Here is a 230,686-nt window from a genome sequence, read left to right as displayed (position 1 = left end):
AGGGCGAGGGCGGCTTTTACGAAGTGCCGAAGGCGTTCATGCAGAAGCTGCGCGAGATCGCCGACAAACACGGCATCCTGCTGATCGCCGATGAGGTGCAGACCGGCTTCTCGCGCACCGGCAAGCTGTTTGCCATGGAACATCATGGCGTGGTGGCAGACATCACCACCATGGCCAAGGGCCTTGGCGGCGGCTTCCCCATCGCAGCCGTGACGGGCCGCGCCGATCTGATGGACGCTCCGGGGCCGGGCGGGCTCGGTGGCACCTATGGTGGCAATCCCATCGGCGTCGCCGCCGGCAATGCCGTTCTCGACGTGATCGAGGAAGAGGGCCTCAACGACCGGGCGACGTTGCTTGGCAACCGGCTGAAACAGCGCCTGCAGTCGCTTGCCGACGCCGTGCCGCAGATCGCCGACATTCGCGGGCCGGGTTTCATGAACGCCGTCGAATTCAACGTGCCAGGAAGCAAAACGCCAAATGCCGAGTTCACCAACAAGGTGCGCGAAAAGGCGCTGGCCAAGGGTCTGATCCTGCTGACCTGCGGCGTTTACGGCAACGTCATCCGTTTCCTCGCGCCGCTGACCATCCAGGACGAGGTGTTTTCCGAAGCGCTCGACATCCTGGAGGAAACCCTGCGCGAATGCGCCAAGGAGGCATGACAGTGAGCATTTCCAACGCTTTGCTTGCACGTTTGAAGGATCCGTGGCTTGTTACTGACAAGGCCTTGATCGCCGGTGAATGGCTGTCGGCGGCCGATGGCGGCAAGACTTTCGACATTACCAACCCGTCGACCGGTGAAGTTATCGCGACCCTGCCGGACATGGGTCGCGCCGAGGCGGCCCGCGCTGTCGATGCCGCCTACAAGGCGCAGAAGGACTGGGCAAAAAAGACGGCCAAGGATAGAGCCGCGATCCTTCGCAGCCTCTACGATCTGATGCTCGCCAATACCGACGATCTTGCCGCCATCCTGACCATGGAAATGGGCAAGCCGCTGGCCGAAGCCCGGGGAGAAATCCTCTATGGCGCCTCTTATGTCGAATGGTTCGGCGAAGAGGCCAAGCGCGTTTATGGCGATACTATCCCGGGCCACCAGCAGGACAAGCGGATCATCGTCCTCAAGCAGCCGGTTGGCGTCGTTGCGGCGATCACGCCGTGGAATTTCCCGAACGCGATGCTGGCGCGCAAGTTCGCGCCCGCTGTCGCTGCCGGCTGCGCCATGGTGTCGAAGCCTGCGGCCGAGACGCCGCTTTCGGCGCTGTCGCTGGCGCTACTGGCGGAACGCGCCGGACTGCCGTCCGGCGTCTTCAGCGTCGTCACCTCGACCGATTCCTCCTCCATCGGCAAGGAATTCACCGAGAACGCCAAGGTGCGCAAACTGACCTTCACCGGCTCGACCGGCGTCGGCAAGATCCTGATGCGTCAGGGTGCAGAGCAGATCATGAAACTTGGTCTCGAGCTCGGCGGCAATGCGCCGTTCATCGTGTTCGACGATGCCGATCTCGATGCGGCGGTCGAAGGTGCGATGGTGTCGAAATACCGCAACAACGGCCAGACCTGCGTCTGCGCCAACCGGCTCTACGTGCAGGCTGGCGTCTACGACGTCTTTGCCGAAAAGCTGGCGGCGAAGGTTGCGGCACTCAAAGTCGGAGACGGTTTCGAGGACGGCGTCAATGCCGGCCCGCTCATCACCCAGAAGGCCGTGGAGAAGGTGGAAGAGCATATCGCCGATGCCCTTTCCAAAGGCGCCAGCATCACGCTGGGCGGCAAGCCCGCCGACAGAGCGGGGTTGTTCTTCCAGCCGACCATCCTGACCGGTGTGACGTCAGACATGAAGGTTGCCCGCGAGGAAACCTTCGGACCGGTTGCGCCGCTGTTCAAGTTCGAGACCGAGGAAGAGGTGATCGAAATGGCGAACAACACCCAATTCGGGCTTGCCTCCTATTTTTATGCCAAGGACCTGTCGAAGGTGTTCCGCGTCGCCGAGGCGCTCGAATACGGAATGGTCGGCATCAATACCGGCCTGATCTCCAACGAGACGGCGCCTTTCGGCGGCATCAAGCAATCCGGCCAGGGCCGCGAAGGCTCGAAATATGGTCTGGAGGACTATCTGGAGATCAAATATCTTTGCCTCTCGATCGAAGGATGAGGGCTGACGCGCTCATTGCTCACCTCCTGAACACGGCAACGGCCGACACCGAAATGGATCTTAAATGGCATGGAAACCTCGTCATTCGGCCAATCGCAGCCAGCGATGAACAGGAATGGCGGCGGCTGTGGACCGCACTTCTACGAAACCAGACCACCTTCAGCCGCTTTGTTTCGGAGGGCGAGTTCAAGCCCAACGGCTTCATCGCCATGGTGAATGAAAAGCCGGTCGGCCTTGTGCAGTATATCCAGCATCGCACGGCCTGATCGACCAAGAACAAATTGTTATCTGCACGACCTCTATGCCGATCCCGAGAGCTGAAGCACGGGCGTCGGGCGGGCCCTCATCGAAACGGTCTATGCAAAGCCGACGAACTTGGCATAGCCAACCTCTATTGGCTGATCCAGAGGCACAATGCCACGGCGCAGGCTCTATGACCGGATCGCCCGCAATACGCTGGCGGATGCTCGTGGGCGGGGCGCGCAAGCTGACTAACATTCCGCAGCCAACGGCCTAGGAGCACTCGTGCTACGCGCCATGCCCATAACGTATCGCGATCCACGCGTTTGGAGTTCGTTCGAACTCGCGATCAGCACAAAGTTCGCCATGCAGGTGACGCTCGAGTGGCGGAAATTCGAAGAATCGTCGCCGATTTCTTCGTCCGTTGCGTCGCCATCGCTGGCCTAGGTGCCGGGCTTGCGATCCACGAGCGTGTTGTGTGTTAGATTTTCAACTATCTTGTTGACATAAGTTAGCAATATCACATAAACCTCTGCCTCATGCCGAAAGGCACAAGAGAAAATGTTCGGGAGGAGAACAAGATGAATTCCTTGAGCGGGTCCCGCAAGCGGGTTGCGGGCGCGGTGTTGCACGGGGCTGTCCTCGTCGCGATGGGTTTGTGTTGGGCCGTTCCGGCCTTCGCCAACGATGTCATCCGCGTCGTTTCGCCTTACCAGACTACGACGCTCGATCCGATGCGCTCCGCGGCAGCTGGCAACATCGAAACCTACGGCCAGCTTTATTCGCGCCTGCTGCGCCGCAACTCCGAAACCGGCGCGCTGGAGCCTGGGCTCGCCGAGAAATGGGAGATCTCGCCGGACGGCAAGACTTACACCTTCCATCTGCGCGATGCACAGTTCTCGGACGGTTCGCCGATCACGGCTGCCGACGTGGCCTTCAGCCTCGACCGTATCCGAAGCGACAAGAAATCGGCTTATCCTGCGCCGCTGGGCCCCGTGGAATCGGTGACCGCGGCTGATGCGAAAACCGTGGTGATCACGCTCAAGTCGGCCTTCGCGCCGTTCCTCGGCAATGCGGAGATCTGGAACATGGGCATCGTCTCGAAGGCCGATGTGGGGAAGCGCGGCGAGGAGGCGGCTTTCGCCACGGTCCCGGTTACGTCCGGCCCGTATGAAGTCAAACAGTGGAAGCCGAACGAGAAGCTCGTTCTCGAACCCAATCCGCACTACTGGCGCAACGGCTATCCGAAGTCGGACGCCACGGTCGAACTGATCGAGATCGCATCGCCCGAAACCCGCATCGCCATGCTGAAGGCCGGCGAGATCGACGTGGCGCGCGCGGTGCCGTGGGCGCAGATCGACGAGCTGAAGGCGACCGGGACGGTGGATATGCGGCTCGAGCCTTCGACCACCATCTACATGATCCTGCTCAATCACAAGCGCGAGCCCTTCTCCAATCTGAAGGCGCGTCAGGCGGCCGGCACGGCGATCGACAACAAGGCCATGGCCGCGGCCATCACGCGTGGCTATGCCGAACCGGCGAACACCACGCTGCCGGGCAGCATCGATTTCCATGACAAGCATTATCCGGGCATTCCGCACGACCCCGCCAAGGCAAAGGAATTACTGGCCGAATCCGGCATGGCAGGGCGCGAGGTAAAGATCCTAGCGACCGCCGATGCGCCGTCGCAGCAGACGGCACTGCTGATCCAGGCCCAATGGCAGGCGATCGGGTTGAAGCCGGTGATCGTCAATGTCGATACCGGCGCCTGGTGGGATGCCACCGGCAAGGGCGATTACGACGCCGCTGCCAACTGGTGGTACAACGAGACCACCGATCCTGACCTTGCCGTGCGCTGGGCCGTGTGCGGATCCTGCGGCTCGAACTCCTACAGCACCTTCTATGCGAACCCGAAGGTGGACACGCTCGTGGAGCAGGGCACCAAGGAGGCCGATCAGGCCAAGCGCGCGGAAATATACAAGGAGATTCAGAAGATCACCACCGAAGAGGTCGCGCAGATCCCCCTCTATTATGCGCCGAATGCGGTTGCCTATTCCAAGCGTCTCCAGGGTCTCAAGCTGACGCCCGCGCTTCAATGGACGCTGGAAGAAACGTCCCTCGGCCATTGAGCCGCCTCAAGCGCGCCCCGCGACAGGGGCGCGCCCTTGACGCTCGAACCGGAGAACCGGATTGCCCCTTCTGCAACTCATTGCGCGGCGCCTGCTGCAATTGATTGGTGTGCTTGCCGGTATCAGCCTCGTGACGTTCCTGCTCGTGCACATGGCCCCCGGCGATCCCGCGCGGCTTCTTGCCGGAGAGAGGGCGAGCGCCGAGACCATCGCGGCGATCCGCTCGCAATATGGGCTGGACCTGCCGCTCTGGCGGCAGTTCCTGACCTATCTCGCAAACTTGCTTTCGGGTGATATCGGCTTGTCGCTGCGCTTTCAGCGGCCGGTCAGCCAGCTTATCGAACAGTTCATGTGGCCGACGTTGTTCCTGACCGTCTATGTCATTTGCCTCGCCGTCCCGCCGACGGTCGCGCTCGCCATCCTCGGTGCGCGCCGGCCCGGCGGCGTCGCCGACCAGATCATTCGTCTGGTGGGCATTGCGGGCCTCACCATTCCGGTGTTCTGGCTGGGCATCATGATGTCGCGCTTCTTCGGCGTTAGCCTCGGCTGGTTCCCTGTGTCGGGCTACGGCACGGGTTTCACCGGGCATCTCTACCACCTCTTCCTGCCCGCGGTGTCGACGGCCATCTGGCTGGTGCCGGTTCTGACGCAGAGCCTGCGCGCCGCCCTCATCGAGAAGACGACGGCCGATTTCGTCACGGCCGCGCGGGCGCAGGGCGCCACGGAACGGCAGATCTTCTGGCAGACCATGCTGCCGAACGCCGTGCTGCCGACACTTAACCTGCTCGGCGTCATGGTGGCCTTCATGATCGGTGGCGCGATCATCGTCGAAACCGTCTATGCGGTGCCGGGCCTCGGCACGCTGATGGTCAACGCGCTGCTTGGCCGCGACTACTACGTCGTGCAGGGGCTGACTCTGGTCTTCGCGATCTCGACCGTCCTGATCACGCTGCTCGTGGATTTGCTCAGCGCCTTCATCGATCCGCGCGTCCGGCTCTGAGGAGATCGCACATGGCTGAAAGCCCCGTTCTGGCGCGGACCGCACCCTCCGTCCGCCGCATCACGCCCACCATGCTGGTTGCGCTCGTCGTCCTGTTCGCATGGCTGGTGCTGGCGCTGGCGGCCCCGATGATCGCGCCCTATGACCCAGATGCCATCGACATCATGAACATGCTCTCGCCGCCGAGTGCCGCCCATTTGTTCGGCACGGACCAGGTCGGCCGCGACGTCTTCTCGCGGGTTCTCTTCGCAAGCCGCGTCGATCTGCTGCTGTGCGTGGCCGGTGTGCTTCCACCGCTGCTGATCGGCACGACCATCGGGCTGCTGAGCGGCTATTTCGGAGGTGTGGTCGATAATGTGTTCATGCGCATCTACGACCTCACTGTTGCGTTCCCCTTCTTCGTACTGGTGCTGGCCATCGTCGGCGTGCTCGGGCCGGGGCTCCTCAACTTCATCCTGGCGCTGACGCTTGTCGGCTGGGTCAGCTACGCGCGCCTGGTGCGGGCGCAGGTGCTGACGATCCGGGAAAGCGAGTATATCCAGGCGGCCAAGTGCCTCGGCTATTCGCCGGCCGCCATCCTGGGCCATCATGTGCTGCCGAACGCCATAGGGCCCGTCATCGCCTACGCGGTCAGTGATGCGGTGCTCGTCATGCTGGCCGGCGCGAGCTTCGGCTTCCTCGGCCTGGGTGCGCAGCCGCCAGTTGCCGAGTGGGGCGTCATGATCGCCGACGGACAGGCATTCGTGCAGCAAGCCTGGTGGATATGCCTGTTCCCCGGTCTGGCCGCGATTTCGCTCGGCCTCGGCTTTGCTTTGCTCGGTGATGGGCTGGGACAGATACATCGTAGGGGAGTTACGGCATGAGCCGGCTGGAGACCGGCAAGCCGCCGCTGCTTGACGTCAAGGACCTCTCCGTCAGCTTCGGCGGCTTTGCGGCGGTCAAGAACGTTTCGTTCACGCTCCAGGCGGGAGAGGTCCTCGGCATCGTCGGCGAAAGCGGCTCGGGCAAGTCCGTGACCTGCCGTGCCGTGATGCGGCTGCTGACCGGCGCGGCGCGCGCCGAGGGTACGGTGGCGCTCGACGGGCAGGATCTTCTGGCGCTCGGGGAGGAAGAACTGTGCGCCATTCGCGGCCGCGACATCGGCATGATTTTCCAGAACCCGGCATCGCATCTCAACCCGCTGCGCCGCATTGGCCAGCAGGTCGCGGCGCCGATGATCCGGCATCTCGGCATCGGCAAACGCGAAGGTCTGCTGCGGGCGGTCAAGCTGCTGGAAGACGTCGGTATCCACGAACCGGAAAAGCGTGCGCGCTCCTATCCGCACGAATTTTCCGGCGGTATGAAACAGCGAGCGATGATCGCCGCCGCCATCGGCTGCCAACCGAAGCTGCTGATCGCCGACGAGCCGACGACCGCCCTCGACGTCACCGTGCAGGCCCGCATTCTTGAGTTACTCAAGGAGCTAAACCGCAAGACCGGGCTGGCGATGATCCTCATATCGCACGATCTCGGCGTCGTCACGGATATCTGCTCGCGCGTCGTGGTCATGCGCAATGGCGAGGTGGTGGAGCAGGGGCCGATCGACGACGTCATCAACCGGCCGCGCCATGCCTATACAAGACTGCTGATCGAATCCCAGCCCGGCCGCAAGAGCTATGGCACGGTCGGCAGCCCGGATCGGGGAACATCGCTGCTTCGCGTCGAAAATCTTTCGGTGACATTCCCCACCGGGCAGGGCTTGCTCGGCGGCTTCGGAAGCAGCAATTCCTTCCGCGCCCTCGATGGCGTCGATCTGGAGATCAATACGGGCGAAACGGTCGGCATCGTCGGCGAAAGCGGTTCGGGCAAGAGCACGCTCGCCCGGTCGATCATTCGCCTGAACACGCCGAGCGGCGGCGCGATCCGCCTGGACGGACAGGATGTCGGGGCGCTCGGCGGCGAGGCGCTGACTGCCTTCCGCCGCCGCGTGCAGATGGTGTTCCAGAACCCGTACGATTCACTCAATCCGCGCCTGACGATTGCCGAGGCCGTCGCGGAGCCGATCTGGCGGCACGGCATCGCGGACCGAAAAACGGCGCGGAAAGAAGCCGATGCATTGCTGGAGATGGTGGAATTGCCGAGCAGCCTGCGCGATCGCAAGCCGCAGCAGCTTTCCGGCGGCCAATGCCAGCGCGTTGGCCTAGCACGGGCGCTGGCGCTGAAGCCGCAGCTTCTCATCGCGGACGAAATCACCTCGGCCCTCGATGTCACGACGCAGGCGCAGATCCTGGAACTGCTCGTGCGGCTCCAGCGCCAGCGCTCGCTGACGCTGCTCTACATTTCGCACGATCTTGCCGTGGTCAGCAGCCTTTGCCAGCGCGTCTATGTCTTCAAGGCCGGGCGCGTCGTCGAGCAAGGCGTGGCACAGCAGGTTCTGTCCACACCGCAGGATCCCTATACGCAGGCGCTGGTCGGTTCGCTGGCCCGGCTGCCGACGACCCAGACAATCCCTCATTCACAACCGGTAGCGGGCCATGCGACTTGATGAATATGCAGCCCGTGATGGAACCGGCCTCGCACGCCTGCTGGCGAAAGGCGAGGTCACTCCGAGGGAGATCGGCCGGTGCGTGGAACAGGCCGTCGCGGCCGTGAACCCTGCGCTGAACGCCGTCATTGAACTTTACCCGGACGCGCTCGAGTCCCTGCCGGAGGCGGCGTCCGCCACCCCCTTCGGCGGCATTGCCACCCTCACCAAAGACTTCCCGATCGAGGCGGGCCGCCCGGCCGAGTTCGGCAGCCGTCTCGCGCAAGGTTTCCGCGCCGGCCATGATGCCGTCTACTGGACACGGCTGCGCGCCGGCGGCCTGAACAATGTCGGCCGCACGACAAGTTCCGAATTTGGCGTCCCAGCGGCGACGGAATCGCCCTTGTATGGCGCAACCCGCAATCCGTGGAACCCGGAACGTGGCGTTGCCGGCTCCAGCGGCGGGGCAGCGGCCGCCGTTGCTGCGGGTATCGTGCCTTTCGCGCAGGGCAGCGACGGTGGTGGATCAATCCGCAATCCGGCGGCGTTCTGCGGCTTAATCGGTCTTAAACCCTCACGCGGGCGTGTAACCGGCGCGCCGAATGCAAATGCCCGGCTTCTGGGCCTGGCAACGGCCTTTATGCTCACACGCTCCGTCCGCGATACTGCAGCCCTGCTCGACCTGTGCCATGGCCCGGATGCCGGCGACGGCTATGAGATCGCACCGCCAGTGGGCACCTATCTCGACGCCATCGAGCACAGGCCCCACGGGCTGCGCATCGCCCTGTGCACGCGCTCGTGGTCCGGCGTACAGATCGACCCGGAGGTTGCTGCCGCGGCAAGATCGGCGGCGGAGCGGTTTTCATCCCTTGGCCACCATGTGGAGGAGGCGTCGCCGGACTTCGATTATCCGGTCTTCCTCCAGGCGCAGAAGGTTATCTGGGCCGCGGACGCCGCCGCGCATATGCCGGCAATGGCGCGGCATATGAACCGCTCGCTGGAGGAAGCGCTTGGCACAAGCGTATATGCTCTTTATCGCTGGGGGCTCTGCATCAGCGGCGCACAGCTTATCGACGCGCTTGCCGTCTATGATCGCGTGACCCGGCAGGTCGGGCGCTTTCTTGCCGGATATGATCTCTTGCTGACGCCGACCAGCGGCATTTTGCCGGAACCGATCGGCACCTTCGATCCCAATCGCGCCGGCATCGACGCGGAGGGCGTGTTCGACGATCTGGCGCCGAAGGAGACGTTCACGGCGCTGTTCAATGCGACAGGACAGCCCGCGATATCCCTGCCGCTCGGGCGCAGCTGGGACGGCCTGCCCATCGGCATCCAGCTCGTGGCCCGCTTTGGACGGGAAGACCTGCTGCTTGCGGCTGCGCGGCAAATCGAGGAAGAGGTAGAAAGCGCTCCCGGCATCTGGGGACAGGGGCGTCCGGCCATTTACGCCGGCAATTTCTAGGAGTCTGTCATTGTGGCGAAAGCACGAAGCGGCAAGGATGCCAAGGGATCGAACGGCGTTGAGGAGAAGATGGACATCGAAGCGATCCTGCGCGACCGCATGTCTGGGTTTTCGCCCTCGGAGCAAAGCCTTGCGGCCTATATCTTGGACAATATCCAGATTTTGCCCTTCGAGACCGGCAGCAGCATAGCGCAGGCGGTCGGCGTCAGCGAGATGACGGTCACGCGGTTCGTTCGCGGCCTCGGCTTCGAGAATCTGCGCGACCTCAAGAAACGATTGCGCGTGGCGGTCACGGAGAAGGACAGCGAAATCGATGACTACATGGCCCGCTTTCAGATGCGCGAAGGCCGGCAGCAGATGCTGCAGGAAAGCCTGCGGCTGGAGCTGGATGCCATCGTGAAGGCCTATGCCTTGACCACGTCCGAAGTGTGGGACGAGGCGGCGAGCTTGCTGGCAAAGGCGCGCACCATCTATGTCGTCGGTTTCCAGGCCTCGAAGGGCCTGGCGCTGGATTTCGCCAGCCGCCTGCTCTGGGCGCGTTCCAACGTCATTTTCATCGACAACGCGTCGGGCACGTTCGGCGAGATCATCAATGCAGATCCCAAGCAGAGCGCCGTCGTCCTCGTTGACACGGCCTCTTACGCGACGCGCGGCATCAAGCTGGTAGAGAAGCTGAAGTCGATGGACGTGCCGCTGGTCATCGTCACCGACAAGTTCAGTCACTGGGCCTTTGCCTATACGCGCTTCGTCTTCGAGGCGCATACGCATGTGAAAACCTTCTGGGATTCTACGGCAAGCCTCAGTGTCGTGCTCAATCTGCTCATCGACGCCGTTGCCACCAAACTCGGGCCAAAGGCTAAGCGCAACTTCGCCATGATGAGCGACATGGGCACCCTCTTCGGAGAATTCGTCGGCGGCAGCTATCTGCGCCGTAACGATTGATCCATTCCAAACCGCAAACGAGAGCATGCATGAGCAGTATTCCGCCATTCCGTGATCCGACTGCACCCGGCCATTCTCTCATTCCAAGGCAAGACTGGGACCGCGCGCCCTGGAACCGCTGGACCTTCCAGCATGTCCGGGACCTGCTGCCGACCACGCAGGTCTGGCGCGGAGCAGGGCCGGCAAGCCTGCTGCCGGCCGATCTGCGGGATATCGACGCCATTCCCTTCGCGGCGGAGGGGCAGGCCTATACCATTGGCAGCTTCCTCGAGACGAGCTATGCCGATGGCCTCCTGGTGCTCCATGGCGGCAAGATCGTCACCGAGCGCTACCTGAACGGCATGACACCGCATACCCAGCACCTGTCGCAATCGGTCGCCAAGTCGGTCGTCGGCACCGTGGCGGGCATCCTGATCGCACGCGGAGTGGTCGACCCGGCCGCGTCCCTGACGCACTATCTGCCAGAGCTGGAGGCGACGGCCTATCGCGGCGCGACCGTCCAGCACGTGCTCGACATGACCAGCGGCGTGGCCTTCGACGAGACCTATACCGCGCTCGATTCCCACATGGCACAGTTGGACGCCGCCAGCGGCTGGAAAGATCGTCGGAACCCGAACTGGCCGACAGATGTCTGGAACTTGATCCTGTCTTTGAAGGATCTGGAGTGCCCGCACGGTACCTCGTTCCGATACCGCTCGATCGAGACGGATGTCCTGTCGTTCGTTCTACAGCGCGCCGCCGCTACCCCGCTTGCAGAACTCGTCAGCCGTGAACTGTGGGCGCCGATGGGTGCGGAGGAAGACGCCTATTTCACCGTGGACGCTGCCGGCTATGCTCTGGGTGACGGCGGGTTCAATGCGACTCTTCGCGACTATGGACGTCTCGCCCTGCTGCATCTTCGCGGCGGCGAGATCGACGGCCGGCGTATCGTGCCGACCGAGTGGATTGCCGGGACACGGTTCGGTGCTGATCCGAGACTCTTCGGCGGCATCTATCAAGAGGTTCTGCCCGCCGGCGCATATCACAACCAGTTCTGGATCGAGGATACCGCACGCGGCGTCTATATGGCCCGCGGGGTCTTCGGCCAACTGATCTACATCGATCCGGTGGCGGATTTCGCGGCGGTTGTCCTGTCGAGCTGGCCGGAATTCGTCAGCACGGCGCGGCTGCGGACAGCGCTGGCGGCGGTCAGGGCTATCCGAGGGGCGCTGTCGTCGTAGCGAGCGGGCTATTCCCTGTTCGGGTCCGCAGCCGGCTGGCCGGGATCGTCCAGACGCGGAGCGTGAGAGATCGGAGACGCCGATGCGGTCGGCTATGGCCAGTTCGTGCTGGCGCGGCTGACGGACTATGCGGGCGTCTGTAAACCACCTCCAAAAGATCGCGCCAGGTTACGTCGGAATTTGCCTTGCGTTGCTGATGGAGTTTGCGTTGAACGCCCCGACCCAAGCTTCGTCCATGTCCTATATGGAACGGGTGAAACGCAACGATACAAGCCGAATGCTACCGCGGATCGCCTCCCGAGGGGCCGGTTTCGCCCGTTCAGTTCTTTTCGCGGCGCCAGACCGGCCGCAGTATGATGAGCGGAGGCCCGGTGCACCAATGCAGAAAGCGTGTGACGATGATTCCTGAATCGGCCGGAGCCACTCCGTACGGCATTTTCCTCTTGGCGGATGACTACCTGTCTGCCGCCAAGCTCGCCTTTGAGTCAGGGGGTTCGTGCGCGGCCGGTCATAGAGGCCTCGGTCGATCCGGCGCAGCTCCCCGGCGGCTGCCAGGCGCTGCAGGGGTCTTGTCCACGGCGACGCGCGCCGAGATCGGCGAAGTCGCCGGATTTTCGGACACTCCATGCGCCAGGATGGGAGCGAGCCAACCTGCCGCAGTGACGATCACTAAGATCAGCCGTCATGGCGCTCCTCATCGTTGTCAAGGACGTCGAGAATGCGCTTGAGCTTAGCTTTAAGAGCGGGATCAGCCGCCTGATATTTTCGAAAGAACGCAATGTCGAGTTCGCTGACAGTTGGGTCGCGCTCTTCCTCATTGAGGAGAAACTCCGGTGTAACACCCAAAACTGCAGCGACGCGCGTCAATTTCTCGGCCGAGGGACGTGCTACGGGCTTGTTCTCAATCTCCCACATATAGCTTTTGCTGCTGCCGGTCGCGTGCGCCAACTGCTCAAGCGTAAGGCCCTTTTGACGGCGGAGCGAATGCACTTTGCGGCCTAGCGTTGAAGGCATAGGGACACCGTCCGATCGAGCATGTTTGGCCGCCGAAACAAGAAGTTTTGTTCTTGAACTACGAACATCGGCTACCCACCTGTCAGTACCGGAACTCCGAACCGAGAGTCTGGTTCCCGTCAATGAGGTATACATGTCTAACGAAAATAAGCCGGACCATCCGGCACATCCCAGTCACCCGCAACACCCTGACGTCCCGAAGGGACCTCCGAGTCATACACCGGGTGGCCCTGACGGTCCGCCGATCCCGTCGAACCCCCCTTCGCATCGCCCGGTCGGCCAACGACCGTAATGGTGTCAAATGCGCTCGGGGAAACCGATTGGTGGAAGTGTTGGCCATCTCTGCATGAAGCAGAGATGGCTGCGTTCAAGGCCAAAGGAGCAACCGTCAAAACGCTGAACGAGCGGCATGGATTGCTGATCCTTGAGGTCGTTTGGCCTCTGAACGACAAGCACATCACTCTTCAGGTCGGCTATTCTTCGCTTCATCCCTTTTGTAGGCCTGTAGTCTCCTCCAGCGATCTTCGGCTACCTCGTCATCAACATCCCTTCGATGGGGGATTGTGCCTGCTAATTGCCGATGGCTGTCAATGGCACCCACATCAGCGGGTCGCGGATCTCATCGACGAGCAACTGAACAAGATTCTGCGCGTCATTAAGCTACGCGAGGATGAGAACTGGAGTGACGCAGCACAACTCGAAGAGCAGGCGCCCGATCCTCTCGCGGCCTATTACGGGCACGATGCCGAACCTATTTCGGCGGTGTTTTTCTCAGAGCTAACCAAGGTTCCGAACCAGAGCTGTGGCATTGCGGAGTTTTCAGTCAATCCGCGTGGCAAAAATGGCGCGATCAACAATTTCGAAGCGATTATGCATTGCGCTAAACCTGTCAGCGGGTCTTGGTTTGCGCCTCCATTTGAACCCGGATGGGTCGGTGCGTGGCAGAGTGTGGTCGGCCGGTGGGTTCGCTTAAAGAGACCCTTACCACGAAGCCCTGAGGAGCTTTGGGCAGCCGCTGAGACCGAAATTGCTAAGCAGCCGGTGCTCAATCAGTCGGTGTGGAAGCTTAAGCAATTGGGCGAAGTAGATTTGGCTCTGACCGCTATCCTATTTGACGAAGAGGTCGACTATGGACCACATAGGCGAGGGGATGGATGGCTATTTCTTGCCAACCGTTCGATGGGGAAGGGTAAGCGGTCGGTTACATTGGTTCGCGGTTTCGGCATTTCGGAGAACATGTTCTCGCGCGTGCCGGCTGCAGCGGCGCTTCGCGGTAAGAAAATCCTTCTCATTGGATGTGGAGCAATCGGAAGTTTCGCGGCAATGGAGTTTGCTCGCGCCGGCGTCGGCAAATTGACCATCGTCGATCATGACATTGTCGAGCCTGGCAACAGCGTGCGGTGGCCGTTGGGAAGGGCCTATTGGGGTGTTCCGAAAGTCGCTGCTCTTCGTGAGGTTCTGCTGCAGAACTACCCTTCGACCAATGTCCAGCCAATATTCAATCGCCTAGGCGCAGCGACGACCAGGATTGAAGATGCCCGAAAAGCAGACCGCAGTCCGCGTTGCCAGTTCAGGCAACTAGTCGAGGAAGCCGATCTCATAATCGATGCGACCGCTTCGACCGAGTGCCAAGCCTCAATTGCGCATGAATGCCGCGCCCTCGGTAAACCCCTGGTCGTAGGGTATGCAACCGAAGGCGTTGCGGGCGGAATCGTCGTTCGTTTGCGGCCGGATCTCGAGGCCTGCTGGGTCTGCCTGAATGAACATTGGAATGACAAGAGCATCGATCTTCCCCCACAGAATCCAACGGCCACAGTGCTCCCTGTTGGATGCAACGCGCCTACATTTACCGGTGGTTCATTCGATCTGCAGGAAGTTTCGCTCGAGGTGGTTCGAAGCGGGATCGGACTGCTGGCGCCCTCGGCATATGATCCGGGTGACTGGGACTGGGCTTCGTTGAAGTTGGTCGAAGGCGAACGTCGCTGCCTTCCTACATGGGTATCGGGACATTTGGAGCCGCACGCCCGCTGCACCGGTTGCTGCCCTCGATGACGATCTGGTTGTCGCGTCCTGTCTTGGGTAAGATTCAAAAGCTCGGCATCCGCTACTATCCCGTCGAGACCGGGGGCGTTCTGCTCGGCTGGCGCGACGGCGCCGACAGAATCGTTACGGGCTTGTTAGGTTCGGGCCCCAAAGCGCTGCATGGACGCCATGCATTTCTTCCGGATCACGCTTGGCAGATGATCCATATTCGAGAGGCGTTCGAAGGCTCTTCTGGCGACCTGGACTACTTAGGAGATTGGCACACTCACCCTGACGGCGTTGCCTCTATGAGTGACCTGGATTGCAGAACGCTCTCGAAGATCGCACGACGAGTGAAGTCCCCGCTCATGATGATCGCGGCTGGAGGCGGAAGCACCTGGACGATCAACGGGTGGTTGGGCTCGCGGTCAAGTTTCTGGAGACGGTTATCGCCCAATCTGGAAACGATACGATTGTTAGACCCGCCAGAAGCTTGGCCGTCGTATTTCGAAGATTCGGAGCAGTGATCTGATCTGCACGGGTGTTAGCATTCTACGCTGACTATCAGGGCCGGATGGGAGGATTGACCACCTCAACAAAGGCGGCAAAGTCTTATCGCGGCACAGCAGGGATGGCCACTCCAAGAACTTTTCCCGGAGATCGACGTCAAAACGTGCCAGCGCGCGTTTCTATGTTCACCATTGGTGCTTCGAAAGTTGTCTAATTGTGATGGAGATGTGATGTCCGGAAATATTGGCATTTTACAGGGTTTAGGAGTCCGTAATTATGGGTCGCTGCTGGGTGGCCTATGAAATTGAAAGCAGACTATTTTTCTGGGCTGAGGGTAGGGGTTTCCGCCCCTGCGAACGAGTTTACCAACGGCTTGAATAACGGCTTATTCTGGATTGGCATCAAGTATTTGAGTTCACGCAAGATATTGTACCCTAGTTGGTAAACTCGCTCATCGCCGAGAACGGTATGATGTCCATATTATTCGGCATTTCACGGGGTTTACCAGGGTCACTGGTGGGTGGCCTATGCGATTGAAACAGGAGAGTTTTCTGACTGAGGGTAGGATTACCGATTCTGACCTGCCACTGAACATTCGTCCAGCGGCGATTAGAGCCTCGACCGTTTTGATCCGATACCGTTCTTTGGACCGCCGGAAGGTGGAGTTTCCCGGCTGCTTCACGATGGCGGGCTGGTGGCGCCATCGGGATTGATCAACGAGATCGGGACCAGTGTGCGACGCCGCCTAGCGTGAGACACGTCGGCCACGCCGCAGCTCGACAGGTTTGGCCAGGCGCGCACTATACCGCACACGATCTACTAAGCTCGGCTTAATTCCGGACAGAGACAGATAATTCTGGACGGCACAGTGGGGAACCGTTTTCAGCATAGATGGCGGAATCAGCCATACGACCCGGGACAGCTTTCTTCACGTGGACACGAGGCTGAGTTCAACGCCGGCTAGTCATAGACGCCTCCCTTTTTGAGAGAATCGGGCGACTGAGAAAGGCGCCGCATCAAGGCATGGCTGTCGTCCAAGCAGGAGGTCTCCGACGATTTTGCCGGTTGTTGGACCTAGAGTCAGTCCAAGATGACCGTGACCGAACGCATAAAGGATATGCCGGCTCGGACCAGACAGGCCTATGACTGGCAGGCTATCTGGCGTGGCAGGCCGGTGACCACTCCACTCCACGCCTCCCTCTTCCTTGATGCCCGGAAGATAGAGCTTGGCGAGCGTCGTGAGGGCTTTCGAGCGCTTGAAGTTCGGTGCAGCCTTCAAACCACCGAACTCGGCCGCCCCGCCGATCCGCAAACCGATCGAAAGCGGCGTTGCCACCAATTTCCGGTCTGCGAATATCACTTCGCGTTCAAGGGAGATGCCGGGAGAGGGGATCGTCGTGTTGTACCCACGCTCGCTCTCAAGAAGTACGTGGTCCCCCAAACGATTGGCAAGTTGTGCCGACCATGCACCTGCCGCGATGACGATCTTTGCGGCACTCAGCGTCCTTCCGCCGTTTAGCGTGATTTCCGCACCGTCGGTTGTTGGATCTACGCGGTCAACCTGGCCTCTCATGATTTGCACGCCGTTTGCGGCAAGCCAATTTCGCAAAACATCCACAACCTTTTTCGGATCCGAGACATGCGACCATTGGGGCATGAACACCCCATTTTTCACTATAGGACCGAGCGCTGGTTCCATGCCTCTGACTTGCGATCCCGACAGCTCTTGAGCCTCAATGCCCAGCGAACGCTTTGCGTCCCACTCGGGCTGGTCGCGTCTCAGCCCGCTCTCGCTTTCGTATACCGTCAGCGCCCCGTTACGATACAGGTCGTTCGCAAGGCCGACCTTGTTGAAGAGCGGCACGAGATCGTCATAGACGTGGCTGTTGATCGACGCGAGCGCCCCAGAAATCCGTCGCACTTCGGATGGGGTGCCAACTTTTGCGAAACCCCAAAGCCACGGCAATAGATGAGGCGCATGTCTAACCCGGATCGCTAGTGGGCCGAGCGGATCCAGAACCCAGAAGGGCACTTTCTTCCACAATCCTGGGACGGATAAGGGTATCACTTCGGTTACGGCGATGCCGCCGGCGTTGCCGAATGACGCTTTGTCACCCTCAGGGTCGCGATCGATTATTGTTACAGCCGCTCCGCTTTGTAGCGCCTCGTAGGCGACACTCAATCCGACAATGCCGGCGCCGATGACAATGACGCTCATCCTAGCCATCTAATTTGCTCTCTTTCCCGAAATGTGAAACGTTGGCAACTGTATCCAATCTACAATGCCTTGACAATTCTGGATCCAAGTGGTTTGATTCAGATGCCCTGATGGCCGGCTTGCGCACTTTTGGGAGGAATGGCTTGGACGCCGAAAGAATTCACCGCGATGCGGTCATAATCGATGCCGTAGCCCCGCTTCTCGATAAGAAGCAATACGTGGACTCATATAAAGTGGGCGGTGCTACCTGCGTGGCTCCGACCGTTGCGGGGAATACCGACACGCCCGCAACTGCCCTTAAGACGATCGGCAGCTGGTTGCACTTCATACGGTCTAGAAAAGATCTCAAGCTGGTGCAGAAAGCATCTGACATCGAAGCTGCCAAGCGCGATGGTCAGATCGGAATCCTGTTCCATTTTCAGGGCACGGGACCCTTCGAGACAGATCTTAACCTCGTAGAGGCTTTCCAAGCGCTTGGCGTCCGGATCGTTCAGTTGACTTACAACAGGAAAGATTACGTCGGAGACGGATGCGAAGAAGAGATCGACGGGGGGCTTAGTAGGTTTGGCAGGGCTCTCGTGCAGAGGCTGAATGAGAACAGAGTTATCGTCGACTGCACCCATACTGGCTACAAGACGACGATGGATGCGTTGTCGCTGACGACAAGACCTGCGGTATTCTCGCACTCCAATTCTGCCGCCGTCTTTCCTAGCAAACGAAATATCAAAGACGATCAAGCCAAGGCTGCGGCGGCCACGGGAGGGCTTGTCGGCGTCACCGCTGTCCCGCAGTTCGTTGTGCCTGCCAACGGTGCCGCGGCGCGTCCGTCGCTTGACGATCTGATAGCGCATATCGATCATTTCGTCTCGCTTATCGGCATCGACCACGTCGGCCTGGGACTCGATTACTGGTGGGGGACTCTTCCGTTCTCCGACCTCGATACAGTGATCAGCCAGTGGGAGCACGCTATCAGCGGGGGGGCTTGGAGCCCGGACGCCTACCCACGCCCACCCCATTACAACCCGCCCGAAATTGAAACGCCCGAGATGTTCCTCGGAATGACGGAGGGGCTTATCCGACGCGGGTACAATGAGGACGACATCCGCAAGATATTGGGACTGAACTGGCTGCGTGTCTTCCGGGAAGTCTGGGGAGGGTGACCTTGTGGCTTTCAACCTGGAAGATTTTCGGAGGCCGGGACCTAAACTTCTTGCGGTGCCCGAACAGCAGATGACTCCTTCCATCCTTTCAGTATCTCATTTGGTCACCTCTTTCCGGGCGGGAGGCCGCTGGAATCCCGTTGTGAATGACGTGTCGTTCGAGATCGGCGCGAGGGAGACTGTCGCTGTCGTTGGCGAATCCGGATCCGGCAAGAGCGTGACTGCGCTCTCGATAATGCGGCTAAACTCCGAGCGCGCGAGCGAGGTCAAAGGATCAATCAAGCTCGAGGGGAAGGAACTGCTCACGCTGCCGGATGCCGAAATGCGCCGTATCCGCGGCAATGAAATTGCCATGATCTTCCAGGAACCGATGACTTCACTGAACCCGGTGCTGACCATTGGCTTTCAGATCGCCGAGGCGCTGATCCTGCATCGTGGCCTGTCACGATCCGAGGCTGAGGCGGAGACGATACGACTCCTGGAGAAGGTGCGCATCCCCGCCGCGAAGGCGCGCTTACATGAATATCCAGACCGCTTCTCGGGCGGCATGCGTCAACGCGTGATGATTGCGATGGCGCTAGCCTGTCAGCCGAAGCTGTTGATCGCTGACGAGCCGACGACGGCGCTTGACGTGACGATACAGGCGCAGATCCTGGAGCTGATCAAGGAGTTGCAGGACGAGGAGGGCATGTCAGTCCTCTTCATCACGCACGACATGGGCGTCGTCGCCGAGATCGCCGACCGCACTGTGGTCATGTATAACGGCCAAGTGGTCGAGGCCGCGGCCACTGAGGCGATCTTCACCAGCCCCGAACACCCCTATACGCGATCGCTGCTTTCGGCCGTTCCGAAACTCGGCTCGATGGAAGGTCATAAGCGGCCGATGCGCTTCCCGGTTGTCGACCGTGGGACTGGCCAATCCGACGTGCCGGCGGAGGTGCCGGACACCATCAAGGAGACCGAGCGCCCAGTGCTGGAGGTCGCCGGCTTGACCAAACGCTTCGAGATTCGTTCGGGTCTGTTTTCTTCGGTCAAGGGGCGCGTCTACGCGGTTGAGAATGTATCTTTCAGCGTCAAGAGCGGCGAAACCTTGGCGCTGGTCGGCGAGTCAGGCTGTGGTAAGTCGACGACCGGCCGCACGGTGATGCGATTGACCGAGCCGCTCTCGGGTTCGATTTTGCTCGACGGCGTCGATCTTCTCAATCTTAACCAACATGAATTGCGCAAGAAGCGTAATCGCATGCAGATGATCTTCCAGGATCCGTTCGCATCACTCAATCCGCGCATGAATGTCGGCACGGCGGTAATCGAACCGCTGCTGATCAATAATCTCGCCAGCCGCTCGGAAGCACGCGACAAGGTCGTCGACCTCCTGCAGCAGGTTGGTCTTTCGCCCGACATGGTCAACCGCTTTCCGCATGAATTCTCGGGAGGGCAACGCCAGCGCATCTGCATTGCGCGTGCGCTTGCGCTTGAGCCCCGGCTCATAGTGGCAGACGAGGCAGTCTCGGCGCTCGATGTTTCCATCAAGGCCCAGGTCGTCAATCTGATGTTGGATCTGCAGGCCCGTATGGGGCTCGCCTATCTTTTCATCTCGCATGACATGGCGGTTGTCGAGCGCGTCAGCCACCGCGTCGCTGTGATGTATCTCGGAGAGATCGTTGAGATCGGCCCGCGCGAAGCGATTTTCCAGAATCCGCAGCATCCGTACACGAAACGGCTGCTCGCAGCAGTGCCGATCGCCGATCCGGCACGGCGCCTACATAAGCGTCCGCTCATCAATGACGAAATCAAAAGCCCGGTACGATCCACAAACTATGTCCCGCCCGTGCGGCAGTATCGCGAGGTCTCGCCCGGCCACACCGTCATGATCTGGGACCCGGAATGGGACAAGAAGGAAGCGCCAGCCGTCGCTGCCTGACGTCGTTGTGAACGGCCAGATAAAAGGGGAACTAAAATGAAGAGAAGCACCAACAGTAGCAAGAGCATGGCTAAGAAGGCAATGCTTTCGTCGATATTTGCAGGGATCTTTTTCGCCAGCACAGCCATGGCAGACACGCTCCGCGTCATCGCCGACGGAGATCTAAAAACCATCGATCCCATTGTAACAACGTCGGGCACAACTTTGGTTCATGCCTATCTGATCTATGACAAATTGTTTGAGTTTGACAAGGACGGCGTCGCCCGTCCCCAGCTTGCGGATAAAGTCGACATCAGTGCCGACAAAAAAAGCTATACGATCGCGCTTCGGAAAGGTCTGAAATTCTCCGACGGAGGCTCAATTACGACTGAGGACGTTATCCAGTCGCTGAAGCGTTGGGCCTCCCGCGACCAGACTGGGCAATTACTGGCTGCCAGGCTCAAGGAGATTACGAAAGTCGATGATCTGACATTTCGCATTGAGCTGAACCAGCCGTTCGACGTCCCCGCTGCGCTTGCCGGTATCACGGGAAACCCTGCTTTCATCATGCCGAAGCGAATTGCTTCCCTGCCGCCAACAGACCAACTCACCGATACCACCGGATCTGGGCCTTATCAGTTCGATATTTCATCATGGAAACCAGGGCAAACGCGCACCTATACCAAAAATCCCAATTACATCCCCAGGACCGATCCGCCGAGCTTCTTTGCCGGCAGGAAGGAGGCAACGTTTGACAAAATTGAAATGGCTTACGTGCCGGATGCCAACACCGCAATGGCGGAGATGCTGACTGGACAGCAAGATATCTGGGCAGCTCCTCCGCTGGATAACGCTCTGGCTTTGCGGGGTAATCCCGATCTCGTTGTAGCGAAAGGGTTTTTGAACCAGGGTCTGGTCGTGATTAATCACGTAGTGCCTCCGTTCGATAACAATAAAGCACGTGAGGCGCTTACCTATCTGATTGACCAGACAGAGATCAGCCGCGCGGCGGTCGGTGACCAGGAATTCTGGCAGACCTGCTATGCTTATTTGACTTGCAAGGGGACGTATGGAGACGAGTCAGCTTATAAGGGCCATCGAGGGGCAGCCGATTTAGACAAGGCGAAAGAACTCCTCAAAGAAGCCGGTTACGATGGAGAGCCGATCGTCATTCTCGACCCGACTGATTGGTCTGAAGCCCATGCAAGGGCGCTGTATTTGGGGCAGCAACTGAGAAAGGCCGGCGCGCAGGTCGACCTTCAGGCAATGGACTGGTCAACGCTCACGTCGCGCCGTACCTCCAAGGCGCCGGCTTCGGAAGGCGGCTGGAACCTCTTCCCCAACATCATGGAAGGCCAGCCAGCCTCCTCTCCGCTGACACATCTGATGCTCGCCTCTAACTGCGACAAGGCTTGGTTCGGTTGGCCTTGCGACAAGCAGATCGAGGACTTGCGGGCGGCATTCATTAGCGCAGCGGACCAGAACGAAAAAAAGAAGATCGCCGGCGAACTGCAGGCGCGTGCGTCGGTCTACCTGCCGTTCATCATGACAGGAGAGAATACCGGGGCGGTCGTCTACAGAGCCGAGCTCGAAGGGTTTAACCCTGAGACGGCCGAAATGTATTTCTGGAACATCCGGCGTAAGAGCAAGTAGAGCGTCGATCTGTGGCCGTGAGTTTGTTATGATCAGATATCTCATCACCAGAATGCTTTCCATCATCCCGGTGATGGGGGTGGTAACCGCTGTTGTATTCGGGCTGACTTATTTGAGTCCTGGAGATGCCGCGGTTGTGCTGGCGGGCGACTACGCGTCGCCCGCTCAGATCGACGCTATTCGAGAGCGGCTTCACTTGGACGCTCCAATTTTGTCCCAGTACTTTCATTGGCTGGGCAACGTCTTGCGGGGCGATCTCGGAAATTCGATTTTTTCTGAACAGCCAGTATTGAGCCTCATTCTCTCGCGAGTGGAACCGACAATCATTCTGGCAATCGCAGCAACTCTGGTCTCAGTTATGATCGCGGTGCCATTGGGACTGCTGGCTGCCCGGAAGAGGGGAGGCCTCGCTGATCAACTGGTTTCGTTCTTCGGTATCGCTGGAACGGCAATACCTGCCTTCCTGATTGGGTATTTGCTGATATTTGCGTTCGGGGTGCACTTCGGATCGATGCCCATCTCAGGGTTTCCCGGGCTCGAAAGCGGAGCATGGGAAGTCTTGAGGCATGTGCTTCTGCCGGCGACTATGTTGGGATTCGCGCAGACCGCACTTATCACTCGGATCACGAGAGCGAGTGCGATCGAGGTCCTTGGCCAGGACTTCATTCGGGTCGCGCGAGCGAAAGGCCTGGATGAACTTACGATTATCATGCGGCATTGCCTTAGGCTTATCGCCGTGCCTCTTGTCACCATAGTTGGAATGTCGTTTGCCTACATGCTTGGTGGCGTGGTGATCACCGAGACAGTGTTTGCCATCCCAGGGGTTGGACGTCTCCTTGTTGACGCCATTCAACACAAGGATGTCCCCCTAATCCAGGGCGTCTTGCTACTTAGTTCTGTTGTGTATGTTCTGATAAATTTGCTGGTAGACCTGTCATACCTGTTTATCGACCCACGCATTAAATATAGCTAGGAGGTTAGGCCATGGCGATGTCTCTTTCGTTGCGACAGAAGAAGCGCCTGCCAACACCTTTGGTGGCGGCTTTAATTTTCATGCTTGTGATTTTGCTGGTCTCTTTTTTAGCGCCGATCCTGACGAGCGTTAACCCCTTGTCCATGAGCCCAGATGCAAGGCTAAAACCGCCTAGCTATAGTCATTTACTGGGCACCGACATGTTCGGGCGCGACATTCTCGCGCGTGTGCTTTACGGCGGGCAGATTTCGCTTGTCATCGGGGTGGCCACAGCGGCTCTAGCGACAACGATTGGAACGATACTGGGCCTTGTCGCCGGAGCCGGGCAACTTTCGGACAAGATCCTGATGCGGATCATGGACGGCATGATGGCCATACCGGGAATCCTGCTTGCGATTGCCTTGGCGACGATCTTTGGTGGCGGGATCTTGACTGTGATCGTAGCTTTGGCGATCCCCGAAGTGCCGGGTGTCGCGCGCCTGGCTCGAAGCTTGACGCTGACCCTACGTGAGCAAGTTTTTGTTGAGGCTGCTCGATCCTACGGCGCTGGGCCGCTGCGTATTCTGTTCAGGTACATCCTGCCGAACGCGTTGGCGCCGATCGCAGTGCAGGCCACCTATATCTGCGGCGTGGCGATCCTTTATGAGGCTTACCTCAGCTTTGTGGGCGTTGGCGTTCCACCCGAGCATCCGAGTTGGGGCAACATCGTTGCCGAGGGCCGGTCCTTTGCCTTGATCGCCCCACATATGATTCTCTATCCAAGCGTACTTATTGCTGTTGTCGTGCTCGCGATCAATTTGATAGGCGATGGTGCACGAGACATGCTCGACCCGCGATTCGCCTTGCCTGATTGAGCTTCGCGGCTGAATCAACGTCTGTGGAGCAAGTTTGTCACTTGGCGCTTATTCTTCTTCCGGGCAGGTCGGCTAGGCAGCAGTTTCACTGACCCGGCGTTTATTGAGCGCCTCCAGAAGGTTATGACCAGCGCGGATGATGTGCTCTCGCATAAACTCCACGACTTGACGGTCGCGTCCTTTGCACATGCTCAGAATTTGGCGATGTTCGCGCTCTGCTTCTTCGAAGCCCGAAGTCAAAAGTAGTTGAATCCTGATATATCGATCAATCTGGACATTGATGCCTTGGAGGATGGCGAGTGTCTGAACGCGTCCCGCGGGCCGATAGAGACTGCGGTGATACTCCCAGTTCAATGCGCCTACCTTGGCAATGTCCCGCTTGTGATAGGCCTCTTCAAGTCGCTTAAGAATTTGCGCGGAGTGAGCCAAGTCTTGGTCCGAGAGATGCTCCAGAGATCGGCTCAGGATATCGCACTCCAGCGTTGCCCGGAGTTCGAACAATTCCATGATCTGTTCGGATGGCAATGTCGAAACTATTGCACCCTTGTGAATCTGGGAAACAATCAATCCGGCAGCTTCCAACTGGCGAAACGCCTCGCGCACTGGCATTCGGCTGCATTCGTATTCAGCTGCGATCGCTTCTTGTATCAGTGGGTCGCCTTCTTTGAACTCGCCGCTGAGGATGCGTTCCCGCAAAGACTCTGAGAGCGCCTCCGGTAGGCTTTGCCTCTGAAGGCGATATTTCGAGCGCTGCTTCTTCTGTTCCAGCATATTGTCCATCGTTTGTTGGATCCTAAAAGCCAATTTGGAAACTCCCGCATTCGCTTTTTGCGGAATGATTGACGTTCGAGAAGATACCCCAAAAAAGAGTGACATCAAAGGGTAGACATGGCAATTGTAGCCGTGTAGATTGGATCCAGTTGGACCGAGTGGATGGAGAACCATGACAAAGTGGGCGGGTGTATTCCCTGCAGTGACGACCAAGCTCACGCGGGATGGCGACATTGACGTTCGCGCGACCAAGGATAGCCTTGACCGCCTCGTCAAGGCAGGCGTTTCCGGTGTCATTGTGCTTCCGATGCTTGGTGAGAACGCTTCGATGTCACTGAAGGATCGCGAAGAGATCATCCGCGGCGCGATCGACGTGGTCGACGGTCGTGTTCCGGTTCTCTCTGGGCTCGCTGAAATCACACTCGAAAGTGCAAAGTCCAACGCCAAGCTCTATGAATCATTCGGTGCCCAGGGCCTGATGGTGTTCCCAAGCCTCGGCTACAAAACCGACGATCGCGAGACGGTCGAGTGGTACAAGGCTATCGCCAGCGCTTCGTCGCTGCCGATCATGATTTACAATAATCCAATCGCCTACGGCGTAGACTGCACGGTCAACGTTCTCAAGCAACTCGGCGACACTCCGGAAATCGTCTGCGTCAAGGAGGAAACCGGTGACATTCGTCGCGTCACCGACATGTTCGTCGAACTTGGCGACCGCTTCAGCGTCTTCTGCGGCGTGGACGATCTGATCGTCGAAAGTTCCGCACTTGGCGTCACCGGCTGGGTGTCGGGCATGACCAACGTTTGGCCGTCAGAATGCGTCGAACTCTTCAACCTGTGCGCCCAAAACAAGTACGAAGAGGCGCGCGCGCTTTACCGTATCCTGACGCCGTCCTTTCATCTCGACACTCACGTTAAGCTGGTTCAGTACATCAAGCTCGCCGAGAACCTGGTCTACGGCGCGCCGGAATGGACCCGTGCACCGCGCTTGCCGCTCGTCGGCGAAGAGCGCGAATTCGTCATATCGACGATTCAGCTAGCAATCGAGACTTTGGCCAAGCGGGTGAAGAAAGCTGCCTGATTTTAGCATCGTCAGAAAACCGGTGCCTCGCAATGATCGCGCAAGGCTAGTCGCCACGGGCTGGGGTTATCCGTGCGCCAGACCAGCGCATTGATTCTCGGGAGCTTGGGTCCGCAGCAAACAGTGTTCGCGGGCGTTGCCGAGCAAGCCGCCATCTGTGGTTAAACAAGTGCAAGTCTCGTCCGGCCTGCCGCTACCCAAAAGACAACAGTTGGGGATGACGTCCGCTCAAGTGCCGCTCGTTCGGAAGACAGCAACTGAAGGTGCAGAGATCAAGATATGGTTCATTCAACGCCGACAGCCTTCGCCAGCTCGAAATCGAGCCGCCACGTGTAGCCATCGCTGGTCCAACATGAAACCAATACGCGAGGACAAGGTTTGCACCCCGGAGACGCTGGTGCGACAATACGTTGTCCAATTGGTCGGCATTGACCATGTTGGCCTTGGTCTAGACTCGGTCCTAGACCCCGAAGAACAACCTAAGCTCTGCAAAATGTGTCCGCATATCTGGCCAGCCGAGTAAGCCCAAAAATCGGCTAGACATGTGGTACTATTCTCTCGGGGCAGTTCCTGACATTCGCGAGAGCCTGCTCGTTCTCGGCTACAGTGAAGCGGATGTCAGACGAGAACACAATCAGCTCGGATTTGCCGTTCAGCTATCCAGGCAGGGTGTTGGCGACCCGACGGCCTTCAGGAGACCGAAGAACGCCGGAACGAAATCTCGGAAGTTGCCGTATGGCGCAACAGTCCGTTTGATCGCCTCCTGGCGTATCACAGCATGCCTACGGGAAAGCGGAGCGGCCTCAAGGGGCATTCGCCCAACACCACTTTTCAACAGCGCGTTGCTGCCGGCTGGTCAGCGATGACCATGAGCCGGGATGAGGTCCGCGCGGCTGTAGCGCGCCGTGTCGAGCGCACTGTGATCCAAGGCGCGTTCCAGATCCGTGGGCGTCGGTGGTCCTGCGAAGAGTTGTGGCAGTACACGCACGATAAGGTGCTGGTCTGCGAGCCTGTCTGTCATGCGCCGGCCGAGCTGCTTGTGCTGGATATGAAGGGCAACAGGCTCCGGATCGCAACCCCCGATGTCGCACTTCATCCACTTGATCACTTGATCATCGTGGCGCTCAAGGGCTCAAGGCACGGCAGCACGAGCAAAGGCGCATCGCGATGCAATTATGGAGATGGTTCGCTCACTCCCGAAACTCGACGTTGCAGCTCGGCTGATAGCGCTTAGTCTGGCTCAACCTGAAACGTCATCCCCAACGAGCCGACGGGCAAAGTGTCGTTCGACCCGTCTGAGCGGCCGGCGTGGATGGGCTTTGAGATTACCGAAACCATCTCGATCACCGACACCGGTTGGAATGATGCGGCCAAGCACCTCGACGAGACTGCCCAAGGTCAACGTTCCCTCCGGCAATACACTGACGTCCACGGTGATGCTGTCCATCGAGACGCGGCCGACGATCGGCAGTCGTGTTCAGTTGTAATAGACTGCACCGCGCCCACTCAGGTTCCTTGGCAGTCCATAGGCATTGCCTGCTGCGATCGTCGCCAGGCGGGTTTGTTTTTCTGCAACGTGAGCGCCGCCGTAACCGATTTTGGGCGCACGGCGGGGACCTTGCGGGCTAGGACCAAGGCGACCTCGAGGCATTTCCATCGAGCATGACAACGTTAGGAAGTCAGGCAACGCACGGCGCACCTGTCTTCGGTCGGCAAAACTCAACTGTGACCTTCCGACCGAACTTCGGTGGTAGTCGCACCATTAAAACTTAAGATACTTGGGACACGATCATTGACGTCAGACTGTAGTCTGAGTTGAAATGATTTCACCAAACAGCGCTCGAATTTGAAACGTCGAAGTGGCCTCAGAAAAAGTCGCTACGCCCAGCATTGTCGCTCCTACTTTTAAATTCTCCCTATTCGCTTTCGAATAAACCGGCGGCTTGAAACGTCTATTTCATCTGTGGGTGCAGAATGAAACGTATCTGGCGTCCGATTGTTGAAAGCATTAGCATTCGACATCGTCGTTCGCGTAAAAAATTTTATGGGTACCCGGGTCCACACAGGAGATACAGAGATAGATGCTGGACGATCTCGATCGGCGCCTCGTCGCCGCACTTCAGGTAAACAATCGACTCTCGTTTGCTGAACTGGCGGATGTTGTTGGCTCGTCCGCCGCGTCCTGTATGCGTCGAATCAACAAGCTGCGTGCAGATGGCGTGATAATTGCCGACGTCGCCCTGGTAAATCCGAAAACTCTGGGAAAGTCGCTCACGGTTGTTGTGAACGTAGAGCTCGACCGGGAGCGGCTAGATCTCGTCGATGACTTCAAGCGCGCCATGCGGGCCGCAAAGGAAGTCACCCAGTGTTATATGGTGACCGGAGATGCGGATTTTGTACTGATTGTTGCGGTGGAAGATGTGGAAGCGTTCGACGTATTTGTGAAGACCAAGCTATATACCAATGCGAACGTACGCAAATTTAAAAGCATGATCACACTTGATCGTGTGAAGTTCGAAACCCGCGTTTTGGTATGACCTTTTTCTTCGCCTGACTGTGTTTGCCATCCGAGCGCTTTTTATGAAGCTTTTGTTGCGTTTATCGCACGAGTTTGACCGCTCCTGCCCAAAATTTCCTGCGATGAATCATACGTAGACGGCGTTGTGTCGAACTGCCGCTGACAACCCAAAGAGCTGCCCAGCTCGTCATCTGCATAAGCAGCGTCTGGTAGGCGGCATTTGGGGAGCAGGCCGCTAAGCCAGGCAGCACGTGCACACGAGTGGGCATCGATCGACAATGCGCGGGGTAGGCCAATACCCTGGCGCAGCAGGAGAAAGAAAACATGACAATTGCAACGTTTGGATCGCACGAAGACTTTCCAGCAGTCAAATCGCGTCACCAGGATTCTCGCAATTATCCTCACGGCATTGCCTTCATGGACGGACAATATCTGCCCATGTCAGAAGCAAAGGTTTCAGTCCTTGATTGGGGCTTCCTTCACTCTGACGCGACCTATGATACGGTGCACGTGTGGGACGGTCGTTTCTTCAGGCTCAACCTCCATCTCGATCGCTTCTTCAGGGGCATGGAGCGTCTGCGGATGAGGCTTGCGTATAGCCGCGAAGAAATCGAAGGGATTTTGGCTAATTGCGTCGCTTTGTCGGGGCACAAGTCAGCATATGTCGAAATGATATGCACCCGCGGCGGATCCTCCACTTTCAGTCGCGACCCGAGGGAGGCTGAGAACCGCTTTATTGCATTTGCAGTACCGTACGGTTCCGTCGCCAACAGTGAGCAGTTGAAACGTGGTCTTCATATAGCTGTGAGCGACACTGTCCGCATCCCGCCTAGCTCGGTAGATCCTGCCGTCAAGAATTACCATTGGCTCGATCTGGTGAAGGGACTTTTTGACGCCTACGACTTCGGCGCGGAAACAGCCTTGATTATGGACACCAACGGTAACATCGCCGAGGGCCCTGGTTTCAATGTGTTCACCGTGAAGGAAAGTCAGCTGAAAACCCCCGCGTTCGGAGTACTGCCGGGCATCACGCGTCAGACGGTCTTCGACCTGTGCCAAGAATCCGGCCTAGCTGTTGAAGCAGCAGACTTGGCTCGTGAGGAACTGCTTCAAGCGGATGAGGTGTTCATCACCTCGACGGCCGGAGGTATCATGCCGGTAACGCGCATCGACCATACCGTCATCGGTAACGGTAAGGTGGGCAGTTTAACAAGTCAGCTGATGAATCTGTACTGGCAGAAGCACTCGGATCCGGCATGGTCTACCGCCGTAAACTATCGGTGAACTGATCAAGCGTGTTCCATGCGACAATGGTTCGTTCGGCCGATAACGATGTGCTGCTCGTCTCACTTTTCCATCGCTCCGCCAATTGGATGACCATGACCGACTCTTTTGTTGCACACCTAAATGAAGATCTGATGAGACTTAAGTCGTCAGGGCTCTACAGGTCCGAACGCATTATCATCTCTCGCCAATCTACCAAGGTGCGACTGGCAGATGGAAGCGATGTGCTAAACTTCTGCGCCAATAACTATCTTGGCCTTGCCGATGACGATGACATTTGCGCTGCCGCAAAGGCAGCAATCGACCGTTATGGCTACGGTATGGCATCGGTGCGCTTCATCTGCGGGACGCAGGAGGAGCACAAGCAGCTCGAGGCGTGTATCTCCGCCTTCCTCGGCATGGAGGACACGATCCTCTACTCCTCCTGCTTCGACGCCAATAGCGGCCTGTTCGAAACGCTGCTCTCCGAGGAGGACGCGATCATTTCCGACGCCTTGAGCCATGCCTCGATCATCGACGGCGTGCGTCTCTCCAAGGCCAAGCGCTTCCGCTATGCAAACAACGACATGGCGGCGCTTGAGGAGGAACTGAAGAAGGCGGAGGGCAGCCGCTTCAAGCTGATCGCCACCGACGGCGTCTTCTCGATGGACGGCATCATTGCCAATCTCGGGGGCGTTTGCGATCTCGCCGACAAATACCGCGCGATGGTCATGGTTGATGATAGCCATGCCGTCGGCTTCGTCGGCAAACACGGACGCGGCTCGGCCGAGCATTGCGGGGTCGAGGGCCGGGTCGACATCATTACGGGCACGCTCGGCAAGGCGCTGGGTGGCGCTTCGGGCGGCTACACGTCGGCGAAGGCCGAGGTCGTCAAGTGGCTGCGGCAGCGCTCGCGACCGTATCTCTTCTCCAATACGCTGGCGCCGGTGATCGCGGCGGCGTCGCTGAAGGTCTTCGAGATAGTCCAGGACAGCAACAAACTGCGCGAGAAACTTTACGTCAATGCTGATCGATTTCGGTCAAAAATGACGAGTGCAGGGTTCAAGTTGCTCGGCAACCATCACCCCATTATCCCCGTGTTATTGGGCGATGCAGGTGTGGCCCAGGAGATCGCTAGTCAAATGCTGCTACAGGGCATTTATGTTACGGCGTTTTCCTTTCCAGTCGTGCCGAGAGATCAAGCACGCATTCGCACCCAGATGTCGGCTGCGCATTCCACGGAGGACATCGATCTCGCGGTCGAAGCGTTTGTTAAGATCGGCCGAAATCTAGGCATCGTTGCTTGAGATCGTTGGATTCGAAACGGACAAAAAGGGTCTATGGAATATGAGAGACATTGACATTTTTAGGGAACTGCAAGGCGAGGCCACCGATTGGCGCCGTTATCTTCACGAGAATCCGGAGTTGGACTTCCAGGAGTACAACACTGCAAGGTTCGTTGCTGAAAAGCTTGCTTCCTTTGGCATAAACCACATCGAAACGGGAATTGCGGGAACTGGCGTCGTTGCAGTGATTCAGGGGGAAGGTGGCGATGGGCCGACGATCGGGTTGAGAGCAGACATGGACGCCCTTCCAATCGTCGAGACCTCAAATAAACCTTGGGCATCGAAAACCTCTGGCGTAATGCACGCGTGCGGCCACGACGGTCATACGGCAATGCTGCTGGGTGCTGCAAAACATCTTGCGAGGTCACGCAACTTTAATGGCTCCGTCGCCTTGATCTTCCAGCCGGCTGAGGAGCCATCATTCCCAACGGGCGCTTTTAAAATGGTCCAGGAAGGGATCATGGAGCGCTTCGGAATCTCGCACGTTTTTGGCATGCATATCGCCCCGGGCATTGAGGTCGGTAAATTCGGCATCCGTCACGGTTCGATTATGGGCTCCCAGGACGACTTCGATATCATCGTCAAGGGTCGGGGTGGTCATGCGGCCGACCCATCAAGTACGATTGATCCCGTTGTTATTGCGGCCCAGATCATTCTTGGCCTGCAGACCCTGGTATCGCGCAAGACCGACCCCTTGGCGTCGCTGGTCATCTCTGTCACAAAGCTAAATGCCGCACAGGCCTACAATATCATTCCCGATCAAGTCGAGATCGGCGGGACCGTCAGGACCTCTGCATCCAGCCTGCGGGATTTCGCCGAGCAAGAGATTTTGGCTTCTGCCCAGGCTATTGCGCGGGGGTTCGGCGCAGAAATTGAGTTCAGATATCTCCGATCGGTCCCGGCGACCTTCAACTCGATTGAGGAAACAGATCTGGCAATCCGCGCGGCGCGCAGTCTCGTCGGGGCTGAATCCGTTGATGAGAAGGTGAAACCCAGCATGGGGGCGGAGGATTTCGCATATATGCTCGAGGCGCGACCCGGCGCTTACATTTTCCTTGGCAATGGGCTAACCGCTGCGTGTCATAGTCCGGCATTCGATTTCGATGACGAGGCTTTACCCTATGGCATCGGCTACTGGGTACAACTGGTCGAGACCGTCTTGGGGTCTGGAATGGAGGCCGGGTGAAATCACCACTGATGCCTTAGTATTGGGGTAGGTCCACGAGCTATCCTGAAAAGCGCTCTGGCGCCCCTGTAGTGGCCGGCCTGGAGCTCTTAACACCGTCTTTGACAACCCCACGACAGTTCGAGGAAGGAGTAACCAATTCTCGACTTCCCTATGGGGCGGCGAATGAAAAACGATTATGTAACGGCACTTCAGTTCAAGAAGTGGAGATGACTAAGGCCTATCGAGATGCTGTTCCGAGAGCTGGAACGGGTTCGTCGAATTCGCGCAGCGCCGAATGCGATGTCGCAAAAGCCGGCACCATGCTGTGGAAAAGGAAGGACTGTCGGTCTGAACAATTAGGGGTATGTCGGCGGACTGCACCTGAGGCGCGACGGCGCTGTCGGTTTCTCGTCGCCGCCCTGCCCGGCAACTAACGCGCCACAATTTCCGCTGATGGCGACCGGGCAAACTCTGCGTCCTCGGGATAGCCAGCGATCTCGATAGTGCGCGCGTATAGGGAAGGACGCTCACTGCCATCAGCACATCCTGCGGTCCGGCACGGCCAATCGGATTGGCCCCGGTTCCGCCGATCCCGCCCAGTAGCGTCGAACGTTTTCCGATAAGCGAGAGGATGTAGTCCGGGTGCCAAGCCGCGGCAAGGCTGGAGGGCAGGCCGAGGCAATAGACCTCGCGCCGCTGAAATGCGCGCTAGCGTTGGCAAGCGTAAGCGAATCCGGCTCTGCAAGTGAGGCCGCCTGTTTGCTGAAGGTCATCAGCATTTCGCCTGCGAGAAACTGGTCGCCCTTCAGCTTCTGGTGCCGCGCCTGCTCGCCAATACGTCCCCGCGGTGCGTCGCCTCGAACCGCAGCGCGATAGACCGACCGAATGTCTTCGTAACCATCAAAGCCGAGTTTGGCCAACCCGTGTCATCGCTGCCGCTCGCAGCCCCCCCTGTCGCGCCTGCTGGCGCATCGCAGCGCCATGTCGCGAGGGTGGTCAGATGGATCGAAGGAGGCGTGTGCAGGAGACAACAATCGCCGTGGCCCCAAATGGAGGCGGCCGTACGAAACAAGATCATCCGGAACTGGCGCGCGCCGCCTGCGAATGCCTGGAAGCAGGCGCGTCGATGATTCATGTCCACATCCGCAATTTGGATGGTACGCATCTGCTGGATGCCAATGCCTATCGATCCGCGATTGCCGCGATCCCGCGCCGAGGTGGCGGATAGAATAATGATCAAGATCACCAGCGAGGCAGTAGGTATCTACTCGCCCGCCGAACAGCTTGCCGTCGTGAAGGCTGTGCGCCCGCACACCCCGTCGCTTGTGCTGCGTGAACCCCATCCAACTGCCTTCGCGGACCTGCTTGCCTGGATGCGGCGGGAAGAAGCGCTGCCGCAGATCATCTCTATGAGCCTGCGGAGGCGATCCGCCTAGCCGAATATCGCCGACGTGGTCTGTTGAAATTCGATGATGTGCCTGTCCTCTAGGTGCGAGGACACTACACCGTCGGACAGATCTCGACGCCTGCAAATCTTTTGCCCTTTCTCGCCGCACATGTCTTTCCATTGGAGCGTCTGCGCATTCGGCCGTGACGCTCACCGCCATTCAGATCGACCGATAGACTTTTGGTAAGACTGCCTCAGTCAGAGGTGAATTATGCCGCGCGCGTTTCAAAATTGGTACGATCGAGATGCGAAATCACTTCGCGACCAATCTAATGTGGCTCCCGATGCACGCCGGCAGAAGTCGGAAAATCTGGGAGGATAGAATGAACGAGTGGTCACTTAATCGCCGTTCCGTGGTCAAGGCGATGCTTTTGGGATCCGCAGCGCCCTGGCTTTTGAATTCAACGGCCTTTGCAGGATCGTGCGCGGATCACGTCGTGCGCTTGGGCGCAACGGCCAGCCCCGACACTATGAATCCCTTTGCAACGTGGGGCTCGTGGTGGCCGACGGCCTTTACCTACGACTGTTTGGTCGGAGTCGACGCGCAGCGCCATTCCGACCGGAAAGGTTTTGCCAAAGAATGGTCTGTTGGCGATGATAACGTGACGTGGACCTTCAAGATATGGCCTGGGATGAAGTGGTCAGATGGTAGTCCCGCTACGGCCAGGGATGTCGCCTTCACGTACAACTATTTGCGCGACTCCCTTGGCAAACCCGACGAGTTGAACGTCGGCTGGAATAACACGAGCGGCTTGGAGCATATCCAGTCTATCACGCCAGTCGACGACGAGACTTTGCGAATAGTGACCAAGATCCCAACCCTATGGCCAATCGACAACACGACATTGATTGTCCCCGAGCACATCTGGAAGGACGTCAGCTATGGCGATGCGCGCGGCACCTTCCCTAACAACCCGCCTCTGGTGGGCACGGGACCGATGATAGTTTCAGAATTTCGGCGGAGCCAGTATGTCCGCCTAACCCCCAACCAACACTTCCGAACCGGGCGACCGGCCACGGCCGGCATGATCTTCAACATTTTCCCTACGGTCGATTCCATCGCTCAGGGTCTGAAGAGTGGTGATCTCGATTATGGCCTCGGGCTCGTGGCTGCACAGTGGACGGACCTCTCGAAGGATCCTGCCATTTCCGTCGGGCAATCACGAACCGAAAACCGCGTTTTCCTCGCCTTCAATACACTCTCCGGAAAGGGAGAGGGCACCACCAAGGCACTGCAGGATTCGGCGTTCCGCGATGCGATCGGGTATGCCATCGATGAAAAGAGTATCGTCGACCGAGCAATGCGTGGACACGCCGAGCCCGGCGTGGGACTGGTCCCGCCCGTGGCGACGGATTACTACTCGGACCTGGGCGATATTAAGCGCCATTTCGATCTCGCAGAGGCGGGGCGCCGGCTCGATGCTGCGGGATATCGAGATAAAGACGGCGACGGTGTTCGGGAGGACAAGGAGGGAAAGAGCTTTCAGCTTGAGCTGATTACCTCATCCGGTGGGACTAACGGCGTAATACCAATCACGGCCCTGCAGCTTATCGCCGACTGGATGGGGCAAATCGGAGTTACGGTCACGGTGACACAACTTGACGACAGTGCGTTCGGCGCGCGCTGGCAAGCTCCAGAGAATGGCGGTGGTGGCTGGGACCTTCTTGTTGACAGCAACTGGCTGTCACCCGCACCTTCCGATCTTCTCACTTTGGGCAGCGGCAAAGCTGTTGGCACCAACAACCGGTCGTACTGGAGGAACGAAAAGTTCGACAGTCTCGTGTCGCAGGTTGAGGTTACCGTCGACGCTAAGAAGAGCCGGGAGTTGCTCGATCAGGCGGTGCGCCTCATCTACACCGAAGCGCCCTACATTGTCCTGTGCTACCCTTTCATGCTGGAAGCCCATCGGAAGGATTGCTTCGAAGGTTGGGGGACGAAGGACATGATGTCGATGTGGGGCTACTTTCCGTTCGATCGCCTGAGGTCCGTGTGAGATGGCTTCCAATGGCAAAGGAAGTGGGACGGGTCAGCGGATAGGACAAATCATTATTAGAGCTGCCGTAACGCTTCTGATGGTGGCGGTTCTGAATTTCACATTGTTCCGGATCCTTCCAGGCGACCCGACAACCCTTCTGCTCGCAGGAGCTCGAACCGCAGTATCCACCGAGCAGATAGAGGCCCAGCGACGGGATTGGGGTCTCGATCAGCCGCTGTTCCCTGACCAGCTTCTGCACTACATGGAGTCAACGCTCCGTGGCGACTTTGGGTTCAGTTTCAAATACAGGGGGCAGCGTGTTGGCGACCTCCTGCTTGAGCGGCTGCCAGCCACAATCGCGCTGGTCGGTGTCGCCCAAATCATCGCAATCCTGTGCGGGGTCATGCTCGGTATCTACGCCGGTTGGCGCAGGGGAGGGGCCTTCGACAATGTCGCGACGGGCGTCTCTTTGGCGCTCTACTCAACGCCGTCATTCTGGCTCGGCATGCTCTTGGTGGTAATCTTCAGCACGGGATTGGGTTGGTTCCCCGCTTATGGTGCATATTCCCCTGGTGGCAGAACAGAATTCCTCAACTGGTTTGCCGATTATCTACGGCATTTAATACTTCCTGCCTCGACAGTGGCCCTGGGCCTGATGGGACAATACGTGCTGGTAGCACGTGCTGCCATGAGCGAGGTTGTGGCGGAGGACTACATGGTAACAGCAAGGGCAAAGGGGCTGACCAGCGGGCAGATGCTAATGCGCCATGGCTTCCGTAATGCAATGCTGCCCGTTGTGACCTTAGTGACGCTCAATCTCGGATACGTCGTGGCGGGTGCCATCACCGTCGAATCCGTATTCGCTTGGCCGGGAATCGGCGGTCTGACTGTCGAGGCGCTCAATGCGCGAGACTATCCGGTGCTCCAAGGTGTATTTTTGCTGCTCGGTGCCTCGATCATTCTTGCTAATCTCGTTGCTGACTTGGCCTATGGCATACTTGATCCGAGGGTGAGATAATGAATGAACTTATTGCGATACCTCGTCGGCGAGCCCGGCGGAGGGTTATAAAGGACTTCCTTGGGAGACTGTTCGAGCGGGGAGGCGCCTGGGTGGGCGTGGCGGCTCTGACTTTCTTTCTGGTTTTGGCAGCAGTGCCTGGTTCGCTCGTTGGTCCCCTCGAATCTGTCGCTACAGCAAGCGGTGATTTCCTGGCGGCGCCGGATGGCCAACACCTGCTAGGCACCGACGAAGCGGGGCGGGATGTTCTCAATCTCGTTGTCCATGGCGCGCGCATTTCCCTGACGATCGCCTTGATTTCGACTGTGATCAGTTTGATCATGGGTACCACGGTTGGCATAATGTCAGGCTACTTTGGCGGCAAGGTCGATACTTGGCTGATGCGGATGACAGATTTCTTCTTCATCGTCCCGCCCTTCGTGCTGGCACTGGTGATCGCGCCCGTGTTCGTTGAGGTCGTGGGGCGCGGCCGCGAGATCCTAGGCTTCCGGACATCCCTTTTCGTCATCCTTGTTGTAATAGGTTTGACGAGTTGGTCCTTTGTCGCTCGCATCATTCGGAGCCAGACACTGTCGCTTCGGGAGCGGCCTTTCGTGGATCGCGCCAGGGTCGGGGGCAGCAGTGATGCAAGCATTATGATACGGCATATCCTGCCCAACCTCGTACCCCAAATCGCCGCTAATGGCGCATTGGTGGTAGCTGGCGCGATCTATACCGAGACCGCGCTCTCGTTTATCGGCCTGGGGGATCCGTTGCAGCCCTCATGGGGCACTTTGCTCTCCTTGGCGCAGCGAGCTGGCGCCGCTAGTGCCGGAGCCTGGTGGTACCTGGGTTCACCAGGTGTATGCGTGCTCACCGTTGCACTCGGTTTCGTCCTGCTTGGCAATGCGCTAGACGACACATTCAACCCCCGCAGGCGTGTGATCCCATGATGAACATGTGCCAAAAGAGCACTGATCCTCTACTGTCGGTTGAAGGGCTTTCCGTTGACTATAGTGTGAACGGTGTCTCATTGCCCGCGATCCGGAAGGCGAGCTTTGAGCTTCGCGCCGGAGAGGCCGTCGCGCTTGTCGGGGAATCGGGAAGCGGCAAGACCACGACCGCGATGGCAATCGCGGGTCTGTTATCACCCAATGCGCGAGTAAGCGGCGGCCAAGTGTGCTACCGCGGTGCCCGATTGCCAATCGACGATGATGCTGCAATGCGGCCACATCGCTGGAGAGAGACCTCGGTCATTTTCCAGGGTGCGATGAACGCGCTTAACCCCGTTCACCGCATCGTTAAGCAGATTGCCGAGCCGTGTATACTAAACTTAGGCATGTCGCGTGAGGAGGCAACGACCAGGGCCAGAGAATTGCTGGAGTTGGTTGGTATACCAGCGGATCGGGGCTCGACATATCCCCACGAACTGTCGGGCGGTATGCGCCAAAGGGTGATGATCGCCATGGCGCTTGCATGCCGCCCATCGATTATCATAGGCGACGAGCCGACCACGGCCCTCGATGTCATCAATCAGGCTCAGATACTCAAATTGTTGGTCGAGTTGCGATCAAAGTTCAAACTTGCTCTGATCTTGATAACACACGATCTGTCAGTGGTCGCAGAGACGTGTGATCGCGTTATGATCATGTATGCTGGGGGCATCGTGGAGGATGGTCCGGTCGCGGATATCTTCACTGCGCCGAAGCATCCCTATACCCGGCTGCTGATCGAATCGATTCCAGACCCGGCGAAGGGAAAACGGATGTTGTGCCCGATCCCCGGCGATCCCCCGACACTGATGAGGCGCCCATTGGGCTGCGCCTTCCATACACGCTGCCCATCCGCCATGCCCATTTGTACAACTCAGGTTCCCGAACTTGAGGAATGCGGACAGGGACGCGTGGCGTGTCACCTCCACAGCTCTTTGACGCATGCAGACAAGGTACTAGCTAGTGACTAATAACGCCGAGATCTTGCAACTAGAAAACCTCCAGGTCAGCTTTCCGGTCCAGGGGGGACTATTCGACAGTGTCCTGGGACGAACCCGGGGCGCAGTGCGTGCAATTGACGGCGTCGACCTTACTGTTGGGCGCGGCGAGATTGTCGCCCTGGTTGGAGAATCCGGAAGCGGCAAGACCACGGTTGGCCGAGCGATCACAAAACTGGTTCAGCCAACCGGTGGTAGGATCCTTTTCGACGGCAAGGATATGACAACGCGGCAGGGCTGGTCGGCCTTGCGCCCTTACCGCCATCATGTCCAGATGATATTCCAGGATGCTTATCAAGCGCTGAATCCGAGGCATACAGTGTTCGATGCCGTGGCAGAGCCATTGCGAGCGCTTCGGATAGCGACGAATGACGATCAGCTAACCGAGCGGGTGAGCGAAGCTCTATCAAGCGCGGGCCTCAACCCTCCTGGGGATTTCTTCGCGCGCTTTCCGCACGAATTATCAGGCGGCCAACGCCAGCGAGTGGTCATCGCGGGAGCACTTGTCGTCAAGCCTGACCTCATTGTTGCCGATGAGCCAGTGTCGATGCTCGATGTATCAATCCGCGCACAGATACTGCAAACGCTTCTCGATCTTCGCGATCAGCAGAATTTGGCGATACTCTTCATCACTCACGACCTGCCGCTTGCTTGGTTGATTGCCGACAGAATCGCGGTGATGTATCTCGGCCGGATAGTTGAGATCGGCAGCGCTGACGACATTACGCTGAACCCCCAGCACCCGTATACCATTGCCCTGCGAAATGCCACGCCTCGGGTTCGAGATATCGGAGATGGGGGTGGAATTGAAGTGCTGCACGGCGAGGTGCCAAGTGCGGCCCGCCTACCGAAGGGTTGCCGCTTCCATCCCAGATGTCCGCAGTCGTTTGATCGCTGCAGTCAAGAAGAGCCGCCGGTTATTGAAGTGGGGCCGCGGCATCATTCCGCATGCTGGCTGGCAAAATGATGTTAGTGTCTGCTCAACAGTAGTTGTCCGGTCTTTGACCTTGCCACTGAAGGTTACCGCGTGTGGCCGGGATCATTGCCAAGCCGGGGAACAGGAACTTTCCACGGCCAGATGCTTGTTTAGCGCACGCACTCACTGTCGAGCCTAGGGCTTCTGTCGAAAGTGAAAGGCGAAGTTTCGGTGCGGCGGACGATCGTGGAAGGGGCAAAGACTACTTCTCTCATCAGGCCAATTGGACAAATGCAGCAAGGTAGTTGAGGCACAGATGAGCAATAAATCGGGTTATGGCCCGCCGATATGATCGAGTTATAATTTCGCGCGCGATTTCAATCTTCGGTGACATTTCAAGTCTCCGTTTCAAAAGCCGATGCATTTTGATGAACAGCGACCTTCCAGGGGCCGTATTCGCAACGCCCCTAGGTCAGACACGGCCTCGACTGCGACGGTTGCTTCACGTTCGTGTAATGGACTTAGCAGACTCACAGTGGGATTGGAGAATGAACAAAGAGGTCAACATGCACAATTTGATGAAGCCCGAAAGCGACGATCTTGCTGATTCTGACCTAGCGCGGGACATCGGCTACGTGCCAATGAAGGACGGAACACGAATTGCTTATATATCGTATCACCCGAAAACTGGCCATTATCCGACCGTCTTCCTGTACGACCCCTACACGGCAAGTGCTTCACCTTTCAGCCTCGCTAAGCCGTATCTCGAAGCTGGTTATGGTTTTGTTGGTGCAAACTTTCCAGCGACCGGCTGCTCGGAAGGCGTTATCGAGTCTTGGGTGGACGGCTTTGACCACAAAGTCGGACTGTATGGCGCGGAGGTGGTCGAATGGATCGCTAAGCAGTCTTGGAGCAACGGAAATGTGGGGATGATCGGTAATTCATCTTCTGGAACGCTCCAATTTTGGGTCGCAGCGGAGCAACCTCCGCATTTGAAAGCGATCGTAGCGAGCGGCGTCGAGGATGGCTACGAGGATTGCTTTTGTTTGGGCGGGATGCTGCAGCTCCAAACTGCAGCAGGATGGTCACTTGGCGCTGAATTCGTCAGTCAGGCTAGCGGAGCGGAGGACCGGATCAGAGCGGGCGACACCGAGTGCGCTGTAATCCGTGGGAGCAATCGGCAAGTCATCAAGCGCTCATTTTTCGACGAGGTTCGGAAGCATCCGCTGAAGGATGAATGGTGGGATTCAGCCTATCTGGCTCGCCATGAAGTAGCTGGCAAAGTCACTGTACCAACCATGCTGATCGCAGCGTGGCAGGACACTTACGGTGGGGCGGCCAGAGAAAGTGCGCGCGTATTTACTCAGTTGTTGCCGAATGTTGAGCATAAAAAACTCGTGTTGATGAACGGCGATCACTTGATCGGGCAACCTGGGACAGAAGCTTATCGCCAAGTCGATGACGAGAGGATGAAATTCCTCGACCGATGGGTCAAGGGAGTTCCAACTGGAGTAGAACAGGACCCGTCTGTGACCGTCTATTGGGAGGTTTCGGAGCCAGATGGCGACCCAAAGAATTCGGTTGCTGGTTGGGTCACAAGGCACAAGACATGGCCAGAAACTTCAGTCGAGCGCGCTACCTACTATCTCACAGCAGACGCCCGGATTTCGCCTCTCAAACCCAGTGCTGAGCCGAATGAAGGCTCACGCGCATACCTTTATCCGACTGGGACCGAGCTTCACGGAAACAATCTGCAGTTCGCGATTCAGCCCTACAAGGACGGTGTATTGAATTACCGGACGGCCGCAGCCACCTCGGACATGGTGCTGCTTGGGAACCCGGAAGTGACTTTGTTCTTGAGCATCGACAATGGAGATGACGCCGACCTACAACTAACTCTGAAGGATGTCGATCCTGACGGCAACGTTCTTTTCTTGCAATCGGGTCTGTTGCGTGCGTCGCTCCGTGCAGTCGACGAAACTCGCACATACGCCGACGAAGTGGTCCACCAGTGCCGGAGGTTTGAGAAGCTCATCCCGGGTAACATCTATGAGATAAGGATGTCGTTGCTTGCACCGATCGCTCACGTTGTTCGACAAGGGCACAGCCTCGAGTTAACGATTGGAGCCCCAAATCCTATTCCGCTTCGCAATATCGGCAGCATTCCTGCCGGCGCTCCGTCCATCAATAGGGTTTATCACTCGGAGAAATATCCCTCGAAGATCCTCCTTCCTATTGTCCCGGGGGCGGTGGCCCAGGCGCCCGCTCCTCCATGCGGCACTCTGCGGGCGCAGCCTTGTAGGAAGGGTACAGACTTTGTACCCGGAGGGTTGCCGATTCGATGAACTTTCGATCAGACGCTATCCCAGTGAAGTCGGACTAGATTCGATCGCGAGGCCGGTCATGAGGATGCGTCTACTGCACGTCCGGATCTGTGAGGTGCGGGGCTTGGTAACGCCCCCCACCTACTCAGCACTCCGCGAATTGGACCGGTTCATTGCGCCGCCCTTGGCACGCGCCTTGGCCAGATCGGTATAGGCCGAATAGCCGTCAACTTGCAGGATGCAGTGCGTAGCGGCAATCAAGGTGAAATTCAGCGGCAATCAGGGGTTCTTCCGCATATTTGGTGCAACGGTAGGGTTTCGCCAACCTGCCTCGCCTGCATGCGGCTTTCACGCCGCGAGCATCACCCTGCTCCTCAGGAGCTGGTGCCCCGAGCACCGATACATCTGGCACTTGATTGTCTTGAGCTGGTTGACCCGACCTTCACGGGACTTGCAGTCCATGGATAATTGATCGCGCCGCAGACGGCCTTGATGTCTCGACTAATCCAGCAGCCAAAGATGCCAACTCTGTTCATGCGGCGAGGAGCGAACCATTCGCAGAAGTGTATCGTCGCTCACAGGCATGGCCAGCTTTTGCGATAGGCGACCGCCGGACTCGCCTCCTGCCGTAAAACGGATCGCTGTTTGCACCGTAGTAAGGCGTGCGGTCCGACGGGCCTGTGTCGAAACAGATCCTGGCGCGAAGTCGGAGCTCCGCAACTTGATCCTGACAAGGCAGAACGGCGAGCCGGCGCATGTAGACTGTGAATGCGACCGCTGGATTGGCGGCAGGTGGGGCAATGGGAAGAAGCCGAAATCAACCGCGCCGAAATGACGACAGCGCCGCATTTGCGCACTATCTCCACAATCCCGAAATTCTGCGGAACGAGCTGAGAATCTGAAGCACGAGAAAACCACTGCATAGACTAAGATTCAAATCTATGAGCTTGTTCGGGGATACGTGAGTCCTCCTGCACTAAATAAGTGGAAGAACCCTTGATTGTTGTGGCGCTGCATCAGAGGTCCGCAATGGTTTGTCTTTAAGTTTTACTCACATAAAATCCCTCGGAATACGCTCGCTACGTTTGCGAGAAAAAACATTCTCACCGTTGTGAAACGCCTCAATTTCCTCTGAGACGATCCATTCAGTCTTCGTGCAGGACAGGGTAGATACGCTGTTTGTCACGGTCTCCCATGCTTCGCGCGAAAGAATCGATGTTCGCCGACATTCGCCGGTGATCGACAATGGGTTGTTCGCCGCGATTGTCCATCTTTCCTCGAAGTCGCCACCAGTGACAAGGTTGTCGACGAGACTGCGATTGCGGGCGCCTTTCGAGAACTTGCGATAGTGGGTAACGCCCTGTTCTAGGTCACGTTCAATGCGCCGTCCGGATTCACCGGGCGCTATCGTTTCAGAAACTGGAACTGGATCGAAATTTGCCGGCTCCGGGACGTCAATTCGTTCGTGATCGCCGAGCAGCGGGAGCGAGAGTGTGAGGCTGGACAAGTCGAGGTTGAGCGTAGCGTCATAAGGCGGAGGGAGCATCATTGGCCAATAGGCAGTTGAAAGGGCTATCCGAACTTTGTGCCCTGGGGCAATACGGTAGCCGCAGGCGTCCAGACAGATGGTCAGCCTTTCGTCCCGGCCCGGGATAAGCAGGGAGGGAGCCTCATTGCTGTGGCGATGGGCCAGATTTAGCAGACCAAATGATACTCGAGCCTCTGTACCGTCCGGGTAGACGTCGATGATGCGAACTGCGATGTTTGCCATCGGTGCGTCGCTTGAGAGGACTAGCTGCAAGCTCGGCACTCCGAGCAGGACCAATTCCTCATTCAAAGCGTTGCTCTCATAAACCAGTGAACCACCGTCGTCGATGCGCTGGTCACCCGGGAACTCTAAACCGGCGCTAGTCACATACCAATGCCCGGCGGCCGTCCCTGTATCGAGCGGCGACCGCAACAGCGCGCGTCCGCTGACACCTTGACTAGGCGTTGTCGTTAGCTTGCATGAAGTATCGAGCGAAAGGACACGTGTTTCCGGAGCGTGCCACTTCTTTTTAGCAATCCAGTACCCGGGAGCATGGTCGAAGTTGACCGTTGGCCGCGCTCCATCGAGAATAAAGGCTCGCACTTGGGATATGTCCGCGGCGCCATTTGGTTCATCGCGAAGCCAATGGCTCCACCAGTCGACCGCCTCGGTAACAAAGTCCATGCGCGGCCTTGGGTGAGCCAAATGCGGCCACTCGTGAACCCAAGGGCCGATCAGCGCTTTGACCTTTCCGGGAATTCCCTCGACCGCCTTTAAGGGCGTGTTGCGATAACCGTCGTACCATCCGGCAATCACGAGAGCTGGAACGGTGAAGTCATCGAAGTTCTCGCAAATCGAACCATGTTTCCAGAATTCGTCTCGGCGCTGGTGGCAGAGCCAATCCCGTATGAAAAAGGGCTCATTTTCGAGGCGCTCCAGCCACATGGATTGCCAACGTTCTCCGACGATCTCAGGGTCAGGAGCCTGAGACATAATAGACAGCATGATAGTCGCCCACGAAAATCGATCGAGTAGGTGAACGCCATTTTTATAGTGGATGTCGTCGTTGTACCGATCGACTGACGAAGCAACGGAAATAACAGCTTTCAGCGCGGGAGGCTTCATCACAGCGACCTGCAAGGCGTTGAAACCGCTCCACGAGAGTCCCATCATACCTACCTTGCCGTTGCACCACGACTGTGCGGCGATCCATGCAATCACTTCAGTCGCGTTAGCAAGTTCGAGAGGCGTATATTCTCCATCGATAGCGCCCTCTGACTCCCCTGACCCACGGATATCCACGTGGAGACCCGCAATTCCTGCGGCCGCAAAGGCAGGGTACATGGACTCGTCGCGTCTACTTGCTGGGCGTTTCCGGTAGGGGTGGAATTCGAAAACCGCCGGCACCGGCACTTTATAGGCTTCGTCGGGAAGCCAGATACGCGCGGCAAGGTGAGCACCATCCTTTAGAGGAATCCACTCATTCTCGATGACAGTGAACCGAGTCGGCGCGAGAGCCATTTTAAGATCCTTTCTGCGAATCACAGAACAAAAGCTGCACGGTATTGTTCGCAGGGTCTTCCGGTCGAAACAGCTCAATCCGATAATGAATGCGCAATTGTCGTTTCAAAAAGTGCGCCGGTCTGAATGTTTTTGAAACAGCTAGTCGATGGGTCGTAAACTTCCATAAGGCAAGGCGCACAGAAGCACTTGGAAGCGCCATTAACTGGCCATAGCTGTCCGAGTATTGATCCGACTGCTGTTGGCGTTGCCGGACATGGCAACCCTGCGGGGTCGTCGGCCCGCCATCAGAGGGGAGCGACCGAGAATTCCCCTGCCGAAAACTTGCTTGGAGACCGCAGAACGGGCCAAAGAACTCGGGAAACAGCTGGCGGGTATCGCCGTCCCGCATCAGGCCAGCCCCACCGTCGCCTGATTCTGTCGGATTCTGCTGAGCACATCGGCACTGTCGGTAATCGATATCGAATAGGTCACCTCGGGATAGGTTCTGTTGAACTACGCCATCGCCTCATTCCTTTCCTCATTCCTTTGTGTAGGGCATCGTGAATCTTGCGCCCTTCGTGCAATGCCTGAAAGCGAGTGACCGCTGCTCATGGCGACAAGCAGCCGGCGGCGACAAAAGCTCCTCAAGCACCGTGGAGCCCGCCTTTGTCCTCGCCGCCCTTTCTCGACCAGACCCACCAGGCAATCCGGGAAAAGGGCCTGACGCAGGCCGCCCGCGCCATCACCTACACCTGCGCCTACGCAATCGATATGGCACGAACGTCGTCGGGCAATGAGGCGCGCTTCTGGCATGACAGGGCGGCGTTGCTGACCCCATCGCCAAGGCATTTTCGACCGACATCGGCGTCGAGGTCGCCTCGCTCGGTATACAGGTCCACGGCGGCATGGGCTATATCGAGGAGACCGGCGCGGCGCAGTTTCTGCGCGACGCGCGCATCGCCCCGATCTACGAGGGGACGAACGGCATCCAGGCGATCGACCTTGTCACCCGCAAGCTCCCGCTGGGGGATGGCAAGCCCGTCAAGGTCTATATCGCTGAGCTACGCGACGTCGCCGACCGCGTGGCCGCCTCCAAGCGGCCGGCCTTCGGCCTGACGGCTGAGCGCCTCTTCGATCCACTCGGCAGTCTTGAGGAGGCAACGCTTTGGCTTCACGATACGCTGGCGACTGGCCGCACGGCCGAGGCGCTCTCCGGCGCTACGCCCTATCTCCGCCTCTTTGGGCTCGCCGCAGGCGGTGCCTATCTCGCCGAGGGAGCGCTCGCCGTCGAAGAGATTGAACGTGCCAACCTCTGCCGCTGCTTCGCCGAGAATCTGCTTGCAGAGGCCTCGGCGCTTTGCGCGCAGGTCGTGAACGGTGCGGAGAGTATCGTGGCGGCTGGGGCGAAACTTAGAGAGCAGCGGGCTGGTTGGCAGGTTCCCGTTCCGGAGCACTCTGTATGACGCGTTAGGCGCTCGGCCCGTCGTCCGCGCTCCCACAGACCTGGCGGAACCAACCGGTGAACTCGTCCACGGCAGGGTCCGCATCATGGCCACGCAAGAGATAGTATCCCTGGTCTTCCAGCGTCGCGATCTCGGATAGAACTACGAGATCGCCTTGCGCTATCTCCCGCCGGAACACCTGAATAGGGCAAAGTGCGACCCCATGGCCGGCCATGATGGCGCCGGTCAGCAAATTGAAATCCTGATAGATCGGCCCGCGCAGCGGCTTGACGCGCTTCATGCCCGCCTTCTCGAACCACTGCGTCCAACCATCCAAGCTTTCATCGTGGAGCAGATCCGCACCTACCAATCCATTGCTCTGGAGAACCTGCGGCTTCTGTTTCACGTAATGGGCACTGGCCACGGGCTTGTTCATGCGTGAGAAGAGCCTGATGGACCTGTAGCCCTCGCTGTCAGCGCGGCTAAGCGTGATCAGGACATCGTGCTTGTCGGGATCGAAGGCTTCCTGCGCGTGTGCATATTCAACGCGCATGTCTATTTCCGGATGCTTCCTCAGAAAGTCCTGGACAGAAGGCACCAGCCAGCGGGTGGCGATCGAGGGGATGCAGCCGACCGAAAGCGTACTTCTGCCGGCATTGCGTTTCAGACGGCGCGACGAGGCCGAGACCATGCGTAGCGCAGTCGATACGGCCTCGTAGAATTCCGCGCCGGCAGGTGTCAGGACAATGCCGCGGCCGGCGCGTCTGAACAATGGTCGGCCGAGCCACTCCTCGAGCTGTCTTACCTGCTGGCTGACTGCCGAATGCGTCACGTTCATTTCGCGGCTTGCGTTTGTCAGGCTTTCCAGGCGAGCCGCAGCCTCAAACGCCTTTAGCGTGCCGAGCGGAGGCAACTGCATCTGTAAGCCCTCCTTTCTTTTCCTTTAGAAATGACCGTTTGTGCCCAGAGCGACGATCATGCATTTTCCGAGGTGAGAGGCAGCCGAGCCGCTCGCGAAATCGACTCCAGATCGTGCCATATATCACAGTCCTGCTTATAGGTGGAAAACATGTTCGTTCGGTCAGTCAATGAAATTCAGGGAACAGCGCGGGACGTCGACTGGGGCAATGGGACAAGTTATCGCCTGCTGCTTGAATCCGATGGAATGGGCTTTGGTTTCTGCCACACCGTCGTAAAGGCGGGCACGGAATCTCTGCTGCAGTACAGAAATCACTTGGAGGCCTGCTATTGCATCGCCGGTGAAGGGGAGGTGGAAGACATGAGCGGCATTGTCCACCCCATCAAGGCGGGCGACATCTATGTGCTCGACCAGCATGACAAGCATTATCTGCGCGGCGGCAGGGACACAGACCTCGTCCTGGTCAGCGTCTTCAATCCACCGCTCAAGGGCACAGAGCGGCACGACCTGAAAAACGGCGAGGGTTCGTCCTACTGACCCGCCGAGTGCGGTCGAAAGACTGGCAGCTACGATCTGCCCGTCAGATCACCAACGTCGCCTGACGGGGCACAAGGGTGGAAGTTTTGAAAAGTCGAGCGCGCGTTTCGTGGCATAGCTCCCTTTGAAACCAGGCAGAGCTGGTCGATCTGCCTGTGCGATTGGAAACGAGCGCAGAACGATATGTGTGATCTGGCGACTGTCGGATTGGTTCTCGGTACCGTCTGCCAAGGCGGCAATGGTCAAACCCCAGATCACTCTGCGGCAAGTTGTTTTGGACTGAGACGAAGTGCGGCGGCGCGGCGATGGCCCTCGAGTTTTTCGGTCGCGCTCTGGCGAACCGCTGCGGGAGCAACTGCGGCGACGCCACGTTCGTCCAGCCATTGGTGGGTAGCGATCTTCACGTAGGAACCGACCCAGAGGCCACCAGTGTAGCGCCCGGCACCCATCGTCGGGAGGGTATGGTTCGTGCCACAGCACTTGTCGGAATAGACGACACTGGCAAGTTCTCCAATGAAAATCGAGCCGTAGTTGCGCAGCTTCCTCGCGGTCGCCTGCGGGTCGCGGGTGTGGACCTGCAAGTGCTCCGTTGCGATGTGATCGGAGTAGGCAATCATCGCCTCTTCGTCCTTGACAACAGTGATCTCGCCGTAGTCCTTCCACGCGACCCCTGCCACCGGTGCCGTCGGCAGGGTTTCCAACTGTTTCTCGACTTCGCTTAGAATGTCTTCAGCGAGTTTGCGGTCGGTTGTGACCACGCCAACACGGGTGCGAACGTCATGCTCGGCCTGGGCGAGCAGGTCCGTGGCGATCGTTACTGCATTGGCCGTTTCGTCAGCAACGACGAATATTTCGCTGGGACCGGCAAGCTGGTCGATACCGACCTGGCCGAAAACCTGACGCTTTGCTTCGTTGACGAAGGCATTGCCCGGCCCGACGATCTTGTCGACGGCCGGGATCGTCTCGGTGCCATATGCCATGGCGGCGATTGCTTGTGCGCCGCCGACGCGGAAGATGCGATCGGCGCCCGCGAGATGGCAGCCGGCGATCATGGCAGGGTGAGCATTTGGCGGAAGGCAAGCAATAACCTGGTCGCAGCCAGCGACCTTTGCCGGTACGATGGTCATCACCGGAGCCGAAAGAAGCGGGTAACGACCGCCCGGTACATAGCAGCCAACCGTTTCAATCGGGATCACACGATGACCGAGGTGAAGACCGGGAAGGCTCTCGATTTCAAGAGGCAGAATAGTGCCAAGTTGCGCCTCGGCGAAGCGACGGACATTGGCAATAGCGAACTCGGTGTCCTCGCGGGTCTGCGGATCAAGATCGGCAACAGCCTTCAGCTTTTCTTCCTCGGTGACCTCGAAGTTTGCGACGTCAGCCTTGTCGAAGGCGAGGGAGTATTCGCGAACCGCCGCGTCACCTCGCTTGCGGACATTTGCGACGATCTCCTTCACGGTTGTTTCGACCTGAGCTGTATCGGAGACGGCGTCTCTGGTCGGTTGCTTGATCTGGGTAAATTTGCCTTTCAACGCTTCAAGACGCGGCGTCATCAAAATCTCCTGGAATTGGGATAATCCACGCCAGCATCGTGCAACTTCGACTGTCCGGCAATCGCCCTCCAACCAACTGTTCAGTGTAAGCGGTGTTTCCGGACCACCTTTCGGGAGTGGTCGCGATCTGTGAGGTTGCCGATCCTGTATTGGGATCGGAGATCGGCTTGTGTCTGGACTTGACCTTACGCTTGACCCGGAGCGGCAGCTTCGGCGTTTCGAGGTGATCAACGGTGCCGGCGGTCGGCGTCACTGGTCGGTGGATGACAAGGCGCGGATCATCGCGGAGACGCTGGAGCCGAACGCAATCATTTCCGAGGTCGCCCGTCGGTATGGGCTTAGGCCGCAGCAGGTCTTCGCCTGGCGCCGCGAAGCGCGCAAACAGGCCGCTTCGGTGCAGCAAGATTGTCCTGCCTTTGTGCCGGCGGTTTTGGCGGCGGCGGAACCTGTAGCCAGCCGTTCACCGAAGCAGCGGAAACGGCAAGCCACCCGAGATGCCGGTGTGATCGAGCTTGAGATCGACGGCATCGCGATGCGCGTCGGCCGGGGCGCCGATACCAAGACGGTGGCCGCTGTAATCCGCGCGCTGAAGGCGACGTCGTGATCGGGCCGACGGGTGCGGTCAAGGTCATGGTGGCGACGAAGCCGGTCGACTTCCGCAAGGGTGCGGAGGGATTGGCGGCGCTGGTGCGAGAGACAATGGGGGCCGATCCGTTCAGCGGGGCCGTCTACGTCTTCCGGGCGAAGCGGACTGACCGGATCAAGCTGATCTTCTGGGATGGCACCGGGGTTTGCCTCTATGCCAAGCGTTTGGAGGATGGGGAGTTCCGCTGGCCGAAAGTGCATGACGGCATGATGCGGCTGACGGCCGCGCAGCTCTCGGCGCTACTCGAAGGTCTCGACTGGCGGCGAGTCCACGAGGCGCGCCGGACCCGCGTTCCAGCCCAGGCGGGCTGACCCGCGACGAAGTGAATCAGCCTGGATTCCGCTGTCGCGGGTTGTCGGCGAATATGGTCTGATCCGCTCATGGCGATGACGGCTGACCAGCTTCCCGACGATCCGGACGCGCTGAAGGCGATGGTCCTGGCGCGCGACGTCGAGAATGCCCGTCTGATTCAGATCATCAAGGAATTGCAGCGTCACCGCTTCGGCCGGCGTGCCGAGACGCTCCCCGAGGATCAATTGCTGCTGGGGCTCGAAGAGGCCGAGCAGATCGAGGCCGCCGACGAGGAAGAGAACGAACAAGCATCTCCCGCAGAGCGCCTGGAGCGCGCCAGGAAGCGTCGGACGAACCGCGGCGCGTTGCCATCCCATCTGCCGCGGGTGGAAATGATCGTCGACATCGAGGACCATGCCTGCCCATGCTGCCGCAATGGCTTGCATCGGATCGGCGAGGACGTGAGCGAGCGGCTCGACATCGTTCCGGCGCAGCTGCGTGTGATCGTCGTGCGCCGGCCCAAATATGCCTGCCGCGCCTGCGAGGACGTCGTGGTTCAGGCTCCCGCGCCGGCCCGGCTGATCGAGGGTGGTCTTCCGACCGAGGCAACGGTCGCCCAGGTGCTGGTCTCAAAATATGCCGATCACCTTCCGCTCTATCGTCAGGCGCAGATCTACGCCCGGCAAGGAATCAATCTCGATCGCTCCACGCTCGCCGATTGGGTCGGCCGCGCCGCCTGGCACCTGCGTCCGGTGCATGAGCGGCTGCTTGGCAAGCTGAAGTCCTCGCCAAAACTCTTCGCCGACGAGACGACCGCGCCAGTGCTCGATCCGGGCCGCGGCAAGACGAAGACAGGCCAACTCTGGGCCTATGCGCGTGATGATCGGCCATGGCAGGGAGCCGACCCGCCGGGCGTCGCCTATGTCTACGCAGCCGACCGGAAGGCCGAGCGTCCGATCGCTCATCTCGCAGGCTTCACTGGAATCCTGCAGGTCGGACAAGCCTTTCATGGGCATCGTGACGTCCAAGGAACGAGCCGAAGACACGATGGCGATGGCAGGCATCGTGTTTGGTGAAGACTATGTCCGCGACAACCCGGTGCTGGTGTCGATCACCAACTGCAATTCGCCGCTGGTATGGGATGCCACCATGCTGGACGCGATGAAGGTCTATGCGCGCCACAACCAGCCACTGATCCTGGCGCCCTTCGCGCTCTGCGGCGCCTCGACTTCGGCCTCTGCCGTGGGCGCGGTCGCGCAGGTCAATGCGGAAGCGCTGGCCGGCGTCGCCTTCACGCAGCTGCTGCGCCCGGGCTCGCCGCAGATCTACGGACAGTTCATGGTGACCGTCGACATGAAGACCGGCGCTCCCATGGGTGGCACGCCGGAGGCGGCGCAGATGATGTACCTGATGGGCGCGCTGGCGCGGAAATACAAACTGCCCTGGCGCACCTCGGGCTTCCATGTCGGGTCGAAGCTCAACGACGCCCAGGCCGGCTACGAGGCCAACATGCTGATGCATGCCGCCATCCTCGCCGGCGCCAACTATATCTGGCACTCCGCCGGGTGGCTGGAGGCCGGCCTGAGCTGCGGCTATTCGAAATTTGCCACCGACTGCGAACAGCTGGTCGGTTGGTACAAATATGCCGGCGGGCTGCCGTTCGACGATTTCAAGGAAGCGATGGCGGCGATCCGCGAGGTCGGGCCGCAGGGTCATTTCCTCGGCACCAAGCACACGCTCGAGCATTTCGAGTCCGCTTTCTTCATGCCCACCATCATGGACTTCAACTCGTACGAACAGTGGAAGGCCGAAGGGGCGAAGGATCACGACACGCGTGGCCGCGAAAAAGCGCGCAACATGCTCGCCGACTATGAGGAGCCCAAGCTCGACGAGGGCGTCGCCGAGGGTCTCAAGGATTTGATCGCGCGGCGTGAGGAAAAACTGCCGGACAGCGTTAGTTAGTAAGACAGGCGAAGAACCTGACGGAACCACCAAGGGAGGAAAACATGACGCTCTTCAGAAGCAATGGCGACCGCGTGCCGGGCGCTATCGAGGCAATGGCGAAAGAGACGCGTGCGGGCCGCATGGACCGGCGCGAATTCCTGGCGCTGGCCAGCGCCTTCGGCGCATCGACGGCTTTCGCCTACAGCATGATCGGCCTTGCCGCGCCGACCAAAGCCCTGGCCGAGGAACCGAAAAAGGGTGGAACGCTGCATGTCGCCATGTCGGTCAAGGCACAGAAGGATCCGCGCACCTATGACTGGACCGAGATGGCAAACGTCACCCGTTGCTGGCTGGAGCCGCTTGTCCGCTACACGCACCAGTTCACCTTCGAGCCGGTCCTGCTCGAAAGCTGGGACGTCAATGACGACGCCACCGAATACACGCTGCATCTGCGCAAAGGCATCACCTGGAACAATGGCGATGCCTTTAACGCCGATGACGTGGTCGCCAATCTGAATCGCTGGTGCGAGAAGGGGGCTTCCGGCAATTCCATGGCGGCACGCGTCGGCGCGCTGATCGACACAAAGACGGGCAAGGCCAAGGATGGCGCTATCACCAAGGTCGATGACCTCACGGTCAAGCTGAAGCTCGGCGAACCCGACATCGCGATCATACCGGGCCTGACCGACTATCCGGCGCTGGTCGTGCATCGCGACTTCGACAAGGATGGCGCCGACCCGATCAAGAAGCCGATCGGTACCGGACCTTTCGAGCTGGTGTCCTATGCGGTGGGTTCGAAGGCGGTCGTCAAGCGGCGCGAGAGCGGCAAGTGGTGGGGTGGCGAAACGCCGCTCGACGGTGTCGAGTTCATCGACTACGGCACCGACTTCAATGCCACGCTGAATGCCTTCGAATCCGGCGAGATCGACCTCGATTTCGAAACGCCGGCCGACTTCATCGACGCCCTCGACAAGATGGATCTGGTGAAATCGGAGGTCGCTACGGCGACCACGCTGGTTGCCCGCACCAACATCACCCACAAGCCTTATGACGACCAGCGGGTGCGCAATGCGCTGCAGATGGCCGTCGACAACGATGCCGTCATGCAACTCGGCTACGCCGGGCGCGGTACGGTCGGCGAAAACCACCATGTCGCCCCGATCCATCCCGAATACTATCCGCTGCCCAAGAAGACGCGGGATGCCGCCGCCGCCAAGAAGCTGATGGCGGATGCCGGGCAGGCCGACTTCGAGCACGAGCTGATCACCGTCGAGGACGAATGGCAGAAGAACACCGGCGACGCGATCGCCGGCCAGCTGCGCGATGCCGGCATCAAGGTGAAGCGTACGGTGCTCCCGGGCTCGACCTTCTGGAATGACTGGACGAAATATCCGTATTCGATGACCATCTGGTACATGCGGCCGCTGGGCGTCCAGGTGCTTGCACTCGGCTATCGCTCGGGCGAGGCCTGGAACGAAACGGCCTATGCCAACCCGGATTTCGACGCCAAGCTGAAGCAGGCACTCTCGCTGGCCGATCCTGCGAAGCGCAAGGAGGTGATGAAGGACGTCGAGCAGATCCTGCAGGATTCCGGCGTCATCATCCAGCCGTTCTGGCAGAAGCTCTACTGCCACATGAGCAAGAAGGTGAAGAACTACGGAATGCACCAGACCTACGAAATGGACTTCCAGAACGTCTGGCTGGACGCCTGATTTAACTCCCGAGACTTGCAAGCAACAGCCGCCGGCACCTCTGACAAAAGGTGCCGGCGGCCCGTAATCACTGACAAGCAATTGGCACAGGCAAAAATGTCCGACGACGAGATCATCCTTTCCGAACTTTCCGACGACGAGTTGGTGCAGCAGATGCACGACGATCTCTATGACGGCCTGAAGGAAGAGATCGAGGAAGGCACCAACATCCTGCTCGAGCGCGGCTGGGTGCCCTACAAGGTGCTGACCGAGGCGCTGGTCGAAGGCATGCGCATCGTCGGCGAGGACTTTCGCGATGGCATCCTGTTCGTTCCCGAAGTGCTGCTTTCGGCCAATGCGATGAAGGCCGGCATGTTCATCCTGCGCCCGCTGCTCGCCGCGACCGGCGCGCCGAAGCAGGGCAAGATGGTCATCGGCACCGTCAAGGGCGACATTCACGACATCGGCAAGAACCTTGTCGGCATGATGATGGAAGGCGCCGGCTTCGACGTCATCGACCTCGGCATCAACAATGCGGTCGAGAAATACCTCGACGCCATCGAGCAGCACCAGCCCGACATCATCGGCATGTCGGCGCTTTTGACCACGACCATGCCCTACATGAAGGTCGTCATCGACACGATGAAGGAAAAGGGTATTCGCGACGACTACGTCGTGCTGGTCGGCGGTGCGCCGCTCAACGAGGAATTCGGCAAGGCCGTCGGCGCCGATGCCTATTGCCGCGACGCGGCGGTGGCCGTCGAGACCGCCAAGGACTTCATGAAGCGCAAGCACAACGTGCGCGTATCATAGCCGCAAGGCAACTTTCCTTCCTTCGTGGAAGGCGTAGGGCGCCTGGCGCGGAGCGACAGCGTCGCCGACCTCTATGAACGGCTGGGACGTATTTTCCAACTCTTTCGCCAGCCAATTCGCTGCCACATTCGTGGTTGCCAGAACAAGGCAATCGCCCGGCACGAAGCTTTCTTCACGGGTGTTGTGGTCAACGATGGTCGCGCCGTCCCCGTGCCACTCGAGCACGCTGACATCCACCAGCCATGTGACGCCAAGCTGGCGCAACGTCCGCCGCAGCGGGAAATCAGCTGCCGTCCCCTGCAGTTCCTTGCCGACCAACGGATCAGGCGTGAGAATGGTGACTTGATGGCCATCCTCGGCAAGTTTCCAGGCTGTACCGCCGCCGCGCCAGCCGCCGCCCTCGTCGAGCAAAAGCACACGCTTACCTGGCCGCGCAACGCGGGCCATAACGGCTTCGATCGAGAAGACATTGCCCCTTTCGATGCCGGGTAGGCTCGGCATTGCCGGCAGAGCCTTCTGGAAGCCTGTTTCAGGAGACACCGACCCCGTGGCCAGGATGACAGTGTCAGCCTGGAACGAGGCGATTTCGGATGCCTCGACATAGGTGTTCAGTCGTACGTCGACGTTCAGTTTGCCGAGTTGGCGCTCATACCACCCGAGAAGGTCGAGGATTTGCCCGCGGCGTGGCTGCAGTCCGGCGAGCAGAAAGTTCCCGCCCAGCCTACTGGAGGCTTCGACCAGCACCACGTCGTGCCCTCGCTCGGCGGCAACCCGTGCCGCCTCGAGGCCGGCGGGACCGCCGCCGACGACAAGCCCCCGTTTTTTGGTGGCGGCTGACGTGAACCGGTCACCGCCCCATTCAAACTCACGCCCCGCGGAGGGATTGATAAGACAGCTGATCCAGTAGTCGCGCGAACGACGGCCCCAGCACATCTGGTTGCAGGAAATGCATCCGCGCACATCTTCCGGCCGGTCGGCCGCGGCCTTGCGTGCCAGATGCGGGTCGGCGATCTGACCCCGCACGATCGACACCAGGTCGGCAGCTTTTTCGCCGAGCACCGTTTCGGCGTTTTCAGGCGTCCTGATATGGCTTTCGGCGACCACGAGGGCCGTCTTGACCGCACCCTTTAGGACCGTCGCGAGATCGGTGCCAAGCTTCTCCGGATAGAGAAAGGTCGGCATTATCTTGTAGAAATCGAGGTAGCTGCCGGTGCCGCAGGTCACGTAGTCGATCAGTTCCTGTTCATCATGCAGGTGAATGATCTCCGCCAGTTCCTGGCGACTGAGCGCGACTGTGTAGTCGGGCTCATCGCTGACCGACAGCCCGACGATGAATTCTCGGCCACATGTTTCGCGGATGCGGCTCAGGATCTCGCGGGAGATCCGCGTGCGGTTTTCGAGCGAGCCTCCCCATTGATCTTCACGTCGGTTTGTCCAGGGTGTCCAGAACTGATCGACCAATCCGAGATAGGCCGCCCAGACTTCGACGCCATCGAAACCGGCTTCCTGGCAGCGGCGCGCGGCCTGAACAAAGCCGTCGATAGTCTCCCAGATCTCATCCTCGGACATGGCGTGGGAACCATCGCTGTCATGATAGCTTGGAAGGCCCGAGGGCGACCAATGCGCATGAAACGAGTTGTCCGAATCCCCATGCGCACCGACATGATAGAGCTGCTGGATGGCGATCGCCCCATGGTCCTTGATCGCGCGCGTGACCCGCTGGAAATGAGGAATGACGCTATCGTCGCCAGGTCGAAAATTGCCGCGTGTCAGGACGGCGGCCTGATGAACGGGCATGGGTTCGACAACAATCATGCCGGCGCCACCGATGGCTCGCTCGGCATAGTAGGCAACGTGTCGTTCTGTCGGCACGCCATTCTCCGCCATGTTCGCGGTATGAGCCCCGAACACGATCCGGTTTCGCAGCGTGCGGCTGCCCAGCTTTACCGGCGAGAACAGATGCGGAAAGAGTTTTGACATAAGTATCTCACCAGCGGTCGGAGGGAGGCCCGCCTCGTGCGGCAGTCAGGAGGCTTGTCCCATAGCCACGGATTTATGAAGCGCTGCGGCAAGGCCGTCTGCCACGGCTGCTTCAAACCCGGCTGCGCGCATGGCCTCGATTGCAGCGGCGGTAGTGCCGCGGTAGTCGACGAAAGTCTGGACGATATCTTTGGGATTTTCTGCGCGAGCCTCGAGGAGTTTGCCGGTTCCAACAAGCATTGCGCTGACGCCCCGCCGGGCAATATCTGGGTTCATTCCTCGGCTGACCGCGTCGTCAATCATCGCCGCCGCCAGAAGCGCCGGAAACGCCGGGCCGGAGCCTGTAAGACCTGTAAGATAATCGATATCTGCTTCGCTTTTGACTTCATCGGCAGCGCCACAGGCTTCCAGGATCCGGCGAATGACATTGCGGTCATCCGCGGTGACACCTCGAGTGCCGATCCAGGGCGTGTAGGAATTGCGCACCTCTGCGGCTGCATTCGGAAGCGTGCGGACGACGCGGTCGGTCTTGAGACGTCGAGCCAATTGGTCGAGAGGGATCCCGGCCATGACCGACATGACAAGCTTGCCGGACGCAGAAATGTCGATGGCAGGCCAATCCTGGGGCCGGACCGACACGATGATGACATCAGATCGATCCACCAGTTCCTGGTTGTCCCAGGTCCAGGTAGCATCTGGCAGAAAGCCCGGTTGCCCGCTTCTGTAAGAGAGTGTGAGGTGCTCAGGGGACACTATTTGCGCATCGACAATGGCCTCGGCGAAGGCGCGTCCAAGCCAGCCACCTCCACCGACTATTCCGATGCTCATGGGTTGGCTCATTGTCGCAACTCTTCCTCAGTCCGCCAAATAGTCATGTCTGGCGAAGAACCGATCCAGCTCACGCTGCTGCGGGGCCTCGCCTGTAAAAATTTCCACATACCCGGGAATGCGCTTCATGCGGGCCGTGAGATCTTCCCGGGTCTGCATTGAGATGTAGCCGATCTGCACCAGGTAGACGGTGCGCGCTCGAACATCGGCCAAACTTTCCTTGTAACCGAAGCGGACGAACATCTGGCTCATGGCGTCGAGACGCGTTTGGTCGGCTTTTTGTACCTCCGCCAGAATGTCAGGGGATTGAATTGCCCAGCTTCTGACGGCGAACTCGAACTGGGCATCGAACAAGGACTTGTCGAGCCAGCAGTCGAAAACGTTTAGCATCGCTTCCGCAACCGTCTCGGCATAGGCCTCGGCCTGCTTGACGAGGCTGCCGGTGTTCTTGTCGCGCCAACGCGCTACGAGGGCAGCCAACAGTTCTTCTCTATCCTTGAAGAACCAATAGAAGCTGGTGCGCGACAGGCCCAGCTTCTTGGCAAGTGGCGAAATTCTCACCGTGTCGACGCCGGATTCCAGAAGCAAGTCGTAGGCGGCTTCGAGCCATCCCTCCGGCGATCCACGCCATCCGCTATCGTTCGAAATCTGCTCCATGAGCGGCCAGCCTAACAAAAGGTCAAACTGAAAACCAGCAAAATGTACACCTATGTCGACTCTTTCGACGTCTCAGAAGCTAAACTTGACATGCATGTACATTTTCGGGTAGCGTTCGCACTTGCCATCCCAGCCCGGAGTTCGTCAGATGTCGAGCGATCCCCTTCTGCAGCCATACAAACTCAAGCATTTGACCCTGCGCAATCGCATCATCGTGACCTCCCATGAGCCGGCTTATCCGGAGGACGGGATGCCTAAGGAGCGCTATCTTGCCTACACGGTGGAAAGGGCAAAGGGCGGTGTGGCGATGACGATGACAGCCGGCTCCGCGGCGGTCTCGAAGGACAGCCCCCCGGTTTTCAACAACCTGCTCGCGTACAAGGACGAGATCGTGCCGTGGATCCGGCAAATGACCGATGCGGTGCACGAAGAGGGCGCCGCCATCATGATCCAGCTAACCCATCTTGGACGGCGTACACGCTGGGACAAAGGTGACTGGCTTCCCGTCGTGGCACCGTCCCATCATCGTGAAGCCTCCCACCGCGCGTTTCCCAAGAAAATTGAAGACTGGGATATCGAGCGCATCATCAAAGACTTCGCGGACGCCGCCGAGCGGATGAAGGCGGGCGGGATGGATGGCGTGGAGCTGGAGGCTTACGGCCACCTGCTCGAACAGTTCACGTCTCCTCTCACGAACGACCTTGACGGCCCTTATGGCGGTTCCCTCGATAATCGCATGCGCTTCTGCATGGACGTGTTGAAGGCGATCCGGTCACGGGTCGGCGAGGATTTCATCCTGGGCGTGCGCTACACTGCGGATGAATGTCTCCCCGGCGGCACCGGCAGGTCGGAGGGCATTGAAATCTCCAAGCGCCTCAAGGAAAGCGGACTTATCGATTACCTCAATGTGATCCGCGGCCACATCGACACCGATGCGGGCCTGACGGACGTCATTCCGATTCAGGGAATGGCGAACGCGCCGCATCTTGATTTTGCCGGCGAGATTCGTGCGGCAACCAACTTTCCAACCTTCCATGCAGCGAAAATACCGGATGTGGCGACAGCGCGCCACGCGATTGCGTCAGGTAAGGTCGACATGATCGGCATGACGCGCGCTCACATGACCGACCCACATATCGTGCGCAAGATCATCGAAAAGCGCGAAGACGAAATCAGGCCCTGCGTGGGTGCCAACTATTGCCTTGACCGCATCTATCAGGGCGGGGCGGCATACTGCATTCACAACGCCGCGACCGGCCGCGAATTGACCATGCCGCACATCGTCCCCAAGGCAGAGATCTGCAAGAAAATTGTCATCGTCGGCGCTGGTCCGGCCGGCCTCGAGGCCGCCCGCGTCGCGGGCGAGCGGGGACACGAGGTCGTGGTCTTCGAGGCCGCTAGCGACCCTGGCGGGCAGATCCGCCTGACAGCGCTGAGCCCGCGCCGCAAGGAAATGATGAGCATCATCGATTGGCGCATGGCCCAGTGCGAAAAATATGGAGTGACCATCAAGTTCAATAGCTGGGCGGAAGCAGAAACCATCGAGGCGGAAAATCCTGATGTCGTCATCATTGCGACGGGCGGGGTGGCGCACACCGACGTCCTGTCGAAGGGTAACGAGTTGGTGGTGTCTTCATGGGACATCATCTCCGGAGACGTAAAGCCCGGAAGCAATGTCCTCATCTTCGACGACGCCGGTGACCACGCGGCACTCCAGGCTGCGGAGTTCCTCGCCGGCGCAGGAGCGAAGGTCGAGATCATGACACCGGACCGGTCCTTCTCCCCCGAGGTCATGGCGATGAACCTTGTGCCCTACATGCGGTCTCTTCAAAAACTTGATGTCACCTTCACGGTCACCTATCGGCTTGAGTCCGTTGAGAAGAACGGCAACCAGCTCATTGCAAACGTCGGCAGCGACTACGGCGGTATATCCAAGCAGCGCGTCGTGGATCAGGTTGTCGTCAATCACGGCACCATTCCGCTCGACGACATCTATTTCGAACTGAAACCGAAATCGACCAATCACGGCGAGATTTCGCAAGATGAGCTCATCGCCGGACAACCACAGTCGGTGGTGCGGAATCGGCAGGGCCAATTCCAGCTCTTTCGTATCGGCGACGCAGTTTCGGCCCGCAACACCCACGCCGCGATCTACGACGCACTGCGACTGGCGAAAGATATCTGACGTCTGACAACGGACGCCAACAACAAGGCTGCGAGATGAACAGAAGTGAGGCCCTGCAATATTTTGTAGACACCGCGTTCGTGGCCTTCGACCAGTTCTCCCACGACCTGCGATCGCGCAGATCGATCATCCAGCTCTTCGCCCAATCTGAAGTTCCCGGGCTGGAAAGAACCAAGGCCGGGAGCCGTTTGCCGGTTTGTTCTTATCTTGACTCGGCGTTGGCGGAAGAAGCGATCCCGTCCGCGCTTCGCAACTTGGTCGAACGTTTTAGGGCGATCGAGCCGCTGCTCGAATGGCGGCTAAAATCGAACCCCGACCCGTCTGCCAGCAGCAATTTCCCCGACGGTCATGCCAACGCGATGATCCTTGGCCCAGGCGGCATCGAGGACAGAAGCGATCTGTGGCTCGGCGTCACTTTGATGGCTCCTCACGTCCGATATCCCGACCACGATCATCCCCCGGAGGAAACCTACCTCGTGCTTTCACACGGCGAGTTCAAGCAGGCCGACAACGATTGGTTTTCGCCGGGCATCGGCGGTTCATTCTACAATCCGCCAGGCATCAAACACGCGATGAAATCGCTGGATGCGCCGCTGTTCGCTTTCTGGGCACTGTTGGTGGATCAGACGCATCACTGAGCTTGCCCGGGCGAAGCGCTTGATCCATCAATTCGCTTCATCCATCGACTTCGGTTGACAGCTGCCGGTCAAGGTGCTGCCGATTTCGAAGAAACCCCTTGGTCAAAGATCGCGAATTGGTTGCTATATCTCGACCTTCACCCGGCCAACCGGATTGGAACAGCAAGCAAGGATATAGCCGTCGGCAATTTCTTCCTCGGTGATGCCGCCATTGTGGACCATGTGCACATCGCCGTCGATTTTGCGAACCTTGCATGTCCCGCATATTCCCATGCTGCAACCCGATCGGATCACCAGACCGGCAACCCGTGCCGCAGCCAGGATCGTATCTGTCTCGACGCATTTCGCCGAGACGCCGGATAGGGCAAATTCGATCTCGGCCTCGTTCTTCTCGGTGGGAACGAAGTCATCCGGGATTTTTTCGGCCTCAGGAAGAGGCGCGCGGAAGCTTTCCTGATGGTAATGCGCCATGTCGAAACCGAGACCGGCCAGGGCCTCGCGCACCGCTTGCATGAAGGGCTCGGGCCCGCAGCAGAACACCTCGCGATCAAGATAATCCTGCGCCATGAGTCCGAGCATAAGTTGGTTGAACATGCCTCTGTAACCCGTCCACGGCCTGTATGGATCGGTCTGTTCAACCACCCATTTCAGGTCGATGCCAGTTACGCGCGAGGCCATATGCTCCAGCCGTTCGCGGAAGATGATCTCAGAAGGGCGGCGCGCGCAGTGGACAAAGACGATGTCCGGATCAACTCCGGAATCATACAGATGTGTAGTCATGGACATCATCGGTGTGATGCCCGAGCCGGCTGAGATGAAAAGATACTTTTCCGCTGGCTGATGCGCCACCGAGAAGGTGCCCGCCGGACCGATTGCCCGCAGGCGCATTCCCGGACGGAGGCTGTCAAACATCCACTGCGTTCCGACAGAGTCAGCCTGCGCCTTTACGGTGATGGTCAGCGAGGTCGGCCGCGACGGAGATGAGGATATCGTGTAGGTCCGGTAGATCGGACCGCCGGGAGTGGGCAGTTCGAAAGTCAGGAATTGCCCTGGATCAAAATTGAACAGCGATCCGGACGGCGACCGGAAACAAAAGGTCAGGACGTTCGGCGCCTCCGGAAGAAAGGAGGCACATTCGAGTTCTTCGGCGTCGGTCCAGAAAACCAGCCTGGGTTTTGCCATCACGTTCATTGGTTCACTCCGCGGCCAATCGCATCGGGGCCTGAGAGCGCCCAAGCCAGTTCGCGTACCAATCGACGAATTGGGTCACACCGCTTTCCTGAACCGGCGAATATGGCCCGGGAACATAGGCAGGTGAGCAGATCCCTCGCTGGTTGGTCTCGATGATCTCACGGTCTTCATTATTGGTAGAAATCCAGACCTCGGTCAGGCGCTTGAGGTCGTAGTCGAGCCCTTCGACGGCATCCTTGTTCACCAGCCAGGTGGTGGTGACCTCGGTTTCCGTGGCGCTGATTGGCGTTACTCGGAAGGTCAAGGAGTGATCCGGCAGGAAGTGGTTCCAGGTCGTTGGATAATGGAACATCAACAGCGAGCCTGCTTCGGGCAGAGCCACCCGACCAAGATTCTTATGAACGGCAGCCTTGCCGTCGAGCGTGTAGCTCACGGCCTTTTGCTGCAGCGGCATCCGCGCCAGGCGAAATTGCCCGCTGCCGCCAAGGCGAAACTGCGCTGGCGCGCCTGAGGCTTCGCAACGGTCAAAATGCGCCTGAAGGGTCGCCGAGATCGATCCGTCTGCAGACACGCCCGCCACTTCCGGGTCGAGCGAGAAGGAGCGGCACAGCGACGGGTGGTTGCTGCTACAGTGGTAGCATTCGCGGTTGTTCTCCCACACTAGCTTCCAGTTGGCCTTCTCGATGATGGTGGACGTATGCGCGACCTTCGCATTGTTGAGGTCATGGACCTCAAGGTAGGGAAGAGCCAGGTCGGCAAACGGTTCGAAGTCGGGGGGCGTTTCGGACAGACAGACGTAGATCATGCCGGCTAGATTGCGCAGATGGACCGGCTTCAGCCCGTGTTTGGACATGTCGAAGTCGGGCCCCATGTCATTTGCCCAGATGAGCTTGCCGTCAAGCTCATAGGTCCACTGGTGATAGGGGCAGACGAGTTTGGCCACCTGGCCTTCGCGGGCCTTGCAAATCATCGACCCGCGATGGCGGCAGGAATTGTGGAAGGCGCGGATTTCACCATCGCGGGCGCGCACGATGACCACCTCATAGGCACCTACACGCATCGCCACGTAGCTGCCAGCTTTCGCAAGCTGGCACGCCGGGGCTGCGTAGAGCCATTCCTGGTAGAAGATGTGCTCGAGATCGAGTTGGAAAATCTCCGGCGATGTGTAAAAGGGCTGCTCAAGGGCATAGCCCGAGACGCGGCGCGCTAACAATTCTTGGATCGACGGTGACGAGGCGTTCATGCGAAAATTCCATAGATGGCGTGCATTTTGAGTTGAAATTTTCTTATCTCAAAATCTTTTACGCAACGGCATTTATTTTCATCACGATTTACTTCAGCTAACTTCTTGCGTGCCGCAGGCGCTCACATAAAACGGAAAGCATCTCCGAAAAGCCGCGTGATGCCAAGACCATATGGTCACCTTCCTGGCAACCGCTCATCTGCTTTGAGGTGGCGCCTGAAATGCGGGTTTACAAAATGCCGTTGAGGACCTGAACGTGGTGTCCACGGTTTTCAGCCGCCAGATCAAGGCCGCTATCGCGAATGGAACCAAGTCGACTGCGAGCTTCCGTGAGCCGATATTGACCGTCAGTTCGGTTTCTCGGGTCCCTTGGACTTGTGAATTGTCGCGCCTGAGCCGCGCGTTGCGTCTTCCGGCACGCCCTCATGCGCGGCGTGTTCCTTGTCGAACTTGATCACCGGCTCCATTTTCGCCAGCACGTCGTCGGACAGCCAGCACAGGCTCATATGGCCGTTGCCGAGATGCTTGACTGGCGGCACCTTGGTTTCGCAAAGATTGTCCGGCACCAGTTTCTTGTAGCCGCAGCGCGTCTGGAACGGGCAGCCAGAGGGCGGGTTCATCGCCGACGGAATGTCGCCTTCGAGCACGATGTGCCTTTTCACCACGCTGGTATCGGCAATCGGAATCGCCGACAGCAGCGCCTCGGTGTAGGGGTGATAGGGCGGCGAAAAGATCTGGTCGGTCGTGCCTTGCTCGACGATATAGCCGAGATACATGACGACGACGCGGTCGGCGATGTAGCGCACCACCGACAGATCGTGGCTGATGAACAGCATCGTCGTCTTGTTCTTGCGCTGTATGTCCATCAAGAGCTCGGTCACCGCCGCCTGGACCGACACATCCAGCGCCGAGACCGGCTCGTCGGCCACCACCACCTTGGCGTCGCCGGCAAAGGCACGCGCCACGCCGATGCGCTGTTTCTGGCCACCTGAAAGCTGGCGCGGCTTGCGCGTCTCGAACGCCCTTGGCAGCTTCACCAGGTCGAGCAACTCCAGCATCCGCTTGCGGCGGTCGGCCACCGTGTTGCCGACATTGAACTTTTCCAGCGTACGGATGATCTGCGAACCGACCGAATGGCTAGGATTGAGCGTGTCGAACGGATTTTGAAACACCATCTGGATCGACGACACCGTGTCGACGCTGCGCTTCTCGATCCCGGTCGACTGGATCTCCTTGTTGCCGAGCTTCACGCGGCCAGAGCTTGCCGTTTCGAGGCCGAGCAGCACCTTGGCCAGGGTCGATTTTCCGCAGCCGGATTCGCCGACGATGGCGACGGTCTCGGATTCGCGCGCCATGAACGAGATCGTCTCGTTGGCCTTGACGACGCGGCCCTCGCTCGAGCCGAACACTTCGCTGCCGCCGACCTTGTAGTACTTCCGGAGGTCTTCGATCTGGAGCACCGGCGCACCGGGCACCACCCGCTCGTTGACCTTCTTGGCGCCGGGCGGCAGCGCCTCCCAGTCGATTTCGTTGAAGCGCACGCAGCGCGAGAAATGCCCGTCATGGCCGTCGACCGCGATCATCGGAATTTCGGCGGCGTTGCAGACGCCCTCGACGAAATGGTGGCAGCGCGGGCCGAAATTGCAGCCCTTCGGCCGCTCGTGCGGTAGCGGCAGCTGGCCGGGGATCGAGATCAGCGGTCGCGAATTCTTGTCGGCGCCCGGCAGCGGGATCGAGCGGAACAGCCCTTGCGTATAGGGATGACGCATCCGGTCGAACACGTCCTTGATCTTGCCGGTCTCGACCGCTTCGCCCGAATACATCACCGTGATCCGATCGCAGGTTTCCAGGATCAGGCCGAGATTGTGCGACACGAAGATCATCGACGTGCCGAACTTCTCGCCCAGTCCCTTGACCAGATCGACGATGCCGGCCTCCACCGTCACATCGAGCGCCGTCGTCGGCTCGTCGAGCAGAAGCAGTGCCGGCTTCGACAGCAGCGCCATGGCGATGACGATGCGCTGCTGCTGGCCGCCGGAGAGCTGGTGCGGATAGGAGCGCATCATGCGTTCGGGATCGGGCAGCTTCACCGCCCGCACCATGTCGAGTGCGCGGGTGTAGGCCTCTTCCTTCGACACCTTGTCGTGGATCAGCGGCACTTCCATCAATTGCTGGCCGACCTTCATCGCCGGATTGAGGCTCGCCATCGGCTCCTGGTAGATCATGGCGATCTTGTTGCCGCGGATGGCGCGCAGTTCCTCGTCGGACAGCTCGCCCATGTCCTTGCCCTGGAACTTGATCTTGCCGCCGACGATCTTTCCGATGTTGGAGAGGTCGCGCATGATGCCGAGCGACACGGTCGACTTGCCGCAGCCGGATTCGCCGACGATGCCCATCGCCTCGCCCGGCATCACCGTGCAGGAAAAGTCCATGACGGCAGGGATCTCGCCCTTGCGGGTGAAGAAGGAGATCGACAGGTTCTCGATCTCGATGATCGGCCCATTGGTCGGCTTTGGGGGATTTCGAACTGCCTCATTCATGGGTCGCTCCAATCCTTAATTTCTTGTCTGAGCATGATCTTGTCCGAAAACCGGGTGGCATTTCCAGGGATCATACTCTTCATGCTCTGCGGGCCGAAACCCGCAGATCAGTCTTTCATCGATTGTTCGCGCAGCGAGTCGGCGAGCAGGTTCAGCCCCAGCACGAACGACATCAGCGCGATCGTCGGCGGCAACGCCGGGTGGATGAAGGAGCGCAGCAGGCGGCTGGCGTCCTTGATCGCGGTGCCCCAGTCCGGGCTCTCCGGCGCCAAGCCGAGGCCGAAGTACCCCAGCGTGCCGAGCAGGATCGTGGTGTAGCCGATGCGCAGGCAGGCATCGACGATCAGCGGGCCGCGCGCATTGGGCAGGATCTCCCACAGCATGATGTACCAGGGCGATTCACCGCGCGTCTGCGCCGCCGCCACATAGTCGCGTGTCTTGATGTCCATCACCAGGCCGCGCACGATGCGGAACACGCCGGGGCTGGAGGCGAACACCACCGCCACGAAGATGTTGAGCTGGTTGGGGTCGATGTGGATGACCCTGAACGGATCGGCATCGAAGACCAGGCCGGCATAGACCCAACCGCCGATGACCAGCGTCAGCCCGAGCAATATGTAGAGCCGGTCGGGCCGGTTCTTGTAGCGCGTCCAGAACAGCACGCTGAAGAAGATGATGGGGAAAAGGAAGAACACACCGGCCATGCCATAGGGGATCGGGGTGTCCATGATGCCCGGCGTCACCAGCAGGTAGAACAGCAGGATCACCGGGAAGGCGAGCACCAAATTGGCCAGGAACGACAGCACGGTGTCGATCTTGCCCCCGTAATAACCCGCGGGCAGGCCGAGCGTGATGCCGACCATCAGCGCGAAGCCGGTTGCGGCAGGCGCGATGATCAGCACGATCTGGCTGCCATAGACCATGCGCGAAAACACGTCGCGCGCCAGCTTGTCGCCGCCGAACAGATAGGTCAGCCCCGATTGCGGCTCGACGGCGCCCGGCAGCACGTCCTTCATGATGGGGACCTGGGCCAGCGGATCGAAGGGCGAGATGGTCGCGGCGAAGATCGCCGTGAACAGCCAGAACAGGCAGATGCCGACGCCGACAATGCCGACACCGCTGTCGAACAGCTGGCCGTAGAGCGCCAGCTTCTTCTTGTAGGCGAAGCTCGCACCCATGACGATGAGGAGGGCGATCCAGACCGGCCAGAAGCGCGACAGCACTTCGAGAACGACGGTGAAGCCACTGATATATTGAACCGGCATCCGCTTCGCCCCCTACTGAACTCTGATACGCGGATTGAGAAACGCGTAGCCGACATCGGAAATGAGCTGCGTGATCAAGACGATGAACACCGAGACCAGCGAGCAGCCGAGCAAAAGGTCGATATCGTTGTTGCCGGCCGCCTCGACCAGCGTGTAGCCGAAGCCCTGGTAGCGGAACATCACCTCGACGATGACGACGCCGGTGAGCAGCCAGGGAAACTGCAGCATGATGACGGTGAACGGCGCGATCAGCGCGTTGCGCAGCGCATGTTTGACCACCACGCTGCCGAAGGAGAGCCCCTTCAGCCGGGCGGTGCGGATATATTGCTGCGTCATCACCTCGACCATTGAAGCGCGCGTCATGCGGGCGATGTAGCCGATGCCGTAGATCGCCAGCGTCATCACCGGCAGCGTGAAATTGTAGAAGGTGATGCCCTGGCTGGCCGAGGCCGCCGAGCCGTTCAGCCAGCCGAGCCATGAGGCGAAGATGACGGTGAAGATGACGCCCGACACATATTCGGGCGTCGCCGTCGAGGCGATCGAGGCTACCGACAGCGTGCGGTCGGTTCGCGAGCCCTCGCGCATGCCGGCCAAAATGCCGATCAGCAGCGAAATTGGCACCATCACCGCCAGCACGCTGAGCATCAGGATGCCGGTGGCGCTGAGTGCCGGAAAGAGCTTCGACGCAACGTTGGTCTTGAACTTGGTCGAACAGCCGAAATCGCCTTCCAGGACGCCGGAGAATTTCGGCTCCAGCGGGTCATTGCAGAAGGAAAAACGCTGCGTCGGCTTGCCCGTCGCCGGATCGGTCACCGGCTGCTTCGGCACGACGCCCAGCCACTGGCCGTAGCGTACGAAGAAGTTCTGCCGGTAGCCATGGTTGACCAGCCAGCTTTCGAGCTGCTCGGCGGAGGTATGCATCTCGGTCTGGCTGATCGCCAGCTTCTTCAAATTCGGTTCGAGATTGATCAGGAAGAAGACGATCATCGTCAGGCACAGCATCGTCAATGCCATGGTGCCAAGACGCCTGATAACGAAGGAAAGCATGGCGGCCCCCTGCCGACGGGTTGGGGTTGAAGCCTGCTGGAAACCGCCTCCGCAACAACGGCAAGGCTAGCTGTCAAGAAGACCTTCGGATGCGATCATCGGGTAACTCGCTTGCTCAAAGGATCGTTCTTCTCGCCCGGACCAAGCAGAAGTTCGCTAACATGGAACTGCGATAGTAGGCATCGCAAAAAAGTAACCTGCCGATTGACTTTTTTTCGAGCAAACTTTTGCCTCCCACTTGCAGGATCGCCGTTGGATCGCTTGCCAGTCCGACTGAGGGAAATTCATGCACCTCGGGACGGAAACTTCTCACAAGTCAGCCCCTCGGCATCATAGCCAGCAATAGCCACGATAGAGCCGCACATTCGCTCGCTTCAATAGTCTTTCCGAATGTCCGCCTGACTGCTAAACCGCAAATTTCTCGAGGTGGGCGGACGTGCAAGCGCGACGGACAATCCGAACCGCACCAAGATTGATATGTTGTCAGGAGCCGAGTGTCTTTTAGTCAACGCGAGCGTGAGTTTTTTGCAGTAGGGCAATCGCCGCACATTCAGCAATAGTCCGGCACTGAGCGGCTCACGCGCCGGCTTCTTTCTTCTCCGTGTGTCGAGGACACTACGAGAGGAATTGAGAACGTCAAACTGGGGGATTGAAAAATGAGCTTTTTTCGAAGCAGTGGCGATCGCGTGCCGAGCGCTATCGAGGCGATGGCGCAAGAGGCACGTGCAGGTCGCATGGACCGGCGCGAGTTCCTGGCGCTGGCAAGCGCCTTCGGCGCATCGACGGCGTTTGCCTATGGCATGATCGGCCTTGCGGTGCCGGATCGGGCCCTGGCCGAAGAGCCGAAGAAAGGCGGAACGCTGCGCGTCTCGATGTCGGTGAAGGGGCAGAAGGATCCGCGCACTTACGATTGGGTGGAACTGGCGAACATTTCGCGCTGCTGGCTGGAGCCGCTGGTCCGCTACACCAGACAATTCACATTCGAGCCGGTCTTGCTCGAAAGCTGGGATATCAACGACGACGCCACCGAATATGTGCTGCATCTGCGCAAGGGTATCACCTGGAACAACGGCGATGCTTTCAACGCCGATGACGTCGTTCAAAATCTGACGCGATGGTGCGAGAAGAATGTCGCCGGCAATTCCATGGCCGCACGCGTCGGCGCGCTGATCGATGCAAAGACCGGCAAAGCCAGGGATGGCGCTATCACCAAGGTCGATGACCTCACGGTCAAGCTGAAGCTCGGCGAACCCGACATCTCGCTGATCCCGAACTTGACCGACTATCCGGCCCTGGTGGTCCATCGCAACTTCGATGCCGACGGTGCCGATCCGATCAAGAAGCCGATCGGCACGGGACCGTTTGAACTGGTCTCATACGATGTCGGCCAGAAGGCGGTCGTCAAGCGCCGTGAGAATGGCAAATGGTGGGGCGGTGAAGCGCCGCTCGACGGCGTCGAGTTCATCGACTACGGCACCGATTTCAACGCCTCGATCAATGCATTCGACTCTGGCGAGATCGATCTCAATTTCGAGACACCGGCCGACTTCATCGACATACTCGACAAGATGGATCTGGTGAAAACAGAGGTGGCGACGGCGACCACGCTGGTTGCCCGCACCAACATCACCCACAAGCCTTATGACGACCAACGGGTCCGAAACGCCCTGCAAATGGCCGTCGACAACAATGCCGTGCTCGAACTCGGCTATGCCGGGCGAGGCACCGTCGGCGAGAACCACCACGTCGCCCCGATCCACCCGGAATATTATCCCCTGCCAAAGAAGACACGCGACGCCGCCGGCGCCAAGAAGCTGATGGCCGACGCCGGACAGGCAGACTTCGAGCATGAACTGATTACCGTCGAGGACGATTGGCAAAAGAACACCGGCGACGCGATCGCCGGTCAGTTGCGCGATGCCGGAATCAAGGTGAAGCGCACGGTGCTGCCGGGTTCGACCTTCTGGAACGACTGGACGAAATATCCCTATTCGATGACGATCTGGTACATGCGCCCGCTCGGCGTTCAGGTGCTGGCGCTCGGCTATCGCACTGGCGAAGCCTGGAATGAATCGGCGTACTCGAATCCGGATTTCGACGCCAAGCTCAAGCAAGCTCTCTCGCTCGTCGACGTGGAGAAGCGCCGCGAGGTGATGAAGGACGTCGAGCAGATCCTGCAGGATTCGGGCGTCATCATTCAGCCATTCTGGCAGAAGCTCTACAGCCACACGAACAAGAAGGTGAAGAACTACAGCATCCATCAAACCTTTGAGATGGATCTCCAGAACGTGTGGCTGGACGCATGAGTTAGCTCCCAAGCTGGCAATGACCGCCGACACCTGTTGCAGAAAACAGGTGCCGGCGGGCCGAGAGTGGAGCCAGTTGCACTCTGCCCACGACAGCCCTCAAGCTGGATATACCAGCTCTCGCCGCCCCGCGAACAGTAGGCGAGGAACGAATGCTTCCTAACTACCCTTCGGCGACTCCCAGGTAACCTCTTCAGCGGGACTCGGCCCCAGTCAGGCAGCAGGAGGCCTCGGTGAAGAGCGGAAAGAACGGTCTTTACGACAATCTGAAGCGTCAGATTCTGACGATGGACCTCGATCCTGATCCGGACCTGGACGAGGCGAGCTTGAGCGCACGCTACGGCCTCTCCCGAACACCGGTTCGCGAGATTTTTCGTCGGCTCGAGGTGAAGGCTATATCGATATCCGTGCCAACCGCGGCGCGCGCGTCATCCCCATGAACCATCAGACGCTCAGGCACTTCTTCCTGGTCGCGCCGATGATCTATGCCGCGATCGGCCGCCTTGCGGTCCAGAACTTCAAGCCGAAGCAGCTTGCCGACCTCAAGGACACACAGGAACGGTTCCGCACGGCAAGCGTCACCGGCGACGTGCTCTCCATGGGGCTGGAATCGCTTCCGCGAGATCATCGGCGAGATGTCGGGCAACGCCTACCTGCAGCCGAGCCTTGGCCGACCTCTGATCGACCACGCCCGGATCGGCCACACCTTCTTCCGGCCGCGTACAGATGACATGCGCCGGTGACTGCGGCTCGCCTGCGACCACGATGATGGCTTCATCGCTGCAATCGGCTCGCACGACGAGGACACGGTCGTCGACCTTGTATTCGAACACTGGGAGTTGTCGCGCGAGAACATGGAAATGCTCATCGCCCCGCAAGGAATGAAGGCAGATGCGCTTGTCGAAACGCCTGCCGGATCGATGGAGAAATCGTCTTGAAGTTCGAAGGTATCTACACTCCAGCCAACACGCACCATTGGAACGGGCGCTATCAATGCAATAGCATTTGTTCTCATCCCGATTTGGTTCAGATAAGCTCTTGCGCTCCGCCCTCGCATGATACGGAAAACGGGTCCGAAGAGCTGTGATGCCAAGACCGTACGATCTCTCCTCGGTGACCGCTCTCATCTGCTTCGAGGCGGCCGCCCGAAATGCGAGTTTCAAAAACGCAGCCCAGGAATTGAACGTGACGCCGGCGGCGATCAGCCACCAGATCAAGGCGCTTGAGGGTGATTTGGGATGCAACCTGTTCCTGCGCATGAGCCGCGGTGTCGAATTGACTGAGAAGGGGGCGTTCTTGTTCGTTGCCGTGCAGCGCGGGCTTGAGACGATTTCCGACGCCGTAACGCACATGCGCGATCGCCCGGAAACCGCTGACGTGACCATCCGGACAACGACGGCCGTCAGTTCGCTATGGCTGACACCGAAGATCTCAGCCTTCTGGAAAAGCCATCCTACCGTCGCTGTCTCGCAGATCGTCAGCGACGTTCCCACAAAATCCGTCCGCTGCGATCTAAGTATTCAGTACGGAGATCCGAAGGAGAATCTCGAAGAGTGCCACAAACTTTTTCAAGATCGCATTGTCGCGCTCGGAACTCCAAGGTTCGCCGCCGAGCACGGCATCGGCCGAGTTGAGGATCTGCTCAACGCACCTTTGATTCATATGGATAACGAGGAAACCGACTGGACGAACTGGCCGGACTGGTTTCAAGCGCTTGGCCACACCATGCCAAAGGGCCGCAGGTTTTCCGTGAACAACTACATGATTGCCCTCCAAGCCGCTCAGGATGATATCGGGGCGGTATTGGGGTGGGATGAATTGGTCAAAAGCCTGATTGAACAAGGACGGCTGGTCACCCTTGTGCCCGAAAATATTCCATCACCCATGGCGTTTTATCTGAAAATCCAGCCCAGGGCAGGTTCGAAAGCGCGGCTTTTTGCGAGCTGGCTCACCAAGAGCTCTTGAGTGGCTGCTCTCTTGCTCGCGGACTTCTTTTGGCGGCATGACACCACCGCGCTCGCTATGCCTTGGCTAAGTGGGCATAGCTTGCTGCGAAACGCCCGAATTTGTGCTCGCCACAGGTCACCGGTTTATAGCGACGCGGGTTGCTATTCGTGACGCAGGACGCCAGCGGTTCGATGATTGCATCGAAATCAGCATCGATAAAGAAGGGGATCGAATACCGCTCCCGCCCAGTGGTGTTGATCACGCGGTGCATATTCGCCAGATAGAGATCATTGGTGAGCCGCTGGATCAGATCGCCAATGTTGATGACGAAGGTGCCGTGGATGGGTGTGCCCTCTACCCAGTCGCCGTCGCGATTCATGACCTGCAGACCGCCCACGTCGTCCTGCGCCAGAATGGTCAGATTGCCATAATCCGTGTGCGCACCGATACCGATGATGTTTTCCCCGACGTAGCCCCCTTGCGAAGGGTAGTGGAGAAGGCGCTGGATACTGATCGGGTTTTGCATCAGTTTCTCGAAATGATCTTCCTGCAAGTCCAGACTGAGCGCGATGCCCTTCAACAGGGTTTTCGCGAGGATGATCATTTTTTGATGGTATGCGTATGTCAGCTCGGAAAACTCGGGCAGGGTTGAGGGCCACTGGTTGGAGCCAAAAAACGGACCTTCCAGGGTCGAACGCTCAGGGCCGATATCAAAGCATTCTTTGAGGTCTTTCGTCTTGCCTGGATCGGTGTTTTCCCCGAATGGCTCGATGTATCCGCGCAGTGCGACATCCGATTTGCTTACGTGCAGCTCCATCTTCTGGGGCATGGGCAAATCAAAAAACCGGCGGCTCACATCGAACACCGAATCGACGAACTCCTGGGGGATCCCATGGTTCTTCACGTACATGAAGCCAGTGTTCGACAGCGCCCAACGTATTTGCTTGGCCACCGCCTGCTTGTTGCTGCCATCGAGAAGTGGGGCGATGTCGACCACCGGAATCTTGTCGAAGCTTTCGCGCTTCGCACGCAGCTTGTCGTCCAGTTTGGCAACGAGATCTACGGACATTGAGCACCTTGGTTTGATGGAGGAAGACCGGGCGGACCTTGGCCCATTCGGTCCGATCTCCTCAACTGCAATAATATTGCTTTCGGATTACTTCTAATAACCTGGTGTCACCTCGGAGCACCGCTGCCTATGCGACGTTGACGACAGGATCGCCGTGACATCCAAACGAGGAGCGCTTCGGTGCGGAAGAACTTTAGGTGGTTCGTTCCTGCGCAGCGATTTCTCGTATCCAGCTTCGCAGGATTTCGGCAGCGGGCGAAAGCGTGCGGTTATCGTTCCAGGTGAGATAATAGGCCCCTGGCGCAGGAAGCTCGAGTTCCGTCAGCCTGACCAGTTTACCGTCCTCGATCTGTGACTTCACGAGCCGATGCCAGCCCAGCGCCACGCCCTGGTCAGCCTGAGCCGCCTGCATGGCTACAAGGAATTTGCCGAATCGGCGGCCGCGGGTCGGACCATGAGGCACGGACGCACGACGCAATACCTCATCCCAAATCGCCCAGTTTGGATCAACCCAGTCAACATGCAGCAAGGGAAGGTCCGGCAAGGATGCTGCCGTCGCCTCTCGATGCGCTGTAGCAAACTCCACCCCGCAGACCGGATAGATGGTTTCGCTGAAAAGAAGCTCGGCATTCTCGTCAGGCCAGGAACCGAACCCGTATCGGATGCGCAACTCCACCTCGGCCCTTCGATAGTCACGCTGATTGTCGGAAATCAGATGATCGACTGCAATCTCGCCGTAGCGAGTCCAGAAATCGGGCATGCGCGGTATCAGCCACATTGTAGCAAAGGCGTCAGAACAGGCGAGGGTGACGTTCTTGGACCGATCACCGCGCTTGACGGTGCGGACAATCTCAGCTGCGCGCGAAAAGCCGCTCGCTAGAACGCCATAAAGGTCCTCGCCGGCGCTCGTCAGCATCACCCCTGAGCCCAGCCTCACAAACAACTGAACGCCCAGTTCGTCCTCGACCGCCTTGACCTGCCTGCTGACCGCCCCGGGAGTCACATTCAGCTCTCCCGCCGCCAGTTTGAATGACAAGTGCCTGGCGGAAGCTTCGAACACGGCGAGAGCTGTCAGGGAGGGCAGGTCATAATATCGGCGAACCATTTTGGGCTCCAAACATTCGAAAACCGAGCGGCGCAGCGATTTCGGCAAAGGCGTAGGCGAGACATCGGCACGACATTGTGATTGCTGCCATGCATACACCAGATCGCATCAGGCGAAAGCTGGCGCTGTCGGGACTGCAGGTATTTTCACCCGGCACATGCTGACCGTCGCAACTCATTAAAGGTGAGAGTACTGCAGGGGGACGTGGGAATGATTTTCGGGCCAGCTTTCAATGATGAGCTGCATTTCCCATAACGATGCCAATCGGATCAATCGTGATCGACGAGGCCAAGCCACGGACCGCCGCATATAAGTCAACACGCGCGTGAGACTTTTGCAGTAGGTCAAATGGGCGAGTTGCAGCAATAGTCGCGCGGGGTCCGGCTGCGGCCCGCGTTGTTGTACCTCTTGGAGGCCCGCATGACCGTTGACGCGCAACTCTCTCGAAGGGGAGGGCGCGATGCGCGCCGGATTGTTCGGACCGCGCCGAAAGTGCAGATGCTGCCGACGCTCAAGCGCGGGCTACCTGTTGTCGAGCCCATGGATGCAGAGCAAGTAGAACGCATTCACCAGGCGTCCTTGGCAATCCTGGAAGACATCGGCGTTGTATTCCGCGACCCAATCGCTCTTGAGGACTGGAAGAGAGTAGGCGCCGACGTTCGCGGTGAGCGAGTCCATCTGGATCGCGGGTTGGTGATGGAGCTGATCAAAACCATCCCGCCCGATATTGAGTATTTCGCTCGCAACCCGGCGAAAAACGTGCAGCTGGGCGGCCCGAATTCGATCTTCGTGCCGATGACCGGCGCGCCTTACATGCGCGATCTTGACGACGTGCGTCGCGGCCCGACCATTGCGGACTTGGGGACCTTCCACAAGCTGGCGCACATGATGCCGGCGTTGCATTCATCGGCGCACCACATTGTCGAGCCGATGGATATCGTCGTTGCGCACCGGCATCTGCACATCACCTATTCGTCGATGAAGCATTCCGACAAGATCTTCATGGGCATGACCACCTCGCCCAAGAATGCCGAGGACGTGCTCGACATGTGCGAGATTCTCTTTGGCAAAGGCTTCATGGACACGCATGCGGTCACGACTGGCAACTGCAACGGCAATTCTCCGCTCGTGTGGGACCAGGTCATGCTTGGCGCCATGCGCGCATTCTGCCGGCGCAACCAGCCAGTGCTGTGCTCGCCATTCGTGCTGGGCGGCGCGAACACGCCTGCGTCGACGGCGGCTGCGGTGGCACAGCTGAATGCTGAGGCGCTGTCCGCACTCGCCTACACCCAAGTGATCCGCAAAGGCTGCCCCGCCATCTACGGGCATTACCTGTCGACGGTCTCCATGCAGTCCGGCGCCCCGATGGCTGGAACGCCCGAGATATCGCTGATGAACTTCATGATCGGCCAGATGGCGCGACGCTACAACGTTCCGTGGCGCACATCGAACCTGCTCGGCGGCGCCAAGATTTTCGATGCGCAGGCCGGCTACGAAAGCGCCATGACTATGATGGCGGTGCTGATGTCCGGCGCCAACTATATCTGGCACTCGGCGGGCTGGAACGAAGCCGGGATGCATTGTTCCATCGCGAAGTTCGTCGTCGATGCCGAGGTTTGTGCCATGGGCTATCGCATGACCCAAGGTATCCACTGGGATGATTTTGACGAGGCCTTGGCCGCCATTCGTGACGTCGGACCCGGTGGCCACTATCTTGGACATGCGCATACCCAGGCCAACTTCGAACGCGCATTTTTCATACCAAAGCTCTTCGACAACAATTCGATCGAGCAGTGGAAGGTCGACGGCTCCAAGGACATAAAGCAAAGGGCGCTCGACCATGCAAAGCACCTCCTGGGAGAGTACCAGGAGCCTAAGCTGGACCAGGCCAAAGATGAAGAACTGCGCGCCTATATCGATCGACGCTCGCGCGAAATCCCGGCGGTTGACGCGCTCAACGATGACTATTGAGGGTCATCATGCGCATCAACAGGATCAACGTCTACTCGACCCAGCTTCCCATCAAGGGTGGCGCGTACAAGATGGCGAGCGCCGACGTCCACTCATTGGACAGCACGCTTGTCGAGGTTGTGACAGATGACGGCATTACGGGATGGGGCGAAACCTGCCCCGTCGGCCCAGTCTATCAACCCCATCACGCGCTAGGGGCTCGGGCGGCGATAGCCGAGATCGCGCCCGGCCTGATTGGAGAGTCGACCCAGTCGCCGCGACATCTGGCCAAGCGGATGGATGAAAGACTGAATGGGCACAACTACGCCAAGGCGGCGCTCGACATAGCGTTCCTCGATCTCATCGGTCAGCGTCTCGGCGTGCCGGTGTCGACGCTGCTGGGCGGAGCGCTGACAGACCGCGTGCCGTCCTACTACTCTACGATCGTGGGCTCTCCGGACGAAACCGCGCGTATCGCCGCCGACAAGGTCAAGGTGGGCTACCCGCGTATCCAGGTCAAGATTGGTGGTCGCAACCTGGAAAAGGACGCGGCGACAGTGCACAAGGTCTGGGAGGCTGTGGGACTCAAGGCAAGCATAGTTGTGGACGGCAATCGAGGTCTATCGGTGGCGTCTGCCCTTCACCTAGATCGGCTTTGCCAAAACATCCCGTTTGTGTTCGAGCAGCCCTGTAACAGCATGGAAGAGATTGCATCTGTCCGGGGCAGGGGTACCCATCCCATCTATCTGGACGAGAACACCGAAGACCTGAATGCGGTATTGCGGGCCATCTCATCGGGTATTGCGGATGGTTTTGGCTTCAAAGTCACGCGTCTGGGCGGACTGACCAGAATGATGACCGCTCGCGATATGTGTTCCATCCGGTCGCTGCCGCACACCTGCGACGACGCATGGGGCGGAGACGTGATCGCGGCCGCCTGCGTGCATCTCGCCGCAACGGTCGACCCGCGGCGCTTCGAAGGCGCGTGGATCGCCCAGGAATATATTGAAGGTCACTACGATAAGAAGAACCCCGTGGTCATAGACAATGGCCATATCGCCGTGCCGCAGCGACCTGGCCTCGGTGTGAAGCCCGAAGCAGGCATCTTTGGCGTCCCGGCAGCGAGTTATGGTTCCTGATGAACGCTGTGGCCCGCATCCCCGAAACCTGCAACTCGGTCCACGCTGACGCTGCGTTTCAAGTGTCGGGGAAGCCGCATGAGATCGCCGTGCTCGTGTTGCCGGGATTCTCCCATCTAGCGCTTCACGCCTATGTCGAGCCCTTTCGCATAGCCAACTCGGTCTCGCGCCTTCCTCTCTTCCGCTGGCGGATTGCGGGGATCGACGGCCAAGCGGTTGTGGGCGCCAATGGACTATCGATACCCGTGGACATTACCGTCGAGGAATTGACAGGGGGCGAGTCCTACAGTTGCAGGCTTGACCAGCTCGCCGTCGTGGCGGGCGAGCCGGTCGAGAAGCAGATGACGCCTCTGTTGCATGCATTCCTGCGGCTCCTGGTCCGGCGAGGAGTATCGATATCGGCAATCGGCACGGCGACGTGGCTGCTCGCCCAGACGGGCCTGCTCGCGGATACCCGTTGCACCATTCATTGGTCGCGGCTCGCGGCTTTCTCTGAGGTTTTTCACCAGCCGCGCATTCGTGATTCCCTGTTCGTCAGGGATGGCCAATATTCAACCTGCGCCGGTGAATTGGCGGCGTTCGATCTAGCGGTGGACCTTATTGCAGGTCACGCAGGCGCCTACATCGCCCAGGAAGTCTGCCGTCATGCGACGGTAGAGGGCCAGCGCTCCGGTTCGAACCGCCAGACGGGCCCCTCAGGCCTGGCGTTTGCGGGAGTCAGCGACAAGCTGGCGATGGCCATGCGCATTATGGAAGAGAATGTGGAGACTCCGCTGTCGATGGGTGACGTTGCCGATAGGGTTGGGATCTCCCGCCGGCAGCTTGAACGCCTTTTCGCAACTCACATAGGTCAACCGCCGGCTCGTCACTACCTCAGGGTCAGGGTCGACCACGCCAAGCGCCTGATCGAAGGCACGCGAATGCCCATCATCGACATCGCCGTTGCTTGCGGGTTTATGTCAGCGTCGCATTTTGCCAAATGCTTCCGCATCATCAATGGCTTTTCGCCGCAGGAGTGCCGGGCAATGGTGCCCGTTTGGGTCGGGCCGGGGCTAGGTTGAAAAGCTCAGCTGCAGCGAAAGCTTCGTCTCGCCGGCAAGCTTTTTTGTCCCTCTGGGCGGATGCCTGATCAGTATAGGTTGAGGAGAATTTGATGAGATTCGAAGGGATATACACGCCCGTCATCACGCCACATCATGACGATGGTTCGATCGATCGCGATGCGTTCACCAAAATCGTCGAGCACCTGATAGCATCGGGTGTGCACGGCATCATCAGCGGCGGGTCGACGGGCGAATACTATGCGCAGTCGATGGACGAACGCGTCGAAATGGCTAAGTTCGCCAAGGAAGTCATTGGCGAACGCGTGTCACTTACCATAGGCACAGTCGCTATTCGTCTGGAGGACTCGATCCTGATGGCCGAGACGGCAGCCAAGATCGGGGCTTCTGCCATTCTCGTCGGATCGCCTCCCTATTCGGTGCCCACCGAGCGCGAAAACGCACTGAACGCCTTGGCGATCGACCGGGCGGCGGACCTCCCGATCATGCTGTATAACTACCCGGGCCGCATGGGGATCAACATGGGCGAGGATTTCCTCGACCGCGTCGCCCGCAGCCGCAATTTCTGCGCCATCAAGGAGAGCTCCGGCGACATCAACCGGGTGCATCTGCTAGCCCGCGACTACCCGCATATCCAGATGTCCTGCGGAATGGACGACCAGGCCCTGGAGTTCTTTGCATGGGGAGGGCGCAGCTGGGTCTGCGGCGGTTCGAACTTCCTGCCGAAGGAACATCTCGCGCTTTACCGCGCATGCGCGGTTGAAGGCAATTTCACCAAGGGGCGTCGGATCATGTCCGCCCTGATGCCTCTGATGCGCGTGCTGGAGCAAGGTGGGAAATTCATTCAATGCATCAAGCATGGCTGTGAAATGGCGGGATTTCGTGCCGGCCCCCCACGACCGCCGCTAAAGGGATTGAACAAGGACGATATGCGTCAACTGGAACAAGTCGTGCGGGTCCTGAAGTGCACGATTGCGGACATTGAAGCGGAGGCATGAGCATGGGCAATCTTCTCACACACGACGAATATTCCGCGATTGCCGCCAAACTGGAATTTCCGACACAGGCATTCATCGACGGCCGCTTCAGACCGGCAATCTCGGGCAAAACATTCGAAACGACCAATCCGGCCACGGGCAGGGTACTGGCGAAGGTTGCCTCCTGCGGTCCCGAGGACGTCGACTTTGCCGTACAAAAGGCACGCGACGCGTTCGAGGACGGTCGGTGGTCGCGCCTTCATCCGTCGGCGCGTAAGGAAGCTCTCATCCGCCTCACCAAGCTCATGAAGCGCAACGCTCACGAACTGGCGGTTCTGGAAAGCCTCGACAGCGGCAAGACGATCTACGACTGCGAGAACGTCGACGTTCCTGAAACCATCCACTGCCTCGCCTGGCATGCGGAACTGATCGACAAGATCTACGATCAGGTGGCGCCTGCCTCCGACAATCACATCGCAATGATCGTCCGCGAACCGGTCGGTGTCGTGGGCTTGGTCCTGCCCTGGAATTTCCCGCTGCTGATGCTGGCCTGGAAGATCGGACCGGCACTCGCCGCGGGCAACTCGATCATCGTCAAGCCGGCCAAGGAAACGACCTTGACTGCGCTGCGTGTCGCCGAGCTGGCAATGGAGGCGGGCATCCCCTCCGGCGTCTTCAACGTGCTGCCGGGCGGCGGCTCCGAAGTCGGGGAGCCGCTTGGGCGACACCTGGACGTGGATATGGTGTCGTTCACCGGCTCGACGGAGACCGGAAGACGCTTTCCGCGCTATTCGGCAGAGTCGAACCTCAAGGAAGTGACCTTGGAGATGGGCGGCAAGAACCCGGCTGTCGTGCTGGACGACGCGGAGAATATCGATCGCGTCGCCGCCCACATCGTGAACGGCGCGTTCTGGAACATGGGGCAAAACTGCTCCGCCTCGTCGCGGCTCATCGTTCAGCGCGGCATCAAGGACGAACTCCTCAAGCGGGTTATCGCGCATGCCCGGGAGTGGCCGATGGGCGATCCGCTCAATCCCGAGAATCGGGTGGGTGCGCTGGTTTCCAAGGCGCACTTCGAAAAAGTCTGCTCCTATTTCGAAAAGGGCCAGAAGGTGCTTCTCGGTGGAAAGGCAAAGGATGGGTTCGTGGAACTCACGATCCTGGATGTCAGCGACCGCGGCGCAAAGGTCGCGCGGGAAGAGATCTTCGGACCGGTCCTGACGGTGCTGACTGTCGAGAGTTTCGATGAGGCGATCACGCTTGCGAACGACACAGAGTACGGACTGTGTGCGTCGATCTACACATCGAACGCGAAACGAGCCATAAGGGGAGCACGTGCGATCCGGGCGGGTACCGTGACCGTCAACAGCTTCGGGGAGGGAGACATCACAACGCCCTTCGGAGGCTTCAAGTCTTCCGGCTTCGGTGGCCGCGACAATGGCATTCACGCCCACGACCAGTACACCAGAATCAAGACCATCTGGCTTGATCTCACCGATGACGCAGATGAGGCGGTTGCGTGACCATCCACAAGGCTGAAAGGCTGCCGGTCCAACGGGGGCCGGCAGCCTGGAACGCCATCCTCCCGGCCCAACCCTGTTCCGCGCCGCTTGAAGGCGATCTCCGCGTCGATGTCGCCATAGTCGGCGGCGGCTTCGCCGGTCTTTCAGCCGCCAAACGCCTACGCCAACAAGACGCGAACCTTCGGATCGCGGTTCTTGAGGCCGGCGGTCTCGCGGAAGGCGCTTCCGGCCGCAACTCCGGCTTCATGATCGACTTGCCTCACGATTTGCAATCCGATGATTACGCCGGAAAGGGTGTGGAGGAGGACAAGAAAATGATCGCGCTGAATCGCGCGGCCATTGGCTTCGCGAAGGAGTGTGTTGAAGAGTACGGAATGCACCCCGCCTATTTCGATCCGGCGGGCAAGATCAATGGCGCAGCCAGCGAGACCGCGCGCGACCTCAACGCAAGCTACGCCAGACACCTCACTGAATTGGGCGAAGCCAGCGAGATGCTCGACGCCAAGGCGATGCATGAGGTAACGGGAAGTCGCCACTACACGTCTGGCCTTTTCACGCCGGGAACCGTGATGATCCAGCCGGCGGGCTATATCCGGTCGCTTGGTACAGGCCTTCGACGCGACGGCGTGTCTGTGCTCGAGAGATCCCCTGTCTCAAAGCTCGCAAGAGTGAACCAGGATTGGACGCTTGCAACGCCCAATGGCCATGTCACCGCAGCGAAGGTCATTCTTGCCAACAACGGGCACCTTGAAAGCTTTGGCTTCGCGCGCAAGCGCCTCATGCATGTTTTCCTCTACGCCTCGATGACTGCCGAACTCGACGCTGAAGTCCTTTCCAAGTTGGGAGGGCAGCCTCGTTGGGGCGTTACCCCTTCCGATCCGATGGGTACGACGATGCGGCGCATCGACACCGCACAGGGCGGAAACCGTATCGTCACCCGGACCTGCGCCAGCTATCTGCCTGGGATGGTGCCGTCAAAGTCAGCAGTCGCCCGCGCGGCAAAAGTCCATCGGCGAAAATTCGCCGACCGCTTTCCTGCCATCGCCGATGTTCCGATGGAATACAGTTGGGCCGGACACCTGTGCCTGACCTGGAACGGTGTCTCGATGATGCGCGAACTGGAGCCGGGTCTTTTCTCGGCCTGCTGCTGCAATGGCCTGGGAACGGTGCGCAGTACGCTAACCGGCATCGCCGCCGCCGACATGTTGTTCAACCGGTGCTCGGAAATCTCCGCGCATTTCATGTCTGAACCAGAACCACCGAAGCTCGTGCCGTCGCCTTTCGCCGAGATCGGCGCGAACCTCTATTTCCGTTGGAAAGAGTGGAGAGCCCGTGAGGAGTAGCGTACCCGTGTATCTCGACGAAAACACAGAGGACCTTTCCACTGTGATCCGTGCGATTGGAGAGGGAGTATGCGACGGCTTCGGAATGAAGATGACCCGCATTGGTGATCTCCATGCAATGGCGACGGTGCGGGATCTTTGCGAGGCACGTTCAATGCCTCACACTGGCGACGACGCGTGGGGCGGCGACATTCTCGCCGCCGCCTGTGTTCAAATGGGTGCGACCGTCAGTCCCCGCCTGAACGAGGGCGTCTGGATCGCGGCACCGTATATCGAAGGCCACTATGACGAGAAGAATGGAGTGTCCGTTGAAGCGAGACACGTTAGGCTTCGGAGGGGGCTGGCCTGGGAGTTGTTCCGCAGCAATCCCGCTTGGCCCTCCGGTGGCATCTTATAGTTTATCGGCGAATGCCAGCCGACCGAGAGCGATCCCGGCCGGCACAAGTCACGAACTTGCGGCTCAAGACGGAAGGGCCAGCCACCCTTGACATGTCGTCAAGGCGTAAAATGGGAAGAGGGAAATCATGAAAACCCGTGCCGCTGTCGCTGTTGCCGCCGGAAAGCCGCTGGAGATCATGGAGGTCAACCTCGACGGTCCGCGCGATGGCGAGGTGCTGGTCGAGATCAAGGCGACCGGCATCTGCCATACCGACGAGTTCACGCTCTCGGGCGCTGATCCCGAAGGCCTGTTCCCGGCGATCCTCGGCCATGAGGGCGCCGGCATCGTCGTCGACGTCGGCAAGGGCGTCACCTCGGTCAAGAAGGGCGACCATGTCATTCCGCTCTACACGCCGGAATGCCGCCAGTGCCCGTCCTGCCTGTCCAGAAAAACCAATCTGTGCACGGCGATCCGCGCCACGCAGGGACAGGGCCTGATGCCCGACGGTTCGTCGCGCTTCTCGATCGGCAAGGACAAGATCTTTCACTATATGGGCTGCTCGACCTTTTCGAACTTCACCGTGCTGCCCGAGATCGCGCTGGCCAAGGTCAACCCCGACGCGCCCTTTGACAAGATCTGCTACATCGGCTGCGGCGTCACCACCGGCATCGGTGCTGTGATCAACACCGCCAAGGTCGAGATCGGCGCCACCGCCGTGGTCTTCGGTCTCGGCGGCATCGGCCTCAATGTCATCCAGGGCCTGAAACTTGCCGGCGCCGACATGATCATCGGCGTCGACTTGAACAACGACAAGAAGGCCTGGGGCGAAAAGTTCGGCATGACGCATTTCGTCAATCCGAAGGAGATCGACGGCGATGTCGTGCCTCACCTCGTCAACATGACCAAGCGTGGCGCCGACCAGATCGGCGGCGCCGATTACACCTTCGACTGCACCGGCAGCACCAAGGTGATGCGCCAGGCACTGGAAGCCTCGCATCGCGGCTGGGGCAAATCGGTCGTCATCGGCGTGGCCGGCGCCGGCCAGGAGATCTCGACGCGGCCGTTCCAACTGGTCACCGGCCGCACCTGGATGGGCACCGCCTTCGGCGGCGCGCGCGGCCGCACCGACGTGCCAAAAATCGTCGACTGGTACATGGACGGCAAGATCCAGATCGATCCGATGATCACCCACACGCTGAAGCTCGAGGACATCAACAAGGGTTTTGATCTCATGCATGAGGGCAAATCGATCCGAAGCGTCGTCGTTTACTGAAGCAAAGCCACAAGCCGCCGACCGATCGGCCTGCGGCCTCTGTGGTTCACAACTGGAGGAGAAAAGAATGGCCGAGAAACTGCATCCGAAAATCGACAATGGCCTGCCGAGGGAAAGCGCAAGCTTTGCCGGCGGCACGCTGGTCTGCGCCTGCACCAGCAAGCCGGTGAAGGTGAAGGTCAAGGGCCAGATCGCCCACAACCACGCCTGCGGCTGCACGAAGTGCTGGAAGCCGGACGGTGCTGTGTTCTCGGTCGTGGCCGTCGCCGGCACGGGCGACGTCACCGTCACCGAAAATGGCGACAAGTTGAAGGTGGTCGATCCGGCAGCGCTGATCCAGCGCCATGCCTGCATCGGTTGCGGTGTCCACATGCACGGACCGGTCGAGCGCGACCATCCGTTCAAGGGCCTGACCTTCATCCATCCCGAGCGTTTCGTCGAGGACGGCTGGTCGCCTCCGGGCTTCACCGCCTTTGTCTCGTCGATCATCGAATCCGGTGTCGACCCCAAGCGGATGGATGGTATTCGTGCACAGCTGAGGACAATTGGGCTCGAACCCTATGACTGCCTCAATCCAGGCCTGATGGACTATATCGCCACCTGGACGGCGAAGAAGTCCGGCGCCTTGCCGGCTTGAAGACCTGAAACGTCATGGGGCCGGTAGCGATCCGGCCCCATATTTCATTGCAAGCAAGATGCACGAGCGGCACGTCCAGCAAAAAACCGATTGGCCGGCATTCAAAGAATTCGCCTTCCCTGGGTTGGAAGCATTGGAGACCTGAGCAGAGATGTCCAATTTTCCATTCGCCCGCTTGAACCTGGCTAACACAACACCGTTTGACGCCTCTAGTCGTATCGATTGGATCGTTGCGGGACTTGTCGAACGCTACCTTGCTGCCGGGATAAAGGGCTTCGTGCTTAGCTTCGGCACCGGGATGCGCGTGTACCTTCCAAAGGAGAATCCAAGAACTTGCACAGCGGGGCAGCAGCATGACCCGATTTTTAAAGATCCGAGCCTAAAAGCCCCGCATCAACCACGTCCGGCCTCTCTGGCTCAAAGCCGCGGCTCAACTCATTAACACAGCGTCGAATGGACACCTCGTAAGCTTCTCATAGCCGTCGTCCGTTATCAGGACCTGCTCTTCGAGTTTTACGCCTTCACGGCCCCCAACGGCGCCAATGTATGCCTCGACACACAACGTCATGCCCGGCTCAAGAATGTAGTCGAACGCCCCCGGAATGAAATCCTCGGGATAATAGATTGCCGGATATTCGTCACACAGCCCGATACCATGCATCATTGCGCCGTATCGTTGATCAACGAATTCCTTTGGCAATTTGTGGCCATGCCGTGTGAGTTCAGTGAATGAAATACCTGGCCGCAAAAGTTCCATGTTGGTCGTTATGTGCTCGAGAGCGATGGCGTGAAGTCTGCGTTGTTCGTCGCTCGGGCGCCCATCGCCGCAAAACCAAGTTCGCGAAAAATCCGCGCACATACCGTATGGTCCCACCATATCAGTATCGAAGGCAACCAGATCTCCTGTCTGGATCCTGCGTGGCCCGGCCTCCTGCATCCAGGGATTTGTTCTGGGGCCTGAGGTCAGAATACGCGTCTCGATCCATTCGCCGCCACGTGCGATATTTTCGGCATGGAGAATTGACCACAATTCGGTCTCAGCAATGCCTGGTCGCAAAGACTCACGCATTTTCGCGACCGCAATCTCGCAAGTTGCAAGGGAGCAGCGCATGGCATTGATCTCGTCGATGCCCTTTACAGCCCTTGCATGCTCCATCAGTTGCATACCGTTGCAGATATCGATGCCGGCGGCGTCCAGTGCGCGCAAGCCGGGGATCTCGATCTTGTCGACGGCAAGTCGGCGGTTCTTGCCTCCATGGGTCCGTAATAGCTCATCAATTTGCCCTGCAAAATCCTTGGCAACGGCTTCCTCCTGATCGCCAGACACGAAATAGTAAAAGCCCGCACCGCCCGCGCGAATCTCGTTCACCAATGGCAGATGCTCCGAAAGGTGCCCGCAACGATGGAAGTCCCAAAGAACAACGTATCCATCGGCTGAAACAAAAACAGCACGTGATGGATTGTGCGTGATCCAAAGATGCATGTTCGAGGAGTCAGTTGCATATCGGATGTTCAGTGGATCGAAGCACAGCACGCCGGCGTAATCCCGCTGGCGCAGCTGTTGCACGATGCGGTCCAGACGGGTTTTCCTCATCCTTTCCAGGTTGGGAGGAGTGAGGCCCAACGCTGCCCACTCGGCGAAGGCGACATCTGTCGGTCCGATCTCCACCCGATCGTTCTCATCTATGGTTCCATCTGGCTTCAGTGCCGTCGCCCGGCGCGTCGGATCAATTTTGTTCTTCGAGACGGAAAACGAGGACATTCTTGATGGTTCCTGCTGCTGAAGATGTGTCGGTGTATCGCCGGATTGCTGGATTTGGCTCGGGGCTCCGCGCTGCTGAAGGCGGGAAGAATTTTGCCCTCCATAAGATCAATTCAGCTGGGATTTGTGAGCTATCAGCCTCGACAGGCACTTGGACTGGCACCGAAGGCCTGGCGGAAGCATTTCGAAAAATGTGAGGCCGAGGCGAAACCTGAGGCGATCGCTATCTCAACAATTGGCAACTCTGTTTGTTCAATGAGACGCTTGGCGCGGCTAAGTCTCAAATGCAGGTAGAATCGCATGGGGGACGATGTGATCGACCGCTGGAAAAGCCGTTCGATCTGACGCTGCGAGCGACCGACGCATTTTGCGATGTAAAGGAGCGGCAGCGGGTCCTCAATATGCTCCTCCATGATTTGAATTACGTCTGCCAGCGACTTGCAGATGCCGGTTTCACCAGCGTTGATGGTCGATTGTCTGTCCGAAGCGGGACGCCAATGGCCGGCAGTCGTATGTCGGCAGACAGCCAACGCGATGTCTCTGCCAAGGCGCTCGCTGATCAGCTCCATAACGAGGTCGAAGGACGCGAATTCTCCTGCGCAAGTCAGAAGGTGAGGATCGCGAACGAACAGTTGGTCGGTAACCTGGAGGCGGCCAAACTTTTCCAAGAGGGCGGCTCTCTTGTCCCAATGGATTGTGCAAGGTGTATCGTTGAGCAACCCGCTTTCCGCCAGCAGCCATGTCGCCGTACCCAACGCCGCGATTGGAACCCCGTGCCGCTTGCAAAGCCGAAGAATTTTCGTGAGGGAAGTCGACATCTGTTTTTGGACCCATTCGCCTGCGCAGACGATGACCATGCTTGGTCCCTTGCCGGATTGAATGCATTCTCCAGTGCCGGCAAAATTACCGCCGACCGAAAGGATGAATCCGCTGGCGCATTCAACCGGCTGGCCATCCGGGCTCGCAATCGTCCACTCGAAGGCGGGTCGTCCGGAGATCGAATTGGCAAGGCGAAGCGGATCCACGAAGGACGAAAGGCCGAGCTGGGAAAATCCCGGAAGTGCAAGAATGACCAGGCGGTACACGTCGTGGGTGTCAATCACCTGCCTGCCGGGATTCCATCCCACGATTCGCGAACTGTCTCCTGCTGAAAATGGCGCATTCATAAGGTCATACATCCTCGTTGACGGTCATCAACATCGAGCGGGCGTTGGCACCAGCGTCTTGCAGGATGGATACCGCCGCCATCAGCCGCGGACGTTGTGCTTGCGCTTCATGAAGTCCTTGGCGGTCTCGACTGCCACCGCCGCGTCGCGGCAATAGGCGTCGGCGCCGACGGCCTTGCCGAATTCCTCGTTCAGCGGCGCACCGCCGACCAGCACGACATAGTCGTCGCGGATGCCCTTTTCCTTCATCGTGTCGATGACGACCTTCATGTAGGGCATGGTCGTGGTCAAAAGTGCCGACATGCCGATGATGTCGGGCTGATGCTCTTCAATCGCTGCCATATACTTCTCGACCGCATTGTTGATACCGAGGTCGATGACGTCGAAGCCAGCACCCTCCATCATCATGCCGACCAGGTTCTTGCCGATGTCGTGGATGTCGCCCTTGACGGTGCCGATCACCATCTTGCCCTGCTTGGGCGCGCCGGTGGCGGCAAGCAGCGGGCGCAGGATGAACATGCCGGCCTTCATGGCGTTGGCCGACAGCAGCACTTCCGGCACGAACAGGATGCCATCGCGAAAATCCTCGCCGACGATGCGCATGCCTTCGACCAGCGCCTCGGTCAGCACCTTGTAAGGCACCCAGCCGCGCTCGAGCAGGATGTTGGTGCCTTCCTCGATCTCTTCCTTCAGCCCGTCATAGAGATCGTCGTGCATCTGCTGCACCAACTCGTCGTCGGAAAGCTCGGAAAGGATGATCTCGTCGTCGGCCATGTTGGGTCGCCTCACGCATAGTTCAAAGGAGGTCGGTACCCCATACTCGATGGGGCACCGACCAGGCTTCCGGTTGGAGCCTTGGGAGTCTGCTAGGCTGCCAGCCAGACTTTCTGCAAATCCATCTGGAAAGTCTGGTGGATTGCATAGTTCTGAACTTTTTTGTTCATGTGACCAAAGAGGCTTTGCCAGAAGGGCTGGATGATGACGCCAGAATCCTGAAGCACATCTTCGATATCCTGCATCAGTTCCTTCCGCTTGGCGGCGTCGCTGACCGAGAACGCCTTTTTGAGCTTGGCATCGAAGTCGGGGTTTGCGTAAGCAGTCTCATTCCAAGCCTCGCCAGTGCGATAAGCCAGCGCCAGGACCTGAACCCCGAGCGGCCGCATGTACCAGACGGTCAGCGAATAGGGATACTTCGCCCAGTCGTTCCAGAAAGTCGAACCCGGAAGCACCGTGCGCTTGACCTTGATGCCGGCCTCTCGAAGCTGCGCCGCAATGGCGTCACCGGTGTTCTTCTGCCAGTCTTCGTCGATCGAAATCAGCTCGTGTTCGAAGTCGGCATGTCCGGATTCAGCAATGAGTTTCTTCGCGCCATCAACGTCCCGGCTCTTCTTGGGCAAGGCATAATATTCCGGATGGATCGGGGCGACGTGATGGTTTTCGCCGACCGTTCCCCGTCCTGCATAGCCGAGTTGAAGGATGGTGTTGTTGTCGACCGCCATCTGCAGGGCATTGCGGACCTTCTTGTCGTCATAGGGTTTGTTGGCTGTGTTGGTGCGGCACACCAGAGTCGTTGCGGTAGCGACCTCCGATTTGACCACGTCCATCTTGTCCAGAATGTCGATGAAGTCGGCCGGTGTCTCCATATTGACGTCGATCTCACCGGAGTCGAAGGCAGCCACCGTTGCCTGGAAATCGGTTCCGTAGTCGATAAACTGCACGCCATCGAGCAGAGCTTCACCGCCCCACCATTTGCCATTCTCGCGGCGTTTGACTTCCGCCTTGCTGCCGACCGCGTAGGATACCAGTTCGAATGCGCCGGTGCCGATCGGCTTTGCGACGGGGTCAGCGCCGCCGGCGTCGAAACTGCGATGGACGATCAGCCCGGGGTAGTCGGTGAAATTCGCGATGATGGCGATGTCCGGGTCGCTCAGCTTGAGCTTGACGGTATGGTCATCGACCTTAACGATCGCTCCTTCTCTCGCCTTGCCGGTCTTGGCATCGATCAGTCCCCCGACCCGCGCGGCCATTGAATTGCCGGAGACGCCCTTGTCGCACCAGCGGGTTATGTTGAGGACCACGTCATCGGCGTCGAAAGCGTCGCCATTGTTCCAGGTCACGCCCTTCCTGACATGGAAGACATACTCGGTGGCATCCTCGTTGACCTCCCAACTTTCCAGCAAGACAGGTTCAAATGTGAATTCATGTGTGTAGCGGACCAGCGGCTCGAGCCAGCAGCGAGAGATGTTGGCAAGTTCCACCCAGTCATACGTGCGTGGGTCTTTTTGCGCCTTGACGGGCATGGACACGCGCAGGGTTCCGCCCTTCGTTGGCTCGGCGGCGCGTGCGGGCTGGGGCAATGCCACGCCAATCAAGCCGTAGGCCATTGCCGCCGAGGCGCCGAACGTGCTTGCAAGCGCGAGAAACTCGCGCCGGTCCATTTGTCCTGCTTTGACTTCGCCCGCCAGCTTTTCGATGGCAGCCGGAACGCGATTCCCATTGCTTCTGAAGAGTCCCATTTTCTTCTCCCTTGTTGGCTATTGATTGCAGGCTCGTGCGCGGGCCCTTAGGCAAGGCTTGGCGAAATTTGCTCCTGGCGTTGCGCCACGTATGCATCGAGTTCCTCGCGCACGGCTGGATCCATCGGTGGCTGCTCGTAACCCGCGATGATCGATTTTGCCTTCTCACGGCAGCGCTGCGCCATGTCCTTGGAGCCTTTGACCTTCCACTGCTCGTAGCTGAGGTAATCCAGAATCTCCGGCGCGAAGAATGCGTCCTTGAAGCGCTTGAGTGTGAAGGAATCTCCGAGATAGTGCCCGCCCGGTCCGATGCGCCGCACTGCCTCGAGAGCGTCGTCGAAATGCTCGAATGAAATCCCCTGCGCGTATTTTTCGATCAGCAGGTTCTGTTCGGCATCGGCGACAAACTTCGCCATGCAGCATACGAGGCCGGCCTCATCCCAGCCGCCCGCATGCATCATCAGGTTCGCGCCTGCACTCGCTCCCGACATGTAGGCGATCGCCGACTCGTATCCGGACTGAGCATCGAAGGTCTTTGCGGACGATTGGGAGGCGGTTGTTCGCCACGGCAAGCCATACCGCCTTGCCATCTGGCCGATGACGGCGTTGATCAGAGTGACTTCGGGCATGCCGGACATCGGGGCCCCGCTGCGCATCGACACCGAGACTGAATATTGCCCATAGATCATTTTGGCGCCGGGCCTGACCAACTGGGTGTAGGCGAGCGCTGCGAGCGCCTCGGCGTTCAACTGGGCGATTGTGGCCGGGATGTCGGCGGGTGTGTTTGCGGCACCGAGCACAAAAGGCGACAGCAGGACGACCTGGTTCGCCTCGACGAAAGCGCGGAGCCCTTCCAGCATGGTCGAATCCCAGACCAGCGGCGAGTTTCCCGATACGTGACCCATCATCACCGCGTTCTGGTCCATAAAAGCCTTGCCATGGACGATCTGCCCCATGGCGATCGAATCGTCGGCTCGCTGCTTCCCGGTCGTCAGACCGAAGAAGGGCATGTTGGTTTCCACCAGGCTCGAATGGTTGATGTGCAGATGGCGCCATGGAACAGCGATGTCGGTCGGCTCACAGGTGAACCCGCCGGCGATATGGAACCCCGGCAGCATCTGGGTCAGCCGGTTCATGTTCCGCAGATCCTCGATCGTGGATGCGCGTCGCACACCCTCAAGGTCGCGGACGTTTGGCGCACCTTGCATGGCGCCGAAGGTCATTGTGTCCGGCGCGATCTCGAAACGCTGTGACGGATCGCGAGATGTCATCTCAAAACGGGATGGGGCCTTGGAGATCAGATGCATCAGCATCTCGCCATCGAGGCGCACACGTTGGCCTTGGACTTCAGCGCCAGCCTCCTTCCATTGCTGGATCGCTGTTTCATCCCGGAATTCGATTCCGATCTCCCGCAGGATCGCCAGCGAAGCCTGGTGAATGCGCTCAAGCTGCTCAGCCGTGACGGCCTCCACAGGCCGAATGCCGTACTTGATGGTCGAGACGCGGGGCCTCTTCTCTGCTTCCCGGGCAGCTACGACCGACGCGCGTCCTCCGCGGCGTCGGATTACGGCAGTATCAGTGTCCATCATCGTGTTTTCCCAGAGGGGCGCAAAAAGACCCGTCAACAGAGCTTTCCTCGGTCCGCTTACGGAACGCGGCACTGCTCATAGATGTTGATAATAGGGTCCTGCGAGCGCCCTGAGGACTCGTAAAAGGTTGCGCTGGCGTTAAACTCAGTTTATACCTGGGTCGACTGCGCAGGCACTCGTTACCTGGTAAGGACACCCGAAAGGCGACGCGGCTGGGGTGGGTACGGGAACCGAGGCAGCGGTGCCGATAGCCGTCTAAGGGCGCAGTTCCTTCGACTGCGCGAGGAACCAGTCTACAAGTACCTTGCACCTCTTGTTTTTGCCTGCATCGCCATTGGACAACAGGAAGAAGGCGCGGTCGGTCTTGATCTCGGTCGCGATGGGCCGAACCAGCATGCGGTTTTTGAGCAGGTGTTGGGCGGTCAGGGACCATCCCAGCGAGATTCCTTCGCCGGCAAGAGCTGCCTGGAGCGTCAGCTGATAGTCATTGAATACGATGTTCGGTTTCGTCTCGCTGGGGTCCCCGCCTGCAAGCGCGACCCATTCGGGCCAGCTCATTCGCCGGCGAAAGGCATCGGACGAATGAATGAGCTGGTGTCGAACCAGCTCATCGACGCTCTGGGGAGCGGGGTGCGCCAGAAGATATGCGGGGGAGCAGACGGGGAAAATGATCTCGTCGCATACGAACCAACTGTTGGTTCTCTCAAAATCCCGTGGCCGCACCCATACGGTGACGTCCACTTCGTGATCGGGCTCGATATCCCGATCGGTGGCGACAACCTTGATCTTAACGTCGGGATGCTCTTCCTGGAAATGATAGAGCTGAGGCGCAAGCCAATGTGCTGCCAGAGATGTCGACGCAGCAAAAGTGATGTACTTCGTCCCGCGATCTGAGATGGTCTCAAGTCGCTGTTCCAGACGGCGGAAACTCGTGCGCACCTCGTCGTAGAGCTGCCTGCCAGCCTCGGTCAGCTCTACCCCTCGATTATCTCGGGCAAAGAGCGCGGTCCCGCAATGCTTCTCGAACGATTTGATCGAGTGCGAGACGCTCGGTTGCGTCACGTTGAGCTCGCTGGCTGCGCTTTTGAAACTCAGGGTGCGGGCAGCCGCTTCGAAGACAAAAAGCGAATGCGTCGAGGGCACCAGGCTACGAAGCTTTGACATGAAGCAGGTCTATATCAGATGCTATCTTTTCCGTCTACGAGACGCCCGCCAACTGCTCTATTTGAACAGGAAACAACGCGACCGCGGATTGTTGCCAAGCCTTCGTTATCGGTCGCCTTAAACTCAGCGAGTTGGCAGTGAATTCGTTCAACCAAACCACGACGAAACAGCGCAAAGTCGTTCAGCCACCCCATCCTGAACCGACTATGTCCGGCTGGTACGCTGCGGCCGGACCAGAGTTGGCGCTGGTGCCGCTAGTAGGCGACGTTGCATGTGATTGCCTCGTGATTGGCGGCGGCTGGATGGGACTGCACGCGGCCCGCCGATTTGCCGAACTCAACCCGCAGTCTTCGGTTATCCTGGTAGACGCCGGCCGCATTGGGAACAATGCATCCGGACGGTGCATGGGTTTCGTCATCGATCTCGCGCACAATCCTCGGAAGCGCGATTTCGTCGAAGACATCAAGGGGAACAAGGAAGAGCTGTTCGTTAATCTGGACGGGATCGCCTACATCCGAAGCGCTGTCGAAGAGCATGGGGTCGATTGCGACTGGGACGCGCAGGGAAAATACCACAGCGCGGCCACCGCTCACGGTGTGGAGGACCTGCACCGCTTTTCGCAGGCGCTGGATAAGCTCGGGCAGAACTATAGCTGGGTCGAGACCCCCGAAATCCAGGCGATCACCGGCAGCAAGCACTACATCAAAGCCTTGCATCATCCTGGCACGGTCTTGGTCCAGCCAGCGAAATATCTCAAGAATGCGACAAGAAGCCTGCCCGCGAACGTCACCGTTCACGAAAACACCCCCATCGTGGCGGTGCAGTTCGGGGCACTGAAGCACATATGCGAGACGCCCGCCGGAACAATCAGGGCTTCGAAGGTCATCATCTGCGCGTCAGGCTATCTGACGAAATTCGGTTTCTTCGACAACCGCGCCATACCTCTGTACACATTTGCGAGCATGACACGACAGCTCACCGAGAGCGAGCTTTCGCAGGTGGGGAACAAGAGAGCCTACGGACTTATCCCAGCCAACAGCTTTGGCACGACGGTTCGTCGCACGATCGACAACCGGCTTTTCCTACGCAACGTCTATTCCTATGCGACGGACTTCAAGACCACCACGCAGGACGTGATGAAGGCTCGGGTGCAGCAGCAGATCGCGTTCGATCGGCGGTGGCCAGAGCTCTCCTCGATCGGCTTCGAGGCCAGTTGGGGCGGCCTTCTTACTCTCGCGCAAAATGGCGGAATGGTTTTCGGCGAATTGGCGGAGAAGGTCTACGGCGCCGCATTCTGCAACGGGACGGGCGTCGCGCGAGGAGCTGCCTTCGGCAAGGCCATAGCCGATCTGGCGTCAGGGCGATCGTCGCCGATAGTCGACATCCTGAAGACGCGCGCAAGTCCCAGCAAGCCTTATCCCAAGCCCGTCACAGCGATGGGCGTTCGAATCGTAACCGCGGTCCGTTTCCGACAGGCCGGAGCTGAAGTCTAGATACGAGAGAGACCATGGCGGACCTGAAGGGCATAAATCTGGCAATGCAAACACCGTTCGATGAGAATGGTGCGATCAACTATTCGATTTTCGAGGATCTGATCGAGCAGTACGTCGCCGCAGGTGTTCACGGGCTGGTGCTTGGCGCAGGGACCGGGCAACACCCCTATCTTACCGAGGCCGAGTGCAACCGCCTCTACGAAGTAGGCGCAAAGCGAATAGCTGGTCGCTGCAATGTCATTTGCCAGACTTCCGCTTTGAATATGGACGAAGTTATCAGAAGGTCCCGTCACGCGGAGTCCGTTGGCGCCGACGCATTGATGGTACTGCCCCCCTACCTGGAAGGTCCGAGTGATGAGCAGGGAATCTTCGACTTCTACAAAGCAATCGATGCTGAACTAGGTATCGACCTGGTTGGCTACAACATCCCACAGGCCACCGGCATTTCGGTTTCGCCGCAGCTGTTTGAGCGCCTGAGCCAGTTGAAGAATTTCAACTACATCAAGGACAGCGCAGGTGACTTTACTGTCCATCAGGAATACCTGCAGACAAGCGGAACGGTCCTCAATGGCTGCGACACCACCACGCTCTACGCACTGATGGCCGGGGCACGCGGCGTCATATGGGGTGGTGCGAATTACATGCCTTCTGAAGCGGTCGAGCTATATAGATTGGTGGACCGCAAGGAATACGAACAGGCGCTAACCCTCTGGCAGCGCATGTTGCCCTCGTTGCTCTTTATCTGGAGGTCGCCCTATACGCCGTCAGTACTTCGAGCGGCGCAACTGCGCGGCTACGGAACGGGAAATGTTCGCAGCCCACTGAGAAAGCTATCGGCAGATCAGGAAGCGCAGCTTCGCCGTTCGCTTGAACCGTTGGGCGTCTAAGGCGAAGAGAGGCGAGGGCTTCGTGAGAATCGTTCATGTTGGTGCGAGTGGCGTGATCGGCAAGGCCGTGTCGGCCGAACTCGGCAGGCGGCATGATGTCATCGCTGTCGGCCGAAGCGCCGGCGATTTCCAGGTCGATATCGACAATCCGTCGTCCATAAGTCGAATGTTCAGTCAGATCGGCGAGTTCGATGCCCTGATATGCACAGCGGGCACGGTTCATTTCGCCCCGCTCGCCGAGTTCACCATCGAGCAATATGCTATCGGCTTGCAAAGCAAACTCATGGGGCAGGTGAACCTTGTCCGACTTGGACTTGGATTCCTTCGTGAGGAAGGATCGTTCACGTTGACCTCCGGTCCAACGAACGACGATCCGATATCGCTCGGAACATCATCAGCGATGGTCAATGGCGCGCTCGAGGGATTTGTCCGAAGTGCTGCAATTGAGCTTCGCCAGGATCGTCGGATCAATCTGGTAAGTCCGACTATGCTCGAGGAGTCCTCTCCGCTCTACAGTCCTTACTTCCGGGGCTCGAAGGCGGTCGCGACGAACGACGTGGTGCTTGGTTACGTCAAAAGTGTCGAGGGCAAGCAAACTGGATGCGTTTACAGGATTGGATGGTCACGAGATCGCTGACCTGACTGCATCGGCGGCCGTTTGGGTTGGCCGCACTGGCATCGGCTTATCCGGCATGGATTGGTCTAGTAACGGGAGTAAGACCGCTTGATTGTTCCGTCCAAAGCTCGCGCCGTGATCATCGGCGGCGGCGTCTCCGGCTGTTCGGTCGCCTATCATCTGGCCAAGGTCGGCTGGACCGATGTCGTGCTGCTCGAACGCAAGCAGCTGACGTCGGGCACGACCTGGCATGCCGCCGGCCTGATCGGCCAGTTGCGCGGCTCGCAGAATATGACGCGACTGGCGAAATATTCAGCCGACCTCTACGTCAAGCTGGAAGCCGAGACTGAAATCGGCACCGGCATGCGCCAGGTCGGCTCGATCACCGTGGCGCTGACGGAGGAGCGCAAGCACGAGATCTATCGGCAGGCATCTCTCGCCCGCGCCTTCGATGTCGACGTACGCGAGATTTCGCCCAACGAAGTCAAGCAGATGTACCCACATCTCAATGTGTCAGACGTGGTCGGCGCCGTGCACCTGCCGCTCGACGGCCAGTGCGACCCGGCCAACATCGCCATGGCCTTGGCCAAGGGCGCGCGCCAGCGCGGTGCGACGATCGTCGAGAACGTCAAAGTCACCAGGGTGCATACCAGGGCCGGCCGCGTCACCGGCGTTTCCTGGGCGCAAGGCGACGAGCAAGGCACGATTGAAGCCGATGTCGTCGTCAACTGCGCCGGCATGTGGGCACGCGAACTTGGCGCCCAGAACGGCGTCACCATTCCGCTGCACGCCTGCGAACATTTCTATCTCGTCACCGAGCCGATCCCCGGGCTTTCCCGGTTGCCAGTGCTGCGTGTGCCGGACGAGTGCGCCTACTACAAGGAAGATGCCGGCAAGATGATGCTCGGCGCTTTCGAGCCGGTGGCCAAGCCCTGGGGCATGAATGGCATAAGCGAGGAGTTTTGCTTCGACCAGTTGCCGCAGGACATGGACCATTTCGAGCCGATCCTAGAAATGGGCGTCAATCGCATGCCGATGCTCGCCACCGCCGGCATCCACACCTTCTTCAACGGCCCCGAGAGTTTTACCCCCGATGACCGCTACTATCTCGGCGAGGCGCCGGAGCTTTCCGGCTACTGGATGGCGACCGGCTACAATTCGATCGGTATCGTCTCCTCCGGCGGCGCCGGCATGGCGCTGGCGCAATGGATCAATGATGGCGAGGCGCCGTTCGACCTGTGGGAGGTCGACATCCGCCGCGCCCAGCCGTTCCAGAAGAACCGCCGCTATCTCAAGGAGCGCGTCTCCGAAACGCTCGGCCTGCTCTATGCCGACCATTTTCCCTACCGGCAGATGGCAACCTCACGAAACGTGCGCCGTTCGCCGTTGCACGAACACCTGAAGGCGCGCGGCGCGGTGTTCGGCGAGGTCGCCGGCTGGGAGCGCGCCAACTGGTTCGCTAGGCCCGGCCAGGAGCGCGAATACCGCTATTCCTGGAAACGGCAGAACTGGTTCGACAACCAGCGCGACGAGCATCTGGCGGTCCGAAACGGCGTCGGCCTGTTCGACATGACCTCCTTCGGCAAGATCCGCATCGAAGGCCGCGACGCCTGCGCCTTCCTGCAAAAGCTCTGCGCCAACGATGTGGACGTGGCGCCGGGCAAGATCGTCTACACCCAGATGCTCAACCAGCGCGGCGGCATCGAGAGCGACCTCACTGTCTCGCGGCTGTCCGAAACCGCCTTCTTTCTCGTCGTGCCCGGCGCGACGCTGCAGCGCGATCTGGCCTGGCTGAGAAAACACCTTGCCGACGAGTTCGTCGTCGTCACCGATGTGACCGCTGCCGAAGCCGTGCTTTGCCTGATGGGGCCGGATTCGAGGAAGCTGATCCAAAAGGTCAGCCCGAATGATTTCTCCAATGACAACAATCCGTTCGGAACGTTTCAGGAGATCGAGATCGGCATGGGCCTGGCCCGCGCCCACCGCGTCACTTATGTCGGCGAGCTCGGCTGGGAGCTTTATGTCTCGACCGACCAGGCTGCCCATGTTTTCGAGGCAATCGCGGAAGCCGGCACCGATGTCGGCCTGAAGCTATGCGGCCTGCACACGCTGGATTCCTGCCGCATCGAGAAGGCGTTCCGGCATTTCGGCCACGACATCACCGACGAGGACAACGTGCTGGAAGCCGGCCTTGGCTTCGCGGTGAAGACGGCGAAAGGCGACTTCATCGGCCGTGATGCGGTGCTGCGCAAGAAGGAGACCGGATTGAACCGCCGACTCGTTCAGTTCCGGCTGAAAGACCCAGAACCCCTGCTCTTCCACAACGAGGCGATCCTGCGCGACAGCAAGATCGTTGGTCCGATCACGTCAGGCAATTACGGCCATCACCTCGGCGGAGCCGTCGGGCTGGGCTATGTGCCCTGCGAAGGCGAGAGCGAGGCGGATGTGCTGGGCTCATCCTACGAAATCGAGATCGCCGGCGAGCGCTTTGCGGCCGAAGCATCGCTGAAACCGATGTACGATCCGAAGTCGGAAAGGGTGAGGATGTAGCGCGGTCCACTACTCGACGTTGAACGGCCGAACGGGAGACCTAGGTCGGTATGGGTGTGCTTTTTCTTCAATACGGCTCGTCTTCGTGCGTTGGGGTCGAGTGTCGATATAGATTAATACCTTGATTGAAAGAGTTGACTGGATGACGCGATCTGAGTTCAACACACAGGCGTTTTTGAACGCCCTGGATCGAAAGAAGTCAGATAGAAAACTGAACTGGAAGCAAGTCGCTGACCTTTCGGGAGTAAGCGCTTCAACACTGATCCTCATGGCGCAGGGACAAAGGCCAGATGTCGAGAATCTGGCTCGGCTATTCCACTGGTCGGGTTTGAGTGCCGACACATTTGTGGGCGCTGGACAAGGACACCGTCTTTTTACTGAGCCATTCAGCCAAATCGCCATGGTCATCTGTTCGGACAACTATCGTGCAGACAATGGCCGCAGCACGGTAATTGGCACTTTCACTGGTATTTTTGTGCGTCTCCGAGACAAGCTCTACCACGACTAGCGGGAAAAGGATGGCTACTGGTCTAAAGCGGAATGACCATGACCTCTTCCTGTGAGCTGTCAGGCCGCTTGCGGCCCAAAAGCAATGTGCGAGAAGCGCCTCATCTCGGCCGTTGAAGATAGCTCGGCCACTGCCTTGAAACGGACATTACCGGCGACCTCGCCGGAGGTTGCGGTTGCGCCATGAGGTCGCCGAATTGCAAAAGATATTTGAAGGGCCGATACCATCGACGACGAAGCAACGTCCACCGCAGCGCGCGGACGGCTCAACACACCAAAACGCAACCTACGCGGCGCGTCGTTGAGCCAACTGGAGACCCGAACGGGCTCGACGAGGGTCGACGGCCGTCACAATGCTGTGGTGGTGATCGCAGTAGACGCGATCCGGCGAAGTTGGCCCATCACAAAAACGGTAACCGCCGGGTACGGATGTGTCTTCGCTCACCGGGAAGCGGCACTGATAGACGCCTAGCTAAATGAGGGGAACGTCTCTCGAAGTCAGTCTGATATTTTCAGGCATGATGGTTTTCAGGTTCCTAGCTCATAGACCGATGCTGGCTGACGGCCGCGGTGTGACCCCGCCGAGGCGAACTTCTCTCGTTTTCGGAAGGCTCACGACAGTCGAGCCCTATATCAAGGATTGGTGCGCTATGGGTCAACCAGCCGATGGAAATCAGATCAACGCCTGTCGCAGCCACGGCCGGCGCCGTCGTCAGGGTTATCCACGCCCTCAGACCGGACTGTAGTGATCGATGACCAAGTTCAAAGGGACCGGACGGCAAGGCTTGGGCCTCCCCGATGGTAAGGATGCGCGGCTCGCCGTCGGTCACGGCTATCACGACGGCGATCAGGTCGGCATCGACAACGTGGCGTTGGCCGTTGCGACCAGCTGATCTCTTGGCCTGTGTTGATTTGACTTCCATAGGCTTTGACTGATTTCCGAATAATGAGGAACCCGGTCTGGGCAAGCCGGGCGCAAGGTGACCTGCAGCCCTCCGCTCGTCAACGCTCCCCAGGACGACGCAATCGATCACCTCATAGTCTTTGCCCTCCGCAACTGCACAAATCTATGCCAAATGCGACAGTTGGCTGGCGTGAGGGAACGCTGGGGCGCCACGAGTGTGGCTCGATGGCGTCTGCTTCTTGGGCGCAGACAAGCCATACTTGGATCCATGCCACTTTCGGTCATGGAGACGCAGCGCGGCGGCGCGGCGATGCACTGCGCCAGCAACTGTCGCGACAGCCCATTCGTCCAGCCTCTGGTGGGTGGCAATCTTCACGCAGGAACCGACCCAGAGATCAGTTGGGTACCACCCAGCGCGTGGCAGCGCTGTTAGAGCCTAAATCAAACATTTCGCAACGACAGCCCCCTCAAGAACATCATCTGTCCGCAGGCGGCAGACCGTGTATTTGCCCCTTGAGACCCCGGTTTGATCGAGCTGCGACGGCCGCCCTCTTTCTCGCCGCCAAGGCGCTGCCAAAAAATAAGCAAGGCGTTATCGCAGGTATACAAATAATATATACCCGGCAGAATGGGGGGTCAATCAGTTGATATCACTACAATATATACTCATATAACCCATTAATATGGTAAGATATTCAGCACACATCTATCAATAACGCCGAAACACGTCGAAAAGGATTGGACCTCCATTTGATCGTTCCGTACTAGGGGCGCTCTATTCACAGAGGGCAATCCACATGAACATCAGAAGTTTTTTACTCAGTGCTGGCCCTGCCATCGGCGCCATCACGGGCGCTCAGGCTGCAGATGCTGTCCCTGTCGCCGAGCCGGAACCCGTCGAGTACGTCCGCGTATGCGAAGCTTACGGTGCAGGGTTTTTCTACATTCCGGGAACTGAGACCTGCCTGAAGGTCAGCGGTTACGTGCGTTACGACGCCCGCGGAGGTGATAACGTCTACAAGGGGGATGAGTTCGGCACCTGGCAGAAAACGTCACGTGCCACGATGCGATTTGATGCTCGTTCGGAAACCGAACTTGGCACATTGCGTTCCTATGCTGAAACGCGTTCTGTGTTCGCAAATGCCGTGCAGAGCACAGGCCTGTCCCATGCATATATTGAACTCGGTGGCTTTCGGATTGGTGAGACCGATTCCCGCTTCAATACATGGACGGGCTCAGCTGGAAATGTCGTTGCTGATGATATTGTCGACTATGCCGGTGATGCCACCAACCAGATTAGCTACACTTTTGTCGGTGGCAAGGGGTTTTCAGCAATGATCGGCGCAGAACAGGGCGACAGCTTGCACATGATCAACGGCTACATGCCGCACGTCGTTGCCGGTGCGAAGTTCCAACAGGGCTGGGGTGCCGTTTCGGCGGTGGGCGGTTATGACGTGGCCAGCGAAGAATTTGCAGGCAAAGTTCGTCTGGATGTGAAGTTCACCGGCCCTGTAACCGCTTTTGTCATGGCCGGCTACCAGTCCGATCCAGACAAACCCAATTACTACGGAGCCTGGAACGGGGATTACGCGCTCTGGGGTGGTCTATCTGCCAAGATTTCTAGCAAGGCAACCGTGAGCGGACAGGTTGCCTACGAACAAGAGGGTACTTTCGCCGCTGCCTTGAACCTTGCCTACGAAATCGTTCCTGGTTTCGTGATCACGCCGGAAATCGAATATACGTCGTTTGGCGGTGACCGCGGTAACGGTCATGACCACGCCATTGGCGGCATTGTCCGATTCCAGCGGAATTTCTGAATTTACCAGCTGAGTTCATAAAAGCTCTCTGATCGACCTGGCAATGTAGAAGGACTGCACATGCCAAGGTGATAGGGCACGCTCCAGTCGTATCATTGTTTTAGATCGGTGGATTCAAATGGTCCGCCGATCGCCTTGTTGTTGGCGCCGATAGCGAACTTCGCACAACTGGAGAGATTGAAATCTCACAAAGCCTGGGGCCCCGCCGATGGGCGAATGAAGGTCTGCAAATCTGGTTCGGTGAACGGGAATGTGTCGCAACGGGCTGTTTGGGCAAGATTAAAGAACGTTTCCTTGCAGACGCGCTCCACGGCAGTGACAGCTCGCGAACCGCTGATACTGCGAACGAGGTACAATGATCGGGTCAACGCAGGATTCTCTATTCTCCACATGCGCACTCCCTCACGGTGCGCGTGCTGATCGAAGGCGTTGATCGGGAGTATCGCATAGCCCATGCCTGCTTCCATCATGCGTATTATGCTGGTGTATGAATCCACCTCGACAACATTGATGAAGGCAATTTGCTGGCGTGTCGCCTCCTCCTCAAGAATCCGCCGCAAGCCGTGGGTCCTGCTGGGCAATAGGAGTGGGAGCGTCGCGATATCGCAATACGGTACGACGCTTGCATCGAAGTGAAGATGCTGGCCACGTCCATGTGCTCCGTCGGTCGGGCCGAAGAGGCAAAGCTCATCAGCCTGAACATGTTTCGAGGCCAGTTTTTTGTCGTCAGGGTCGTTATAGAGAACTGCGAGATCGACACGGCCTTGCAGGAGCCAGTCGAGGAAAAACCCCGTCATTGCCTCGACAATACGCAATTGGATGAGCGGATAGATGCGGTTGACTTCCTGCATAAGCGGAACCGCGAGCACCTGGCTGATGGTCCCCGATAGCCCAAGGCTCACTTGGCCGCTCGGGTGTTCATCGGTTCCCTTCATTTCTTCCGCCAGCGCATCAATTTGCTCGACAATCGTGCGGGCTTTATTGAGTAATGCGCTCCCGCATTCGGTTGGCACGACACCCTGCTGGCTGCGGATGAGAAGCGGTTTGCCGATATCAAGTTCCATATTGCGCACGTGCAGACTCAACGCGGGTTGCGCGACCTGCAATGCAACTGCCGCTTTTGAAAATGACCCTTGCTCTACGATCTTTATGAAGTATCGAAGCCGGCGGACGTCCAAGTGTCTTATCCCCATAACGACCGCGACCAGGAGCCAACAGAACTGGTCCAGATCAACATTTGCGCCAAATTGAGCTACCTCTGTGCGCCGGCCGAGATCGCAACTTTGTGCCCGGCCCGATCATGGATAATCGCGGAAGGTCGTTTCGCCGCAAGGCAAAGAACATGTCCAGCTGCACAGTCCCAAAGGTTGGTTCCGTGCTCAATGTAGCCGGCTAGACGACCCGATGCGACCAAAGCCAGGGAAGCCGCGCAACTGCCCAAGCTGACCACATGATGGCCGATAGCTTCGATTTCAGTTTCTATCTCTAGTCGATGCGCCGTCGGCCACACCCGGTTGCGGCCGATCCCGAAGGCGGCTGACGCGCTCCCCTCTATCATCCGCAACGGTCCCGTGACATTGAGCGGGCCGTCCGATGCGGCCCACATGATGGTTCCAAGCGCCGGCAGAGCGACCGCGCCCAGCACGGGCTCATCGTCTAGAACGTAGGCGATCGACACCGCCCAAATTGGCATCCCACTGACAAAGTTGGCTGTACCGTCCACTGGATCTATCAGCCAATAGTCGCCCGTCGCATCACCGCCCTGCTCCTCGCCCACGATGAGGTCGTCTGGGACGTCATCTGTCAGCAGTCGCCGAGCAAGCGTTTCGGCATCGCGATCGACGGCACTGACATAGTCGGCAGACCCTTTGGTCTCGATGGTCCACTTATCCCGGTTATGAAATCGCTCCAGGCTGAATGCCGCCACCTTGGAAACGACATCGTGAAGGGTCGCGAGACGAACGTTGAGCGCAGCGCTCGTCATGCGGTGTTCCTCGCGCGCGCATGGACAACCATCTCCTCGAGCTTGAGCGCGACGCCGTGAGCGCGGCGATAATAGGCGGGCTCTGGAATCCCGTACCGATCCATCGGCGTCTCGAAATTGAGCGGCGTCTGGTAAGCGGTCGCCGCGATCGCAGCGGCTATAGCGTGCCAATCCAGCCTGCCGTCGAACGGCAGGAGATGGTTGTCCATTGCGCCAAAATTGTCGTGAATGTGGGTCGCGATGAGACGATCCCCGAAACGCTCCAGGACAGTTAGCTTGCCAGGCTCGATCAGTTCCCAGTGGCCGCAATCGAAACAGATGCCGATGAATTCCTTGCCGTATCGGGCGAACAGGCGATCAAAAAGATTGAGGAAGTTCTGGGCGGTGGCGCAAAGCAGCGTTTCCACCGCAATCTGCACGCCCTTTTCCAAGCAGTAGGGCTGAATCTCATCGAGAGAACGGAACAAGGGTTTGAAGAACTCTCGTTCCGAGGCTTCGTTGCGGAAGACGTCGTCGGTGATATCGATGTGCAGAACCACATTCGGGGATTTAAAGGCGGCCGCCAGATCGATCCGGTTGCGCAACAGCTCGACGCCGCTTAGGCGCTGCCATTCATGCAGCGACAGGATGTCCTTGCGCATCTCAAGCGCAAACGGACCAGGGTTGTTGTGACCGATTTCGCTGACCGGATTGCGGCCATTGCTGGCATGAACCGAGTGCACCTTCAGCCCGGCGGCGGCCACCATGTTGCTGGTGAACTCGATTTCGGCGTCGGCCAGCCAGTACGAACTGCCGGAGTCGGGGTTCCAGTTGATATGTGTGAAGCCAGCTTCCTTGATCAGGGCCAGCGAATTGCGAATGCCCTCGTCGTACCAACGTTCCTGGTGCGGCCAATGCCAGACGGTGATGCAGGTATCCAATGGATTGATGTCCTTTTCTACAGTGTGTTGGTTTCGGGGCCTTTGCCCAGACCGATACGCTCGGCCAGCAGGATGATCGCCAGTGAAAACGCCATGATCAGCGTGACGTAGACGAGGTTGAGCGCGCCCTGCTCAGGATCGACAGACAGCGCGCTGTCGACGATCGCGATCGGCAGCGGCTTGTTGTTGACGTTGTAGAGGAAGGCCGACAGAGGGTATTCCGATAGGAGCTCGTTGAAGGCCATGCCGGCGACGAGGATCGCCGTCGGCGCCACCAGCGGCAGGATGATGCGGCGATAGCGGTATAAGCCTGTGGCGCCCATCGAGCGGGCTGCCTCGCTATAGGCCGGATCGATCCCACTGAAGGCCGCCCGCAGGAATCGCACCATCAGCGGCAAGGCGACGATGGCGTAGCCGATCGGCAGTAGCCAGTAGCCGCCGAGAAGCACCGCGTTTCCGACGAGCGGGTTTGGTGTGTCGAAGGTGAGGATCAGCCCGACCGCGAGCAGAATGCTGGGCACCACCCAGGGCAGGAAGAAACTAAGGTCGAGAACACGCGTCAGCCAATTGCGCCGACCCACAATGACGGGCACGGCAAACAGGGCAACGCCAAGCGCCGCCAGAACGGCGACAAGGCCCATCAGCATCGAGTTGAAGAACGGCAAAAAGGCAGAGCCTTCGGTGAAGACGCGTGCATAGTTCTTCAACGTCAGGCTGGACGGGATAACCTCCACGCCGATGCTGGCGGCCGGGGCGAAGGAGAAGAGCACCACCAGGGCGACCGGGACCACATAGATGGCCACAAGCAGATGGGCCAAGACTTGCAGGACCGCGTTGCCGATCGGATTGCGAATCTTGCGCAGTTGAATTGGTGCGGTCGCCTTCGCGCCGCCGATATAGGAGCCGCGTGCTTCGTAATATTGCGACAAGAGGATAACACTCATGAGGCACACACCCATGATGAGCGCCAGCAGGGCTGCCATGTCGGGGCGACGCAGGCTGTTCAGCGTCAGCACCACCTGGCTGAGCATGTAAAAGTCGCGGCCGCCCAGCACTTGCGGCGCGGCGAAGGAACTGATCGCGGTGTAAAGGGTGAGCAGGGTTACGGCGAGCAGCGTCGGCATGATCACGGGCAGAACCACGCGCCACAGGATCGTTGCTTCCGAGGCTCCCATGCTGCGCGCGACTTCGATGGTTGCATAATCGACGCGGCGCATCGCGGCGCGCAAAAAGAGAAAGTAGAAGCTGGTCATCAGGAAGGTATGTGTGAAGAGCACGCCAAACCAGCCGATGAACCAGTCTCGCGGCAGGCTGGGGAAGACTGCCTTGACCATAAGTGTCAGCGCGCCGCCCGGACCATAGGTGAAATTATAGCCAGCCGCCGCAACGACGCCGCCGAAGACCAGCGGTGTCGCATAGGCGATTTTCAGGAGCGCACGACCTCGCACGTGAAAATACTCAAGCACCGCCACCTGGAAAACCCCGACAACGGTGACCGTGATCATTGTTGCCGCCGTCATCCAAACGGTGTTCCAAAATGCGATGCGTACCCTGCGGGATGCTGAAAGTTCGCTTATGATCTGACCGACAGCCAGGCTGCCTTCCTTGAAGAATGCCGCTTGAAGCGAGGCGAACAGCGGCACGATCATGAAGGTGACAACGGCCCAGATCAGGGTCGCCAACGCGACCCAATAGGCAACGCGCTCGACGCCAGCCGCGCGGTTCAAAGGGCTGCTCCTTCGAAAATATGGGCCGAGCCGGGCCGGATGGCCCAGGACACGGTCTCGCCGATTTCGGGCAACTCGTTGCCCATCCTAGCCGCCGAGATTGAATGCCCGTCGGCATCGAGGTCGATGCGGCTGTGGGCGCCTAGGAACTCCACATGGCGGACGCTCGCCGGAAACCCGCCTGATATCGCTCGGCCCACGACCACGTCTTCGTGGCGGACAAAGCAGCGCCCCTCGATAGCGCGGCCCAGTATCCGAGCGGCAAGCGGCGCGGACAGTTCGTTGGCCGCGCCGATGAACTCGCAGATGAACGGCGTCGCGGGGTTTCGGTAAAGCGTGCGCCCATCACCGATCTGTTCGACGCTGCCGTTTGCTAACACGACGATCTTGTCCGACATGGTGAGCGCATCTTCCTGGTCATGCGTGACGAAGACTGCCGTGAAGCCGAAATCCCGCTGCAGCCGCTTGATCTCGTGGCGCATCGTCACCCGCACCTTGGCGTCGAGATTGGACAGCGGCTCATCGAACAAAAGCACCTTCGAGCCGGTGACGAGCGCGCGCGCGATGGCGACGCGCTGTTGCTGCCCGCCCGACATGTTGGCCGGGTTCTTCTGCAACTGCTCGGTGATGCCCGACGTTTCGGCGATCTGGCCGACGCGCCGGCCAATCTCGCTCTCCGGCAGCTTCGCCACGCGCAGCGCGAACGCGATGTTCTCGAACGCTGTCATCGTGGGAAACAGCGCGTAATTTTGAAAGACAATGCCGACATTGCGGCGCTCCGGCGGCGCATTGGTGATGTCTTTCCCATCCAGGACGATCCGCCCACTCATGACTGAATGAAAGCCGACGATGGCCCGCAGGACGCTGGATTTGCCGCTGCCGGAAGGCCCGAGCAGCGAGACGAACTCGCCTTCGTGAATATCGATCGACAGGTTGCGAACGACAATGTTGTCGCCATAACCAATATGCAGCTTGTCGATGTTCAGGATTGGGTTGGCCATGGTCGTGCTCCTCGTGAAGCCGGGCGGTCAGGGCTGCCCAAACGAGATCGTCACCGGATCTCCAGCTCGACCTTCTGCAACCAGCCATCAAGTTTGGGCGCGATCGCGTCCCAGTCGATCGGCTGCGCCTTGACCAATTTCGCGTTTGCCTGCACTGCGGCCGGCGATTTCGCGAGTGCGGCAGGCAGCACCGGAACCTGGCCGAACTGCTTGGCATAGGCGGCCATGACATCGGCCGAGCCGAACCAGTCGACAAAGCCCTTTGCCTGCTCCAGCTGATCGGTTCCCGCCATGATCGCCACGCCTTCGGAGATGACCGGGGTACCGCCTTCCGTGTCAATGACCCTGACTTGGGTGCCGAGCTCGTTTGCCATTTTCATAGCGCCGCCGAGCCAGTTCAGATTGATGGTCGCCCCACCGGACTTGAACGCCTCCTTTTGAGCATCCGCGTCACCGACGACGATCGCGTTCGCATAAAATGCGTTGAGAAAATCCCATCCGGCCTGAGTGACTTCGCCCTTGTCGTCGAGGAACCGTGCCAAGATGCCTGCCAAATAGATCCGCGTCGTCTGCCAGGCTGTGTTGCCGATCACGTACTTACCCTTGTATTCCTCCCTCGTCAGGTCGAGCCAGCTTTTCGGGGCCTGCGCCTCGGGAAGCTTGTCGGGGTCATAGGCGATGATGACAGGTGTACTCCAGAATTTGTGGACGATGCCTTCTGCGTCCTTGTATTGCGCCGGGAGGTCCGCCGCCCAGGCAGGTGAGTACGCCTGAAACAGACCGTTCTTCTTGAGCAGAGCCATGGACGTATCGACCATGCCGAGCACGACATCGGCCTGGGGGTTGTTCTTCTCGGCGATCAGCCGGTCGAAGAGTTCTCCTCCGGGGGCGCGCAGAAACTGCACGTCGTGACCGGCGGCTTTGGCTTGGTCGGTAATCCACTGGACGTTCTCTTCCCCCTGCGGCGAATAGACGACAAGGTTGTCGGCCACAGCCGGAAAAGCCATCGCCACCAGCATGGCGGTGGCCGCAAACACGCGTTTGATCTGATGCATGGTGTTCTCCGATTCGGTGTTTCCGGCCATCCCGGTTGAGCTCTTTTTATAGGGAGCCCATGACAGTTTAATTACATTGCGTAATTTAATATATATGGCAATAGCTGTTTGTGAACTGCGATTGAGGAACCCTCTTGAAACGGCTCGACCTTTCACGGAACCAACGACGGCTGGTCGAACTGATCTTCGTAGGCAAGGAGGTCGCGCGCGTCGAGCTGGCCGAGCGTTCCGGCATGACCGGCGCCTCGATAACACGGCTGATTGCCGATCTGATCGAGATGGGTCTTCTGATCGAGGTGGCCGAGCGTACCGGCGCGCAGGGCCAGCCCCGTCGTCGGCTGAGCTTGCGTGCTGACAGGCTTCTATCGGCCGGGATAACATTCTCAGTCTCCCACATGGAGGTGGCTATCGTCGATTTGGCAGGTAAGATTCTTGCCTCTCGGTCGGTCGACATAGAGACCAGCACGGCCTTGTCTGTGGCCAGGGCGGCGCAGGTGACAATCGCGGTCATGCTCGCGGACCTCGGCGTGTTCAAGGATCGTTTTCTCGGAATCGGCTGCTCGGTCCCCGGCAATTTTGGCACGATGTCGAATATCCTCAAGGCGCACAGCTTCTTTCCCGCTTTTGATGACGGCGAGGCAGACAAAGCCTTTAAGGCGACTTTCGAGGCGCCATATTACATCGAGAACGATGGAACAGCCGCGGCGCTCGGAGAGTATGTTTTCGGCGGCCGAATACCGCAGCCCGATCCCATGTTCTGCATTCACATCGGCCACGGTGTCGGAGGAGGGGTCGTCATTGACGGACGACCTTACCGCGGCGTCAATGGAAACGCCTGTCTACCGGGAGTTCTCTATCCCTACGACCATCCCCGCCCGTCAGGCCAGGACCTCTTGGCCATCCTCAATGAGGCCGGCTTCGTCGTCGGCGATTTTCCCGATCTTGAGCATTTGCCGGACAAGGCCGAAGCGACGTTGGAAGTGTGGGTTGAACGGGCCGGCGAGCAGCTTCGCGAGGCCGTGCGTGTGGTAACGGCCATGTTCGACCCGGCTCTGATCGTCCTTGGGGGACGGCTTCCGGAACCGGTGACAAACAAGCTGGTGAGCGCGATCTTGCGCCAGCCAATCCTTGGCCCATCGCGCGGCTTGCAGGCTGCGCCTGTCGAGGCGTCCCGATTGGGGCCTCGCGCCGGGGCAATTGGGGCAGCCTGCATTCCGTTCTTTGCCGCGCTTTTCTCCGCCGCCGTCGCAGATGACGGCAGTCCCTACCTCAACGGTCGAAAGCCCAAGACCCGCACCTAGGAATGGAAGCAGACCCTAGCGTTTCCACTAGCCTGCAGATGAATGTCTTCCTTATGAGGCGGCTCCTGCCGGCAGGAGCCTGACGGCGACATGCCGCATGCCCCAAGATTCTTCGAACTTCGCAGAACAACTTTCAAACCTCGTCTGCCTGGGTGGTTTTTGGGGCGGGTGCTCGGCCCTTCAAAGATCAATTCGCACGCACTTGAAATCTCGGACGTCAACTGTCATATTTGACGCGACAGTTGACACAGGAGGCGAACATGGCGACTACGGCGGATAAAGTCGTTACGGAAGCGAGAGGCGGCGGTCTCCAACGGGTGGAAGCACTGCTTGGCGGGTCCCGTATATTGTCGCGTCGATTGACCAGTGCCCTTGACGCGCATGAGCTGCTTCTACTCGGTCTGCCGGCCTCAGCGCTAAACCACCTCGTCGGACAACTGGTCTTCATCAACAAGACGGCGTCGCTCGAAAAGGCCGTTGGTATGAGCCTGCGAACCTGGCAGCGCCGCAAAGACGCTCCATCCAAGCCCCTTAGCCAGGAGCAGAGCGGACGGACTTGGAAATTCGCAGAGATCCTGGCGAAAGCGACGGATGTCCTCGGCACGCAGGCGGAAGCTGAACAATGGCTGGAGCGCCCGGCGGTCGGTCTCGACCAGCGCCGTCCGATCGATCTGCTGGGCACTCCCGCCGGCGTGGAACTGGTCGAAGACTATCTGGAGCGGCTTGAATACGGCGTTTATGCATGACGCCTCTGCCGATAGCGCTCGGAGGAACGGAACTCATTGCGTGGCGGCTCGACCAGGCCGTCCATGCCGCGACATGGAATAGTGGCGAAGGTGCCTATCGGGTCGGCGGCCGCTGGAACAGCAAGGGCGTAAGAGCAGTGTACTGCTCGATCGATCCCGCCACGGCTATCCTCGAAGTCGCCGTGCATAAGGGTTTTCGCGCCCTCGACACAGTTGCCCACACATTAACCGCCGCTGTCCTCAGCGATGCATCGACTATCCATGTCGTCGATCCTGCAAGCGTGCCCAATCCGAACTGGCTGCGCCCCGGCATACCAAGCGCGGGTCAGCAGGCATTCGGGGATGACCTCTTGATGAAACATCCCATCGTGGCTATGCCAAGCGCGGTCTCTTCATATAGCTGGAACCTCATCTTCGTGGCCAGCGAGGCGGCAACTTCCTACACGCTCAAGTTCCAGGAAGCATTTGCCCTCGACACAAGGCTGCATCCCCCGGTCAGCAAATAACATGGGGGTGGGTGCGATCTTCACAGGCCTCCCGCCCGACCAGTTGGTGAAGCTCGGTACGGGCCATTACCATTTCGATGCCGTTTAGGATGATCGCGGCTGCGCGCATAGCAGGATCACTGACTGGTCGAACTGGCGGCCCTTGACCATCTAATCCTTCGAAAATGTCGCCATAGCGCCGGTAATCAAAACGTTGCAACACATCGCTTACAGCCGGGCTCGAATGAAAGCGATGCTGTCGGCGAGCGCGCGTGCGGGGTCATCGAGTTCATGGACAGCCGGCGAGAATGGCTCGAAGGAGAGGGGGCCGGCGTAGCCCGCGCTTTGCAATGCACGGATCTGGCCGATATTGTCGAGGCGGTCTTTCTCATCCACGAGCACGCGATGCGGATCGCGCATGTCGTCGACCCCCACCTCCTCATCGGCGACACCCGAAATGTGGACGAGGCCGGTCATCTCCGCAAACAGCGCCGGCTCGCCAGCGAGGAAATGATGAAATGTGTCGTGCACCAGCCCCAAGGCGCCCACGCCGTCGATGTCCGCGATGGCGTCCGCCGCCTCTCGTTTTGAGCGCAGGGAGCAGATGGCGAAGCCCAGCGGCTCGACCAGGCCGACCACGCCGCGGTCGCTCAGGATCGGCTTCAGGCCTCGAAGGGCAGTCCTTGCGTTCTTCTGACGTTCCCCGTCCGCCCGTCCCGAGCCATCGTTGACCGGAACGAGGACCAGCGCTGCCGCGCCTGCGGCCTGCGCATAGTCGGCGAGTTCGATCGCCTCGGCCTCGCGGGCCGGCGTCCATTCGTTGAAGCGCTGCAGCGCGTTGATGCTGATCAGGGACACTCCCGCATTGCGGGCCTGGCCGCCGATTTCGGCCGCGGGCGTGCCGTCCATGATGGCGTTGCCTGCAAGATCGTTGCGGATTTCCGCCTGCGCCGCACCCACCTTGCGGCAGAGCGCGAAGAACGCGTCCATACGCAGCGAGGGCGCTGCCATATGGTTGAGTGCGAACGACGGCAATCGAGCAGTTGGCATCCGATATTCCCTCCCGTTTTGATGCCGGTCATTTTCACCGGCGCGGCTGCCGATCCCATCATCCGGCGGCAAGATACAGTCAACTCGCCGTGATTATTTTCTATCATCCATGATAGATTCTATTGCAGGGACGCCTAGATATTTTCCGGCACATGGATGTCGAAGGGCAGGAAAGTCTGTCCCGGCGCGTTGGCGGCGCCGTCCTGGATGGCATGCGCCATGAGATTGACGAGATCGCTGCTCAGCCGGGCCAGCGGCGTTGCGAGCACCATGGTGATGATGTTGTTGGCGAGTGCGGCGCGTGACTCGGGCGTTATCTCGTTGCAGATCAAGACCGGGGGCTGGGCGGGCATGGCCGTTCTCACTGCCGTGATAGCGCCCTCCATGCCACCACCGGCTATGTAGCATCCGACGAGATCGGGATGCCTCTCGAGCAGGTCGAGCATCGCCTGATGGGTAAGACCGGCCGTTTCAAGATTGACCAAGGTCTCAAGCACAGTGAAATCCGGCGCATGCTCCCGAAAATAGGCGCGCACGCCGATCTCGCGCAACTCTTGGCCGTGAAAGCGATGACTGCCGACAAACACGGCGACCTTGCCCGGCCGCCTGGCGCATTGCGCGATCATCCACGCGGCGGTGCGTCCTACCTTGCGGTTGTTGAGGCCCACATAGCCTTCGCGAACGCCTGGAGCGAAATCGGACAGAAGTGAAAACACCGGAATCCCGCGGGCCTTCAAGCTTTCCACGGCGACCGTGATCGTCGGATGATCAGGGCTAACCAATGCAATGGCATTCGTTTTTGCTGCCAGTTTTTCCAGATGAACAACGATGTCCTCGGGAGCCTGGCTCGACCAGAAATCGATAACCGGAATTCCGCGGAACCGCGGCGCATGGATCGTCGCGGCCTCCAACTCGCGCGCAAACTCCTGGTAGAAATGCTGCTCGGGCTTCTGCAGAAGAAAGCCCAGCCGGTATTCCGGGAGATCTTGGCGGATCCGCTGCTTGATCAGGGTCACGGCGTGGTAGCCGATAACGGTCGCCGCCTCATAGACCCGCTGCGCTGTCTCCTCGCGCACCGGCAGGCGGTTGTTCAAAACCCGGTCGACCGTCGCCACGCTGACCCCTGATGCCCGGGCCAAATCCGAAACCGTTGGGCGCTTGGCCAAGGCAGTCTCCTTTTGAGGATTTCGAAAGAATGATAGTAGATGATAGAAAAATTGCAAGTGGCGTTGATGGAAATGATTGAATTTGGTAGCTCTCTTTCAGGAAAGCTTATCAGTCTTGGTTCCAGCCTGAAAAGGAAGGTCATGATCAGCGCAGCCGCCACAGCCGAAGACTATAGTCCGACGAAACGAGACTGGGTTCTGATAGGGCGCGAAGCGCAGCGCGCCGGTGAGCACCACACGATCCCGATGGGATCGTGCCATGCGCTGCCGAAGCTGAACTGTCTGATCAAACGCGACCTGCCGTCGCCGTCCGCTCCGACCGGCTGCCGCGAAATAGGCCTTCCTGCGCCAGTGGCGCGACGAAGACTGCCCTTGTCATCAAGCGCGATCTGCCGCCGATGGCGCGGCGGTGTCGCGAACAGTTCCACGCCGAAACCAAGGTTGCCTCAGACCACCAGCCTCCCAAGGCTACGGAGGCGGCGGTCCGCCGCCGCCTCCGAACTTTGACCCAGACAAGATCCGCGCAGATGAAGGTGACCGATTGGATTGAGGCCTGCGGCGCAGGCGGGGGACGGACATCTGCTTTCGGCGAGCGGCATCGGCCCCGGCCACGCCCTGGCCCGCGACATTCGCCTGGCATCAGGCAGGCGGCCGGGCCCTCGAAACTGACGTCGCTCTGGTGAAAACGAAGGCGTTGCTGGCGGCATGATTACGCAAAATGGGAGGGGCAGCCGATGAGCAGGAAGAGACCGACAGTAGCGGATATCCGCGCCATGAAAGGCAAGTACCAGTTCACGATGATCCGCGTGGAGACGCTGGAAGAGTTGGAGGCTGCCGAGAAAGCCGGCGTCGACATGGTCTCGGTGCCGCCGGAGATGATGGTTCTTCCGCAGTTCCGCGAGGTTGCGCCAAGCCTGTTTGCGGTGCCGGGCGTCAATTTCTTCGAAGTCGGCACGGCGGACGATTTTGTACGCTGGGCTTTCGCGCTCTACAAGGCGAGCGCCGACGCCGTCTATTGCAGCGCCAGCCTGGCCACCGTGAAGCGGCTCGCTGACGAAGCCATTCCTGTAATCGGCCATGTCGGGCTGATCCCGTCGCGGGCCACCTGGACAGGCGGCTTCAAGGCAGTCGGCAAGTCGGCCGAAAGTGCCCTCAAAATATTCGACGCGGTCAAGGCGTACGAAGCGGCCGGCGCCTTCGGCGCGGAAATCGAGGTGGTGCCGGCCGAGGTCGCGGCCGCCATCAGCGAGCGCACGTCACTGTTCATGGTTTCCATGGGTGCTGGAACCGGCTGCGATTGCCAATATCTTTTCGGCGACGACCTGTTGGGCCAAAACCGCGGCCACGTGCCCAGGCACGCCAAGGCCTATCGCAACTTCGCAGCCGAGTTGGACCGCCTGCAGCGCGAGCGCATCGCGGCGTTCTCCGAGTTCGCCGCCGACGTGCGCAGCGGCATCTACCCCGAGCAGCGCCACGTCGTCGGTATCGAAGCGGGCGAACTGCGCCGCTTTTTCGATGGCCTGCCTGTCTCATGAACGCTCGTTGCGCACCAAAGCGATCACACCGTGGCGGACAAGATCCATGTACTGAGCCTTTCGTGCGACGACCACCCCCGCATCGTGGCCGGCGTCACCACCGACCTTGCGGCGATGGGCGCCAACATTGCCAAGCGCAACCAGTTCTGGAGCGCCAGACAAGCCGTTTCTTCATGCGGATCGCGGTCGCGGCACCGACCGGTGCGGTAAAGGACGATATCGAAGGGGCGCTGAAATCGCCTATCGAGCGCTTCGGCATGAAGGCGCCGCGCTCGTCGATCGTCGTCATGGTCTCAAAGTTCGACCAGGCACTCCCGCACATCCTCTGCCAGATCAAGGTCGGATGGCTGAACGCCGAGGTTGTGGCACCGACCAGGAGACCGAACGCGTGATCGGCCGCGACATCGAAAGCAGGGTGCTGGCGCGTGCGGTCAAGCTGCATCTGGAGACCGGCGTCATGCTCAACGGCCACAAGACGATCGTCTTCTAACCTTTCAGGCGCGGACGCGGGTGAACATGGATTTCGTCACGGCAAAACTGCCACCGAGGCCTTGGCGCTGAGGCACTTGCCGTTTCGATACGACCCCCGAACCGGGGGAGTTCCGGGAGGATCGGGCGCACCGGACGCCTTAAAATGGAGGAACTGACATGAAGAAACTGATTCTGGGCGCCGCAATCTCGGCGCTGATGACAACCTCGGCGCCGGCCGAGAACATCGGCGTATCGATGGCGCAGTTCGACGACAACTTCCTGACCGTTCTGCGCAACGGCATGATCGATTATGCCAAGACGCTTAACGGCGTGACGCTACAGGTGGAGGACGCACAGAACGACGTCGCCAAGCAGCAGAGCCAGATCCAGAACTTCATCGCTTCGGGCGTGAGCGCGATCATTGTCAACCCGGTCGACACGGACGCGACAACGGCGATGTCGAAGATCGCGGCCGATGCTGGCATTCCTCTGGTCTATGTCAACCGCCAACCGGTCAACGTCGACAAACTGCCGGAGAAGCAGGCGTTCGTCGCGTCGAACGAGGTCGAGTCGGGCACTTTGGAAACGAAGGAAATCTGCCGGCTGCTCAAGGAAGCCGGCAAGACCGAAGCGAACATCGTGGTGATGATGGGTGAACTGTCTAATCAGGCGGCACGCCAGCGCACACAGGACATCCACGACGTGATCGCGACGCCCGAATGCTCGTTCATGAAGATCGTCGAGGAGCAGACCGCCAACTGGTCGCGCACCCAGGGCACCGACCTTGTCAGCAACTGGCTGTCGGCCGGCATCCAGTTCGACGCCGTCGTCGCCAACAATGACGAGATGGCGATCGGCGCCATCCAGGCGATGAAGGCCGCCGGAATCGACATGAAGACGATGCTAGTCGGCGGGGTCGACGCAACCGGGGATGCGCTTGCCGTGATGGCTGCCGGCGACCTCGACGTCACCGTGTTCCAGAACGCCGCCGGCCAGGGCCTTGGTTCGGTCGACGCGGCGCTGAAGCTCGCCAAGGGCGAGAAGGTCGACCAGAAGGTCTTCGTGCCGTTCGAGCTGGTAACGCCGGCCAATCTGGCGACCTACCAGAGCAAGAACTGATCCTGCTTGGCCAAAACTCTCTGGGCGCGCATCCGCGCGCCCAGCCGAAAATCACCCCCAGGAGGAGGAGCACGCCATGAGCAGTGCATCGACACCGGCCGCCGCCCGCGACAGGGCTTCGGCCGCAGGTTCCGAATATCTTTTGACCATCGAGAACGCGCGCAAGGAATTTCCCGGCGTCGTTGCACTGGACGACGTGTCGTTCAGGCTGCGGCCCGGAACGGTTCATGCACTGATGGGCGAGAACGGCGCGGGCAAGTCAACGCTGATGAAGATCATCGCCGGCATCTATCATCCCGACCGCGGTGAATTGCATCTGCGCGGCAAGCCTATCCAGCTGAAGTCGCCGCTGGACGCACTCGAGAACGGCATCGCCATGATCCATCAGGAACTGAACCTGATGCCCTACATGACGGTGGCGGAGAACATCTGGATCAGGCGCGAGCCACTGAATCGCTTCGGCCTCGTCGACCATACCACAATGAACAGGATGACGGCGGATCTGTTCCGGCGGCTCAACATCAACATCCATCCGCAGGTGCAGGTGCGCGATCTCACCGTCGCCAACCGGCAGATGGTCGAGATCGCCAAGGCCGTCTCCTACGAATCTGACGTGCTGATTATGGACGAACCGACATCGGCGCTGACCGAGCGCGAGGTCTCCCACCTGTTCACCATCATCCGCGACCTGAAAGCGCAAGGCAAAGGCATTATCTACATCACCCACAAGATGAACGAGCTGTTCGAGATCGCCGACGAGTTCTCGGTGTTCCGCGACGGCCGCTACATCGGCACGCACCTTTCGAGTGATGTGACCCGTGACGACATCATCCGCATGATGGTCGGGCGCGAGATCACACAGATGTTTCCGAAGGAGGAAGTCCCGATCGGCGAGGTCGTGCTGTCTGTGAAGAACCTGACGCTCGCCGGGGTCTTCACCGACGTCTCCTTCGATATCCGCGCCGGCGAAATCCTGGGCGTCGCCGGACTGGTGGGTTCGGGCCGCTCCAACGTCGCCGAAGCGATCTTCGGTGTGACGCCGGCGAGTTCGGGTTCCATAGAGATCCACGGCAAGCCGGTGACCATCTCGTCGCCGAACGTCGCAATTCGTCACCGCATGGCGCTGCTGACCGAGGACCGCAAGGAAACCGGTTGCCTGCTCATCCTCGACATCCTCGAGAACATGCAGATCGCCGTCCTGCAGCAAGACTACGTGTCACGCGGCTTCGTGGCCGAAAAGGGCATCACCAGCGCCTGCACGCTGATGAGCGAAACGCTGCGCGTCAAAACGCCAAATCTCGCGCAACGCATCGAAAACCTGTCCGGCGGCAACCAGCAGAAGGTGTTGATTGGGCGCTGGCTCCTGACCAAGCCGAGGATTCTCATCCTCGACGAGCCGACACGCGGCATCGACGTCGGCGCCAAGGCCGAGATTCATCGCTTGGTCACGGAACTCGCGCGCGATGGCGTGGCGGTGATGATGATCTCGTCGGAAATGCCCGAGGTGCTTGGCATGAGCGACCGCATCCTGGTCATGCACGAAGGACACGTCACGGGGATTCTCGATCGGGCGGAGGCGACACAGGTCAAGATCATGGAACTGGCTTCGAAATAGGACCCAAACACAACTAGGGAGGATACAACATGTCAACGAACAGCACATTGCCGGGACCCGCCGTTTTCACTGGGATCGGGGCCAACAGGCGCCGACTGCCGGTCGAAGCGAACATCCTTCTCATCTTGCTTGGAATTGCACTGGTGTTCGAACTGCTCGGCTGGATTTTCGTCGGCCAGAGCTTCCTGATGAATGCGCAACGCCTGAAGATCATGATCCTGCAGGTCTCGGTCATCGGCATCATTGCGGTGGGCGTCACCCAGGTCATCATCACCGGCGGCATTGACCTGTCGTCGGGTTCCATGGTTGGCCTGACTGCCATGATCGCGGCCAGCCTGGCGCAATCGTCGGCCTGGACCAAAGCACTCTATCCCTCGCTCACCGACTTGCCGTTTGTCATCCCGATCCTGGTCGGACTGGCAGTCGGCCTGCTCGCTGGCGTGTTCAACGGAGCGCTGATCGCCTACACCAAGATCCCGCCCTTCATCGCGACGCTGGGCACGATGGTGTCCGCGCGGGGCTTGTGCAAGTGGTACACCAAGGGTCAACCGGTGTCGGGGCTGACCGACCAGTTCAACTTCATCGGCTCGGGCATCTGGCCGGTGGTGGTTTTTCTGGTAGTCGCCGTGATCTTCCACGTGGCGCTGCGCTATACGCGCTATGGCAAGTTCACCTACGCCATCGGCGCCAATGTGCAGGCCGCACGTGTCTCCGGCATCGACGTCGAGCGCCACCTGATAAAGGTCTATGCCGTCGCTGGTCTGCTCGCGGGCGTCGCCGGCATCGTCACCGCATCGCGCGCGCAAACTGCGCAGGCCGGAATGGGTGTGATGTACGAACTTGACGCAATTGCCGCGGCGGTGATCGGCGGCACCTCGCTGACCGGCGGCGTCGGCCGCATCACGGGCACGGTGATCGGCACGATCATTCTCGGCACGATGATGTCGGGCTTCACCTTCCTGCGCGTCGATGCTTTCTATCAGGAGATCATCAAGGGCCTGATCATTATCGCCGCCGTGATTGCCGACGTCTATCGCCAGAAGAGCCGCAAGACGTGATGCAGGAGGCTGCGCAGCCGCGGCTGCGCAGCCGCCACCCGTTTCTCATTGTGGCGAGGAGAGTTAAACATGACATACGAACCGGCGATCGGGATCGAACGGCTGGGAACCATCAAGGAAATTGCCGCGGCGGCGAGCGTTGGCGTCGGCACTGTGCACCGCGTACTGAAGGGGCAATCAAACGTCTCGTCATCTGCTTCGCGGACAGTCATGGATGCGGTCCGCAGGATCAATGAGCGGAAAATAAGCCTCGCGCGGATGGACGATCGCAGCTGACAGGAATTTCGGCAGGGGAACGCGCGTTCGCAGGCGTGACGAAAAGTTATGAGGCGATCGGATCAGATAGTATCACTGATCGCCTCCCAAGTGCTTTTGAAAAAAGAAGGTTCCTATGAGACGATCGGAGTCATTGCTGCTGCTCTCGATCTAGCCGTCTTTGGCACAGGCAAGCGAGAGAAAGGGCCGACAAGCCAATTGGCGCGGCCTTCAGCCGCGCCAAGAACGCAAGCCCTCCGTTACCCGGCGACGTCAAAGGATTTTGCCCGTTTGATGTCGACGGTCAGTTCGTCGATCTTGTATCCGGTCGGCGCGATGGCGAGGTGCTGAAAGAAGGTGGATGGTTTTTCGTCATTGCCGAAATTAATTGAAAAATCCAACCTTTAGGGCGCGGATGAACTGCTGCAAATCTCTGCTTCAACAAGGAGATTTGGCCAATCATGCAAATATCGGTTTCGAAGATTGCTGCTTATGCGTTGACGCTGTCCCTTGGCGGCGTCGGCAGCCCAGGCCGGTGAGACACTCGACCGGGTTCACAAGACCGGTGTCGTGGTCGATGCCCTGGTCAATGACTATCCGCCCTTTGCCTTCATCAACGACAAGAACGAACTGGACGGTTTCGATGTCGACGTGGCGAAGGCGTTCGCCGAAAAGCTCGGCGCCAAGCTGAAGCTGGAATCGCCCGGGTGGGAAACCATTGTCGGCGGCAAGTGGGCCGGTCGCTGGGATGTTGGCATCACATCGACGACGCCCACCGAAGACCGGGCCAAGGTGCTGAACTTTCCGGTGATCTACTACAGCGTTCCGGCCGTGCTTGTGGTCAATTCCCAGGAGCAGACCATCAAGTCCGTGGCGGACATTTCCGGCAAGCGCGTCGGCGTCGGATCGGGCTCGTCATACGAAGCCTACGTCAATCGCAACTTCACCATTCCCGGCCAACCGGCGATCGAGTTTCCCTTCCATGACGTGCAGGTCGTGCCGGGCGACGAGACCGTGAATTTCCAGAATCTGGCCCTCGGACCGGGCGTGCGCCTTGACGCCATCGTCGCTTCTGCCGGCACCGCCAAGGGTCAGATAGACGCAACGGGCAAGCTCAAGGTGCTGGGCGATCCGTTGTTTGCCGAGCCGAACGCCATCGTCACCGACAAGGGCGATCCGGAATGGGACGCGGAGGTCAAACGCGTCATCGTGGAACTGAAGACGGGAGGAAAGCTCGCCGCCATTTCGAACAAATGGTTCGGCGTGGACATCACAAAAAATGTCGATTGAACCCGGCTCGGCGGGTCTCGCTGCAGACCTCGTCGCGGTCACGCGGGGTGTTCAGCCGATCACGCAGAAATGGAGTTTCCGGTTCAAGGTCTGGCTGACCTGGGCGACACTGTTTCTGGTGCTATGCGTTGGGCTCGGCAGCCTCGGTCTCGACTTCGGCCTCATCCGCCAAAAGCTGCCGTTCATGCTCGGCTTGCGTTTGTCTCCAGACGGCTTCGTCCAAGGCGTCGCGCTCACGCTGCTGGTGACGGCCTTGTCGATGATTTTTGCCGTGAGCGCGGGAATACTCACCGCGCTCGGGCGCCTGTCGACCAATCCGGTCGCCTTTGGCGTGGCGACATTCTACGCGTCTTTCTTTCGCGGCACGCCGTTGCTGGTGCAGGTCTTGCTGATCTATCTGGCGCTGCCGCAGTTCGGCATCATTCTGTCGGCGTTTACCTCCGGTATTCTGGCACTCTCGCTGAACTATGCGGCCTATCTTGCCGAGACGATCCGGGCAGGCATCTCCTCGGTGGATCGTGGACAGCGCGAGGCGGCCTTGTCGCTCGGGCTATCCCGACAAGTGATCGCCTGGAAGATCATCGCTCCGCAAGCCATGCGCGTCATCATCCCGCCTGGCGGAGCCCATTTCATTTCGATGCTGAAGGATTCCTCGCTGGTGTCGATCATGGGCCTATGGGAGCTGAATTTTCTCGCCCAGTCTTACGGCCGCGCAACTTTCCACTACATGGAAATGCTGCTGACCGCGGCTGTGCTTTATTGGGCGCTCTCGATCGGGCTCGAACTCGTCCAGCATAGGCTTGAAGTGAAATTCGGCCGCGGCTACCGGGCCGTCTAGCTTCTCATTCGCTGACATCCAACGGACCTTAAATCATGACTGATCACCTTAACGACTTCACCATTCTGGACGGCGGCATGGGTCGTCTTCTGGAACGCCTGGGCGCTCCGTTTCGGTTGCCTGAGTGGTCGGCGCTGTCGCTGATCGAGGCGCCGCATTTCGTGACCAAGGCGCACACGGCATTTGCCGGTAGCGGTGCGGATATCATCACCACCAATTCCTACGGCCTGGTGCCGCATATGATCGGCAGGGAGCGTTTCGAGAAAGAGGGGCGCGCGCTTGCGGATCGCGCCGGTCGTATCGCCCGCGAAGTCGCCGACCGCCTGCCTGGCGACATCAGGGTCGCGGGGTCGTTGCCGCCGCTGTTTGAAAGCTACAGGCCGGGCAATTTCAAGCCCGACGAGGCGCCGCGCATCCTCGAAAGCCTGGTTGAGGGGCTTGCTCCCCACATCGATCTTTGGCTCATCGAGACGCAAAGCTCCACCGCCGAGGCATTGACGGCGCTCGCGGCGGTCAAGAACTCACGTTTGCCGATTTTTGTCTCCTACACGCTGAAGGATGAGGACGGGCGAGCCGGCCCGCCGGAGCTGCGATCCGGCGAGCCGGTTGCCGATGCGGTCGCGGCGACGATCGAGGCCGGAGCATCGGGGATCTTGTTCAATTGCAGTCAGCCCGAGGTCATGGGCGAGGCGGTCGTGGCGTCCCGCAAGGCGATCGTCGCATTGGGCAGTCGCAAGATAGAACTTGGCGTCTACGCCAATGCCTTTCTGCCCGAACCGCCTTCCGACACGCCGTATGCAGGTATTTCGGAGATCAGGAAGGATCTGGACCCCGAGAACTATCTCAAATGGGTGAAGCTGTGGGTGGAGCAGGGAGCGACGATCATCGGTGGTTGCTGCGGCATAGGCCCCGAACATATCGCGGCAATCAAGGCAAGCCGCGATCTGGTGCCATCCGGCCAAGACGTCGTCTAGTCGACTGCTTCCGGAACCGCAAAGGACAATTTTGAATGAGCGGCGTGAAGGTCACAACAGGGCAGACCGGCACCACAGCAACACTGCGCCCAGATGAGCAGCTATCTCGTACGGCCTTTTAGGCAGTGAGAATCTTGAACTGCTCGGCGATTGACGGGCATGGAGTGTAGCCAAACTTCGCCTGTCGCTTTCGCACCCCCTTGTGGAAGAATCAGGCCATGCCGGAAACACCGTCCGGACCAGAATCTTTCCGCCCACTTCAAGCGTCTGGAACTATCGGCAGGGGATTCAGTTCTGTCGCGTCGAAGTCTCATAAGACCGCAGTCGGGAGCTGCAGCGGGGTCTCTGCTGCCGAAGCCGTCAGGCCCAAACGCCGCCAGCCGAGTGCCGGCGCGATGGTCTCGATGAAATCTGTGATGATCTGCTCGTATTCATGCTGCTCGAATTCGTAGGGCAATTCGAGCCGCAATTCGTCTACCTTGTCCAGGATCGGGTCGCTGGCAAGTTGCTCCAGAATCTGTTCGGATGTGCCAACGATGTCCCGGGCAAAAAGCGTCCGCCGCTCGCCATGCGCCTTCAAGGTGCGCTCGTGGCGTCCGGCCGCATAGTCGGCATAGCGTTTCCTCGTGCTTGCATCGGCGCGGTCGAACGGCACGATCACCCTGCCCAACGCCACGCGAGCTCGCCTCTCGCTTTGCTGGGCAAAGAAAGTCTCCAACTGGTGCAATTGCGCTTCAAAGAAATTGTCGGTTCCCTCGCCGGATGTGACATTGCCGATCAACAGGTTGAGACCATTGCGACCGGTCCATTCAACCGATCTGAGCGAGCCGCCACCATACCAGATCCTTTCGAGGAGACCGGGTGCATGCGGCTGCAGGCGAGGGCGCACGCGGCCGCCGGGAAATTCGATGATCGCGCCGGGTTCGCCGATCGGACCGCCACGCAAATTGTTGACGAAGCGCAGCACGCGCTCATGCGAGAAATCGAAACTCCGCCAGTCGCTGTCGAAGACAAGCGGCCCGAGGATCTCGGCATGCGGCGGGAAGCCGGCGCTCAGGCCAACATTCAATCGGCCGCGTGACAGCACGTCGACCGTCGAAAGATCCTCGGCCAGGCGGTAGGGGCTTTCGTAGCCGATCGGGATCACGGCGGTGCCCAGTTCAATGCGGCTTGTGCGTTGCGTGGCGGCGGCCAGAAAGGCGGCCGCCGACGAAATGCCGGGCTCGAGATGACGCTGCCGCACCCAGGCGCCATCATAGCCGAGCCGCTCGCCAAGCTCGAACAGCTGGAGTGTTTTCTCAAGCCCTGAATGCGGATCACTGTCAGGATAGTTGCCGGGTGTGAGGAAGGCGAGCTTGCGGATGCTGCACGAGATTGACGTCAAGGCCGCTGCCTCCCTTTTGCGGTCTGTCCCATGCCAGCCCCTAGTACTTCTTCAGCCCCGGCGGATTGGTCCGCGACTGCGCGATCTGTTCGGCGGAAAGGCTCCATCTTGCGAGCGCCTTCGCATAGCTCCCATCCTTGATGGTCTCGTTGAGCGCTGCGGTGATGCTATCGGCGATGCCGCTATCCTTCTTCGTGGTGACCCCGACATCGGTCGTCAGCGGCCAGCCGGCGTTGATGGTTCCGACCAACCGGGTTTCGCCGGTCAGCGCTGCCTGATAGGCTTGGGCCGAATTCATCGAGAAAATCGTGTCGGCGCGGCCGGAGCGGATTGCCAGGCTCGATGCGGCGGTGTCGTCGAGATAGATGATCTCGACCGGCTTCAGTCCGGCTTCGACATCCAGCGTGCTCCATTCCAGAATGATCTTTTCCTGGATCGTGCCGGCATCGGTGATGACGCGCAGCCCGGCAATGTCCTTCGGCTCCTTGATCGCGGTGATCGGGCTGTCATTCCTGACATAGAAACCGTGCAGGCCTTGCCGGTAGCTCGAAAAATCGAACTTCAGCTTGCGCTCTTCAGTGACGCCGACATTGCTGATGACGGCATCGTATTTTCCCGACGTCAGGCCGAGCGGCCAGTCTTCCCAGGCCACCGCAACGAGGTTGAGTTTCCTGCCGAGCTTGTCGGCAATAAGTTGGGCGATATCAGGATCGGCCCCGACGACGGTTGCCGCATCGGTCGCGTAGGTGGCAACCGGCGGTGTCCCACCGGGAGCGATGCCAACCGTCAAAACGCCGTCCTCGACGAATTTGAAACGCGCCGGGATCAACGCAATCAAAGCAGGATCTTTCTCGGCGCGCGGGCGCGCCGACTGTTGGGGGCTGAGGTCAAACGGCTCCGATGCGAGCGACACCAGAGAGGCTGCCAGGAACGCCGAAATGCCGATGAAGGCCGGTATCGCTTTGGTTCTCAAGAACATTGAATTTCCCAATTTCTCGCGGTGTTGCCTGTGCACGTCGTGCGCACGCATGCATGACGGAAGAGGCGGACCCCGATTGCGTCCGCCTTCAATGCGTTTTGGCTCAGCTGTTGGGCTTCGGCAGGCCGGGCGGGTTGGTGTGCGATTGGTCGATGGCCTCGGCGGTCAGGCTCCATTTCTTCAGCACCTCACCATATTTGCCACTGGCGATCAGCTCGTTGATGGCCAGCGTAATGGCATCGGCGAGACCGCCGCCCTTGCGCGTCGCCACTGCGATCTCGGCGGTCAGAGGCCAGCCGCCGCTGACGATGCCGACCAGCTTGGTTTTGCCGCTGACGGCGGCAGAGTAAGCAAGCGTGGCGTTCGGATTGAACTCGGCATCGGCGCGGCCCGACTGGATGGCGAGCTGGCTTGCCGCCGAATCGTCATAGTACTGGACCTCGACAGGCCTCAGCCCGGCCGCGACATTCTCGCGGTCCCATTCGAGCAGGACCTTTTCCTGATTGGTGCCGGCACCGGTGATCACCCTCAAGCCAGCGACGTCTTTCGGTTCCTTGATCGAGGTGATCTTGCTGTCGGCCTTCACATAGAAGCCGAGAACGTCCTGCCGATAGGTCGAGAAGTCGAACTTCTCCTTGCGCTCTTCCGTCACCGTCACGTTGCTGACGACGGCGTCATATTTCCCTGAGGCAAGGCCGAGCGGCCAGTCGGCCCAGGCGACCGGAACGAGATCAAGTTTCAGCCCCAGCGTTTCGGCGATCAGCACCGTGATGTCAGGATCGGTACCGACCACGGTCTTGGCATCGGTCGCGTAGGTGCCGACCGGCGGATCCCAAGGGCTGGTGGCGACCGTCAGATAGCCTTGCTTGGCGAATTTGAAACTCGGTGCGATTGCCGCGGCTGCCTTCTGGCTCCTTTCGGTGTGAATTCGGCCCGGCTGTTCGGGGGTGAGATCGAATTCCGCCGTCTGGGCGACGGAGGCAAAGGTAATGGCCGATAGGACCGCGCCGAAGGCGAGGGATAACGGCTTCCTGTACAAAGTCATGGGTCTCTCCTTGCATGATGGACGTGCGGGGTTGACGCTCCCCGAACGGGGAGCCTGGAAAGCCGGCGGTTCGCACATGGCGCCGGCGCGTTTTCCCTGAAATTCCGGTCGCTAGAGAACCTTGGCGAGGAACTCGCGCGTGCGTTGGTGGGCGGGCGTGGTGAAGACGCTGGACGGCGTCCCGACCTCGAGGATCTTGCCGCCTTCCATGAAGACGATGGTGTCGGCGACCTCGCGGGCAAAGCCGATCTCGTGGGTGACGATCACCATTGTCGTACCGGAGGTCGCCAGCTCCTTGATGACATCGAGCACTTCGCCAACGAGCTCGGGATCGAGCGCCGAAGTCGGCTCGTCGAAGAGCAGCACCTTCGGCTTCAGCGCCAGCGCCCTGGCGATCGCGACGCGCTGCTGCTGGCCGCCGGACAGATGCCGCGGATAGGCGTCGGCCTTCTCCGGCAGGCCGATGCGGGTGAGCAGATCCTTTGCCAGCGCTATCGCCTCGGCGCGTGCAACACCCTGCACCGAGACCGGCGCTTCGATGATGTTTTCAATCACGGTCAGATGCGGGAACAGGTTGAAGTTCTGGAACACCATGCCGATTGCGGCGCGACGCTGGCGGATGGCCGCTTCCTTGAGTTCGTAGAGCGTATGCCCGTCGCGATGGTAGCCGACCAGCTCGTCGTCGATGGTCACGAACCCGGTGTCGGTGCGCTCAAGATGGTTGATGGTGCGCAGCAGCGTCGACTTGCCGGCGCCGGACGGGCCGATGATCGCCGTCACCGAGCCGGGCGCCAGGTCGAGATCGACGCCGTCGAGGACCGTCAGTGCGCCGAAGCTCTTGGAGACGTCGCGAATTGCGATGCGCCCGACACCTTGCCGCGCCAGTTTCTCGCCAGCGGTTACCAGTGGCTTGCGAACGGCGGTCGAAGGCGGTGGGACAAAGGGCGCCGGAGTGGCCACCCGTACCGAGCGGCGGCCGGACAAGAAGGCAAAGAGGCTGGGCAGGAGAGGGCCGGACGGCGTGCGCACGGCGCCGCGCGAAAACCGCCGCTCGATGCCGAGCTGGATGATCGACAGCACGCTCATGATGATCAGGTACCAGATGGTCGCCACCATCAGGAGTGGGATCACTTCCAGGTTGCGCTTGTAGATGACCTGGACGGTGTAGAAGAGCTCGGGCAGAGCGAGCACGTAGACCATCGAGGTCGATTTGGCCAAGCCGATGATCTCGTTGAAGCCACTGGGCAGGATGGCGCGCATGGCTTGCGGCAGCACGATGCCCAGTGCCTGCCGGCGCCGCGACAGACCGAGTGCGGCCGCCGCCTCGTGCTGGCCCTGGTCGACCGAGAGAATGCCGCCGCGGATGATCTCGGCCGAGAAGGCGGCCTGGTTGAGGCTCAACCCGACCACTGCCACCCAGAACGGACTGAACACCTCGACGGTGTTGTATTGCGCAAACAAAAGGCCGGTGAATGGTACGCCGACATTGATGGTCGGATAGAGATAGCCGAGATTGTTGAGGACGAGCAAAAGCACGATCAGCGGGATGGAGCGCAAGAGCCAGATATAGGCCCACGACACGCCCGACAGCAGCGGCGAGGCGGACACGCGGGCGAAAGCGAGCAATGTCCCGAGGAAAAAGCCAAGCCCGGAGGCGAGCACGGTCAAGAGCAGCGTTCGGCCAAGGCCGACCAGCACGGGTTCGGAGAGGAAGAAACGGGCAAAGACATCCCAGCCCCATCTCGGATTGGTCATGATCGACTGCAGCGTGAAGAAGATGACCACGACGGCGACGACGGTGCCGACCACGCGCCAGGGGTGCTTCGCCGGCACTACCCTGTACCCCTGACGGTCGGAGGTGAATGGTACATTTCTGGGGGAGGCTACCTCGCCTATGTCGGCCGTCATTGTCATGGTCACTCTCGCTCCAACGGGGTAGTATTTCGAGCAGGTAATTTATGTGTATAAGTAAACTTAGATGACCCTATTGATATCAAGATGAATTACACGACATTGCTTTTTATATTTTTAGAATTCAGGAGTTAAATCATCTATCTTATTCAGGGTTCGTGGGCGTGTGTACGTGCCTGATCGATGGATCAGCTTGCCTTGCGTTCGAGCGCGCTCGGCCCGAATTCCAGGGTCAGGGCGCTGATGTCCTTTTCGAAGGGTAGGGTGCCGTGGATTTCCGGGTCGACGGCGGTGTCGAACAGGGCGGTGTAGCCATCGTTGAGATATAGGCCGGCGGCCTCCGGCTGGCGGAAGCCCGTGGTCAGATAGAGCCTCGTATAGCCTTGGCGCGCCGCCTGCAGCTCCAGTTCGGCGAGCACCTTGCGCGCAAGGCCCTGGCGTCGCAGATCGATATGGGTCCAGACGCGCTTGAGCTCGGCGGTGCGCTCGTCATAGCGCTTGAAGGCGCCACCGGCGATCGCCGCGCCGTTGCGTGTCAACAGCAGGAAATTTCCATTGGGGGGTGCGAACAGCTCGGCGGGATAGCGGCGCATCTCTTCGCCCGGTTCGCCGAAATGGTCGCCGTAGCGCGTCGTGTATTCCCAGGTCAGCGCTTCGATAAGTGGGGCTGCGCGCGGATCGAGCGGTGTCGTGTAGAGAAAGCTGTCTGTCATGGCGTGGGCCCTGTTGCCGGCTCGCTTGTCCGCGGAGCCGCGTTCGCGGCGAGATAGTCCTGGACCAATGCCACCCAGTAGCGCGCGGCGTCAGGCAGGATGTCGTCGTTGAAGTCGTAGTCGGGGCTGTGCAGGTCGGCGCTGTCGCCATTGCCGACGAAGAGATAGCTGCCCGGCCGCGCCTCGAGCATGAAGGCGAAATCCTCGCTGGCGGTGATCAGCGAGAAGTTTGTTTCGATCCGCTCGGTGCCGAAATGCCGGAGCGCCACCTGGCGGGCAAACTCGGTCTCTTCCGGGTGGTTGACGAGCGCCGGATAGCCGCGCGGATAGGTGACCTCGGCGGTTGCGCCGTAGCTTTGCGCCTGTGCCTCTGCGAGCGCGATGATGCGCGTCCGGATCTGCTCGCGCACCGTCTTGCTGAAGGTCCGGATGGTGATTTTGAGCTCGACGCTGTCGGGGATGACGTTGGCGGCGATGCCGCCATTGATCGTGCCGACGGTGACCACCGCCGTCTCCAGCGGGTTGACATTGCGCGACACGATCGTCTGCAGCGCCATCACCAGCGAGGCGGCGGCCACAATGGGGTCGACGGCGTGGCTGGGCCTGGCGCCATGGCCGCCCTTGCCGACGATGCGAATGATGGCGAGATCGACGGAAGCCATGGCCGGGCCGCTGAGGAAGGCAAATTGGCCCGCCGGCACGCCTGGCCAATTGTGCAGGCCGAAGACGGCGTCGACTGGGAAGCGCTCGAACAGCCCGTCGGCGATCATCGCCTTGGCGCCGGCGCCGCCTTCTTCGGCGGGCTGGAAGATCAGGCGCAGCGTGCCCGAAAAATCCCGCGTCTCGGCAAGATGGCGCGCGGCGGCCAGCAGGATCGCCGTGTGCCCATCATGCCCGCAGGCATGCATCACGCCCGGATTGGTGCTGGCATAGGGCAGGCCGGTCGCCTCGACGATCGGCAAGGCGTCCATGTCGGCGCGGATGCCGATGCTCTTTTCACCAAGCCCGTTGCGCAGCGTGCCGACCACGCCGGTGCCGCCGATGTTCTCAGTGACCTCGTAGCCCCAGGACCGCAGGCGCGCCGCGACCAGCGCGCTGGTCTTCTTCTCCTTGTAGGCCAGCTCCGGCTCGCTGTGCAGCTTGCGGCGCAGCGCGACGAATTCGTGTGCGTGGTCGAGGATTGCCGCTTCGGTTGTGATCGAGAGCGGAGGTGCCTGAAAAGTCATCAGGCGGCTTCCTCGGTGGCTGGCGTCGCGGGAGCCTGGGCATAGCGGCTATCCTTGAAGGGCAGGCCAAGATGGTCTCGCAGCGTCGTGCCGATCTGGCTGCACGCGTGGCGGCCGCGCTTCTCCAGGATGGGCAGCACATGGGCTTCGAAATCGTCGAGACCGGACGGGATGACCTGGAAGCCCAACACGAAACCGTCGGCGGCTCCACCGTCCACCCAGCGGATCAGCCGGTCGGCGATTTTTTCGGGCGTGCCGATGAATTCGCTGCGCGACGTTGCCGCGTCTAGTGCGACCTCGCGCAGCGTGAGCTTCTTTTCCCTGGCGACGCGCTTGATGCGATCGGTTGTGGAGCGGAAATTGTTTTTGCCGATGTCGCCCAACTCGGGGAACGGATCGTCGACCGGATAGGCAGTGAAATCGTGGTGGTCGAAGAAACGGCCGAGATAGAGCAGCGCCTCATGAACACTGACGAGGTCGCGTATCTCGCGGTACTTGCGCTCGGCCTCCTCTTGCGTCGAGCCGACGATCGGAGCGATACCGGGGAAGATCTTGATGTGGTCGGCCGAGCGGCCGTGCGCGACCGCGCTTTCCTTGAGCCGGCGCGACAGCTCGCGGTTTTCCTCGAAGGCGGCGGCGTTGGCGAAGACGGCATCGGCATGCTGGCCGCCGAGCGAGATGCCGTCATCGGAGCCACCGGCCTGGAACAGCACAGGTTGCCCCTGCGCGGAGCGGCCGAGATTGAGCGGCCCTTCGGCCGAATGGAACCGACCCTTGAAATTCAGCCGGTGCATCCTGGAGAAATCGGCATAGCGGCCGACCTGCCGGTCGCGCACGAAAGCGTCGTCGTCCCAGGAATCCCACAGGCCCTTGACGATCTCGATATGCTCGGCGGCGATCTCGTAGCGCAACGCGTGTTCGGGATGCTTGTCGCGGCCGTAATTCTTCGCCGAACCTTCGAGCGGCGAGGTCACCGCATTCCAGCCGGCGCGGCCGCCGCTGACAGCGTCGATCGATCCGAACTGCCGCGCCACGGTGAACGGATCGCTGTAGGAGGTCGATAACGTGCCGACGAGGCCGATGCTCTTTGTCGCCACCGCCAGTGCCGACAAAAGCACGATCGGCTCGAAGCGGTTGAGGAAATGCGGGATAGACTGTTCGTTGATGTAGAGCCCGTCGGCGACGAAGGCGAAGGCAATGCCTGCCGCTTCCGCCTGCTGAGCGATGCGCACGTAGTAGTCGAAATTGGTGCTGGCATCAGAAGGCACGCTCGGATGCTTCCAGGCGTTCATGTGCCCGCCCGGGCCTTGCAGCATGATGCCGAAGGGAATTTGCTGATTGCTCATGACGGCAAGCTCCTTGATCTGTTTGCTCAGGCCGCGGCCGCCGGCCGCTCACGCACCAGCATCTCGGCGGTGGCAAGGCGCCATAGGCCGCCGACGGCCGGCTCGACGATGAATTCGCTGGTGCCGGAGCGCGCATGCAGGCGGTCGAGTTCGGAGCGGACCTGGTCCGGCGTTCCGGCGATCACGCTCTGCTGCTTGGGCGCGATGCGGTATTCGGCCGAGCCCAGTTGGCGCGCATAGTCCTTTGCTTGTTCCTCGCTGCCAACGGTGACGCTCTGGGCGCCGGGGACATGCACCTTGAACAGCTTGATCTTGTCGGCCTGCGCCTCGGCCTCGCCGGCATATTCGGAGACGATGACCGAGACAGCTATGATCGGCGCGCGGCCGGTCTGCGCCCGATAGGCCGCGACGGTGTCATCGAGCAGGGCATCGTCGCCATTGAGATGGCGGGCGAACACGAACTCCCATTGATGCGCAGCAGCGAGCAGCGCGCTCTCGACGCTGGCGCCGAGCAGGAAGCGCTGCGGGGCGACCGGCGGACGCGGCGTGGCGCTCAGCCCTTCGACCGGGCCAGCGCCGTCGAGATAGGCGCCAAGCTCGGCGATCTGCTCGCCGAAATCCCGGCTGTGCGACGGGTCACTTCTGCCTTGCAGGGCGCGTGTCGACAATGGCAGCCCACCGGGCGCCTTGCCGATGCCGAGATCGACGCGGCCCGGCGCCAGCGCCCCAAGCAGATGAAAATTCTCGGCGACCTTGTAGGGGCTGTAGTGCTGGAGCATGACGCCGCCGGAGCCGATGCGGATCCGGCTGGTGTGGGCGAGCAGGTAGGCGATCAGCACTTCCGGCGAGGAACTCGCGAGATCCGGCACATTGTGGTGCTCGGCCACCCAGAACCTGCGGTAGCCGAGCCGTTCGGCAAGCTGTGCCAGCGCCACGGTTCGTTTCAGCGCATCCGTCGCGCTTTCTCCATGGGCGAGCGGGCTCTTGTCGAGGAGGCTGAGCGCATAGGCCATGGGATCTCCACCTTCGGCGGCCCGTGTGGGCCATGAACGTCTTGGGTGCAGATCGTAATGCATATAGTCTATAGATTTTATAGACTATATGCCGAGTTTCAGCCGTTGAGGGAAAAACCCTTTCTCATCGGGCGCCGGCTTTGGAATGTCCGGCCTGTGAGCGGGTTTCGCATCATGGTTCCGGTTCATGGGTGGGGCGGCGGGATGAGGTCGCGTCCGACCAGTGCATCGATGATCCGCTCGGCGCCGGAAACGAACTGACGGCCGTTGGCCTCGCCGGATGCGTGAGGCGAGGTTTCACCGGTCGGCAGCACCAGCACGGGAAGCGCCTGATTGGCTTCGCCGATAAGCTCCACCACGTCGGCGCGCGGCCGGGGGAAGGCGATCCGTCTGATGTCGATCGCATCGCCAAGCCTGGGAAACGAGGTCAACACGCCTTCCACCCAGGGCGGAGTGGCGGCAGAAGAATCGCTGCCCCGGAAATTTGGCGTCTTCGAAATCCGGGGAGAGCAGGAACAGGGCGGGTTTTTCTGAATTGGCGGATGGCAACGGCATTTCCACTTCGAGGAGGTTTCGGACGCCGAAGCTTACTTGCATCGGCGGGACCCAGCCGAAGGCAGGCATTTCAAAGCGCGTGCCTTGTGAAGCAATAATTGTCTCTTGAACGGCTTTTGCTCCGAACCCAGTTGCTGCCGAGGTCGATGCGGTCGACCAGTGGATGTTCCCGGATGTGGGTGGTTCGTGCGGCTATTGACCTCGGTCTCTGGAAGCTGATTTCGCAGACCAGGCAAGAATCCGATCAACGGGGAAGTATTCGTCGATATCGATCTCGTCTTGGAGGCTTTGCTGCAGCGGGGCAGTTGAGACTATTCCGAGCTTCGAGCGATCGACCAAGGCTTCAGGGTCCGTCCCGCACCGGGAGTTGCAATTCGTCAGGAGAGGTGCGCCAGCCAGGTGCGGACGCCCGCCACCGTCCTGAAGTCGTCTAGGCTCCGGGCGGGTATGTGGGGGTAGGCGCTCCGAGCCATTTCGCTGAGCGCCCGGCCCGGCCCGAGTTCAAGAAATGTGCTTGCTCCGGCTTCCACGCAAGCCTGCAGGCACGCTGCCCATTGGACGGTGTGGGAAATCTGCAGAGCCAACTTGTCCATGCCGACCGCGACGTCAACGACAGAAGAGCCATCGATCCCGCTGAGCAGACGCACACCGATTTCGGGCGCAGAGCTGACAGGAGCGTGTTCCAACGCCTTGCGGAATCCGGCCGAGGCGACCGCCAAGCGCGGCGTGTGAGAGGCTATATTCACCGCAACGCGAACAACGCGCGCAGCGCCCATCGCGTTTGCTTCACCTGCCAGGGAATCCAACGCGTTGCCGGCACCGCCGAGGACATAGGCGTCGCCTGGATTGACGATGGCAACCGCCATGTCGTGTTGCCTGCACAAGCGATCAACAGCACTGCGAGACAAGCCGCGAACAAACAGCAAGCCATCCCCAGGCATGCTGGCCGCATCCATTAGGTCCGCGCGTTGCGCCGCAAGGTCGAGGGTGACCAGAGCATCCAGCAAGCCCGCGACACCCCAGGCGGCCACTTCGCCAACGCTGTAGCCTGCGATGACGAGCCTGCGGGGCCACACATCGCGCAGGATCGACGCTGCGGCCAGTGACTGAAGAGTGCACAGCACCTGCCCGACGCGGTTGCGGTGCAGGCCGTCGTCTGTATCGGTCTGGACCATCGTGCGCGGGTCATTTCCGCCACACAGTGCCGCAGCGTGAGCGAAAAGGTTTGCTGCTCCCGGTGTATTCCCGGTCAAAGCGAACATTTCCCGATGCTGCGGACCCTGGCCGGAGCATAGAACAGCCAAGGTCATTCAGGGTGCCTCACCAGTTAGAGAACGAAGCAGCCGCGTGCGCGAAGAAGGAATTGCGCTCCAGTCATCTCGCATACGCGATGAAGCGGCCTTCGCCTCGCAAGCCTGGGCGAAGAGGCTCATGGCGAGAAGATCCGCCGACCCCCCCGGACTTAGTCGACGTGTGACGAAAGACTGATGTACGACATTGGCCCGCTGGCGCCAGTCGGGCGTCCCCACGCCGCCGTCATCAAGAAATCCGCGGGCAGCGTGCTGGGCATAAGAGAGGCCGGACAGGCCACCGCGGTGCAGCAGATTGGTGTCCTGCAAAATGGCAATCAGCGCAAAACAGGCTTGTACGCGCGCCGCTTCCGCATCGCCAGGCGCGAGCAGGGTGCCGCGCTGAAGCGCCGGCAAGCCGACCCTGTAGACACTCGGGAACCCTTGCGCCGCCTCCGATCGGGCGCCGCCGGCTCCATACCGCCTGAACGCCCCGCCGCCATGGCTGTCATGCAACGCTGGCCCGTCCAAAATGTCGCGGCCCCACAGCTGTGCGACGGCCACTCCCAGTGGCGTTGCGCAATCGATTCGCCCGCTCGCCGCAGCGCCGGCAGCGGCGCAGAGCAAACCCAATCCGAAGATGGCGCCTCGGTGCGTGTTTATGCCTGCCGTGGCGGCGAACATGGCAGCTTCGGCTTCTAGACCGATGATCTTGAGACGTGGCATGCCCCAGCCTAGGGAGCCCGCTTGTGCCAGAGCGTGGAAGTAGGGTTGGATTGCGGTGGCGCTGCGGCGGAACGTAGCGGCGTCCATGTCCGAATGGCTGCCGGCGTCGAGATGACTGACAAGGCCGGGCTTGGGCCAGGTTTCCAATTCGTCGAGCAGGCAGCGGGTAGCGATGGCGGCGATGGCTTCCGCATCATGGACGCCCCCCGGTCTGACAGCGGTCAGGCAGTTTTGACGCATGCTCGCAGACGCAATGATCGTCATTGCAAACGCCCACCGTTGATGAAGTGGTTCGCGTCCAGCAAGACGACCCCTCGGATGGTCTTGACCAGCACCTCGCGCGCGCCTGTGTGGAGTTCGCGCCAATTCACGGCCGCGCCATCCCCGCGCACCAATTCGCCGTCGAGGCGCATAGGTGCCGCAGCCTCGACAAGGGCGATGTCGGCAGTCAACTGCGCGAGATTGCATTGTCCAGAAAACGGCAGGAGCAGGTCGAGATCGGAGTCCGCAGTCAGATAATCCAATTCAGTGAGCATTTGCCAAGACAGACTGCCGAAAATCCGTGCCTCCATGCCTTGCCGGAAAGCCAGGCTCGCGACGTTCGTGAGTGTCTGCCGCCATGGTTCAGGTGCGGCGCCAAGGGCGGCGCCCAGCTCAAGCGGAGGTGCCGTTGAAACGATATCCTCGGGTTGCATGAGAACGGATACCCGGCGTTTGCCGGCAAATGGCGGCAAAGGCAAACCCAGCGCCACTCCCTCCTCTTCGGCGGGCATCGCGCGACGCGCGACAAGCGGCCAGCCGCGATCCACCCATCCAGGCAGCAGCGGTTCTTGCGCCAGATCATCACGCCGATGCATCAGGGAACGCCACGCCACCGGTGACACGAAAACAAGATCGTGGCGGCGCACCTTCAGATCAATGTGACCGGAGAGCGTGGTCATGCACGAGCTCCGCGATGTCGGCCGCCTTGGGGCGTCCGTTTCGCATTTTTCCGAGATGGTCACGTTGATCGCCGTTGTTGTTTTGCATGTGATCGAGCAAGGTCTGCAACTGGTCGGCCAGCGATGTCTTGTCGTCCCACGTCGCATGTACCGCGCCCGTCTGAGCCAGGTTTTCCAACCCTGGAGCGAAAACCGGCGTGGATTTGGCCTTTTCCTTGAGAACGTCGAGGGAGAGTTTGGTCACCTTCGACATGGAGGGCAGATCCATCACCTCGGGCTCCGCGCCGGGCAGCGCCACGAGGGTCCGGGTTGCCAGTGCGCTCGCGATGAATGCGCCGGCTGCGGTGTGACCGTAAAGCAGGCCGATGGTGTGGCGGCCCCGCATGTCAGCATAGATCAGGCATTTCGCGAGGTGGGCCAAGAATTCGTTCAACCCCAGAAGCTCGTCACGCTTGCTCATCCGTTGGCTGTCACTGTCCACCAGGACCAGAATGGGTCCTTCGCCGTCTTCCAGGATGGCATTGAGGACGTAGCGCGACAGCTGGATCGCCTCGTCCACGCCAATTGCCGTTCGATCGGTAATGCCGATCATTGCGACTTGGCCACCGCCCGCTAGCGACCCGGATCCCCACAGCAAACCGCCATCATGCGTGACGGAACAGCCCTGCGGAAACAGCGAGGCGAGAATCTCATTGATCGTCATGTTGCTGCTCCCGATCGCTGTTCATCAGGGCGATAAAGTCCTGGGCATCCATTGCAGGGACAGCTGCAGCCTGGGAAATCCCCATCGCCCTCCAGATATCCATGGCATCGCTGCAAGCGCCGAAGCGTTCCAGGCGCTCCTCCAGGCCAGCCTGCTCGGCCTCCAGCCTGCTCACATCGAAACCCGGCGCTGACGTGATCAGATGGAGTGCGACATTGCGGAAGCTCGCTATCGTGTCGTCGACAAAGGCACTGGCACTGCCAAGCAACCGCCGGTGCTTGCCGCCCATCGTGCGCCACACCAGCGCACGATCCCTGGAGTCGAACTCCTCCACCCCACGGTTGGTCTCGATCACCTCGGGTCCAGAGACGCTGATGCGGCCTTGCTCTGATATGGCTAGCGCCGAACAACAGCCGGCAATCAATCCACCACCACCATAGCAACCTGCCCGCCCGCCAATCAGACCAACAACCTTCACACCCGCGGCCCGCGCCTCAATCAGCGCGCGCATGATTTCGGCAATGGCCAGTTCGCCGGCATTGGCCTCCTGCAGGCGCACACCGCCTGTGTCGAAGAGAATGAGAACAGGGATCGACTTCATGTCGCGCGCAGCACGCAGAAGCCCGGTGAACTTGGCTCCGTGAACCTCGCCGAACGCTCCGCCCATGAATCGACCTTCCTGCGCGGCAAGGAACACGGATGCACCTGCAATCTTGCCCCGCCCCACGATGATGCCGTCATCGAACTGCTCGGGAAGATCGAATACCCGCAGGTGCGGGCTGGTCTCGCGCTGTTCCGGTCCGATGAACTCCTCAAAGCTGCCGGCATCGACCAGCAATCGAATCCGCTCTCGCGCGGAAGCTTCATACCAGCTCGTCGTCTCACGGATTGCGACTTGGGATACCTGCCGTACCGGTAGATTTGGAGTGTTCATCGATCATCTTCCTCGATCAGCCGGACGGCTTGGGCAAGTCGCAGGGCGACGGTATCGGGGCGCGCACCCCCATCGTTGATGGAGAGCTTCAGGCCACCAGGGGAGCGTCGTTCGACAAAATCGGCAACAACCGCCATCCACACCGCTCCGAACCCTTCGGCCGCGGTGTTGACCTCCACCTGGCATTCCGTATCTGGCAACACCCGCTCCACCAGGACCTCCAGATTGCCGGAGGCAACCACGCCAAGCAGGGCAACCGACTTCGAACCGCCAGCCCGCTGCTGCGTGGTAAGACGATAGCTCAAGGTTTCCATCGCGGCTTCCTTTCACCAGTTGCGGAATTGGGAGGGTGGCGCGTAGAGGCCACCGGACCATCGAACCAGATCCTTGATCGACCGCGCTGCCAGCAGGTTCCTGTCCGCATCCAGCGGATCGATGTCGAGATCTTCCGGTCGACGGATAACGCCTCGCTCTCGCAGGCGCTGGACCATCTTCGCATCCCGGCCGCGGCCCACCTCGGTATAGCCCGCTACCCCACGGATCGCCTGCTCACGCTCGTCCTTGTCGCGGCACAGCAGAAGATTGGCGATTCCCTCCTCGGTGACGATGTGGCTCACGTCGTCGCCGTAGACCATCACCGGGGCGAGTTCGAGATCCAGTTTCTCGGCCAGTGTCAGCGCCTCCAGCCGTTCGACGAAGAGCGGTACGTTCTTGTCACCGAAGGTCTCGCCGATCTGAACAACGAGCTTGCGACCGCGTCGCAAATGGGCCGGCGTGTTGGGATCCGCCTCGGCGCCGGCCTTTAGCCAGGGCTCGCTCGGATGTCGGCGCCCGCGCGGATCAGATCCCATGTTTGGCGCGCCCCCGAAACCGGCAATGCGGCTTGCCGTCACCGTGGAGCTGTGTCCTTCAAGGTCGATCTGCAGGGTCGAGCCAATGAACATGTCGCACGCATAAAGCCCCGCCGTCTGGCAGTAGGCGCGGTTCGAGCGAAGCGAGCCGTCGGAGCCGGTAAAGAAAATGTCGGAGCGCGCGCTGATGTACTCCTCCATTCCCACCTCCGACCCGAAACAGTGCACCTGTTCGACCCAGCCGGTTTCGATCGCCGGGATCAGGGTCGGATGAGGGTTGAGCGCCCAATGGGTGCAAATTTTGCTCTTGAGGCCGAGCTTCTCGCCGTAAGTGGGTAGCAGGAGCTCGATTGCGGCGGTGTTGAAACCGATACCGTGATTGAGCCGGCGGACGCCATAAGGGGCATAGAGGCCCTTGATCGCGAGCATCGCCGTGAGGATCTGAGTCTCGGTGATGGCCGCCGGATCGCGGGTGAAAAGTGGTTCGACGTAAAAAGGCTTGCCCACCGGAACGACGAAATGGACCTGGTCGCCTGGAATATCGACACGCGGCACCTTGTCGACAATCTCCTTCACCTGCGCGACGACCAGGCCTCCCTTGAAACTTGTCGCCTCCACGACCGTCGGCGTGTCTTCGGTGTTGGGGCCGGTATAAAGATTGCCCTGGGCATCTGCGCTCACGGCTGCGATCAGCGCGACGTTGGGGGTGAGGTCGATGAAATAGCGGGCAAAGAGCTCCAGATAGGTGTGGACCGCCCCAAGCTCGATCTTTCCGCCAAAAAGCATTCGCGCGATCCGCGCCGACTGGGGCCCCGAGTAAGCGTAGTCCAATCGCTTCGCCACGCCGCGCTCGAACACATCCAGGTGCTCGGGAAGGACCACGCCCGATTGCACCATGTGGAGATCGTAGATCTTCGTGGGATCAGCATGAGCAAGAGCCCCAGCGAGAATGTCGGCCTGCTTCTGATTGTCACCCTCCAGACAGACCCGGTCGCCCGGACGAAGGATTGCTTCCAGGAAATCGGACAGATCCGTGGCCGCAACTGCCTTGCCGCGCGCGTGGCGTGATCCAGCCTCAATGCGGGCTTGCCGGGCTTCTTTCTGCCCTTCCCAGTTTTTCATCTTGATCTCTCCGCGGGATGACAGGTCTCGATTGTATGCGGTATTGACGTAATATCGCAGTTGTGCATACATGGCAAGCAATTCCGTGGCTATAGAAATACAACTGGGAGGATTTTTGGTATGATGTATTTTTGTTTGTGCAGGAAAACGTGTCCCTGCCATTGCCGATATGGGAGGCAGAAATGACGATTTCCGGCGTTGCGCTCCTTGCGATCTGCACCTTGCTCGGCGGGTATCTGGGCGACCTCCTCGGAGCCGTGCTCGGTGTCAAAGCCAATGTTGGCGGCGTTGGCATTGCCATGCTCTTATTGATTGCCGCGCGTCTTTGGCTGGTTCGCCATGGGTACTTCAGCCATGGGCTTAGGCTCGGCGTCGAGTTTTGGGGTTCGATTTACATTCCGATCGTCGTCGCAATGGCCGCCCAGCAGAATGTTGTCGCCGCGGTTAAAGGCGGGCCCCTCGTGCTGCTCGCCGGTGGCGGAGCTGTCGCGATCTGCTTTGCTGCAGTTGCACTCATCAGCCGGCTTGGTGGAACGGCCGAAACGATGGACGAAATCGAAGCGCGCGAAGCGATCGCGCAGGAAGCCGCGCGCGTTGCCGCCGGCGATGTCCGTTAGGTTGGGAGGTCACCATGGACAAGCTCTCGCATATCTTCATCGCCAACGGCCTGCTCGTCGCCTTTGCTGCGGTGGGCCTCATCATGTGGGCCTCGCACGCGGCCTCAAAGCACCTCACATTTGGGCGCATCCACGGCTCGGCAATTGCGATCGTCATCGGCCTTCTGCTAGCCTTTGCTGGCGGGCTCGTCACCGGCGGCGAAAAGGGGCTGGCCGACCTGCCAATGCTGGCGGGCATCGGATTGATGGGAGGCGCCATGCTGCGTGATTTTGCAATTGTTGCGACCGCCTTCGAAGTTGACGTGGTCCAGGCGCGCAAGGCGGGCCTGATCGGTGCCATAGCACTGGGATTGGGGACAATCCTGCCGTTCGCCCTCGGCGTGGTCCTGGCCGCCGCGTTTGGTTACAAGGACGCCGTTTCACTGACAACGATCGGGGCAGGGGCGGTCACCTATATCGTGGGCCCGGTCACGGGCGCAGCACTCGGCGCCAACTCGACGGTCATAGCCCTTTCGATCGCGACCGGTGTGTTAAAGGCAGTCTTGGTGATGATCGGCACGCCCTTGGTCGCCAGGATGATCGGCCTTGACAATCCCCGCTCTGCGATGGTGTTTGGCGGGCTGATGGGCACCGTCAGCGGCGTTTCAGGTGGGCTTGCCGCAACCGACCGTCGCTTGGTGCCGTACGGGGCACTGACGGCCACCTTCCATACGGGCTTGGGTTGTTTGGTCGCCCCTTCCATCCTCTATCTGATCGTCCGAGCAATTGCGGGAGGCTGAGACATATCAATGTTGCCGGCAACTGAAGAAAAAGGGAGTGAAGAACGGTCGCTGCTGTCCGATCGTATCCGCAATGCGCTAACCGATGAAATCGCAGCCGGTGTGCTGGCAGCCGGTACAGCGCTCGACGAACAGCAACTTGCTGAACGCTTCGGAGCCTCGCGGACCCCGGTGCGCGAGGCTCTGCGTCAACTCGCCGTGAGTGGGCTTGTGGAGATGCGCCCTCGCCGCGGAGCCGTCGTCACACGAGTAACGGCTGAGCGTATCATGGATATGTTCGAAACGTCGGCCGAGATCGAGGCGATGTGCGTGCGTCTCGCGACCTATCGCATGACGCCGCTGGAGCGCAGTCACCTTCTCAGACTGCATGATGCTTCAAAAGCCATGGTCGAGGCCGGAGACTATGACGCCTATGACGCTTTCAATCTTGAGTTCCACGAAAGCATCTACCGCGCCACACATAACGGCTTCCTGGTCGAACAAGCGATCGCTGTTCGCACCAGGTTGACCGCTTTCCGCAGGACGCAGCTGCGGCAAGACGATCGTATCGTCCGTTCCCGCCACGAGCATGACGGGATAATAGAGGCCATATCGCGTGGTGATGGCGAGGAGGCTGCACGTCGCATGCGAGCGCATATGCTGAACGCGGCCAGCGCGCTTGACCGATACATCGCGGCACACATGGAGGGTTGACCGACCTACGCGGGAAGAGGTTCGAACTCGGATGCCAACGTCGCGGGACGGGGCCGCTCCCCACGTGGACCCGGAACAGAGGCACACGTGCCCCCGCGAGCCTGTGCGCCAACTGCTCTCGGTTAGCGCCAGACAACCAGACAATGAGCGTCTTGTTTATGGCTGGAGCGGCCGGATTGTCTCACGACGGGCAAGACGGCCGGAGATGCGGATGAGAAACCCGTCCCGACAAGCGGTGCCCCCGTGGGAGGGCTGCCACTTGTGAATGCGGGCTGGCCCTCTGTCCGTGTCCGACAGCTTACTCCCGTGCGGGGAGGGCTGGCGCCAACAACACCTTTCGGGAGAAATTCTCATGAGCGACATCGATCTTGGGCGGACCGGCTGCAAGTCGCGGTGACGCGCGAAGTGTTGCGACGGCTGCGCGGGCGCTCAACAGTTCCGTCAATCGCCGAGCTGGGCGCCAGAATGAAGCCGCGCTCAGCGAGCGAAGGCCGTAATATTGCTTCCGGCGGACCTGACCCGGCAAGGCCATTGCTCAGGCCTCGGAGATCAGCGCGAGTTTTTGCAGGTGAGCGTCAATCGCTTCGGCGACGTTGCGGGCGATGGGAAGTGTCTTCTTCGCCTCGGGCCATTCGTCGCGGAATCGGGTGACCGTCTCCAGCGCGGTATCGACAACCAGTTTCTGGGGCAGGTGCGCCTTCGCCGCGAGGTAGCGGAGTTCGTCGAGGGAGAACTCGCGCATCCGCTTGGTGCGGGCATATTTGATGGCTGCGAACTCGTCGGAGATGTAGGCGATGGTCGACACGAAATCATAGGCGGGAGCGAGTGCCGCCGTGCGCCGATCGGGATAGATCACCGACCAGTTCTTGAGATGCATGTCGGCATTGCCGATCAGCGTGTTGAAGACGAGCCGGCGGATGAACTCGGAGACACCATCGTCTCCGGCTTCAATGCCAAGCACGGTCGCAATGTTGCGTGCGCTTGCGCGCTTGTATTTGTCATCGGGCCATACGCCGAACACCTGGGCGAAATCCTCGATATGCACCGGACCGTGGCCGGAGCGGTCGAAACGCCGGATGGCCAGTGCCTGGCCCTTCATGCGACGCATCCCCTCGGGAAGGCCGTCGATCGCATCGATGTCGAGGAGTCGCACCTCTGGCACGTCCATGCCGAGCCTGGCCGCGAGGCTCATCATCGAGAATTCGTTTTCGGGGACGCCGTCGTAAAGCTGTGAGGGAAGTTTGACGATCCACGAACCGCCGACGCCGTCAGCCGGGATCGTAAGCCCGCCGCCCTTTCCAACGTTCTTCACCGCCGAGAACTTCAACTGCACGCCCGCAAGCGAAAATCGCAGGGCATTGGTCCGACGCGCGCGGCGTGATTCCGCGTCGCCCTCCTCACTCAGGTCTGGCCAAGCTTCGGCGTCCGCCGGCAAGATGGTCAGCGCACCTGGAAGGTCGCGGCCGAGGACCCAGAGCAGGAAGAATTCGCGCTTCTCGCTCACGCCAGCCCGTTCGGCAAGGTAGGTCCGCAGCGGCCCTTCCGGCAGGAGGTTCGCAAAGAACGGAGGAACCCTGACATTGACGGGTCGGAATTCGGTCAGGAGTTGCCCGAACTGGTCCTTAAACGACAGGCTAAGCGTCGACCGCTCGGGTTTGTCGACGTAGGCCTTGTCGAAGGCAAACAGCGTACGATCGCCCGGAATAAGCGTGAGCGTTGCGATCTTCTCGCCATAGAGGCGAACATCGAGCATGGAAACGTCAGGCATCTTCGTTCTCATCGTCGAGTCCGTATGCTTGGCGGGGCACATCGGGGAGCGCGTGGGCGATCCTGTTGCGCAGTGATTTGAGTTGCCGCGAGGCGAGATCGATGGCTGAGATTGCCCTGGGGCCGACCGGTAGTTTCATCAGCCTTTCGGCGATTGCGCGTATCGCCTCGAGATCGGTTTTGCTTAGCCTAAAGTTCGCAAGCTCGCGCAGTGTCTGATCGAGCCCCCCGAATTCGGCAGCGTCGGGATGGTCGCGGTTCAGCCTTGCAAGGGCAGCCTGCGCGCGATGGAAAACCACGGAGCGCTGGCGGTCTTCGCCGTCGAGTGTTGCGTAAGCGTTGCTGACGATGGCTTCGACCACTGCCAAAGCCTTGCGCGGAACGACGACCAGTTCGTAGTCGAGCGCTCGTGCGAGCTCAACCAGACTCGATAGCCTGAGGTCGGTGCCCCCACTTTCGATCTTCGAGATATGGCTTTGCGGAACGCCAATGCGAGCGCTGAGGTCGCGTTGGCTCAGCCCACTCTGCTCGCGGGCGTTGCGCAGCGTTTGAAGGATTTCGTCCGTCGAATAGAGCATTTTGATATGCCTCTATATATCATTGTCCAAATATGATATGCATAACTATATCACTGACAGCCGATATCTGCAAATGCGATATGTAAAGACATATCAGTACCCCACCATGATATGCTATTATAGATCGAGTTCGTCCAGCAAAGTTAGCAGGCGAGAATTGGACAGCCCAAGGGTGCATGGAGGGGCAGTGCTGCTCGCCGCAGGCGGGCAATTCTCCGCTGGCAAAGGGACCGCAAAGGCGTCATCATGCAACAAAAATTGCGAGGATGCGAATTTTGGAAGAGAAAATCAGAGCTCCCAGGGACTACGAGGAACTCATTCGCGTGATCCACGACCGGTACGACGAAATGAGCAAGTCATACCAGAAGATAGCGGTCTATCTTACGCAAAACCCCAATGATGTTGCGGTCCGATCCGTAAACTCGATCGGTGAGACCTCAGGCGTACACGCCTCAAGTTTTGTGCGTTTCGCCCAAGCGCTTGGCTATGAGGGGTTCAAGGATCTTCAAACCCTGTTCCAGAAGCGCTTATCGACCGCTGCCCCCGGCTTCGAAGCACGCATCAAGGCGCTCGAGACGGAACTGGGGGGACGCAAGGATTGCAGCGAAGCCGGATTTTTGCATGACCTTGTCGTGCGGGACATCGCCTCTCTAAGAGAGATGCTCACGGATATTCCGGCCGAGAAATTGGCCGAAGCGGTGAAGCTGCTCGAGAAAGCCGACGTCATCTATCTGCTGGGGCAGTTGCGCTCTGCGCCAGTCGTTGAACTTCTTCGCTATATATTGACCATGCTGGGGAAGCGCTGCGTTCTGCTCGATCCCGGCGGCGGGCTTGCGACGCATATGGCGCGTGCAATACGAAAAAGCGATGTCCTGTTCGCCGTGTCGTTCCGCTTCTATGCAAATGAGGTGGTGAACATAGTGGAAGACGCGGCGAGGCGCGGCATACCCATCGTGGCGATCTCTGACAGCACTTTGTCGCCGCTGGCCAAAAGTGCAAGTGTTCTCTTCGCCGTGCCTGAGCACGAATACACCTTCTCCAGGTCCCTGGCGGCTCCAATGTGCCTTGCTCAGGCTCTCACCGTGGCATTGGCCGCCAGACTTCAGAACAATACAGTCAGTCCCCGTATCCCAACGGTTACCGCGGAGTAGGGCGGTGGGACGCAGTGCTGCCTGTCGTCGACGGATGATGCGAGTCGTTTGATCCCTCTCGGCCATCATCAGTGTATGTTGCTACCGATCATTGGCAGGACCTCATTTTTCTCCTCTAAGCCGAAAAATCGAAACCTAATTCCTTATCTCTATAGATTTTGTCGAATATCGTCTGCCCCGGTTTGAAAGTGGCCTAGTGCGCAGGCAGGGCTTGGGAGATTGACGAGTTGGCACCGCTATCGGTTCTCGGAATATCCGGCGGCGTCAGCACGCCATCACGCACCACGGCGGTGGTGAATGCGCTGATTAAGGCGATCGCATCGCGTATGCCCTCAGACAGCGGGCTGATCGAAATTACCGAGGCGGCACCTTCGCTTTTCGCCGGGCTTTCCCGCAGCGCGCTTGGCGCGTCGGGCGAAGCGATCGTCCAGCGCGTCGAGAAGGCCGACCTGCTCGTGGTCGGGACGCCCGTCTACAGGGCTTCTTATACCGGCGCCCTCAAACATCTGTTCGACCTCGTCGATTATCGTGCGCTGGCCGGCAAGACCGTGCTTCTCGCGGCGACCGGCGGAAGTCCATACCATGGCCTGGTGCTCGAGCATCAGCTCAGGCCGCTGTTCAGCTTCTTTGGCGCCGTCACCGTACCGACAGGCATCTATGGCGCGCCCGACGATTTTGTCCGCGCCGAAATCGTCGGCGAGGCGATACGCGAACGCATTTCAAGGGCCGCTACCGAAGCGGTCTCCTTGCTCAACTCCAGTCATGCAAAAACTGCCGTCGCCGCGCGCGCCGGCTGAGCCAATCAAAAGGGGAAGCCACGACATGAGCTCGCATTCCGACAGTCTCAAATTCGCATACTGGGTTCCGAACGTCTCCGGCGGACTGGTCATCTCCAACATCGAGCAGCGGACCGGTTGGGACATCGACTACAACCGCAAACTTGCCCAGATCGCCGAGGCCAACGGCTTCGACTATGCGCTGAGCCAGATTCGCTTCACGGCCGGCTACGGCGCCGACAACCAGCATGAATCCGTGTCGTTCAGCCACGCTCTGCTGGCCGCCACCACGACGCTGAAGGTCATCGCCGCGATCCTGCCTGGCCCGTGGAACCCGGCGCTGGCGGCCAAGCAGATCGCCACCATCAACCACCTGACCAATGGCCGCGTCGCCGTCAATGTCGTCAGCGGCTGGTTCCGCGGCGAGTTCGCCGCCATCGGCGAACTCTGGCTCGACCATGACGAGCGTTATCGCCGCTCGGAGGAATTCATCCGGGCGCTGCGCGGCATCTGGACCGAGGACAATTTCACGCTGAAGGGCGACTTCTATCGCTTCACCAACTACTCGATGAAGCCGAAGCCGATCGATCCCCAGCCTGAGATCTTCCAGGGTGGCTCGTCACGCGCCGCGCGCAACATGGCATCACGCGTGTCCGACTGGTATTTCACCAACGGCAACACGCCGGAAGAGATCAGGAAGCAGGTCGACGACATCCAGGCCAAGGCGGAGGCCAATGGCCACAAGGTCAAGATCGGCGTCAACGCCTTTGCCATCGCTCGCGAAACCGAGGCGGAAGCGCGCGCCGTGCTGGACGAGATCATCGCCAAGGCCAATCCCGAAGCGGTGCAGGGCTTTGCCGACCAGGTCAAGAACGCCGGCAAGGCCTCGCCCGAAGGCGAGGGCAACTGGGCGAAGTCGTCGCTTGAGGATCTTGTGCAATACAATGACGGCTTCCGCAGCAATCTCATCGGCACGCCAGAACAGATCGCCGAGCGCATCCTCAAGCTGAAGGATGCCGGCGCGAATCTGATCCTGCTTGGCTTCCTGCATTTCCAGGAAGAGGTCGAGTTCTTCGGCAAGCGCGTCATCCCGTTGGTGCGCGAACTGGAAGCGGCTCGCGACAGGGAGCTTGTCGCCGCGGAATAAGACAGGCGCGGCCTTCGGGCCGCTGCCAGTGCTCATTCAAATCAGGAACGTTTCATGTTTGCTGCTTCGCTGGGAGCCGCCGCATACGAGCGCGCGCCCGAAATTTCCGCCATCCTCGCGGTATCTAACCCCGTCGGGGACACGCGCCCGGCATGCCTCTCGTCACGGCCGGATGCGATCCTGGCGCTGAGCGGGATTGGCATTTCCTTTGGCGGCGTCACGGCGCTGAGCGATGTCGACCTCGAGGTCAAAAGCGGCGAAATCCGCGCCGTAATCGGTCCCAACGGCGCTGGCAAATCCTCGCTGATCAACATCATCAGCGGCCTCTATCACGCCAACCACGGCAAGATCGCGATAGCCGGCCAGTTATTCTCCAGAGTGCCTGCGAGCCGTCTGGCACGGCTGGGGGTCGCGCGCACCTTCCAGAACCTGGCGCTGTTTCCCGGACTTTCGGTGCGCGACAACATTGCGTCGGGCCGCGTCCACACCAGGCGCGCCAGCTTCGTCGAGCATATTGCGGGCCTGCCGCGCGCTCGGCGCGAAGATGCGGGGATCGCCGAAAAGGTCGACCAGACAATCGCCTTCCTGCACCTCGATGGTGTCGCCGACCGCCTCGTCGCCACCTTGCCCTACGGCCTGCAGAAGCGGGTCGAGCTGGCGCGCGCCCTGGTCGCCGAGCCGAAGCTGCTGCTGCTCGACGAGCCGATGGCCGGCATGACGGCGACGGAAAAAGCCGAAATGGCCGGGTTCGTGCGCGCCGCGCGCGACCGGCACGGCGTCACCATCATCCTGATAGAGCACGACATCGGCGTCGTCATGGGTCTCTCCGATCGCGTCGCCGTGCTCGACTACGGCCGCAAGATCGCCGACGGCACGCCGGCCGAGGTGCGCGCCGATCCGGCGGTGATCAGGGCCTATCTCGGCACCGCCGAAGGCGAAGATGGCGAGGGCATCTGATGAGCTACTATGATTTCCTCTTCACCATCGAGGTGCTGGTTGGCGGCTTGCTCTCTGGCGTCATGTACTCGCTCGTCGCCATCGGCTTCGTGCTGATCTACAAGACGTCGGGGGTGCTGAACTTCGCGCAAGGCTCGATGGTGCTGTTTGCAGCACTCACCTTCGTCAGCCTGGTCGAGCGCGGCGTGCCCTTCGCGCTTTCGCTGCTGATCACCTTCGCGGTTATGGTCGCGCTCGGCTTCACCATCGAGCGAACCGTATTGCGGCCGCTGGTCAATCGCTCGCCGATGACGCTGTTCATGGCGACGCTCGGCCTGTCCTACATCATCGAGGGTGCCGCGCAGCTTATCTGGGGCACGCAGGTGCATGGGCTCGATCTCGGTATCGACGACACGCCCTTTGAGGTCGGCGGCATCCTGATCTCGTCGTTCGATCTGCTGGCAGCCGGCATTGCCGCGGCGATGGTCGCCGGCTTGAGCGCATTCTTCTACTGGACCCGCATCGGGCTGGCGTTTCGCGCCGTCGCCGACGACCAGTTTGCCGCACTTGCCGTCGGGCTGCGGCTACCCCGCATCTGGGGCACCGTGTGGTCGGCCGCCGGTTTCGTGGCGTTGGTCGCGGGACTGCTGTGGGGTGCACGCCTCGGTGTCCAGTTCTCGCTGTCGCTGATCGTGTTGAAGGCGCTGCCGGTGCTGGTGCTTGGCGGCTTCGATTCCATTCTTGGCGCCATCGTCGGCGGCCTCATCATCGGCGCCAGCGAAAAACTCGCCGAGGTCTATCTCGGCCCCTTCGTCGGCGGCGGCATCGAAGGCTGGTTCGCCTATGCGCTGGCGCTGGTGGTGCTGCTGGTGCGCCCCTCCGGCCTGTTTGGCCAGAAAACCGTCGAAAGGGTCTGACCGATGGCCGTGCAAGCGCTCGATGCCGCAAGGTTTCCAATCGACTGGCTGAAAATTATCCGGAAATTCGCTTTGCCAGCCGTGCTGATCGTCGTCGCCTACGGCCTGATCCCGGCCTATGCCTCGAGCTATCTGGTCGAGGCGATCCTGCTGCCGTTCCTGGCGCTCAGCCTGGCGGCGGTTGGCCTCAATCTGCTCACCGGCTATTGCGGCCAGCTTTCGCTGGGTTCATCCGCCTTCATGGCGGTGGGCGCCTTCGCTGCCTACAATTTCAACCTGCGGGTCGAAGGACTGCCGCTGGCCGCGACCATGATCCTGGCCGGGATTTCGGCCGCCGGCATCGGCGTCGTGTTCGGATTGCCGAGCCTGCGCCTGCGCGGTTTCTATCTCGCGGTCTCGACGCTCGCCGCCCAGTTTTTCGTGCAATGGGCGTTGACCAATTTCGGCTGGTTTTCCAACGACAACCCGTCCGGGGTGATTTCCGCGCCACGCCTTTCCGTGGCCGGGATCTCGCTCGACGGCGCGACCGGCCGCTACCTGCTGTCGGTCACCACGGTCTTCGTGCTAACGGCGCTGGTGTGGCGGCTGGTCAACAGCGCCACCGGCCGCAACTTTATCGCCGTGCGTGACAACGAAACCGCCGCGCGAGTGATTGGCGTCCCGGTGCTGCGGACCAAGCTGCTGGCGTTCGCCATTTCGTCCTTCATCATCGGCGTCGCCGGCGTGCTGTGGGCCTTCACCTATCTGCGCACCGTCGAGCCGGCCTGTTTCAATCTCGACCGCTCGTTCCAGATCCTGTTCATCATCATCATCGGCGGGCTGGCATCGATCCGCGGCGCCTTTCTGGGGGCGGCGTTCATCGTCGTCTTTCCGCTCTTTCTGTCCCGGCTCGGCGCCTTCGTGTTCGGTGGCCTGTTCGATTCAGGCGTGCTCGACATGAGCCAGCGCATCGCGCTCGGCGCGCTCATCATCATCTTCCTCATCGCGGAACCGAACGGGCTGTCGGCCCTTTTCGACCGCCTGAAACGACGGATCGGCTCAAGGTCCAGCTGAGCGCCGCTCGACATTTCTCTCACGGACCCACAATCTCAGGAGACGCAACCCATGACCTTCTTCAGTCACCTCAAGAAAGCGGCGATCGCCACCGCCTTCGTCCTCGGCGCGACGGCCGTGCACGCCGACGAACAGCATTTTCCCCTGCAGAGCTACCGCGTCGGCCCTTATGCCGCCGGCGGCACCGGCTTCTTCGGCGGCTTCATCGACTATCTCAACCTGATCAACATCCGCGATGGCGGCGTCAACGGCGTCAAGCTGACCTGGAGCGAGGGCGAGACCCAGTATGAGGTCGAGAAGGGCGTCGAGGTCTATGAGCGGTTGAAGAGCAATCCCGGCATCGCCGCCTGGAACCCGCTTTCGGTCGGCATCGCCTACGCCATGATCGACCGCATCACCGACGACAAGGTGCCGCTGATCACCATCAATCACGGCCGCACCGACACCACCGACGGGCGCGTGTTTCCTTACGTCTTCCCGCTGCTGCTCAATCCCTACAGCGAGACCTCCGGCATCGTGAACTACATCGCCTCCAAGGCAGGCGGCCTGGACAAGCTCAAGGGCAAGAAGATCGTCGTGCTCTATCACGGCTCGCCCTACGGCAAGGAGACGATCCCGATCTATGAGCTGCTGTCGCAGAAATACGGCTTCGAACTGTCGCAGATCGAAGTTCCGCATCCGGGCAACGAACAGCAGGCGCAGTGGCTGACCATTCGTCGCGAGCACCCCGACTATGTCGTGTTGCGCGGCTGGGGCGTGATGAACCCGGTCGCCCTCAAGACCGCCCAGAAGACCGGCTTCCCGGCCGACCATATCGTCGGCAATGTCTGGTCCAACTCCGAAGAGGATGTGATCCCCGCCGGCGACGCCGCCAAGGGCTACACCGCCATCACCACCCAGGCCTCGGGCGCCGACTATCCGGTCGTCAAGGAGATCGTCAAGACGGTCTACGACGCTGGCAAGGGCAATCTTGAGGACAAGAGCCGCATCGGCTCGGTCTACCACAATCTCGGCATCGTCAACGGTATCCTCAATGTCGAAGCCATCCGCATTGCGCAGGCCAAATTCGGCAATCGTACGCTGACCGGGGATGAGGTCCGCTGGGGCTTCGAACACCTCAAGCTCGACCCGGCGCGCGTCGAAGCACTCGGCGCCAAGGACCTCTTCCACTCGATCAACGTCTCCTGGGACAATCACGAGGGTGACGGCTACGTGACCTTCCAGCAGTGGGACGGCAAGAAGTGGAACGTCGTTTCCGACTGGATCGCGCCCGACTGGAAGCTGCTGCGCCCGATCATCGAGAAGTCGTCCGAGGCCTATGCCAAGGAAAAGGGCCTCAAGATCCGCACCGCCGAAGACGCCGATGCGGTGGTCAGCAACTGAGTTTAGCCCGGGGCGGCCGACCATCCGGTCGGCCGCGCCATCCATCTTCCCAGCGGAGTTATCGATGTCCAGCCCGGAAAATCCGATCCTGTCGGTCAGCCGCGTGGAGGCCGTCTACAACGGCGCCATCGCTGCCCTGCATGGCGTCGACCTGACGGTCGGCAAGGGGGAGATCGTCGCGCTTCTCGGCTCCAACGGCGCGGGCAAGACGACACTGCTGCGCGCCGCATCCAATCTGCTCCCGGCCGAGCGGGGCACCGTTACCGCCGGGCGGATCATTTTCGATGGCGAGGATGTTTCCAGGGCAAGCCCCTCGCACCTCGTCCGCAAAGGCCTGGTCCAGGTTCTCGAGGGCCGGCACTGTTTCCGCTCGCTGACGGTCGAGGAGAATCTTCTGACCGGGGCGCTCGGGCGCTCGTCCTCGCACGCTGGCGTCAAGGCCGACCTTGAGCGCGTCTACGCACTCTTCCCCAGGCTTCTCGAGAAACGGCGAAGCCGGTCCGGTCTCACCTCCGGCGGCGAGCAGCAGATGACGGCGATCGGCAGGGGCCTGATGTCTCGGCCGAAACTCTTCGTGCTCGACGAGCCTTCGATGGGGCTGGCGCCGCTGATCGTCGACGAGATCTTCAGCGCCTTGAAGCGGCTCAATCGGGACGAAGGTCTTTCGATCCTTGTCGCCGAACAGAATTCAGCAGTGGCGCTGAAATATGCCGACCGCGCCACCGTGCTCGAAAACGGCGTCAGCGTCTTGGCCGGGCCGGCTGCCGACCTGCGCCAGCGCGACGACATCAAGACCTATTATCTCGGCGGCGCGCCGCTTCCATCGCAACACTTTCCCCAGGAGACAGCAGCATGACCATCCAATCCAAGCAGCCGTCCGACGCGTGCGTCGCCGTGCCTCCGGTCGAGCGCCCGTCGGCCAAGGCGCATGTCATCAAGACCGATGCCGAGGCGATCACTGTTGCCGAAAAACTGGCAGCCGACTTCGCCAGGGAAGCCTCGAAGCGGGACCGCGAGCGCATCTGGCCGAAGGAAGAGCTCGATGCGTTTTCGCAAAGCGGCCTGTGGTCGATCAACGTGCCGAAGGCTTATGGCGGGCCGGAGGTCTCCTATGTGACGCTGTCGAAGGTCATCACCATCATCTCGGCGGCCGATCCGTCGCTCGGCCAGATTCCGCAGAACCATCTCGGCGTCGTCGCCGCCATTCGCACCGTCTCCGACGAAGCGCAGAAGCGGCTGCTCTTCGCCGAGGTGCTGTCGGGCACGCGCTTCGGCAATGCGTTTTCCGAATTCGGCTCCAAGCGTGCCGCCGACTTCGAGACCAAGTTCGTCGATGCCGGCGACCATGTGATCGTCAACGGCCAGAAATTCTATTCGAGCGGCGCGCTGCTTGCCCATCTGGTGCCGATCGTGGCGCTCGATGACGAGGGCCGCGCCTGGTATGCGATCGCCGATCGCGGCGCGCCCGGACTGACGGTCATCGACGACTGGTCGAGCTTCGGCCAGAAGACGACGCTCTCCGGCACGGTCCTGCTCGACAATGTGAAAGTGCCGAAGACGCATCTCGTCCCCGGTTACAAGGGCTACGACAAGCCGACGGCCGACGGCCCCATCTTCCAGATCATCCAGGCCGCGGTCGACCTCGGCATCGCCAAGGCAGCGATCGACGAAACCGTCAGCTTCGTGCGGACAAAATCGCGCGCGTGGATCGACAGCGGCGTCGATCATGCCTGGCAGGATCCCTATACGATCCAGGCGATCGGCGACCTTCGCCTGCGGGCCAATGCGGCCGAGGCGGTTCTGGAAAAGGCCGGCCTTGCAGTCGATCGCGCCGTAGCCGACCCGAACGAGAAAACCGTCGCGGAAGCCCAGATCGCGGTCGCCGAATCCAAGATCCTCACCACCGAGATTGCTCTCAACGCTACCAACAAACTGTTCGAGCTGGCTGGCACGCGATCGACGCTGGCCGAGCACAACCTCGACCGCCACTGGCGCAATGCCCGTACCCATACGCTGCACGATCCGGTGCGGTGGAAATACGCGATCCTCGGCAACTATTACCTGAACGAGGTCAACCCGCCGCTCCATGCCTGGAGCTGAGCGGGAACGCCGTAAAGTCATAAAGGACTATTCATGAGCACTGCCACCCCCGACAGGATCAAGGTCCTGTGGTTTCTTCCCACCCATGGCGACAGCCGCTATCTCGGCACCTCCGAGGGCGGCAGGGCGGTCGATCTGCCCTATCTCACACAGGTCGCCAAGGCGGCCGACGCCATCGGCTACTATGGCGCGCTGCTGCCGACCGGACGCAGTTGCGAGGACAGCTGGGTGGTGGCGTCGGCGCTGGCGCCGCTGACGCAGCGATTGCGTTTTCTCGTTGCGGTTCGTCCTGGGCTGCAGTCGCCGACGCTTGCCGCACGGATGACCTCGACGCTCGACCGCATTTCGGGCGGGCGCTTGCTGATCAACGTCGTCACCGGCGGCGATCCGGTCGAGAACAAGGGCGACGGCATCTTCCTCAGCCATGACGAGCGTTATGAGGTGACGCGGGAATTCCTCGACATCTACAAGGCGGTGCTGCGCGGCGAAACCGTCGCCTTCGAGGGTAAGCATTTCCGCATCGAGGACGGAAGGCTGCTGTTCCCGCCGGTGCAGACGCCGCACCCGCCGCTCTATTTCGGCGGCTCGTCGGACGCGGCCAATGCGGTTGCCGCCGAGCAGATCGACAAATACCTGACCTGGGGCGAGCCGCCGGCGGACGTCGCCGTCAAGGTCGAGCATGTGCGCGGCCTTGCCGAAAGGGCCGGCCGCGAAGTGAGCTTTGGCATCCGATTGCATGTCATCGTCCGCGAGACCAATGACGAGGCCTGGGCGGACGCAGACCGCCTGATCAGCCGCCTGGACGACAAGACGATCGCCGAGGCGCAAAAGGTTTTCGCGCGCATGGATTCGGTCGGCCAGTCGCGCATGAGCCGGTTGCATGGCGGCAGCCGTGACAAGCTCGAAATCAGCCCGAACCTGTGGGCCGGCGTTGGCCTGGTGCGCGGCGGCGCCGGCACCGCACTGGTTGGCGATGCGGCGACCGTGGCGGAACGGATCGACGAATACCGGCGCATCGGCATCGATACCTTCATCCTGTCCGGCTATCCGCATCTGGAGGAAGCCTATCGCTTCGGCGAGCTGGTGCTGCCGCTGCTGCCGCTCGATCACGAAATCTCGACGCGACCGACAGCCGTGAACATGGGGCCGTTCGGCGAGACCGTAGCCGGCGATCACCGACCATCGGCGCTGCGCGCGAGCCAATCTTGAGCGCTTCCCACATGGCCGGCAAACCGGCGGTCGTCATCATCGGCGGCGGCTTTTCCGGTGCCGCAACCGCCTTTCACCTGGCGCGGCTCTTGCCGACCGGCACGGCCGATATCGTCGTGGTCGAACCGCGCGAGGCGCTCGGCTATGGTCTGGCCTATTCGACGGACGATCCCTCGCACCGCATCAATGTGCGCGCATCCAGAATGACGCTGATCTCAGGTGAGGACGGCCATTTTTCCAACTGGCTGGAGCAGACCTGCGCTATTTTGAACGACGTGGAGGCAGTCGCCGCCAGCGGTGCGATCTATCCGCAGCGCCGGGTCTTCGGCCGCTATGTCGCATCCCACCTGCAGCCTTTCCTGCAAAGCAAAGCGATCCGCCATGTCAGGGCCGAGGTTGTTTCGGTCGAGCGCAGTGGCGAGGGCTACCGGCTCGTCCTGTCCGATGGCGCTACGCTTGCCGCCGATGCCGTGGTGATCGCGGCAACGCATCCATTGCCCGCACTGCCGGCGCCGCTGCGCGGCGTGGCAGCTGTCGCCGGGTTGGTGGCCAATCCCTACGATCTCGAACGGCTGCAGGCGATCGGCCGCGATGACCATGTTCTCATCGTTGGCACCGGTTTGACCTCGGCGGATGTCATTGCAACGCTCGACCGCAAGGGCCATCGCGGCCGCATCACGGCACTGTCGCGCCATGGCTATCGCTCGCATGTGCAGGCCGCGATGCAGGGCGACCCGATCGGCGACTTCACCAGCCCGCCTTTACGCAGCGCCACGGCGCTGCTCAGGCGCATCCGAGCCACGATCGCGGCAGCGACGCGACAGGGCGAAGACTGGTACCCCGTTCTCGACGCTGTCCGGCGTCAGGGGCAGTTGATCTGGCAGGCCTTGCCGCTCGCCGAGCAGCGCCGCGTGGTGCGCCATCTTCGCGCGCTCTGGGACGTGCATCGCTTCCGCATCGCGCCGCAGGTAGCAGTCGTGCTGGATCGCCGCCTTGTCGGGGGCACGCTCGCTTTTCGCGCCGCATCGATTGTCGGGGCCGAAGAGGCCAACGGGCGTATCCGCGTCACGCAGCGGCCAAGGCGCCGCCACAACCTCATCGTCGAAGCGTTCGACAGCGTGATCGTGACGACCGGGCCGGCGCATGCCGATATTCTTCGCACCAACACCGCGATTGCCAGCCTGGGACATCTGGGCCTGGTCCGTCTTGACCCAACCGGCCTCGGTCTGGAGACCGACGGACAGGGTCGCGCGGTCGGTGCGTCAGGTCACCCGGTCGACAATATTTTCATCAGCGGACCGCTGGCACGCGGCAGCGTCGGCGAGCTGATGGGACTTCCCGAGGTCACCGAGCATGCCGAGGGCATTGCTGCCGAAATTCACCAATGGTTGGGATATCAAACGGCGTTGCGTCGCAAGGCGTCGTGACGCTGCAAACACGATGAGGCTATCCAGATGACACTGACCGAACGCATTCTCCTGGATGAAACCCGGATCCCCCTGAAATTTGCGATGCGACACCTGCCCGGCGCCGTGTCCGTGGTCACCGCAGGTATCGGCGACGAACGCACGGGCGCAACGGTTACCACCGCCCACTCCTTGTCGGTCGAACCGGAGGTAATGGTCGTCAGCATCAACCTGAGTTCCTCGACATGGGCTGCCATCAGCCGGCATCGCCACTTCTGCGTGAATGTGCTGCGCGCCGACCAGATCGAGATTGCCGACCGCTTCGCCGGACGCGGCGGCCTCAAGGGATCGGCGCGTTACGAGGGCGCTCGCTGGTCCAGCCTCGCAACCGGCGCACTGGCGCTCGAAGGTGCGCTTGCCGCGGTCGACTGCACTGTCGAGGATACGATTGTTCGCCACAGCCATGCGCTGATCCTCGGCAGCGTCCGGCATGTGGTGAGTGGAGAGCCTGGCCCGGCATTGATCTATCACCACGGCGCATACGGATCGTCGTAGACACCTGTTTGATGGGCGGCGCAGTGATCGAAGCGTTCGACGCCACAAGGGCGTTGGTGCCTTGAAGAGAAAGAGAAAAGGCCAGGCAGATCTCGGCCCAACCCAAAGTCCCGCATACTAGAGGTTAATCGACCGCCATAACGTTACAAATGTTGCCGTAAATGATTGATTTTATTAACATAGTTTGAGTTCAATCCTCTACTGAGTAGCCGGACGCTGCCATGACACGCCGCAACTCCTGATGGCCGATCCTGGCCATCCTCAGGGGTGGGCTCTTCACGGGATCCTGTTCGGCCTCAACCACAAACCAGCCTTCATAGCCGTGGAAGGCGAGGCGCTTCACGATGGCCTCAAAATCCAGAGATCCGTCACCCGGCACGGTGAAGGCGCCCTTGACCACAGCGTCGAGAAAGCTTTCGCGCGTGCGATCGAGGCCCTCGATGACATGCCGGCGCACGTCCTTGGTGTGGACGTGCGAAATCCGGCCATGGTGCTTGTCGATGACGCGCAGCACATCGCCGCCGGCGAATGCCATATGCCCGGCATCGTAAAGCAGCGGCAGAGCCTTTCCGGACTGGTTCATCAACTGATCCACCTCTGCTTCGGTCTCGATCGCCGCCCCCATATGATGGTGATAGGCAATCGGCATGCCTTCGCCGGCGCACCACTCAGCGAACGCTGTCAGCTTCCGGCCGTAGGTCTTAGTCTCCTCCTGGGACAGGCGACGCTTTGTGGCAAGTGGCGCGGTGCGGTCGCCCTGGATTGAGCCAGCGGTTTCGCCGTACACGATGCAGGGAGCATCCACCGCCTTGAAAAGTGCCATCTGCTTGCCGATACGATCCTTCTCGGTCTCGATGTCGCCATCGAGCAGCAGGCCCGAAAACCACCCTCCGCAAACGCTCATGCCTTGTTGCTTGAGGATCGGGTCGAGTACCTTTGCCTCCATGGGGAACCGGCGGCCGGTCTCCATGCCAGTGAAACCGGCTTCGCGCGCTTGCCGCAGGCACTCCTCCAACGATACGTCGTCGCTCAGTTCGGGAAGGTCGTCGTTCCACCATGCGATCGGCGCGATGCCGAGTTTGGCTTTCATTGTTCATCTCCATGGAAGCTTCGCCGTGGAAAAAAGCCGGAACAATTCGAAGGGAGGTCCGAATCGTTCCGGCTGGGGGCGCAATGGGGGCGCCGAACGTGATCAGGTGCCAACGCGTTGCCTTTTGCGGCCTTCCGTTTGGGAGGCGCGGGCTTCTAAGACTTCCTGCCGCTCACTGATTTCAGGCACACCGACATCCCACCACGCGTCGCCTGGCGTCCAGGTGAAGGCGTCCGTGACGATGGTTATGACGGTGGTGCGGTCGGTGGTCTTGGCCCACTCCAGCGCCTGGCCGAAATCGGCGAGGCTGTCGACATGGCGCGTCAAGGCGCCCATCGCTTCGGCGTGCTTGGCAAAGTCGACGCCGAAGGGCTCCTTCACCCGGCAATCCCTGATCAGATTGTTGAACGAGGCGCCGCCCTTGCCGTTCTGCAGGCGGTTGATGACGGCATAGCCGCCATTGTCGCAGACGATGATGATCATCTTGTGCCCGGCAAGAACCGAAGAGTAGATGTCGGAGTTCATCATCATATACGTGCCATCGCCGATCATGACGATCGGGGTTCGGGTCGGATCGGCCATCGCTGCACCCCATCCGGCTGCGATCTCGTAGCCCATGCACGAGAAGCCGAATTCGCAATCGAAGGTGTTGGGCTCCTTGACGCGCCAGTTCTTCATCACTTCGCCGGGCAGCCCGCCTGCGGCCGTAATGAGCAGGTCGCGCTCGCCAGCCTTGGCATTCACCACCCCGACGACTTGCGCGTAGGTCGGCACAGGGTCGTTGGTTGGCTTCTGGAAGGTATCGAGCATGGCGTTCCACTTGGCGAATTCGGCGCGCCCCTTGCTGGTCCACTCCGGGTCTGCCTGCCAGGCGCCAAGCGTGTCGTCGAGTTCGCGCAGTGTTTCCAGCGCATCGCCGACCACCGGCAGGGCCCGATGCTTGGTCGCGTCCCAGCGCGCGGCATTGATCGATACGAACTTGGCATCGGGTGCGAATGCGCTCCATGAGCCGGTGGTGAAATCCATCAGCCTGGTTCCGACCGCCAGCACGACATCTGCCTGAGCAGCCAACGCGTTTGCCGAGGTCGAGCCCACAATCCCGATCGGGCCCACATGTGCGGGATGGTCGTGCGAGACGGTGCCCTTTCCGGCGATCGTCTCGGCCAGCGGGATCCCGCGTTTTTCGGCCATATGAGCGAGCACCTTGCCGGCGTCGGAATAGCGCACGCCGCCACCCGAAATAATGAGGAGCCGCTTCGCATTCCGCAGAATGCGAATGGCCTCCGCCAACCGGTCCCGGTCGGGGCGTGCGCGGGGAATTGAATGGACGGTCCGCTCGAAAAAGGCCGCGGGATAGTCCCAGGCGATTTCCTGGACGTCCTGAGGCAAGGCAATGAAGGCCGGACCGCAATCGGCCGGATCGAGCAGCACGGCGAGGGCCTGTGGCAGGGAAGACAGGATCTGCTCGGGATGGACAATGCGGTCCCAGTAGCGGGTCACCGCCTTGAAGGCATCGTTGACGTTGATGGTGGGGTCCCCGAAATGCTCGACCTGCTGCATGACCGGGTCGGGTCTGCGATTGACGAAGGTGTCGCCCGACAGGAGAAGCACGGGCAGCCGGTTCGAATGGGCCACGCCAGCAGCCGTAACCATGTTCAGCGCCCCTGGGCCGATCGAGGTTGCCGCCACCATGATTTGTCTGCGGCGCCTTGCTTTGGCAAAGCCAATCGCGGCGAGCGCCATCGATTGCTCGTTTTGCCCCCGCCAGGTCGGAAGTACATCCTTCACCGCTTCGAGCGCCTCGGAAAGGCAGGTGACGTTGCCATGTCCGAAAATGGCGAATACGCCCGGAAAGAGCGGCAGCTGCTCGCCGTCAATGACGACGAACTGGTTGCACAGGTAGCGCACCAGCGCCTGTGCCACGGTCAGACGGACTGTTGCCATCATCTCACTCCTCCCTCGTATGACTTTTTCATTTCTACAGAATGAATATTGACAAATCAACCGTTCTGCAATGGTTATTGCGGGGCTGAGGGAGATAGCAGTTTTTGCTGTCTTTGGTTTTGCCGATGACGATCGCCGCTGCTGATCCTGGTGGAGGCGATGAGGGTAGACGGAGGGGTGCTCTCCGCCAATGCAAGCGAGATCGGGTAATCCATGTACCAAGACTTTGGATTGTTCATCAACGGCCAGTGGCGCGCCGCCGAGGGCAGGGGAACCACTTCGGTGGTGAGCCCGGTGACCGAAGAGCCGGTTGGCGACGCTCCGGTCGCGACGCGCGCCGATACCGAGGAGGCGCTTGAAAGTGCCGCTCGCGGTCTATTGGCCTGGAGACGCCGCACTGGCTTCGAGCGGGCTGAGGCCCTGCACGCCGTCGCCGACGAAATGAGCCGCCGCAAGGCGGAAGGCGCGCGCATGATCTCGACCGAGACCGGCAAGCCGATCGCGCAATCGGAGCGCGAATGGAGCCTCGCTGTCGACCAGTTCCGCTGGTACGCCGAAGAGGCTCGGCGCATTTATGGGCGCGTTGTCGAAAGCCGCGTTCCCGGGGGTCGTTTCGAGATCCTGCACGAGCCAATAGGGATCGCCGCGGCCTTCACGGCATGGAACTTTCCCGCCGCCCTTGTTGCCCGCAAGGTGGCGCCGGCGCTTGCTGCCGGCTGCTCGATCATCGTGCGCCCATCAAGCCAGACGCCCGGCACCGCCATGGTTATTGTCGACTGCATTCGCGCTGGCAACCTGCCCGCCGGTACGGTCAGTCTAGTGGTTGGCCCAACCGGCACGACCTACACGCCGATCATGGCGTCGCCACAGGTCCGCAAGGTGTCGCTGACCGGGTCAACCCGTGTCGGCCAGCAAATGATCCGCGATGCCGCCGACACGGTGAAGAAAGTGTCGATGGAGCTTGGCGGCAACGCGCCGCTGATCGTGTTCGACGATGCCGACCTGGAGACCGCACTCAATGTTTCGGTGCCCACCAAATACGCAAATGCGGGCCAGGTCTGCGTCACGCCCGACCGGTTCTTCGTGCACGAGAGCATCCACGACGCTTTCGTCGATGGCTTCGTGCAGCGCACCAAGGCGCTCAAGCTGGGCAATGGACTGGACCCTTCCGTCCAGATGGGTCCGCTCATAAATGCCAACCGCCTGGCCGGTATCGAGAGCATCATCGCCGAGGCCGAGAATGCGGGCGCCAGGATCGTTGCTGGCGGGCGGCGTGCGAGCGCCTTCAACGACGGTTATTTCCATGAGCCCACGGTGCTGGTCGATGTCAGCGACGAGATGCGGGTGTTCTCACAAGAGAATTTCGGGCCGATCGCCGCCATCACCCGGTTCTCCTCGGATGACGAGGTGCTTGAGCGCGCCAACGCTTCCGACATGGGACTGTCCGCTTACGCTTTCACGCGCAGCCCCAAGCGCGCCCGTCGCGCGGTCGCCGAACTCAAATCGGGCATGGTCGGCATCAACAGCTTTGCGCTGGCGGCATCCGAAGCGCCCTTCGGCGGCACGAATTATTCCGGCATGGGCCGCGAAGGCGGCCTGGAAGGTATCGGCGACTACCTCGATACCAAGCTCGCCCAAATCGTATTCTAACGGAGGCTGGATTGATCAAGAACAAGCTCAAGCAAATCTGGGCTGCTGGCCAGCCTACCGTCAACGGCTGGCTGTCCATCGGCAACCCCTTCACCGCCGAGATCATGGCCGCGCAGGGCTATGACAGCCTCAGCATCGACCTCCAGCACGGCGCGCTCGACTATTCGATGCTTCTGCCCATGTTCCAGGCTATGCGCGCCTCGGGTGTCGTGCCGATGGCACGCGTACCCTGGCTGGAGCCCGGCATCGTCATGAAGGTGCTGGATGCCGGGGCCTATGGCGTGATCTGCCCGATGGTCAATACAGCGCAACAGGCAGCGCAATTCGTCAGCTACCTGCGCTATCCGCCGGCCGGTCAGCGCAGTTTCGGGCCGACCCGCGCCAACTTTTCGGCTGGTGCGAACTACGCCGCGGAGGCCAATGATGAAATCCTGGCCTTTGCCATGGTCGAGACCGCCGAGGCGATGCGCAATCTCGAGGCGATTGTTGCAACGCCTGGGCTCGACGGGGTCTATGTCGGCCCCGCGGACCTGACATTCAGTCTGCACCAGGGGCGGCTCGCCCCCGCCTTCGACCGCGAGGAGCCGGAGATGATCGAGGCTTTGCAGACCATTGTTGCGACCTGCAAGAAGTTCGGCAAGCGCTCGGCACTCCATTGCGGCACGCCCGATTATGCGGCGCGGGCCGTCGGATGGGGCTACGACATGACAACCGTGTCGGGGGATTCCCGTCTGCTTGCCGCCGCGGCCTTGCACAGTGTGTCACGCTTCCGCGATCTGACCGGCCACAACGTGGCTGCGACCGCGCCCGGCAAGGAATCTTACTGATGCCACACGTCCTGATCGCAGGCCGACTCCATCCAAGTGGCATTGCCCTTCTCGATGCCACGCCAGGCGTCACCTACGACTACGTTGAGGACGTGTCGGAGCCGAGCTATGCGCCCCTGATCGACCAGGCCGAGGGGCTTGTCCTTCGCACGCAGCCATTGTCTGGCGCGACAGTCGCCCGCGCCAGCAAACTCAGGATCGTCTCACGCCATGGCGTCGGCTACGACGCCGTCGACCTGCCATCGCTCAACAGCCGCGGCATCGCGTTGGCGATCGTCGGTGACGTCAATTCGGTGTCGGTGGCCGAGCACGCGATGATGCTTTTGCTGGCGGCAAGCAAGCGGCTTGTCCGTGCCGACAAGGCCGTGCGCGACGGCAACTGGGGCTGGCGCAACAGCCTTGAGGCCCAGGAACTCTTCGGCAAGCGGCTGCTGATCATCGGCTATGGCCGCATCGGCCGGCATCTGGCGCGTATGGCCGCGGCCTTTGGCATGGAGGTGCGGGCGCACGACCCGTTGCTCTCCAAACAGGGCTGGCCAGACGGGTCTATCATTTCGCAAAGCAACCTGGCTCAGGGACTGGCATGGGCGGACGCCGTTTCGGTCAACGTGCCCAAAGCCGACGAGCCGGTCATCGGCGCTGGCGAGATCGCGGTGATGAAACGCAGTGCGATCCTGATCAACACGGCGCGTGGCGGCGTGGTGGATGAAGTGGCGCTGGGGGCGGCCTTGCGCGACGGCCGCATCGGCGCGGCCGGTCTGGATGTGTTCGATGACGAACCGCCGCCGCTCGATCACCCGCTGTTTGGTCTGGACCAGGTGATACTGACCCCGCACATTGCCGGCCTGACTGCCGAGTGTGGGGAACGAATGGCCGTCTCGTCCGTCCAAAATGTGCTCGATTTCTTCGCCGGCAAGATCGATCCAACGCTTGTGGTCAACGATGCCCGGCTGAACGGCAGGTGAGCGGCTCGACAAGGGTGACCACGCCAGCGCGGTTAAGCAGCTCGCTGCCAGGCAGTCCGGTTGGTCCTCAGTCAAGGACGCTACAACCAACTCATTTCGGTAAATGCCGGACACGCTAAAATTTCACGCAGCACGATACATAAGTCCCTTGCAGGAAAATCTCTCCAGCCATCCACGGGGTGCATCCTTGGTTCATAAAAATACCCGCCCAACTGTCGCTGACATTCGCGCCATGAAGGCGCGAGGGCACAAGATCTCAATGCTTTACGTCACGACGCTGGATGAGGCTGCAGCTGCCGACGCGGCCGGGGTTCATATGCTGTCGATCGAGGGTCGCTTCTTTTCTCCCGCAATGCGCGAGGCCGCTGGGCGTTGCTTCGTGCAGGTCGGACTGCCATTTGGTTCGTCCGGAACGCTCGAGGGCAGCAGGCTCGCCACTGCAGAGGATTATCTTCGCGCGGCCTTTCACTTTGCCGCGATGGGAGGGGACTGCTTTTATTGTGCGGCTTCCTATGACATTCAAAAGGTGCTTTGCGACAACCGGGTGCCCATCGTTGCCCATGTCGGCCTTGTCCCGACCCATATCACCTGGACGGGCTTTCGTGCCGTCGGCAAGACGGCGTCGGAAGCCTTGATGATCTGGCGGCAGGTAAAGCAACTTGAAACGGTTGGCTGCTTCGGGGCTGAGCTTGAGGTCGTGCCAGATCGGCTTGGCGAATTCATTTCAAGAAATACGTCGATGATCATGCTCGGCATGGGAGCCGGACCGGGCGCTGACGCCCAGTATCTGTTCGCCGAAGATGTTTTGGGTCATACCGAAGGCTACAAGCCGCGCCATGCGAAAACCTACCGCAACTTTGCCGCGGAATATGCTCGGCTTCAACAAGAGCGGATCGCGGCTTTCAAGGAATTCGTCACAGACGTCGACGCCGGTGCTTACCCGACCCCGCACCACAATGTCGCGATGCAGGAGAGCGAATATGTCCAGTTCATGGAGCAGGTCAAACTTTGAGCTGCGGGGTCTGCAGGTTTCATACGACCGCCATCCAGGCTCACTTGCTTGTCGCCCAATGACTGCGCTTCTCAATGCGGTCTACATCGCGACCTCGCCTAACTGCGGCCGCCGGCAAGGTGGGTGCCAGCTGCCGAAGCAGGTCAGCGCATTGTGATCAATGTCCACCCCAACCACGTCGCCACCTTCGACACGGCCTCCCGATATTAAGTGCCAAGGAAGAATCATGTCCAACTTTGCCCTTCGTGTGAAATGCCGCTCAACCAGGGGGATCGTTGCCGCCATTTCAACGTTCCTGGCAGATCAGACCTGCAACATTACCGACAGTGCCCAGTTCGATGATGTCGATACCGGAAATTTCTTCATGCGGGTCAGCTTTCGCTCCGAAGGCGGTCAAGGCCTCGAAGAACTCAAGACAGGGTTCGAAGCGATTGCTTCACCTTTTGGCATGGAGGCACAATTCTTCGACGAGGCCGTCAAACGCAAGGTCATCATCATGGTCTCGCGCTTCGGTCACTGCCTTAACGACCTTCTTTATCGCTGGCGTATCGGTGCTCTTCCCATCGACATCGTGGCGGTGATTTCCAACCATATGGAGTACCAAAAGGTCGTTGTGAATCACGATATTCCCTTCCATTGCATCGCGATGAGGAGAGAAAACAAGCTCCAGGCCGAAGCGCAGCAGATGCGCATTGTGGAGGAAACGGGCGCCGAGCTGGTCGTGCTGGCCCGCTATATGCAGGTCCTGTCAGACGACATGTGCCGGACCATGTCGGGCCGGATCATCAACATCCACCACTCGTTCCTGCCTTCGTTCAAGGGCGCCAACCCTTACAAACAGGCCTACGAGCGGGGCGTGAAACTGATCGGCGCCACATCGCATTACGTCACCGCCGAGTTGGACGAAGGGCCGATCATCGAGCAGGATACGGTGCGCGTGACCCATGCTCAATCCAACGAGGACTATGTCAGCCTCGGCCGCGACGTCGAGGCTCAAGTCCTCGCCCGCGCGATCCATGCCCACATCCACGGACGCGTGTTTCTCAATGGCAACAAGACGGTCGTCTTTCCGCCGTCGCCGGGTTCGTATGCTTCGGAGCGAATGGGATGACCGCACGCAAGGCTGGTGGTTTACGGGGGGCCAAATGAGTCTCGGTATCGGCATCATCGGTGCGGGCGTCATGGGCGCGGACCATGCCCGCACTCTCGCCACTCAGGTCGGCGGCGCCAAACTCGTTGCCGTTTCAGATCCCGACGAGGCGCGAGCTTGCGAGGTCGCGCGTGCAAACGAAGCGCGCCGTCATCACACTGACGGCTTTGCCCTTATCGAAGATCCGGTGGTCGAGGCCGTGATCGTCGCTTCCCCCGATCATACGCATGCCGCGATGGTGCTGGCTTGCCTGCGAGCTGGCAAACCCGTGCTGTGCGAGAAGCCGCTCGCGCCCACGGTGGCCGAATGCCGCGAATTGATCGAAGCCGAGCAGCGTACAGGCCGGCGCATGATCCAGGTCGGGTTCATGCGCCGGTTCGACCCGGCCTATGCCGCCATGCACGCAACGCTGTCCTCAGGCCGGCTGGGACGGCCGCTGCTCATGCATTGCGCCCATCGCAACGCCGTGGCGCCAGGCTTCTTTACGCCGGAGATGTCGATTGCAAATGCGGCGGTGCACGAATTCGATGTCGTGCGGTGGCTGTTGGGTTTCGAAGCTGTGGCGGTCACTGCGCTGCGGTCGGCCAGCAAGGCCAACGGAGCGCTGCGCGATCCTATCCTGCTGCTTCTCGAGATGCAGAATGGCGTTCTGGTCGACATCGAGATCTTCATGAACGCAGCCTACGGCTACGACATCCGCGCTGAACTGGTCTGCGAGAACGGCACGATCGAGCTTGGCCGGCCCGCGCCGAACCTCGTGCGCAACGAAGGTGGGGAGGCGCGCACTTTCCCCGGTGACTGGCGTGGTCGCTTCAGCGATGCCTATCGGCTCCAACTGCAAGCTTGGATAGGCGGCATTGGCGGCAAGACGCAAAGCGGCGCAGGCGCGCTCGATGGGTATGTCGCGACCCAGATCGCGCAAGCAGCCCTTCGTTCGCTTGCCAGCGGCGCGCGCGAGGAGATTTCGCCCGACGCATCCCTCACAGGATAGGACGCGGCCGGTGAGTTTTTTTGATCCCTGAAAACAGGCGCATGTCGCCGACAGCGCAAAGCCTTTCAATGCATGTTGCAAGCCTTTTAGATTAGAAATTTCTGTTGCAAGAAGATGCCGTTTGTGATTTTCTCGCAGCTGGCTCTAAGCCGACAAATGCCTCGACGGAGGTCCGCCACAACGCGCGGGATTCGGGGCGTCTCTGGGAGGAACTTGAATGCGCATCACGAAAGCAATTGGCGCGACCATCGCGCTGTCGATCCTGCTTGGCCTGGCGCCAGCGGCCCGTGCGGCCGATGCCGACCACAAGGACGAATGGTCCAAGATCAACATCCTGTTCGTGCCTTGGTCGCAGTCCTCGAACCCATTTTTCGAGGCGGTGATCAGCGGCGCCAAGGATGCTGCCGCCCAGCAGGGCGTCAACATCGACGTCCAGTTCGGCGAAGAAGACCAGCAGCACCAGCTTGGCATCCTTGAGACCGGCATTGCCAACAAGGTCACGGCCATCGCCGTCAACATCTCCGATGACAACGCCTATATCGACGTCCTGTGCAACGCCGTGAAGCAGAACATCCCGGTCGTCACCTTCAACATCGATGACTCCCGTCACGGCGCGGCGGGCTCAACCTGCCGGCTGGCCTTCATGGGCCAGAACTTCGCCGATGCCGGTTATGTGCTCGGCAAGCGCATGATCGAGGAGCACCATCTGAAGAAGGGCGACGTCGTGTTCACGCCCGTCGAGGCACCCCAGGCGACCTACGCCGTGCAGCGCCATGCCGGCGTGCAAAAGGCCCTGGAAGAGATCGGTGCGACCTCCGAGATCCTCGGTACCGGCAACGACCACGCCCAGGCGCTCAACCTCATGACCCAGTATCTGCTGGGGCATCCCAAGACCGCCGCCGTGATCGGCCTTGGTCAAACACCTACCAGCCAAGCCGTTCAGTCAATAAAGGACGCCGGCCTCAAGATCCCGTCCGCGGGCTTCGACGTCTCCAAGGAGATTCTCGATAACATCGCCAACGGCGAACTTACCGCCGCGGTTGATCAGCAGCCCTACAGCCAGGGCTACTATGCCGTGACCCAGCTCGCGCTTTATCTCAAATACGGCCTCTACCCATCCGAGATGGATACGGGCGGCAAGGGCCTCATCGACAAGACCAACTACAAGCTTGCCGAGAAATGGGCCGGTCCCGTCCGCTAGACCAAGGTTGACGCTACACGACGACGTCCGGCGGCCCTTGCGGCCGCCGGCGCCAAAATCCCGTCCAAGGTGAGGGCAAGATGACACTGAGCCAGTCCGACCATATTCGAAAGGCCATCGCGGCGCGGGCCAACCGCCCGCTGACCGTCAAGCTCGGCGACTGGATACGCGATCGCCCCGAAGGCGGCATTGCGGTCATGTTCATCCTGGTGCAGATCGTGTGCATCATCGCCGCCCTGATATTCCCGGACACCTTTCGCTACCTGGTGCCGGCCAACATCTCTGTCACGCTGAAGTCGATCGCCGTGCCCGGCATCATGGCGCTGGGCGTCGGCATCCTGATGATCGCGGGTGAGTACGACCTTTCGGTGGGCGCGCAATATTCGCTGCTGTCGATCATTTGCGCCGAGGTCTCGAACCATTTCATGGGCGACATCGCCGCCGATCCCAGCAGCGCGCTTGCGCCCTTCATGGGCATGGCGTTCGCTTTGGCTCTGGGCGTGCTGATCGGCATCGTGCACGCCTTCATCACCTTGAAGTTCAACATACCTTCGTTCATCACCACGCTGGGCGGCATGCTGTTTTGGAAGGGCACGACGCTGTTTGTTCATGGCTCATCGGCGCTGCGCTTCAAGCCGACCGAACCCTTCGCCACCCTGTTTGGTGGAGAAGTCGGCGTCGTCCATGCCTCGATGATCTGGTTTCTCGTCTTCGCCGTGATCTTTTACTTTCTCCTGCATCATCATCGGCTGGGCAATCACTTCTTCGCCGTCGGCGGCAACCGCAACGCCGCCGTCGCCATCGGCATCAATCCGGTGCGTACCAAGACCGTCGCGTTCGCGTTGGCTGGGTTCATGGCCGCCTTCTCTGGTATCGTGGCGGCGTCTCGCGTCGGCTCCATTCAGCCAGGCGGCGGCTTGGGCATGGAATTGCAGACAATCGCGGCTTGCGTGATCGGCGGCTTCGCCCTGACCGGCGGCCGCGGTTCCATCCTGGGCATTGTGCTGGGAACCGCTTTGGTTTTCACCATTCAGGATGTTTTGCTGCTGCTGCGGGCGCCAGCCTTCTATTTCGACATGTTCGTGGGTGCCCTGATTGTGCTGGCGGTGGTCATGAACACCGCGGTCCGTCGGGTGCGAGGCTGAGGAAGGAAGATGAGTATGCTGAGCAAGGCAGACGCCGACACCGGCACACCGCTCTATGAAGCGCGCAACATCGTCAAGAAATACGGTTCGTTCCTCGCCCTCGACAACATGAATTTCCATATCGGCAGCAACGAGGTCGTGGGACTTCTGGGCGACAATGGCGCTGGCAAATCGACCCTGGTCAAGATGATTTCCGGCATCAATCCTCCGACCTCGGGTGAGATCTACGTCGGCGGCAAGAAGACGGAAATACGCAACCGCGCGGCCTCGGAGGCCGCCGGTATCGAAACCATCTACCAGGACATTGCCCTGGTCGACTCCATGTCCATAAGCCGCAACATTTTCATGGGGCGTGAATTGACCAGGCGCTTCGGCTTCATGGATCACAGGGCAATGCGCGACAAAGCGATCGATATCCTTGGCAGTGCGGTGCAGATCTCTGGCATCGATGACCCCGACAAAGAGGTCGGCTTCCTGTCGGGCGGCCAGAAGCAGGCGGTTGCGATTGCGCGCGCTGTCCACTTCAAACGCAACATCCTTTTGCTCGACGAGCCGACCTCTGCGCTGTCGGTCCGCGAGACCGAGCATCTTCTAGCCTATGTACGCGAGCTGAAACGCGACGGCACGTCCAGCGTCCTGGTCACTCACAACCTCTACCACGCCTATATGGTCTGCGATCGTTTCGTTGTGATGAGCCACGGGACCAAGGTCTTCGAAGCCGCCAAGAAGGACACAACCATTGAAGAACTGACGGATCATGTGATCCGCACATGAGCACGCCGTCGCGGCGTCATACGGCGCGGGCACAACCAGCGTGCCGCAATTCAATGGTTTCGCCAAGATGGATTTTGGCAAGGGGTAAACGGCTCGGATGACCGTGGCAGCAGCCGGCAGAAATGCGCGGAGCGTCTTGGGATCACGCCCTGGGAGTATGCGACATGGGCAAGACACTGAAGGACTATGGACTGAAGGGCATCAACTCCGCGGCCGCTGTAGCCGGCGGGTTGGCTGGTGCGCAGTGGTACGCCTCGCCAATTCCTCGCAAGGACATGAAGGAGCTGATGAAACGCGCCGACGGACCTGCGGTTCGCGACACACTGATCTGGTTTGCAATTCTGGGTGCGAGCGGAACAGCGCTTTACATGACATGGGGCTCGCTGTGGGCGATACCCGCGCTTTTGACCTACAGCATATTCTATGGATCGTGCGGAGACTCCCGCTGGCACGAATGCGGGCACGGGACCGCATTCAAAACGCGTTGGCTAAACGTCGCGGTCTACCATCTGGCTTCGTTCATGATCCTGCGCAACGGCACACTGTGGCGCTGGAGCCATAGCCGCCACCATACAGACACCATCGTGGTCGGACGCGACCCGGAAATCGCCCTGACAAGGCCGCCAAATCTGACAGGCGCATTCCTCGATCTGCTTTACCTCAAGACCGGATTTTCCGAGCTCCGCAAGCTGGCGCGGCATTTCTTCGGCGTAATGACCGCAGAGGAAAAGGACTTCGTGCCTGAGACAGAGCGCTGGAAGATATTTCTTGAGGCCAGGCTGCAGGCGCTCCTGCTCGCGGCCATGGTCGTGTGGGCGGTTGCGATCAAAAGCTGGCTCCCGCTGATGTTGGTCGGCCTGCCAACTTTCTTCGGTGCTTGGCTCGACGTTGTTGTTTTCGGATACACCCAGCATGCCGGGCTGGCGGAAGACGTGATCGACCATCGGCTGAATACACGCACGGTTCGTCTCAATCCGCTGTTCCGGTTCATTTATTGGAACATGAACTTCCACCTGGAACATCACATGTTCCCGATGGTGCCCTACCACGCTCTTCCGAAGCTGCACGAAATGATGAAAGACGACTGTCCCGCTCCTTATCCAAACCTGTGGGCGGCATGGAAAGAGATTGCTCCCGCGTTGTGGCGACAGCGACGAGACCCAACCTACTTTGTCCTTCGCACCCTGCCGCCGAGCGCTCGTCCTGTCGCCCAATTCGCGTCGCTAAACGCGTCGCCGGATGGTGCCGCGGCGTGACGAGGATCAGCGGTCGCCAGATTTGAGGTTCAAACCCGGGCCCGTAGGTCGCCGGGCTGACAAGCAACAGGGCCAGCGTCCTTGTGACGTGGCTCGCCCCATCAGGAGGAAACCGATAAATGAGTCTTGTCGCATCCGATGAAACGCGATTTCCACCGATCACACGCCGGCTCAGGCTGGGCTTCGTCGGCGGCGGGCGCGGCGCCCTGATCGGCCAGGTTCACGCGATGGGCGCGCGGCTCTCCAATCGATGGCAAGCGGTGGCCGGCGCCCTTTCGTCCGACCCGGAAATAGCCCTGGCCTCCGGCCGCGACTGGCTGCTCGAGCGCGTATACACTGACTATAACGAGATGGCACAGCGCGAGGCGACCCTTGCGGACGGCATCGAGGCGGTGGTCATCTCGACGCCCAACTGGACCCACAAGAACATCGCCGAGGCCTTTTTGAAGAAGGGCATCGACGTGATCTGCGACAAGCCGCTCACCACGACGGTCGAGGACGCGCTGGAACTTGTCAGGCTGCAGAAGGACACAGGCCTTGTCGTTGGCGTCACCTATCCCTACACCTCGCACGCCATGGTCAGACAGGCGCGCGAGCTTGTGTTGGCGGGCGAACTCGGCCGTGTGCGGCAAATCCATGTCGAGTACATGCAGGATTGGGCAACCGAACCGGATGATCCGAACTTCAAGGGAGCCCGATGGCGCCGGGACCCCCAGCGCATGGGTCGTGCCTCGGCGACCAATGACATAGGCACGCATGCTTTCCATCTCGCCCACTTCGTTACAGGCTTGGAGATGGTCCAGTGCCGGGCCGAGTTTCATGTGTGCGGTGCGCCCAAGGCGATGGAAGATACCGCCTTCGTGCAAACTCGCTATGAGGGAGGCGTGCCCGGAACGCTCTGGGTCACGCAGGCTGCTCCAGGCAATTATTGCGGGCTCAGGATCAGGGTCTATGGCGACAAAGCAGGACTTGAATGGGATCAGGAGAAGCCGGAATTTCTCCGTTTCAACAGACTGAACCAGCCAGAGACCGTGTTCGTACGCGGACACGGCGCGGGGATGGTGACGCAAGCCGAGCGTCTCATCACCATGCCACGTGGTCATCCCGAGGCGCTTTCGGATGCCTGGGCCAACCTATACACCGAGTTTGCCATCGCCATCGAAGCCCGCCGCAACGGAAAGTCCGTACCTGCGGGCCTGCTGAACTACCCAAGCGTCGCCGACGGCGCGCGCGGGGTCAAGTTCGTCGATGCCTGCGCCGACAGCCATGAGGCGGGCAGTGTATGGCGCGACTGCACGATCGTGATCTGACCACGCCCGCTCCCCGAGAACACACGGCCGGCCGCCGCGACAAAGACAAAGGACACTGCAATGCGACTGGGATTGGGCCTGATTGGTTCAGGCTTCATGGGCAGGACCCATGCGTTCGGTTTTACCGCTGTAAATCACGTCTTCGATCTTCCCATCAAGGTCGATCGGGTGGTGCTGGCCGACGTCGACGGCGACCGCGCCAGGGATGCGGCGGCCGCCCTCGGTTTTCTCGGCTACACCGGAAACTGGAGGGAACTTATGACAATGGGCGATGTCCATATCGTGGACATCACCGCGCCCAACATTCTTCACAAGGAAATGGCATTGGCCGCGATCGCGGCAGGCAAGCACGTCTATTGCGAAAAGCCGCTTGCTCCGAGCGCTTCGGAGGCACTGGAAATGACGCTCGCCGCGGAGGCGGCTGGCGTCGTCACGGCCGTTGGCTTCAATTACTTGAAGAATCCAATGCTGAAGCTCGCCAAGGAGATAATCGAGAGTGGCGAAATCGGCGAGGTGCGATCCTTCAACGGCATCCACGCGGAAGACTACATGGCGGATGCGCAGGCGCCGTGGACGTGGCGGCTCGACCCGGCTGGCGGTGGCGGCGCGCTGGCAGATCTCGGCAGCCATGTCGTGGCGACAGCGCGCTATTTGGTTGGTCCGATCGCCCAGGTGCTGGGTGATCTCAGAACCGTCATAACAGAGCGCCCCGTAGCGCCAGGATCGAAGACACAGCGCAAGGTCGAGGTGGAAGACATTGGCCGCGCTTTTGTCCGTTTCGAGAACGGAGCTACCGGCTGCATCCAGGCCAATTGGATCGAGACCGGCCGCAAGATGCAGCACGACTTCGCTATCTCGGGCTCAAGGGGTGGAATAGCCTTCAGTCAGGAGCGCTTCAATGAGCTCGATCTGTATCTCACGTCAGACGTGCAAGGCCGCAGCGGCTTCCGGAAGATATTCGCCGGACCCGCGCACGAGCCGTACGGTGCGTTTTGCGTCGCGCCCGGCCACCAGATCGGCTTCAATGATCTCAAGACCATTGAAGTGTGCGATTTCCTGCGAGCGGTCTCTGGCGAAAAAGTTGGTCATGCGGGCTTCCGGGAGGGGCTGGAGGTGCAGCGCACCGTCGAAGCGATCTACCGCTCGGCTAAGGCTGGGACCTGGCGCGATGTCGAATGAGTGTCGGTCGAGCGTGAATTTTGTTGCAACGTCATTCGCGACCCCACGCGAAGCGGGTGCCCGCCAAAACCGTGGCAAGTGCCTAGCTCTCAATCGGTTTGCGGTCGCCCCAAGGCGACGAAGCAGATCACTGTCTTATTGAGCCGCCGCGACAGACGCATCTTATCGTGGGTTACTTTTTTGCCCCGCACAGAAGAAGAGTGGCGGCGCCGAAGATGACCCTACGATCATGCCCAGGTTTTCCTGCCGGCCAAGGACCATGGTTTGCGGCGATGCCTGAGCGCGCATGGCGCCTCTCGTTCACGAAGCAGCGATCGCATACTGCCGACAAGCGGTCCTTAAAAGTAAGTCAGAATTGGTTCTCACGAAAGAGCCAATCCTCGTCTAGACATGCGTCGTCGTGAACGCATCCGCGCTCCAGTCTAACGGAGCAGCCTGACGTTCGAAGCCGCCGATATCGAGCTGTAGTGCTTCTCCGGAGCACCGCACCGGGATCAAGGTGCGGAGAAGACCGCAAATTCGAAAAGGAAACTTTTAGTGTCTGTTAAAATTGCCATCAACCCGATTACCTGGACCAATGACGACGTGCCCGAGCTCGGCGGTGACACGCCGCTTGAGCAGTGCCTTTCCGAGATCCGCCAGGCCGGGTATGCCGGCACCGAACTGGGCGGGAAATACCCGCGCGAGAGTGCAGCACTGAAAGCGGTGCTCGCAGCTCATCAACTCGAACTCGCCGCCGGCTGGTGGGATGGCCGCCTCTACGAACGCGATGTCGAGACAGAGTTTGAAGCTATTCTGGCGCACCTGACGCTACTCAAGGATCTTGGCGCCAAACACGCCGTCTATGCTGACACCTCGATGGGGCGCCACGACGGCATTTGGCAGCCAATCTCGAAACGGCCGCGACTTCGCGATGAGGAATGGAAAGGATATGGCCGCAAGCTTACCGAACTTGCAGAACGCATGGCGCAATTCGGCGTCGGATTGGCCTACCATCACCATATGGGCACGGTCGTCGAGACGGATGAGGAAGTCGACCGACTCATGTCGGTCACCGGAGCACCCGTCGGCCTCCTGTTCGACAGTGGTCACAGTGCGTTCAGTGGCGGAGATCCCGTGGCACTCTGCGCCCGTCATGCCGAACGCATTGTGCACGTGCACTGCAAGGACGTGCGTATCGGCGTCCTTCGCCAGGCCCGAGAGCGGGATCTCAGTTTCATGGACGCCGTTCTGGAGGGAATCTTCACAGTTCCCGGCGATGGCGGCGTCGATTTCCCCTCCATCCTGAAATCCCTGGCCGATGCCGGCTACAGCGGCTGGCTGGTTGTAGAGGCCGAACAGGATCCTAAGAAGGCGCACCCACTGACATATGCCAAGATGGGTCATGAAAATCTCGCGCGCATGGCTGCTGCAGGCGGGTTGCTGTTGGCGTCTACAAACAAGGATTGACTACCCGGCATCGGGCAAAGGGTTCACCCGCAGCGGCTTCATCCTCCCAAGGCGGCGGGGCGGGGGGCGACACGTTAAGGAGCGTGTCGCCCCTACCGGGAGAGGGGAAGGCCGGTGAGAAGGCAGTTGCGTGCGCCGAACACACGCAGGCGGCCAACCTGTTTCTTCTGATGTCAGTTGCTCGGCCCGCGCAGACACCGGATGCCCTACCAACCGGCGATACCGGGACGCATCGGAAATCGCCAAATCATATTGGATCCGAGGCCGCGTCTGGCGGCACGGAAGCTGCTCAAGCGGGAGGAAACCACATGGATCCGGTGCGCTGGGGAATACTGGGTACGGCCGCCATCGCCGTGGACAAAGTCATCCCGTCGATGTCGTCTGCTGGAGGGCTGGAGATTGTAGCGGTCGCCTCGCGCGATGCGGACAGGGCGCGGGACATAGCAACCCGTTTTGGAATAGGACGCAGCTACGGATCGTATGACGGCATCCTGGCAGACCCGGAAATCGAAGCCGTCTATATTCCCCTGCCCAACCACCTCCATGTGCATTGGGCGATCCGGGCCGCTGAGGCGGGCAAGCACGTCTTGTGCGAGAAGCCGCTGGCTTTGGACGTCGACGAACTCAGGCGCCTTATCGATTGCCGGGACCGAACCGGCAAGCGAATCCAGGAGGCTGTGATGATCCGCGCGCATCCCCAGTGGGATGAAATTCTGCGCCTCGTCGCTTCAGGCGAAATCGGGGAAGTGCGCGCCGTGCAGGCGGTGTTCACCGAAATCAATCTCGATCCCAAAAGCATTGTGAACAACGCCGCATATGGAGGCGGGGCTTTATACGACCTTGGCGTTTACCCTATCGCGGTCGCCAGGATGCTCTTCGATAGCGAGCCAGAGCGCGCGTTTGCCGTCATCGACTTCGATCCGGTTTTCGGCATCGACAGGCTGACGAGCGCCGTCCTCGTATTCCCGGGAGGGCATCAGGCGACCTTTACGGTTTCCACACAGCTGGCAATCCGCCACAGTGTCCAGATCTTTGGCAGCCTGAAGTCGATCAGCATCGGCGATCCTTTCAATCCCGCCCCTGATGAGTATTGCAAGATCGTTTTGAACGACGGCAGCAATCTGGCCGCAGCCGAGACGAGGCTTGTTGGGCCGGCCGATCAGTATCGTCTCCAGGCGGAACGGTTTAGTGCGGCCATACGCTCCGGAGCACCCTTGTCAATCGAGCTCGAATGGTCACTGGGCGCTACGAAGGTGCTCATGGCGATCCAGCGTTCGGCTGAAAGCGGCAAATGGGCGCCCGTCTGAGGACTTGTCCGCACCGCGCCAAAAACAGAATTGCGTCGGCGTGTGCAAGCAGCGGTAGGCTCACGTGGTCTACATCATAGTCCCTTGACCAGTCGCGTTCTTGGCCAAGAACCGGCATAAGGGCCGGCAATATGGCCCCGCCAGCACACTCGCAGATCGGCATGGGATCAGTTGGCACGGGTTGCGCCCTGACGGCCAGAACAGTCCGGAAATCACCTCGCGCGACCGTGAGGTAATTCCTTTCAAGATTTGCGGCCCAAACCGTCAGTTCGCTTTTTGTCTGGCAAGTTCGCGCGACAGCTCTTCGGTTGCGGCTTCAGCGATCGCCAGGGCGGCGACAGCATCTTTGGCGCTCGCCCCTTGTGATGCGCCTCCTTGGGCAGCCTGAACAAAATCCTCAAGCTGGGCGCGCAGGGCATTCAGGAAGACTGGTTCTCCATCAGGGGGCCAGAAGAAGCGGGATTCTGCGAAACTCGAGGTGCCGAACACCTGCGTCCAGCAAGCATCCCCTGGCGGGAATCGACGCCCGAGCGAAACGAGGCCCGTGCCACCGTCCGACAAATTGCACAGCAGTTGCACCGCGTCGGGATCAACTTCCACTTTTCCTGCGAAAGTGGTCTTCGAGGCAGCGACGCGGAAGTTGGTCGGTTCCTGACCGGTTAGCCAACGCAGCTGATCAAATTCATGAACACCCATGTCGATGAACGCTCCGCCCCCGGTGGCTCGAAATGATGCTCCTGGGGGTGCTTCATCCCATTGGAAGCACGCTACGAGGTAGAGGTCGCCCAGCCGTCCAGCGTGGATATCATCTCGAAGCCGCTTCAGCTCCGGAACGAACCGTCGCCAATATCCTATCTGCAAATGCACATTGAAATGCTCCGCCACCTCGGCTGCCGTTCGAGCTTCGTGTGCAGTGAGGCCGCAGGGCTTTTCGCAAAGGATAGGCAAGCGCCGTGCCGCAATTTCTGCGACTGTATGGACATGTGTCTTGCTGGGGGTCGCGATAAGAATGCCGTCGACCTCGCCGGCATCTATCATGTCCCTGGCGGATTCATATGTCTTGATCCCGCTGCCCGCCAAGCTGAGGCGAGTGGCGGCAACCGGATCGGCGACAGCGGCAATCTCGACGAGCGAGCTTTCAGCGGCAGCGCGAAGATGGACCTGGCCCATTCGGCCAGCGCCAATCAAACCAATACGGAATCTGCCCATAGTTAATCCAGTGGTTAGAGTCTAGAATTGGTAGATTCAAAGCCGTTTGCCGGAGCAAGACGCAGCTTCCCTCTACTGTGGGGTGTGCCGGGGCATTACTTGCCCACGCCGCAGATTGAAGGGATACTGGCTTAACTGAAAGAGCAGCTTTCCACGAATCGGACGGAACCAATTTGGCCAAGCGACGCAGCCCCTTCTCCTCGGATATGCTTGTCCTCGAACGAGACGCGGACCTGCCCATGCACCGGCAGCTTTACGACAAGCTGCGTGCAGAAATACTGGCTGGCCATCTGAAGGCTGACACACGTCTCCCGCCCACCCGGTTGATGGCCGAGGATCTCGGCGTCAGCCGCAACACCGTGATCACCACCTACGACACCCTTCTCGCAGAGGGGTACCTGGAATCACGTTCAGGATCAGGGACTTGGGTCGCGACACTGCCGGCGGACGCCGTCGCGGCGCGCAACTTGGTCGGCAGTGCTGGCGCACCGTCCCTCTCCTTGCGCGGTACAAGAATGGCCAATCAACCGCGAGACCGGACGATCCCTGATCACATCGCCTTCCATCCCGGATATCCCGAAATCAAAGGGTTTCCGTTTTCGACGTGGGCGCGGCTGCTCAAACGGCATGCCCGTTACTCCCATGAAGACCTCTATGGCTACCATTGGGTCGCCGGCCTTCCGCGTCTGCAGGTCGCGATAGCCGAATATCTGCGGGGCTCACGGGGTGTGGAGTGCAACCCCGAGCAGGTGCTTGTGGTCAACGGCGCGCAAGCTGCCCTCGACATTCTTGCTCGTATGCTCGTCGATGACGGCGATGTCTGCTGGCTGGAGGAGCCCGGCTACATTGGGGCGCAAAACGCGCTGCAGAGCGCGGGTGCAAGACTGGTGCCGCTACCGGTCGGGTCTGAGGGCTGGTCGCTGGACGAGGAAGCCCGGCCAGCGCCACGCCTGATCTTTGTCACGCCATCTTGCCAGTGGCCGCTCGGCTGCGTCATGCGCATGGAAGACAGGCTGCGGCTTCTCCAGATAGCCGAAAGGCACGACGCCTGGATCGTCGAGGACGATTACGACAGCGAATATCGCTTCCGCGGACGGCCGATCCCGGCGATGCAGGGCTTGGATAAATCTGGTCGCGTCATCTACCTCGGTACGTTTGCCAAGACGCTCTTCCCCTCGCTCAGGATCGGCTTCATCGTTGTCCCGCCGCAGCTTGTCGACGGTTTCAAGCGAGTTGCCAGCAACACCGGCCATTGTCCTTCCCTCCTGCTGCAAGCCGCACTCGCGGATTTCATCAGCGAAGGCTACTTCGCAACGCATCTTCGCCGGATGCGCCGCCTCTATGCTGAGCGACAGAAGGTGTTCGTCGATTTGTGCCGCCATCATCTCGCTGACTGGCTCACCGTCGAGGAGAACGACGCGGGCATGCAACTTGTTGGGCGCTTTACGCGGGGGTTTGACGATGAGGCATTGTGGCAACTGGCGCAAAAGCAGGGCGTGGATTTCTCACCCCTGTCGCGGCAGTTCTTCAGTAGCCCGCCCCAGCAAGGCGCCATATTGGGTTACGCCGGCATCGACTTGAAGACGATGCGCGAGGCGATCCTTTCGCTGCGTGCCGCTTTCGTAAACCTCGACAACAAAGGCGCGTCAGGCCAACTGTCGAAGTCGGCGTCACCGCGTCGCCGGTGACGCCGAGCTCCCCGAGCCGGCCGGCCCATCAAGAGCAAAAGCGGTCCGCTCCAAAAACAGAAGATCGGCCCTGACGAAGGGACCACCGATGCTTTAACGTCGTCCGTCAGCACTCAGACGGAGGCGTACGATGGTTCCAACGCGGAGAGATTACAGCCTGCTTGGCCGTGATTCCCGAGCTGCTGTTGAGAGCGGGCTTGCTGCGGCCGAGTGGTATCACACCGATGTTCAGCGCCAGAAAATCAAGGAGCTGATGCGACGCGAGGATGGCAGCGCCATCCGGGACACGGCCATTTGGCTCGGCGGCCTGGTGCTTTTTGGCAGTCTTGGTGTCGCTTTTTGGGGCAGTTGGTGGTCGGTGCCTTTTTTTCTCGCCTACGGCGTGCTCTACGGCTCGGCCTCCGACAGTCGCTGGCACGAATGTGGTCACGGCACCGCCTTCAAGACAAGGTGGATGAACGATGTCGTATACCAGATTGCCTGCTTTATGATTATGCGCAATCCGGTGACATGGCGATGGAGCCACGCGCGCCATCACACCGACACAGTGGTCGTCGGCCGCGATCCAGAGATCGCCGTCATGCGGCCGCCAGACCTCATCCGGCTTGTCCTCGACGTCTTCGGCGTCGTTGACGCCTGGCATGCGACCAAAGACATGCTGCGCAACGCGGCGGGCATCGTCTCAGCCGAAGAGAAGACGTTCATTCCGGAGTCCGAGCAGGGCAAGGTCGTGCGCGCCGCCCGGATATGGATGATCATCTATGCAGCCACAGTCGCGCTGTCGATATGGCTCAACTCCATCCTGCCGCTGCTGCTGATTGGTCTTCCGCGCCTGTACGGCGCCTGGCACGCGATGATGACAGGCCTGCTTCAGCACGGGGGGCTGGCGGATAACGTCACTGACCACCGGCTCAACAGCCGCACGGTCTATATGAATCCCATCAGCCGCTTCATCTACTGGAACATGAATTACCACGTCGAGCACCACATGTTCCCCATGGTGCCTTACCACGCGTTGCCGCGGCTGCATGCGCTCATCAAGCATGACCTGCCTGCACCCAACAAATCGATCATGGACGGCTATCGCGAGATGGTCCCGGCCTTGCTGCGCCAGTTGCGCTACGAGGATTACTTCCTCAAGCGCGAATTGCCGCCGACGGCCAAGCCCTATCGCGAAGACTTCCTGATTCAGCACGTCATTGCCGCCGAATAATGGGCAGCCGACGACACAAACCGAATGGAGCTGGCCATGAGCCAAGACTGGGTCGAAGTGTGCGAAGCCAACGGAATCGATGCGGAAGACGTTATCCGTTTCGACCACCAAGGACGCACCTTTGCCATCTATCGCAGTCCCGATGATGACTATTTCGCAACCGACGGTTTGTGCACCCACGAGCAAGTTCATCTCGCGAATGGCCTCGTCATGGATGACATCATCGAATGTCCTAAGCACAACGGTCGCTTCAACTACAAGACCGGCGAAGCCAAGGGCGTGCCGGTCTGCGTCAATCTCAAGACCTATCCGGTAAAGATCGAGGGCGGGAACGTCTTCATCGCGATTGCCTGAGCACGAGGCCTGCCGTGTGACGCGCCAGTCAAGACAACGCTACGTAAAGAGCGGATCGCGGGGACGCTTCCATGATCAGCATTCGAACATGCTCTGATCATCACGCTCGGGATCATGCTACGACGAACGCCGCGTCCTGGGCAGAGCCGGGATCGTGTGGTTGATCACGCGTCCGACATCTCGGGCGCGCGGGTTTGGATTGCAATCTGTGTTCGATGACCTGCCGCTTGCTCAATTGGAGCGATCGCGGGCCGATAGCCAATGTGCTGGAGCGCACCATGGTGGTTTGGTCAGATCGCCGCGGAGTGGTTCTTTCATCCTGCGCCGGCGCGCGTACATCTATTCGCACAATCATGCGACGGAGACCTGCCATGTACACCGCCGGCGAAGAAGAGATCGAAGCCATTGCCAGGGTGATCCGCTCGGGCGCGCTGTTTCGCTATGGCGACAACAGTGAATGCGACCGCTTCGAGGCCCGTTATGCCAGGCATCTCGGCGTCGAGCATTTCGCGCTGGCCGCCAGCGGCACTTATGGGCTTGCCGCCGGCCTGATCGGGCTCGGCATCGGTCCGGGCGACGAGGTGCTGGTGCCGGCGCATACCTATATGGCCACCGCGACCGCGGTGCTGTCGGTCGGCGCCATTCCGGTCATCGTCGATATCGACGAGAGCCTGACCATCGATCCCATCGCTTTGCGCGATGCCATCGGGCCGCGCACCAGGGCGGTCATCCCCGTCCATATGTGGGGTGCTGCCTGCAACATGAACGCCATCATGGACATCGCCAAGAAGCGTGGCCTCCTGGTGCTGGAAGACGTCTGCCAGGGCATTGGCGGCGGCTATGAGGGCAGGAAGCTCGGCTCGATCGGCCATGCCGGCGCCTACTCCTTCAACTACTTCAAGAACATGACTTCGGGCGAGGGCGGCGGCATCGCCACCAGCGATCCGAAGGTGGCCGAGCGGGCGCGCTGCGCTATCGATCCTTGCCATTTCTACTGGCAGGGCCGCAGCGACAGCATCAAGCCGTTCGCCGGCATCGGCGCACGGGCGTCGGAACTGATGGGGGCGATGCTCAATGTCCAGCTCGACCGTCTCGACGGCATCATCGAGGCGATGCGGGCCGAGAAGAAGAAGGTGCTGGCCGGTACGAAGCATCTTGGCAACCTCGGCCTGACGCCGTCGCCGATGAACAGCCCGGACGATGATTGCGCAGCGCAGGTGATGTATCTGCTCCCGAGCGAACAGGCCGCTCAGGTGTTTTCGAAGACCATTCCAAGTGTCATCGCGGGCAAGACCGGCCGCCACAACTTTACCCAGTGGGACCAGGTTCTGATGCATGAAGGCGCCCACCATCCGGCGCTCAATCCTTATGCACTGCCGGAAAACAAGGGCCTGCGGATGGACTATGCTGACGATCTCGGCAAGGGCTCGCTCGCCATTCTCAACCGCACGGTGATGATCGCCATGAACCCGGCGCATGGCGACGCCGATATCGACGACATGATCCACAATATCGGTGCGGCCGCGCGGGTGGCGCTGGAAAATGCGTCGCTGGACGGGGTCGAACTGCGCAAGGCGCCACCGGTTGATCTGCAGAAATTCGACAGTGGGAACTAGCTCCTGTCCAATTTGATAAAAGCGGCGCGCAGCGCCAGTACGGCACGCAGGATCTGTCGTTCATCCATCGCCGCATAGCCAAGCAGCAGGCCGTGCTCCGGTTCGCTGATATGGTAATTGATGGAAATGCCTTGTACGTCGAGCCCTTGGCTGAGGGCGGCCGCGACCACGTCGCTGTCCTTGTAGGGGCGCTTGAAACTTGCCAGCAGCTGCATGCCGGAATCGTTTTCCGACACGCTGATCCACTCGGCGAGATGGTCCTGGCAGAGTTTGACGAAATTTGCCTGGCGGCATGCATAGAGCCGACGCATGCGCTTGAGATGGGTGGCGAAATACCCCTGCGTGATGAAGTCGTTCACCGTTGCCTGCAAGATGAGCGGCGCGAACTGGCCGGTGATCGAAACGGCGCGATCGAAAGGCACGGAAAGTTCGCGTGGCACGATGAGGTAGCCGATACGCAACGCCGGGATCAGCGTCTTGCCGAAGCTGCCAATATAGACGACCCGGTTGGCGTGGTCGAGCCCGCGCAGCGCTGCCACCGGCCGGCCACGAAACCGGAACTCGCCGTCAAAGTCGTCCTCGACGATCCAGGCGCCGTGTTGCTCGGCAATGTCGAGCAGCTGCAGCCGCTCCTCGATGCGCATGATGGTGCCGAACGGCCATTGGCAGGAGGGCGTCACATAAATCATCCGCGGCGGCGGCAGGTCCGGATCGTCAAGAGTCCAGCCGCGCCGCGATACTTTGAGCGGTGCCAGCCTGGCGCCACCAGCAAGGAAGGCGCTCCTAGCACCGAGATAGCCGGGCTCTTCCATCCAAACGTGGTCGCCTTCGTCGATCAATACGCGCGAGACCAGGTCAAGTGCAGCCTGCGCGCCGGTGACGATAATCACCTGGTCGGCGCTGCAGTTGATGCCGCGCGACAGGCTGATGTTTGAGGCAATGGTCTGGCGCAGGCCGGGATGGCCGGCAAAGGAGAGATAGCCGAGCAGGTTTTCATCACAGCTGCGGGCGTTGCGCACCAGAAGGCTCGACCAGATGCTGAATGGAAAGGAGGCCGTCTCCGGCACGCCGGGATGGAAATTGATGACGCCAGCATTGCGCGGCGGCTGCGGCCCGTTGACGATGGTCTGGCCGCGCCGCGACAGTTTCTGCGGTGCGCCGAGTTCCGCGCGCTGCAACGCCAATGGCCGGTCGCGCTGGATAGGCGCCACCCAGGTGCCCGATCCCGCGCGGGCCTCGATGAAACCCTCGACCAAAAGCTGGTCATAGGCGGCGATCACAGTGTTGCGGCCGACCCTCAAATCCTCCGCCAGCGAGCGCGTCGAAGGCAATAATGTGTTTTGCGAGATCTTGCCATCGAGGATAAAGCGCCGTAGGGCACCGTAAATCTGCCGGTGCATCGGTTCTTCCAGGCTGCGGTCGACCGACATAATGTCCAAGGACAGGCGCATCTGACGGCCTAGCCTGCGATATGACGCGCCGCGCGGGCGATCTTTTCTTCGTTAAGCCGACAGACCGTGTCGAGCACCAACCGTCTGGTTTTGGGCCGAACCTCGCGGCTGTTTTTCAAGGCGCGGTGTACGGTGGTCGTGCCGAGCTCGGACCTGTCGGCGATCTCCCGGATTGTGCACAGCCGTTCCACGCCGAGCGCGGGTTCGAAAACCATGTTACTGCTCCATCCTCATCAAGGCAGGGTTCGCCGTTGGCTCCAAGGTCGAAAACGGCCGGCCCTTTTACAAAACTGCGATCGGCACCGATGACACCAGTGCGGCGCTGGTCGCGCGGCATTTTCGATCCGACCACGGGCAGATTATGTGCACCAACCTGCGCAACCAGGTCGGCCCAGACGCCGCCGCGGCCGATCCGCTCAGCCGAGATCTCTTTGTTGTTGGAGACCATCATGTTGCGGCTCTTGCTTCGGCGCGGGATCATTGTGCTGCCCTGGGCGGCCGGTTGCCGATCTGCGCGAGCAAGCCCGCAATTTCCGCCTCGACCGCCTTCAGATCCTCGCCGCCCGACATGATCGAGATGACTTCGTCGCGCGAAATCTCCGACTTGGCATAGGTGCCGCGATTGCGGCCACGGTTGAGCAGCGTGAAGGTGTCACCGACCGGATAGGCATGGTGGATGTTGTGGCTGATGAAGATGACGGCTAGGCCCCGCATGCGCGCCTCGATGATGAATTTCAGCACCATCGCCGCCTGATGCACGCCGAGTGCCGAGGTCGGCTCGTCGAGGATCAGCACTTTGGCGCCGAAATGCACGGCGCGGGCGATGGCGACGGACTGGCGCTCGCCGCCCGACAGCGTGCCGACGGCTTGGGTGGGGTCGCGCACGTCGATCCCGATATCGGCCATCGCTTGCCTGGCGATGGTGTTGGCGCGCTCCTTGTCGATGCGTGACAAGGGCAGGCTGCTCTTGGTCGGCTCGCGGCCGAGGAAGAAGTTGCGGGTGATCGACATCAGCGAGATCATGCCGAGGTCCTGGAAGACGGTGGCGACGCCGAGATCCTGCGCGTCGCGCGGGCTACGGAAGGCGACCGGCTTGCCATCGACGAATATCTCGCCCTTGGTCGGCCGGTGCACGCCCGACAGCACCTTGATCAGCGTCGACTTGCCGGCGCCGTTGTCGCCGAGCAGGCAGTGCACCTCGCCCGGATAGACCTTGATATCGATATCCTGCAGCGCGCGCACGGAACCGAAATTGACCGAGACACCGCGCAGTTCCATGGCTGGGTTCGTCATTTGCTGCCTCCACGTCCCAACGCCTTGAGGCGGATGTAGTTGTTGACCAGCACCGCCACGAGGATGACGATGCCGAGGAACACCTTGAACCAGTCGGTGTCGATGCCGGTGTAGAAGATGCCCATCTGCACCAGGCCGAAGATCAACGCGCCGAACAGCACGCCATAGACGGTGCCGTAGCCGCCGGTGAGCAGCACGCCGCCGATGACCGCGGCGATGATCGCCTCGAATTCCTTGAGCAGACCGCGCGTGGTGTCGGCGGAGCCGGCCTCCATCACCTGAATGGTGGCCAGCAAGGTTGCCGCGCAGGCGGTGTAGATGAAGAGGCTGATCTTAACCTTGTCGACCGGCACGCCGACATTGCGGGCGGCGATCAGGTCGCCACCGGTGGCGGAGATCCAGCTGCCATATTTGGTCTGCGTCAGTATATAGCCGGCGATCGCTGTGAGACCGAGCCACCAAACGATCGACATTGGAATGCCGACGACGAAAGGAATGCCGTCGTTGCGCGTAGCTATCCAGCCTTGCGTGCCCATCCAATGGAAAAGGCTGGTGAGCAGATGACCATTGAACAGGCCTGCGGTGCCAGGGTCCGGCGCACCGTCGACGATGTAGGGGATTTGCGTGCGGCCGGTGACGGCGCGGGTGATGCCGATCGACAGGCCGCGCAGGATGTAGAGCGAGGCCAGCGTGACGATGAAGGAGGGCAGGCGGGTCTTCACCACGATCAGGCCGTTGACGTAGCCGGTGAGGATGGCGACCGCGAAGGCGCAGGCGATGCCGCCCCACAGCGGCAGGCCCCAATATTTCACCGTCAGGCCGATGACGACGCCGGCGAAGCCGACCATCGAGCCGACCGAAAGATCGAATTCGCCGGCGATGATGAGGAGTGCTGCCGCGGTGGCGATGATGCCAAGCTCGGCCGACAGCGTCAGGAAGGTCATCGACCCCTGCAGCGAATAAAGGTTCGACGCACCCGGCAGCAGGGCGAAGATGATGATGGTGGCGATCAGCCCGCCGGCGGCGCCCGCTTCTGGCCGGCGCAGCCATTGAGTGAGCCAGCCAGTGCTGGCCAGCCGCTCGTCGGCGCCGGCCGCCCGCTTCGACGTCATGCCGAAACGGTCCTTGACTGAAGCTTCCGAAGGTATCGCTTTGTCTTCAACGACAGCCATTAGATTCTCCCTTTGTTGGGTCGCAAAATCGACGGGACCCGGAGAGCGCTTGCGCATTTCCCCGGGTGTTCTGGCTCGTCGATCTAGCGGATGCCTTCCTTGGCGAGCGCCAGGATGGCCTTCGCCTTTTCGGGCGTGTCGATGAACACCGGGCCGGTGTAGAAAGAGTTCTGTGGCCAAAAGCCGTGCGTCGCCTGTTCGACCAGGTAGATCACCGGCAGATAGCCCATCAGATATTCCTGGGCGTCCATGCCGAAGCCCATCTCGCCGGCGGCAACGGAATCCAGGACCTCCGGGCTGACATCGAAGGTGTACAGCTTGATCTTGCCGAACAGTTCATGGTCGCGGAAGAACGGGATCAGGGGAGTGGCGCTAGTGGCGCCAAGCGCAAACACGGCCTGGGTGTCGGGATGCGCCGATAGGTAGGCCTCCGTGCGGCGCTGGACATCTGCGGGATCGGGCGAAGCGGCCAGAACTTCGGTGCCGCCGCCCGACGGCTTGAGACCGTCATTGAGGCCCTGGCAACGCTGGTCGAGGCTGACATTGCCGACTTCATGATTGATGCAGACGACCTTGAGCATGCCTTCCTTGGCCAGCCGCTCACCGGCCTTCTTGCCAGAAGCATATTCGGAAGCCGTGCCGACATACATCGTCGTGCCGAGCTCGGCGCCTTCCTTCTCGCCGGAATCAAGCACCACCATTGGAATGTTGGCGGCCAATGCTGCCTTGACCGATTTGCCAAGCGCGTTGGTGTCGGCGATCGAGACTGCAATTCCATCGGGCTTAGTAGCAACCGCCGCGTCAAGGAGCCGGGCCTGTTCGACCACGTCGAAAATCTGCGGCGCGTAATACTCAACTTTGGCGCCAGTCAGCTTGGCCGCATCGTCGACGCCGCGCTTGACAACCGACCAATAGGGGTCGGAAGCCGAGCCATGGACCACGAAGGTAATACGAACGTCCTTTGGATCCTTCAGCCCGGCAGCGTGCGCGATGCCGGCAAACATGCCGATCGAGACAACCGTGCCCATCGCCATCTTCAGAATTGTGTGCATTTCATTCTCCCATTGTTGTTGCAGTCCACGAGCCTGTCACCGACAGGCAAAGTTCTCCTCATCCGTGCGCCGCTTGGCAGCCCACGTCGCGGATCGGGTGGGCTCTTTGCAGCCCCTTGCCGATGCCGATCAATGTCAGCCGACGGCGATGCCGCGGCCCGGTTATATGTCGAAACGTAGCGGGGTAGATCCTCTGGCAATGGCCTCATGAATATGAGGCCATTGCCCTGCGCGCCTGCTCGTGAAGCACAGTCGGCTGCGTCAAAGCCGAAGCCATTCAAAGGCGGCGCCTTGTCACCAGCGTCTTTGGTTTTGCAGGGCCTTTCAAAGCGTGCTGCGTGCTGCATGGAACCCGACTGCGCCTAAACTGGATGCCATAGAACGCTAAATGCCGGCGGTCTAACAGAGCCACTTTTGTGAAATCGAATAGGTACGATTTCGACGCCGTGGCTACGCCTGGGATGCGACCTTGTTTACTAGATTAAGGGACCACGCCGGGACTTGGGGTCGCGCGTGTGAGCTGGTCCGAGCTCACAGCTGTTTGGGCGAGCGCCCCAACTGCAATGACGCTGAAAGCTCCTGGTCGTCCTCAATGCCGTCATTCGAGACAAAACCGCATTCGCGTGAACACAGTTGCCATTGCGAAAGCTGGCGAGGACAAGCTTCCTTCGGATATGCGTGCCCACGCAGCGCTGACGCGCGATCCAAGAGGACGACCGGACCGGTGGTCGGTCTGGCACCGGCCGCACTCGCCCGAAGGCATGAAAAACCCGCAACAAGGGTGTGGCTCTGCTCGATCGCCAACATCACTTGGGTTGCCGGGCGGCGGCCAGCTTGACAAGTTGGCGATGTTCAAGCGTCCGTTCGCCGACCGCCGGACCTCCCTCCGGCACGCCGCAGTAAGCGGCTCACCTCGAGCGGCTGGTTCATCATCGACGTATAAGGGTTGAACTCAGCCGATGACCATGGCGTCGCCAGATTGCGTAGGATGAGATCGGCGCCGCTGAAGTCCTCGTGAGACGTAAACAGGCTGGCTGTGATGACCGTGCGCATGCCGACCGCACGAGCAGCCATAAGTCCGTTCCTGGAATCCTCGATGCAAAGACACTCGCAACCCTCTACACCAAGGTCCGATAGCACCAGCCGATAGACTTCAGGATCGGGTTTTTTGGCGCGCACATCCTCGCCCGTACGGATGCTGGAAAACAGGTCCAAGGACCTTGGGCCGAGTGTCTTATGAAGGAGCGACACCACATTCGCCCTACTGGTGGTCGTTCCGATCGCGAGCATCAGCCCCTCCTGCGTGGCATGCTCAATCAGCTCCACCACCCCAGGCCTCAGGCTGATCAGACCCTCCTTGATCTTGAGGTTATAGATTTCTGTCTTTCGTGCGTGCAGAAGATCTGGGTCGACATTTTGCCCCGCCATCTGCGCATACGAAACAATGCGCTCTCGCCCCCCCGTGGTGCCGAGCAACTCGGTGTACAGACTATGGTCCCAGACCCAATTAAGCCCGTGCTCGGCAAAAGTCTGGTTGAAAGACTGACGGTGCAACTCCTCTGTCTCCGCGAGCGTGCCGTCAACGTCGAAGACAAGCGCTCGAATAGCCATTGCACAGCCTTTTCTTACCTCCGGAAAACCGATTCCAGCTGGTCGAGCACGTCGATAACGCGGTCCGCGCCGAGAGCTTCGGCCGCCAGTTCGGTATACCCGCCGCGCACTATGATGCAGCGCATGCCCGCGGCCCTGGCGGCTCCGACGTCGGCCATACTATCTCCCACCATAACTGCCTGAGCGCTGCTGCAACCGCATGCGTGACAGGCAGCCAGAAGCATATCGGGAGCGGGCTTTTTCGGATGGCCGGCATCGCCGCCGATGACGACATCGAGCTCATTCGACAGGCCGAAGTGCGCCAGGACAATGCGTGAGAAGCCTTCCGGCTTGTTGGTGACGACGCCGGTCCGCATCCCGGCCTTGCGAGCCGCGGTCAGCGCGCTGTCTGCTCCGGGGCGCAGGGAGGTCAGCCGGGTGAGGTGGCGGCCATAGATTTCATTCATCCTCTCGCGGCTTGCGCTCTGATCTCCCAAGCCAAGCGCGACCGAATGCGCCGCGAAGGCTCGTTCGATGAGTTTCTCGACCCCATGGCCGATCATGCCACGCACTGCCTCGAGTGAGTGCCGCCCCAGGCCGTATTCCGCCATCAGTTCATTGACGGCTGCGGCCATATCAGGGGCCGAATCGACAAGCGTTCCATCAAGGTCGAAGAAGACCGCCCGCAGGGGCAGGTCCGCGAATGCCGGGCTCGCCTTCATGGCGCCCGTCTCACGAAGCCGCATCGGCGGCTTGGCGAATAGCCGCGATGTTGGCGCTGTATGCCGCGGCCGTCCCGCCTTTGAAGATGGCCGAGCCCGCAACCAGCACATTGGCGCCGGCCGCCGCGACGAGGGGTGCGGTCTGCGACGTCACCCCGCCGTCGATTTCGATGTCGATCGGTCGATCACCGATCATCGCCTTCACCCGCTTCACCTTCTCGACCACCGACGCAATGAAGGCCTGGCCGCCGAACCCTGGATTGACCGTCATCAGGAGTATGAGATCGAGACGATCCAGCACATACTCGATAACGTTCTCCGGCGTCGACGGATTGAGTGAAACGCCCGCCTTCTTGCCGAGATCGCGGATGGCCTGGAGCGAGCGGTCGAGATGCGCTCCAGCTTCTGCGTGAACCGTTATGATGTCGCAGCCTGCCTCGGCGAAGGCGGCAAGATAGGGATCAGCTGGCGTGATCATGAGGTGACAGTCGAACACCTTGTTCGTCCGGTTGCGGATCGCCTTGATCACGGGAGGACCGAAGGTAATGTTGGGCACGAAGTGCCCGTCCATGACGTCGAGATGGATCCAGTCGGCACCTGCTGCGGCGATGGTCTCGACTTCCTCGCCCAGACGCGAGAAGTCGGCCGAGAGGACCGATGGGGCAATGATCGTCTGTTTCATGGTGTCGGACCTTCCGCGGCTGTTTGGGTCGAGAACACGCGACTGGCTCTGATGTCATCGGCACGGATGGTCGACATGTCCTGCGCGGTCACCGGGCCAACCGATGTCTCGAAAAGACGATTGGCGTGACGCAGCCGGGCGCGGTCCAACGCATTGCGGATCGAGCGCGCATTGGCGAAATGCGGCTGCGTTCGCCTAGCGCGGATGTAGGCGGCCATGACCCCCGTCGCTTCGTCGTCGAGCACATAATTTTGCTTGGCCAGCATCGTCTCGGCAATGGAAAGCAACTCCGCGTCCTCGTAGTCGGGGAAGTCGATGTGGTGCGCGATGCGCGATCGAAATCCCGGGTTGGACTGATAGAAGCGCTCCATCCGGTCGGCGTAGCCGGCAAGGATGACGACAAGGTCGTCACGCTGGTTCTCCATCACCTGCAACAGGATTTCAATCGCCTCCTGGCCATAGTCGCGCTCGTTGTCTGGACGGTAGAGATAATAAGCTTCGTCGATGAACAACACGCCCCCCATCGCCTTCTTCAGCACCTCCTTCGTCTTCGGCGCGGTATGCCCGATATACTGGCCCACGAGATCGTCGCGCGTTACCGAGACGAGATGGCCCTTGCGCACGTACCCAAGCCGATGCAGCAGGTTTGCCATCCTGAGCGCCACCGTCGTCTTGCCGGTGCCTGGATTGCCCGTAAAGCTCATATGCAGCGTCGGTGTGTGCGTCGAAAGCCCCAGCCGGGTGCGGGCGCGATCGACGAGCAGCAGCGCTGCCGTCTCGCGGATACGCTGCTTGACCGGCTTGAGACCGGTCAGATCGCGATCGAGCTCCCCCAGAATCTCGGCCACCCCCGACTCGCGGAAGTCGGCGGCCAGGTCCACGGTCGGCTTAGCCGTTGCGAGGGTCTGCGCGGCAATCATGGATGCTCCTCTCCTCGGCTTTTAAAGTGCAGCCTTCATCGAATAGCGCTGCACGCGGCTGTTGGTCTCGGTGCGGGTGAGCACGAAGCTGGGCTCGACCTTTGGCCGATTGACGATGAAGGACAGCATCACGGTCTCGAAACCACGCGAGGAATCGAAGGCATTGACGCGGATGTAGCTGTCGGATTGGGCTTCGCGGCAGGCGCGAACCTCCATCATCACGCCGGCCGCATCCTTGAGGTCGAACATCGGGTTGCCCCACATCTCCCAAAATATGTTCCGTGGATGCGGGTCGCGCGTGTATTCGACGCCGACTGCCCAATCGTTGCGCAGGCAATATTCGATCTGCGCCCAGATCTGCTCGTCCGAGAGGTCGGGCAGAAAGGAAAACGTGCCCTGTGTGATGCGCATGATCGTGCTCCTTAGACGGCGGTGGCGGGGGTGGGGACAAAGTCCGACGTGTCGGTGGACTGATAGTTGAAACTGATGTTGCCCCACACATCGAGGGCGGCTTCCAGGGGTTTGCACCATCTGGCGGCCGCGCGCAGTATTTCGGGGCCTTCAGCGGCAATGTCGCGGCCCTCGTTGCGGGCAAGCACCATGGCTTCCAGCGCGACGCGGTTCGCGGTTGCACCCGCCTGGATTCCCATCGGATGGCCGATCGTGCCGCCGCCGAACTGCAGCACGACGTCGTTGCCGAACAATTCAAGCAGCTGATGCATCTGGCCGGCATGGATGCCGCCAGAGGCCACGGGCATGACTTTCAACGTGTCGGCCCAGTCCTGCTCGAAGAAGATGCCGCGCGGAAGGTCCACCTCGTTCTTGAGTTCGCGGCAAACATTGTAATAGCCCTGGACCGTCATGGGATCGCCTTCGAGCTTGCCGACGGCCGTACCGGCATGGATGTGGTCGACGCCGGCCAGCCGCATCCACTTGGCGATGACGCGAAACGAGATGCCGTGATTCTTCTGGCGGGTGTAGGTTCCGTGCCCGGCGCGATGCAGATGCAGGATCATGTCATTGCTGCGACACCATTCCGAAATCGACTGGATCGCGGTGTAGCCGATGATCAGGTCGATCATGACGATGCACGATCCCAGTTCCTTGGCGAACTCGGCACGCCGGTAGATCTCCTCCATCGTGCCGGCCGTGATGTTGAGGTAGTGGCCTTTGATCTCGCCGGTTTCGGCGGCTGCCCGATTGACGGCTTCCATGCAGTAGAGGAACCGGTCACGCCAATGCATGAAGGGTTGCGAGTTGATGTTCTCGTCGTCCTTCATGAAGTCGAGCCCACCTTTGAGGCCCTCATAGACCACGCGGCCGTAATTCTTGCCTGAAAGCCCGAGTTTCGGCTTGGTGGTGGCCCCCAGAAGCGGCCGGCCGAACTTGTCGAGCCGCTCGCGCTCGGCCACGATGCCGGTCGGCGGTCCCTTGAAGGTCTTCACATAGGCGACGGGCAGCCGCATGTCTTCCAGCCGCGCCGCCATGAGCGGCTTGAACGAAAACACGTTGCCGATGATGGAAGCCGTCAGGTTGGCGATCGATCCCGGCTCGAACAGGATCAGGTCGTAGGCGACGTAGCAGAAATATTCGCCCGGCCGCCCCGGCACCGGATCGACCCGATAGGCCTTTGCCCGGTACTGGTCGGCCGCCGTCAGCCTGTCGGTCCAGACCACCGTCCAGGTCGCCGTCGACGATTCGCCGGCAACGGCGGCCGCGGCCTCGATCGGATCGACGCCGTCCTGGGGCGTGATGCGGAAAAGCGCGATCAGATCGGTATCCTTGGGCACGTAGTCGCCGTTCCAGTACCCCATCTGTGCGTATTTGAGGACGCCGGCGCGATAGCGTTCCTTGCCCCTGAGCTCTGTCGGTTGTGCGGTCATCATTCAAATCCTTCCATCAATAATTGGTGCTTCAGGCAGCCCTGCTGGCCGCCACTTGCGTGTCGAGCAGGCCCGTTGCGTAGCGCCTGGCCATCTCGTCCAGGGGCATCACCTTGATCCGGCTGGCATTGCCGGCGCAGCCAAAGGCCTCGAAGCGCTCGCGGCACAGATCGCGCATGGCATCCATGGCCGGCTTGAGGAATTTGCGAGGGTCGAACTCGGCACGATTGCTGACTGCGACCTTGCGGAATTGCGCGGCCATGGCCATGCGACAATCGGTGTCGATATTGATCTTGCGCACGCCGTGGCGGATGCCGCGCACGATCTCTTCCACCGGCACGCCGAAGGTCTGCGGCATCTCCCCGCCATAGCTGTTGATGATGTCCTGCAGTTCTTGCGGCACCGAAGAAGAGCCGTGCATCACCAGATGCGTGTTTGGCAGTTTCTGGTGGATGGCCTCGATGACATGCATGGCGAGGATGTCGCCGTCAGGCCGCCGCGAAAACTTGTAGGCGCCGTGGCTTGTGCCACAGGCGATCGCCAGCGCGTCGACCTTCGTCTGCATCACGAAATCGACCGCCTGGTCAGGGTCGGTCAAGAGTTGGTCGTGGGAAAGCGCGCCCTCAGCGCCGTGACCATCCTCGGCCTCGCCATGGCCACTTTCCAGCGACCCAAGCACGCCGAGCTCACCTTCCACCGAGGCGCCGACCGCATGCGCCATCTCGGCGACACTTGCCGTCATCTCCACGTTGTAGTCATAGCTGGCCGGCGTCTTGCCGTCGGCCAGGAGCGAGCCGTCCATCATGACCGAGGTGAAGCCGTGGCGGATCGCGGTCAGGCAGGTGGCCTCGTTGTTGCCGTGGTCCTGATGGACGCAAAGCGGAATGTCGGGATAGATTTCCGCCAAAGCATCCATCATCTTCGAGAGCATGATGTCATGGGCGTAAGCGCGGGCGCCGCGCGAGGCCTGGATGATGACCGGTGCGTCGCAGGCCTTTGCCGCCTGCATGATGGCCAGACCTTGCTCCATGTTGTTGATGTTGAAGGCTGGAACGCCATAGTCACGTTCAGCGGCATGGTCGAGCAGCTGTCGAAGTGTAATCTTGGCCATTTTAGACAGTCTCCGAATTTTCGACTCTTTTGCGCAGCACTTCGATGCCGGGTAAGTGGCAACCTTCCAGCCATTCCAGGAAGGCGCCGCCGGCGGTCGACAGGTAGGTGATCTGGTCGGCAACGCCGGCCAACGACAATGCGGCCGCCGTGTCGCCGCCGCCTGCGATGGTGGCGAGTTGTCCGGCCTTTGACAGCGCCGCCGCATGGCGCGCCACAGCGAACGTGGCGTCTCCAAATGGCCGCATCTCGAATGCGCCCAGCGGGCCATTCCACAACAGGGTGTGGCAGGAGTTCAGGACATCCTTGATCTCTGAGACTGTCCTGGGGCCAACGTCGAGCGCCATTGCCTCGTCAGGGACAGCTGCCACGGGGACGGTTGTGGCCAGAGCCTCTGCCTCGAACATCCTGGCAACGGTCACGTCGCTGGGCAGAAGGATACGGCAGCCGTTGGCGGCGGCAGCCTCCATGATATCGCGAGCGATCGAAACACACTCTGGTTCGTAGACTGATCGCCCCACGCGATATCCGCTTGCAGCCAGAAATGTGTTGCCCATGCCGCCACCGATGATCAGGTGATCCATCCTGCCGATCAGGTTCTTCAGCACCCGTATCTTGGACGAGACCTTGGCACCCCCTACCAGGGCGGCCACTGGCCTTTTCGGCGCGTCGAGTGCCGCGTTCAGGGCGGCGACTTCGGCGAGCAGGGACGGCCCGGCGTAGGCGGGCATGATTTGCGCGATAGCGTGGGTCGAAGCATGCGCGCGATGAGCGCAGGAAAAGGCGTCGTTGACAAAGAGATCGCCGTTGACCGAGAGCCGCAATGCAAAATTGCGGCTGTTGGCCTCCTCACCCTTATGAAAACGAAGGTTTTCGAGCAGGAGTACCTTGCCGTCCTGATGATGCTTGGCAGCCTTCTCCGCAGTGGCGCCGACACAATCTGGGACGAACACAACTTCGCGGCCGACTTCGCTGGACAGGATCGCCGTTACCGGGCTCACCGAATAGATGGGATTGGCATCACCGTCGGGTCTGCCAAGATGCGTCATGACGACAACCTTGGCACCTCGCGCCAGGAGATCCCTCACAGTCGGAGCAAAACGCACTATCCTGGTGGCATCGGCGACGATGCCATTCTTGAGGGGTACGTTGAGGTCGGCGCGAACGAGAACGGTCTTGCCGGCAACATCAGTGGTGCGGATGTCGGGGAGGGGTTTCAAAGCACGCCCCCAACAGCGACCGCGGTGTCGCCCATGCGGTTGGAGAAACCCCATTCATTGTCATACCAGGACAGCACCGAAACGAAGTTGCCGTCCATCACCTTGGTCTGGTCGAGCGCCATGATCGACGAACGCGGATCGTGGTTGAAGTCGATCGAGACGTTCGGGTGATGGGTGACGCCGAGAATGCCCTTGAGCTTGCCGTTGGAAGCGGCGATGACCGCGTCGTTGATCTCCTGGACGGTGGTCGACCGCTTGGCGATGAACTTGAAATCGACGACCGAGACATTCGGGGTCGGCACGCGGATCGAGATGCCGTCGAGCTTGCCCTTGAGGTCGGGCAACACCAGGCCGATCGCCTTGGCGGCACCGGTCGAGGTCGGGATCTGCGAAAGTGCCGCGGCGCGGGCGCGGTAGAGATCCTTGTGCATGGTATCCAGCGTCGGCTGGTCGCCGGTGTAGGAATGGATCGTCGTCATCATGCCCTTTTCGATGCCGACGGCCTCGTGCAGCACGGCGGCCAGCGGCGCCAGGCAGTTGGTGGTGCAGGACGCGTTCGAGATGACGATGTGGTCCTTGGTCAGCTTGTCGTGGTTGATGCCGTAGACGACGGTGAGGTCAGCGCCCTCGGCCGGCGCGGAGACGACGACGCGCTTGGCGCCGGCGGCCAGGTGGGAGGCTGCCTTGTCGCGAGCGGTGAAGATGCCGGTGCATTCGAGCGCGATATCGATGCCCAGTTCCTTCCACGGCAGCTGGCTCGGATCCTTGATCGCGGTGACCTTGAACTTTTCCTTGCCGACGGTGATCTGGTCGCCATCGACAGTCACTTCATGCGGGAAGCGGCCATGCACGCTGTCGTAGCGTAGCAGATGCGCATTGGTCTCGACCGGGCCGAGGTCGTTGACGGCGACGACGTCGATATCCTTGCGGCCGGATTCGTGGATGGCGCGCAGGATGTTGCGGCCGATGCGGCCAAATCCGTTGATGGCTACTCTGACGGGCAAGGCTTCAATCCTTCTGAACAACTGCACAAGCGGCATCGGCAATGGCCTCGGCGGTGATGCCGAAATGCCTGTAAAGCTCCGCGGCCGGTGCGCTGGCGCCAAAGCCGGTCATTCCGACGAAGGCTCCACCTTCTCCAATCCAGCGGTCCCAACCAAGGCGCGCGGCCGCCTCGACGGCTATGCGCGGAGCTGTTCCGAGAACCTCGGCGCGATAGGCTTCGTCTTGTTCTTCAAAGAGTTCCCAGCAGGGCATGGAGACCAGGGCAACCCGCATATGATGGCGCTCCAGGAGCAAGTCGGCGGCCGCGCGGGCGATCTCCACTTCCGAACCGGTGGCGATCAGCGTCAGATCACGCCGGCCGAGGGGCTTGCGCATAAGGTAAGCCCCTTTGGCAGAGCGGCTGGCTTCGGGAGCCTTCGTGCGGAGCATCGGAAGGTTCTGTCTCGACAAAACCAGCACGCTCGGCCGGTGCTTTGACCTCAGCGCCAGCTCCCAGCACTCAGCTGTCTCGATGATGTCGGCCGGACGGAAGACATTGAGATTTGGCGTTGCGCGCAGCATCGCCAGATGTTCGACAGGCTGGTGCGTCGGCCCATCTTCGCCAAGTCCGATGGAATCATGGGTCATCACATAGATGACGCGCTGGCCCATCAGTGCTGAGAGCCGCATTGCGCCGCGCGCATAGTCGGCGAAGCACAGGAACGTTCCGCCATAAGGGACGAGCCCGCCATGCAGCGCCATGCCGTTCATAGCCGCCGCCATGCCGTGCTCGCGGATGCCATAGTGAATGTATCGGCCCGAAAAGTCGCCCGGTGAGACGCGAGCCATGCCCTTGGTGATGGTCAGGTTGGAATGAGTGAGATCCGCCGATCCCCCGACAGTCTGTTGCGTCGCCTCGTTGATCACGGCGAGAGCCATTTCCGAGGCCTTGCGGGTTGCGACGTTGGTCGCATTCTCGAAGTGTTGCTGGCGGAATGTCGACAGCGCCTCGAAGACGCCTTCGGGGAGGTCGCCAGCAACAGCACTTTCGAATTCCTGGCGGCGCGGCGAAGCGGCAAGTCTCGCCTCCCACGCCGCGCGCGCGGTTCGGCCGCGTGCTGGCGCGGTGCGCCAGGCGCGCAAAACTTCGCCGGGGATCTCGAAGGGTGGATGATCCCAACCGAGGTTTGTTCGCGTCGCGGCGATTTCGGCCGCGCCGAGCGGCGCGCCATGGGTTTTTTCCGAGCCGCCCAGGTTCGGTGCCCCCTTTCCGATGGTGGTGCGGCATGCGATCAACGTCGGCCGGTCCGACGTCCGCGCCTGCTCCAGCGCCGCCGCGATCGCATCCAGGTCGTGGCCGTCGATCGAAAGAACGCTCCAGCCGGCGGCCTGGAACCGCATCGGTTGGTCCATCGAGGTCGCCAGCGAGGTCGGACCGTCGATCGAGATGCGATTGTCGTCCCACAGCACGATCAATTTCGACAGGCCAAGATGTCCGGCGAGGTCAATCGCCTCGTGGCTCATCCCCTCTTGCAGGCAGCCATCGCCGGCGATGGCATAGGTGAAGTGGTCGACAAGGTCGCCACCAAACCGGGCGGCGAGCATGCGCTCGGCCAATGCCATGCCGACCGCGGTCGCAATGCCCTGGCCGAGCGGACCTGTCGTGGTTTCAATGCCAAGGGCATGGCCGTATTCGGGATGCCCGGCGGTGCGACTGCCAAGTTGTCGGAAGCGCTGCAGCTGCTCGATCGGCATGTCCTCGTAGCCGAGCAGATAGTGCAGCGCGTATTGCAACATCGAGCCATGGCCCGCCGACAAAACGAAACGGTCGCGGTCGGGCCAGTCGGGACACGACGGGTCGATTTGCAGGAAGCGATTGAACAGGATCGTAGCAACATCGGCCATGCCCATCGGCATGCCGGGATGGCCCGAGTTTGCCTTTTGAACCGCATCCATGGCGAGCGCCCTGATGGCGTTCGCCATCAGCTGCTCATCGGTCCTGGCAGGGGCGGGGCTCTCGATCGCGATCTGGTTCATCTCGGCTTCCTCAGTTGGCGCGGCGCTTGCGCTCGATCAGTTGCAGGATCAGCGGTGTGAGGATCAGCTGCATGGCCAGGTCGAGCTTGTTGCCCGGCACGACGATCGAGTTGGCGCGCGACATGAACGAGTTGTGGATCATCGAAAGCAGGTAGGGGAAATCGATGCCGCGCGGGTTGGCGAAGCGGATGATCAGCATCGATTCGTCAGGCGTCGGGATCCAGCGAGCGACGAATGGATTGGATGTGTCGACGATCGGCACGCGCTGGAAATTGATGTCGGTTTTCGAGAACTGCGGCACGATGTGGCGCACATAATCGGGCATGCGCCGAAGGATCACGTCCACCACGGCTTCCGTCGAGTAGCCACGCGTGGAGCGGTCGCGGTGGATCTTCTGGATCCATTCAAGGTTGATGACCGGCACCACGCCAATCTTGAGGTCGGCGTGTTTGGCCAGATCGACCCTGTCGGTTACGGCACAACCATGCAGGCCCTCATAGAAGAGCAGGTCGCTCGGGGCGAACTCGCGCCACGGCGTGAAGGTGCCGAGATCGCAGCCATAGAGGTTAGCCTCCGCCTCATCGTGAACATAGGTTCGCGTGCGGCCGGCGCCCCTCAGCCCATATTCCTCGAAGACCTCCTGAAGCTTGTCGAGTTCGTTGGCCTCCGCGTTGAAATGGGTGAAGTAGGGGTTGCCACCCTTCTCGTCCTCGGCAACCTTCACCTTCATCGCCGCGCGATCGTAGCGGTGGAATGCATCGCCCTCGATGAACGCCGCATCGACGTTTTCGCGCCGGAAGATCTGCTCAAAGATGCGCTTGACCGAGGTGGTGCCAGCACCCGAGGAACCGGTGATCGAGATGATGGGGTGCTTGGCCGACATCTTGTGCCTCCCTGATCAGGCCCGAAACAGGCCGCGGTTGCCAAACAGCGGTGAACGCTCGGCTATCGCGCTTGGCTCGGTATGGTAGCGGGCGACGCGCTCGACCTCCCTGGCGGAGCCGAAGACAAACGGGACGCGTTGGTGCAGGCCGGTCGGAACGATGTCGAGGATGCTGCAAAGCGCATTCGTCGCGCGTCCGCCGGCCTGCTCCACCAGCATCGCGATGGGATTGGCCTCGTAGACGAGCCGCAGCCGTCCGCTTGCGTAGCCGGCACGGTTATCGCCGGGATAGAGAAAGACGCCACCGCGCATCAGGATGCGATAGACATCGGCAACAAGCGAGGCGATCCAGCGCATGTTGAAGTTCTTGCCGCGCGGACCGTCCTCGCCTTTCAGGCAATCATCCACATAGAGCCGCACGGCTTCTTCCCAATGGCGATAGTTGGACGCGTTGATGGCGAATTCCTGGGTGCGTTCGGCCACCGCCACGCTCTCATGGGTCTGCACGAAGGTGTTAAGTTCAGGCGAGAAGACGAACGCGTGCGTGCCGAGGCCAAGCGTCAAAACGAGAACCAGCTGCGGTCCGTAGACGAAAAAGCCTGCTGCGAGCTGGCTGCTGCCTGGCTGGAGAAAAAAGGCGGCCGGGTCGGTGCCGGGCGCGCCAGTCGCTGGGAGAAGCGAGAATATTGTGCCAATCGACACGTTGACGTCGATGTTGGACGAGCCGTCCAGGGGGTCGATGGCCAGCGCGATGCGGCTCTCGGGGTCGAGTGCGACCGGTGCGACGCGCTCTTCAGAGGCGACACACCGCACCGGAGCACGGCGCATGGCTCCCAGAAAGATGTCATCGGCATAAAGGTCCAGGTCCTTTTGGGTATCACCGTCCGCGTTGACCGTTCCGTTGGTCCCGCCAAAGGCGGACCCCAGCGTGCCAGAGCGGATGCCGTTGTTGATCGCCAGAGCCGCACCAGCCAGCGCCGCCACCGTTGCCAGGACGTCGCCATCATGCCCTTGCCGTTCGTGCGACGCCAAAAAGGCCTCAAGTGTCGGATTGCTCATTTTCCCCTCCCGATCTCGCGATAGGCCGCAGATCTGAAGACGGTTGGAACAGCCCGCCATGGATTAGTAAACTTTAATCTATTTACGCCAGCGATAAGTTCTGCTTACTTTAATAGATGCGCAACATAACGCTCCGGCATCTTCGAATCATCTCGGCCATTCACACCGAGGGCAAAATCATCAACGCTGCCAAGGCCTTGGGACTAACCGGGCCGGCGGTGACGTTACAGCTCCAACAGGTTGAAGCAGAAGCGGGAATTCAGCTTTTCGAACGTGCTCCGCATGGCATGCGTCCGACTGACGCAGGTTTTGCCTTCATCGAAGCAGCACACGCCATTGATGAGAGATTGAGGCTGCTCCAGGAGGAGATTGATGCCGTCAAGGGTCTCAGGAAGGGGCATTTGATCGTCGGCGCGGTCTCCACGGCAAAGTATTTCGCTCCGCAGATCATTGCTGGTTTCAAGAAGGAGTTTCCCGATATCGAACTGAAGCTGGTGATCGGCAACCGGGCCGAAACCATTGCAAAACTGAAGGGCCATGTCCTTGACATTGCGCTGATGGGGCGACCGCCCCCGGATCTGCCGGTTGAGGCCAGAGTGTTTGGGGACCACCCCTTGATCATCGCGGCCGCCCCCGATCATCCGTTGGCACATGCGCGCGACATAACCAAAGCCAGGATCGCCCAGGAGCATTTCATCGTGCGCGAACCGGGTTCAGGCACTCGCATGTCGTTCGAACGCTTTCTTGGCGACATCCCCGGGCGATTGGAGCAACCGGGAACGGAGATGGATTCCAACGAAACGATCAAGCAGGCCGTCATGGCTGGACTGGGCGTGGCCTTCATCTCCGCACACACCATCGCCTTCGAGGTTCAGGCCGGACGGCTGTCGGTGCTCGATGTCGTCGGTATGCCAATTCGCCGCCAATGGTTTTCGGTCGTGCGCAGCGACCGCGTCGTGACGCCAGCCATCGGTGCGTTCTGCGCCTTCCTGGCCCGCAAGGGAGCCGCTTTTCTGCCGATCTCGGGTAAGCTCTATCCCGAGGTCCGCTGAAACATGCGTCAGCGCCTTACCTGTCCGTGGCTCAGCAGCCGTTCAGGGCAATTGAAGCCGTCGCGCCGTTTTGCTAACAAGGTGCGCAAAATGGAAACCTACTTATATGGATGAACCGGGCACCGTCGTCATCGTATCGCGGCAGGGCAGTGATTGGACATGGCCGCTCAACGTCCTGGCCGAGCGCTACGCGTACCGGGTCATCCTGGCGCACTCCTTTTCTGAAGCGTTGACCACAATGGCCACCCTCCACGTTGATCTGGCCATTGCGGAGGATCATGAGGGTGAAGATGCCGGCCTCACCTTCCTCACCGGCCTGCGGGTGTCTCATCCCGACATCACCCGCATATACGTGACCTCGAAGTCGGACTGTATCTCGGAGCTGGCATTGTCCCAGGCGGCAATCTACCAGTTCTTGCTGAAGCCGGTTGATGCTTCGCAACTGGGCCTGGTTGTCGAAAGGGCGCTGGAAACCCGCGAACTTGCCCGTCGCCATCGCATCCTGTCTCGAGAGTTCAAAATCTCGGGCGATGGGCTGATCTTCGGTGAGCGGAAGAATGCCGTCTTCAGAACCGAAAGCCAGCGTTTCGAAAAGCTCGTCTATGTCAGCGAGAAAATGGCTGAATTATGCGAGCTGGCGAGGCAAGCGGCCAAGACCGAATTGCCTATTCTCATCGAAGGCGAGACGGGCACGGGCAAGGAACTGCTTGCCAGGGCCATCCACTACAACTCAACGCGCCGGGCAAGTCCTCTGCTCGTCCAGAACTGTGGAGGCGTGCCCAACGAATTGCTGCAATCGGAATTGTTTGGACACAAGCGTGGATCCTTTACCGGAGCTATTTCGGATCGGCTGGGTCTGTTTCGCGCGGCCGACGGCGGGACGGTTTTTCTGGATGAGATTTCCGAAGTATCGCCGTCCTTTCAGGTCAGCCTGTTGCGATTTCTCCAGGAGGGCGAGGTCAAGCCACTTGGCTCGGACAAGGTCACACACTGTGACGTCCGCATCATCGTGGCGTCCAACCGCCGCCTGAAAACTCTGGTCGGGCGTGGCGAGTTCCGGCAGGATCTCTATTTCCGGCTGAAAGGCTTCGAGTTCGAAGTCCCTGCGCTGAGAGAACGTCCCGAAGACATCGGACCCCTGGCGGAGTTTTTTGCGGCAAAACATGCCGATGCCATTGGCCGCAAGATCCTGGGAATCACGGCCAACACCATCGAAAAGCTTTCGGGCGGCGAATTTCCGGGCAATGTCCGGGAACTGGAAAATGAAATCCGCCGCATGGTGGCTCTCGCCAAGGATGGTGAGTATCTGACGACCCGCAACATGTCAGCGACGCTGTTGGCTGCGCCGCCGCGACGCAATTCGGAAGCGGTTGCCTTTCTCCCGGAGGGAGTGACGTTGAAGGATCAGGTGGAAAGCCTCGAAAAGCAGATCGTCAGCAGAGCGCTTGTTCGCAATCATTGGAACCAAAGCCGCACGGCAAATGAACTTGGGCTGTCGCGGGTTGGCCTGGCGAACAAGATCAAACGCTACAGCTTGAACGAACACGTCCAGCAACACCAATGACAGCAAAGCTGTAGCGACAGGCTCTTGGCTTGGGCATCGGTGATGCTGGATGGTGTGACGCAGGCTTGGCGAACCGGGGTGACAAATCGGTCATGTCCGCCATATGCTAAGCTTTGAGCGCGGACGTTTAGGAGAGCGCTATGAGCGAAGCCGATGAACCCTCATCACCACCGCAACCAGAGATAATTCCTTTTCCACAGTCCCGGGTTCTGCCCTCAAGCCGTCACAAGCCGATCAAATATCTTGGGCTGGGGGCAATGGCCAAGACGATCGGCGCGCCTGAACGGCAGGCGACGGGCCACTGGTGCAGTCGCTGCCAAGGGATCTGGTATGGCTATCTGCTCGAAGTCACGTGTCCCGCCTGCGGCAATCGTCACGGTTAGAAGAGGTCGTGACGGTGTTGGTTTCGTTCACAACCTAGTTTCCAACAGCAAAGTTAGTTTGCACACCTGGTACGCGGACCGATAGGCGCCCCGGTCAGCGTAGCGCAGGTCAACCTATTGGAAACAAACGATTTCCTGATATCTCAGCCGGCTGGCACGGCGTTTGCTTCACAATAATCGGAGGCGCTGCATACGGCAATGCTTCGTTACAGGCTGTGGAGGAGAGAATGGCCAATCTTTTGTGGCTCCAAGGCGGAGCATGCTCCGGCAACACGATGTCGTTTCTCAATGCCGAGGAACCGAGTGCGTGCGATCTGGTTACCGACTTTGGCATCAATGTGCTGTGGCATCCCTCGCTCGGGCTCGAGCTTGGCGAGAACCTGCAAAAGATGCTGAAGGCGCTCACCGCGGGCACACTGGCGCTCGACATCTTCGTGTTCGAAGGCACCGTGGTGAACGCCCCCAACGGGACAGGCGAATGGAACCGCTTCGCGGGGCGTCCCATGCGCGACTGGGTAAGGGACCTGTGCAAGGTCGCCAACTTTGTCGTCGCGGTTGGCGACTGTGCGACGTGGGGCGGCATCCCCGCGACCGCGCCAAACCCGTCCGAAAGCGAAGGCCTGCAATTCCTAAAGCGCGGCCATGGCGGCTTCCTTGGCAAGGATTTCAAATCCAAGGCCGGCCTGCCGGTGATCAACATTCCAGGGTGTCCGGCTCACCCAGACTGGATCACGCAAATCGTGGTCGCTGTGGCGACCGGCCGAGGAGGGGATCTCACGCTGGATGAGTTCCAGCGTCCGAAGACCTTTTTTACCTCCTTCACGCAGACGGGCTGCACCCGCAACATGCACTTCGCCTACAAGGTTTCGGCGACCGAATTTGGTCAGCGCAAAGGCTGCCTGTTCTACGACCTGGGCTGCCGCGGGCCGATGACGCATTCGCCGTGCAATCGAATTCTGTGGAACCGGCAATCGTCAAAGACGCGAGCGGGGATGCCGTGCATGGGCTGCACCGAGCCCGAATTCCCTTTCTTCGATCTGGCTCCGGGAACCGTATTCAAGACGCAGACCGTCATGGGTGTCCCAAAGGACATGCCGAGCGGGGTCGACAAGACCGGTTACATCAAGCTGACGGCCGCGGCCAAGGCTGCTTCGCCACGCTGGGCTGAAGAAGACATCTTCGTCGTCTGAAGTCACCGATTGCCAGTATTATTTTTCCAGGGAGGTCCCGAAAACCATGTCAGCCGCAGTTCAAACACTCGATATTTCTCCTGTTGGCCGCGTCGAGGGTGATCTCGACGTGCGCGTCGACATCCAAAATGGCGTCGTCGTCAATGCCTGGACGCAGGCCGAACTGTTCCGCGGGTTCGAGATTATCTTGCGCGACAAGGATCCGCAGGCGGGTCTGGTCGTCACGCCGCGCGCTTGCGGCATCTGTGGCGCTTCGCACCTGACCTGCGCGGCCTGGGCGCTCGATACGGCCTGGAAAGCCGAGGTCCCCCGCAACGCCATCCTTGCGCGCAATCTCGGGCAGATCGTCGAAAGCCTGCAGAGCTTGCCAAGACACCACTACGGCCTGTTCATGATCGACTACACCCACAAGAACTATTCGCATTCGAAATACTACGAGGAGGCGGTCAAGCGCTGGTCGCCATACACCGGCACCAACTATGAACTTGGCGTGACGATCTCTGGACGACCCGTCGAAATCTATGCCTTGCTGGGGGGGCAGTGGCCGCATTCAAGCTACATGGTGCCTGGCGGCGTGATGTGTGCGCCCACGCTTACTGACGTAACCCGGGCCTGGTCCATCCTCGAGCATTTCCGCCGCAACTGGATGGAGCCGGTTTGGCTAGGCTGCTCCTTCGAGCGTTACGAGCAAATTCGCTCCTATGACGATTTCATGGCCTGGCTTGACGAGCGCCCGGAGCACGCGAATTCGGATCTGGGCATGTTCTGGCGCATGAGCCTGGACGTCGGCGTCGACAAATATGGCAAAGGTCATGGAAAGTACGTTTCGTGGGGCTACTTGCCGCATGAGGACAAGTACAATCGGCCAACGATCGAAAACCGCAACGCCTCACTGCTGATGAAAAGCGGCGTCTACGACGGCGCGGCCGATACCCACAAGCTGATGGACCAGGTTCACACAAGAGAGGACGTCTTGCATGCCTGGTACGATGAGCCCAGCGGAAAGCATCCGTTCGAGCGCACGACAAAGGCCGTCGGCAAGAATCCCGTCGAATACGAAAATCAGTACTCATGGTCGACCGCCGTGCGCCATGACAACAACGGCCGGCTCGAAGCTGGACCTCTGGCCCGCCAGCTGATCGCAGGTGGTAGCCATGGAGAAAGCTGGCAGCATCACGACCCGCTTGTTCTTGACATGTACAAGAAGCTTGGCGGGGCCAGTGTCATGCTGCGTCACTTCGCCCGCATGCATGAGGGCGTCAAGCTCTACCGCCAGGCCGAGCATGCGCTGCGCGAGTTTCGCCTCAATGACCCGTGGTACGTCAAGCCGACAGAGAAGGACGGTCGCGGCTGGGGAGCCACCGAAGCCATCCGCGGTGCGCTTTGTCATTGGATCGAGGTGCAAAACGGCAAGATCAAGAACTACCAGATCATCGCGCCGACCACTTGGAATGTCGGGCCCAGATCGGACGGTGGCGAGCTTGGCCCGATCGAGCAGGCGCTGATCGGCACGCCGATCGCGGATCCAAGTGATCCCGTCGAGGTCGGCCATGTCTGCCGCTCGTATGATTCTTGTCTTGTCTGTACCGTGCATGCCCATGATGCCAGCACCGGGACAGAACTCGCACGCTTCCGTACGGCTTGATCCGACGCAACGCGTCGAGCGCCCTCAGCCTCGATCGTCCGGCCGCGTGCCGGGCGATCGGATCCGCTGCACACGAACCCGGGAGCGCAGGCAATGAATAGCGAGCAGCAGCATGCTTTGCTGCGCAAAATGGCCCAATTGATGCAAAGCGGGCTAAAGACGCAGACCGAACCTTTTCCCGAAACGGAAAGGGAGTTTGCCGCAATATTGACCGAACTGCGTCAGCTGAAGGCCGACGACATCGAGGGCAAGATGGTAATCAGCGGCTTCGTGGATCAGCCCTATGGCCCCGACAAGCAACGCTGCATGGAATGCATGTATTATCTCGTCCACCGAGAATGGTGCGACCTGCCCGAACTGGCAGTGCCGGTCGATGCCGATTGGTGGTGTAGGCTTTGGCGCATCTAGGCCCTGCAGCGACAGCGGGGCCGCGCGGATGGAGGAGCCGGTGGCGAACGCAATCAATGACGAGAGTGTGGCGGCCCAAATCCGCTCTTTGCTTGCCGGCGGCTTGAAAACGGAAGTATTTCCACGCGCCGACAGCCAGGACAGCACGGTCGAGATCCTTGGGCGGTTGCGGATGGCTGGTGGGGATTTGGCGGCCAGACTGGTGACCGCGGGCTTCACCCTCCAGCCGGTGGAGCACGACGGTATCGAGCAAGCCTGCGAGACTTGCATGTACTATCTGGTCCACCGGCGCTTCTGCGAACTTCCCGAACTTGCCGTTCCCGTTGAACCGCAGTGGTCTTGCCGGCTCTGGCGCATATGAGTGCCCGGCTATGATCATCGTCATCGGCTGCGGAAATCTGAACCGGCAGGACGATGGCGTGGGTGTCGAGGTCATTCGCGCATTGCGGCAACGCGATCTCGAAGGACCCGATGTCAAATTGCTTGACGCCGGGACGGACGGCATGTCGGTCATGTTTGCCGCGCGCGGATGCACATCCTTGATCGTGGTCGATGCGTCCAAAACCGGGGTGACCCCAGGCGCCATTCACGAGGTGCCCGGCACTGTGCTCGAGCGCCCCTATGTCCCTGGTCTCAACCTTCATGATTTCCGCTGGGATGCGGCCCTTTATGCCGGACGGCAAATTTTTCGCGAAGAGTTTCCCAAGGACGTGACGGTCTTTCTGATCGAGGCCGCTGAACTTGGCCTTGGCATAGGATTGTCAGACGATGTCGCTGCGTCGGCTGAGCAGGTTTCACGGCGCGTCGAGGTTCTCATCCGTGAAAGGTTGGCGAAGGTGCCCGCATGATCGTGCCCCCCGCCAGTGTGCAGGTCCGGCGCGGCGGGCTCTACCTATCGGCGGCAACATGCGACCGATACTTCGCGGGCCTGGAGAGCGTCATTCTGCTGCGGCGCAACGACGACCTGGTGATCCTGCCTGTTCGGCATGCCGCATCTGGCGGCTATCTGCTGAAGCGTCGCAACGGAGCCGGGGACCGCGTGGTCTTTGCGCCGGATTTCTTCCGAGAGCAGGGGATGGATGATGAATCGGTGTGCGAATTTTTCGCGCACTGGGAGCCGGAGCAGGCTGCGCTCGTTGCCAAAGACATGTTTTGTGTAAACTAAGTTATCAGTTGGTAATTTAAGTAGACAGCTTTGGAAAACTAGGCTAGCTTTTTGCCAAGATAATAAGCTGCGCCAAAAGCAGCTGTGGAGGAAGCCCAGTTGCAGAGCACTCGCGCCGAAGATGAGGTGCGCGCAGCAATTGCTGCGGCAGAAGACGAATCGGCGAGCCCCGCCGAGCGTGCCGAGATGCTCATGGAGATCGCCATGGGCCTCCAGCAGCGCCCCAAGAGCGCTGAGCAAATCCTGGCGGCCGTCGACCTCTACGATCGCGCGCTCAGGGTCTGCCCGCAGGACGAACCCCTGCTCGCGGCTCGTATCTTTGCCCGCAAGGGCACGGCTCTTTTGATCCTCCCCGACGAAGGAACTGCCGCGTTGCAACAAGCGCGTGCGGCCTTCGAGGCGGCCATGCCATCCCTGGTCGATTTCGGCCGGCCAGAAGAACTGGCAGAGGCAGAAATGAACCTCGGTCTCGCGATCCAGAATCTGGCCGGCCAGCACAAGGCCCGCATCACCGACGCGATTTCGGCCTATCAGCGGGCGCTGCGTACGTTCGACAAGGCAAGCTTCCCAAAGGAATTCGCCATCCTGCAGAACAATCTGGCGACGGCGTTTCTCTCCATTCCGTTCACCGATGCCAGATCCAAGATGCGCGAGGCGCTGGCCGTGCAGGCGTTCGAAGAAGGGTTGAAGATCGTCAATCTGATCGATCATCCCGCTGAATACGCCATGTTGCAGAACAATCTCGGCAATGCCCTGCAATATGCGTCCTCAAGCCATACGCTCGAGAACAACCTGCGCGCTCTTGACGCCTATGACGAGGCTCTGAAGGTTCGTGTGCGAGCCACGATGCCGCTCGAATATGCCAACACGGTCGCCAACAAGGCGAATTGTCTCTGGAACCTGCCCGACGATCCGGAACGGCCCGAGAATGGCAACCGCGCCAATGTGCTGGCCGCTCGAGAGTATTATCGCGAGAGCCGTGAAATTTTTAGCGCTGGCGGGCAGGCCGAGAAGGCCCGCACCGTCGCCGAGGCCCTGGAGCAGATCGAGCGTGAGCTGCTCTCGGCCTCGCCTGGCGATAGTGACGAACAAGGTGGCGGGGAACCCCGCCATCTCAACTGAACCGAACTCAAGGAGCTTTGACGTGGCAGGAGTTGAACTGACGGCAGCTGGCGCGGTGCTTGCGCTCATCATCGGACTTGTCTGCTCCGGCATCGGCGGAGCGATCGGCGGTATCGTGATTGGCGGCAAGTCATTGGGCAACGAACTCGCCGCCATGATGGGCGGTTTTTATGGACCGGTCGCTGGCGTGCCGGGATTAATCGCCGGACTGATAATTCTGGCGCTGATCGGCTGAGGGGCAATCATGTTGGAAATGGCAAAAAGCTCGATCACGCTCTTCTTTCGGGGAAGGCTCTTCTCCGAACCCGGCAAAGTCTATCGCCAGACCGCGATAGGCGCGACCATCACCGCCTTGTTGCTTATTGTCCTTGCCAAGGCCGGCCTTCCCTTGGCGGCCGCAGCAGCACTCGCCTGCCTGATCGGCGGTGGATTGCAGCCCTACCTGTTCAAGAACCTCAAGTACCGTTGATATGAACGCGATCGATCAGATCCCGACCAAACGCGAGGATCTCGCCGGTCTTGCCGGCGACATCGAGCGCGTCGAGGCGATCTTTTCGAGCTGGGACGAGACGCAGCGCAACGCGGTCGAGGCCTACCGTCGCGCCATAGAGGACCTGCATGGGGAGGCGTTGCGACGTCTGGTGCGGGTGTTGAAAGATGAACCGGCCGCGCTCACGGCGATGAAGCAGGCGGTTACCGACGAGGTCGTCTATGCGGTGCTGCGCCGTCACAATATCCTCAAGCCCAGCCTCAGCGAGCGGGTAGAGGCAGCGCTGGACGCGGTGCGCCCGATGCTTGCCTCGCATGGGGGCAATGTCGAGTTGGTCAACGTCAGGCCGCCGGCGATCGAAGTGCGGTTCGTCGGTGCCTGCGACGGCTGTCCGGCCTCGGCTCTCACTTTCCACGCAGGCGTAAAAAAAGCAGTCGAGGAAGCCTGTCCCGAGATCACCGATATCGTTCAGATCAAGGGCATGAGCAACGCTGCCGACAATGACAGTGTCCGCTTCGTCAGTCCGTTCGCGCTCGGCGCCGTCGGTGGCTGGCATTTGGTGTGCCGCCTCGATGAGATCCCGCAGGGCGGCATCAGTGCCGTCGTGGTCGGTGGGCAAAATGTGATCCTGTCGCGTCAGGAGGGGGTCGTTTCCTGCTTCCAGAATGCCTGTGCGCACCTTGGCATGGAGCTCGACGGCGGTAGCATCGATGACGGCATCATCACCTGTCCATATCATGGCTTCCGGTATGATCTTTCGAGCGGTGAGTGCCTGACCGCGCCCGAAGTGGCGCTTCAGTCGCATGCCGTGCGCGTCATCGGCAATCGTGTCGAGGTGAGGCTGTCGTCATGATGCGCATCTCCCTGGCGCCCGATTACCGCCGTCCTCTCCCCGGCAGCGTCACACAACAGCTGCTCGATCCGCGCGGCGCGCGAACCGTTCTCGGTGACCAGATCGCTGCCAACGGAGTTCCAGATCCCATCAGGCCTCAACCGAATTCGCTGTTTGGGCCACGTGGCGTCTGCTTCGCGCCGCACGGTGGCCCGTTCTTCGTTGCCGATACCGGCCATCATCGGCTGATGATCTGGAACAAGGTGCCGAAAGCAGACAATGCCGACGCTGACCTGCTGATCGGCCAGCCTGATTTTTACTCCGAAGGTCGCAACGCGCATGGGCCGGTTGGCCCCGCCACGTTGAACATGCCGACGGGACTGTCGACCGATGGCAAGGTGCTCGCCATTGCCGACGCCTGGAACCACCGTGTGCTGATCTGGCGCACACTGCCCGAGCATTCGAACCAGCCGGCGGACCTGGTGCTCGGGCAGGCGGATTTTTCCAGCGGCGGCGCCAACCGTGGCGCGGCAACCGCCGCGGCCGATACGCTGAACTGGTGCTATGGGGTCACAATCGCCGATGGCAGGGTGTTTGTTGCCGACACCGGAAACCGTCGGGTGCTGGTCTGGAACTCCATGCCCCGGCGTAACGGCCAGCCTGCCGATCTGGTGCTGGGCCAAGTTGACGCAACCACCCGCGATGACAATGCCTCCGGGGTCGGCGGCGCTGTCGGCATGCGCTGGCCGCACAGCGTGGCTGTCGAAAACAACAAGATTCTGGTGGCGGACGCCGGCAACAACCGCATCATGGTCTGGAATTCCATGCCCAATGCCGATGGCGCGCCCTGCAGCTTCGTGCTGGGTCAATCCGGCTTCGACGGCAATGACCACAACAGGGCCTCCTATCACCCAAACAATCGTGCACTCAACATGCCCTATGGCATGGCGATCCACGACGGCACCCTCGTGTGCGCCGACACCGCCAATTCCCGGTTGATCGGCTACCCCCTCGACGATCTGCGCATGGATGGTGCTGCTTGCGGTCTCGCCGCCCAGTCCGGATTTGCCGACAAGGGCGACAATCGCTGGCGCTTTGCCACCCGCGACAGCGTCTGCTGGCCGTTCGCATTGGCTGCGTCGGGGAAAACGCTGGCGATCGCCGATACCGGCAACAATCGTGTCCTGCTGTGGGAGGCGGTGTCATGAACACGCCGCTGCGGATGGCCGACGCGACGCGCAGTGTCGAGATACGGGTCCGCGGCCGTGTGCAAGGGGTTGGTTTCCGGCCGACGGTGTGGCGGATCGCCAGCCGGCTGGGCCTCGACGGCGACGTGCTCAACGACAGCCAGGGCGTGTTGATCCGCGTGCGAGGCGTCTCATCGATCATTGCCGCACTTGTCGAGGAGTTGCGGGCGTCGCCGCCGCCGCTGGCAGACATCACGGCGATCGAGACCCGCCCTTGTGTGGGCGAATTGGCGTCCGGCTTCGTCATCGTCGACAGCGAGGCGGGTGCTCGTGCCCGCACCGAAATATCGCCCGATGCCGCCATGTGTAGCGTGTGCGCGGCCGAAGTGCTTGATCCGTTCCTGCGGCGTTTCCGCTATCCCTTCACCAACTGCACCCATTGCGGGCCAAGACTGAGCATCGTTGGCGGCGTTCCTTACGACCGCGCGACCACGACCATGGCGCCGTTTCCGCTCTGCCAGGCCTGTGGCGCCGAATATCGCGATCCTGCCGACCGCCGCTTTCATGCCGAGGCGACGGCCTGCTTTGTCTGCGGACCGACAGCCAGGCTGATCCGCTTCGATGGCCGCGCCTTCTCCTTCGAACAGCATTCCATGCTCGACGATGTGGACGCGGCATTGAGCCTGATCCAGAAGGGCGAGATCGTCGCCATAAAGGCGCTTGGCGGCTATCAGCTTGCTTGCGATGCCACCCGGCCGGAGGCGGTGGCCTTGCTGCGTCAACGCAAGCGCCGCGACGCAAAACCCTTCGCGCTGATGGCGCGTGACCTCGATGTTGTTCGGCGCCACGCAACGGTCAGTGACGCGGAAGCGGCAGCCCTTGCAAGCCGCGAGGCGCCAATTGTCCTGCTTGCCGCCACCGGACCCGAAAAACTGCCCGCCGAGATCGCGCCCGGTCTGCAGACCCTGGGCTTCATGCTGCCTTCAACCCCTTTGCATCTGCTCTTGCTCAGGCGCATGGGCCGGCCGGTGGTCATGACCAGCGGCAACCTGTCCGATGAACCGCAGCTAATCGATGACGCGGAGGCGGCAGCAAAACTGTCTTCGATCGCGCCATACGCCTTGACCCACAATCGCGATATCGCCAACCGCATCGACGATTCCGTTGTGCGCCATATGGGCGCAAAACTGCGCGTGCTGCGCCGCGCGCGCGGCTATGCGCCGGCTTCGATCCAGCTTCCGCCAGGCTTCGAGCCGGCGCCAGATATCCTGGCTTACGGCGCTGAATTGAAAGCGACCTTCTGTCTGATCAAGGACGCCCGGGCTGTGCTGTCGCAGCACCAGGGCGATCTCGAAGACGCTCTCACCTACGACGACTATCGCAAGAACCTCGTCCTTTATCGCGATCTTTTCGATCATCGCCCGGCGGCCCTGGCCGCGGACCTGCATCCTGAATATCTGTCAGCGAAGCTGGCGCGCGCCACCGCCAGGTCTGACAACCTGCCGCTTGTGGAGGTTCAGCATCATCATGCGCATGCCGCCGCCTGCCTGGCTGAAAACGGACGGTCGTTGAACGCCGATCCTGTCCTGGCCATCGTGCTCGACGGGCTCGGCTACGGATCGGATGGTACGATCTGGGGCGGCGAGTTCCTGCTCGCGGACTATCGCCGCTTCGAACGGCTTGGCACGTTCAAGCCGGTCGCCATGCCAGGGGGCGCGCAAGCCATACGCGAGCCGTGGCGCAACCTCCATGCCCATGTTTTGTCCGAGATGGGGTGGCCGGCCTTCGCCATGAATTTTGGCGAACTGGACCTGTTTGCCGCGCTCACCGACAAGCCGCTGGCGAGTGTCGAGGCCATGATCAAGGCGTCCCTCAATTCGCCCAACGCATCATCTTGCGGTCGCCTGTTCGACGCAGTCGCTGCGTCTCTCGGAATCTGTTTCGACCGTCAGGCCTACGAGGGCGAGGCGGCCGCGCGGCTGGAAGCGATGGTCTCGGCCCGCTCGCTTGACGAGGAGGGCGATGCTCTCGCCTATCCGTTGCCGATCCCCAACCTGAAAGGTTCAGGCCTGCCATACATTGAGCCGCTGGGCATGTGGAACGCGGTCTTTGGCGACCTGATCCTGAAAACGCCGGCGTCCCTCATCGCGGCGCGCTTCCACAAGGGTCTGGCGAAATCCATCGCCGCAATGGCGTTGAAGCTGGCGCGTCGCGACGAAGACGGTGCCGTGCCGCGTTTCGACACGGTGGCCCTGTCGGGCGGCTGCTTCCAGAACAAGGTGCTGTTCGAGCAGGTCATCGGCCGGCTTGAAGACCTGAATTTCAACGTCCTGACGCACTCGCGCGTGCCTTGCAATGATGGCGGCGTCGCGTTCGGCCAGGCCGCGATCGCGGCAGCCCATCTCATCGACGCCGGCAGGGTCCGACAGAAAGCGAGCTGACAATGTGTCTTGGCATTCCTGGAAAGATCCTCAAGATCGACGATCATGAAAAGAAGTTGGCGACCGTCGATGTCAGCGGCGTCAGGCGACAAATCAACATCGCCTGCATCGTCAACGAACACCATTCGGTCGACGACTGCGTCGGCGACTGGGTGCTGATCCATGTCGGCTTCGCCATGAGCCGCATCGATGAACATGAAGCAGCCGAAACACTGAAAATCCTCACCGAACTCGGCGAAGCGCAAGCCGAGATGGAGTCCATGCGGCTGTCGGCGGTCCATTAGGAGGACGTGAAAATGTCCAGCGAAAGCGAACTGAGAGGCCTCTATCCATTCCTGCACGGCAAGGCCCAGGATCCCGAAAAGATGAATGCGGCGCTGCTGCATTCGGTTGCCGAGAAGGCCCGCGACACGCGCGAAACCAACGAGCGCTTCTTCGGCGATCAGGCCGGCATCCTTGTCGCCGCCGCGCATGCGCTGGCAGATGTCTACCGCAAAAACGGTCAGCTGTTCTCCATGGGCAATGGCGGCTCGAGCTGCGATGCGTCCCATGTCGCAGTCGAGTTCGTCCATCCCGTGACCGCCGGCCGGCCGGCGCTCGCCGCCACCAATCTCGTCGCCGATCTGGCGATGATTTCGGCAGTCGGCAACGATCTCGGCTTCGACCATGTCTTCGTGCGCCAGTTGCTGGCGCACGGCCGCAAGGGCGATGCGCTGATCGGCATCTCGACCAGTGGCAACTCGCAAAACCTGGTCGCGGCCTTCGCCAAGGCCAAGGAGATGGGCGTTCACACGATCGGGCTCGCCGGCTGCGACGGCGGCCGCATGAAATCGTCAGGCACCGTCGAGCATCTGCTCGTCGTGCCGTCGACCTCGATCCACCGCATCCAGGAATGCCATGTCGCCGCTTACCACATCCTGTGGGACCTCGTGCACACGCTGCTCGCCGACGAACGCGGCTCCGCCGCAAAAGGAAGCGCCCAATGAAATACACCGACGAATTCCGCGACGCGGAAAAGGCGAAAGTCTTGATCAAGGAAATCGACAAACTAGTCGCGACCATCGAGATCGCAAGGACGCGCCCGATCAACATCATGGAGGTCTGCGGCGGCCACACCCATTCGATCTTCCGCTACGGGCTGGAAGGCATGCTGCCTGACGCCATCGAACTCGTGCACGGGCCGGGCTGTCCGGTCTGCGTCCTGCCGATGGGCCGGGTCGACGATTGCGTGTCGATCGCCGAGCGGCCAGAAGTGATCTTTACCACCTTTGGTGACGCCATGCGCGTGCCAGGCTCAAAGAAGAGCCTGCAGCAGGCAAAGGCCGATGGCGCGGATGTGCGCATGGTCTATTCGCCGATGGACGCGCTGTCGCTGGCGCGGAAGAACCCGGATCGAGAGGTGGTCTTCTTCGGTCTCGGCTTCGAAACCACAATGCCGTCCACGGCTCTGACGGTGCTGCAGGCCGAAGCCGACGGCATCGAAAACTTCTCGGTGTTTTGCAATCACATCACCATCGTGCCGACGATCAAGGCGATTCTCGACAGCCCGGATCTGCATCTCGACGGCTTCCTGGGACCAGGCCATGTCTCGATGGTCATCGGGACAGCCCCTTACGAATTCATCGCCGACTTCTACAAGCGGCCCATGGTCGTCGCCGGCTTCGAACCCCTCGATGTCCTGCAATCGATCTGGATGGTGCTGAAGCAGATCAAGGATGGCCGTGCCGAGATCGAAAACCAGTATGCCCGCATCGTTCCCGAAGCGGGGAACAACGCCGCACTCACCGCAGTCGGCAAGGTCTACGAACTACGTGAATTCTTCGAATGGCGGGGGCTCGGCTCCATCGACCATTCCGGCGTCAAGGTGCGCGAAGACTATGCCCGCTTTGATGCCGAGCGCAAGTTCGCCATCCCTGGCGTCAAGATAGCCGACCCCAAATCCTGCCAGTGCGGCGAGGTCCTGAAGGGCGTCATCAAGCCTTGGCAGTGCAAAGTGTTCGGCACCGCCTGTACTCCAGAGGTGCCGCTCGGCGCCCTCATGGTCTCGTCCGAGGGCGCTTGCGCTGCTTATTACCAGTATGGCGGCGTCAAGAAGCATACCGCGGTCCGGTCCGGTAGCCAGCCGGTGGTCGTGTCATGAACATGCGGCCACCTCCACCCAAACGTGTGCTGGGACGCGTTTTCATCCCGACCGTCACGCTTGCCCATGGCGGCGGCGGGAAGGCGATGAAGGACCTGATCGACGATGTCTTCATCAGCGCGTTCGCCGGCGCGGCTCCCGAGGTGCTGGAAGACCAGGCGCGCTTCGATCTCGCAATGTTGGCAACGCATGGCGACCGGCTTGCCTTCACCACCGATTCCTTCGTCGTCGACCCGCTGTTCTTTCCCGGCGGCGATATCGGGAAGCTTGCCGTCTACGGCACTGTCAATGACCTGGCGGTCGGCGGTGCCAAGCCGCTCTATCTGTCCTGCGCCGTCGTCATCGAGGAAGGCATGAAGGTCGAGGTGTTGCGCCGTATCGCGCTATCGATGGCGCAAGCGGCACGCGAAGCCGGGGTCACCATCGTGACGGGCGACACCAAGGTCGTTCAGCGCGGCGCATGCGACAAGATCTTTATTACGACTACGGGAATTGGGGTTATTCGGCCCGGACTTGAACTCGGCATCGATCATGTCAGGCCCGGTGACGCTATCCTGGTCAACGGCCTGCTGGGTGATCATGGCGCGGCGATCCTGTGCGCGCGTGGCGACATGGCACTGGAAGCCTCGATCGAGAGCGATTGTGCGGCTCTGCATGAACTGATCGAGTTGCTGCTCGCCGCCGCGCCCGGCACGCGCTGCATCCGTGATGCAACGCGCGGCGGCATCGCCACAGTGCTCAACGAGATCGCCGACGCCTCCGCAGTGTCGATCGAGATCGACGAGGCAGCGACGCCGCTGCGCGATGAAGTGCGCGGCTTTTGCGAGATACTCGGTCTCGACCCGCTTTATCTCGCCAATGAAGGCAAGATCGTCATTGCGGTGCCGGCGCAAGAAAGTGAGGCCGCACTTGCCGCATTGTGCGCGCATCGGCATGGCCAGGGCTCTGCAATCATCGGCCATGCCGGCCTCGGCGAGCCGGGGCGCGTTACCATGCAGACCTTGTTTGGCGGCCGGCGCATCGTCGACATGCTGGTCGGCGAACAATTACCGCGGATTTGTTGAGGAAGGCCCGTGCACGAACTCGGCATCACGCGCAACATCGTCTCCATCGTCGAGGAAGCGGCGAAGGGCCGCCGCGTCAGGCGCGTGACACTTGATGTGGGACAGCTTTCCGGGGTCATGCCCGACGCCATCCTGTTTTGCTTCGACATTGTCGCCAAGGGCACATTGCTCGATGGCGCCCGGCTGGACATCCGCAATATTGCCGGACGCGCGCGCTGTCGGACTTGCGGCGAGGCGTTCGAGACGGCGACCCTCTACCAGGCCTGTGGCTGCGGCTCGCGCGCTATCGACCGGTTGGCCGGCGAGGAACTGAAGATCCGGGAAATGGAAATCGAGGAGGCTGCGTGATGTGCGGAACCTGTGGCTGCGGCTCCAAGGCCGAAACCCGAATTCTCAACCTGCAAACCGGTGAGGAAACTGCTCTCAGCGATGTGCACGGTCATAGCCACGCCCATGATGGCGGCATGGCGCATCGGCACAGCCACGATCATGACCACGGCCACGTCCATCCGCACGACCATGGCGAGGGAGATGGCCACGATCACCAGCATCCGCACAGCCATGGCCACGACCACACTCATGGCCACGAGCACGGGCACGAACACGCGTCCGAGCAGGCGCGCGAGCATCGCCATGACGACGTGGAGTTGCATGGTCACGACTATTCGCATGAGCATGATCACCATGGTCATGATCATGCCGACGGCCATCATCACCATGGTCACGAGCATCGCCACGGCCACACCGCGGTGGTCGAACTCGAAATGCAAATCCTGGCCAAGAACGACGCACTGGCGGCCAGCAATCGCGGCTGGTTCGCCGGTCGCGAAATCCTGGCGCTGAACCTCGTTTCCTCGCCGGGCTCCGGCAAGACGACGCTGCTTGAGCGCACCATCGGCGATCTCAAGGACCAGATGCTGATATCGGTCATCGAGGGAGATCAGGCGACCGCCAATGACGGCGAGCGCATCCGCGCCGCGGGAGCTGATGCTATCCAGGTCAACACCGGTGCCGGCTGCCACCTCGAAGCCGATATGTTGGCCAAGGGGCTGTTGGAACTGAAGCCAGCCTTCGGTTCCGTGGTCATGATCGAGAATGTCGGCAATCTTGTTTGCCCGGCGATGTTTGACCTCGGCGAACACGCAAAGGTGGTCATACTCTCGGTCACCGAGGGCGATGACAAGCCGCTGAAATATCCGCACATGTTCCGCGCTGCCAAGGTCATGATCATCAACAAGATCGATCTTTTGGCGCATGTCGATTTCGACGTCGACAGCGCCATCGCCAATGCGTGCCTGATCAATCCCGAGATCGTCACGCTCAGCGTGTCGGCAAAGACGGGGGAGGGGCTCGGGGGCTGGTACGAATGGCTTCACCAGGAAGCAGCGCAGGTACGGCTTTAGCTCTGGATGGGCAACGTCGTCGTGCAGACTTTGCCGAGCCATCGACGGATCGGGGAGGAGAGAAAATGACGGAGGCAGCCGCGCTCACGGCGTCAGCGATGTACCAGGAACCGACCGCGCGGCGTCTGCCCAATCCCTTCGACGACCGGCCGGTCCGCGTCAGAACCAAGGCGGTAATGATCTACGTCTTGCTGGTTGGCGCCAATATCGCCGCGTGGATATGGGCTTGGGTCGCTTTCTCCGACCGGCCGGCACTGCTCGGCACCGCTTTGCTCGCCTACATGTTTGGTCTCAGGCACGCATTCGACGCCGACCATATCGCAGCCATCGACAACGTCGTGCGCAAGCTGATGCAGGAAGGCAAGGCGCCCTACGCGACCGGCTTTTTCTTCTCGCTTGGGCACTCAAGCATCGTCATTCTGGCCTCGATTGCGATTGCAGCGTCGGCCACGCTGATGCAGGGCAGACTGGAGGAGTTTCATAAATTGGGCGGGTTGATTGGGACCGGCGTCTCGGCCCTGTTCCTGCTGGTGGTCGGCATCGCCAATCTGTTCATCCTCAAGGGCATATGGGCGGCTTTCGTCCGAGCGCGCCGCGGCGAAAAGATCGTCGACGAAGATCTCGACGCCCTGCTTGCCGGGCGTGGCTTGATTGCCCGCATTTTCCGCCCGCTGTTCGGCATCGTTTCTCGCTCCTGGCACATGTATCCGATCGGCTTCCTCTTCGGTCTCGGCTTCGACACCGCGACGGAAATAGGTCTGCTAGGCATCTCCGCAACCCAGGCAACGCAGGGCATATCATTCTGGTCTATTCTGATTTTTCCCGCGCTTTTCACCGCCGGGATGTCGATCATGGACACAACGGACAGCGTCTTGATGACTGGCGCCTACAGCTGGGCGTTCGTCGACCCGATGCGAAAACTCTGGTATAATCTCACCATCACAATTGCCTCAGCGGTGATCGCGATCTTCATAGGCGGCATTGAGGCGCTCGGGATCCTCGCCGACAAGCTTGGTCTGCAAGGCGGACTTTGGGGCGCGGTTGAAGGGATCAATGAGAATTTTGCCACTTTCGGCTATGCGATTGTCGGCATCTTCGTAGTGAGTTGGGTGGTCTCTGTGCTCGTCTACCGAGCGAAAGGCTACGGAAGATTGAGGCTGGAGAACACCTAGGCCCCATCATTTCGGTCACAGGGCGACTGAGCGTGTCGGCTATCTTGTTGAGCCCCTTTCCGTCTTCCAGATGGCAGGTTTGCTGTCTCCTTCAACGCGAGCCCTTCTTTAGCAGCCCTCAATTCCGCCTTCGCTGACATGGAAATGGCCCTGCCGCTTGATGCCCGCCAGGAGCGTGTTTTTGCGGGCACAGGTAGAGAGAATCTCCGCGCATGCTAGTTCCTCACTCTCTGGCGCATCCCCGCACACCTCGGCCAGCACGCGGCCTGTCATCGTTTTCGGCGCATCGATGCCCAGCAGTGACAGGATCGTGGGGGCAATGTCCGTGATGGAGCTCGGAATATCCGAGACCCGGCCCTGCGCCAATCCCGCACCGTAGCCCGCGAGAACGGCAGTGAACTCGCCACGATGCAGCCCCCCATGAGTGCCGCCGCCCACCCGCAGATCGTAGTCGCCGGGGTCGTAAAAGACCGGATCCAGATACCCAGCCTGATCGCCGGCAGGCATTTTCCCGAGGTGTATGAACAGGTCAGGGGCCCGCTCGCCGCCCGCACCTAGCAGTTCCAGCGCGAGACTGCCTTCCACCGTGCCACTGATACTGCCTGGTTCGCGAGCGGGGCTGAATGCGCCGCCGAACCATATCTGTGCCATCATGAAGTCCCGTATGTCATGCAGTAAGGCCGGGTCGTCCTGTTTGAGCCACAGGCCCACGGCGCGGCCCGGTCGAACAAGCACCTGCGTTGTATCGTCGTTGAACGACGCCGCCGCCTTGAACCCGGCCTGACAAAGAGCGTCGGCGACGTTGACTGTGCCGCCAATCGTCACATGACCATGATCGGAAACGATAAACAACGTGATGTTGTCGCGCTCCGGCTGGGCGTCCCGCCATGCCCGCAGCTCTCCAATCACATCATCGCAGGCCCGCATCTTTTCGAGTAGCTGGCTCGATCGGAGGCCGTGCAGGTGGCTAACGCTATCGACTTCGGTGCACCAAAGAATGGTGGTGGCGGGCTTGTCGTAGGGCCATATTTCGCGCTCGAATACCCGGAATGCTGTCATTGGGCCATCGGCGGAGATGCCCCCGGCCGGGATCTTCAGGGAATGATGAGCGCGGGCGGCAAACGAATGCGGGTAGCCGATCTGCGGATGGCGGACATTGAACCCGGTTTGTCCGCGCTGCTGGCCCTTCCAGTTCAGCGCGGGCAGCGCGCCGGGGCCACTCGACGTGACGACCGCAAATGGCCGTCCCGCTTGGTGTAGAACTTCCGAGATCGAGGGCGCTTTCACCAGGTCGCCCGCCAGCCGTTCATCCGCCGCCCACCAATCGTGCGTGGTTTCCGTGAACACTTGATCGGGGCTGTTTCCCCGGACATAGAACTGGTTCCCGGCAATGCCGTTCACCTGCGCAGTTGCGCCGGTGGCCAAAGCCGTGAGCGCCCCCCGCGTTTCGCTGGGGAACACCGTGGTATGACGGCGGTTCCAAGTTCCATCCTTGGCCAGCGCCACAAGATGGGGCATTGTGCTTTCAGTGACCAGATCGGGGCGCAGGCCGTCAATTCCCAGCACCACGACATAGTGCGCGTCATTGGCCATTCGTGGTTTCTTCTGTGTTGTTTGTTTCGTTGTTTTGTGGATAAACCACGCGCACACCTGCATCCTTGAACCCGTCTGCAAAGGCGGCGGGCGGTGGCTCGTCGGTAACGATGGTGCCAATGTCCGACAGCGACACCGAGACATACGCTCCTGACGCGCCGAATTTGCTATGGTCAGCAACGAAGATGCGGCGGCGGCTGCGCTCAAACAGCAGCCGCTTGAAGCGTTGCAGGTACTTGCTTGACTCAACCAAACCATGGACCGGGTCAACGCCGTAGGCTGCGATGACGGCCGTATCGAAAATGCACTCGGAAATGGCTTCTAGCACCTGTTCGCCCATCAGCGCGCCATTGGCATAGTCGTATTCGCCCCCGGTGACCGTGACCCGGTGCTTGATGCCGCTTTGCAGCACTTCCGCGATGGCGGGCATGTTCGTCATGACCGATACAGCAGGGCCATCGTTCAACGCCTTGGCGACGGCCAGCGCTGTGCTGCCGTGGGTAATGAATATCCAACCGTCCCGCGCCACAGTTTGCGCTGCCAGCTTTCCAATCACGGCCTTTTCTGCACTCAGGCTGGCCAGCCGCGACGACAGCGGCGCAGCGCGGGAAACCGGAATTGCGCCCCCATGAACCCGCGTCAACAAGCCGTCTTTTTCGAGAATGACCAGATCGCGGCGGATGGTCTCCATCGTCACTGAAAAGCGCTCTGCCATTGCGGCAATTCCGATGCCTTCGCCGGCGCGAAGCAAATCAGCAATGGCTTGCAGGCGGCTTGCTGCCGGTAGTTTCGTCACAAAACTCCTCATTTTCCATGACGCGGATGGCGGCGCCTTCAGAGCCCGATATGTGGCCTTTTTTGGGAATAATTGCCTTTCAGATACCTGTCAACGGCTCTTTCATGCAGTTTTCGTGCGCGTGCACTGAAAGTGCCGGCCATTCCTTCATCTTCCCTTTGTTGTTCCAACCAAAAACACACTTTCCCGGCATGGGTTTTTCTGGAATTCCCAATTAATACCAGATAATGTCACATTCCTGTAAAGAGCAGCCGTTACCGGCAAGGCTGCTTTATTGCTGGTTCCCGCGAGAGGAAAACGGAATGATTAGGAAACCAATGAGTGCCTATCTGACTGCAGGTGTCGCTTGCCTTGCCGTGCCATTCGGTGCGCATGCCGACAACATGGATGATCTTGTCGCGGCCGCAAAGGCCGAGGGGCAATTGACGGTTATTGCCCTCGGGCATGATTGGTGCGGCTATAGCGCGCTGATTCAAAGCTTTAAAGACAAATACGGCCTCACCGTAAACGAACTCAGCCCAACAGGAGGCTCCGGTGAAGAACTGGCAACGATCAAGGCAAATATAGGCAACAACGGCTCGCAAGCGCCGGATGTCATTGATGTGGGCCTTGTTTTCGGCCCCATCGCGCAGAAAGAGGGTTTGCTGCAACCTTACAAGGTGCAGACGTGGGAAGAAATCCCGGCCACCGACAAAGACCCGGAAGGGCACTGGTACGGCGACTATTACGGCGTGCTTTCTTTCGTCGTGAATAAGGACGTTATCTCAAAGTCTCCAGCTGATTGGGCTGACCTTCTCGACCCCGCCTATCGCAAGAGCGTTTCACTGCCTGCTGACCCGCGAACCGCCAACAATTCCATCCTAAGCGTCTATGCGGCGGGCCTAGCAACCGGCGCGCAGCCGGGCGCGGCAGCAGCCCGCGCTGGGCTGGAGTTCTACCGCCAATTAAAGGACTCCGGCAATCTCGTTTCCGGTTTCGGCTCTGCCGCATCCATCGCCAAGGGCGAAACGCCCATTACCACGCGCTGGGATTCCAACGGCATCACCTATGCCGAAAATTTCAAGGGCAATCCGCCGCTGGACACCATTGTCCCAAAAAGCGTTACCGTGGCTGGCGTCTATGCCCAAGCCATCAGCAAATATGCGCCGCATCCGCATGCCGCCAAGCTATGGATGGAGTACCTTTATTCTGACGAGGGGCAACTCGGCTACCTCAAGGGCCTTTGCCATCCCATCCGCTTTGACGCCATGCGCAAGTCCGGCAAAATCGCCGACGACATGCTGACCAAGCTCCCGGCGACAGGTGACAACCTAGTATTCCCCGAGCTGTCCCATCTCGTGGAAGCGGGCGAAGTGATTGCCAAGGAATGGACTTCAACCGTAGGCGCAGGCAGCAAGTAAGTTGAAACCACAATCCACAGACGGCAAGCTTGGCGTGCGTGGCATTCGCGCCGGGCTGGCACGTACCTCATTCCTCAAATCGCTTGACTGGCCCGCACTGCTGGCTACGTCCCCGTTTTTCATCTTTGCCATCGTCATGATGGTGATGCCCACCGCAGCGCTGCTGGCCACGGCTTTTGTCGATAAACAGGGAGGTTTCACGCTGGCGAACTTCGCGGAGATCGCGACGCCGGAGGTTGCCGACGCCTTCATGGCTTCGGCCAAAATCTCCGCCGCCACGGCCGTTCTTGGAACGGTGCTCGGGCTCATATTGGTCCTGACTGTTGGCCGCGGGATAACCAGCCAGAAGGTGAAGGCCACCGTTATGAGCTTTTGCGGCGTGGCTTCGCATTTCTCGGGCATTCCCCTCGCCTTCGCCTTCATCGCCACTTTGGGGCGGCTTGGGCTCGTGACTGTGGTTTTGCGCAAAGCCTTCGGGATCGACATTTACGCGGCAGGTTTTGAGCTTGCCAGCTTTTCCGGCTTGACGCTTACCTACCTGTTCTTTCAAGTCCCAATAGCATTCATGATCATCATGCCCGCAGTTGACCGGCTTTCCTCACAGACGCGGGAAGCGGCCGAGATATTGGGTGCGACCACCACCCAATATTGGCGCTTGATCGGCCTGCCCATCCTCTGGCCAACCATTCTCGGGGCGCTGGCATTGTTGTTCGCCAATGCATTCGGGGGCGTCGCAACGGCCTACGCGCTGACAGGAACGGCCGTGAACCTCATCCCGATCTTGCTCTACGCGCAAATTCGCGGCGACGTGCTGCACAACGAGCAGCTTGGTGCGGTTCTGGCCGTGATCATGGTACTGGTCATGACGGTGGCCATTTCTCTTTATCTGATGCTTCGCGTGCGTGCCGAACGGTGGATGAAGTGAAACTTTTCCTGCGCTATTCCCCTTGGGCCATATTTGCTATTGCCGCGTTGTTCTTTCTGATACCGCTTTTCAGCACGGTGGAATTTTCATTAAGCATCCGGCGCGGCGTCTATTCGCTTGAGGCTTACGAGTCTGTTTTCCTAGACCCGGAATTTGCGGCCAGCTTCGGCTATTCGCTGTTAATCGCAGTTTTAACGATTGTCTTTGGCACGATCCTCGTTGTTCCGATGGCCTATTATGTCCGGTTACGACTCAAATGGCTGCGGCCAGCGGTGGAAATCGTCGTGATGCTGCCTATGATCGTGCCGCCCATCGTACTTGTCTTTGGCTATTTGCGGCTATTTTCGTCATCGTCGGTGCTGCCGCTGGTCAATAGTAGCACTGGTGCGAGCATCCTGCTTGTTTGCGGCTGCATCACATTATCTCTGCCGTACCTGTACCGCTCCATTGATTCCGGCTTGCAGACGATTGACGTTCAGACGCTGACGGAAGCCGCTCACATCCTCGGGGCGCGGCCTTTCGCGACAATCAGGCTGGTGATCTTCCCGAACATCTTAGCCTCCGTCATGTCAGGCGCGTTCCTGACCTTTGCTGTCGTGATGGCGGAATTCGTGATTGCTAGCCTTTTGACGCGCCCGGCTTTCGGCACCTACATTCAGAAAGTCGGCGTGAGCAAAGCCTATGAGCCTGCGGCCCTGACCATCCTGTCTTTTTCCATTACTTGGGGCGCGCTGGCCATGATGAACGTCATGACGCGGTTTTCGCGGCGGGCAGGGTAGGGCACTTCCTCCTATTCTTCTGGTATGAACGGCATCGTGTTGCAGGCATCGCCGCCGCTCCGTTTGCTTGGCCGCCTGGCATCTCGCACCTGGCGGGTGACAGCCTTGGAACTGGGGTTGGGAACTTCAACCCTGTTCCATCTTCCGAGCGGCGGCTGCCAGCATCGCCTGACCTACGCCCAGGTCGCCCTGCGCGACAAGCACTTCGCCAGCATTGCGAATATCGCGCGGCTCCTTCGTCTGGCTCAACTTGGCTTTGCCGACCAGACGCGTAATCTCGATCTCCAGCCCGACGATCTCCTTGACCAAGGTGTCAATAAAGTCTCTTGGCGCATCCCCCATCTTCCATGGGACGGGCTGGGTTGACTCATGCCGATGGGTCAGTTTGGCCACGTTGCGACGCACAAAGCGCTCATCGTCGTGAACGGTGATGCGTCCGTGTGCATGTGCGACGAGGTAGTTCCAGGTCGGCACCTGCTTGTGGAACTCGTGCTTGCTCGGATACCACTGCGGAGAAATGTAGGCGTCGGCGGCCCGGAACACGACGAGGACCTCATCGCCGCTCGACACGTCCTGCCAGACCGGGTTGCTGCGCGCGACGTGACATCGAAGCGTGCCGAGTGCTCCTGCCGAGCTGTCGAGTTCGAAGGGGATGTGATTGGCGTCGAGTCCACCTGAGCCATGGGTGATCAACACGCCAAGGACGTTGTTCTGGATCAGATCAAAAAGAACCTCACGGCTGGGCTCTTCGTTATGCGGCGGGACATACATGAGTTTGTTCCGTTCAATGATTTGGAAGTTGGCTGCTCACGAACCGGCATCTGATCGCAGACGTGCCAGTGCGTCGGCTACCTGGTGCTTCGCCGCAGTGGGAAGCGGCATGATTGGAAGCGGCGGCTCGGCGCGGCAAATGTCGAGGAATTCAGCGAGTGCATAGACGACGCGAAGGCTCGAATACGCCTTGAAGAGTTGCCATAGCGGGACCAGCGTGGCGTCGATGCCGCGCGCTTTAGCATGGTCGCCTTGCTGAGCAGCCCTGACGATCTTCATGCAAGGTTCGGGCATGATACCGCCCAGTACGCTATACCAGGTGTCGGCGCCGGCAATCATGGCCGGGGTGGCGTTCCAGTCGCCGCTGTAACCGATCGAGAATTCTTTCGGCACGATTTGCCTCTGATCCGCCAGATGGCCTTGGATCGCATCGCCCCGGTCGGTTGGGTTCTTGATGGCGACGATGCCAGGCACCTGCGCCAGGCGTGTGACGAGCGTGGGCGTAAAGCGAAAATGCGTGGTTCCAGGATTGTCGTAGATGACGATCGGCAGTCCGCTTCTGCGCGCTACCGAGGAGAAATGCTCGAACACCTCGTCATCGGTGAGCGGGGCATAAGAAACGGCTGCGAGCAAGCCTGCGGCCGCGCCGAGGGCCTTTGCGTCTCTTGCGTGTTTTATCGCCTCGTCGGTGCGCAATGCGCCGACCCCTACGATGACCGGGATACCTCCGCCGGTCTCGTCCAGCGCCTCGGAAAGGGCCCGGCGTCGTTGCTGTCGCGACAGGTACATGTAAGTGCCGGTGCTGCCAAGAAGTCCGATGGAATCCACCTTTGCTGTGCAAAGCCTCGCGATCAGCTGACGCAGCGCCAGGGTATCGACCCGGCCGTCACTGTCGGTAGGCGTGATTGGGAAGGCGCAAAGGCCGCTCAAGAAGGCCATGTCCAAGCTCCCATCGTCTGATAGGTTGCGGCGCCGGACATCAGACCGCGTCCAGCCCCTGCCGCAGATCCGCAATCAGGTCGGCGGCGTCTTCGAGCCCCACGGACAGGCGCATCAGGTCTTCGCCGACACCATCAGCCAGATGCGCATCCTTGCGGATTGCCTTGCGCGCGCGGGTCAGGCTCGCAGGATGATAGATGAGGCTGTCGGCGTCGCCGAGGCTGACTGCACGAGTGATCAGCTTGAGCCGGTTCATCATCTGGCGAGCGCCATCGAAGCCAGTGTGGACGCCGAAGGCCAGCATGCCTGAGCCTTTCGACATCTGTCTGCCCGCGATCTCGCGATCGGGATGGGAGTCGAGAAACGGATAACTCACCCAGGCCACGGCCGGATGCGCTTCGAGTGCCTGCGCAACCGCAAGGGCGGAGGCGCTGTGACGGTCCATACGAAGGGTGAGCGTTTTCAGCCCGCGCAAGATCAGGAACGCTGACAGCGGCGAAAGCGCTGCGCCAGTAATATAGCGCAAGCCCGTTTCGTGCAGGGTGTGAAGCGTTTTCGCATCGCCGAGGATCGCCCCGCCCAAAGCATCTCCGTGGCCATTGATATATTTGGTCAGCGAGTGGATCACGATGTCGGCCCCGTGTTCCAGAGGACGCTGTAGCGCGGGCGAGGCAAAGGTGCTGTCGACCGCGACCTTCACGCCGCGCGCATGGGCGTGTTCGGCAATGGCCGCGATGTCAAGGATGCGGCTTAGCGGGTTGACCGGCGTCTCGAAGAAGACAAGCCTGGTCCTGTCAGTGATGGCGTCATCGAGATTGCTGGGTACGGACAGATCCACCGCGACGACCTTGATGCCAAACCGCGGCACCGCCTGTTCGACCATGGCGAGCGTGTTGGCGTAAAGCGTCTGGTGCACGATGAGTTCGTCGCCTTGCGACAGCAGCGACAGGATCAGCGTGCCGAAGGCCGCCATGCCTGAGGCAACGACCAGCCCTGCTTCGGCTCCTTCGAGATTGGCGAGCCGCTTTTCGAGAATCTCGGTCGTCGGATTGTATTCGCGTGCATAGAGTCTTCCGCCAAGCGCTGCCGCAGCCTCATTTGCGGCCACACTTTCGAACCCGTAGGTGGAGGTCAGAAACACAGGCGGCTGGACGGCATTGGAAAAGCCGGCCGGATCATAGCCATAATGGATGGCCCGGGTGGCGAATGCGAAACTGGCGTCGTCAGGGGACGGTGTCGGCGCACCGGTTTCGGATTGATCTGTGGTGCGGGGCATCGATGTTTTGAAATCCTTTGGTTTTAAGAACATTGCCGCCAAACTGGCTTGGATGTAACGTCCAGTTGGCGATGAAACAAATGGTCCAGTCTTCTCGTGCCGTGTCGGCAGGTCACTCGCAGCGTCTGGGCGCGCGCCAGATCTACGAAGCGCTTCGCGAGCAGATCTTGAGCGGTGTCTATGAAACCGGCAGTCAGTTGCCGTCATCTCGCGGCCTCGCCAATGACCTCGGCGTTTCGCGAACGACGGTCACCGTCGCCTACGAGCAGTTGGTCGCGGAAGGCTTCATCGAGGTCAATCAAGGCGCACGGCCTCGCGTTGCTGCTTCCCTGGTCGGTCGCCAGGCCAGCAGCGCGTTCCCAAAACGGACTGGCCCGGTACATCTTTCCAGCTATGGCGAGCGACTGCGTGGCAGCCCGCCATGGCCCGATTATCTGCCCAACCGGTTGAAGGTCGATTTCCGTTATGGCGACCTTGCGCCATCTGATTTCCCGGAGCTGACTTGGAAGCGCGCAATGAACGCGGCAATGTCACAACGGCCAGGAAGGCTGGCCTATGACGATCCACGCGGGTCGCCTCGCTTGCGCCAGGCTCTGCAGGGATATTTGTGGCGCGCTCGAACACTAAGCTGCGAGATCGAGCAGATTCTTGTCGTAAGCGGCTCGCAGCAGGGCCTGGACATGTGCGCGCGCTTGCTGCTGGATCCTTCAGACAGCTTCGTCATCGAGGACCCATGCTATAGAATGGCGCGCCAGGTGTTTGCCAGTACAGGGGCGACGCCTGTGTCCGTCTCCGTCGATAGCGACGGCATGAAGACGGAGCTGCTTGAGGGGATCACGGCGCGGCTGGCCTATGTGACGCCGTCGCATCAGTTCCCGCTCGGCGGCGTCCTGCCGATCTCGCGGCGGTATCAGCTTCTCGAATGGTCCCGAGGAAACGACGCCTATGTGATCGAAGACGACTATGATGGCGAGTACCGCTATGACATTCGTCCGGTTCCTCCGCTGCACAAACTGGAAGACCGCAGTTCCGTCATCTATCTCGGCACTATCTCCAAGACGCTGTCGCCGATGCTGCGCATCGGCTACCTCGTGGTTCCGCTGGAATTGCAAGGCGTCTTTGCGACGACCAAGCAGCTTCTGGACAGGCATTCGCCGGTTGCGGAGCAGGAGGCCTTGGCCTCGCTTATCGAGAGCGGCGGATATGAAAGCCATGTGCGGCGCGTCCGCCGTCTCAACGGCGAGCGACGAGGAGCCTTGCTCGCCGCCCTTCGGCGCGCCTTCGCAGATCGAATCGTCATCGAGGGCGCCGACGCCGGGCTGCATGTCGTCGTCTGGTTCAAGGATCTCTCTTGTCCATTGGAAGACGTCTTGATCGACGAGGCGCGGCGGGCCGGCGTGGGCGTCCATCCGATATCGCCGCTCTATGCTCACGAAACCGACGGACGCCGTTCCGACCGCATCGGATTGGTGATGGGCTATTCCGCCTTGACCATGCGGCAGATCGAGAACGGCGTTCGGCTCCTGGCCGGCGTTGTCCAACGTCTGAGTAAGGGCTTGCCCCGTCAGTTCAGCAACAAGCTCCGCAAGGACAGCGACAGCACCTGAACCGGCGCCGCCGCCGGGCTCAACACGGTATCGTCGACTGGATTAGCAAGACTTGGCAAAACTGGCTCTGTCTGTCGGGCCAGTGTCAGGCCAGAGGGTTAATGCCGGATCGGGCTGCAACGCTGCCCCCTGGAGCGTGGGAGTGGACATGGAAAACGGACATCTCGATCAGATCCTCGGATCCGGCTGGAAGCTGGGCGCCGCGATAGCGGTCTTGGAGGGCGAAGCATGACGTGGAATGGAACTCTGCTCCACATTCACGTCGCGCCGGCAGCCTCCTACGAGATGGAGGAACTGACCCAGGCACAGCTTGTCCCCGGTCGAGGTATCGTGGGAGATCGATATTTTCTGGGAACGGGGACTTACTCCCCGAAGCCGGATGTTCGCGAGGTGACGCTGATCGAGGTCGAAGTCCTGGAAGCGATCGCTCGCGGTGAGCCGAAGATCCCGGGCTTCAAAGCCAGGCTCGAGGCGGAAGACCATCGGCGCAACTTGACCACCAGGGGCGTGCCGCTTGGCCACCTCGTAGGGAAGCGTTTCCGCGTTGGCGAGACCGTGCTGCGGGCTGCGCGGATGAACTTTCCCTGCAAGTACATCGAAGAGCTGCTTGGCATTTCCGGCCTCTACGAGGGTCTGTTGAACCGTTCGGGTCTGAATTGTGCAATCGAGATCGGTGGCGTGATCCGTCCGGGCGATCAGATCCTTCCCATGGATGAATGAACCTGCATGGCTGCGCCCCGCATCATCATGAAGCTGACCGTAACCGCCATCCGCAAGGAACCCGGCGACGTCCTCGTCATCGATTTGAAGCACCCGCGCAAACCGTTGCTGCCGCCGTTCGAACCTGGCTCCCATGTGGATGTCCACCTTTCCGACGGGAAGGTGCGCCAGTATTCGCTCTGCGGCGATCCGAGCGATTTGAGCCGCTACACGATTGCGGTGAAGTTCGAGCAGACAGGCCGCGGCGGATCAAGCTGGATCCACAAGACTGTTTGCCCGGGATTCACACTGCCGGTCTCGGCTCCGCGCAATCATTTCCCCCTCGGCGAAAGCCGCGGGCCGGTTCTGCTTCTGGCGGGAGGTATCGGGATCACTCCGATCCTGGCAATGGCGTGGGCGCTGGAGCGGCGGGGCAGACGCTACGAACTCCACTACTTCACGCGCAGCAGCGCACTCACGCCGCTCTCATCGGTTGTCGAGAGCGTCCTCGATCCAGCCAATGTGCGGCTGCATTTCGACGATGAGCCCGAAACCCGGCTGGATCTTCAAAACCTGCTGTCAACGCTTTCGTCGGACAAACAGCTCTACTATTGCGGGCCACCTGGTTTCATGGCTGCCGTCGACCGGGCAAGCGCCCACTGGCCGGCAGGCACGGTGCATTTCGAGGCTTTTCAGCCGCTCGAGTATGATGCTGCACCACCCGAACCTTTCACGATCACACTGCGCGATGGGACATCGGTCCCCGTCGCAGCCGATACGACCGCGCTCGCAGCACTGCGAGGGGCGGGCGTGCTGCTCATGGCTTCGTGCGAGAACGGCGTTTGCGGAACCTGTGAATGCGGAATGCTGGAAGGCCAGCCGATCCACCGCGATGCTGTCCTGTCCAGGCAGGCCCGGGACAGTCGGTTTATCCCGTGCGTGTCTCGCGCGAGAGGTGTGCTCAAGCTCGATCTTTGAGCAAGTGGCGACGTCGAT

The 230,686-nt window shown here is 60.3% G+C and carries 200 protein-coding genes and 9 pseudogenes (1 of these 209 only partly in view); 132 read left to right on the top strand and 77 right to left on the bottom strand.

Annotated elements, in window-relative coordinates; genetic code table 11:
* The 10 genes from CK227_RS15805 to CK227_RS15760 all read left to right on the top strand — a co-directional run.
* Positions 1 to 659, top strand: the 3' portion of a protein-coding gene (locus CK227_RS15805; RefSeq protein ID WP_095776008.1) for a 4-aminobutyrate--2-oxoglutarate transaminase. It extends 622 nt beyond the left edge of the window; 659 of the gene's 1,281 nt are visible here — the last part of the coding sequence; its start codon lies beyond the left edge, outside the window; it ends in the stop codon at positions 657 to 659.
* 2 nt (positions 660 to 661) lie between these two features.
* On the top strand, positions 662 to 2,146 hold the full coding sequence (locus CK227_RS15800; protein WP_095776025.1) for an NAD-dependent succinate-semialdehyde dehydrogenase: 1,485 nt from the start codon (positions 662 to 664) through the stop codon (positions 2,144 to 2,146).
* Complete coding sequence (locus CK227_RS37290) at positions 2,143 to 2,412, top strand: hypothetical protein (protein ID WP_245318400.1); 270 nt, start codon at positions 2,143 to 2,145, stop codon at positions 2,410 to 2,412. Before CK227_RS15800 ends, CK227_RS37290 begins: the two co-directional genes overlap by 4 nt.
* Positions 2,413 to 2,967: 555 nt before the next feature.
* Entirely contained in the window at positions 2,968 to 4,515 is a 1,548-nt protein-coding gene (locus CK227_RS15790) for an ABC transporter substrate-binding protein (RefSeq protein WP_095776007.1), read from the top strand.
* Positions 4,516 to 4,576: 61 nt separating this feature from the next.
* Complete coding sequence (locus CK227_RS15785; RefSeq protein WP_095776006.1) at positions 4,577 to 5,515, top strand: ABC transporter permease; 939 nt, start codon at positions 4,577 to 4,579, stop codon at positions 5,513 to 5,515.
* 11 nt (positions 5,516 to 5,526) lie between these two features.
* On the top strand, positions 5,527 to 6,378 hold the full coding sequence (locus tag CK227_RS15780) for an ABC transporter permease (RefSeq protein WP_095776005.1): 852 nt from the start codon (positions 5,527 to 5,529) through the stop codon (positions 6,376 to 6,378).
* Positions 6,375 to 8,039, top strand: a complete 1,665-nt coding sequence (locus CK227_RS15775) for an ABC transporter ATP-binding protein (protein WP_095776004.1) — start codon at positions 6,375 to 6,377, stop codon at positions 8,037 to 8,039. Before CK227_RS15780 ends, CK227_RS15775 begins: the two co-directional genes overlap by 4 nt.
* The gene (locus CK227_RS15770) at positions 8,029 to 9,480 is read left to right on the top strand and encodes an amidase family protein (protein ID WP_095776003.1); all 1,452 of its coding nucleotides are present in this window, start codon (positions 8,029 to 8,031) and stop codon (positions 9,478 to 9,480) included. Before CK227_RS15775 ends, CK227_RS15770 begins: the two co-directional genes overlap by 11 nt.
* 12 nt (positions 9,481 to 9,492) lie before the next feature.
* Positions 9,493 to 10,422: a MurR/RpiR family transcriptional regulator gene (locus CK227_RS15765; protein ID WP_095776002.1), complete on the top strand. Its 930-nt coding sequence runs from the start codon at positions 9,493 to 9,495 to the stop codon at positions 10,420 to 10,422.
* A 29-nt stretch (positions 10,423 to 10,451) separates the two neighbouring features.
* Positions 10,452 to 11,642 carry a serine hydrolase gene (locus CK227_RS15760; RefSeq protein WP_095776001.1) on the top strand — a complete coding sequence of 397 codons (1,191 nt, stop codon included), beginning with the start codon at positions 10,452 to 10,454 and terminating at the stop codon, positions 11,640 to 11,642.
* Positions 11,643 to 12,317: 675 nt separating this feature from the next.
* On the opposite strand, the gene CK227_RS15755 is transcribed toward CK227_RS15760, so the two are convergent.
* Entirely contained in the window at positions 12,318 to 12,656 is a 339-nt protein-coding gene (locus CK227_RS15755; protein WP_095776000.1) for a helix-turn-helix transcriptional regulator, read from the bottom strand.
* A 357-nt stretch (positions 12,657 to 13,013) separates the two neighbouring features.
* Between CK227_RS15755 and CK227_RS15750 the strand changes: the two genes are divergently transcribed.
* Together CK227_RS15750 and CK227_RS15745 are read left to right on the top strand one after the other, a co-directional pair.
* Positions 13,014 to 14,708 (top strand): ThiF family adenylyltransferase, encoded by a 1,695-nt coding sequence (locus tag CK227_RS15750; RefSeq protein WP_245318397.1) that lies wholly within the window; start codon positions 13,014 to 13,016, stop codon positions 14,706 to 14,708.
* The gene (locus tag CK227_RS15745) at positions 14,705 to 15,205 is read left to right on the top strand and encodes a Mov34/MPN/PAD-1 family protein (RefSeq protein WP_179296583.1); all 501 of its coding nucleotides are present in this window, start codon (positions 14,705 to 14,707) and stop codon (positions 15,203 to 15,205) included. Before CK227_RS15750 ends, CK227_RS15745 begins: the two co-directional genes overlap by 4 nt.
* 947 nt (positions 15,206 to 16,152) lie before the next feature.
* Here CK227_RS15745 and CK227_RS15740 read toward each other — a convergent pair.
* Positions 16,153 to 17,406, bottom strand: a complete 1,254-nt coding sequence (locus CK227_RS15740) for an FAD-binding oxidoreductase (RefSeq protein WP_142886645.1) — start codon at positions 17,404 to 17,406, stop codon at positions 16,153 to 16,155.
* Between the two features lie 143 nt (positions 17,407 to 17,549).
* Between CK227_RS15740 and CK227_RS15735 the strand changes: the two genes are divergently transcribed.
* The 5 genes from CK227_RS15735 (at position 17,550) to CK227_RS15715 (ending at position 23,946) form a co-directional block, all read left to right on the top strand.
* Positions 17,550 to 18,566: a dipeptidase gene (locus tag CK227_RS15735; RefSeq protein ID WP_095776024.1), complete on the top strand. Its 1,017-nt coding sequence runs from the start codon at positions 17,550 to 17,552 to the stop codon at positions 18,564 to 18,566.
* Positions 18,567 to 18,636: 70 nt separating this feature from the next.
* Positions 18,637 to 20,487 (top strand): ABC transporter ATP-binding protein, encoded by a 1,851-nt coding sequence (locus CK227_RS15730; protein ID WP_095776023.1) that lies wholly within the window; start codon positions 18,637 to 18,639, stop codon positions 20,485 to 20,487.
* A gap of 36 nt (positions 20,488 to 20,523) precedes the next feature.
* Positions 20,524 to 22,119 carry an ABC transporter substrate-binding protein gene (locus CK227_RS15725; RefSeq protein WP_095804194.1) on the top strand — a complete coding sequence of 532 codons (1,596 nt, stop codon included), beginning with the start codon at positions 20,524 to 20,526 and terminating at the stop codon, positions 22,117 to 22,119.
* 28 nt (positions 22,120 to 22,147) lie between these two features.
* A complete protein-coding gene (locus tag CK227_RS15720; RefSeq protein WP_095775996.1) occupies positions 22,148 to 23,092 on the top strand; it encodes an ABC transporter permease in 945 nt (314 codons plus the stop codon).
* Positions 23,093 to 23,103: 11 nt separating this feature from the next.
* Positions 23,104 to 23,946 carry an ABC transporter permease gene (locus tag CK227_RS15715; RefSeq protein ID WP_095775995.1) on the top strand — a complete coding sequence of 281 codons (843 nt, stop codon included), beginning with the start codon at positions 23,104 to 23,106 and terminating at the stop codon, positions 23,944 to 23,946.
* A 72-nt stretch (positions 23,947 to 24,018) separates the two neighbouring features.
* On the opposite strand, the gene CK227_RS15710 is transcribed toward CK227_RS15715, so the two are convergent.
* Positions 24,019 to 24,726 carry a GntR family transcriptional regulator gene (locus CK227_RS15710; RefSeq protein ID WP_245318395.1) on the bottom strand — a complete coding sequence of 236 codons (708 nt, stop codon included), beginning with the start codon at positions 24,724 to 24,726 and terminating at the stop codon, positions 24,019 to 24,021.
* Between the two features lie 163 nt (positions 24,727 to 24,889).
* Here CK227_RS15710 and CK227_RS15705 point away from each other — a divergent pair, with 163 nt between their 5' ends.
* Positions 24,890 to 25,798, top strand: coding sequence for a dihydrodipicolinate synthase family protein (locus CK227_RS15705; RefSeq protein ID WP_095775994.1), 909 nt, complete (start codon positions 24,890 to 24,892; stop codon positions 25,796 to 25,798).
* A 1,369-nt stretch (positions 25,799 to 27,167) separates the two neighbouring features.
* On the opposite strand, the pseudogene CK227_RS37285 reads toward CK227_RS15705, so the two are convergent.
* A pseudogene (locus tag CK227_RS37285) lies at positions 27,168 to 27,395 on the bottom strand (alanine racemase C-terminal domain-containing protein); the annotation flags it as partial.
* A 484-nt stretch (positions 27,396 to 27,879) separates the two neighbouring features.
* On the opposite strand from CK227_RS37285, the gene CK227_RS15690 reads away from it, so the two are divergent.
* The 11 genes and pseudogenes from CK227_RS15690 (at position 27,880) to CK227_RS15635 (ending at position 41,764) form a co-directional block, all read left to right on the top strand.
* Positions 27,880 to 28,335 (top strand): Lrp/AsnC family transcriptional regulator, encoded by a 456-nt coding sequence (locus CK227_RS15690; protein ID WP_095775992.1) that lies wholly within the window; start codon positions 27,880 to 27,882, stop codon positions 28,333 to 28,335.
* 305 nt (positions 28,336 to 28,640) lie between these two features.
* On the top strand, positions 28,641 to 29,600 hold the full coding sequence (locus CK227_RS15685) for an aminotransferase class IV (RefSeq protein ID WP_245318394.1): 960 nt from the start codon (positions 28,641 to 28,643) through the stop codon (positions 29,598 to 29,600).
* A 95-nt stretch (positions 29,601 to 29,695) separates the two neighbouring features.
* A complete protein-coding gene (locus tag CK227_RS15680; protein WP_095776021.1) occupies positions 29,696 to 30,886 on the top strand; it encodes a glycine C-acetyltransferase in 1,191 nt (396 codons plus the stop codon).
* A 40-nt stretch (positions 30,887 to 30,926) separates the two neighbouring features.
* Positions 30,927 to 32,111 carry a M20 aminoacylase family protein gene (locus CK227_RS15675; RefSeq protein ID WP_095776020.1) on the top strand — a complete coding sequence of 395 codons (1,185 nt, stop codon included), beginning with the start codon at positions 30,927 to 30,929 and terminating at the stop codon, positions 32,109 to 32,111.
* Positions 32,112 to 33,093: 982 nt separating this feature from the next.
* Positions 33,094 to 33,685, top strand: a pseudogene (locus CK227_RS15665) (3-keto-5-aminohexanoate cleavage protein); the annotation flags it as partial.
* Between the two features lie 178 nt (positions 33,686 to 33,863).
* A complete protein-coding gene (locus CK227_RS15660; RefSeq protein ID WP_095776019.1) occupies positions 33,864 to 35,534 on the top strand; it encodes an ABC transporter substrate-binding protein in 1,671 nt (556 codons plus the stop codon).
* 1 nt (position 35,535) lies between these two features.
* Positions 35,536 to 36,534 carry an ABC transporter permease gene (locus CK227_RS15655; protein WP_095775990.1) on the top strand — a complete coding sequence of 333 codons (999 nt, stop codon included), beginning with the start codon at positions 35,536 to 35,538 and terminating at the stop codon, positions 36,532 to 36,534.
* 92 nt (positions 36,535 to 36,626) lie between these two features.
* A complete protein-coding gene (locus CK227_RS15650; protein WP_245318391.1) occupies positions 36,627 to 37,466 on the top strand; it encodes an ABC transporter permease in 840 nt (279 codons plus the stop codon).
* On the top strand, positions 37,463 to 38,476 hold the full coding sequence (locus CK227_RS15645; RefSeq protein WP_095775988.1) for an ABC transporter ATP-binding protein: 1,014 nt from the start codon (positions 37,463 to 37,465) through the stop codon (positions 38,474 to 38,476). The genes CK227_RS15650 and CK227_RS15645 overlap by 4 nt, the downstream gene beginning before the upstream one ends.
* Entirely contained in the window at positions 38,469 to 39,470 is a 1,002-nt protein-coding gene (locus CK227_RS15640; RefSeq protein WP_095775987.1) for an ABC transporter ATP-binding protein, read from the top strand. Before CK227_RS15645 ends, CK227_RS15640 begins: the two co-directional genes overlap by 8 nt.
* Before the next feature lie 497 nt (positions 39,471 to 39,967).
* Positions 39,968 to 41,764 (top strand): CocE/NonD family hydrolase, encoded by a 1,797-nt coding sequence (locus CK227_RS15635; RefSeq protein ID WP_245318389.1) that lies wholly within the window; start codon positions 39,968 to 39,970, stop codon positions 41,762 to 41,764.
* Positions 41,765 to 41,884: 120 nt separating this feature from the next.
* Here the strand turns inward: CK227_RS15635 and CK227_RS36740 are convergent, their stop codons facing one another.
* Entirely contained in the window at positions 41,885 to 42,022 is a 138-nt protein-coding gene (locus tag CK227_RS36740) for a hypothetical protein (RefSeq protein ID WP_179296581.1), read from the bottom strand.
* 772 nt (positions 42,023 to 42,794) lie between these two features.
* The gene (locus CK227_RS15630; protein ID WP_095775986.1) at positions 42,795 to 44,792 is read right to left on the bottom strand and encodes a CocE/NonD family hydrolase; all 1,998 of its coding nucleotides are present in this window, start codon (positions 44,790 to 44,792) and stop codon (positions 42,795 to 42,797) included.
* A 696-nt stretch (positions 44,793 to 45,488) separates the two neighbouring features.
* On the opposite strand from CK227_RS15630, the pseudogene CK227_RS15625 reads away from it, so the two are divergent.
* A pseudogene (locus CK227_RS15625) lies at positions 45,489 to 46,237 on the top strand (acyl-CoA dehydrogenase); the annotation flags it as partial.
* 4 nt (positions 46,238 to 46,241) lie between these two features.
* On the opposite strand, the gene CK227_RS15620 reads toward CK227_RS15625, so the two are convergent.
* Positions 46,242 to 47,135: a LysR substrate-binding domain-containing protein gene (locus CK227_RS15620; protein WP_095775985.1), complete on the bottom strand. Its 894-nt coding sequence runs from the start codon at positions 47,133 to 47,135 to the stop codon at positions 46,242 to 46,244.
* Between the two features lie 150 nt (positions 47,136 to 47,285).
* Here CK227_RS15620 and CK227_RS15615 point away from each other — a divergent pair, with 150 nt between their 5' ends.
* A complete protein-coding gene (locus tag CK227_RS15615) occupies positions 47,286 to 47,672 on the top strand; it encodes an ectoine synthase (RefSeq protein ID WP_095776017.1) in 387 nt (128 codons plus the stop codon).
* A 254-nt stretch (positions 47,673 to 47,926) separates the two neighbouring features.
* Here the strand turns inward: CK227_RS15615 and hisD are convergent, their stop codons facing one another.
* Positions 47,927 to 49,225, bottom strand: coding sequence for a histidinol dehydrogenase (hisD, locus tag CK227_RS15610; protein ID WP_095775984.1), 1,299 nt, complete (start codon positions 49,223 to 49,225; stop codon positions 47,927 to 47,929).
* A gap of 223 nt (positions 49,226 to 49,448) precedes the next feature.
* Between hisD and CK227_RS15605 the strand changes: the two genes are divergently transcribed.
* From CK227_RS15605 to CK227_RS15580, 6 genes and pseudogenes are all read left to right on the top strand, one after another.
* The gene (locus CK227_RS15605; RefSeq protein ID WP_210248236.1) at positions 49,449 to 49,829 is read left to right on the top strand and encodes a transposase; all 381 of its coding nucleotides are present in this window, start codon (positions 49,449 to 49,451) and stop codon (positions 49,827 to 49,829) included.
* On the top strand, positions 49,826 to 50,182 hold the full coding sequence (tnpB, locus tag CK227_RS15600) for an IS66 family insertion sequence element accessory protein TnpB (RefSeq protein ID WP_023709031.1): 357 nt from the start codon (positions 49,826 to 49,828) through the stop codon (positions 50,180 to 50,182). The genes CK227_RS15605 and tnpB overlap by 4 nt, the downstream gene beginning before the upstream one ends.
* Positions 50,183 to 50,251: 69 nt before the next feature.
* Positions 50,252 to 51,157: pseudogene (locus tag CK227_RS15595) on the top strand (IS66 family transposase); the annotation flags it as partial.
* 13 nt (positions 51,158 to 51,170) lie between these two features.
* Positions 51,171 to 52,124 carry a trimethylamine methyltransferase family protein gene (locus CK227_RS15590; RefSeq protein ID WP_245318181.1) on the top strand — a complete coding sequence of 318 codons (954 nt, stop codon included), beginning with the start codon at positions 51,171 to 51,173 and terminating at the stop codon, positions 52,122 to 52,124.
* A 44-nt stretch (positions 52,125 to 52,168) separates the two neighbouring features.
* Complete coding sequence (locus tag CK227_RS15585) at positions 52,169 to 53,818, top strand: ABC transporter substrate-binding protein (RefSeq protein WP_095774043.1); 1,650 nt, start codon at positions 52,169 to 52,171, stop codon at positions 53,816 to 53,818.
* 96 nt (positions 53,819 to 53,914) lie between these two features.
* Positions 53,915 to 54,610, top strand: a complete 696-nt coding sequence (locus CK227_RS15580; protein ID WP_095774044.1) for a B12-binding domain-containing protein — start codon at positions 53,915 to 53,917, stop codon at positions 54,608 to 54,610.
* Here CK227_RS15580 and CK227_RS15575 read toward each other — a convergent pair.
* Genes CK227_RS15575 through CK227_RS15565 form a run of 3 tightly spaced genes read right to left on the bottom strand, consistent with a single transcriptional unit; the run spans position 54,605 to position 58,075 of the window.
* Complete coding sequence (locus CK227_RS15575) at positions 54,605 to 56,590, bottom strand: FAD-dependent oxidoreductase (protein WP_095774045.1); 1,986 nt, start codon at positions 56,588 to 56,590, stop codon at positions 54,605 to 54,607. The genes CK227_RS15580 and CK227_RS15575 overlap by 6 nt on opposite strands.
* A gap of 45 nt (positions 56,591 to 56,635) precedes the next feature.
* The gene (locus CK227_RS15570) at positions 56,636 to 57,430 is read right to left on the bottom strand and encodes a pyrroline-5-carboxylate reductase dimerization domain-containing protein (RefSeq protein WP_095774046.1); all 795 of its coding nucleotides are present in this window, start codon (positions 57,428 to 57,430) and stop codon (positions 56,636 to 56,638) included.
* 15 nt (positions 57,431 to 57,445) lie between these two features.
* Entirely contained in the window at positions 57,446 to 58,075 is a 630-nt protein-coding gene (locus tag CK227_RS15565; protein ID WP_095774047.1) for a TetR/AcrR family transcriptional regulator, read from the bottom strand.
* Between the two features lie 148 nt (positions 58,076 to 58,223).
* Between CK227_RS15565 and CK227_RS15560 the strand changes: the two genes are divergently transcribed.
* Both CK227_RS15560 and CK227_RS15555 read left to right on the top strand, forming a co-directional pair.
* Positions 58,224 to 60,260 carry an NADH:flavin oxidoreductase gene (locus CK227_RS15560; protein WP_095774048.1) on the top strand — a complete coding sequence of 679 codons (2,037 nt, stop codon included), beginning with the start codon at positions 58,224 to 58,226 and terminating at the stop codon, positions 60,258 to 60,260.
* A 35-nt stretch (positions 60,261 to 60,295) separates the two neighbouring features.
* Positions 60,296 to 60,898, top strand: coding sequence for a dimethylsulfoniopropionate lyase (locus CK227_RS15555; protein ID WP_095774049.1), 603 nt, complete (start codon positions 60,296 to 60,298; stop codon positions 60,896 to 60,898).
* 123 nt (positions 60,899 to 61,021) lie between these two features.
* On the opposite strand, the gene CK227_RS15550 is transcribed toward CK227_RS15555, so the two are convergent.
* From CK227_RS15550 to CK227_RS15530, 5 genes are all read right to left on the bottom strand, one after another.
* Positions 61,022 to 62,089: a hybrid-cluster NAD(P)-dependent oxidoreductase gene (locus tag CK227_RS15550; protein WP_095804193.1), complete on the bottom strand. Its 1,068-nt coding sequence runs from the start codon at positions 62,087 to 62,089 to the stop codon at positions 61,022 to 61,024.
* A gap of 4 nt (positions 62,090 to 62,093) precedes the next feature.
* Positions 62,094 to 63,332: an aromatic ring-hydroxylating dioxygenase subunit alpha gene (locus CK227_RS15545; protein WP_095774051.1), complete on the bottom strand. Its 1,239-nt coding sequence runs from the start codon at positions 63,330 to 63,332 to the stop codon at positions 62,094 to 62,096.
* A gap of 347 nt (positions 63,333 to 63,679) precedes the next feature.
* On the bottom strand, positions 63,680 to 65,872 hold the full coding sequence (locus tag CK227_RS15540; RefSeq protein WP_095774052.1) for an ABC transporter ATP-binding protein: 2,193 nt from the start codon (positions 65,870 to 65,872) through the stop codon (positions 63,680 to 63,682).
* Positions 65,873 to 65,979: 107 nt separating this feature from the next.
* The gene (locus CK227_RS15535) at positions 65,980 to 67,137 is read right to left on the bottom strand and encodes an ABC transporter permease (RefSeq protein ID WP_095774053.1); all 1,158 of its coding nucleotides are present in this window, start codon (positions 67,135 to 67,137) and stop codon (positions 65,980 to 65,982) included.
* Between the two features lie 12 nt (positions 67,138 to 67,149).
* Positions 67,150 to 68,184, bottom strand: coding sequence for an ABC transporter permease (locus CK227_RS15530; RefSeq protein WP_095774054.1), 1,035 nt, complete (start codon positions 68,182 to 68,184; stop codon positions 67,150 to 67,152).
* Between the two features lie 656 nt (positions 68,185 to 68,840).
* Here CK227_RS15530 and CK227_RS15525 point away from each other — a divergent pair.
* From CK227_RS15525 to CK227_RS15515, 3 genes and pseudogenes are all read left to right on the top strand, one after another.
* On the top strand, positions 68,841 to 70,490 hold the full coding sequence (locus CK227_RS15525; protein WP_095774055.1) for an ABC transporter substrate-binding protein: 1,650 nt from the start codon (positions 68,841 to 68,843) through the stop codon (positions 70,488 to 70,490).
* A 233-nt stretch (positions 70,491 to 70,723) separates the two neighbouring features.
* Positions 70,724 to 71,428: pseudogene (locus tag CK227_RS15520) on the top strand (GntR family transcriptional regulator).
* A 148-nt stretch (positions 71,429 to 71,576) separates the two neighbouring features.
* A complete protein-coding gene (locus CK227_RS15515) occupies positions 71,577 to 72,455 on the top strand; it encodes a LysR substrate-binding domain-containing protein (RefSeq protein ID WP_095774056.1) in 879 nt (292 codons plus the stop codon).
* A 55-nt stretch (positions 72,456 to 72,510) separates the two neighbouring features.
* Here the strand turns inward: CK227_RS15515 and CK227_RS15510 are convergent, their stop codons facing one another.
* Together CK227_RS15510 and CK227_RS15505 are read right to left on the bottom strand one after the other, a co-directional pair.
* Positions 72,511 to 73,506: a 2-oxoglutarate and iron-dependent oxygenase domain-containing protein gene (locus CK227_RS15510; RefSeq protein WP_095774057.1), complete on the bottom strand. Its 996-nt coding sequence runs from the start codon at positions 73,504 to 73,506 to the stop codon at positions 72,511 to 72,513.
* A 193-nt stretch (positions 73,507 to 73,699) separates the two neighbouring features.
* Positions 73,700 to 74,611 carry a LysR substrate-binding domain-containing protein gene (locus tag CK227_RS15505; protein ID WP_095774058.1) on the bottom strand — a complete coding sequence of 304 codons (912 nt, stop codon included), beginning with the start codon at positions 74,609 to 74,611 and terminating at the stop codon, positions 73,700 to 73,702.
* A gap of 420 nt (positions 74,612 to 75,031) precedes the next feature.
* On the opposite strand from CK227_RS15505, the gene CK227_RS15500 reads away from it, so the two are divergent.
* From CK227_RS15500 to CK227_RS37275, 10 genes and pseudogenes are all read left to right on the top strand, one after another.
* Positions 75,032 to 76,582, top strand: coding sequence for a trimethylamine methyltransferase family protein (locus tag CK227_RS15500; protein WP_095774059.1), 1,551 nt, complete (start codon positions 75,032 to 75,034; stop codon positions 76,580 to 76,582).
* An 8-nt stretch (positions 76,583 to 76,590) separates the two neighbouring features.
* On the top strand, positions 76,591 to 77,700 hold the full coding sequence (locus CK227_RS15495; RefSeq protein WP_095774257.1) for a mandelate racemase/muconate lactonizing enzyme family protein: 1,110 nt from the start codon (positions 76,591 to 76,593) through the stop codon (positions 77,698 to 77,700).
* A complete protein-coding gene (locus tag CK227_RS15490; RefSeq protein ID WP_095774060.1) occupies positions 77,700 to 78,761 on the top strand; it encodes a GlxA family transcriptional regulator in 1,062 nt (353 codons plus the stop codon). The genes CK227_RS15495 and CK227_RS15490 overlap by 1 nt, the downstream gene beginning before the upstream one ends.
* A 92-nt stretch (positions 78,762 to 78,853) precedes the next feature.
* Positions 78,854 to 79,759, top strand: a complete 906-nt coding sequence (locus CK227_RS15485; RefSeq protein ID WP_095774061.1) for a dihydrodipicolinate synthase family protein — start codon at positions 78,854 to 78,856, stop codon at positions 79,757 to 79,759.
* Positions 79,760 to 79,761: 2 nt separating this feature from the next.
* A complete protein-coding gene (locus tag CK227_RS15480) occupies positions 79,762 to 81,261 on the top strand; it encodes an aldehyde dehydrogenase (RefSeq protein ID WP_095774062.1) in 1,500 nt (499 codons plus the stop codon).
* Positions 81,258 to 82,604: an FAD-binding oxidoreductase gene (locus CK227_RS15475; protein ID WP_095774063.1), complete on the top strand. Its 1,347-nt coding sequence runs from the start codon at positions 81,258 to 81,260 to the stop codon at positions 82,602 to 82,604. The genes CK227_RS15480 and CK227_RS15475 overlap by 4 nt, the downstream gene beginning before the upstream one ends.
* Before the next feature lie 7 nt (positions 82,605 to 82,611).
* The gene (locus CK227_RS37280; protein WP_280951241.1) at positions 82,612 to 83,001 is read left to right on the top strand and encodes an enolase C-terminal domain-like protein; all 390 of its coding nucleotides are present in this window, start codon (positions 82,612 to 82,614) and stop codon (positions 82,999 to 83,001) included.
* Positions 83,002 to 83,128: 127 nt separating this feature from the next.
* Positions 83,129 to 84,256, top strand: coding sequence for an S-(hydroxymethyl)glutathione dehydrogenase/class III alcohol dehydrogenase (locus tag CK227_RS15465; RefSeq protein ID WP_095774064.1), 1,128 nt, complete (start codon positions 83,129 to 83,131; stop codon positions 84,254 to 84,256).
* Between the two features lie 67 nt (positions 84,257 to 84,323).
* Positions 84,324 to 84,893, top strand: a complete 570-nt coding sequence (gfa, locus tag CK227_RS15460; protein WP_095774065.1) for an S-(hydroxymethyl)glutathione synthase — start codon at positions 84,324 to 84,326, stop codon at positions 84,891 to 84,893.
* A gap of 151 nt (positions 84,894 to 85,044) precedes the next feature.
* Positions 85,045 to 85,215 (top strand): annotated as a pseudogene (locus tag CK227_RS37275) (dihydrodipicolinate synthase family protein); the annotation flags it as partial.
* Between the two features lie 108 nt (positions 85,216 to 85,323).
* Here the strand turns inward: CK227_RS37275 and dddP are convergent.
* The 6 genes from dddP to CK227_RS15430 form a co-directional block, all read right to left on the bottom strand.
* Positions 85,324 to 86,655, bottom strand: coding sequence for a dimethylsulfonioproprionate lyase DddP (gene dddP / locus CK227_RS15455; RefSeq protein WP_095774066.1), 1,332 nt, complete (start codon positions 86,653 to 86,655; stop codon positions 85,324 to 85,326).
* Between the two features lie 134 nt (positions 86,656 to 86,789).
* Entirely contained in the window at positions 86,790 to 87,821 is a 1,032-nt protein-coding gene (locus CK227_RS15450; protein WP_179296485.1) for a GlxA family transcriptional regulator, read from the bottom strand.
* 81 nt (positions 87,822 to 87,902) lie between these two features.
* A complete protein-coding gene (locus CK227_RS15445) occupies positions 87,903 to 88,595 on the bottom strand; it encodes a B12-binding domain-containing protein (RefSeq protein WP_095774068.1) in 693 nt (230 codons plus the stop codon).
* A gap of 92 nt (positions 88,596 to 88,687) precedes the next feature.
* On the bottom strand, positions 88,688 to 90,337 hold the full coding sequence (locus tag CK227_RS15440) for an ABC transporter substrate-binding protein (protein ID WP_095774069.1): 1,650 nt from the start codon (positions 90,335 to 90,337) through the stop codon (positions 88,688 to 88,690).
* 47 nt (positions 90,338 to 90,384) lie between these two features.
* Positions 90,385 to 91,962 (bottom strand): trimethylamine methyltransferase family protein, encoded by a 1,578-nt coding sequence (locus CK227_RS15435; RefSeq protein ID WP_142887131.1) that lies wholly within the window; start codon positions 91,960 to 91,962, stop codon positions 90,385 to 90,387.
* 219 nt (positions 91,963 to 92,181) lie between these two features.
* On the bottom strand, positions 92,182 to 93,090 hold the full coding sequence (locus tag CK227_RS15430; RefSeq protein WP_095774071.1) for a LysR substrate-binding domain-containing protein: 909 nt from the start codon (positions 93,088 to 93,090) through the stop codon (positions 92,182 to 92,184).
* 137 nt (positions 93,091 to 93,227) lie between these two features.
* On the opposite strand from CK227_RS15430, the gene CK227_RS15425 reads away from it, so the two are divergent.
* The 5 genes from CK227_RS15425 to CK227_RS15405 all read left to right on the top strand — a co-directional run bounded on the left by CK227_RS15425 (position 93,228) and on the right by CK227_RS15405 (position 99,144).
* Positions 93,228 to 94,583, top strand: coding sequence for an FAD-binding oxidoreductase (locus CK227_RS15425; RefSeq protein WP_245318182.1), 1,356 nt, complete (start codon positions 93,228 to 93,230; stop codon positions 94,581 to 94,583).
* A 14-nt stretch (positions 94,584 to 94,597) separates the two neighbouring features.
* The gene (locus CK227_RS15420; protein WP_095774073.1) at positions 94,598 to 95,470 is read left to right on the top strand and encodes a dihydrodipicolinate synthase family protein; all 873 of its coding nucleotides are present in this window, start codon (positions 94,598 to 94,600) and stop codon (positions 95,468 to 95,470) included.
* Between the two features lie 22 nt (positions 95,471 to 95,492).
* Positions 95,493 to 96,107, top strand: a complete 615-nt coding sequence (locus CK227_RS15415) for a short chain dehydrogenase (protein ID WP_095774258.1) — start codon at positions 95,493 to 95,495, stop codon at positions 96,105 to 96,107.
* A gap of 87 nt (positions 96,108 to 96,194) precedes the next feature.
* The gene (locus tag CK227_RS15410) at positions 96,195 to 98,636 is read left to right on the top strand and encodes an FAD-dependent oxidoreductase (protein WP_095774074.1); all 2,442 of its coding nucleotides are present in this window, start codon (positions 96,195 to 96,197) and stop codon (positions 98,634 to 98,636) included.
* Between the two features lie 142 nt (positions 98,637 to 98,778).
* Positions 98,779 to 99,144, top strand: a complete 366-nt coding sequence (locus tag CK227_RS15405) for a helix-turn-helix domain-containing protein (protein ID WP_095774075.1) — start codon at positions 98,779 to 98,781, stop codon at positions 99,142 to 99,144.
* Positions 99,145 to 99,679: 535 nt separating this feature from the next.
* Here the strand turns inward: CK227_RS15405 and CK227_RS37980 are convergent.
* Positions 99,680 to 99,865: pseudogene (locus CK227_RS37980) on the bottom strand (hypothetical protein); the annotation flags it as partial.
* A pseudogene (locus CK227_RS37270) lies at positions 99,863 to 100,066 on the bottom strand (hypothetical protein); the annotation flags it as partial. The pseudogenes CK227_RS37980 and CK227_RS37270, both read right to left, overlap by 3 nt.
* A gap of 778 nt (positions 100,067 to 100,844) precedes the next feature.
* On the opposite strand from CK227_RS37270, the gene CK227_RS15395 reads away from it, so the two are divergent.
* Positions 100,845 to 101,864 (top strand): porin, encoded by a 1,020-nt coding sequence (locus CK227_RS15395; RefSeq protein WP_095774076.1) that lies wholly within the window; start codon positions 100,845 to 100,847, stop codon positions 101,862 to 101,864.
* A 185-nt stretch (positions 101,865 to 102,049) separates the two neighbouring features.
* Here CK227_RS15395 and CK227_RS15390 read toward each other — a convergent pair whose 3' ends face one another.
* The 6 genes from CK227_RS15390 to CK227_RS15365 all read right to left on the bottom strand — a co-directional run bounded on the left by CK227_RS15390 (position 102,050) and on the right by CK227_RS15365 (position 108,551).
* Positions 102,050 to 103,042 carry a LysR family transcriptional regulator gene (locus tag CK227_RS15390; protein WP_179296487.1) on the bottom strand — a complete coding sequence of 331 codons (993 nt, stop codon included), beginning with the start codon at positions 103,040 to 103,042 and terminating at the stop codon, positions 102,050 to 102,052.
* A 74-nt stretch (positions 103,043 to 103,116) separates the two neighbouring features.
* Positions 103,117 to 103,848 (bottom strand): inositol monophosphatase family protein, encoded by a 732-nt coding sequence (locus CK227_RS15385; protein WP_095774078.1) that lies wholly within the window; start codon positions 103,846 to 103,848, stop codon positions 103,117 to 103,119.
* Positions 103,845 to 104,768, bottom strand: coding sequence for a TIM barrel protein (locus tag CK227_RS15380; RefSeq protein ID WP_095774079.1), 924 nt, complete (start codon positions 104,766 to 104,768; stop codon positions 103,845 to 103,847). The genes CK227_RS15385 and CK227_RS15380 overlap by 4 nt, the downstream gene beginning before the upstream one ends.
* Positions 104,769 to 104,785: 17 nt before the next feature.
* Positions 104,786 to 106,417: an iron ABC transporter permease gene (locus tag CK227_RS15375; RefSeq protein ID WP_245318183.1), complete on the bottom strand. Its 1,632-nt coding sequence runs from the start codon at positions 106,415 to 106,417 to the stop codon at positions 104,786 to 104,788.
* Between the two features lie 74 nt (positions 106,418 to 106,491).
* Entirely contained in the window at positions 106,492 to 107,496 is a 1,005-nt protein-coding gene (locus tag CK227_RS15370; RefSeq protein ID WP_095774081.1) for an ABC transporter ATP-binding protein, read from the bottom strand.
* 50 nt (positions 107,497 to 107,546) lie between these two features.
* On the bottom strand, positions 107,547 to 108,551 hold the full coding sequence (locus tag CK227_RS15365; protein ID WP_095774259.1) for an extracellular solute-binding protein: 1,005 nt from the start codon (positions 108,549 to 108,551) through the stop codon (positions 107,547 to 107,549).
* A 134-nt stretch (positions 108,552 to 108,685) separates the two neighbouring features.
* Between CK227_RS15365 and CK227_RS15360 the strand changes: the two genes are divergently transcribed.
* From CK227_RS15360 to CK227_RS15350, 3 genes are all read left to right on the top strand, one after another.
* Positions 108,686 to 109,852 (top strand): ROK family transcriptional regulator, encoded by a 1,167-nt coding sequence (locus CK227_RS15360; RefSeq protein WP_095774082.1) that lies wholly within the window; start codon positions 108,686 to 108,688, stop codon positions 109,850 to 109,852.
* 260 nt (positions 109,853 to 110,112) lie between these two features.
* Entirely contained in the window at positions 110,113 to 110,598 is a 486-nt protein-coding gene (locus tag CK227_RS15355; protein WP_095774260.1) for an antitoxin Xre/MbcA/ParS toxin-binding domain-containing protein, read from the top strand.
* Positions 110,595 to 111,104, top strand: a complete 510-nt coding sequence (locus CK227_RS15350) for an RES domain-containing protein (RefSeq protein ID WP_095774083.1) — start codon at positions 110,595 to 110,597, stop codon at positions 111,102 to 111,104. The genes CK227_RS15355 and CK227_RS15350 overlap by 4 nt, the downstream gene beginning before the upstream one ends.
* Positions 111,105 to 111,311: 207 nt before the next feature.
* On the opposite strand, the gene CK227_RS15345 is transcribed toward CK227_RS15350, so the two are convergent.
* The gene (locus tag CK227_RS15345) at positions 111,312 to 112,133 is read right to left on the bottom strand and encodes a TIM barrel protein (protein WP_095774084.1); all 822 of its coding nucleotides are present in this window, start codon (positions 112,131 to 112,133) and stop codon (positions 111,312 to 111,314) included.
* Positions 112,134 to 112,267: 134 nt separating this feature from the next.
* A complete protein-coding gene (locus tag CK227_RS15340; protein WP_095774085.1) occupies positions 112,268 to 113,299 on the bottom strand; it encodes a LacI family DNA-binding transcriptional regulator in 1,032 nt (343 codons plus the stop codon).
* Positions 113,300 to 113,338: 39 nt separating this feature from the next.
* Here CK227_RS15340 and CK227_RS36185 point away from each other — a divergent pair, with 39 nt between their 5' ends.
* The 10 genes and pseudogenes from CK227_RS36185 (at position 113,339) to CK227_RS15295 (ending at position 122,454) form a co-directional block, all read left to right on the top strand.
* Positions 113,339 to 113,806 (top strand): hypothetical protein, encoded by a 468-nt coding sequence (locus CK227_RS36185; RefSeq protein ID WP_142887133.1) that lies wholly within the window; start codon positions 113,339 to 113,341, stop codon positions 113,804 to 113,806.
* Between the two features lie 227 nt (positions 113,807 to 114,033).
* Complete coding sequence (locus tag CK227_RS15335; RefSeq protein ID WP_095774086.1) at positions 114,034 to 114,834, top strand: 3-methyl-2-oxobutanoate hydroxymethyltransferase; 801 nt, start codon at positions 114,034 to 114,036, stop codon at positions 114,832 to 114,834.
* Between the two features lie 30 nt (positions 114,835 to 114,864).
* A pseudogene (locus CK227_RS15330) lies at positions 114,865 to 115,324 on the top strand (hypothetical protein).
* A 158-nt stretch (positions 115,325 to 115,482) separates the two neighbouring features.
* On the top strand, positions 115,483 to 116,424 hold the full coding sequence (locus CK227_RS15325) for a sugar ABC transporter substrate-binding protein (protein WP_095774087.1): 942 nt from the start codon (positions 115,483 to 115,485) through the stop codon (positions 116,422 to 116,424).
* Positions 116,425 to 116,500: 76 nt separating this feature from the next.
* On the top strand, positions 116,501 to 118,039 hold the full coding sequence (locus CK227_RS15320; RefSeq protein WP_095774088.1) for a sugar ABC transporter ATP-binding protein: 1,539 nt from the start codon (positions 116,501 to 116,503) through the stop codon (positions 118,037 to 118,039).
* Between the two features lie 29 nt (positions 118,040 to 118,068).
* Positions 118,069 to 119,097, top strand: a complete 1,029-nt coding sequence (locus tag CK227_RS15315) for an ABC transporter permease (protein ID WP_095774089.1) — start codon at positions 118,069 to 118,071, stop codon at positions 119,095 to 119,097.
* 69 nt (positions 119,098 to 119,166) lie between these two features.
* Entirely contained in the window at positions 119,167 to 119,373 is a 207-nt protein-coding gene (locus CK227_RS15310) for a LacI family DNA-binding transcriptional regulator (protein ID WP_095774090.1), read from the top strand.
* A 489-nt stretch (positions 119,374 to 119,862) separates the two neighbouring features.
* Positions 119,863 to 120,642, top strand: a complete 780-nt coding sequence (locus tag CK227_RS15305) for a transporter substrate-binding domain-containing protein (protein WP_095774091.1) — start codon at positions 119,863 to 119,865, stop codon at positions 120,640 to 120,642.
* A complete protein-coding gene (locus CK227_RS15300) occupies positions 120,632 to 121,480 on the top strand; it encodes an amino acid ABC transporter permease (protein WP_095774092.1) in 849 nt (282 codons plus the stop codon). Before CK227_RS15305 ends, CK227_RS15300 begins: the two co-directional genes overlap by 11 nt.
* Positions 121,481 to 121,515: 35 nt before the next feature.
* Positions 121,516 to 122,454 (top strand): homocysteine S-methyltransferase family protein, encoded by a 939-nt coding sequence (locus tag CK227_RS15295; protein WP_095774093.1) that lies wholly within the window; start codon positions 121,516 to 121,518, stop codon positions 122,452 to 122,454.
* Positions 122,455 to 122,764: 310 nt separating this feature from the next.
* On the opposite strand, the gene CK227_RS15290 is transcribed toward CK227_RS15295, so the two are convergent.
* From CK227_RS15290 to mdcA, 16 genes are all read right to left on the bottom strand, one after another.
* Positions 122,765 to 123,838 (bottom strand): LLM class flavin-dependent oxidoreductase, encoded by a 1,074-nt coding sequence (locus CK227_RS15290; protein WP_095774094.1) that lies wholly within the window; start codon positions 123,836 to 123,838, stop codon positions 122,765 to 122,767.
* A gap of 40 nt (positions 123,839 to 123,878) precedes the next feature.
* The gene (locus tag CK227_RS15285) at positions 123,879 to 124,817 is read right to left on the bottom strand and encodes an ABC transporter substrate-binding protein (protein WP_095774095.1); all 939 of its coding nucleotides are present in this window, start codon (positions 124,815 to 124,817) and stop codon (positions 123,879 to 123,881) included.
* A gap of 103 nt (positions 124,818 to 124,920) precedes the next feature.
* Positions 124,921 to 125,862 (bottom strand): ABC transporter substrate-binding protein, encoded by a 942-nt coding sequence (locus CK227_RS15280; protein WP_095774096.1) that lies wholly within the window; start codon positions 125,860 to 125,862, stop codon positions 124,921 to 124,923.
* 111 nt (positions 125,863 to 125,973) lie between these two features.
* On the bottom strand, positions 125,974 to 127,776 hold the full coding sequence (locus CK227_RS37815; protein WP_095774097.1) for an amino acid ABC transporter permease/ATP-binding protein: 1,803 nt from the start codon (positions 127,774 to 127,776) through the stop codon (positions 125,974 to 125,976).
* A 185-nt stretch (positions 127,777 to 127,961) separates the two neighbouring features.
* Entirely contained in the window at positions 127,962 to 128,486 is a 525-nt protein-coding gene (locus tag CK227_RS15270; RefSeq protein WP_095774098.1) for a GNAT family N-acetyltransferase, read from the bottom strand.
* Positions 128,483 to 129,712 carry a M20 aminoacylase family protein gene (locus CK227_RS15265; RefSeq protein WP_095774099.1) on the bottom strand — a complete coding sequence of 410 codons (1,230 nt, stop codon included), beginning with the start codon at positions 129,710 to 129,712 and terminating at the stop codon, positions 128,483 to 128,485. The genes CK227_RS15270 and CK227_RS15265 overlap by 4 nt, the downstream gene beginning before the upstream one ends.
* Complete coding sequence (locus CK227_RS15260) at positions 129,712 to 131,058, bottom strand: LLM class flavin-dependent oxidoreductase (protein WP_095774100.1); 1,347 nt, start codon at positions 131,056 to 131,058, stop codon at positions 129,712 to 129,714. Before CK227_RS15260 ends, CK227_RS15265 begins: the two co-directional genes overlap by 1 nt.
* A 26-nt stretch (positions 131,059 to 131,084) precedes the next feature.
* Positions 131,085 to 132,071 carry an MsnO8 family LLM class oxidoreductase gene (locus CK227_RS15255; protein WP_095774101.1) on the bottom strand — a complete coding sequence of 329 codons (987 nt, stop codon included), beginning with the start codon at positions 132,069 to 132,071 and terminating at the stop codon, positions 131,085 to 131,087.
* A 185-nt stretch (positions 132,072 to 132,256) separates the two neighbouring features.
* Entirely contained in the window at positions 132,257 to 132,502 is a 246-nt protein-coding gene (locus CK227_RS15250) for a DUF3088 family protein (protein WP_348628970.1), read from the bottom strand.
* A 501-nt stretch (positions 132,503 to 133,003) separates the two neighbouring features.
* On the bottom strand, positions 133,004 to 133,936 hold the full coding sequence (locus CK227_RS15245) for a malonate decarboxylase subunit epsilon (protein WP_095774102.1): 933 nt from the start codon (positions 133,934 to 133,936) through the stop codon (positions 133,004 to 133,006).
* On the bottom strand, positions 133,937 to 134,881 hold the full coding sequence (mdcB, locus tag CK227_RS15240; protein ID WP_095774261.1) for a triphosphoribosyl-dephospho-CoA synthase MdcB: 945 nt from the start codon (positions 134,879 to 134,881) through the stop codon (positions 133,937 to 133,939). It lies immediately after the preceding gene.
* Positions 134,882 to 134,901: 20 nt separating this feature from the next.
* Positions 134,902 to 135,582 carry a malonate decarboxylase holo-[acyl-carrier-protein] synthase gene (gene mdcG, locus CK227_RS15235; protein ID WP_095774103.1) on the bottom strand — a complete coding sequence of 227 codons (681 nt, stop codon included), beginning with the start codon at positions 135,580 to 135,582 and terminating at the stop codon, positions 134,902 to 134,904.
* Positions 135,557 to 136,285, bottom strand: coding sequence for a biotin-independent malonate decarboxylase subunit gamma (mdcE, locus tag CK227_RS15230; protein WP_095774104.1), 729 nt, complete (start codon positions 136,283 to 136,285; stop codon positions 135,557 to 135,559). Before mdcE ends, mdcG begins: the two co-directional genes overlap by 26 nt.
* Entirely contained in the window at positions 136,272 to 137,219 is a 948-nt protein-coding gene (locus CK227_RS15225) for a biotin-independent malonate decarboxylase subunit beta (protein ID WP_095774105.1), read from the bottom strand. The genes mdcE and CK227_RS15225 overlap by 14 nt, the downstream gene beginning before the upstream one ends.
* On the bottom strand, positions 137,216 to 137,533 hold the full coding sequence (gene mdcC / locus CK227_RS15220; protein WP_095774106.1) for a malonate decarboxylase acyl carrier protein: 318 nt from the start codon (positions 137,531 to 137,533) through the stop codon (positions 137,216 to 137,218). Before mdcC ends, CK227_RS15225 begins: the two co-directional genes overlap by 4 nt.
* Positions 137,534 to 137,545: 12 nt before the next feature.
* Entirely contained in the window at positions 137,546 to 139,192 is a 1,647-nt protein-coding gene (gene mdcA, locus CK227_RS15215; protein ID WP_095774262.1) for a malonate decarboxylase subunit alpha, read from the bottom strand.
* Positions 139,193 to 139,374: 182 nt separating this feature from the next.
* On the opposite strand from mdcA, the gene madL reads away from it, so the two are divergent.
* From madL to CK227_RS15200, 3 genes are read left to right on the top strand one after another with little or no spacing between them, the layout of a single operon-like run.
* Positions 139,375 to 139,809, top strand: a complete 435-nt coding sequence (gene madL, locus CK227_RS15210; protein ID WP_095774107.1) for a malonate transporter subunit MadL — start codon at positions 139,375 to 139,377, stop codon at positions 139,807 to 139,809.
* 14 nt (positions 139,810 to 139,823) lie between these two features.
* Positions 139,824 to 140,588 (top strand): malonate transporter subunit MadM, encoded by a 765-nt coding sequence (gene madM, locus CK227_RS15205; RefSeq protein WP_095774108.1) that lies wholly within the window; start codon positions 139,824 to 139,826, stop codon positions 140,586 to 140,588.
* Positions 140,589 to 140,597: 9 nt separating this feature from the next.
* Positions 140,598 to 141,281: a GntR family transcriptional regulator gene (locus CK227_RS15200; protein WP_095774109.1), complete on the top strand. Its 684-nt coding sequence runs from the start codon at positions 140,598 to 140,600 to the stop codon at positions 141,279 to 141,281.
* Between the two features lie 535 nt (positions 141,282 to 141,816).
* Here CK227_RS15200 and CK227_RS15195 read toward each other — a convergent pair.
* Both CK227_RS15195 and CK227_RS15190 read right to left on the bottom strand, forming a co-directional pair.
* Positions 141,817 to 143,049 carry a HipA domain-containing protein gene (locus CK227_RS15195; RefSeq protein WP_095774110.1) on the bottom strand — a complete coding sequence of 411 codons (1,233 nt, stop codon included), beginning with the start codon at positions 143,047 to 143,049 and terminating at the stop codon, positions 141,817 to 141,819.
* Positions 143,042 to 143,626 (bottom strand): helix-turn-helix transcriptional regulator, encoded by a 585-nt coding sequence (locus CK227_RS15190; RefSeq protein ID WP_095774111.1) that lies wholly within the window; start codon positions 143,624 to 143,626, stop codon positions 143,042 to 143,044. The genes CK227_RS15195 and CK227_RS15190 overlap by 8 nt, the downstream gene beginning before the upstream one ends.
* 275 nt (positions 143,627 to 143,901) lie before the next feature.
* Between CK227_RS15190 and CK227_RS15185 the strand changes: the two genes are divergently transcribed.
* The 12 genes from CK227_RS15185 to CK227_RS15130 all read left to right on the top strand — a co-directional run bounded on the left by CK227_RS15185 (position 143,902) and on the right by CK227_RS15130 (position 156,259).
* Positions 143,902 to 144,777 (top strand): MurR/RpiR family transcriptional regulator, encoded by an 876-nt coding sequence (locus CK227_RS15185; protein ID WP_245318185.1) that lies wholly within the window; start codon positions 143,902 to 143,904, stop codon positions 144,775 to 144,777.
* A gap of 227 nt (positions 144,778 to 145,004) precedes the next feature.
* Complete coding sequence (gene msuE, locus CK227_RS15180) at positions 145,005 to 145,574, top strand: FMN reductase (protein ID WP_095774113.1); 570 nt, start codon at positions 145,005 to 145,007, stop codon at positions 145,572 to 145,574.
* A gap of 25 nt (positions 145,575 to 145,599) precedes the next feature.
* Complete coding sequence (gene sfnG / locus CK227_RS15175; protein ID WP_095774263.1) at positions 145,600 to 146,700, top strand: dimethylsulfone monooxygenase SfnG; 1,101 nt, start codon at positions 145,600 to 145,602, stop codon at positions 146,698 to 146,700.
* A gap of 54 nt (positions 146,701 to 146,754) precedes the next feature.
* The gene (locus CK227_RS15170) at positions 146,755 to 147,657 is read left to right on the top strand and encodes an ABC transporter ATP-binding protein (protein WP_095774114.1); all 903 of its coding nucleotides are present in this window, start codon (positions 146,755 to 146,757) and stop codon (positions 147,655 to 147,657) included.
* Positions 147,657 to 148,553 (top strand): branched-chain amino acid ABC transporter permease, encoded by an 897-nt coding sequence (locus CK227_RS15165; RefSeq protein WP_095774115.1) that lies wholly within the window; start codon positions 147,657 to 147,659, stop codon positions 148,551 to 148,553. The genes CK227_RS15170 and CK227_RS15165 overlap by 1 nt, the downstream gene beginning before the upstream one ends.
* Positions 148,554 to 148,556: 3 nt before the next feature.
* Positions 148,557 to 149,606 (top strand): branched-chain amino acid ABC transporter permease, encoded by a 1,050-nt coding sequence (locus tag CK227_RS15160; protein WP_095774116.1) that lies wholly within the window; start codon positions 148,557 to 148,559, stop codon positions 149,604 to 149,606.
* A gap of 51 nt (positions 149,607 to 149,657) precedes the next feature.
* Positions 149,658 to 150,989 (top strand): ABC transporter substrate-binding protein, encoded by a 1,332-nt coding sequence (locus CK227_RS15155; RefSeq protein ID WP_095774117.1) that lies wholly within the window; start codon positions 149,658 to 149,660, stop codon positions 150,987 to 150,989.
* A gap of 64 nt (positions 150,990 to 151,053) precedes the next feature.
* Positions 151,054 to 151,845: an ABC transporter ATP-binding protein gene (locus CK227_RS15150; RefSeq protein WP_095774118.1), complete on the top strand. Its 792-nt coding sequence runs from the start codon at positions 151,054 to 151,056 to the stop codon at positions 151,843 to 151,845.
* Positions 151,842 to 153,089, top strand: a complete 1,248-nt coding sequence (locus CK227_RS15145) for an SfnB family sulfur acquisition oxidoreductase (protein WP_095774119.1) — start codon at positions 151,842 to 151,844, stop codon at positions 153,087 to 153,089. Before CK227_RS15150 ends, CK227_RS15145 begins: the two co-directional genes overlap by 4 nt.
* A 33-nt stretch (positions 153,090 to 153,122) precedes the next feature.
* Positions 153,123 to 154,298 (top strand): FMNH2-dependent alkanesulfonate monooxygenase, encoded by a 1,176-nt coding sequence (gene ssuD, locus CK227_RS15140; RefSeq protein ID WP_095774120.1) that lies wholly within the window; start codon positions 153,123 to 153,125, stop codon positions 154,296 to 154,298.
* Positions 154,295 to 155,725: an FAD/NAD(P)-binding protein gene (locus CK227_RS15135; RefSeq protein ID WP_142886615.1), complete on the top strand. Its 1,431-nt coding sequence runs from the start codon at positions 154,295 to 154,297 to the stop codon at positions 155,723 to 155,725. Before ssuD ends, CK227_RS15135 begins: the two co-directional genes overlap by 4 nt.
* Positions 155,726 to 155,752: 27 nt before the next feature.
* A complete protein-coding gene (locus tag CK227_RS15130) occupies positions 155,753 to 156,259 on the top strand; it encodes a flavin reductase family protein (protein ID WP_095774122.1) in 507 nt (168 codons plus the stop codon).
* Positions 156,260 to 156,449: 190 nt separating this feature from the next.
* Here the strand turns inward: CK227_RS15130 and iolE (CK227_RS15125) are convergent, their stop codons facing one another.
* Together iolE (CK227_RS15125) and iolD are read right to left on the bottom strand one after the other, a co-directional pair.
* Positions 156,450 to 157,349, bottom strand: coding sequence for a myo-inosose-2 dehydratase (iolE, locus tag CK227_RS15125; protein WP_095774123.1), 900 nt, complete (start codon positions 157,347 to 157,349; stop codon positions 156,450 to 156,452).
* Between the two features lie 102 nt (positions 157,350 to 157,451).
* On the bottom strand, positions 157,452 to 159,293 hold the full coding sequence (iolD, locus tag CK227_RS15120) for a 3D-(3,5/4)-trihydroxycyclohexane-1,2-dione acylhydrolase (decyclizing) (RefSeq protein WP_095774264.1): 1,842 nt from the start codon (positions 159,291 to 159,293) through the stop codon (positions 157,452 to 157,454).
* A 213-nt stretch (positions 159,294 to 159,506) separates the two neighbouring features.
* On the opposite strand from iolD, the gene CK227_RS15115 reads away from it, so the two are divergent.
* The 14 genes from CK227_RS15115 to CK227_RS15050 all read left to right on the top strand — a co-directional run bounded on the left by CK227_RS15115 (position 159,507) and on the right by CK227_RS15050 (position 175,509).
* Positions 159,507 to 160,943, top strand: a complete 1,437-nt coding sequence (locus CK227_RS15115; protein WP_095774124.1) for an NAD-dependent succinate-semialdehyde dehydrogenase — start codon at positions 159,507 to 159,509, stop codon at positions 160,941 to 160,943.
* Positions 160,944 to 160,954: 11 nt separating this feature from the next.
* Entirely contained in the window at positions 160,955 to 161,770 is an 816-nt protein-coding gene (locus CK227_RS15110) for an aldolase/citrate lyase family protein (RefSeq protein WP_095774125.1), read from the top strand.
* Positions 161,770 to 162,735 carry a hydroxyacid dehydrogenase gene (locus tag CK227_RS15105; RefSeq protein ID WP_095774126.1) on the top strand — a complete coding sequence of 322 codons (966 nt, stop codon included), beginning with the start codon at positions 161,770 to 161,772 and terminating at the stop codon, positions 162,733 to 162,735. The genes CK227_RS15110 and CK227_RS15105 overlap by 1 nt, the downstream gene beginning before the upstream one ends.
* 187 nt (positions 162,736 to 162,922) lie before the next feature.
* Positions 162,923 to 163,747: a 3-methyl-2-oxobutanoate hydroxymethyltransferase gene (locus CK227_RS15100; RefSeq protein WP_095774127.1), complete on the top strand. Its 825-nt coding sequence runs from the start codon at positions 162,923 to 162,925 to the stop codon at positions 163,745 to 163,747.
* A 226-nt stretch (positions 163,748 to 163,973) separates the two neighbouring features.
* Positions 163,974 to 164,858 carry a formyltetrahydrofolate deformylase gene (purU, locus tag CK227_RS15095; protein ID WP_095774128.1) on the top strand — a complete coding sequence of 295 codons (885 nt, stop codon included), beginning with the start codon at positions 163,974 to 163,976 and terminating at the stop codon, positions 164,856 to 164,858.
* Between the two features lie 34 nt (positions 164,859 to 164,892).
* On the top strand, positions 164,893 to 165,888 hold the full coding sequence (locus CK227_RS15090) for a Gfo/Idh/MocA family oxidoreductase (RefSeq protein ID WP_095774129.1): 996 nt from the start codon (positions 164,893 to 164,895) through the stop codon (positions 165,886 to 165,888).
* 217 nt (positions 165,889 to 166,105) lie between these two features.
* A complete protein-coding gene (locus CK227_RS15085; RefSeq protein WP_095774130.1) occupies positions 166,106 to 167,089 on the top strand; it encodes a substrate-binding domain-containing protein in 984 nt (327 codons plus the stop codon).
* A gap of 80 nt (positions 167,090 to 167,169) precedes the next feature.
* Positions 167,170 to 168,234 (top strand): ABC transporter permease, encoded by a 1,065-nt coding sequence (locus tag CK227_RS15080; protein ID WP_095774131.1) that lies wholly within the window; start codon positions 167,170 to 167,172, stop codon positions 168,232 to 168,234.
* A gap of 15 nt (positions 168,235 to 168,249) precedes the next feature.
* Positions 168,250 to 169,008, top strand: a complete 759-nt coding sequence (locus tag CK227_RS15075) for an ATP-binding cassette domain-containing protein (protein WP_210248230.1) — start codon at positions 168,250 to 168,252, stop codon at positions 169,006 to 169,008.
* A 164-nt stretch (positions 169,009 to 169,172) separates the two neighbouring features.
* The gene (locus CK227_RS15070) at positions 169,173 to 170,264 is read left to right on the top strand and encodes a fatty acid desaturase (RefSeq protein WP_095774133.1); all 1,092 of its coding nucleotides are present in this window, start codon (positions 169,173 to 169,175) and stop codon (positions 170,262 to 170,264) included.
* Between the two features lie 119 nt (positions 170,265 to 170,383).
* Entirely contained in the window at positions 170,384 to 171,574 is a 1,191-nt protein-coding gene (locus tag CK227_RS15065) for a Gfo/Idh/MocA family oxidoreductase (RefSeq protein ID WP_095774134.1), read from the top strand.
* A gap of 60 nt (positions 171,575 to 171,634) precedes the next feature.
* The gene (locus tag CK227_RS15060; protein ID WP_095774135.1) at positions 171,635 to 172,753 is read left to right on the top strand and encodes a Gfo/Idh/MocA family oxidoreductase; all 1,119 of its coding nucleotides are present in this window, start codon (positions 171,635 to 171,637) and stop codon (positions 172,751 to 172,753) included.
* A 537-nt stretch (positions 172,754 to 173,290) separates the two neighbouring features.
* On the top strand, positions 173,291 to 174,202 hold the full coding sequence (iolE, locus tag CK227_RS15055) for a myo-inosose-2 dehydratase (RefSeq protein ID WP_095774136.1): 912 nt from the start codon (positions 173,291 to 173,293) through the stop codon (positions 174,200 to 174,202).
* Positions 174,203 to 174,510: 308 nt separating this feature from the next.
* Positions 174,511 to 175,509, top strand: coding sequence for a Gfo/Idh/MocA family oxidoreductase (locus tag CK227_RS15050; protein ID WP_095774137.1), 999 nt, complete (start codon positions 174,511 to 174,513; stop codon positions 175,507 to 175,509).
* A gap of 264 nt (positions 175,510 to 175,773) precedes the next feature.
* Here CK227_RS15050 and CK227_RS15045 read toward each other — a convergent pair whose 3' ends face one another.
* On the bottom strand, positions 175,774 to 176,718 hold the full coding sequence (locus CK227_RS15045; RefSeq protein ID WP_095774138.1) for a Gfo/Idh/MocA family oxidoreductase: 945 nt from the start codon (positions 176,716 to 176,718) through the stop codon (positions 175,774 to 175,776).
* A 173-nt stretch (positions 176,719 to 176,891) separates the two neighbouring features.
* On the opposite strand from CK227_RS15045, the gene CK227_RS15040 reads away from it, so the two are divergent.
* The 4 genes from CK227_RS15040 (at position 176,892) to CK227_RS15025 (ending at position 181,589) form a co-directional block, all read left to right on the top strand.
* Positions 176,892 to 178,406: a PLP-dependent aminotransferase family protein gene (locus tag CK227_RS15040; protein WP_245318186.1), complete on the top strand. Its 1,515-nt coding sequence runs from the start codon at positions 176,892 to 176,894 to the stop codon at positions 178,404 to 178,406.
* Positions 178,407 to 178,536: 130 nt separating this feature from the next.
* Entirely contained in the window at positions 178,537 to 179,619 is a 1,083-nt protein-coding gene (locus CK227_RS15035; protein WP_095774140.1) for a fatty acid desaturase family protein, read from the top strand.
* A 36-nt stretch (positions 179,620 to 179,655) separates the two neighbouring features.
* The gene (locus tag CK227_RS15030; protein ID WP_095774265.1) at positions 179,656 to 179,973 is read left to right on the top strand and encodes a MocE family 2Fe-2S type ferredoxin; all 318 of its coding nucleotides are present in this window, start codon (positions 179,656 to 179,658) and stop codon (positions 179,971 to 179,973) included.
* Positions 179,974 to 180,344: 371 nt separating this feature from the next.
* The gene (locus CK227_RS15025) at positions 180,345 to 181,589 is read left to right on the top strand and encodes an aminotransferase class I/II-fold pyridoxal phosphate-dependent enzyme (protein WP_095774141.1); all 1,245 of its coding nucleotides are present in this window, start codon (positions 180,345 to 180,347) and stop codon (positions 181,587 to 181,589) included.
* Here the strand turns inward: CK227_RS15025 and CK227_RS15020 are convergent.
* From CK227_RS15020 to CK227_RS14940, 17 genes are all read right to left on the bottom strand, one after another.
* On the bottom strand, positions 181,586 to 182,989 hold the full coding sequence (locus CK227_RS15020; RefSeq protein ID WP_095774266.1) for a PLP-dependent aminotransferase family protein: 1,404 nt from the start codon (positions 182,987 to 182,989) through the stop codon (positions 181,586 to 181,588). The genes CK227_RS15025 and CK227_RS15020 overlap by 4 nt on opposite strands.
* Positions 182,990 to 183,048: 59 nt before the next feature.
* Positions 183,049 to 183,255 (bottom strand): LacI family DNA-binding transcriptional regulator, encoded by a 207-nt coding sequence (locus CK227_RS15015; protein ID WP_095774142.1) that lies wholly within the window; start codon positions 183,253 to 183,255, stop codon positions 183,049 to 183,051.
* A gap of 262 nt (positions 183,256 to 183,517) precedes the next feature.
* Entirely contained in the window at positions 183,518 to 184,333 is an 816-nt protein-coding gene (locus CK227_RS15010; protein ID WP_095774143.1) for an ATP-binding cassette domain-containing protein, read from the bottom strand.
* Positions 184,330 to 185,445 carry an ABC transporter permease gene (locus CK227_RS15005; RefSeq protein ID WP_095774267.1) on the bottom strand — a complete coding sequence of 372 codons (1,116 nt, stop codon included), beginning with the start codon at positions 185,443 to 185,445 and terminating at the stop codon, positions 184,330 to 184,332. Before CK227_RS15005 ends, CK227_RS15010 begins: the two co-directional genes overlap by 4 nt.
* Positions 185,446 to 185,588: 143 nt before the next feature.
* Positions 185,589 to 186,557 carry a sugar ABC transporter substrate-binding protein gene (locus CK227_RS15000; protein WP_095774144.1) on the bottom strand — a complete coding sequence of 323 codons (969 nt, stop codon included), beginning with the start codon at positions 186,555 to 186,557 and terminating at the stop codon, positions 185,589 to 185,591.
* Between the two features lie 852 nt (positions 186,558 to 187,409).
* Positions 187,410 to 188,168, bottom strand: coding sequence for an HAD-IA family hydrolase (locus tag CK227_RS14995; RefSeq protein ID WP_095774145.1), 759 nt, complete (start codon positions 188,166 to 188,168; stop codon positions 187,410 to 187,412).
* Positions 188,169 to 188,182: 14 nt separating this feature from the next.
* The gene (gph, locus tag CK227_RS14990; protein ID WP_095774268.1) at positions 188,183 to 188,869 is read right to left on the bottom strand and encodes a phosphoglycolate phosphatase; all 687 of its coding nucleotides are present in this window, start codon (positions 188,867 to 188,869) and stop codon (positions 188,183 to 188,185) included.
* Positions 188,870 to 188,879: 10 nt separating this feature from the next.
* Positions 188,880 to 189,551, bottom strand: coding sequence for a ribulose-phosphate 3-epimerase (gene rpe, locus CK227_RS14985; protein WP_095774146.1), 672 nt, complete (start codon positions 189,549 to 189,551; stop codon positions 188,880 to 188,882).
* On the bottom strand, positions 189,548 to 190,471 hold the full coding sequence (gene cbbX, locus CK227_RS14980; protein WP_095774147.1) for a CbbX protein: 924 nt from the start codon (positions 190,469 to 190,471) through the stop codon (positions 189,548 to 189,550). The genes rpe and cbbX overlap by 4 nt, the downstream gene beginning before the upstream one ends.
* Positions 190,472 to 190,492: 21 nt before the next feature.
* On the bottom strand, positions 190,493 to 190,882 hold the full coding sequence (locus tag CK227_RS14975; protein ID WP_095774148.1) for a ribulose bisphosphate carboxylase small subunit: 390 nt from the start codon (positions 190,880 to 190,882) through the stop codon (positions 190,493 to 190,495).
* An 11-nt stretch (positions 190,883 to 190,893) separates the two neighbouring features.
* Positions 190,894 to 192,357: a form I ribulose bisphosphate carboxylase large subunit gene (locus CK227_RS14970; protein ID WP_210248231.1), complete on the bottom strand. Its 1,464-nt coding sequence runs from the start codon at positions 192,355 to 192,357 to the stop codon at positions 190,894 to 190,896.
* A gap of 28 nt (positions 192,358 to 192,385) precedes the next feature.
* Positions 192,386 to 193,465 (bottom strand): class II fructose-bisphosphate aldolase, encoded by a 1,080-nt coding sequence (gene fba / locus CK227_RS14965; RefSeq protein ID WP_095774149.1) that lies wholly within the window; start codon positions 193,463 to 193,465, stop codon positions 192,386 to 192,388.
* Between the two features lies 1 nt (position 193,466).
* Positions 193,467 to 194,684, bottom strand: a complete 1,218-nt coding sequence (locus tag CK227_RS14960; RefSeq protein WP_095774150.1) for a phosphoglycerate kinase — start codon at positions 194,682 to 194,684, stop codon at positions 193,467 to 193,469.
* Positions 194,681 to 195,688, bottom strand: a complete 1,008-nt coding sequence (gap, locus tag CK227_RS14955) for a type I glyceraldehyde-3-phosphate dehydrogenase (protein ID WP_095774270.1) — start codon at positions 195,686 to 195,688, stop codon at positions 194,681 to 194,683. The genes CK227_RS14960 and gap overlap by 4 nt, the downstream gene beginning before the upstream one ends.
* Positions 195,689 to 195,692: 4 nt before the next feature.
* The gene (tkt, locus tag CK227_RS14950; protein WP_095774151.1) at positions 195,693 to 197,705 is read right to left on the bottom strand and encodes a transketolase; all 2,013 of its coding nucleotides are present in this window, start codon (positions 197,703 to 197,705) and stop codon (positions 195,693 to 195,695) included.
* A 10-nt stretch (positions 197,706 to 197,715) separates the two neighbouring features.
* Positions 197,716 to 198,588 carry a phosphoribulokinase gene (locus CK227_RS14945; protein ID WP_095774152.1) on the bottom strand — a complete coding sequence of 291 codons (873 nt, stop codon included), beginning with the start codon at positions 198,586 to 198,588 and terminating at the stop codon, positions 197,716 to 197,718.
* A gap of 15 nt (positions 198,589 to 198,603) precedes the next feature.
* Complete coding sequence (locus tag CK227_RS14940; protein ID WP_095774153.1) at positions 198,604 to 199,647, bottom strand: class 1 fructose-bisphosphatase; 1,044 nt, start codon at positions 199,645 to 199,647, stop codon at positions 198,604 to 198,606.
* 116 nt (positions 199,648 to 199,763) lie between these two features.
* Between CK227_RS14940 and CK227_RS14935 the strand changes: the two genes are divergently transcribed.
* The 22 genes from CK227_RS14935 to CK227_RS14830 all read left to right on the top strand — a co-directional run bounded on the left by CK227_RS14935 (position 199,764) and on the right by CK227_RS14830 (position 218,905).
* Positions 199,764 to 200,699 (top strand): LysR family transcriptional regulator, encoded by a 936-nt coding sequence (locus tag CK227_RS14935; protein ID WP_095774154.1) that lies wholly within the window; start codon positions 199,764 to 199,766, stop codon positions 200,697 to 200,699.
* Positions 200,700 to 200,805: 106 nt separating this feature from the next.
* Complete coding sequence (locus CK227_RS14930) at positions 200,806 to 202,263, top strand: sigma-54 dependent transcriptional regulator (protein ID WP_095774155.1); 1,458 nt, start codon at positions 200,806 to 200,808, stop codon at positions 202,261 to 202,263.
* Between the two features lie 140 nt (positions 202,264 to 202,403).
* The gene (locus CK227_RS14925; protein ID WP_095774156.1) at positions 202,404 to 202,646 is read left to right on the top strand and encodes a hypothetical protein; all 243 of its coding nucleotides are present in this window, start codon (positions 202,404 to 202,406) and stop codon (positions 202,644 to 202,646) included.
* A 227-nt stretch (positions 202,647 to 202,873) separates the two neighbouring features.
* Positions 202,874 to 203,836: a hydrogenase gene (locus CK227_RS14920; protein ID WP_013896581.1), complete on the top strand. Its 963-nt coding sequence runs from the start codon at positions 202,874 to 202,876 to the stop codon at positions 203,834 to 203,836.
* A gap of 46 nt (positions 203,837 to 203,882) precedes the next feature.
* On the top strand, positions 203,883 to 205,481 hold the full coding sequence (locus CK227_RS14915) for a nickel-dependent hydrogenase large subunit (protein ID WP_095774157.1): 1,599 nt from the start codon (positions 203,883 to 203,885) through the stop codon (positions 205,479 to 205,481).
* A 93-nt stretch (positions 205,482 to 205,574) separates the two neighbouring features.
* A complete protein-coding gene (locus CK227_RS14910) occupies positions 205,575 to 205,889 on the top strand; it encodes a hypothetical protein (RefSeq protein WP_095774158.1) in 315 nt (104 codons plus the stop codon).
* A gap of 40 nt (positions 205,890 to 205,929) precedes the next feature.
* Positions 205,930 to 206,250 (top strand): hypothetical protein, encoded by a 321-nt coding sequence (locus CK227_RS14905; RefSeq protein ID WP_245318187.1) that lies wholly within the window; start codon positions 205,930 to 205,932, stop codon positions 206,248 to 206,250.
* Positions 206,251 to 206,260: 10 nt separating this feature from the next.
* On the top strand, positions 206,261 to 206,737 hold the full coding sequence (locus tag CK227_RS14900; RefSeq protein WP_095774160.1) for a hydrogenase maturation protease: 477 nt from the start codon (positions 206,261 to 206,263) through the stop codon (positions 206,735 to 206,737).
* The gene (locus CK227_RS14895; RefSeq protein ID WP_095774161.1) at positions 206,734 to 207,054 is read left to right on the top strand and encodes a hypothetical protein; all 321 of its coding nucleotides are present in this window, start codon (positions 206,734 to 206,736) and stop codon (positions 207,052 to 207,054) included. Before CK227_RS14900 ends, CK227_RS14895 begins: the two co-directional genes overlap by 4 nt.
* Positions 207,055 to 207,138: 84 nt before the next feature.
* Positions 207,139 to 208,176 (top strand): hypothetical protein, encoded by a 1,038-nt coding sequence (locus CK227_RS14890; protein WP_245318188.1) that lies wholly within the window; start codon positions 207,139 to 207,141, stop codon positions 208,174 to 208,176.
* Between the two features lie 22 nt (positions 208,177 to 208,198).
* Positions 208,199 to 208,411, top strand: a complete 213-nt coding sequence (locus CK227_RS14885) for a hypothetical protein (protein ID WP_095774162.1) — start codon at positions 208,199 to 208,201, stop codon at positions 208,409 to 208,411.
* A 9-nt stretch (positions 208,412 to 208,420) separates the two neighbouring features.
* A complete protein-coding gene (locus CK227_RS14880; RefSeq protein ID WP_095774163.1) occupies positions 208,421 to 208,645 on the top strand; it encodes a hypothetical protein in 225 nt (74 codons plus the stop codon).
* A gap of 1 nt (position 208,646) precedes the next feature.
* Positions 208,647 to 209,519, top strand: coding sequence for a NifU family protein (locus CK227_RS14875; RefSeq protein ID WP_095774164.1), 873 nt, complete (start codon positions 208,647 to 208,649; stop codon positions 209,517 to 209,519).
* The gene (locus CK227_RS14870; protein WP_095774165.1) at positions 209,516 to 210,706 is read left to right on the top strand and encodes an NHL repeat-containing protein; all 1,191 of its coding nucleotides are present in this window, start codon (positions 209,516 to 209,518) and stop codon (positions 210,704 to 210,706) included. Before CK227_RS14875 ends, CK227_RS14870 begins: the two co-directional genes overlap by 4 nt.
* The gene (gene hypF / locus CK227_RS14865; protein ID WP_095774166.1) at positions 210,703 to 213,126 is read left to right on the top strand and encodes a carbamoyltransferase HypF; all 2,424 of its coding nucleotides are present in this window, start codon (positions 210,703 to 210,705) and stop codon (positions 213,124 to 213,126) included. Before CK227_RS14870 ends, hypF begins: the two co-directional genes overlap by 4 nt.
* 2 nt (positions 213,127 to 213,128) lie before the next feature.
* Positions 213,129 to 213,410, top strand: coding sequence for a HypC/HybG/HupF family hydrogenase formation chaperone (locus CK227_RS14860; protein WP_095774167.1), 282 nt, complete (start codon positions 213,129 to 213,131; stop codon positions 213,408 to 213,410).
* Positions 213,411 to 213,422: 12 nt separating this feature from the next.
* Positions 213,423 to 214,112, top strand: a complete 690-nt coding sequence (locus CK227_RS14855; RefSeq protein ID WP_095774168.1) for an SIS domain-containing protein — start codon at positions 213,423 to 213,425, stop codon at positions 214,110 to 214,112.
* A complete protein-coding gene (gene hypD / locus CK227_RS14850) occupies positions 214,109 to 215,266 on the top strand; it encodes a hydrogenase formation protein HypD (RefSeq protein WP_095774169.1) in 1,158 nt (385 codons plus the stop codon). Before CK227_RS14855 ends, hypD begins: the two co-directional genes overlap by 4 nt.
* Positions 215,263 to 216,330, top strand: a complete 1,068-nt coding sequence (gene hypE, locus CK227_RS14845) for a hydrogenase expression/formation protein HypE (protein WP_095774170.1) — start codon at positions 215,263 to 215,265, stop codon at positions 216,328 to 216,330. The genes hypD and hypE overlap by 4 nt, the downstream gene beginning before the upstream one ends.
* Before the next feature lie 9 nt (positions 216,331 to 216,339).
* On the top strand, positions 216,340 to 216,678 hold the full coding sequence (locus CK227_RS14840) for a hydrogenase maturation nickel metallochaperone HypA (RefSeq protein WP_095774171.1): 339 nt from the start codon (positions 216,340 to 216,342) through the stop codon (positions 216,676 to 216,678).
* Positions 216,678 to 217,733 (top strand): hydrogenase nickel incorporation protein HypB, encoded by a 1,056-nt coding sequence (gene hypB, locus CK227_RS14835; RefSeq protein ID WP_095774172.1) that lies wholly within the window; start codon positions 216,678 to 216,680, stop codon positions 217,731 to 217,733. The genes CK227_RS14840 and hypB overlap by 1 nt, the downstream gene beginning before the upstream one ends.
* A 98-nt stretch (positions 217,734 to 217,831) precedes the next feature.
* Positions 217,832 to 218,905 (top strand): HoxN/HupN/NixA family nickel/cobalt transporter, encoded by a 1,074-nt coding sequence (locus CK227_RS14830; RefSeq protein ID WP_095774272.1) that lies wholly within the window; start codon positions 217,832 to 217,834, stop codon positions 218,903 to 218,905.
* A 108-nt stretch (positions 218,906 to 219,013) separates the two neighbouring features.
* Here CK227_RS14830 and CK227_RS14825 read toward each other — a convergent pair whose 3' ends face one another.
* Together CK227_RS14825 and CK227_RS14820 are read right to left on the bottom strand one after the other, a co-directional pair.
* On the bottom strand, positions 219,014 to 220,498 hold the full coding sequence (locus tag CK227_RS14825) for an alkaline phosphatase family protein (RefSeq protein WP_095774173.1): 1,485 nt from the start codon (positions 220,496 to 220,498) through the stop codon (positions 219,014 to 219,016).
* Positions 220,488 to 221,294, bottom strand: a complete 807-nt coding sequence (locus tag CK227_RS14820) for a DeoR/GlpR family DNA-binding transcription regulator (RefSeq protein ID WP_095774273.1) — start codon at positions 221,292 to 221,294, stop codon at positions 220,488 to 220,490. Before CK227_RS14820 ends, CK227_RS14825 begins: the two co-directional genes overlap by 11 nt.
* 383 nt (positions 221,295 to 221,677) lie before the next feature.
* Here CK227_RS14820 and CK227_RS14815 point away from each other — a divergent pair, with 383 nt between their 5' ends.
* The 3 genes from CK227_RS14815 to CK227_RS14805 are packed head-to-tail and all read left to right on the top strand — an operon-like array spanning position 221,678 to position 224,398.
* Positions 221,678 to 222,694, top strand: coding sequence for an ABC transporter substrate-binding protein (locus tag CK227_RS14815; RefSeq protein ID WP_245318199.1), 1,017 nt, complete (start codon positions 221,678 to 221,680; stop codon positions 222,692 to 222,694).
* 1 nt (position 222,695) lies between these two features.
* Entirely contained in the window at positions 222,696 to 223,619 is a 924-nt protein-coding gene (locus CK227_RS14810; protein ID WP_245318189.1) for an ABC transporter permease subunit, read from the top strand.
* Positions 223,616 to 224,398, top strand: a complete 783-nt coding sequence (locus CK227_RS14805) for an ABC transporter permease subunit (protein WP_095774274.1) — start codon at positions 223,616 to 223,618, stop codon at positions 224,396 to 224,398. Before CK227_RS14810 ends, CK227_RS14805 begins: the two co-directional genes overlap by 4 nt.
* Positions 224,399 to 224,524: 126 nt before the next feature.
* On the opposite strand, the gene CK227_RS14800 is transcribed toward CK227_RS14805, so the two are convergent.
* The 3 genes from CK227_RS14800 to CK227_RS14790 are packed head-to-tail and all read right to left on the bottom strand — an operon-like array spanning position 224,525 to position 227,384.
* The gene (locus tag CK227_RS14800) at positions 224,525 to 225,169 is read right to left on the bottom strand and encodes an FMN-binding negative transcriptional regulator (RefSeq protein WP_095774175.1); all 645 of its coding nucleotides are present in this window, start codon (positions 225,167 to 225,169) and stop codon (positions 224,525 to 224,527) included.
* Between the two features lie 36 nt (positions 225,170 to 225,205).
* Positions 225,206 to 226,108, bottom strand: coding sequence for a dihydrodipicolinate synthase family protein (locus CK227_RS14795; RefSeq protein WP_095774176.1), 903 nt, complete (start codon positions 226,106 to 226,108; stop codon positions 225,206 to 225,208).
* Positions 226,109 to 226,148: 40 nt separating this feature from the next.
* Complete coding sequence (locus CK227_RS14790) at positions 226,149 to 227,384, bottom strand: PLP-dependent aspartate aminotransferase family protein (protein ID WP_095774276.1); 1,236 nt, start codon at positions 227,382 to 227,384, stop codon at positions 226,149 to 226,151.
* Between the two features lie 80 nt (positions 227,385 to 227,464).
* Here CK227_RS14790 and CK227_RS14785 point away from each other — a divergent pair, with 80 nt between their 5' ends.
* The 3 genes from CK227_RS14785 to CK227_RS14775 all read left to right on the top strand — a co-directional run bounded on the left by CK227_RS14785 (position 227,465) and on the right by CK227_RS14775 (position 230,668).
* Positions 227,465 to 228,991 carry a PLP-dependent aminotransferase family protein gene (locus CK227_RS14785; protein ID WP_348629127.1) on the top strand — a complete coding sequence of 509 codons (1,527 nt, stop codon included), beginning with the start codon at positions 227,465 to 227,467 and terminating at the stop codon, positions 228,989 to 228,991.
* 228 nt (positions 228,992 to 229,219) lie between these two features.
* Positions 229,220 to 229,711 (top strand): MOSC domain-containing protein, encoded by a 492-nt coding sequence (locus CK227_RS14780; RefSeq protein WP_095774177.1) that lies wholly within the window; start codon positions 229,220 to 229,222, stop codon positions 229,709 to 229,711.
* Positions 229,712 to 229,717: 6 nt separating this feature from the next.
* The gene (locus CK227_RS14775; protein WP_095774178.1) at positions 229,718 to 230,668 is read left to right on the top strand and encodes a PDR/VanB family oxidoreductase; all 951 of its coding nucleotides are present in this window, start codon (positions 229,718 to 229,720) and stop codon (positions 230,666 to 230,668) included.
* Positions 230,669 to 230,686 lie beyond the last annotated feature (18 nt).

Source organism: Mesorhizobium sp. WSM4308, assembly GCF_002294905.1.
Classification (GTDB): Bacteria; Pseudomonadota; Alphaproteobacteria; order Rhizobiales; family Rhizobiaceae; genus Mesorhizobium.
This window is presented reverse-complemented; position numbering and strand designations above follow the sequence as displayed.

Excerpts from the sequence above, each read along its gene's own strand:
- CK227_RS15615 (WP_095776017.1), top strand. The coding sequence starts at position 47,286 with ATGTTCGTTCGGTCAGTCAATGAAATTCAGGGAACAGCGCGGGACGTC.
- CK227_RS14935 (WP_095774154.1), top strand. The coding sequence starts at position 199,764 with ATGCGCAACATAACGCTCCGGCATCTTCGAATCATCTCGGCCATTCAC.
- CK227_RS15710 (WP_245318395.1), bottom strand. The coding sequence starts at position 24,726 with ATGGACAATATGCTGGAACAGAAGAAGCAGCGCTCGAAATATCGCCTT.
- CK227_RS15245 (WP_095774102.1), bottom strand. The coding sequence starts at position 133,936 with ATGACCTTGGCTGTTCTATGCTCCGGCCAGGGTCCGCAGCATCGGGAA.
- CK227_RS14785 (WP_348629127.1), top strand. The coding sequence starts at position 227,465 with ATGGTCCAGTCTTCTCGTGCCGTGTCGGCAGGTCACTCGCAGCGTCTG.
- tkt (WP_095774151.1), bottom strand. The coding sequence starts at position 197,705 with ATGAACCAGATCGCGATCGAGAGCCCCGCCCCTGCCAGGACCGATGAG.
- CK227_RS14775 (WP_095774178.1), top strand. The coding sequence starts at position 229,718 with ATGGCTGCGCCCCGCATCATCATGAAGCTGACCGTAACCGCCATCCGC.
- CK227_RS15345 (WP_095774084.1), bottom strand. The coding sequence starts at position 112,133 with ATGCCAACTGCTCGATTGCCGTCGTTCGCACTCAACCATATGGCAGCG.
- CK227_RS15255 (WP_095774101.1), bottom strand. The coding sequence starts at position 132,071 with ATGGCCTATGCGCTCAGCCTCCTCGACAAGAGCCCGCTCGCCCATGGA.
- CK227_RS15560 (WP_095774048.1), top strand. The coding sequence starts at position 58,224 with ATGTCGAGCGATCCCCTTCTGCAGCCATACAAACTCAAGCATTTGACC.
- CK227_RS15080 (WP_095774131.1), top strand. The coding sequence starts at position 167,170 with ATGACACTGAGCCAGTCCGACCATATTCGAAAGGCCATCGCGGCGCGG.
- CK227_RS15505 (WP_095774058.1), bottom strand. The coding sequence starts at position 74,611 with ATGGTTCGCCGATATTATGACCTGCCCTCCCTGACAGCTCTCGCCGTG.
- CK227_RS15525 (WP_095774055.1), top strand. The coding sequence starts at position 68,841 with ATGAGCTTTTTTCGAAGCAGTGGCGATCGCGTGCCGAGCGCTATCGAG.
- CK227_RS14790 (WP_095774276.1), bottom strand. The coding sequence starts at position 227,384 with ATGCCCCGCACCACAGATCAATCCGAAACCGGTGCGCCGACACCGTCC.
- CK227_RS15105 (WP_095774126.1), top strand. The coding sequence starts at position 161,770 with ATGCCACACGTCCTGATCGCAGGCCGACTCCATCCAAGTGGCATTGCC.
- CK227_RS15195 (WP_095774110.1), bottom strand. The coding sequence starts at position 143,049 with ATGCCTGACGTTTCCATGCTCGATGTTCGCCTCTATGGCGAGAAGATC.
- hypB (WP_095774172.1), top strand. The coding sequence starts at position 216,678 with ATGTGCGGAACCTGTGGCTGCGGCTCCAAGGCCGAAACCCGAATTCTC.
- hypE (WP_095774170.1), top strand. The coding sequence starts at position 215,263 with ATGAACATGCGGCCACCTCCACCCAAACGTGTGCTGGGACGCGTTTTC.
- CK227_RS15545 (WP_095774051.1), bottom strand. The coding sequence starts at position 63,332 with ATGAACGCCTCGTCACCGTCGATCCAAGAATTGTTAGCGCGCCGCGTC.
- CK227_RS15320 (WP_095774088.1), top strand. The coding sequence starts at position 116,501 with ATGAGCAGTGCATCGACACCGGCCGCCGCCCGCGACAGGGCTTCGGCC.
- CK227_RS15770 (WP_095776003.1), top strand. The coding sequence starts at position 8,029 with ATGCGACTTGATGAATATGCAGCCCGTGATGGAACCGGCCTCGCACGC.
- CK227_RS14975 (WP_095774148.1), bottom strand. The coding sequence starts at position 190,882 with ATGCGCATCACACAGGGCACGTTTTCCTTTCTGCCCGACCTCTCGGAC.
- ssuD (WP_095774120.1), top strand. The coding sequence starts at position 153,123 with ATGAGCACTGCCACCCCCGACAGGATCAAGGTCCTGTGGTTTCTTCCC.
- CK227_RS15190 (WP_095774111.1), bottom strand. The coding sequence starts at position 143,626 with ATGCTCTATTCGACGGACGAAATCCTTCAAACGCTGCGCAACGCCCGC.
- CK227_RS15635 (WP_245318389.1), top strand. The coding sequence starts at position 39,968 with ATGAACAAAGAGGTCAACATGCACAATTTGATGAAGCCCGAAAGCGAC.
- CK227_RS15490 (WP_095774060.1), top strand. The coding sequence starts at position 77,700 with ATGAACGCTGTGGCCCGCATCCCCGAAACCTGCAACTCGGTCCACGCT.
- CK227_RS37290 (WP_245318400.1), top strand. The coding sequence starts at position 2,143 with ATGAGGGCTGACGCGCTCATTGCTCACCTCCTGAACACGGCAACGGCC.
- CK227_RS15620 (WP_095775985.1), bottom strand. The coding sequence starts at position 47,135 with ATGCAGTTGCCTCCGCTCGGCACGCTAAAGGCGTTTGAGGCTGCGGCT.
- CK227_RS15145 (WP_095774119.1), top strand. The coding sequence starts at position 151,842 with ATGACCATCCAATCCAAGCAGCCGTCCGACGCGTGCGTCGCCGTGCCT.
- CK227_RS15310 (WP_095774090.1), top strand. The coding sequence starts at position 119,167 with ATGACATACGAACCGGCGATCGGGATCGAACGGCTGGGAACCATCAAG.
- mdcB (WP_095774261.1), bottom strand. The coding sequence starts at position 134,881 with ATGCGTCAAAACTGCCTGACCGCTGTCAGACCGGGGGGCGTCCATGAT.
- CK227_RS15075 (WP_210248230.1), top strand. The coding sequence starts at position 168,250 with ATGCTGAGCAAGGCAGACGCCGACACCGGCACACCGCTCTATGAAGCG.
- CK227_RS15165 (WP_095774115.1), top strand. The coding sequence starts at position 147,657 with ATGAGCTACTATGATTTCCTCTTCACCATCGAGGTGCTGGTTGGCGGC.
- CK227_RS15385 (WP_095774078.1), bottom strand. The coding sequence starts at position 103,848 with ATGACGAGCGCTGCGCTCAACGTTCGTCTCGCGACCCTTCACGATGTC.
- CK227_RS15070 (WP_095774133.1), top strand. The coding sequence starts at position 169,173 with ATGGGCAAGACACTGAAGGACTATGGACTGAAGGGCATCAACTCCGCG.
- CK227_RS15090 (WP_095774129.1), top strand. The coding sequence starts at position 164,893 with ATGAGTCTCGGTATCGGCATCATCGGTGCGGGCGTCATGGGCGCGGAC.
- CK227_RS15325 (WP_095774087.1), top strand. The coding sequence starts at position 115,483 with ATGAAGAAACTGATTCTGGGCGCCGCAATCTCGGCGCTGATGACAACC.
- CK227_RS15630 (WP_095775986.1), bottom strand. The coding sequence starts at position 44,792 with ATGGCTCTCGCGCCGACTCGGTTCACTGTCATCGAGAATGAGTGGATT.
- fba (WP_095774149.1), bottom strand. The coding sequence starts at position 193,465 with ATGGCCAAGATTACACTTCGACAGCTGCTCGACCATGCCGCTGAACGT.
- CK227_RS15535 (WP_095774053.1), bottom strand. The coding sequence starts at position 67,137 with ATGCCGGTTCAATATATCAGTGGCTTCACCGTCGTTCTCGAAGTGCTG.
- CK227_RS15655 (WP_095775990.1), top strand. The coding sequence starts at position 35,536 with ATGGCTTCCAATGGCAAAGGAAGTGGGACGGGTCAGCGGATAGGACAA.
- CK227_RS14825 (WP_095774173.1), bottom strand. The coding sequence starts at position 220,498 with ATGGCCAATGACGCGCACTATGTCGTGGTGCTGGGAATTGACGGCCTG.
- CK227_RS15280 (WP_095774096.1), bottom strand. The coding sequence starts at position 125,862 with ATGACTTTGTACAGGAAGCCGTTATCCCTCGCCTTCGGCGCGGTCCTA.
- CK227_RS15300 (WP_095774092.1), top strand. The coding sequence starts at position 120,632 with ATGTCGATTGAACCCGGCTCGGCGGGTCTCGCTGCAGACCTCGTCGCG.
- CK227_RS14945 (WP_095774152.1), bottom strand. The coding sequence starts at position 198,588 with ATGTCGGCCAAGCACCCCATCATCTCGATCACCGGTTCCTCGGGTGCT.
- madL (WP_095774107.1), top strand. The coding sequence starts at position 139,375 with ATGACGATTTCCGGCGTTGCGCTCCTTGCGATCTGCACCTTGCTCGGC.
- CK227_RS15130 (WP_095774122.1), top strand. The coding sequence starts at position 155,753 with ATGACACTGACCGAACGCATTCTCCTGGATGAAACCCGGATCCCCCTG.
- CK227_RS15720 (WP_095775996.1), top strand. The coding sequence starts at position 22,148 with ATGATCAGATATCTCATCACCAGAATGCTTTCCATCATCCCGGTGATG.
- CK227_RS15685 (WP_245318394.1), top strand. The coding sequence starts at position 28,641 with ATGACAATTGCAACGTTTGGATCGCACGAAGACTTTCCAGCAGTCAAA.
- CK227_RS15585 (WP_095774043.1), top strand. The coding sequence starts at position 52,169 with ATGACGCTCTTCAGAAGCAATGGCGACCGCGTGCCGGGCGCTATCGAG.
- CK227_RS15485 (WP_095774061.1), top strand. The coding sequence starts at position 78,854 with ATGAGATTCGAAGGGATATACACGCCCGTCATCACGCCACATCATGAC.
- CK227_RS14880 (WP_095774163.1), top strand. The coding sequence starts at position 208,421 with ATGTTGGAAATGGCAAAAAGCTCGATCACGCTCTTCTTTCGGGGAAGG.
- CK227_RS37815 (WP_095774097.1), bottom strand. The coding sequence starts at position 127,776 with ATGACAATGACGGCCGACATAGGCGAGGTAGCCTCCCCCAGAAATGTA.
- CK227_RS15315 (WP_095774089.1), top strand. The coding sequence starts at position 118,069 with ATGTCAACGAACAGCACATTGCCGGGACCCGCCGTTTTCACTGGGATC.
- CK227_RS14870 (WP_095774165.1), top strand. The coding sequence starts at position 209,516 with ATGATGCGCATCTCCCTGGCGCCCGATTACCGCCGTCCTCTCCCCGGC.
- CK227_RS15790 (WP_095776007.1), top strand. The coding sequence starts at position 2,968 with ATGAATTCCTTGAGCGGGTCCCGCAAGCGGGTTGCGGGCGCGGTGTTG.
- CK227_RS15550 (WP_095804193.1), bottom strand. The coding sequence starts at position 62,089 with ATGAACGTGATGGCAAAACCCAGGCTGGTTTTCTGGACCGACGCCGAA.
- CK227_RS15565 (WP_095774047.1), bottom strand. The coding sequence starts at position 58,075 with ATGGAGCAGATTTCGAACGATAGCGGATGGCGTGGATCGCCGGAGGGA.
- iolE (WP_095774123.1), bottom strand. The coding sequence starts at position 157,349 with ATGAAAGCCAAACTCGGCATCGCGCCGATCGCATGGTGGAACGACGAC.
- CK227_RS15745 (WP_179296583.1), top strand. The coding sequence starts at position 14,705 with ATGACGATCTGGTTGTCGCGTCCTGTCTTGGGTAAGATTCAAAAGCTC.
- CK227_RS15375 (WP_245318183.1), bottom strand. The coding sequence starts at position 106,417 with ATGATCGTGCCGCTGTTCGCCTCGCTTCAAGCGGCATTCTTCAAGGAA.
- CK227_RS15740 (WP_142886645.1), bottom strand. The coding sequence starts at position 17,406 with ATGAGCGTCATTGTCATCGGCGCCGGCATTGTCGGATTGAGTGTCGCC.
- CK227_RS15045 (WP_095774138.1), bottom strand. The coding sequence starts at position 176,718 with ATGGGCAGATTCCGTATTGGTTTGATTGGCGCTGGCCGAATGGGCCAG.
- CK227_RS15540 (WP_095774052.1), bottom strand. The coding sequence starts at position 65,872 with ATGAATGAGGCAGTTCGAAATCCCCCAAAGCCGACCAATGGGCCGATC.
- CK227_RS14930 (WP_095774155.1), top strand. The coding sequence starts at position 200,806 with ATGGATGAACCGGGCACCGTCGTCATCGTATCGCGGCAGGGCAGTGAT.
- CK227_RS15680 (WP_095776021.1), top strand. The coding sequence starts at position 29,696 with ATGACCGACTCTTTTGTTGCACACCTAAATGAAGATCTGATGAGACTT.
- hisD (WP_095775984.1), bottom strand. The coding sequence starts at position 49,225 with ATGACGCCGCGTCTTGAAGCGTTGAAAGGCAAATTTACCCAGATCAAG.
- CK227_RS15155 (WP_095774117.1), top strand. The coding sequence starts at position 149,658 with ATGACCTTCTTCAGTCACCTCAAGAAAGCGGCGATCGCCACCGCCTTC.
- CK227_RS14860 (WP_095774167.1), top strand. The coding sequence starts at position 213,129 with ATGTGTCTTGGCATTCCTGGAAAGATCCTCAAGATCGACGATCATGAA.
- CK227_RS15730 (WP_095776023.1), top strand. The coding sequence starts at position 18,637 with ATGACTCCTTCCATCCTTTCAGTATCTCATTTGGTCACCTCTTTCCGG.
- CK227_RS14855 (WP_095774168.1), top strand. The coding sequence starts at position 213,423 with ATGTCCAGCGAAAGCGAACTGAGAGGCCTCTATCCATTCCTGCACGGC.
- CK227_RS15260 (WP_095774100.1), bottom strand. The coding sequence starts at position 131,058 with ATGAGCAATCAGCAAATTCCCTTCGGCATCATGCTGCAAGGCCCGGGC.
- CK227_RS14940 (WP_095774153.1), bottom strand. The coding sequence starts at position 199,647 with ATGAGCAATCCGACACTTGAGGCCTTTTTGGCGTCGCACGAACGGCAA.
- CK227_RS15405 (WP_095774075.1), top strand. The coding sequence starts at position 98,779 with ATGACGCGATCTGAGTTCAACACACAGGCGTTTTTGAACGCCCTGGAT.
- CK227_RS15395 (WP_095774076.1), top strand. The coding sequence starts at position 100,845 with ATGAACATCAGAAGTTTTTTACTCAGTGCTGGCCCTGCCATCGGCGCC.
- CK227_RS15555 (WP_095774049.1), top strand. The coding sequence starts at position 60,296 with ATGAACAGAAGTGAGGCCCTGCAATATTTTGTAGACACCGCGTTCGTG.
- CK227_RS14900 (WP_095774160.1), top strand. The coding sequence starts at position 206,261 with ATGATCATCGTCATCGGCTGCGGAAATCTGAACCGGCAGGACGATGGC.
- CK227_RS15035 (WP_095774140.1), top strand. The coding sequence starts at position 178,537 with ATGGTTCCAACGCGGAGAGATTACAGCCTGCTTGGCCGTGATTCCCGA.
- CK227_RS15750 (WP_245318397.1), top strand. The coding sequence starts at position 13,014 with ATGGCTGCGTTCAAGGCCAAAGGAGCAACCGTCAAAACGCTGAACGAG.
- CK227_RS15020 (WP_095774266.1), bottom strand. The coding sequence starts at position 182,989 with ATGCACCGGCAGATTTACGGTGCCCTACGGCGCTTTATCCTCGATGGC.
- CK227_RS15225 (WP_095774105.1), bottom strand. The coding sequence starts at position 137,219 with ATGAACACTCCAAATCTACCGGTACGGCAGGTATCCCAAGTCGCAATC.
- CK227_RS36185 (WP_142887133.1), top strand. The coding sequence starts at position 113,339 with ATGATAGAAAAATTGCAAGTGGCGTTGATGGAAATGATTGAATTTGGT.
- CK227_RS15530 (WP_095774054.1), bottom strand. The coding sequence starts at position 68,184 with ATGCTTTCCTTCGTTATCAGGCGTCTTGGCACCATGGCATTGACGATG.
- CK227_RS14800 (WP_095774175.1), bottom strand. The coding sequence starts at position 225,169 with ATGTATGTCCCGCCGCATAACGAAGAGCCCAGCCGTGAGGTTCTTTTT.
- CK227_RS15440 (WP_095774069.1), bottom strand. The coding sequence starts at position 90,337 with ATGGGACTCTTCAGAAGCAATGGGAATCGCGTTCCGGCTGCCATCGAA.
- mdcC (WP_095774106.1), bottom strand. The coding sequence starts at position 137,533 with ATGGAAACCTTGAGCTATCGTCTTACCACGCAGCAGCGGGCTGGCGGT.
- CK227_RS15005 (WP_095774267.1), bottom strand. The coding sequence starts at position 185,445 with ATGACGTCGAAGCGGGCGGCCGGCGCCGACGAGCGGCTGGCCAGCACT.
- CK227_RS15350 (WP_095774083.1), top strand. The coding sequence starts at position 110,595 with ATGACGCCTCTGCCGATAGCGCTCGGAGGAACGGAACTCATTGCGTGG.
- CK227_RS15590 (WP_245318181.1), top strand. The coding sequence starts at position 51,171 with ATGGGCATCGTGACGTCCAAGGAACGAGCCGAAGACACGATGGCGATG.
- CK227_RS15030 (WP_095774265.1), top strand. The coding sequence starts at position 179,656 with ATGAGCCAAGACTGGGTCGAAGTGTGCGAAGCCAACGGAATCGATGCG.
- CK227_RS15420 (WP_095774073.1), top strand. The coding sequence starts at position 94,598 with ATGGCGGACCTGAAGGGCATAAATCTGGCAATGCAAACACCGTTCGAT.
- CK227_RS15025 (WP_095774141.1), top strand. The coding sequence starts at position 180,345 with ATGTACACCGCCGGCGAAGAAGAGATCGAAGCCATTGCCAGGGTGATC.
- CK227_RS15285 (WP_095774095.1), bottom strand. The coding sequence starts at position 124,817 with ATGTTCTTGAGAACCAAAGCGATACCGGCCTTCATCGGCATTTCGGCG.
- CK227_RS15270 (WP_095774098.1), bottom strand. The coding sequence starts at position 128,486 with ATGACAGACAGCTTTCTCTACACGACACCGCTCGATCCGCGCGCAGCC.
- mdcE (WP_095774104.1), bottom strand. The coding sequence starts at position 136,285 with ATGACGATCAATGAGATTCTCGCCTCGCTGTTTCCGCAGGGCTGTTCC.
- CK227_RS15065 (WP_095774134.1), top strand. The coding sequence starts at position 170,384 with ATGAGTCTTGTCGCATCCGATGAAACGCGATTTCCACCGATCACACGC.
- CK227_RS15570 (WP_095774046.1), bottom strand. The coding sequence starts at position 57,430 with ATGAGCCAACCCATGAGCATCGGAATAGTCGGTGGAGGTGGCTGGCTT.
- gph (WP_095774268.1), bottom strand. The coding sequence starts at position 188,869 with ATGAAGGCGAGCCCGGCATTCGCGGACCTGCCCCTGCGGGCGGTCTTC.
- sfnG (WP_095774263.1), top strand. The coding sequence starts at position 145,600 with ATGAGCTCGCATTCCGACAGTCTCAAATTCGCATACTGGGTTCCGAAC.
- CK227_RS14875 (WP_095774164.1), top strand. The coding sequence starts at position 208,647 with ATGAACGCGATCGATCAGATCCCGACCAAACGCGAGGATCTCGCCGGT.
- CK227_RS14780 (WP_095774177.1), top strand. The coding sequence starts at position 229,220 with ATGACGTGGAATGGAACTCTGCTCCACATTCACGTCGCGCCGGCAGCC.
- hypF (WP_095774166.1), top strand. The coding sequence starts at position 210,703 with ATGAACACGCCGCTGCGGATGGCCGACGCGACGCGCAGTGTCGAGATA.
- CK227_RS15335 (WP_095774086.1), top strand. The coding sequence starts at position 114,034 with ATGAGCAGGAAGAGACCGACAGTAGCGGATATCCGCGCCATGAAAGGC.
- CK227_RS14795 (WP_095774176.1), bottom strand. The coding sequence starts at position 226,108 with ATGGCCTTCTTGAGCGGCCTTTGCGCCTTCCCAATCACGCCTACCGAC.
- CK227_RS15200 (WP_095774109.1), top strand. The coding sequence starts at position 140,598 with ATGTTGCCGGCAACTGAAGAAAAAGGGAGTGAAGAACGGTCGCTGCTG.
- CK227_RS15450 (WP_179296485.1), bottom strand. The coding sequence starts at position 87,821 with ATGAATGCGCCATTTTCAGCAGGAGACAGTTCGCGAATCGTGGGATGG.
- CK227_RS14995 (WP_095774145.1), bottom strand. The coding sequence starts at position 188,168 with ATGGCTATTCGAGCGCTTGTCTTCGACGTTGACGGCACGCTCGCGGAG.
- CK227_RS15510 (WP_095774057.1), bottom strand. The coding sequence starts at position 73,506 with ATGTCCGTAGATCTCGTTGCCAAACTGGACGACAAGCTGCGTGCGAAG.
- CK227_RS15575 (WP_095774045.1), bottom strand. The coding sequence starts at position 56,590 with ATGTCAAAACTCTTTCCGCATCTGTTCTCGCCGGTAAAGCTGGGCAGC.
- dddP (WP_095774066.1), bottom strand. The coding sequence starts at position 86,655 with ATGTCCTCGTTTTCCGTCTCGAAGAACAAAATTGATCCGACGCGCCGG.
- CK227_RS15715 (WP_095775995.1), top strand. The coding sequence starts at position 23,104 with ATGGCGATGTCTCTTTCGTTGCGACAGAAGAAGCGCCTGCCAACACCT.
- CK227_RS14920 (WP_013896581.1), top strand. The coding sequence starts at position 202,874 with ATGGCCAATCTTTTGTGGCTCCAAGGCGGAGCATGCTCCGGCAACACG.
- CK227_RS15085 (WP_095774130.1), top strand. The coding sequence starts at position 166,106 with ATGCGCATCACGAAAGCAATTGGCGCGACCATCGCGCTGTCGATCCTG.
- CK227_RS15015 (WP_095774142.1), bottom strand. The coding sequence starts at position 183,255 with ATGGTTTTCGAACCCGCGCTCGGCGTGGAACGGCTGTGCACAATCCGG.
- CK227_RS15050 (WP_095774137.1), top strand. The coding sequence starts at position 174,511 with ATGGATCCGGTGCGCTGGGGAATACTGGGTACGGCCGCCATCGCCGTG.
- CK227_RS15445 (WP_095774068.1), bottom strand. The coding sequence starts at position 88,595 with ATGGCCGACGACGAGATCATCCTTTCCGAGCTTTCCGACGACGAGTTG.
- CK227_RS15465 (WP_095774064.1), top strand. The coding sequence starts at position 83,129 with ATGAAAACCCGTGCCGCTGTCGCTGTTGCCGCCGGAAAGCCGCTGGAG.
- iolD (WP_095774264.1), bottom strand. The coding sequence starts at position 159,293 with ATGGCAACAGTCCGTCTGACCGTGGCACAGGCGCTGGTGCGCTACCTG.
- mdcA (WP_095774262.1), bottom strand. The coding sequence starts at position 139,192 with ATGAAAAACTGGGAAGGGCAGAAAGAAGCCCGGCAAGCCCGCATTGAG.
- CK227_RS15515 (WP_095774056.1), top strand. The coding sequence starts at position 71,577 with ATGCCAAGACCGTACGATCTCTCCTCGGTGACCGCTCTCATCTGCTTC.
- CK227_RS15150 (WP_095774118.1), top strand. The coding sequence starts at position 151,054 with ATGTCCAGCCCGGAAAATCCGATCCTGTCGGTCAGCCGCGTGGAGGCC.
- CK227_RS15760 (WP_095776001.1), top strand. The coding sequence starts at position 10,452 with ATGAGCAGTATTCCGCCATTCCGTGATCCGACTGCACCCGGCCATTCT.
- CK227_RS14910 (WP_095774158.1), top strand. The coding sequence starts at position 205,575 with ATGAATAGCGAGCAGCAGCATGCTTTGCTGCGCAAAATGGCCCAATTG.
- CK227_RS15580 (WP_095774044.1), top strand. The coding sequence starts at position 53,915 with ATGTCCGACGACGAGATCATCCTTTCCGAACTTTCCGACGACGAGTTG.
- CK227_RS15660 (WP_095776019.1), top strand. The coding sequence starts at position 33,864 with ATGAACGAGTGGTCACTTAATCGCCGTTCCGTGGTCAAGGCGATGCTT.
- CK227_RS14925 (WP_095774156.1), top strand. The coding sequence starts at position 202,404 with ATGAGCGAAGCCGATGAACCCTCATCACCACCGCAACCAGAGATAATT.
- CK227_RS15725 (WP_095804194.1), top strand. The coding sequence starts at position 20,524 with ATGAAGAGAAGCACCAACAGTAGCAAGAGCATGGCTAAGAAGGCAATG.
- CK227_RS15675 (WP_095776020.1), top strand. The coding sequence starts at position 30,927 with ATGAGAGACATTGACATTTTTAGGGAACTGCAAGGCGAGGCCACCGAT.
- CK227_RS15500 (WP_095774059.1), top strand. The coding sequence starts at position 75,032 with ATGACCGTTGACGCGCAACTCTCTCGAAGGGGAGGGCGCGATGCGCGC.
- CK227_RS14970 (WP_210248231.1), bottom strand. The coding sequence starts at position 192,357 with ATGATGACCGCACAACCGACAGAGCTCAGGGGCAAGGAACGCTATCGC.
- purU (WP_095774128.1), top strand. The coding sequence starts at position 163,974 with ATGTCCAACTTTGCCCTTCGTGTGAAATGCCGCTCAACCAGGGGGATC.
- CK227_RS14895 (WP_095774161.1), top strand. The coding sequence starts at position 206,734 with ATGATCGTGCCCCCCGCCAGTGTGCAGGTCCGGCGCGGCGGGCTCTAC.
- gfa (WP_095774065.1), top strand. The coding sequence starts at position 84,324 with ATGGCCGAGAAACTGCATCCGAAAATCGACAATGGCCTGCCGAGGGAA.
- CK227_RS15780 (WP_095776005.1), top strand. The coding sequence starts at position 5,527 with ATGGCTGAAAGCCCCGTTCTGGCGCGGACCGCACCCTCCGTCCGCCGC.
- hypD (WP_095774169.1), top strand. The coding sequence starts at position 214,109 with ATGAAATACACCGACGAATTCCGCGACGCGGAAAAGGCGAAAGTCTTG.
- CK227_RS15355 (WP_095774260.1), top strand. The coding sequence starts at position 110,113 with ATGGCGACTACGGCGGATAAAGTCGTTACGGAAGCGAGAGGCGGCGGT.
- CK227_RS15295 (WP_095774093.1), top strand. The coding sequence starts at position 121,516 with ATGACTGATCACCTTAACGACTTCACCATTCTGGACGGCGGCATGGGT.
- CK227_RS15115 (WP_095774124.1), top strand. The coding sequence starts at position 159,507 with ATGTACCAAGACTTTGGATTGTTCATCAACGGCCAGTGGCGCGCCGCC.
- CK227_RS14830 (WP_095774272.1), top strand. The coding sequence starts at position 217,832 with ATGTACCAGGAACCGACCGCGCGGCGTCTGCCCAATCCCTTCGACGAC.
- CK227_RS14915 (WP_095774157.1), top strand. The coding sequence starts at position 203,883 with ATGTCAGCCGCAGTTCAAACACTCGATATTTCTCCTGTTGGCCGCGTC.
- CK227_RS15755 (WP_095776000.1), bottom strand. The coding sequence starts at position 12,656 with ATGCCTTCAACGCTAGGCCGCAAAGTGCATTCGCTCCGCCGTCAAAAG.
- CK227_RS15705 (WP_095775994.1), top strand. The coding sequence starts at position 24,890 with ATGACAAAGTGGGCGGGTGTATTCCCTGCAGTGACGACCAAGCTCACG.
- cbbX (WP_095774147.1), bottom strand. The coding sequence starts at position 190,471 with ATGATTGCCGCGCAGACCCTCGCAACGGCTAAGCCGACCGTGGACCTG.
- CK227_RS15265 (WP_095774099.1), bottom strand. The coding sequence starts at position 129,712 with ATGACTTTTCAGGCACCTCCGCTCTCGATCACAACCGAAGCGGCAATC.
- CK227_RS15010 (WP_095774143.1), bottom strand. The coding sequence starts at position 184,333 with ATGACGAACCCAGCCATGGAACTGCGCGGTGTCTCGGTCAATTTCGGT.
- rpe (WP_095774146.1), bottom strand. The coding sequence starts at position 189,551 with ATGAAACAGACGATCATTGCCCCATCGGTCCTCTCGGCCGACTTCTCG.
- CK227_RS15690 (WP_095775992.1), top strand. The coding sequence starts at position 27,880 with ATGCTGGACGATCTCGATCGGCGCCTCGTCGCCGCACTTCAGGTAAAC.
- madM (WP_095774108.1), top strand. The coding sequence starts at position 139,824 with ATGGACAAGCTCTCGCATATCTTCATCGCCAACGGCCTGCTCGTCGCC.
- CK227_RS15430 (WP_095774071.1), bottom strand. The coding sequence starts at position 93,090 with ATGTCAAAGCTTCGTAGCCTGGTGCCCTCGACGCATTCGCTTTTTGTC.
- CK227_RS14815 (WP_245318199.1), top strand. The coding sequence starts at position 221,678 with ATGGATGATCTTGTCGCGGCCGCAAAGGCCGAGGGGCAATTGACGGTT.
- CK227_RS15060 (WP_095774135.1), top strand. The coding sequence starts at position 171,635 with ATGCGACTGGGATTGGGCCTGATTGGTTCAGGCTTCATGGGCAGGACC.
- mdcG (WP_095774103.1), bottom strand. The coding sequence starts at position 135,582 with ATGACCACGCTCTCCGGTCACATTGATCTGAAGGTGCGCCGCCACGAT.
- CK227_RS15000 (WP_095774144.1), bottom strand. The coding sequence starts at position 186,557 with ATGCACACAATTCTGAAGATGGCGATGGGCACGGTTGTCTCGATCGGC.
- CK227_RS15495 (WP_095774257.1), top strand. The coding sequence starts at position 76,591 with ATGCGCATCAACAGGATCAACGTCTACTCGACCCAGCTTCCCATCAAG.
- CK227_RS15775 (WP_095776004.1), top strand. The coding sequence starts at position 6,375 with ATGAGCCGGCTGGAGACCGGCAAGCCGCCGCTGCTTGACGTCAAGGAC.
- CK227_RS15645 (WP_095775988.1), top strand. The coding sequence starts at position 37,463 with ATGATGAACATGTGCCAAAAGAGCACTGATCCTCTACTGTCGGTTGAA.
- CK227_RS15370 (WP_095774081.1), bottom strand. The coding sequence starts at position 107,496 with ATGGCCAACCCAATCCTGAACATCGACAAGCTGCATATTGGTTATGGC.
- CK227_RS15365 (WP_095774259.1), bottom strand. The coding sequence starts at position 108,551 with ATGCATCAGATCAAACGCGTGTTTGCGGCCACCGCCATGCTGGTGGCG.
- CK227_RS15480 (WP_095774062.1), top strand. The coding sequence starts at position 79,762 with ATGGGCAATCTTCTCACACACGACGAATATTCCGCGATTGCCGCCAAA.
- CK227_RS15160 (WP_095774116.1), top strand. The coding sequence starts at position 148,557 with ATGGCCGTGCAAGCGCTCGATGCCGCAAGGTTTCCAATCGACTGGCTG.
- CK227_RS15170 (WP_095774114.1), top strand. The coding sequence starts at position 146,755 with ATGTTTGCTGCTTCGCTGGGAGCCGCCGCATACGAGCGCGCGCCCGAA.